This is a genomic window from Citrobacter sp. R-1.5.2 (assembly GCF_035064245.1).
Taxonomy (GTDB): Bacteria; Pseudomonadota; Gammaproteobacteria; order Enterobacterales; family Enterobacteriaceae; genus Citrobacter.
Map to the genome: position 1 here is coordinate 1 of NZ_JASEYC010000001.1, position 230,686 is coordinate 230,686.

Sequence of the window (230,686 nt, forward strand, 5' to 3'; positions counted from 1 at the left end):
GTGAAGTTGTACGCCATCCCGCACTTCCAGGTGGAAGGCATGGACGTCAACCTGTCACTGGTTTCCCAGATGCCGAAGGCCAAATCCTGAGGCGAGGGAGAGCAGGGATGAAAATTCATCGTCCGTTATGGAATGAAGGGGCTCTTCTGTCCCCTCAGCAGTTCCAGCAGCAGTCTGAGTGGGAGGCACTCTCCCGCGCCGGTGTTGCCGCACGCGGCAGTGCCTTCCCCTGGGGCGTCGGTCATGTTGAACTGGATGAGGCCATGCTGGCATCAGGACGTGTACAGGCGCAGTCACTGCGCCTGTGGCTCCCGGATGACACGCTGATAGATACCCGTCACAGCGATCTGCCCCCTGCGCCTCGCGAGGTTGAGGTGTCTGCCTCCGCCGGCAATGCCCCGGTCACTGTTTATGTTGCGCTGCCGGTCATGCAGGCGGGGATCGTCAATGTCCAGACCGATACGCAGCCGGCAGAACGTCCGTTGCGCTATGCAGAGGCCTGGGAGACCATCACTGACCGCTTCGCCCAGGATGAAGAGTCGATGGCCGTGGCCCGCTTTAACCTGGCGTTCCGCTTTGACCATGAAGACAACAGTGCCTGGGATACCTGTGCGGTCGCCCGACTTCTGCGGGACGGGCAGGGGGGCTGGCGTCTGGATCCGGACTTTATCCCGCCGATGGCCCTGTTTTCCGCAAACCGGGCTCTTTGTGAGCGTCTGGCACTGCTGAACCGTCAGCTGCGTTCCCGCCGCCAGCGCCTGATGGCCATGCGTCGTGAAAGTAACGACCGGATGGCGGATTTTGCGGTGGCAGATGTCTCGCTGTTCTGGCTGCTGAATGCCCTGAACTCCCATGCCCGTGTGCTCTCCGAGTTTGAGCGTTTCCCGGACCGTCATCCTGAGCAGGTCTGGGCGGAACTGGCGCGTCTGGCCGGCAGCATGCTGACCTTTTCACTGGAGCACGATCTGGATGCCATTCCGGGGTATGACCACCGGGCACCGGAAAACACCTTCCCGCCGCTGTTTGATCTCATCAGTGAGCTACTGGAAGCCAGCCTGCCGTCACGTGTGGTAGCGGTCAAAATGGATCGTCTGGATCCTGAAACCTGGAAAGCGGTACTGCATGATATCCGTCTGCGTGATGAAGCGGATTTCTACCTTTCCGTGCGTGCCAACCAGCCGGCGTGGCAGATTGCCGAACGGTTTGCAGAGATGTGTATTGCCGGTGCGCCAGCCAATGTCGGTGAAGTGTCCGGTGTGGCCGTCGAGGGAATTGGTCTGATTGCCCTGAGTCGTGTCCCGGCAGCCCTGCCGGTGCGTCTGGAAAACCAGTACTTCGTGCTGGATATGGAAAGTCCGGCGGCCCGCGAAATGCTCGATCAGGGTGTGTGCGTCTTCTACGTGCCGTCTCTGCTCGGCGAGCTGGAGCTTGAACTCTTTGCGGTGCTGCGCTCATGAATAAGGTTATCGACATTGATGCCCTGATGGCACAGACCTGGCTTACCGTGGCGCAGCTGCGCCATGGTGGGAAGGTGACGGACGGCCCTGCACTGTATACGGCCTGTAAAGCGCAGGTGGAAAGCGTACGCGAGGCGCTGGAACGCGCAGGGCTGGGGGCTGAAAGTATTGATCACATCACCTATGCCCAGTGTGCCCTGCTGGACGAAACCGTCATGAACCGTAAGCCGGAGGGTCAGCAAGCGGCAAATGCGCAAGCGGTTGTGTCCGGCGACAGTGCACCCGATGCGCTGAATATGACTCTGGATGCCGGGCAACGCGCCTGGCGTTCTGCGCCACTGCAGGCGGTTTACTTCGGCTCCCTGAGAGCAGGCGGTGCCTTGTACGATCGTATTGCAGAGGTGCTGCGTCAGCCTGCGCCGGAGCCTGCGGTGCTGACCTGCTACCAGCGGGTGCTGGCGCTGGGATTCCAGGGGCAATACAGTCTCTCTGGTGTCGGGCAGTCTCAGCGTGATGGGGTGATCGCTGCCCTGAATGAGCGTGTGCCGTCGCTTGAGGCGGGTACCTCACTGGTGGTGCAGAAGACCGGACGACGTCGTTACAACCTGCTGCGGTCCGTCTGGTTCTGGATTGTACTGGCGGTGATCCTGACCGGTGCCGTGTGGCTGGGTGGTCATCTGTGGTTGCTGGATCTGCTGCACCAGCAACTGCCGGAGCAGCCCTGATGCATGGACGAACACTTGCCCGGGCTGCGTTTCCGGTGCTGGTCTGCCTGGCCGCCGTAATGTGGCTGGCATGGGGATTTCTCACATGGCCCGTCTCAGGCAAATCGGTCCTGACACTACTCGCACTGCTGCTTTCCGCTATCTTTATCCGTCGGAGTTACCGTCAAAAACGACCTGCACAGCAGACCGATGACGCCGGTCACTTCCCACCGGAAAGCCATACCGGACCGGTGGTACTGGTCTGCGGTGATGTGGATGATGCCATGTTCGCGGGAGGCCCGTGCCGGGGCACGGCGCAGGGTTGGTATCTGCAGATAGCGGAACTGACCGGACTCACGCCTTTTGCAGAGCGTCTGCTGGCCCGTACGCCGACGATGGCAGGCCAGCTCACAGTGATGTACCGCTGTCTGCCGGACCAGCATGACGATGAGGCGTTGTTGCGCGCCTCCCTGAAAACGCTGCGTCTTCAGATGAAGCAGTTACGGGACCTGACCGGCTATAGCGCGCCGGTGGTGTTGAACACCGAATTCAGCGGTCCGGAAACGCCCTGGATAGTGGTACGGGGAAATACGGCCCTGGTGTGTCCTGAAGATGAACCTGCTGTCACCCTCAGCGAATGGCAGCAGTCCCCGCAGACGGCTCTAATTCAGCCATACCTGACCCAGGCGACATCGCTGCTTCATGCCGTGATGCTGGATGAACTGGGCAAAGCGGACAGGTTGTGTCCGGCCTTACGACCATTTGCTGTCACCCTGCGTCTCGGGTCGGTATCCACCTCGACAGCCGCGCTGTGGCCACAGTTATTGTTCCGCCAGACCCGCATTGCCCCTGCCGGCCATGTCACTGCCTGTGAACCGCGCTGGCATTTTGCCGATGCGGTACTTCCTCTGCTGGCTCCTTATACCACCCCGTTGCAGGGTGGCAAAACCGGGCGTTGGGTGGTGATGATTCTGCTGTTATGCGCCCTGGGTGCCATTGCCCTGTCTGTGCGGCATAACCAGTCGCTTATCCGCACGGTCAGCGCCGACCTTCAGCGCTGGCAGGCTATCCCGATGAACCACTATGCCCCGAAAGCGCAGGCCCTGCATGCCCTGCAGCAGGATGCACTGTTGCTGGAGCGCTGGCAACGTCAGGGAGAACCCCATCGCTACGGGCTCGGACTGTATCCGGGTAACCGCCTGTGGCTGGCGGTGCAGCAGGCCATTGATACGTATGTGCCTCCTCCGCCACCGCCAAAACCGAAGCCAACGCCGGTACCGAAAATTGTTCGTCTCGACAGTATGTCGCTGTTTGACTCCGGTAAAGCGGTACTGAAAACCGGCTCCACCAAAATGCTGGTCAATTCGCTGGTCGGTATTAAGGCGAAGCCGGGCTGGCTGATTGTGGTCGCGGGTCACACTGATAACACCGGAAATGCACAGCTGAACCAGACGCTGTCGCTCGAGCGTGCCGCTGCGGTACGCGACTGGATGCGTGATACCGGTGACGTGCCGGAAAGCTGTTTTGCGGTGCAGGGCTATGGCGCAAGCCGTCCGATCGCAACCAACGACACCCCGGAAGGCCGCGCGCTCAACCGCCGTGTCGAAATCAGTCTGGTACCGCAGGCGAATGCCTGCCAGATACCGGGCCAACCCTCAGCGTCATCGCAGGATGATGGCGCATCACAACACAATGGAGAGTAATTCCATGGCAATTCCTGTTTATCTTTGGCTGAAAGACGACGGCGGCGCGGACATTAAAGGGTCCGTGGACGTTCAGGATCGTGATGGCAGCATCGAAGTGGTTGCTCAGGAGCATAACCTGTACATCCCGACCGACAACAACACTGGCAAGCTGACCGGGACCCGTATCCACACCCCGTTCCTGTTCACCAAGGAGATCGACTCGTCCAGCCCGTACCTGTACAAGGCGGTGACCACCGGTCAGACCCTCAAGTCCGCGGAATTCAAGTGGTACAAAATCAACGACGCGGGCCAGGAAGTGGAGTATTTCAACACCAAACTGGAAAACGTGAAGGTCGTTAAAGTGAATCCGATGATGCACGACATCAAAAACCCAGCTTTCGAGAAGCACAACCACCTCGAGCAAATCGAGCTGCGTTACGAAAAAATCACCTGGACCTACAAAGACGGCAACATCATTCATTCCGATTCCTGGAACGAACGCGCCACCGCGTAAGTCACGAGCGGGCAGAGCTTCTCTGTCCGCTTTTTGCTTTTGCTGAGCGTCTGCCTGTGCGGGCGTTGAGCAAAAACATCATATCCCGGAAACAGACCTTATGGGCCTCGGTAACGGCCAGGGGCGGTAGCGTGCCTGAACGGTCCTCAACAGTGAGCAAGCAAACATGGAAAACCCGGCAATCCTTCTTCGACGTCTCAATCCTTACTGCGCCCGCGCGATGGAAGGGGCGGCTTCTCTGTGTCAGACCCGCGCCCATGCGGAAATTCTGCCGGAGCACTGGCTGCTGAAACTGCTGGAGCAGGGCGAAGGTGACCTGACCGTGCTGGCCCGTCGCTACGAGTGGGACATGGACGCCATCTGGCAGGATTTGCTGGGCTGGCTGGACAAGCAGCCGCGCTCGGTGCGCCACCGTCCGCAGTTGTCTGATGCCATTCAGACCCTGATGCAGGAGGCCTGGCTGATTGCCTCGCTTAACGGGGAAGCGCAGATCCGAAGCCAGCACCTGTTGATGGCCCTGGTGGAAAAGCAGAACCTGGTGCGCTGTGATGGTCTGTGGCCACTGCTGACGCTCGGTCAGAGCCAGCTGGAGCGTCTGCGCCCGCTGCTCGATGCACAGTCCGACGAACGCCCGGAAATGCAGCAGGAAGCAGAGCTGGCCCAGAGCCACGGCGGTGAAGTGGAGTTTGTCGGTCGTCCGGTGGGTACAGAGCTGAAAGAAGGTGAGCTGAGTCCGGCTCTGCAGAACGCACTAGATAAATTCACCCTCGATGTCACCGCCAAAGCCAGTGAGGGCAAAATCGACCCGGTGTTTGGCCGTGATACCGAAATCCGCCAGATGGTGGACATTCTCTCACGTCGTCGTAAAAACAACCCGATCCTGGTCGGTGAGCCGGGTGTCGGTAAAACCGCGCTGGTTGAAGGTCTGGCGCTGCGTATTGCAGAGGGCAACGTGCCTGAATCGCTCAAGCCAGTCATTCTGCGTACCCTTGATCTCGGCCTGCTGCAGGCGGGTGCAGGTGTAAAAGGCGAGTTCGAACAGCGCCTGAAAAATGTCATTGATGCAGTACAACAGTCACCAGTGCCGATTTTGCTTTTTGTAGACGAAGCCCACACTATTATCGGGGCTGGCAATCAGGCGGGTGGCGCGGATGCGGCTAACCTGCTGAAGCCCGCTTTGGCTCGTGGTGAACTGCGTACCATCGCGGCAACGACCTGGTCCGAATATAAGCAGTACTTCGAACGCGATGCCGCACTGGAGCGTCGCTTCCAGATGGTGAAAGTGGACGAGCCGGACGACGACACCGCCTGCCTGATGCTCAGGGGCCTGAAATCCCGTTATGCCGAACACCACAACGTCCATATTACTGATGATGCGGTGCGTGCCGCTGTCACCCTGTCGCGCCGCTACCTGACGGGCCGCCAGCTGCCGGACAAGGCTGTTGACCTGCTCGATACGGCCGCTGCCCGCGTACGCATGAGCCTTGATACCGTGCCGGAATCAATGGTGAAACTAAAAGCGCAGCTGACCGCGCTGGCGCTGGAAGAGCAGGCGCTGCTGGAAGACATTGCGGCAGGTACCTGTCACCACGGTGAACGCCTGTCCACTATTGAGCAGCAGCGTACGGCGCTGGAAAATACCCTGCAAGAGCAGGAAACCCGCTTCACTGATGAAAAACTGCTGGCACAGCAACTGATGGCGAGCCGTCAGGACATCAGCCAGCAGGCGGAAAGTGTTGCGCTGCGTCAGCAGCTTGAGCGCGAGCAGAGCAGCGATGCGCTGGTGCAGGTGGACGTCGATACCCGCACCGTCGCTAACGTGATTGCCGACTGGACGGGCGTGCCGCTCTCTTCCCTGATGAAGGACGAACAGACCGAACTGCTGACGCTTGAAGCTGAAATCGGCAAACGCGTGGTGGGCCAGGATGTGGCACTGACCGCCATCGCGCAACGTCTGCGCGCGGCGAAAACTGGCCTTACCTCCGAGAACGGCCCGCAGGGCGTGTTCCTGCTGGTTGGCCCGAGTGGAGTCGGCAAAACCGAAACCGCGCTGGCGCTGGCGGATGTAATGTTCGGCGGCGAAAAATCGCTGATTACCATCAACCTGTCGGAATATCAGGAGCCGCACACCGTATCCCAGCTGAAAGGTTCACCTCCGGGCTACGTCGGCTACGGCCAGGGCGGCATTCTCACCGAAGCCGTGCGCAAGCGCCCGTACAGCGTGGTCCTGCTCGATGAAGTGGAGAAAGCGCACCGTGATGTGATGAACCTGTTTTATCAGGTCTTCGACCGCGGCTTTATGCGTGACGGCGAAGGGCGTGAAATCGACTTCCGCAACACCGTCATCCTGATGACCTCGAACCTCGGCAGCGACCATCTGATGCAGCTGCTGGACGAGCAGCCGGAGGCCACCGAAGCCGACCTGCAGGAGCTGCTGCGCCCGATACTGCGCGACCATTTCCAGCCCGCACTGCTCGCCCGTTTCCAGACCGTGATTTACCGTCCTCTGAGTGAGCCTGCCATGCGTACCATCGTGGAAATGAAGCTGTCACAGGTCAGCAAGCGCTTACATTGTCACTACGGCCTGACCACACATATTGACGAAAGTCTGTATGACGCACTGACCGCCGCCTGTCTGCTCCCGGACACCGGCGCGCGTAATGTCGACAGCCTGCTCAACCAGCAGATTCTGCCGGTGCTGAGCCAGCAACTGCTGACCCACATGGCCGCGAAACAGAAACCACATTCCCTGACGCTCGGCTGGAATGACGAAGAAGGGATTGGGCTGGAGTTTGATGCCACGGATACCACAGGAGAGGCGTGATGATGGAGAGCATTGCCAGTCTGGCACAGAAGAAAATCGATGAAGCCCTGGGACTGTCCCGCTATCGCGTGGACGTCCATGAGTGTCCGCATTTTCTCGACGTCCTGCGCTATCGTGCCAGTGAAGCCCTGAGCCAGCCATGGCGTTACGATGTCACCGTCACCTGTGCGGCGAATATTGCCGGCAGTGAGCTAATGCTCAAACCCGCCTCTTTTACCTTCCAGACGCCGCTTTATGACGGTATGCCTGCCGTACCTGTGCGTACGGTGTATGGCGTGGTGGATGATTTTCGCCGTATATCTGTCTCGGGGGATGAAATTACCTATGCCCTGAGACTGGTGCCGCGTATTGCGCTCATGCAGCATACCGAGCGCTGTGCGGTGTACCTCAATCAGTCAGTGCCGGAAGTGGTGGAACAGATACTTCGCAGTCACGGGCTGGAAGGAGCGGACTTCGAATTTCGTCTGTTACAGACCTACCCGGTTCGTGAGCTCATTACCCAGTGGCGTGAAACAGACCTGGAATTTGTTCAGCGTCTGCTGGCTGAGGTGGGCATCTTCTGGCGCTTTGAAATGGATGGCCGTATTGAACAGGATGTGGTGATTTTCCAGGACAGCCAGATGCAGTATCAGTTTGGCGTGAAGCTGCCCATAATTCCGCCGTCACGCACCAGTGATAACGGTCAGGAAAGCGTCTGGAACATCCAGCCAAAAGACCATGTGGTCACAGGCTCGGTTGCCACCCGCGATTATAACTACCGTGATGCACTGACCCCACAGGACAGTTCTGTCACCGTTCACCAGGAAGGCGGGGCGACCACTGGTGAGGTATATCACTACGCCGAGCCGTTCCTGAGTGAAGGGGATACGGAAACCCCGGAAGGCGGGGCCTGGTTTGCCCGCCTGCGTCATGAGCGCTACCTCAATAACCAGCAGACGGTCACGGGACGTGCCAGCAGCCCGGTTCTGGCACCGGGCGAGGTTCTGGAGCCACAGGGCAGTGGTCTGCCTGATTCGCTCAAGGACGGCATCGTCATCACCGGGGTTCACACCTCCGGGGCACGTGACAAAGGCTTTCAGCTGCGCTTTACGGGTATTCCGTACAGTGAAACGGTCTGCTTCCGCCCGGCGCTGCTGAACCGCCCGGTGATGGCCGGCTCCCTGCCTGCCCGGGTGGAAAGTGATGAGAAGCATGACACCTATGCGTACCTCGACAATCAGGGGCGTTACCGCGTCCGGCTCGACTTTGACCGTAACAGTACCGAACAGGGCTATGCCTACCTCTGGCTGCGCATGGCGAAACCGTATGCCGGGGATACTTACGGCTTCCACTCCCCACTGCTTGACAGTACCGAAGTTTCGGTGATGTTCGACGGTGGTGACCCTGACCGTCCGTACATTGCCCACGCCCAGCACGATTCCGAACACCCTGACCACGTCACCCGCGACAACCACACACGCAACATCTGGCGCACGGCCGGGGACAATAAATTCCGCCTGGAAGACAAGCGTCAGGAAGAGCATTTCAAGCTCGCGACGCCGTTTGGCAAGACGCAACTTAACGGCGGTCACGTCGTGGACAGTGAGCGTGAACCCCGCGGTACTGGGTTTGAACTGCGAACCGATGAGTACGGCGCGCTGCGTGCCGGACGGGGAATGTTCCTGACCGCCGATGCGCAGCCGTCGGCGCAGGGCAAAGTGCTGGATATGGCACCGGCCATTGAGCGCCTTAACCAGTCGGCGGCAGAAATGAACCGTCTGAATCTTCTCGCGCAGCAGGCTAAGGCACTCACCTGTGACCTGGAAAGCCAAAACAGCCTGCTGGAAAACCGCCTGAAAGACCTCCAGTCCGCTGCATTGTTGGGTAGCGCACCGCAGGGAGTGGCGTTCACCTCGGGTGAGCACCTGCAGATGACCAGCAAGCAGAACACTATCCTGAGTGCGGGTCAGCACCTGGATATGGGTGCGATGAAGAACATCACGCTGGCTGCCAGTGAATCTGTCGGTCTTTTTGCTCATCAGTCCGGGGCAAAGCTCATTGCCAATCAGGGGGATGTTGAGGTCCGCGCAGAGGCGAGCTCAATGGAGATGACATCAGAGCTGCTGTTTACCATCAGCAGTAACAAAGATGAGCTGCTCATTAGTGCGCCTAAACTGCGACTTAATGGCGGCGGCTCCAGTATCACGCTGGACAACGGCGGCATAGTGGAAGAAACCCTGGGGGATTACCTGGTGAAATCCCCGCATTACCGCTCGCCGATGGCCGGTGGCAGCATGGATACCACGCCGCCTAAGTTCAGCCAGACAAATGCCAGCGTGACACCTCCCAAAACACGTAATATCCCTTCACGTTAAGGATGACCGGAATGAAAATCTGTTTTCCTGCCCGAAAAGCCAATGGCGAGCACTACGCCACCGCGGATGACATGATGCAGCCGCTCTTTCAGGAGCCACACGGCTCCTGGCTGGCCGGAACAAACAACATGTGGCACGGCGGGATCCACATCACCAGTAAGAGTGCCCCGGGTTCCGTGCTAACAAGCGAGACGGCAGATACTGCGGTGCCGCTTCAGTTTATGGCGGGTGGCGAAGTGGTGGCCTGGCGTGTGAATCAGGATTACCTGACGTCCACGTACATGAATAAGCCGCTGCAATATTCCAGTACCTTTGTGCTAGTCAAATCCACCTGCACCCCGGATCCTGAAAAGAAGGCCAACATCCTCGACTTTTACACTCTGTACATCGGGCTTGCTCCGCTGTCGGCTTTCCCAAAACACAAGCTGTATAAGGTCACAGAGAAGGGCGACGGGCTGAGTCAGCGTGAATATACCGGCAAAGAAAAAGCCGGAGATAAGGCGCCGGTAGCGAAGAATAAACTGAAAACAGGTGACAGCGTCGTTGTTCTGCGTGAGAACGCCTTCGACCTGAAAGGACAAACGCAGACGTTTGGGCTTGCCCGGGCGCTGAACAGCAAATCCGAGATGACCGGTAAAGCGTTCTGGATGTCACTCGATCCGCAATATGTGTCACCTGTGGGTGAGCAGATGGCACACCTGCCAGCCTGGATGCAGCAAGCTGTCACGCAGGGAACGTTTGATGCCGTCGCCAAACCTGCAACCAAACTTGAGGTTGCAGCCGGTGATGCTGTAGGTTACCTGGCGGAAGACATTGCCCCAGACAGCATGGGGGGAGTGGAGAAAAGCACGTTCGTACATGTTGAAGTGCTCAGCACCGACGCCCGGATGAGCGATTTTCTGAGTAATAAGGCCCAGGTGAAAACTGGACCGAAATACGTTCATATTCATCCGGAGAGTTCGGTCTATGCCCGTTCCGGGGATACCTTCACCAAAACTGAAGGTAAGGTGAAGAAAGATATTCACAAAATCATGCCGCAGGACAAATGCCATCCGTTCACAGACGAAGACGGTAAGCGCTGGTTTGATATCGGGGATGGGGCCTGGCTCAATGAAGCCGATGTGGATGCAGATATCAACCAGTATGACTTGACGAAGCTGGGCTTCAGCACATTTGAGGAACCGTCCACATCCGATATGACGAAATCCCTGAGTGAAGGATGGATTAAAGACGGGTTCACCAAAATTGCGGAGTGGGTACGCCCTGAACGTGGTATTCAGGAAAAACAAGTCTCTGACTACTACAAAGCCCTGCTGCGGAAAATGGACAGCGACAACAGTGGCGATCTGTCCGGCGAAGAATTGCGTCATGCAGTTCATTTCCCCGAGATGGATGTCAGGGATATTGCGGCACGAATGGTGGTCAAACACGACAGTGAGTGGTTCGGTGGCAGTAGCCATCACCGCTGGAAAACATTTTTAAAGCAGCTGGATCCGCTGTGTATCAGCTATGTCAGACAGTGGTTTGACGACATGGAATGGATGAGCAAGGTGGACGGATTCCGCAGCGGTGTGCCTGTCTGGCATATGCATCCTGTGGTGTTTTTAAGTTCAATCAAAGCCCTTAGTCTTCCAAAAACTCCAATTAATGGTGAGTTGGTGCCGTTGGATTTTGTTAATTTTTATAATGGCGAGGCTATTGATGAATCAGATTACGAATTAGCGGCAAATAAATTGAGATGCGAAGTTGCTGCAATAAAAGCCGTAGCTAATACTGAGACAGGTAGTTCTGGTAGCTATTTTAAATTTGAGCAACATGATGATTATGTACCTGCGATTTTATTTGAAAGGCATCACTTCCATAAATATACAGGCGGAAAATATGACTCTCAAGCAGACATATCCAATAAAAATGCAGGAGGGTATGGTAAAAACTCAGCACAATATCCAAAGCTTTTGAGAGCGTATGTCCTTGATAAGCGCTCAGCGCTAATGGCAACCTCTTGGGGCAAGTTTCAAATTCTTGCGTCAAATTATAAGGCGGCAGGCTATTCGTCACCAGAAGAGTTTGTGAGATCGATTTCAAAGTCAGAAAAAAATCAGTTGGCAGCTTTCGTTAATTTTATTAATTCTGACTCTGTGCTTTTGAAGGCAATCAGAAATAATGATTGGCTGGCTTTTGCTTTGAGATATAATGGACCGAAGCAGAGAGGGTACGATTTAAGAATGAGGGATAATTATGAAAAAAATAAATAGTATCTTGTTAATAAGTGGATTGCTATCCTTGTCTTCGTTCGCATTTGGTGCTGAGACTTATTTTTCATGTTCAACATCGAAGGGCGAACTATCCTTGCAGTCTGATACCGTTCAGTTGGTATATGAGATGAAAAATGCCAGCGGGAATGTGTTTTTATTTTCATCGCCATCTCCATCTTACAGTGATTTTTCATATAATCATTACTCGAGGTTTCAAGCTGATTATATGAACGTGGTGTTTACTAAAAATAATTTCAAATATACTATCTTTAGTAATTATGAAGATGGAGATAGCACCAAGGGAATTACCGTCACTAATTTAAAAAACAATAAAGAATATACTTATAAATGTAAAGGGGATGGTGTGGATAAACTTTTTGATTTAACTGGTAAGCTTCAGTGTAATAAAGATAGCTCTCTTGGGTGTCAGTAACAAGGCTGCTTAATTGATTGAGTGTGAGGATGCGATTAATTATATAAATAGTGTGAGCTCAGTTTGAATGGACAGCGATAACAGTGGTGACCTTTCCGGCGAAGAACTGCGTCATGCGGTGAATTACGCGGAACTGGATGTCAGGGATATCGCGGCACGAATGGTGGTCAAACACGACAGTGAATGGTTTGGCGGCAGCAGCCATCACCGCTGGAAAATATTTCTAAAGCAGATGGATCCCCTCTGTGTTAGCTATGTCAAACAGTGGTTTGACGACATGGAATGGATGAGCAAGGTGGATGGATTCAGCAGTGGTGCTCCTGTCTGGCATATGCACCCTGTAATTTTTATTGACGCATTATCTGATTCGGCAGAATTAATTAATGTGGACGCGTTTATGTCTCTATACGAGAAGGAACATACCTCGTTTGCTCCAGGAACCGCTGCGTTATCATCTGCATCAAAGAGTAACTTACGTAAGGTCTTGAACAGTATGAATAGCTACTATGCTACTTCAGTGGAGTACAAGCCTAACTTATACAAGCTCGCATATATGCTGGCAACAATCAGGCATGAGACTTATCACTATACAACTGCTGAGTTTTTTAGTGAGAAGCCTGAAATAGGTGGTGTGAGCTATTTTAATAAATATGACCCAGTGTTAGCTGACACACCAAAAAGAAGAGAAAGAGCGTTCAGGAACGGCAATACAGCACAAGGTGACGGTTTTAAATACCGAGGCCGTGGTTGCGTGCATTTAACATGGAAAAATAATTATAAGAAAGCCCAGGATAAATTTGGTGTAAATTTTGTTGACTCCCCTGACTTGGCTGGCGATTTCAAATATGCAGTTCCTATTATGATTTGGGGGATGGAGGAAGGCATGTTTAGTGGTAAAAAATTAAATGGCTATATTAATGCTGGCGAGGTTAATTATATTGGGGCGCGGTACATCATTAATGGTCAGGATCAGGCGCCTCTGATTGCGTCATATGCCAAACGATTTGAAGCAATTCTGGAACAAACTTCATCAGCATCTAAAGGATTTTGATATGAAAAAAGCTAGTGCATTTATTGTTGGCTTCTTTATTTGCAGTTCAAGTGTAGCATTTGCAGTCAATGATGCGAGTTCTAATTTATCTTACGATAAAAACTCGCAGCAAATTAAATCAGATGATGGTCGATCGTTTCTTAAGTTTGAAGAACAGGATGAAGGGAATACATCGTATTATTTTGACTATTTTGGAGGAAAACCCTCTGTTGTGCATGATAGTGACTCTTTGGACTCTTACTCTGTGTTTTCAGTGATTGAACGGGATGGCATTAACTTCAAAATTAACTGCATTTATGCGGATTTTAAAAGTGGTAACAATGGAGTTGTGTCCAAAGAGGGTTTGTGTGGAATAGATAAGAAAATTGATAATAAATCATCTGTCTCAGGGAGCGAAGGAGATGACTTTGTCAATAAAATCATAGATAGCAATAATAAACTCAAGACGTCATATTTTATAAGTGATAAGGTTAAGTACTTACCAATAATCTTGTTTCAGAATAAAAATCAATATGTATATAAGTTATATAAAAGCAAAAGCGATTTGGAAAATGGGAAATATGAGATAATTTCCTGTGAAAATAGTAGCGGTGTTTGTGACCTATATGGGGGTGATACTTGGGTGGTAATTCATAATACTCCAAATCCGTCAATAGATTTTGATGTCTTTAAAAGTTTAAATGGTAAGTCTACTTTTGAAAAGGCCAATGCTACAAAAGTTAACTTGGTCGTAGGTGGGAATTCACCTTTTGAAGTTAAATCCTCAAAATCTTATTTTCAGACATCGACTGGGGAGAAGATGAAATCATATTTGGTTAAGGGGGATAAAATAACTCTCTTAAATCTCGGTGAGGATAGATGTTTGATTGAATATACTAATGATAAAAATAAAGTTATTGATGGCTACATTTCTTGTCAGGACTTGAATTTTTTTAACTAATCCGTCTTCAGATGCTAATGCTGTAATGCGCTGATTTATAGAGAATAGGTGTGACAATGCAAGGGATTATTCGTCTCGGTGACAAAACCACTCACGGTGGAGCAGTGCTGTCCTGCTCAACAACCATGTTCTTCGGCGATATCGGTGTGGCCCGTAAAGGCGACCGTGTTTCCTGCCCTGAGCATGGTGATACCACTATTGTTGAGGGTAACCCAAATTATCGCGATCGCGGTGTGCCTGTGGCTTTCCACGGGCACAAGTGTGGCTGTGGCTGCACGCTTATCAGCTCACTGCCCAATGCTCTGGTGGGGTAAACGTGCCGGTTGAACTTGAGCGCATTCCCGCGAAGGAGAAGCTGCCTCCTCGACCACGTTTCAAACGCTGGCTTTTTCTGGGTATTGTTATACTGCTGGCTGGGGTTGCGGCCACATTCCTGTTATGGAAGGGCGAGCGCTCAGGTGTAGCTTTCTGGGGGCTGGCAACAGGGTTGCCTGTCGTGTTGTGGGGCCTGCTGGTTGTCGGGCGCTATTTTGGTTATGCGTTACTGCGTGGGCGTTGTGATGTGAAGAATACCACGACTGCCGCACGCTACCGCGCAGACGTTGCGCGTGGACAGCGCTTTGCCTGGCTTATCGGTGAAGTCCTGATTAACGGGCTGGGGTCTGCCAGTCCAGTGACGCACGAGGCTGTGTTAGCTAAAAAGCCCCTGATGATGCCCTGTGAGCCCGTTAATGGCGGGAATCCGGTTCGTCACCGGGCGCTGGCCGCCACCGGAGAGATGGCTGACCGGGAGGCGCATTATTTTCAGGAGGTAATCGCCCACGTCCAGAATCTGGTGTCGTTGCTCCCGTCGACGCTGACCTGCTATCTGACGGTGGATACCGGTGAGCAGTTTTCGACTTTGCCATCGCTCCTGCAAAAAAGCGTGTCCCATCCGCTGGTGCGTATCCGCGACCTGACAGGGCTGGAACTCCTCGACTACTGGCTGGACTGCCATTATGACCGTGCTGCTGCGTTACTGGTGGTTAGCGCTCAGCTTTACGAACACCCGCCAGAGGACAGTGGCGAAGCCATTTCCGTGTTACTGCTGACCAACTGCCGTCTGAAGGATATCCCGGACGTGTCAGTCAGAGTTCACCGGCCGCAGATGTGTCGCGATGGCAATCTGAATCTGGCATTTGAACGCGTCATGATGTGGTCAGGGCTTGATAAAATCAGTCTGAAGCGGGCATGGACCAGCGGCGGCCAGATGGCCTCCGGCGATATCTTCAGCAAGGCCCGTGAGACGTATGCTCCTGGCCTTAAGGCTGACAAAATCATTCATATTGACACGGTAGTCGGGTTTGCAGGCGTTGCCGCTCCCTGGCAGGCGTTACAGTTGGCGACCCGTCAGTGTTTAAGCGACAGCGAAGCCCAGCTTATTGTCACCGAACTTTCAGAAGACAACCGACAACTCTGTATTGTCACCCCGGAATAACTCTCAAGGGATTGCTCTCCTCTATCTATGAAAATCGCATCCACTTTTCTGCTTGCGCTGCTCCTGGGCGCATTATCTGTCTGCCTCATTGGCGGCGCACTCTGGTTCTGGCCTGAATGGGTCAAGGACACCTTCAATCTGGGCCCGATCAGCGCGACCGGCATTGTGATCATTTGTCTTTTGCTGATGCTGGCTGCAGTGATCATCGGTTGGGTACTTGAAATTGTATTCACTAAGAACGGTGAGAAGCAGGGAAAGCTGGATGTGGTCGCCTCCGGACAGCAGGCGGCTGCATCCCAGCCAGAGGCAAAACATACCGACGCAGACACCTCCCGGTTTGTAGCCGGGGCGCTGGTCGATCATCTGCGGCTGCGCTACCGCCGTCGCTGGAAATCTAAAGTGCGTCTGCTGCTGGTACAGGGTACCGACAGTGATATCGAAAAGGTGGTGCCGGGTCTTAAGCGCGACCATTGGCAGGAGAGTGACGGGATTGTGCTTATTCGCGGCGGCCTGGCGGAAAGCGTGCCGGATGATGAGTTCCTGTCCGTCCTGAAAGAGGTGCGTCCGCAGCGTCCACTGGACGGCGTAGTGCAGGTTATGAATGCAGCTACACTGCCCGATACGGCGAAACAGGACACGCTGGTGCGTGTACGCCAGAAAACCGATGTCCTGCTGGGCTGGCAGTTGCCGGTCTGGCTGTGGCTTATCCGGGAAGGCACCTGGTCCCATGACGGAGAGGGGGTTCCCCCAACCGGCGCGTTGTTTGGTCCAGGAGCGACAACGGAAGAGACCCGTGAGACACTCACCACCCTGTCCTCGGAATTGCAGACGCCCGGCGTGGCAGCATTGCTGGAGAATTCACAGCACCACTGGCTTCTGAGCCTGTCAAAAGCCCTGCGCGGCTCTTTACGACGCTCTCTGGTACCGCTTCTGACCACGCTGATGTCCGGGCCGGCCCCTTACCGTCTGCGTGGGGTGATGTTCAGTCCGGCATTGTCGGGAACCGAAGCGGTGCCGCATGCGCGTCTGTCACCGGCTGTCTGGCAGGAACTTGAAAATGACAGCCTGCAGGAGCAGGCCCGTAAAATTGGCTTCCACTGGCAAAAGGTGCTGCGTCTGGTGCTCCTGGGCGTGGTTCTGCTCTGGGGGGCGGGCACACTGCTGTCGCTGTCCGTTAACCGCACCCAAATCTGGCTCGCCCAGGATACGGCGCGGGTGGCGGCCGACACAAAACAGCCGCTGCCGGAACGTCTGCGTAATCAGCTGGCGCTGCAGCAAACCATTGCCCGCCTGCAGAACCGCGAAGTACACGGTGCGCCGTGGTACACCCGCTTTGGCCTGAACCAGGACCGCGACACGCTGAAGATGCTCTGGCCACTGTATGCCCGTAACAACCAGCAACTGATGCGCGACGCACTGGCCGACGAACTTCACCGCCAGTTAAATGCCTTTGTGCAGCTGCCACCGGCCAGTGATGCCCGCACGTCAGCTACGCAAAAAACCTACGGCCTGCTTAAAGGTTACCTGATGCTGGCCCGTCCCGATAAAGCGGACGCGAGCTGGCTTGCCGGCAATATGCTGAAAGTCTGGCCGCACCGCAGCGGTGTGCCGGACAGCGTGTGGCAGACCCAGGCACCGAAGTTGCTCGGTTTTTATGCGCAGAATTTACCGGAACATCCGGAGTGGAAAATCTCTCCTGACCGCGAACTGGTGGGCACGGTGCGCCAGATTCTGCTTAAACAGATTGGTCAGCGTAATGCTGAATCCGGTTTGTATCAGGAGATGCTCGGCCGTATTGCCCGCAACTGGCCGGACTTAACCCTGGCGGATATGACCGGCGATACGGACGCCTCATCGCTGTTCTCCTCGGAAGAAGTGGTGCCGGGGATGTTTACCCGCCAGGCGTGGGAAGAGCAGGTTGAGGATGCGATTGACGAGGTGGTGAAGACCCGCCGCGACGAAATCGACTGGGTGCTGACTGACAAAACCCATCAGCCTGGCAGTGATGTGTCACCGGAAGCGCTTAAACAGCGTCTGACGGAACGCTATTTCACCGATTTTGGTAACGCCTGGCTCAACATGGCCAACAGCATCCAGTGGCATGAAGCCGCCTCGCTCTCCGAAGCGATTGCCCAACTGAACCTGCTGGCGGATGTGCGCCAGTCACCTCTGGTGGCGCTGATGAATACTCTTGCCTGGCAGGGTCAGACGGGTGCCAAAGGAGAAGCCCTGGCTGACACTCTGGTGGACTCGGCGAAAAAACTGGTGGGGCGTAAGAAAAACGCAAAACAGTTTATTGAACAGGCGCAGGGGCCAAAAGGTCCGCTGGACGGCGTATTTGGCCCGCTCACAGGTCTGATGGCCGGCAAGGACGGTACCGGTTCGAACGGTAACCTCAGCTTCCAGTCCTGGCTTGCCCGTGTAACCCAGGTGCGTCTCAAGCTGCAGCAGGTGACGAGTGCGCCCGATCCGCAGGCGATGGCGCAGATGCTGGCCCAGACCGTCTTTCAGGGCAAAGCCATTGACCTGACCGATACCCGTGATTATGGCTCTCTGGTGGCGGCAAGCCTCGGCCAGGAGTGGAACGGCTTCGGGCAGGCGCTGTTTGTACAGCCGCTCGACCTGGCCTGGCGTCAGGTGCTGGCTCCTGCCGCAGGTAGCCTGAACGCCCGCTGGCAGAGCACTATTGTTTCGCAGTGGAACACCGCCTTTGCCGGACGCTATCCGTTTAAGGCCACCGGCAGCGATGCCTCCCTGCCACTGCTGGCCCAGTTCCTGCGCAGCGACTCCGGGCGCATCGCGACATTTATCAAAACTAACCTCGGCGGCATGCTGCATCAGGAAGGCAGTCACTGGGTGGTGGATCCGGCTGCCAGTCAGGGAATGAGCATCAGCCCGGCGTTTCTGGCTGCCATCAATAAACTGGCTGATATCTCGGATATCGTCTTTGCCCAGGGTGATGCCGGGGTGCATTTTGAACTGATGGCCCGCCCGTCACGCGATGTGGCCCGCACCCAGCTGACGCTGGATGGCCAGAAACTGGATTACTTCAACCAGATGGAAAGCTGGCAGAGCTTTACCTGGCCGGGTAATACGTATTACCCCGGTGTGGACCTGAGCTGGCGTTCAGTGAACACCGAAATGCGCCTGTATGAAAGCCACCAGGGGAACTGGGGTTTCATCCGTCTGCTGGATAAGGCGTTGCTCACTCCGCTCGACAGCAGCCGCACCCAACTGGTGTGGATCACCCCGGACGGCAACCCGCTGAAATTCATTATGCGCAGCGAACTCGGTGACGGACCACTGGCGTTACTCAAATTGCAGGGCTTCAGCCTGCCGCAGACTATTTTTCCCGTGGGCGCGACTGACGGCTCACTCACCCTTGCCGGAGACGAATAAATGGCGACTGCAGAAACACTCCTGACGCTGTGTCTTCCGGATGCGGGCCAGCGTACCGCACTGCTTGCTAAGAGCCGGGAAAGCCTCTCTCTGTGGTCGACGTGGCTGACGCCGCTCCCGACCGGTAATGGGGCGGGGGATGACCCGACCTATGAAGATGATTTCCAGCTGATGCGCGAGGAAATCAACAAGCTTTCCGGCACCAATACCGACGTGCTGTGCCGCCTGGCGGAAAGCATTCTGACCCGACATGCCCGCGATATCCGGGTGGTGACCTGGTACACCTTGGCCCGTCTGCAGCGTGACGGTGATGCAGGGCTGACGGACGGCGTTCTGCTGCTGACGGCCATGCTGGAGCAGGCCGGACAGCAAAGTCATCCACAGCGCAGCACCGCCCGTTTAGCGGCACTTGAGTGGCTGAACAGTGAGCGCATTCTGGATGCGTTAGCACGCTGGCCGGATGTGACGCGTGAAGAGACCGCCAGAACGGCGGCGGCCCTGTGCCTGCTGGAGAACGCGGTTGAGCAATTGCCTGAGGCGGATCGCCCCACATTTTCCGGTCTGCTACGCACGCTGGAAACCCGCCTGGCAGGTCACGGCGGGCTGGATACACCGGTGGCAACATCCGGCCAGGGTCATGCAGATGAAAGTACCCACAGCATACCGACGTCAGGCGCAGCTGTACCGGAAACCGCGGTCGTCAAATCGGAAGTGGAGCTGGTCCGTCAGCTGCGCGTTCTGTCCGGCTGGGTGGTGGATCAGCCCCAGGGCTGGCTGGCGGCTCACCGAATGATGAAGGCCGCCCGCTGGGATCTGGTGACGCAGCTGCCGGCACTCGATGCAAGCGGTCGCACGCGCCTGCTGCCGCCAAAGGCGGACTATCGCGCCCAGCTTAAACGCCTGTACCTGCAGCAGAGCTGGACTGAACTGGTGGAGCAGGTGGACGTGATGTTCACCGAAGGCGGTAACCGCTTCTGGCTCGATTTGCAGTGGTATCTGTGGCAGGGGCTGAGCCGCGCAGGGAACCCCTGGGAGCAATGGGCCGACTATATTCTGAGCGACCTGAAGCTGATGCTCAAACGTCTTCCCGGCCTGGAGACGCTTGCCTGGAATGACGGTACGCCACTGGCCGATGAGGTGACGCTGAACTGGATAGCCGAAAAGGTCAACGATGAGATGCCCGGCTTCAGTGACGAGCCGGCAGTGGCCACCGCGGCTCAGGCAGATGACATTCTGGCACTGGAAGCGGAGGCGATGGAGAAGGGCGACAGTGAGGGGCCGGAGGCGGCACTTAGCTGGCTGCAGAATCGCCCGGACATGGCCTCACCCCGCAGCCGCTGGCTGCTGCGTCTGCTGATGGCAAAGGTGGCAGAGCAGTACGGACGTAATGAACTCGCTCTCCATTTGCTGGGTGAACTGACCGACAGCGCCCCGCAGCTGACACTCAGCGAGTGGGAGCCGGGACTGCTGTTCGATGTGCAGGCCCGCCGCCTGCGCCTGCTGCGCATGAAAGCCGGTCGCAGCGAAAGTGACAAAGCCCGTTTTGCCCCGGAAATGGACAGCCTGCTGGCCGGGCTGATTGCGCTCGATCCGGCACGCGCGATGGTGCTGTGCGGATAAGCTCCTCCTGATATTGCGGGTCATCACCTCTGATGACGCCTTCAGTTTTCTTTTTGCTATTTTCTACACTCAGGATCTCCGTACATGGATGATTTAACCCTTCGCTATTACGAAGCCGAGATGCGCTACCTGCGCGAAGCCGGTAAAGAGTTTTCCCGCGCCCACCCCGACCGCGCGGCCATGCTCAATCTGGATAAAACCGGGGCCCGTGACCCGTATGTGGAGCGCCTGTTTGAGGGCTTTGCCTTCCTGATGGGCCGTCTGCGTGAAAAGCTCGATGATGGCCTGCCGGAACTGACTGAAGGGCTGGTGAGCCTACTGTGGCCCCATTACATGCGCACCATTCCGTCGCTGTCTGTAGTGGCGTTCACGCCGGACTGGCGCCAGCTTCGCAAAATGGAAGTGCTTGAAAACGGCTTTTCCGTCCTGTCGCGTCCGGTCGGTCCCGATAACACTGTCTGTCAGTACCGTACCACCCGCGAAGTGCCCCTGCAGCCGCTGCACCTGGCTGAGGTCCGCCTACAGACAGAACCGGATGGTCGGGCCGCCATTCGTCTGCGTTTCGAATGCCCGGACAAGGTGGACTGGTCGAAAGCCGGGATTGATAAGGTGGCCATTTACCTCGATGCAGACAGCCCGGTGGCCTCGGCTCTGCATCTGGCGCTGACGCGCCGGGTGCAGGCGATGTATGTCCGCCACAGTGAGACCCGTACAGAGCGGGTACGCTTTGACGGCTGGTGTAAACCCATGGGCTTTGATGACACCGACCGGCTGTGGCCAAAAGGTGACTCAGCGTTCAGTGGCTACCAGCTGCTGCTGGAGTATTTCAGCTTCCGCGAGAAGTTTATGTTTGTGGAGCTTAAGGGTCTGGAGCTTGCCGGCCTGAGTCAGAAAACCACCTGGTTTGAGACCGATATCGTGCTCGACGGCGGCTGGCCATCAGACATGCCGTTTGAGACCGATAATTTCCGCCTGCATTGCGCGCCGGTCATTAACCTTTTCTCACTGGAAGCAGACCCGCTGACGCCCGACCCGCTGCAGAACGAATACCTGCTGCGCCCGATGCGCGTGCAGGACGGGCATACCGAAATCTACAGCGTGGATGCCATTCATGGCGCGGTGAAAAACGGCAAACACCCGTACGTGCCGTTCACCAGTTTCCGCCATCGCGGGGGCATGATGCGCCACGATGCGCCGGAGCGTTACTTCCATACCCGCGTGAAACGGGGCCCCTCGGGGCTGTATGATACCTGGCTTATCCTTGGCGGTAAGTCATTCGAGCTGGAGCAGCTGTCGCAGGTTCCGGAGTCGCTCTCCATCCGTATCACCGGTACCAACGGTCAGTTGCCACGTCGCTCTCTGGAAAGCACGTTGCTTGACCGGGTGGTGAAGGCGGGCAAGGTGCCGGTCAGGGTCCTGAACCTGAAAGTGCCGACGTTGCCGCTTTACCCACCGGCGAACGACCGCTTCCACTGGCGGGTAATGAGCCACCTGGGCTCCAGTTTCTTAAGCATGATGGATAACCCGGAAGTGCTGCGCGGCACCCTTGCACTTTACGACTGGACCGATGACGAGATGAACCGCCGTCGCCTGGAGGCGATTGTAGCGGTGAAGCACACCCTTATTCGTCGCTTTGAGAAGGGCTTTATGCTGCGCGGGGTGGACATTGAAATCACCCTTAATGCCGATAACTTTGCCGGTGAGGGCGATGTCACCCTGTTCGGTGAAATGCTGCACCGCTTCTTTGCCCTCTATGCCGATGTTCACCTCTTCAATCAGCTCACACTGGTACTGCAACCGACAGGAAAACGACTGCGATGGAAAGAGAATCACAGCCAGCACATTCCGGGCTGACAGAGGAACTGCGTGACGACATCTGGCGGGTCAATTTCTACCGCTTCTGTCAGCTGCTGGAGCAGGAAAACCCGGACGCGCCGAAACTGGGCAGTACCGAGAAACTGTCCGCCGACCCGGTGCGCTTTCGTCCGTGGCCGGGAATGGGCTTCCCGGTCAGTGAACTGAAGGCGGTTGAAACCGATGAGGACCACCCGGACCTGTCGCCGACGGTGCGGACCACTTTCCTCGGAATGTACGGGGTGGACTCCCCGCTACCGACGGCGTACCTCGATGATATCGCCCAGCGCCGGGAGGGGTATGAAGCCACCACAGCGTTTCTCGATATCTTCAGCCACCGTATCCACACCCAGTACTACCGTATCTGGCGCAAGTACGCTTACCCGGCGACCTTCGAAGCCGGCGGCGTGGATGACACCTCCCAGTGCCTGCTGGGCCTGGTCGGTCTTGGCATCCCGGGTACGGCGGAGCAGATTGCCACGCCGGTCTCCCGCTTCTTGGCGCTACTGGGGACCATGCGGTTGCCAACCCGAAACGCAGAAGGCATCCGCCAGCTGGTGGGCCTGCTGGCCCCGGAGACCCGGGCCACGGTTATCAGCCCGGACCCCGTGAAAGTCCCCGTAGCGAATCGCAGTGGACTCGGCAAAGCTAACCGCGTTTCCCTGTCACAGCGCGCGACACTCGGCAGGACCGGGAAAGAAGCCTGCAGCCGTATCCTCCTGATGCTGGCGACTGACAATCCGCAGGAGGCGCAGGGCTGGTTGCCCGGCGGTCAGCTGCACACTGACCTGATGGTGCTGCTGCGGGTGTACATGGGTTATCGCTCCGATGTACGCCTTCGCCTCACGGTACCGGTAAGCTGTCTGCCTGAACCACGCTTGGGTAAGACAAGCCGGGTTCAGTTGGGTCGCACCGGCGTACTGGGTCTCAGGCGCGACCGTCCCGCAACCCGTACGCACCTCACCGTGAGCCTGGGCATCTATGAAGGCCTGACCTGTGAGACCCTGCGACCGGCCGAGCCTGGCGGCTATCGCTTCGACTGATATTCCGGAACGCAATACCCAATACCAGACACATTCAACACGCCCCTGTTTCTGAACGCTGAAAAGGACTCCACGAATGACTTTCGCTTCCCTGTCGCGCAGCGCCGCACTGATGCTGCTCTGTTCCCTGTTGACCGCATGTGGCCTGACCCAGGCCGTGTCGGACGGCACTGTCAGCGCAACCAGAGCCATTTTCTACAAAAAAATAAAGGTGCTGCACCTGGACTTTGAGCCGCGTGCGGCCATCAACGCAGATGAAAGCCAGGCGCCGCTGGCCACCATGGTGCAGGTCTACCAGCTGAAGGACCGCCAGAAGGTGGATGCGGCTGACTATCAGAAACTGCTGCGCGATGCGGACTCCACTCTGAAAGAAGACATCGTCGCCAGCAAGTCTCTGCTGGTGATGCCCAAAGGCAGCGTGACGCTCAATATGCCGATGAACGAAGAGGCGAAATTTGTGGCGGTGGTGGGGCTGTTTAATCGGCCGGATATCAGGAACAACACCTGGAAACTGGTGCTGAGCCGCGACGACCTTGACCCGGATAAGCCACGCACCATCCAGCTCAACAGCACCGGGCTGACCCTGGTTCCGGTGAAGGAGTAGACCCATGGACACCACCCTCGATAACTGGCTGGCGCTGTTTGACGGACAGACCCGCTACCGCCTTGAGATAAACGACAGCATCCTGAAGCCGGATGTGCTGAACTTCCACGGGCGGGAAGCGCTGAATGCGCCGTTCAAATGGCGCATTGAGTTCACCACGGCCAAGAAAGGCATCAGCCGTCAGGATGCGATGCTGAAGTATGCCACCCTCAGCATGCTCAGTGGCAGAGTCGTGCAGGGTATCATTACCGGCTTTGAGGTCCTCAACGAAACCGTGGACCAGACGCATTTTGCCGTGACACTGTCCTCGCGCCTGGCACTGCTTGCCCATACCCGCCGCTGCGCGGTCTGGCAGAATGTTTCGGTACCGGAACTGGTGGAGCAGGTCCTGCACAGCCACGGGCTGGAAGGGGCTGATTTTGAATTCCGGCTGGAACGGACTTACCCGACCCGCGAACTGATAACCCAGTGGCGTGAGACCGACCTGCAGTTTATTCAGCGTATCCTCGCCGAAGACGGCATCTGGTTCCGCACCGGGGTCAACACGACCACCGGGCTGGATACGGTGACCTTCGCCGACAGCCAGTTGCAGTATCAGTTTGATGTACGCCTGCCGTATCGTGAGCCTTCAGCGCTGCATGACGGCGCGGTGGAAGCGGTATGGGATGCCAGAGTGTGGCACCACACGGTGACCGGCAGCGTGGCCACACGGGACTACAACTACCGCACCGCCAGTACGCCGATGGATGCACTGGTCAGCGTCAGAAACGAGGTGGCCACCACTGGCGAGTACTATCGCTATGCGGCCCCGTACCGCGATGCGGGTGATGACAGCACCTCTGAGCCGGAAACCGAAAGCGGCGCCTTTTACGCCCGGATTCAGCATGAACACGCCCTTAATAATGCCATCCGCCTGCATCTGTTCAGCAATGCCAGCCACCTGACGCCGGGGATGGTGCTGGAGACCGGCGACAGTGATGTGCCGGAGCTGAAAGAGGGGATGGTCATTACGCTCACCACCTTCCGTGCGGCACGTGATACCCGTCTGCACGTTTCCGTATGGGGTATGCCCTACAGTGAACAATTCTGCTTCAGACCTGAGCCTGCGCCGCGTCCGCTGATTGCCGGCACGTTGACCGCCCGCGTCGAGAGCGATGAGAAGAATGCGCCGTATGCGCACCTCGATGAAACGGGGCGCTACCGGGTGAAGCTGGACTTCAGCCGTGAAGATGCAGAGCCGGGCTATAACTACCTGTGGATACGTCAGGCCAAACCGTACGCCGGGGAAACGTACGGCTGGCACACGCCGCTGATAAATGGCACCGAAGTGGGGGTTGCCTTTGACGGCGGCGACCCGGATCGCCCGTACATTGCCCATGCGTTCCATGATTCTGAACATCCGGACGTGGTCACCCGCGATAACCGCAGCCAGAACATCCTGCGCACCGCAGGTGAGAACGAACTGCGGATGGAAGACCTGCGCCAAAGCGAGCATATTGCGCTCAGTACCCCGTTCGGGACTACGGCGCTGAATCAGGGACATATCGTTGATGCAGAGAACGAGCCACGGGGTACCGGCTTTGAGCTGCGCACCGATGAGTTCGGGGTTATACGTGTGGCAAAAGGGCTGCTGGTCACCGCCGATGGCAAAGTGCACGGCGAAGGCGATGTGCTGGATATGGATGTGGCACTCCGGGAGATTGAGGCTGTCCGCGCACAAATCGAGGGACTGGCCACAGCAACCCGACAGGCGAAAGCCCTGGAAGCTGATATCGCCAGCCAGCAGGCAATGTTCGCCACACGGCTGAAAACTCTCAATGAGATGCTTCACTTCTCAGCACCCGAGGGGATGGCTTTTACCAGCGCAGAGCATCTGCAGCTGGCGGCCACTGACAATAACCTCGGGGGACCTTGCTGGTGGTCCGGATGACGATTTCCAGGTACCAGGCAGTACAGTGAAGTGGGTATATGTCGCGCAACAGGAACAGCAGCCGAACGTGGAAGTGCTGGCAGCAGTGCCCACTCCGGTAAAAAAATGGAAATCCTTCGCCGCCGGGATGTGTACCATGCTGGTGATAAGCATCGTCACAGTGTGGGGCTGGCAGTATGTTCACCGGCCAGACCCGCTACAGACCCAGCTTGCTGCTTCACTGGCTCCGTTACCTGCACCTCTCACGCCGGAGCAGTTGGTTATGTTGCGCCAGCAATCCCCGTTACCACAAACGGTAATTACACAAACGCAGCAGCAGCTTGCCCGGCTGGATAAATTACCTCCTGACTGGAATATTGACTACAGTCGACAACTTACAGAACAGGTTCAGGCGCTGTGGCCGGAGCAGGCAAAGACTTTGGTACAACAGTGGCAACAACAACTTAATGCTGCCGCATTACCGACAGAACAACTCAATGGCTGGTCTCAGGGGATGACAACGTTACAAAAACTGAGTGACCGCCTGAACGGGCTTGATGAGCAGAAGGGCAAATACATGACGGTCAGTGAACTGAAATCAGTGGTCTTTTCTACCATACAGTCATTTAATCAGTCCATACCGGTTGAGGAGCAACTGCGGGTATTGTCACAAGCTCCTGCGGGAGTCCCCTTACCTGCTGCTGCCAGGGCTCAACTGGAAATGCATCTGAAGCAACTGACAGCCCACTATGCTGAAATCAAACAGAATGCGTCAAAATAGAAACGGTGATAAAAATTGTGGGTGATTCAGTTCGTTACCGTAATAACCGTGCCAGATGGACCGCCGGGGATTTAACCTTTCTGGAGAATAACTATTCTTCTATGCATGTTGCTGAGATTGCTGACCGGTTGGGACGTACCCCAGGTGCGGTGGGATTGATGGCTGATAAACTCGGATGTCGCAAAAAGAAAAGCGCGCCGTGGAGTGAAGCTGAAATGGATATTATCCGTGACCACTATGCCCGAGGGGTCGAAGCCAGGTCACTTTCACAGCTGCTTTCTGGCAGAAGCATCAATGCAATCTTTTCGATGGCGGAGACGCTGGGGGTAAAAAGTGGACGTTTCTGGCGTGAGGCGGAACTCGATATACTTAAAGCGGACTATCCCCAGATGGGAATGTCGGTAACTGCTCATCTGCCAGAAAGAAATGCAATGTCAGTTAAAATAATGGCGAGAAGGCTGGGGCTGAAGAAGTCCCGCTGTAGTGAAGCTGGTTTCCGTCCCTGGAGCGATGAAGAATGGACTCTTCTGGAAAAGAATATGCCTCTGAGTGTGGCTGAGCAGCAGGTAATACTGTTTCCGGACAGAACTAAAAAAGCAGTGGAAAAAGCGCGAGGTCGTTTGATCCAGAACATAAGAAAAAATAAGGGGGGAGCGTGACACCAAGACTATTCTTTGCTCTTGCAATCTTCTTAGGATCATATTTGCCATTAAGTATGATTCTGCTAATGCAGGATCTGGACAATAAAAAACTTAAGGGGAATATCTGTTTTAATTTTTTGACTTCAGGAGCATGTCATCTTCCGCTTCAAAAACCCTTCCTTTCAGTGACTTTGTTTCTGGTTTGCTTAGCATGCTTTGTTTTCTCATGGTTTGCTTTGAAACTTGCTAAACCGTATGGGCAAAAAATTAAAATAGTAGAATCAAAATATACGTAAGCTTATACCCTGCGCCGTATATAGCCATTAAGCCAGTACTGGCGAAAAGAACCTCGTAAAAATTATCCTAATGACTTCAAGCTTCGTATGGTCGAACTTGCTTCCCATCCTGGAGACTGCGTTGCTCAGATTGCCCGTAAAAACGGCGTCAACGACAACGTCATCTTCAAATGGCTACGGCTCTGGCAGGATGAAGGCCGTATATCACGCCGACTTCCGGCAACAGTCGAATCTTCACCATCACCGATGATGTTGCCTGTCGAGGTGATACCTGATCTATCGCCCGCAGCCAGGACATCCCATCCACGCGATTACTGGCAATACTGCAGCCTCTGCTGCATCCGACGCACGACGCTGAAGGCATATCGTCGGGTATTACAGCTCGTTAAGGCCGCATGACTATAACGGTGGATTACCACCAAACGAATCGGAAAACCGATACTGGAAAAACTCTAAAGCCGTGGCCAGTTTTAGTTGACCACTTCACAATGTTGGCGGCAGTTAAACTGTCCAGCTTCATCGAACCAATGCATGGGATCACATGCTTCTCAAGCGTGCTGAACCATTGTTTACCATGCTTGTCATTTTTCCAACCCGGGAGTAATTCAGCATGAACTTTGCGTGCGGCCTCTTCAAAGGTGGGAATGACCACTTTTTCCTGTTTATGCAGTTCGAGCGGATCGATTCCTGCGGCTAGTTGTTCACGCATCGAGTTAGCCAGTTTTCCGGCCTCAGCGATACCTATCTCGGGGTAAATCCCCAGACCCGCATTGCGGCGCTTTTGAGTCTGTGGGCTTAAAAAGCGAAGCACCCATTTGCCGCGGCCACGTTTTGAAGACGGATGAAGTGCCAGTCCTGTAACGCTACCGTGAGGGATAGGTTTATCGTCTGGTTTGATGTTTCTTACTTTGGTGTCGGTGATGACGGCCATGTGTTTGCCTCGGATTTCAGTATGCCATTCGGTATGCCATTTGATTTGGCAATCAGTGGATATGATTGAACAGCTTTAAATGAGGGATGTAAATATGTTGCTGATATTAAAGGGATAATTAGACTGTGTTGGATTGAATTAGTTCTGAGATAAGCGGTCTACGCTTCCGCCAAATAAAAACCCCAAGCTATTTAATAGCTTGGGGTTTTTCGTTTTATACAGTTTCTGTTGTGCCATTTCTCTTTAGCCTTGCGTGTTCCAGGCTCACTTGTATTGGAAGAAGAATGAATTTTTCGCTACGTGCTGAAGCATCTTCGGGTAGGCTCCGCGATGATTATGTCCATCCTTTCAACGAACCCTGATTAACTGAAGTTACTATGCGGGATCATGCGATCTTCAGCATTTTTAGGTGTAAGCGTCCCGTAAAAACAGATCATTCGCTTTTAGCGTGTTTTCAGCAAACGGTACAGGTTATCTTTAGGGCCTGGGTACGTTCTTTGTTCATATCTGGCCTTCAGCACTGATAGCCTATCTGCTGCATTGATAAAGCAGGGGCTCGAAGCTTCGCTTTACAGCACATATTCCATGTGAAGAACAAAACCATACCTGATATACAAGAAAACCCAGAATCTCCGGGGGATCAAACTTCGGTCAGGCCATAAGAAACTGAAAAGCACAGTTCGTTATCTGGGCATTGAAGTCGATGATGCGTTAGAGATCTCTGAATCGATTGAAGTTTAAAGTTGTCAGGGCTGCATCACAACTTGTAACAGAAGTGTAGTTTCTCAGGATAAGTACTGTTTTTCTGTAAAATATTTCTATGTTTTTCATGGTTAATTTTAATCTTGTCAACCATGCTTTTTGTAATTGCAAAATTAGGCATTTCCGGTCCCCTCAGCATAGTCAACTCACGCATACCCAGGATATATAAATGCGCAATGCACTTATTCCCATCGCCGTAGCCATGGCAATGTTTATAGTGGGTGTTTTTATTCTTAATACACAGGTCTGGTATACCGCTCGTGTAGATAGCCTTGCTGGTGCAAGATATACAGTAAAAAAAATGAACGTGATTCTTAATGAAGCTCGACTGGCCACCCGGACGGCAATCAGCACTGTCGAAAAAGGCTGTGGCCCGGAAGAGCAATATCGGCTTGGTACCGAAGCAGCATTGCAGCCGCATCTCAGAACTATCATTATTCTCAGGCAAGGAGCGGTCTGGTGTTCATCTCTACCGGGAAATCGCATACTACTGGTTAACATCGATGCGATACCGACTTCACCATTGTTACTTGTGCCTTCCAGCGGCACAGTAAATGGCCTTCCTGTTCTTTTAGTGCAAACGGAATTTGCTGACAATCGTATCGTCGTTACCGTAAGCGATAGCCATGTCAGGGAGACGCTGGACACCCCGCTAAAAGACGTGAGGTACACACTAAGGGTAGGGAATAACGCTATAGGTATGTTCGGGGATGTCACTAAGGTGAACGAAGCGCAGCATCGTTCTGTACACGTTACATACTCAGAATATCCCTTCAGCATCGAATATGATTCCGCTGCGTTTTTCAGCCTGCAGAACTTGCAGAGAATGATCAGCCGGGCTGGGGGGGTATTGCTGTTTTTACTGCTGATATCCTGTCTCGCCGCTTACACCCTGAATCAATATCTGAGTAAAAATACTCTCCCTGAAGAAGCACTCCGCCGGGCAATTGTGAAGGGTGATATCGTTCCTTTTTATCAGCCCATCGTAAATGGCAAAGAAGGCACACTGCGTGGTGTTGAAGTGTTGGCCAGATGGAAGCATCCGATAGCAGGGTATATTTCTCCCGCTTCATTTATTCCAGTAGCGGAAAAATCAGGGTTGATCGTGCCGTTAACGCAAAGCCTGATGACCCAGGTTACGTCTAATATGAACACCATTGCCAGTAAATTACCGGAAGGCTTCCATATAGGGATTAACTACTGCGCTTCTCATATCGCAATGCCCACATTCGTGGACGAGTGTTTGAAATATAAGCACAGTTTCAGCCGGCGAGATTTAAACCTGGTCATTGAGGTAACGGAACGCGAGCCTCTGGATATCGATGAAACACTCGTTCAGACCCTGAATGAATTACATAAAAATGGTTTTGCCATCGCGCTTGATGATTTTGGCACTGGATATTCAGGACTCTCCTACTTACAGGATCTTCATATCGACTACATCAAAATTGATCAAAGTTTTGTTGGCAGGGTAAATGAACATGAGGACTCGACCCTTATACTGGACTCCGTACTTGACCTGGCGCGTAAGCTCTCAATAAGCATCGTTGCTGAAGGTGTGGAAACACAGGAACAGCTTGACTATCTCATTAGAAACAATATCACATTTTTGCAGGGGTACTATTTCTTTAAGCCAGTTCCTTTCGCTGAATTAATAATGATTTTGTTATCCAAACCTAAAGTCAGGGTGAACGTTGAATGAGCAGTTAGATGTTCAAGCTAACAAGAAAAAATATCATTAACGTGACCGGGCCCAAAATCAATGCAGTACTAAATCAGAGATCGTCGTTTTTCTGAATATCTGTCGGGCGGGTATTGAGCTCAACAATCCGTAGCCGAGAAATCAACTCTGATGAGTTGGGTTCTTTATAAAAAATACGCCCTGCAAATCTGTAGGTGCGGCTCAACGCCGCACCCTTAATATATTCACGGATGGCTAATAAATCGGGACAGGCGTTGACGCAAAAGGCGGTTTTCCTGTCGTAGCTGCGCATTTTCCTCGAGCAACGTTAGTGCGACAGCAATCCCAGGCCAGTCAAGCGCCAGTTCATGGCGCAGACGCAGTGCGCGTTGCACCACGGTCAGCGCATGGTCATCAAAGGTCTCATCTTCACGGGGTTCGATTACCCCTAAACCGACAATTTCATTCAGTTCCTCTGCAGAAACACCGGTATGCAGACAAAACTCGGTAATGGTAAAGGTAACGGTCACGTTAGCCATTATGCTTTCCCCCACTCTTTACGCGGATCAAAGGACTTCTGCGCATCCGCCAGCTGTTGCCACAAGGCGGCGCTGTTGTCGTCAGGTTTCGGCGGCATCACGATTTTGATGACCGCGTACAGGTCGCCAGTATGTTTTTTACCGACCAGACCTTTGCCTTTGATACGTAATCGCTGTCCAGCCTGACTTCCTGCGGGGATGGTCAGCAAAATACTCTCTTTGAGTGTTGGTACAGTCACTTTTGCGCCCAATGCGGCTTCCCATGGGGCGAGCGGAACGACAACCTCCAGATCCTGATTAACAATATCAAACAGCGGATGCGGTGCGATATGAATCACCAGCCACAAATCACCGTTCGGGCCACCGTTTTCACCAGGGGTTCCCTGACCTTTCAGGCGAATGCGCTGCCCATTGCCGACACCGGCCGGGATCTTAACGTTGAGGGTTTTGGGGATTTCCCGCTCGATCATGCCAAACGCATTGTACACCGGCAGATTGTAACTGATGGTGCGGCTATGCTCAGCAAGGGTTTCTTCGAGGAAAACGGCGACCTCGATTTCAATATCATGTCCGCGACTGGCGTGGCGCTGCCGTGACTGATGTGCGTGCTGGCCAAAAATTGAAGAGAAGATATCGTCGAAATCTTCAGCGCTGTAGCTTTGACCTTCTCCTTGCTGGAACTGACGATTAAACTGCGGGTCGTTGCGATGCTGCCACAGCTGGTCGTATTCGGCGCGTCGCTGTTCATCGCTCAGTACTTCCCAGGCTTCGGCAACTTCTTTAAAACGGGCTTCAGCGTCGGTTTCTTTGCTGACATCGGGATGGTATTTTCGCGCGAGACGACGGTAGGCGGTCTTGATTGTCTTGAGATCGTCTGTCGGCTTCACGCCCATAATGGCGTAATAATCCTTTAATTCCATAGCGTTCTCTCGTGTAAATCAACACATGAAGAAGGCAATCCCTCTCAAAAGGTATCACCGTTAAGTTTAGGGTAATCCTGATAGGCACGAATGCCAACCATGAAAAAGGGGGGCGCAGGTCATAAAAGGGTCACCGGCTAATGTGGTGAGCCTGCTTGTTTATTTACCTATCACACTCACATTCTCCTTTTCACCAGACTGTTCGTTGTTGAGCGAAGCATCGCATTTAATCCGGCAATAGAGTGGCTGAAATTAACAAGGGAGAGATACTGAATGATCGCCGTTATTTTTGAAGCAGATGTGTATCCTCAGACAGGAGAGCGATATCTTCAACTGGCCTCAGAGCTGAAGCCGTTGTTGGTAGAGATCCCTAGGTTCATTTCTATCGAACGATTTCAGAGCATTAATACGCCCGGGAAAATGCTGTCACTTTCATGGTGGGAGGATGAAGATGCAGTGCTCAGGTGGAAATGCAACGTCAGGCATCAGGCCGCACAGCAGGAGGGTAAGCAGTTGATTTTTTCATACTACAGAATACGTGTTGCCACTGTTTTGAAGGATTACGCTTCTGAATAAGCTTCTGCCAGCGTATATGACAGTTAACTGTCAATAATGTCCGCCTGTAAGAACAAGAGCCAGAACAGGCTCTGGCTCTTGTTGATGGTGCGTCAGTAATATTAACGGCTTATCAAGGCTTGGAAAAAAGAAAACGAACGGTATCAGCGTAGTTCTGGACAAAAGCGTTAACGTTATCTGATTTTAATCCTTTCGGGTTAATCATATATTTACCCTTGATAAAGATAGCCGGTACACCTTTCAGGTCTACCGCTTTAGCCAACTCCTGTTGTTTCGCCGTTAATGATTTTACGGCAAAGCTATTCCACGCAGCATCATAGTCGTTTGCACTGACACCAGCGCGGATAAATACATTGCGGATATCATCTGCTGTTTTAACAGTTTGTTTTTTCTGCACGGTATCAAACAGTAAAGGTTTTACTTTATCTTCCACGTTTAACAGCATAGCGACAGACCAGGCGTGTGTCATCTCCGGCCCCAACGGGCCTAAGAAATCGACGTGATACTCAGTGAGTTTGACATCAGTAGGTAATGCTTTTTTCACATTATCAGTGACTTCCAGAACTTCATCATACTGGTAGCATGAAGGGCAATAAAATGAAAAAAACTTAAGCGCAGCGGGCGCTGACGCAACTGGCTTTTCAAGTGAAATATATTCTTTGCCATCGGTAAATGTTGCTGCCTGAACGCTCACAGTAAAAAACAGGCCTAGAAGAGGAAGTAAGATTTTTTTCATTTTCATATACTCTAAATAACATTTAACAAACAATTGTTTTGATGATGAACATAACGTTCATGGCGGCAAGTGATAATACAATATTCATCAGAAAATGTGCTGACTCTTACTTTCATTTACGTAGGAATATCCGCTGGCGGACTTCTCTTTCATTTTTATCATCAGTGATGAAATATCTGTTGGACGCTTTTGGAATGACAGATAATAAACCCTGTGATATTTCCGGCTTTGTTTTATTAGTGCCATTATTTTGTAATAGTGAAATTGATTAATAACATTAATCATCATTTCTGGGCAGATCGCTGTGGGAGGAATGAGATTTGACCGGCCTCTGCCGACATAACTTTACAGGGTAAAGGTTGCCAAAACCTCGCCAGTGGCTAAGATAACTCGCGTCAATCAGTGAGGGTATAATGGCGAAACGTCAACGGATGGGATGGTGGTTCCTCTGCCTGGCATGTGTTGTGGTGATGGTATGCACCGCGCAACGCATGGCGGGTCTGCACGCCTTGCAGATGAACACCGCGACCACTGCTGTTGTCGCGAGCGCCCAGGCCGATACCGATGAAGCTTCGCCCGTTACGCCGTGTGAACTGAGCGCAAAATCGTTGCTGGCTGCACCGCCAGTATTGTTCGAAGGCGCGATCCTGGTGCTATGTTTGCTCATGTCGCTGTTGGCACCTGTGCGGGCATTTCGCCTACCTTTTTTCCCTCCGCGCGTTATCTCGCCGCCCACACTTAGGGTTCATCTCCGATTTTGTGTCTTCCGTGAATGACAGCGCAGCCGTTGCTGACTGTTAGATAATTATTCACGGAGAAAAAATATGAAGACTGTTTTCAGGCAGGCGCTGCTCTGCCTGTTATTGCTATGGCTGCCCGTATCCTGGGCGGCTGATATCGGCTGGCTGCGTTCACCCGATAACAATCACGCCAGTGTACGGTTACGTGCCGATACAGCCGCAGGCGGTGAAACCCGACTGCTGCTCGATGTTAAACTGGAGGATGGCTGGAAAACCTACTGGCGATCGCCGGGTGAGGGCGGTGTAGCACCGTCCATCGTCTGGAAAGATAAAATGCCTGCTGTTGATTGGTACTGGCCGACACCCGCGCGTTTTGAGGTCGCCAATATCACCACCCAGGGATATCACGATAATGTCACCTTCCCGATGGTCGTACGTGGCACAACGCCAACCACCCTTAACGGTGTGCTGACCCTATCAACCTGCAGCAATGTCTGCCTGTTAACGGATTTTCCCTTTTCCGTGACGCCGAGCGTTCAGGACCCGTCTTTTGCTCATGACTATGCGCAAGCGATGGGGCAGATACCGCTGGCCAGCGGCCTGACCGATGCGCTTAGTGCCGGGGCGCGAGCCGGAGAACTGGTGGTTGAGGCGCGTCGTACGGGGGGCTGGTCTGCACCAGGCCTGTACCTGGATACCGTTGATGATGCGGATTTTGGTATGCCGCAAATCCGCGTAGAGGGCGAAACACTATTGGCAACGGTTCCGGTTCATGACAGCTGGGGGGAAGGGGCGCCGAATCTTCGGGGTAAGCAACTGACACTGGTTCTGGCTGATAACGGCGTTGCACAGGAAAGTCGTCTTGCCATTGGCGATGCACCAGTGGTGCAGCATGCAGCGATCCCGCTGTGGCAGGTGGTGCTGATGGCGCTGTCAGGCGGGTTGATTCTTAACTTAATGCCCTGCGTGCTTCCGGTGCTGGGCATGAAGCTGGGCTCGATTTTACTGGTTGAGGAGAAAAGCCGTCTTCAGGTTCGCCGCCAATTTCTGGCCTCGGTGGCTGGCATCCTGGTCTCTTTTATGGCCCTTGCGCTGCTGATGACGGTGCTGCGCCTGACCAATCAGGCGCTTGGTTGGGGGATCCAGTTCCAGAGTCCGTGGTTTATCGGTTTTATGATGCTGGTGATGCTGACGTTCAGCGCCAGCCTGTTTGGGCTGTTTGAATTCCGCCTTCCTTCAGCAATGACCACCATACTGGCAACTCGCGGCGGTAACGGCTTGTCAGGGCATTTCTGGCAAGGCGCGTTTGCGACGTTGCTTGCCACACCGTGCAGTGCGCCGTTCCTGGGGACGGCAGTGGCGGTGGCGTTGACCGCCTCGCTTCCGACGCTATGGGGGCTGTTCCTTGCGCTCGGGCTGGGGATGAGTTTGCCATGGTTGCTGGTGGCGCTGCGTCCAGGTCTGGCGCTGCGTCTGCCGCGTCCGGGGCGTTGGATGAATATCTTGCGGCGTCTTCTCGGCGTGATGATGCTTGGCTCGGCGATCTGGCTGGCAACATTGCTGCTCCCGCATCTGGGGTTCGCAAGCCAAAGTACAGCCAAAGAGAGTGTGAACTGGCAACCGCTGAGCGAGCAGGCCATCGAAGAGGCACTGGCCCAGCACAAGCGCGTATTTGTAGATGTAACGGCAGACTGGTGTATTACCTGTAAAGTTAATAAATACAATGTACTACAAAAAGAAGATGTCCAGTCGGCACTGCAACAACCCGATGTGGTAGCCCTGCGGGGTGACTGGACACTGCCCTCTGAAGCGATTACCGAATTCCTGAAAAAACGCGGCCAGGTCGCTGTGCCGTTCAACCAAATTTATGGCCCCGGTTTGCCGCAAGGCCAGGCGTTGCCGACGTTGTTAACCCGCGATGCGGTGCTAAATACACTGGCCGGTGCCAAAGGAGTAACCCCATGAAAATGATGATTATCCTGCTGTTAACCCTGTTTTCTGCCGTCAGCGTGGCGAAAGAACCTGCGCCATTTACGCCTGAGCAGGAGAAGCAAATTGAAGCGCTGATTCAGGAAGCGCTGTTTAACGATCCCAATAGCCCGCGTATTGGTGCCAGGCAGGCTAAACTGACGCTGATAAATTTCACCGATTACAACTGCCCATATTGCAAGCAGTTGGATCCGATGCTGGAAAAAATTGTACAGAAATATCCTGATGTGGCGGTGGTGATTAAACCGCTGCCGTTTAAAGGGGAAAGTTCAGTTCTGTCGGCGCGAACCGCGCTGACGACCTGGCGTGAGCACCCGCAGCAGTTTCTGGCGTTACATGAGAAACTGATGCAGAAGAAGGGCTACCACACGGCAGTGAGTATTAAACAGGCACAGGAGAAATCCGCTGCCAGCCCTGTGACGCTGGATGCACAATGTGAAGAGACGCTGAGCACCAACCTGCAACTGGCACGTCTGGTTGGTGTGCGAGGCACGCCTGCAACCATTATTGGCGATGAGCTGATCCCGGGTGCGGTGCCGTGGGAAACACTGGAAGAGGTGGTCAAAGAAAAACTGGCGGCCGCAAATGGTCAGTAAACTGCGCCGCTGGCTGCGCGAAGGACTGATCTTACTGGTGTTATTCGCCGGGGCGATGTTGTTGATGGATGCCTGGCGAGCGCCCCAGCTTCCCGCAGCGTTTGACAGCACACCTTTGCAGACGCTGGATGGTGAAAACGTTACGCTGGCTGCGCTCAGCAAAGAGGAGCCAGTGCTGATCTATTTCTGGGCGAGTTGGTGCGGCGTGTGTCGGTTCACGACACCGGACGTCGCCAGACTGCACTCAGAAGGCGAGAACGTGATAACCATTGCGCTGCGCTCCGGTAATGAGGCGGAGGTAACGCGCTGGCTGGCGCGTAAAGGCGTAGGCTTTCCTGTCATCAACGATGCCGACGGGGCCATCTCCCGCAGTTGGGACATCAGCGTCACGCCAACGCTGGTCGTGATGTCGCAGGGGCGCGTGGTGTCGACAACCAGCGGCTGGACCAGTTACTGGGGAATGAAGTTACGCCTCTGGTGGGCAAAAACTGTCTGATTCTGATGCCGGGGAAACCCGGCATTTTTTCTGCCGCAGCACACCAGGAGGGCATATTTCGTTTCCCGACGAAGCAAACCTGGCGATTGACGTCCAGAATAGGTCATCCTCTTTTTTCCTGGAACGTACATGATGGCAACTTCTTTCGCGCTCGACTCCTCCCTGGTGATAATGATTGCCGCAACCTTTGTGCTGGCGGGGATGGTGAAAGGCGTAACGGGCATGGGCTTACCCACGGTGGCGATGGGGATCCTCGGATCGCTTATTTCTCCGGTCGCGGCGGCGGCGATGCTGCTGTTACCCTCTCTGATTAGCAATCTGTTTCAGTTTGGCGGTGGTGGTAATACCGGCCGATTGCTGCAACGATTGTGGCCTATGCTGCTGGCGGTGGTGATTGCCACTTTGCTTGCCAGTGTCTGGATCACCGGGGGCGACACAACCCGGACCCAGTTTGCGCTTGGCATGGCACTGGTGGCCTATGCCATCTGGACGCTGATGGGGAAAAAAATTACCGTGGATCCGCAGCGTGAAAAACCCTTTTCCCTTGTCATTGGATTGGTGACCGGTTTATTGACGGGGGGAACGGGGGTATTTGTTATGCCCGCCGTGCCATGGATCCAGTCATTGGGCTTTGAAAAGGATGAATTGGTGCAGGCGCTTGGCATTTCGTTCACGTTTTCGACGCTGGCGTTAGCTCTGGGCTTGTGGTGGCACAATGCGTTACCTGTTCAGTCCCTGAGTTTATCGGCTTTTGCCATTCTTCCTGCGCTATTGGGACAGTGGGTAGGGACTCGTGTGCGACGAGTGATTTCACCTGTGGTGTTTAAACGCTGTTTTCTGTTTTGCCTGGTGGGGTTGGGAGTGGAGATGATGCTGCGCGCCGCGTAAGTCTCGCTGTGACTTTACGCCTGTTTCATGCCATCGTTAATTCAGAGGGTTAACGCCAAAGGAGGTGCTATGGCATCGGTAATACTGCACGAAGAAGAGGGTGAACTGGAGTTGCAAATGGCGCTTACTGCGGCAGTGATGGCGGATAAATCGCGTTCGCGTATGTTGTGTGCGTTGATGGATGGGCGCGCCTGGACTGCAACTGAACTTAGCGCGGTGGCGGACGTGTCAGCCTCGACGGCCAGCGCACATCTGGCGCGTCTGTGCGAACAACGATTTGTTGTGGCGTTAGCCCAGGGACGACACCGTTATTTTCGCCTGGCAAGTGCGGAGATAGCCGGCCTCCTGGAACGCCTGATGGGTGTGGCATGGTCTGCATCAACGTCGCGAAAAATCACCACCCCAATACACCTGCGGCATGCGCGAACCTGCTATGACCACCTTGCCGGCGAAGTGGCCGTGAGGCTTTTTGATACTCTGGTTGCCCGGCAATGGTTAACAGCGGATGGCGAAACGCTGACCGCTCTGGGGCAGGAAAAACTGGCAGAAATGGGGATTGTCCTTTGTGCCGGTGTGACCCGACGAAAGATAAGCTGCGGCTGTCTGGACTGGAGTGAGCGACGTTATCATCCGGGCGGCGTGCTCGGTGCCACGTTGCTGAGCTGGTTTAGCGAACAGAAGTGGATTAAAACGCAGACAGGTAGCCGGCACGTCACCTTTACCCCACTAGGAGTGCGCAAACTTCAGACGGAATTTGGCATCCAAACGACACGGTAGATGCCTCATTTTTGCGAAAGCGTTCCCGGAAAAATGTCATATATCTGTCACACTCTGTGGTGATTGATAACAACAAGAGGTCGTAGGGATGAACAAATCGTTAATCGCCACCGCCGTGGCGGGGGCTGTATTGCTGTCAACGGCTGCACAGGCACAGACGGCACCGGAAGGTTATCAGCTTCAGCAAGTATTGATGATGAGCCGGCATAACTTACGTGCACCTTTAGCCAATAATGGCAGCGTTCTCGAGCAGTCTACCCCCAAACAGTGGCCGGAGTGGGATGTCCCAGGCGGACAACTCACCACGAAGGGCGGCGTGCTGGAAATTTATATGGGCCATTACATGCGTGAATGGTTGGCAGAGCAGGGCATGGTGAAATCCGGGGAATGTCCGGCACCGGGCACGGTTTACACCTATGCTAACAGCCTGCAGCGGACAGTAGCGACGGCGCAGTTTTTTGTCACGGGGGCTTTCCCGGGGTGTGACGTTCCGGTCCATCATCAGGAAAAAATGGGTACCATGGACCCCACTTTTAACCCGGTGATTACTGATGATTCTGCAACATTCAGTCAGCAGGCTGTTCAGGCGATGGAGAAAGAGCGCAGCCAGATGCAGCTCGACGAAAGTTACCAACTGCTTGAGCAAATCACAAACTACAAAGACTCGCCGTCTTGCAAAGAAAAACAGCAGTGTTCCCTGACTGATGCGAAAGACACATTCAGTGCGAAGTACCAGCAAGAGCCTGGTGTTTCCGGGCCACTGAAGGTGGGGAATTCGCTGGTTGATGCCTTCACCTTGCAATATTACGAGGGCTTCCCGATGGACAAGGTCGCCTGGGGGGAGATCAAATCTGATCAACAGTGGAAGGTACTGTCGAAGCTGAAAAATGGTTATCAGGACAGCCTGTTCACCTCTGCGGAAGTGGCGAAAAATGTCGCCAAACCGTTGGTCAAATATATCGACAATGCGTTGGTGACTGAACGGGCGAAAGCGCCGAAAATTACGGTGCTGGTGGGACATGACTCGAACATCGCGTCATTGCTCACGGCACTGGATTTTAAACCATATCAGCTCCATGACCAGAACGAACGTACGCCTATTGGCGGCAAAATTGTCTTCCAGCGCTGGCATAACAGCAACACAAATCGCGATCTGATGAAAATTGAGTATGTGTATCAGAGCGCGCAGCAGCTGAGAAATGCGGAGGTTCTGACGCTCAAATCCCCGGCCCAACGTGTGACGCTGGAACTGAAGGGGTGTCCGATTGATGCTAATGGCTTTTGCCCTGTTGAGAAATTCGATAGCGTACTGAATGAGGCGGCGAAGTAAGCAAAGAAAACTCCCCCGTGCAAACGGGGGAGTCCGAATGCTAAACGTTTTTGCGTTCGATAGTCTGTTCACCCCAAAAGAGTGAATCTTTGTCAGTTTTCTCAAAGGCTTTGATCAGTACCTCATCGCTACCTTCTTCCCAAATTTTTTCCGCCATTTTCTCGTCATAGTGGGCGACTTCAAAAATGGCTTCGGCTATTTCTGGCGATGTGTTGCGCAGACTTGCCCATTCGCCGACGCGATGGGCTTTCGCTTCTTGAGTTGGCATTCGAATCCTCCTGTTGAAGATTAGCCGTTGAGTTTTACTGCCAGACCTGCGACATATTCACCCTGATAGCGGGCGATAGATAACTCTTCCTGACTTGGCTGTCGGGAGCCGTCACCCCCGGCAATGGTAGTTGCGCCGTACGGCGTACCGCCACGAACTTGTGAGACATCAAACAGTTCTTGCGCCGCATAACCGATGGGAACAATCACCATCCCGTGGTGGGCAAGCGTTGTCCAGGTTGATGTAATGGTTTGTTCCTGACCGCCGCCAGTGCCTGTTGAGCTGAATACGCTGGCGAGTTTGCCGTAAAGGCCGCCAGATGCCCACAGTCCGCCGGTCTGATCCAGGAAGGTACGCATCTGACCCGACATGTTGCCAAAGCGCGTGGGAGTACCAAAAATGATGGCGTCGTAATCAGCCAGTTCCTGCGGGGTTGCGACTGGTGCGTTTTGTGTTTTACCGCCTGCTTTCAGGAAGATTTCAGGCTGCATTGTCTCTGGCACACGCTTAATAATGACTTCCGCGCCATCTACCTTATTTGCGCCTTCTGCGACTGCATGGGCCATGGTTTCAATGTGTCCGTACATGGAATAATAAAGCACCAGAACTTTTGCCATTTTACACTACTCCTCGAGTTAACCGTGTCCGTAGCGATTCGCTACCTCCCTTTAAAGATATGACGTACGGCCAGGAGTGCAAATTTCACAATCACTTCTTTGATTTATAACAATTTTTATAACAACTGCTTTTGTTGCAAAATGATACATTTTTAACCTGACGGAATTTGGTAGCCATAAGAAAGACTTATTGATTTCATTCCGCGATTATTAACATCTTGCGGTCATTCCTGTTGCAGAATATTACAGTTCGCCGGTTATCCGGTTACTCTTCACTATGCTTAATCCCACGCAGTAAAAATCAGGGCACGGCCCATGCGCTGCGTGAGGTATCACTCCTCAGTACCTATGCAATATGATGGCTAATCAATGACGGAGGTCAGTAATGGCAAACCATCGGGGCGGTTCCGGCAACTTTGCGGAAGACCGTGAAAGAGCATCAGAAGCAGGTCGAAAAGGTGGCCAGCACAGCGGGGGCAACTTCAAGAATGACCCGCAACGCGCTTCAGAAGCAGGCAAAAAAGGGGGCAAGAATAGTCACGGCAATAACAAATCGTAATTGTCGGGCTGTCTGTTAGAGATATCGTGACGGCTGAGTGTTCAGAGACAGACGTTACGTCGCCACCGCCGCCGGGTTGTTCCGGCGGTTTTTTTTGTCTGCAAGGTTGAACTGTAACAAAACGCAACGCAGACTAATGACATTCAGCTAATCGGGTGTCTCATGTCATTACTTTCTCGTTATTCCTTCTCTGTTAAACCCCAGGAGGCGATCCTCATTGTGATCACCATGTTCTGGGGCGGAACGTTTTTGGCTGTGCAATATGCTGTCACGCTGAGCGGTCCCTTTTTCTTTGTCGGCGTGCGCTTTGCGACAGCGGCACTGGCGGTGGCGTTGCTGTCATTGCGTACATTGCGTGGGCTGACATGGCTGGAAGTCAAAGCCGGAGTGGCGATTGGCGTAGCAATTGCGCTGGGCTATAGCCTGCAAACCTGGGGATTACAGTCTATTCCCAGCAGCAAGTCGGCATTTATTACTGCGATGTATGTACCACTGGTACCGCTGTTGCAGTGGTTGTGTCTGGGACGAATGCCAGGAGTGATGCCGTGCGTCGGTATTGTGTTGGCCTTTATCGGACTGATATTTCTTGCCGGACCGGATGGCAATTTACTGGCGCTTGGTGAAGGGGAGTGGATCACGCTGGTGGGTGCGGTAGCGATAGCGGCTGAAATAATCCTGATCAGCGCATGGGCTGGAAAAGTGGATGTACGTCGGGTCACGGTGGTGCAACTGGCAACCGCTTCTGTAGTGGCATTTATTGCGATGGGGCCCGCAGGTGAGTCGGTTCCTCCCATGTCGACGGGCTTGCTGGCCGTGGCATTAGGATTGGGTATTTTTAGCGCGATTATCCAGGTTACCATGAACTGGGCGCAGCGCAGCGTGTCGCCGACACGCGCAACGGTAATCTATACCGGTGAGCCTGTATGGGCGGGGATTTTTGGTCGGCTCGCAGGGGAACGCCTGCCGCTGCTTGCTCTGTTGGGGGCGGCATTCATTATCATTGGCGTACTGGTCAGCGAACTGAAGTTCAAAAAGAAGAAAGCCGTCCAGCAGGAGGCTCCGCCCGAGTCGCTTTAATTTAACCTTTCAGTGTGCGATTTGTTATGCTGGCGCCCTCAGAACAAGGAGAGGGTGCATGGCTCAAGGCGCAGAGAAAAAAACAGGTAAACGCTCGCAGGCCGTGAGCGCGAAACGCCAGGCTATCTTAACCGCGGCATTAAATGTCTTTTCCCAGTATGGCATTCATGGCACGCGTCTGGAGCAGATTGCGGAACTGGCGGGGGTGTCTAAAACGAATCTGCTTTATTACTACCCTTCTAAAGAGGTGCTCTATATTGCCGTATTACGCCAGATCCTTGATATCTGGCTGGCGCCGCTGAAGGCCTTTCGCGAGGACTTTGCACCGCTGGTGGCGATTAAAGAGTACATCCGACTCAAACTGGAAGTGTCCCGCGATTATCCTCAGGCATCGCGACTGTTTTGTATGGAAATGCTGGCAGGCGCACCTTTGTTGATGACGGAATTAACGGGCGATCTTAAAACGTTGATTGACGAGAAATCCGCATTGATTGCCGGATGGGTCAGCAGTGGAAAACTGGCGCCGGTTGACCCGCATCATCTGATTTTTATGATTTGGGCTTCAACGCAACATTACGCTGACTTTGCCCCACAGGTCGAGGCAGTGACGGGCGCAACGCTGCGTGATGAAGCCTTTTTTAACCAAACGGTGGAGAGCGTACAGCGAATGATTATTGAAGGGATCCGTGTGCGCTAGTTGGCGGGGGGTAACGGGCAACTTAAGTCGCCCTCTTCACATTGCAAGAGGGAGGCGAGAAATGCTTCTCGCTCGTTGGTTTTGTCCGTTAAACACTGGCTGGTGATCATCGACTGTATGCTGCCGCCTTCCGTGCCTGAACTGATCAATGCACAGTCTGCATCACGCAGGGTAATCCATGCGACCTGTGCTTTTTTCAGTAAATCACGTTGGGTGGGGGCGGCGCGCTTCAGTGCATTCTGATAAGTCTCATTTAGCTTTGTGTCGGCCGTCTTATACTGCTCAGCGGCGCAGGTATTCATTTCAATCTGGTTGTTTGCGTTTGCGCAGTCATCCGCCAGTGCGTGACTGCTTAGCAGCAGTGCTGCACAGGTCAGTACAATTCGTTTCATGCTTCCCTCTGGCTTAATAAAAAAAGGCCCCGTAACCGGAGCCTTAATTAACCATAACCTTAGCCGATTGTCATCAGGCTGGCGTTCCCACCCGCCGCGGCGGTATTCACGCTCAACGAACGTTCAATATACAGCCTCTCCAGCAGGATATTGCTCTCGCCGCGGGCAAATCCTTGTACCGAAACAATCGCACCTTCCCGTGCTGCTACCGATTCGCACAGTGCGCGTAGCTGGTCAGAATCACCGTGGAAGATAACGGCATCGAACGGCTGCGCGGTGAGGGTGTCTGCTTTGGCAAACTGAATGCGCCCGCAGAGGGCGGCAGGCAGACGTTTTGCCAGTTCGCGATGGAAAGCATCATCTTGCCACAGGATAAGACTGCCAACCGAGGCCACGGCAGCAACCTGCACCAGCGCATCCTGCTCGTTATCGGCCATACACAGCACGCGTTCACGCGGCAACAGCGTCCAGGTATTGCGCTCGCCGGTTGGCCCTGGCAGCAAACGCTGGGTTCCTGCTTGTGCCAGTTCGGCAAACTGCTGGCAGAGCGCATGCAGCGACGGACGATCGCTTGCCCATGCGGTAAGCGCTTCCAGCGGTTGAATCAGCGCTGATTTAAGCTGTACATCGACAGGGTAGTCTGCATCCTGGCGGGCCAGCGTGACGGCCAGTGCATTTTCCGGACGGTTTGCCAGCAAGCGGTACAGATACAGTGGGCCACCGGCTTTGGGGCCGGTTCCTGACAATCCTTCGCCACCAAATGGCTGCACGCCGACCACAGCACCGACCATATTACGGTTAACGTACAAGTTACCAACGTGCGCGGACCCGGTGACCTGCGCGATGGTTTCATCAATACGAGTATGTACGCCAAGCGTCAGGCCGTAACCGGACGCATTGATTTGCTCAATCAAATTGCCGAGGTTATTACGGGTGTAACGCACGACGTGCAGCACCGGGCCGAATACCTCTTTTTGTAGCTCATCAAAGCTTTCCAGCTCAATCAACGTCGGTGCAATAAAGGTCCCGGTTTGCCATTCACGCGCATCATCGCTGTTCTCACGTACGGCCTGGAATACCGGACGTCCTTTGGCACGCATGGCCTGAATATGATGTTCAATATTGGCTTTGGCTTCTTCATCAATAACTGGCCCAATATCGGTAGTCAGACGGCCTGGGTTACCCATACGACATTCGGCCATCGCGCCGCGCAGCATTTTCAGCGTGTGGTCGGCAATATCATCCTGTAGGCACAGGACGCGCAGTGCCGAGCAACGCTGTCCGGCGCTGTCAAACGCAGAGGCCAGCACGTCCACCACAACCTGTTCCGTTAACGCAGATGAGTCGACGATCATGGCGTTCATCCCGCCCGTTTCAGCGATGAGCGGAATTGGACGACCCTGAGCATCCAGACGAGTAGCAATATTTCGCTGCAACAGCGTGGCGACTTCCGTTGAACCGGTGAACATGACTCCGCGTACACGTTCATCGGAGGTGAGTTGCGCCCCGACGGTTTCCCCTTGGCCTGGCAACAGTTGCACCACGCCTGGCGGTACACCGGCTTCCAGCAAAATAGCGATGCCCTGAGCGGCAATCAGTGGGGTTTGCTCTGCAGGTTTTGCCAGCACGCTGTTTCCTGCTGCCAGCGCAGCCGCAATTTGTCCGCTGAAAATGGCCAGTGGGAAGTTCCATGGGCTGATACAGACCACTGGACCGAGCGGACGATGCGTTTCGTTGTCGAAATCATCACGAACCTGACCGGCATAGTAGTGCAGGAAGTCAACGGCTTCGCGTACTTCCGCAATGGCATTGCTGAAGGTTTTCCCCGCTTCACGCACCAGAATGCCAATCAGTTGCTGCATCTGGCCCTCCATCAAAATAGCGGCGCGATGCAGAATGGCGGCACGTTCTTGTGGCGGTGTAGCAAACCAGATAGGGGCATTATTGACGGCGTTCTGTAGCGCCTGCTCCACTTCAGCGTGAGTCGCTTCTCGCACGTAGCCCACAATGTCTTTCGGCTCAGCCGGGTTGACGACCGGCGTCATTTCACCGTCTGCAACCGGATGTTCGAGCATCGGTTTGGCGTGCCATTTTTGCAGCGCGCTGTTGAGCAGGGCAGAGGACAGCGAAGCCAGGCGGTGTTCATTTGCTAAATCCAGCCCTGCGGAGTTTTCGCGGCCTTTTCCATATAGGGAACGTGGGAGTGCAATCTTTGGATGCGGCAGCCCAGCCTGACCTTCCTGCTGTGCCAGTTTCTCGACCGCTTCAACGGGATCGGCGACCAGTTCATCCAGCGGCAGGGTGGTATCCGCAATACGGTTGACGAACGAGGTGTTGGCGCCATTTTCCAGCAGACGACGAACCAGGTAAGCCAGCAGCGTTTCATGTGTGCCAACGGGGGCATAAATACGGCATGGGCGGTTGAGTTTACCGTCTGCGACTTTGCCGGTGACCTGTTCGTACAACGGTTCACCCATGCCGTGCAGGCACTGGAATTCGTACTGGCCCGGATAGTAGTTTTGACCTGCTAACTGATAAATTGCCGCCAGCGTATGCGCGTTGTGGGTAGCGAACTGCGGGTAGATCAGGTTTGGTACGGCGAGCAATTTCTTCGCGCAAGCCAGATAGGAAACGTCGGTGTACACCTTACGGGTGTAAACCGGATAGCCTTCCAGACCGTCCATCTGGGCACGTTTGATTTCGCTATCCCAGTACGCACCTTTAACCAGACGGATCATCAGGCGACGGCGGCTACGGGTTGCCAGGTCGATCAGGTAGTCGATGACGTAAGGGCAGCGCTTCTGGTAGGCCTGAATAACAAAACCAATCCCGTTCCAGCCTGCCAGTTCGGGCTCAAAGCACAGTTTTTCCAGCAGATCGAGGGAGATCTCCAGTCGGTCGGCTTCTTCGGCATCGATGTTAATGCCGATGTCGTACTGGCGCGCCAGCAGGGTCAGCGACTTCAGGCGTGGATAAAGCTCATCCATCACGCGGTCATACTGCGCACGGCTGTAGCGTGGGTGCAGTGCAGACAGTTTGATGGAGATCCCCGGGCCTTCATAAATACCGCGTCCATTCGACGCTTTACCAATGGCATGGATCGCCTGCTGGTAGGAGACCATATAGGCCTGGGCATCGGCGGCGGTCAGCGCAGCTTCACCCAGCATGTCATAGGAGTAACGGAAGCCTTTCTCTTCCAGTTTACGTGCGTTAGCCAGTGCTTCTGCAATGGTTTCTCCGGTGACGAATTGCTCACCCATCAAGCGCATCGCCATGTCGACGCCTTTACGCACCAGCGGTTCACCGCTCTTGCCGATGATGCGGTTCAGCGAGCGTGAGAGGCTGGCTTCGTTATGGGTGGAGACCAGACGACCGGTAAACAACAATCCCCACGTTGCAGCGTTAACGAACAGAGACGGGCTGCGTCCGATGTGTGATTGCCAGTTACCGTTGCTGATTTTGTCGCGGATCAGCGCATCGCGGGTGGCTTTGTCGGGAATACGCAGCAGTGCTTCAGCCAGACACATCAGCGCGACGCCTTCCTGTGAGGAAAGGGAGAATTCCTGCAACAGTCCCTGGACCATGCCGGCACGCCCGCTGGCCGTCTTTTGGTTGCGCAGTTTATCTGCCAACTGATAGGCCAGTTTATGGGCCTGCTCTGCGATAGGTTGCGGCAGACGAGCCTGCTCCATCAACATGGGTACCGCATCGGTTTCAGCACGGCGATATGCCGCGGTAATGGCCGCACGGGAAACAGACTGCGGCAGGATCTGCTCTGCAAATTCAAGGAAAGGCTGGTGCGCTTCATTTTGTTGCGCAGTGGATTCCTCGCTCTCATTTGCTGCACCCGCCAGCAGGGCAGGCAGCTCCGGAAGCGCATCGTCATTTTCCAGTCTTTCGAGATAATTAAAGATGGCCTGCTTGATAAGCCAGTGCGGTGTGCGATCGATTCGTGATGCTGCTGTTTTAATCCGCTCGCGCGTGGCGTCGTCCAGTTTAACCCCCATCGTGGTGGTTCCCATGCCATTTACTCCTGTTGTACTGAAATACGGGGCTGATAGTTACCGAGAAATATCCACTATGTTGCAACTTTGTGCAACCGTGTTAAATGTGACTTGGTTTGCAAGCTTGAAAATGAATGAAATGTTAATAAAGATGATGTTTATAACAAGGAGTGTAAAAAACGCAGAATCTTTTTCTCTGCGGTAGTTAACACTTTTTAAAGGTGCAACCAGAAAAAATGTGAGAGAGTGCAACCTACAGAAAAATGCTATCTACTCTGGATCAAAATTGATGTAAATGGTGTGTTAAATCGATTGTGAATGGCTATGGCTTCCGGCAGGATACGGTCGCCCTGGTCAATATAGATATCTTTGCCACGTTCCGGCAGGGTAATAAAACGGCAAGCCACGGCATTGCCGATACATAATTTTGGAGAGTTTTGATGGCTATTAGCACACCGATGTTAGTCACATTCTGTGTCTATATTTTTGGCATGATATTGATAGGGTTTATTGCATGGCGTTCGACCAAAAACTTTGATGATTATATTCTGGGTGGACGCAGTCTGGGTCCGTTCGTAACGGCGTTATCCGCAGGGGCATCCGACATGAGCGGCTGGCTGCTGATGGGGCTGCCAGGTGCGATTTTCCTGTCGGGGATTTCAGAAAGTTGGATCGCTATCGGTCTGGTATTAGGGGCGTGGGTCAACTGGAAACTGGTGGCCGGGCGTTTACGTGTACACACCGAATATAATAACAACGCGCTGACGTTGCCGGATTACTTTACCGGCCGTTTTGAAGATAAAAGTCGTATCCTTCGAATTATCTCTGCACTGGTTATTCTGCTGTTTTTCACCATCTATTGTGCTTCAGGTATTGTGGCAGGGGCGCGTTTATTCGAAAGCACCTTTGGTATGAGCTACGAAACCGCACTGTGGGCGGGAGCGGCCGCGACGATCATTTATACCTTTATTGGTGGCTTCCTGGCGGTGAGTTGGACCGATACCGTACAGGCCAGCCTGATGATCTTCGCACTGATCCTGACACCGGTGATGGTGATTATTGGTGTCGGCGGATTTGAAGACTCGCTGGAAGTGATTAAGCAAAAGAGCATTGAAAACGTCGATATGTTCAAAGGGCTTAACTTTGTTGCCATCATTTCACTGATGGGATGGGGGCTGGGTTATTTCGGTCAACCGCATATCCTGGCGCGCTTTATGGCTGCCGATTCCCACCATAGTATTGTCCATGCACGTCGCATCAGTATGACCTGGATGATTCTGTGTCTGGCTGGCGCTGTTGCCGTTGGTTTCTTCGGTATTGCTTACTTCAATAACAACCCGTCGGTAGCGGGTGCCGTGAACCAGAACGCCGAGCGCGTGTTTATTGAACTGGCGCAGATCCTGTTCAATCCATGGATTGCCGGTATTCTGTTATCTGCGATCCTCGCAGCGGTGATGTCGACGCTGAGTTGCCAACTGCTGGTATGCTCCAGTGCGATTACCGAAGATTTGTACAAAGCGTTCCTGCGTAAAAATGCCAGCCAGAAAGAGCTGGTATGGATTGGGCGTATCATGGTGCTGGTCGTGGCGCTGGTGTCCATCGCGCTGGCGGCAAACCCAGAGAACCGCGTGCTCGGCCTGGTGAGCTACGCCTGGGCTGGCTTTGGTGCTGCCTTTGGTCCGGTTGTTCTGTTCTCCGTAATGTGGTCGCGTATGACCCGTAACGGCGCGCTGGCTGGGATGGTCATTGGTGCTGTGACGGTTATCGTCTGGAAGCAGTTTGCCTGGTTGGGTCTGTATGAAATCATCCCGGGCTTCGTGTTTGGCAGCATCGGGATTGTAGTCTTCAGTCTGTGGGGTAAAGCGCCATCAGCAGCAATGCAGAAACGTTTTGCCGAGGCTGATGCTCATTATCATTCAGCACCGCCGTCGCGTTTGCAGGAAGAATAATCGCTGTATTGTTTTTAAAGCCCGCCGCGAGCGGGCTTTTTTATGTCTCCCTCACTTCGATCCAGCGTGCAATAACTGTTACCCACCTAACTGTTTACATTAAGTCATCATTCTCAAAACATTCTGCTTGAGTTTTTCTTTGCTGTAATGATAATCACTATCACTGTAATTTACTTTTCTTTGCATCACTTGACTGAGAATAACGTTAAAGGGTACTTCGCATGTTTGTTCCATTTCTAATTATGTTGCGCGAAGGGTTAGAGGCCGCGCTGATTGTCAGCCTGATTGCCAGCTACCTGAAACGGACTCAGCGTGGTCGCTGGATTGGCGTGATGTGGATTGGTGTGTTGCTGGCGGCGGCGCTGTGCCTTTCGCTGGGAATTTTCATCAATGAAACCACGGGCGAATTCCCGCAAAAAGAGCAGGAGCTATTTGAAGGTATCGTGGCACTTATTGCTGTGGTGATCCTGACCTGGATGGTCTTCTGGATGCGTAAAGTATCGCGCAACGTCAAAGTTCAACTGGAACAGGCTGTCGATAACGCGTTACAGAAAGGCAATCATCATGGCTGGGCGCTGGTGATGATGGTCTTTTTTGCCGTCGCTCGTGAAGGGCTGGAGTCTGTCTTCTTTCTGCTGGCGGCATTTCAGCAGGATGTGGGTATTTGGCCACCGCTAGGTGCGATGCTGGGACTGGCTACCGCGGTGGTGCTGGGTTACCTGATTTATCTCGGTGGGATTCGCCTCAATCTCGGGGCTTTCTTTAAGTGGACCAGTCTGTTCATTTTGTTGGTTGCCGCAGGTCTTGCTGCGGGAGCCATTCGTGCATTCCACGAAGCTGGGTTATGGAATCATTTCCAGGACGTAGCGTTTGATATGAGCAGCGTTTTGTCAACGCATTCGCTGTTTGGCACATTGATGGAAGGCATCTTCGGCTATCAGGAAGCGCCAAGTGTTAGTGAAGTTGCTGTCTGGTTTATCTATCTGATTCCGGCATTGATTATGTTTGCTCTACCACCTCGTTCAGGCACTACGGCATCACGTACCGCACCCTGATAAAACGTGATGCAAGAATATCATTTAGTTACAACATACTTTTTATAGGGATGGGTCATGACGATTAATTTCCGCCGTAGTGCGCTGCAGTTGGGTATTGCCGCGCTGTTTGCTTCTGCTTTTACCGCTCACGCTGCTGATATCCCGCAGGTAAAAGTCACGGTAAATGACAAACAGTGTGAACCGATGACAATCACGGTGAATGCCGGGAAGACTCAATTCATCATTCAAAACCACAGTCAAAAAGCGCTGGAGTGGGAGATCCTCAAAGGCGTGATGGTGGTTGAAGAGCGTGAAAACATTGCACCCGGTTTTAGCCAGAAAATGACGGCTAACCTGCAGCCGGGTGAATATGATATGACCTGCGGTCTGCTGACCAACCCGAAAGGCAAGCTGATCGTGAAGGGGACGGCAACGGCAGATGCCGCGCACAGCGATGCTCTGCTGAGCCTGAGTGGTGCAATTACTGAATACAAAGCCTATGTAACGGCAGAAACAGCGCAACTGGTGTCAGGCACGAAAGCCTTTACGGATGCCATTAAAGCGGGCGATCTGGAGAAAGCCAAATCCCTGTATGCGCCAACGCGTCAGCATTATGAACGTATTGAGCCGATTGCCGAATTGTTCTCTGACCTCGATGGTAGCATTGATGCGCGTGAAGATGATTATGAGCAAAAAGCCGCCGATCCTAAATTCACCGGCTTCCACCGCCTGGAGAAAGCGCTGTTTGGCGACAATACCACTAAAGGTATGGACAAGTACGCCGACCAATTAAACAGCGATGTTCTTGACCTGCAAACGCGTATTAGCGAACTTGCTTTCCCGCCGTCTAAAGTGGTTGGCGGGGCAGCAGGGCTGATTGAAGAAGTCGCAGCCAGCAAAATCAGTGGAGAAGAAGATCGTTACAGCCACACCGATTTGTGGGACTTCCAGGCTAACGTTGATGGCGCGCAGAAAATCGTCGACCTCCTACGTCCTCAGTTACAAAAATCCAATGCTGATCTGTTGGCGAAGGTGGATGCGAACTTCAAAAAAGTCGATTCCATTCTGAGCAAGTACCGTACCAAAGACGGCTTTGAAACCTATGACAAACTGACCGATGCCGATCGTAATGCGCTGAAAGGGCCAATCACGACGCTGGCGGAAGACTTGTCGCAATTACGCGGTGTTTTGGGTCTGGATTAAGCACTATGCAGCACGATAATGAAAACGGCGTGAGCGAACCGTCACGCCGACGTTTACTGAAAGGGATGGGGGCGCTGGGTGGGGCACTGGCGCTGGTTGGCGGATGCCCGGTCGCTCACGCGCAAAAAACGCAAAGTGCGCCGGGAACACTGTCACCTGATGCACGCAGTGAGAAACAACCGTTTTATGGCCAGCACCAGGCCGGTATCCTGACGCCGCAGCAAGCCTCAATGATGCTGGTGGCGTTTGATGTGCTCGCCAGCGATAAAGCTGACCTTGAGCGTCTGTTTCGTTTACTGACCCGCCGGTTTGCATTTTTGACAACCGGAGGGCCGGCACCAGAAACGCCGAATCCACGTTTACCGCCAATGGATTCCGGTATTCTTGGGGCATACATAGCGCCGGATAATCTGACGATGACGCTGTCGGTTGGATCTTCACTGTTTGATGATCGCTATGGTCTGAAAGCACAGATGCCGAAAAAACTGCAAAAAATGACGCGTTTTCCGAATGACTCACTGGATGCGGCGTTATGCCATGGCGACTTGCTGTTGCAGATTTGCGCCAATACGCAGGACACCGTTATCCATGCGCTGCGCGATATCATTAAGCACACGCCGGATCTGCTCAGCGTACGCTGGAAACGTGAAGGGTTTATCTCTGATCATGCCGCACGCAGTAAAGGTAAAGAGACTCCCGTCAATTTGCTGGGATTTAAGGATGGAACCGCGAATCCCGACGCTGCCGATACAACGTTGATGCAAAACGTGGTGTGGGTCACTGCGGAGCAGGGGGAACCGGCATGGGCACAAGATGGTAGCTATCAGGCCGTCAGGCTCATCCAGTTTCGCGTGGAATTCTGGGACCGTACGCCGCTTAAAGAGCAGCAAACGATTTTCGGCCGCGATAAACATACCGGCGCACCGCTGGGTATGCAGTACGAGCATGATGTTCCGGATTATGCCAACGATCCCGAAGGCGAGGTGATTGCACTCGACAGCCATATTCGTCTGGCGAACCCGCGCACGAAAGAAACAGAGACCAGCCTGATGATGCGTCGTGGGTACAGCTATTCGCTTGGCGTGACCAATTCCGGGCAATTGGATATGGGATTGTTGTTCGTTTGCTATCAGCACGACCTGGAAAAAGGGTTTTTGACGGTTCAGAAACGCTTGAACGGTGAAGCGCTTGAGGAGTATGTCAAACCTATTGGTGGGGGCTACTTCTTTGCTTTATCTGGTGTCAAAACCGCTGACCACTATCTGGGGCAAGCCCTGCTCGAAGCATGATGATTGTGCCCCGCAGTGCTGCGGGGCATTTCCTGACACGCTGATGAATGAAAAAATTATTTTTCATGATCGGCGGCGGCTGAAATAATTCTGTCATCTCTCTGCAAGAGACTGTTGCTGGCGATAAGATGAAATTAAGTTAACAACAAGTAAAAATATTGTTGCATTAACGAAAGGATATGATGTAATTATAAGTAATAGCGGTAGTTCCCGGCGGTGATAGTCATTCACTATGGAGATCGCGAATGGAAAAGTCCTGTACTGGACACGTTTTTCAAAGTTATTGCAGTCCCTTACGCGGACGTTTCTCTTCCGGTAGCCATCTCGTCACCGTTAAATCTCTCTCCCTTTCACTTCTTATCCTTGTAACTGACACCCTGTACGGTGCGCGTAGCCGTGTATGGCGTCTTATCCGAAGGCAGGCAATGGCTTACAAGGAAGCCAACCCTCAGATGTTCGTGCGCATAATCGTGCCGCCAACGGCGCGTGTGATGTATACCTACAACTCAAGGTGCTATCCATGGGAAGACAAAAAGCAGTGATCAAAGCTCGTCGCGAAGCAAAACGTGTGCTGAGGCGGGATTCGCGTAGCCATAAACAGCGCGAAGATGAATCGGTCACCTCGCTTGTGCAGATGGGCGGCGTAGAGGCGATTGGTATGGCGCGTGATAGCCGCGACGCCACACCGATCACGGCGCGAAATGAAGCTCAGGCGCACTACCTGAATGCTATCGAGAGTAAGCAGCTGATATTCGCCACGGGCGAAGCCGGGTGTGGTAAAACCTGGATCAGCGCGGCGAAAGCAGCAGAAGCCCTGATCCACAAAGATGTGGACAGGATCATTGTAACCCGTCCAGTTCTGCAAGCTGATGAAGACCTTGGCTTCTTACCTGGGGATGTCTCTGAGAAGTTCGCTCCCTATTTTCGTCCGGTTTATGACGTGCTGGTAAAACGTCTGGGAGCCTCCTTTATGCAATATTGCCTGCGACCTGAGATTGGTAAGGTAGAAATCGCGCCGTTCGCGTATATGCGGGGACGTACATTTGAAAATGCCGTTGTTATTCTGGACGAGGCTCAGAATGTGACCGCTGCGCAAATGAAGATGTTTTTGACTCGCCTCGGAGAGAATGTGACGGTGATTGTGAATGGGGACATTACCCAGTGCGATCTCCCCGCTCATGTTCGTTCAGGGCTAAGCGATGCGCTGGCCCGTTTCGAAGAAGATGACATGGTTGGGATCGTTCGATTCAACAAAGATGATTGCGTTCGCTCGGCACTGTGTCAGCGGACGCTCAATGCTTACAACTGATCTGTTTTGCGTCTTCAAGGCCCGGGAAACCGGGCTTTGTTTTTTGTCCCCCTGTAAGCACAACTGACTGATGGCGTGGCCGACATTGCAGGTGAGGTCAGGTGTTCACGTTGTATCCCGCATGGATAAATAGCAATAAAAAAGCCGCAGGTCGCGGCTTTTTAAACAAGACAGAGATTACTGTGGGAACCACTGGTCACTGATTTTCTGGTACGTGCCGTCAGCTTTGATGGCGGCCAGCGCATTGTTCAATTTTTCCAGCAGTGCTTTATTATCCGGGCGAACAGCAATACCAAGACCCGTACCAAAGTATTGCGGATCGGTGACTTTTGCCGTCGCAGTACCTAACTGTGGATTGGTTTTCAGCCACTCATTGACGACGGCAGTGTCGCCAAATACGCCATCAATACGGCCATTTTTCAGGTCGATGATTGCATTCTGATAGCTGTCGTAGGCCACGGTTTTTACTTCAGGATGTTTGTCCTGCAGGTATTTCTGGTGCGTGGTACCGTTTTCCATCCCGATACGTTTGCCTTTCAGATCATCAAAGCTCTTGTAGGTGTCTTTCTTCGCAATCACCAGCGCTGAGTTGGCATAGTACGGCTGGGTGAAGGAAACCTGCTTGCTACGTTCAGGCGTGATGTCCATACCGGAAATCACCGCATCATATTTTTTGAATTTCAGCGCGGGAATAAGGCTGTCGAAAGCATGATTAGTAAAAGTACATTCAGCCTGCATTTGTTTGCACAATGCTGTTGCCAGATCGATATCAAAACCGACAATTTTATTGCTGGCGTCCAGTGATTCGAATGGTGGGTAGGTTGCTGATACACCGAAACTAATCTTATCAGCAGCTGCGGCGCCAGCGGCGAAAGTAGCAAGTAATGCGGCCAGTACTAACTTTTTCATGGTGGAACTCCCGTCTGTCAATCTTATGATTATTTACCGTGTCTGCGGCGTGGATTCACAATGCCACTTAATGAATTTGTATGCAATAAAAATGATTAAATATTTTTATTGGCATAAAAAAAGACGGACAATTTAGAATGTTGTCCGTCTTTATGTTTTTGCATTATGCACATTCTTCGGATGACTGCGCTGGCACCTTATCCGGCCGACATCGGCGCAAAAACCGCAGCGGCATCGACTTAATTCCGGTGTTCAAACGCCAGGGCTTTACGTTCGATCAAGCGCATCATCAACGTCAGCAAGCCATTGACGATCAGGTAAATCACGCCAGCTGCACCAAAGACCATGACGTCATAGGTACGGCCGTACAGCAGTTGGCTGTAGCCCATGACTTCCATCAGTGTGATGGTGTACGCCAGTGATGTACTTTTAAAGACCAGTACCACTTCGTTGGAATACGAGGAGAGGGCGCGTTTAAAGGCATACGGCAGCAGAATGGCCAGCGTATCCTTTTTGCTCATCCCCAGCGCACCACAGGACTGCCACTGGCCTTCCGGGATTGCTCGAATCGCACCATAAAACAGTTGCGTGGTATAGGCCGCACTGTTTAAGGACAGTGCGATTAACGCGCACAGCCATGGTTCGGACAGCAAATGCCAGAGCACTGGATATTCCTGCAGCGCAGGGAACTGCCCTGGACCGTAGTAGATCAGGAATATTTGCACCAGCAGCGGTGTACCGGTAAACAACGTGATATAGGCGCGAACCAGCCACACCAGTACCGGCGTTTTCAGTGTCAGAATAACAGTGAAAACCAGCGCCAGAACCAGTGCCACCACAATCGAGGCGACCGTCAGCGTCAGGCTGGTGTGCAGCCCTTTCAGTAGTTCAGGTAAATACTCAAGCATTAGCCTGGTCTCCGCTCAAAACGTGTCGCGCGCAGGTCAATGCGTTTGAGAATGTACTGACTCACCAGCGTAATCACCAGGTAAATAGCCGCCGCGACGATGTACCAGGTAAAGGGTTCCTGAGTACGGGTCGCAATGCTCTTGGTTTGTAGCATCAGATCGTTCACGCTGATGAGGCTAACCAGTGCGGTATCTTTCAGCAACACCAGCCACTGGTTACCCAGACCCGGCAGGGCATGGCGCCACATTTGCGGCATCACCAGGCGAAAGAAAATCGCGGTTTTAGATAAACCCAGCGCCTGGCCTGATTCCCATTGTCCAAGCGGAACCGCTTTCAACGCACCGCGCAGCGTTTGTGAGGCATAGGCTGCATAAAGCAATGACAGTGCAATCACACCGCACAGGAACGGGCTGACGTCGAAGTTTTCAATCTGCATCTGAACGGGAATTTGCACGAACCCGAGATTGATCGTAAACCCATCGGCCAGCGTCAGCAGCAGTTGAGAGGAACCGAAATAGATAAACAGAACGACCAGAATTTCTGGTAACCCGCGCAGGATAGTGACCAGCCCTGAACCTGCCCATGCCACTGGACGCCATTTTACAGACTCCCAGACGGCAAAGAACATGGCGAGTGCAAGGCCAATAATCAGCGCACAAACGGCAAGGCCGACGGTCATCCCGGCGGCGCTTGCTAAAGGAAAAAATTCATTCATCAAATATTACTTCTGGAACCATTTGTTATAGATGGTCTCGTAAGTCCCATCTTTCTTCACTTTTTCCAGCGCAGCGTTAAATTTCTGCTGCAGCTCGGTATTACCCTGGCGCACAGCAATGCCCAGACCGGTACCGAAGTAATCTTTATCCGTCACTTTATCGCCAACGGCAGCCAGTTTCGGATTGTCTTTCAGCCATTCCGTTACCACTGCGGTATCACCAAAGACGCCATCAATACGACCGTTTTGCAGATCCAGTTTGGCATTCTGGTAGCTGTCATACGGTACGGTGGTCACTTCCGGATGCTTATCCATAATGAATTTCTGGTGCGTCGTCCCGTTTTGTACGCCAACTTTTTTGCCTTTCAGCTGATCAATGCTGGTGTATTTACCCTGCTGGCCAACAAACAGCGCCGAGTTATCGTAGTAAGGGGTGGTAAACAGGACCTGCTTTTCACGTTCTGGTGTGATGTCCATACCGGCCATTACCGCGTCAAAGCGGCGGAACTTCAGGCTAGGGATCAGGCTGTCGAAGGCCTGATTGGTAAACGTACAGGTAGCATCGATCTCTTTACACAGCGCGTTCGCCAGATCAACGTCAAAGCCCACGATCTTGTTATTAGCATCGATGGATTCAAACGGAGGATAGGACGCTTCGGTAGCGAAACGAATGGTTTGGGCTGCGGTAGCGGAAAGACTAAAACCTGCGATTAGCGCGGCAATCAGAACTTTTTTCATTGTATTGTCCCGAATCTTAGTGAGAAAGATAGTTTTTAAACGCTTCGGTTTGCGGGTTGGCAAAGCAGCTCGCATCCCCAAACTCGACGATATGACCGTTTTCCATATACACCACACGACTGGCTGTTTTACGTGCAACTTCCACTTCGTGGGTGACGATCACCTGAGTAATTTTGGTTTCCGCCAGCTCACGAATGATGCTGACGATTTGGGCCGTGATTTCCGGGTCAAGCGCTGCGGTAGGTTCGTCAAACAGCAGCACCTGCGGTTCCATCATCAACGCACGGGCAATCGCCACACGCTGCTGTTGGCCACCGGACAAATGCAGTGGATAGCGATCGCTGTAAGGCTTCAGGCGCAGACGCTCAAGCAGTTTTTCAGCACGCGCCAGTGCTTGTTCTTTCGTCAGACCAAGTACGCGGCAGGGCGCTTCAATCAGGTTTTGCTGTACCGTCAGGTGCGGCCAAAGATTGTATTGCTGGAAGACCATGCCCACGTTTTGACGCAGCTCACGAATAGCTTTATCTGAAGGGGTTTTCGTGAAGTCGAAACGGTTACCTGCAATAGAAAGCGTGCCCGAGCGTGGCATCTCAAGCAGATTGAGTACACGCAGTAGCGAGCTTTTCCCGGCTCCACTTGGGCCAAGTAACACCAGTGTTTCACCCTGAGGGCAATCCAGCGTGATATCGAACAGCGCCTGATGTGCGCCGTAGAAGCAGTTAATGCCGTTTAATTGAATACTCATTGATTCTCGTATGCTGGCAGTCTGATAGCTATACACTTCATCCTTCAAGCTGCCTCTTTGTTGGCTGCGTTCATTCACTCCAGTCACGTACTATTCGTACGCTCCTGGAGATTCATTCACTTGCCGCCTCGACGCATCATGAATGATTTTGTGTATATTGAAGCCGCAGATACTACCTTTGGTAGAATAGTTATGCAATATTTATGCGTTAAAAGTTAAATGCAAACCGCATTCTTATCTAAACATAGCACAAAATAGCGGGGCCACCAGTGGGCAAGAATAATTGTCGGCATTCTATGCAGAATGCCAGACAATTTATGGGGGTTATGATTTGATGAGATGAATGGGGAGATTAGCGGTTTTCGACAGACTGGCGCAGTGTCCCGGCTGGCGCGTGTACGCTGCCGCCCAGATAACGCACATCGTCAACTACCCAGCACTGGCCTTCGCGGATCATCAGCACTTCATCACGCCAGCTTTGGTCGCCCTGTTTAAGCTCTACGCGCAGCGGAATATTGCGTGCATCACTATTCGGAATAGTCGATGCGCTGGCGACGCTGGCGCTGTCCGGTAACGTGGCGCGACTGGAGAACGGATCGCTGTTAAACAGTTCGCGATGCGCGTTATCACGGCTGGCATCATTCAGCAGTTTCGCCAGGTTGTCGCTTAAGTACGGGCGCAGGGCGGTGATGTCATTGTTACGATGCTGAATGCGGTAATCATAGAATTGCTGGGCCACGCTGTCTGGCCCGCCTTCTACGCATGAACCGCTACGCGTGCCGTTATCTTTATAGACCGGCGTCACGGTAGTACAGGCGCTGAGAAGAAGTGCACAGGGAACCAGCAGAGAGAGTTTCGAGTAGCGCATAATGATTTCCTTATTAGCTTTCTACGATTAGTGTTCTACGTTGATAGAATATATCCTTTCAATGATAGTGGATCGGTTCGATAATGCTTTTGAGATCGTGCTCTTAGCGCAACAAGGAGATTAACCATGCAGTTTTCGACTACCCCTACGCTTGAAGGGCAGACCATCGTGGAATACTGCGGTGTGGTAACCGGCGAAGCTATTTTAGGCGCAAATATCTTCCGCGATTTCTTTGCGGGTATCCGTGATATCGTCGGTGGGCGCTCCGGCGCGTATGAAAAAGAATTACGCAAAGCGCGTGAAATTGCCTTCCAGGAACTCGGCGAACAAGCCAAAGCATTGGGCGCTGATGCGGTTGTCGGTATCGATATTGATTACGAGACCGTCGGGAAAGATAGCAGTATGCTGATGGTCAGCGTCAGCGGTACCGCGGTAAAAACTCGCCGATGAAGCGTCTGCTGTGGTTGCTGGCGTTCACGCTGCTGTTGGCCGGGTGTGCCGGCGAGAAAGGGATTATCGATAAAGACGGGTATCAGTTAGATACCCGCCGTCAGGCTCAGGCTGCCTATCCCCGCATTAAGGTGTTGGTTATTCATTACACCGCAGATGATTTTGATTCATCACTGGCTACGCTGACGGATAAAAACGTCAGTTCGCATTATTTGATCCCGGCGGTGCCGCCGTTGTATCACGGTAAGCCGCGTATCTGGCAACTGGTCCCGGAAAAAGATTTGGCCTGGCATGCGGGGATTAGCTTCTGGCGTGGCGCCACGCGCATCAACGACACATCGATTGGTATTGAGCTGGAAAATCGCGGCTGGCAAAAGTCGGCGGGAACGAAATATTTCACCCCGTTTGAAGCAACACAGATTCAGGCGTTGATCCCGCTGGCAAAGGATATTATTGCCCGTTACGACATCAAGCCACAAAACGTCGTGGCTCATGCGGATATCGCGCCACAGCGTAAAGATGATCCCGGCCCCCTGTTCCCGTGGCGTGAGCTGGCGGCACAAGGTATTGGCGCGTGGCCGGATGCGCAGCGCGTCACGTTTTATCTCGCCGGGCGTGCGCCTCATACGCCGGTAGACACCGCCTCGTTGCTTGATGTGTTGTCGCGCTATGGCTATGACGTTAAACCTGAAATGACGCCACGTGAACAACAACGGGTGATTATGGCGTTCCAGATGCACTTCCGTCCTGCGTTGTGGAACGGCGTGGCGGATGCTGAAACCCTGGCGATTGCCGAGGCGTTACTGGAGAAATACGGGCAGGGCTAACGCAGATCACCGATGCCTGATGGCGCTTCGCTTATCAGGCCAACGGATAGTTCGGGCAGGAATGTAGGCCGGATAAGGCGCTTGCACTGCTATCCGGCAATGGCAACCCGCTTAACGTGGCAGTTTGCCGTGGTCGCGTAACCAGGCCGCGGTACGTTCAATCCCTTCGTCCAGTGTGACTACGGGCTGATAGCCTAACTCTTCCTGAGCGCGCGTTGTATCCAGCGTAAAATCAAAATTAAGCTTCGACACACCGTAATGCGTGAGCTTGGGTTCTTTAGCCGATTTATTACCAAGACGTTCCATGGTGCGGGCGATCATGTCCAGCATCGGATAAGGAACCGAACGAATACGGCAATCAATATTCAGCTCATCAATGAGCTTCTGCACGATGCTGCGCAGGGTGCGATGCTCGCCGTTGGTAATGTTATAGGCACGACCTGACGGCAGTTTATCGCAGGTTGTCTGGCTTGCCAGCCACATCGCATGCACCGCGTTCTCGTAGTAGGTCATATCTACCAGCGCACTTCCGCCGTGCGGCAACAGAATGCTGCCGTAGTGATGCATCATATGCGCCAGACGCGGGATAAACACTTTATCATGAGGGCCGAACAGACTTTGCGGACGCAAGACCGTAAAACGGGTCTGCGGGTTGGCCTGAGCTAACAGTGCAATAACCTCTTCACCAGCGGCTTTGCTGCGGGCGAATTCGTTGGCAAAGCGATGTGGGCGGAAGTCCTCTTTGATATCACGATGGTGGTGATAGTCAAAATACAGTGAGGGAGAGGAGATATGAATAAAGTTACGCACGCCCCAGGCAACGGCCCACTCGCCCAGACGACGGGTAGCACGAACGTTGGCCAGATCGAAGGCTTCCTGCGTGCCCCACGGTGAGGTGAAACTGGAGCAGTGCCATAGTGTGTCGATACCTGCGAGCATCACTTTTGCCTGCGAAGAGACCAGCTCGGTCAGATCCGCATGGACAAATTCTGCCCCCATTTTTTCCAGCAGCTTACCCATCGCTTCGTTGCGACCGGTGGCTCTGACGCTGATGCCTTTTCTGCACAAAAACTCAACCGCGTTTCGGCCCAAGCCGCTGGTGGCTCCGGTAACCAGTACCTTCATATCAATCCACTGTGTTTAAAAAACGTCGTGCGCATTCTTCCGTGAAATACGCTCGTATGCAATGGGAAACATGAAAGAATACAGTCTCTTTTTATCATTAGTCTGTGATTTGTTCTGCAAGTTTGGCAATACGCTTCGCCATCCCTCTGAAAATGAACAAGTGCGCTGGGATCATCAACAACCAATAGAAGAGACCGGGCATCCCGTGCGGGTGCCACCATGCCCGGACATCAATACGTCGGTGATCGCCTTTTTCTTCCAGCGTAAAGCTCAGGCGACCGAGACCAGGGGCCTTCATGCCAAACAGCAGAGTGAGCTGTTTTTCCGGTTCAACGATGATGACTTTCCAGCTATCAACGGTATCACCAACCTGCAATAATGGGTGTTGGGGCCGACCTTTTGCCAGCTTGTGACCTACCAACAGGTCCAACGCTGCACGAGTCTTCCACAAAATGTTGCCAAAGAAATAACCTTCTTTGCCCCCGAGGCGGTTCACGACCTGCCACAACGCTTTCCGGCTGGCGGAGGTCTCCACACTAAAGCCGGCTTGTTTGGCAAAATACCCATATTCAGGACGCCAGCGTGCAAAAGCCTGAGCGTCATAACCCCAGTCGCTGGAGTTAACCAGCTTTTCTTCTTCTTTCAGCGTACTGCGAACCGCGTCGTCGAAGGCAATCAGCGGTTGTGGGATCAGCGTCCGTAGTTCTGTGTCATCAGCCAACAGATCGTGCTTAAGCCCCTGGATTAGCGCTTTCGCCGTCGTCGGCGGAACCGAAGTAATGACATTTAAAAACCAGACGGAGATCCAGCGGGTCGGGAAGGGGATAGGGACCAACAGCCGATGCTTACCGCTGACGGTCATAAAGTGCTCAAACTGCTCCTGGTAGCTTAATACCTGCGGGCCTGCTGCTTCGAGTACGCGGTGTGTGCTTGCCGGATGGTCCAACAACGCCACCAGGTAATACATCAGGTTTTCCAGCGCGATAGGCGTGGTGCGAGAACGTACCCAGCGTGGCGGGGTTAACACGGGTAGGTTATAGACCATGTCGCGCATGACTTCAAACGCAGCGGAACCGGCACCAACGATAATGCCTGCACGTAGCTCAGTCACCGGTACACCGGATTCGCGTAGCGTATCTGCGGTAATCTGGCGCGCACGCAGGTGATCGGACTGCTCATGTCTGGGAGCCTGCAATGAGCTCAGGAAGATCAGTTGTTTGACCGGGGTCGTACGTAGCGCATCGCGCACGTTTTCTGCGACCAGGCGCTCATGGGCAATAAAGTCGCCCCCTTCGCCCATGCCATGAACCAGATAGTAAACGGTATCAATACCCGCCAGCAGCGGCGGCAAAGTATCCGGTACATTTAAATCGATCTTATGACAGTTAACGTTGGCCAGTTGCTGCTTTTCCAGCCGTTCAATGCGACGTGCCGCAGCCAGCACCTGATGCCCTTGCTGGCTGAGCGCCTGAACCAGATGCTGACCAATGTAGCCACTGGCGCCAAGAACTAAAATCCGTTGCGGCACGCCTGACTCCTTAGCGGGTTAAAAAAGCGCGCCAGTGGGCGACGACTTCAGCAAGCTGTGCACGTGACACGTCCAGATGCATCACCAGACGTACAATCGGGGAGGCGTTAATCAGCACATCATGTGCCTTCATATATTCGCCCAGTGCTGCAGCATGTTCTTCACCAACGCGGATAAACAGCATGTTGGTGTCGTGACGCATGACGTCCGCTCCCGCTTCACGCAGCTGTTCTGCCATCCAGGCCGCGTTGTCGTGGTCGTCTTGTAAACGCGCGACGTTATTTTTCAGCGCATACAGTCCGGCTGCCGCCAGAATCCCGGCCTGGCGCATCCCGCCGCCGGTCATTTTGCGCCAGCGAATCGCGCGTTTGATGTAGTCATGGCTGCCAACCAACAGTGAACCCACCGGCGTTCCCAGACCTTTGGAGAGACAAATTGTGAACGAGTCGCAGTATTGGGTAACGTCTTTTAACGCACAGCCGTAGGCGACGATGGCGTTAAAAATACGTGCGCCATCAACGTGCAGGGCAAGGTTTCGCTCACGGGTAAATTCCCAGGCATCCTTCAGGTACTCACGTGGCAACACTTTACCGTTGTGGGTGTTTTCCAGACTGAGCAGGCGTGTGCGAGCAAAATGGATATCATCCGCTTTGATTTTTGCCGCCACTTTATCCAGTGGCAGAGAACCATCTGGCGCAGCATCAATAGGTTGGGGTTGGATACTCCCGAGCACTGCAGCGCCGCCAGCTTCATACAAGTAGTTATGAGCCCCCTGACCGGCGATATATTCCTCGCCGCGCTGGCAATGGCTGAGTAACGCAACCAGATTAGCCTGAGTGCCGGTAGGCAGGAAAATAGCCGCTTCTTTACCAGAAAGTTCAGCGGCGTATTGCTGAAGGGCGTTAACGGTAGGGTCATCTCCGTAAACGTCGTCCCCGACCGGGGCTGCCATCATCTCTTCCAGCATGGCGCGACTGGGTCGGGTGACGGTATCACTGCGTAAATCAATCATGGTATCTCCTTATTACACTTCATCCTTCAAGCTGCCTCGGCGTTGGCCGCACCCTTAAACCCCAGTCACATAGTATACCTATGCTCCTGGGGATTTTCGGGCGAGCCGCCTTGATGCATCATGAATGATATTGTGTGTGATTTAATAAGGATGTTTTACCTGAGCCAGTTCGTTTTCGCCAGTTCGATCACTTCATCACCGCGTCCACTGATGATCGCGCGCAGCATATACAGGCTAAATCCCTTCGCTTGTTCGAGTTTTATTTGTGGTGGAATGGCGAGCTCTTCTTTCGCCACAACGACATCGACCAGCACTGGACCATCGATTGACATGGCGCGTTGCAGGGCCTCATCGACCTCAGAGGATTTCTCTACGCGGATGCCGGTAATACCGCAGGCTTCGGCAATACGTGCGAAGTTGGTATCGTGTAGTTCCGTCCCGTCTGTCAGATAACCGCCTGCCTTCATCTCCATCGCCACAAAACCCAGTACGCTGTTGTTGAACACGATTATCTTCACCGGGAGCTTCATTTGTACAACCGAGAGAAAATCGCCCATTAACATGCTGAAGCCACCATCGCCGCACATCGCGACGACCTGACGACCTGGTTCAGTCGCCTGCGCACCCAGCGCTTGTGGCATGGCGTTTGCCATTGAACCGTGGTTAAACGATCCTAGCAGGCGGCGTTTACCGTTCATTTTCAGATAGCGTGCGGCCCACACTGTTGGTGTGCCTACATCACAGGTAAAGATTGCGTCGTCGGCGGCGAAATGGCTGATTTGTTGTGCCAGATATTGTGGATGAATGGCTTTATCGCTGGGCTTGGCTAAATCATCCAGCCCTTTGCGTGCATCGCGATAGTGCTCCAGCGCTTTGTCCAAAAACTGCCGATCGGTTTTTTCTTCTAGCTGTGGAATCAGGGCGAGAAGCGTGGATTTAATATCGCCCACCAGCGCCATATCCACTTTGCTGTGTGCGCCAATGCTCGCCGGGTTGATATCAATCTGGATAATTTTGGCATCGGTAGGGTAGAACGGACGATAAGGGAACTGAGTGCCGAGTAAGATCAGCGTGTCGGCATTCATCATGGTATGGAACCCGGAAGAAAAGCCGATTAATCCGGTCATGCCGACGTCGTAAGGGTTGTCGTATTCAACGTACTCTTTACCACGCAGGGCGTGAACAATCGGGGCTTTGATTTTAGCGGCAAATTCGACCAACTCTTTATGTGCCCCGGCACAACCGCTGCCGCACATCAGGGCAATATTGCGGGAATAACGCAGCAGTTGCGCCAGCTTTTTAATTTCTTCTTCTGCTGGCGTAACTATCGGCAGCGGTGCGTGATACCAGTGCGTACTGGCGCTTTCCGGCGCGGGTTTCAGCGCGACGTCGCCAGGTAAGACGACGACCGAGACACCGCGGTTTAATACGGCTTTTCGCATCGCAATCGCCAGTACCTGGGGGATCTGCTCAGGACTGGAAACCAACTCGCAATAATGGCTACATTCGCGGAACAACTCCTGCGGGTGGGTCTCCTGAAAATAACCACTGCCTATCTCACTGGAAGGAATATGTGCAGCAATTGCCAGCACCGGGACATGGTTGCGGTGGCAATCAAACAGGCCGTTAATCAGGTGCAGGTTTCCCGGTCCGCATGAACCGGCACAGACAGCCAGCTCACCGGTCAGTTGGGCTTCTGCGCCTGCGGCAAAAGCGGCAACCTCTTCATGGCGGGTTGGCATCCAGTCAATCGTTCCCATACGATTCAGACTATCACTGAGGCCATTCAGTGAGTCGCCCGTCACACCCCAAATACGTTTAACGCCAGCTTGTTCAAGGGTTTTAGCAATAAAAGCGGCAACCGTTTGTTTCATGGTTTTCCATCTCCTTTAATGTGATACCGGTTACAAGTTTAGATGAAGATAATAGTTATGCTTCTCATTACCCCCTTATTTTCGGCAGCTTACATTTCACGAAGATAAAGCGTAGCTTGGCAGAAGACATGGTAAAACAAGGAATGAATTCAAATGGTTACAAAACTATTAAATGCAGTTAACCGGACGCTGACGCACGAAGATTTTGGCAAGTTTTTGTTACGCCTCGCTGTTGGGGGGCTGATGCTTTTCCATGGGCTGCATAAACTGTTTGCAGGTATTGATGGCATCAGTGGCATGCTGATAGCCAAAGGGTTTCCCGGCTTTATTGCTTACGGTGTCTTGCTGGGAGAGGTTGTTGCGCCTTGCCTGATTATTCTTGGGATCCTGACACGCCCGGCGGCATTAGGGCTGGCGTTTACAATGATTGTGGCGTGGCTGATGGTCGGGATGGGAGAAACCTGGTCTCTGGACAAAACCGGTGCCTGGGCGATTGAGAGTCTGGTGTACTTTTTTGTTGGCGCGATGGCGGTGGCGTTTCTGGGCGCAGGAAAATATGCCCTGGGCGGCAATTCAGCCTGGCGGTGATAAATGACCGGACGACGGTATTAGTACTTTGTCCGGCCTACAACGGTTATTGTAGGCCGGATAAGTATGCCATCCGGCAATGACTATTTACGCAAGTACCAGATCGCCCTGCGGATGACAGGAACAAGCCAGAACGTAACCTTCCGCAATTTCTGCATCGGTCAGCGTCATGGTGCTGCTGACCGTGTAGTTACCATCAACCACTTTGGTTTTGCAGCAACCGCACACGCCTGCTCGACAGGCGGCAACGACCGGAACCTTATTGCTTTCCAGCGCTTCCAGTAGCGTCGTGCCAACCGGCGCATAGAACTCTTGTGCGGGTTGCAGTTTGGTGAACTTCAGGCCGCTGGTTGCCGCTTCGGCTACCGGAGTGAAGAACTGCTCTTTAAAGAAGCGTGTTACGCCAAGTGCTTTCACTTCTTTTTCGACCAGATCCATATACGGGGCCGGGCCACAGGTCATCACGGTACGTGAGGTCAGATCCGGGACACTCTTCAGCAGTTCGGTGGTCAGTCGGCCGGAAACAAAACCTTGAGTGGCATTGTTTTCAGCGACTAATGTCACCGGATACTCACGCCATTCATCGGCAAAGATGACATCTTCTGGCGAGCGAACGTTGAAAATCACCTGCACGTCGGCTTGTGGACGGTACTTCGCCAACCAGCGACGCATCGACATGATTGGCGTTACGCCACAGCCGGCAGCCAGCATCAGGAACTTGTCTTCCGCTTTATCTTCACAGGTAAATTCACCCATGGCATCGGACAGCCAGATGTAGTCGCCGCGCTTCACGTCGCGGGTTAGCCACTGAGAACCTGCACCGTCGTCAATGCGGCGGATGGTCAGCGTGATGTACTCGCTAACACCCGGCGTTGAAGAGATAGTGTAAGCACGCAGCGTATCCGCTGAGTTACGTACGCTGACCAGTGCATACTGCCCGGCACGATAGGGATAATAGTCGTGGCATAGCAACGAAATTGTCCACACATCCGGCGTTTCCTGATGGATGTGATGAACCTGCATCCGCCACGGGCACTGATGGGTTGGCATTGTCATTCTTTACTCCTTACGCGCTCAGCAGCTGCTTCATGTCTTCTTCAACGGTGGTCACGGAACGCAGACCAAATTTCTCGTTGAGTACAGCCAGCAGATCGGGTGTGAAGAAGCCAGGTGCAGTTGGGCCAGTCACAATGTTTTTCACACCCAGTGACAGCAGGGTCAGCAGGATGACAATCGCTTTCTGTTCGAACCAGGAGAGCACCAGAGACAGTGGCAGATCGTTCACGCCACAACCCAGTTTCTCAGCCAGAGTGACGGCCAGGATAATGGCAGAGTAGGCATCGTTACACTGACCGGCATCGACCAGACGCGGCAGACCTTCGATATCGCCGAATTCCAGTTTGTTGAAACGGTATTTACCACAGGCCAGAGTCAGGATTAGGCAGTCGTCTGGTACGCTGGTGGCGAAATCGGTGAAGTAGTTACGTTCACCGCGTGCGCCGTCACAACCGCCAACCAGGAAGATGTGACGTAGTTTTTCGCGGCTCACCAGGTCAATCAGGGTATCAGCTGCACCCAGCAGCGTCTGACGACCGAAACCGACGGTGATCAGATGAGGAATCTCGCTGTACGGGAAGCCCGCCATCTGCTGCGCCTGTGCGATAACCGGACCGAAGTTGTCGCCTTCGAGGTGGCTCACGCCCGGCCAGCCGACGATGCTACGGGTCCAGATACGGTCGTCGTAGGCGCCAACGGTTGGGTCGATGATGCAGTTAGAGGTCATCACGATGGGGCCAGGGAAGCGGGCGAATTCAACCTGCTGGTTCTGCCAGCCGCTGCCGTAGTTACCGATCAGGTGTTTGAACTTACGCAGTTCCGGGTAGCCATGTGCTGGCAGCATTTCACCGTGGGTATAAACGTTAACGCCGGTGCCTTCAGTCTGCTCAAGCAGATTGTACAAATCTTTCAGGTCGTGACCGGAGATCAGAATGCACTTCCCTTCGGTTGCTTTCACGTTGACCTGGGTTGGGGTTGGGTGACCGTATTTTGTGGTTTCACCGGCATCCAGAATGCTCATCACTTTAAAGTTCATCTGGCCGATTTCCATTGAACACTCCAGCAGAGCGTTCATATCGGAAGGCCAGGTACCCAGCCACGCCATGATTTTGTGGTATTGCGCGTAGATATCGTTGTCGTACTGACCGAGAACGTGTGCGTGCTCCATGTAAGCTGCCGCACCTTTCAGACCGTACAGACACAGCAGACGCAGACCGAGGATATTCTCGCCGATGGTCGCTTTGTCTTTATTCGGGGTGAATTCAGCGGCCTGACGTTGCAGGTCGCCCAGATCGTCGCTGACCAGTTGCAGGTCGGCCATCGGGTTTTCAACAGTTGCGTTAGCATCAATGTTCAGGCATTGCGCTTTCAGTGCATCGCGCATGGCGATAGCTTCACGAGCATAGCCAACAATACGCGGGGAGTCGAAGTTAACGTTGGTCAGCGTGGAGAAGAATGCACGCGGCGCGAAGTTATCAACTTCATGGTCGATGATGCCGTATTCACGCGCTTTAACAGCCCATGCAGACAGACCTTGTAGGGAAGCAATCAGCAGATCCTGCAGATCGGAGGTTTCAGCAGTTTTACCGCACATACCCTGCGCGTAAGAGCAGCCGTTTCCTGCCGGAGTACGGATGGTTTGTTCACATTGCACACAAAACATGGTCACACCTTTTAAAGTTATATTTGATATACATGTTTAAGGTTATGCCTGCGCGCGAAGGGATTAAAGGGATTTCTGCTACAACTTGCAGGGAGATTGATTTAGCGCAATTTTGGCGGTAGCTGACTACCGCCAGAGAGGTATTTGTCTGTGTATCAGGCGGAGAAAAAGGCCATTAACAGGGGTACTAACAGGCTAAGAATAAAGCCGTGCACAATGGCTGCGGGCACCATCTCCAGACCGCCACTGCGTTGCAAGACGGGCAGCGTGAAATCCATAGATGTCGCCCCGCAAAGACCCAATGCGGTTGAACGGCTGCGGACCACCAGTCCAGGGATCAGCATAATGGCAATCAACTCACGTGCCAGGTCGTTAAAGAAGGCGGCGCTACCAATTACTGGACCGAATGATTCGGTCAACAAAATGCCTGACAGGGAATACCAGCCAAAACCCGATGCCATCGCCAGTGCTGTTTTCAACGGCAGGCCGAGGATCAGCGCATTAATGACGCCGCCCAGCAGAGAACTGGCCACCACGACGACGGCAACAATCATGCCCCGACGGTTCAGTACGATCTGCTTTAATGTCATACCACTGTTTCGCAGTTGGATCCCAACCAGGAATAATAAAAAGATCAGCGTATATTCGCTGGCTTCGGTTGCGTGCTGCAGTATCGACAATCCGGTAAGACCCAACAGAAAACCCAGCACCACGACGCCGCAAAGCTGTAGCGACTCAAGCGCCATCGCGATTCGGGAGGGGAGCTTCTCTTGCTGGTGGCTGTGTCGCCAGGGGAGTGAGCGCTCCAGCCACAGCAGCGCTGCGATATTACACAGCAGAATGACCGTCACACTGACGGCAGAATAATAAAGAATGGATAACAGATTACTGGCGAGATTATCCAGAAACGCCAGACTGATCCCCATAAAAAAGAGAATAAGGTAGACGATCCAACTCAACAGCCGATTGATAAGTTTTAATGCGGCTCTGTGTCGAAGCGGAATGAGGTAACCCACAATAAGGGGTACCAGAATGATTAACAGCCCTGAGAACATGAAACCCTGATCCTTGCTGAGAAGTAAGACGAAATGCGCCTGCACACACTACTGAAAGCAAAGAGGGGAGTAAAGTTGCAAATAAAAGGAAATATAGCGAGGAAAAAAAGGCCTGACAGTTCATCAGGCCTTGTTGTTAGCGATTAATCGCGTTTTTCCAGCAGGGTGCGGTAAATAAGACCACCGACGATCCCGCCGATAATCGGCATAACCCAGAACAACCAAAGCTGTTGCAATGCCCAACCACCCTGGAAGATAGCAACCGCAGTACTACGAGCCGGGTTTACGGACGTATTGGTGACCGGGATACTGATCAGGTGAATCAACGTTAATGCAAGACCGATGGCAATTGGCGCAAAACCTGCCGGAGCATGTTTATCGGTCGCACCGTGGATCACTAATAAGAAACCTGCGGTCAGAACGATTTCAATTACGATGGCAGAAAGCATGGAATATCCGCCAGGTGAATGCTCGCCGTAACCGTTTGAGGCGAAGCCACTGGCTGCTGCATCAAAACCGGCTTTGCCGCTGGCAATAAGATAAAGTACCGCTGCTGCTACAATACCGCCCACAACCTGAGCAATAACATAACCAATAACGTCTTTCGCCGGGAAGCGACCACCAGCCCATAAACCGAATGTCACTGCAGGGTTAAAATGGCCACCTGAAATATGACCCACAGCGAATGCCATGGTTAATACTGTTAGACCAAACGCCAGGGCGACACCGGCAAACCCAATACCTAACTCTGGGAAAGCCGCGGCCAGAACGGCACTACCACACCCGCCAAAAACAAGCCAAAACGTGCCGAAGAACTCGGCTGCTAATTTCCTGAACATAACCACCTCAATTAAAAGTTCCGGGTTAGTTTTTCTATCCCGGTATTTCATCGCTAAAAGGGACGATGATTAAAGCGCGCTTATTTTAGAAAAAAATCTCATCCCTTCGCCACTTAAATTAATAAAAAAATTTGATTTAAGGCAATGTGATGCGAATCCTTTTTGGAGTTCAGGTGAATAAAGCATAGTTCAGTTATCAGAAATCTGATGATTGCGTCTGAAATTATATTCAAAAGTAATTTTTAAAGAGAATATTCTTAACTCTTTCGATTTATCTGCGGATGAGATCGGGTGTTCTGAGCGCTCGCTTACCGTTATACTCCTGATAACTTGAAGGAAAAAGTGAGCATTTCCGGAGGCTATATGATTCTCGAACGCGTTGAGATTGTTGGGTTTCGTGGTATTAATCGGCTGTCGTTGATGCTGGAGCAAAACAACGTGCTGATTGGGGAGAACGCGTGGGGTAAGTCCAGCCTGCTGGATGCGTTAACCTTGCTGTTGTCGCCAGAGTCGGATTTGTACCACTTTGACCGCGAAGATTTCTGGTTCCCGCCGGGTGACATCCAGGGCCGGGAACATCATCTGCATATTGTCCTGACGTTTCGTGAATCTCAACCGGGTCGCCATCGTGTGCGCCGATATCGCCCGTTAGAAGCGTGCTGGTCGCCGTGCTCCGATAACTATCACCGTATTTTCTATCGTCTGGAAGGCGAGTGTGCTGATGACGGCAGCGTCCTGACATTACGCAGTTTTCTTGATGGCGAAGGCCACCCGTTACCCATCGACAATATTAACGAACAGGCGCGTCATCTGGTGCGTTTGATGCCAGTACTGCGTTTACGTGATGCGCGTTTTATGCGGCGGATCCGTAATGGAACGGTGCCGGATTCCGCGGATGTTGAGGTGACTGCGCGTCAACTGGATTTTATGGCGCGTGAGTTGGCCACCCGACCGCAGAATCTGACGGATGGGCAGATTCGCCAGGGGCTGTCAGCGATGGTTCAACTGCTGGAGCACTACTTTTCGGAACAAGGTTCAGGTCAGTCGCGCTATCGTCTGATGCGCCGACGCTCCAACAACGAGCAACGCAGCTGGCGTTATCTGGATATTATCAACCGTATGATTGATAAACCTGGGGGGCGCACGCACCGTGTGATTCTGCTGGGGCTGTTTTCCACGCTATTACAGGCCAAAGGGTCACTAAGACTGGATAAAGACGCTCGTCCGTTGCTACTGGTAGAAGATCCTGAAACGCGGTTACACCCCATTATGTTGTCCGTTGCCTGGCAATTGTTGAACCTGCTTCCCCTCCAGCGCGTGACGACGACCAACTCTGGTGAATTGTTGTCGCTCACGCCCGTAGAACATGTTGTCCGACTGGTACGAGAATCTTCCCGCGTCGCCGCCTGGCGACTGGGACCGGGAGGACTCAATGCGGAAGACGGGCGGCGCATTGCCTTCCATATCCGTTTTAATCGGGCGTCTTCACTGTTTGCCCGTTGCTGGCTGTTGGTGGAGGGAGAAACAGAAACATGGGTCATCAACGAGCTGGCTCGTCAGTGTGGGCATCACTTTGATGCCGAAGGGATTAAAGTCATTGAATTTGCCCAGTCTGGGCTTAAACCCCTGGTGAAGTTTGCCCGCCGGATGGGAATTGAGTGGCATGTGCTGGTCGATGGCGATGAGGCGGGGAAAAAGTATGCGGCCACGGTACGCAGTCTATTGAACGATGACAAAGAGGAAGAGCGCGAGCATTTGACCATGTTACCTGCGTTGGACATGGAACACTTTATGTACCGCCAGGGGTTCTCGGATGTTTTTCATCGGGTGGCGCAAATACCGGAAAATGTGCCGATGAATATGCGGAAAATTATAGCGAAGGCGATCCATCGCTCGTCAAAACCGGATTTGGCGATTGAAGTGGCAATGGAAGCGGGGCGACGCGGTGTTGAAGCGGTGCCAACGTTGCTGCGGAAAATGTTTTCCCGCGTGCTGTGGTTAGCACGCGGGCGAGCGGATTAGCGGCGGAACATGACTGATAACTGCGAGTGGATACTGTCGAGTAACTGATAGCGGCGGCGATATTCCGCGCGCTTCTTACTGGCAATATCTGCTTCGCTTTTACGCGCTAGCGTACGCGGAATATGATAGTAGCCATTGCTGTCACATTCGCCGCCAACTGACTCCCAAAATGAATTGTAGTCAGAATGAATAACCTTGTTTTTATCATGGTAGCGCTGGCTGCGAAAAATATGCTGGTCATTGCTGACGGCCAGTACTTGTTCAATATTCAATTGTTCTGCAAAACGACAAATAGCTTCCATTACAATACGTTTAGGGAACAAACCATGGCATGATTTTGTCGCTTTTTGAATTTCTTCGTGCGGCATTAATCGGTTACCCCCCTGCAAGCCGCCAATAAAAAGCGCGCTGCGCCCTTCATAGTTGCACAGGGTGAAGGTCATTTCTGCTAATGTCTCGCCCTCACTATTACGGACAAGAATGGTACTTTCACCTTCTTTATCCAGGGCGATAAATGAGGACATTATAATGGTGTATATTGCGTTATCTTTGCCTTCAATTTGTGCCAGTTGCAACCCATCTGCACTTAAATAACCATTAAACTCTTTCGATGAAAAAGCGTTTCGGAAAGTATTGTAATGAAAACGCACGGCATCGAGTTTTGTTTTACGGTCAAGGTTTACTGCGAGATACGCGCGATGCAGGCGAACCGGTATACGGGGTTGGATCGCGAGAATTTTCTCGAGATCCGGCCATTGCGCCAGCTCAGCCATCCATTCACGTGTTAATCGTGGCATCAGCAATGAGCGCCATACAAACTTACGGCGAAAGCTTCGTTGATGCCAAAATTTACCTGGCCGCCATTGTCCGGTTGTCAGACGACAAAAAAGACTAAAACTTGTGGCGGGTCTGGAAGAATGAAAAGTGCTTTCTGTTAGCTGGCTCATAATAACAATCCAATAGATACTCTGATACTAATTTCAGCACAGCGGACCTTAACGGTTCATCAATAACTCTGTTATTCTTTGCACTTTTCAACGCCTGTTAATTTATCGTTGATGTTTATCACTCCACTCTGGTGGGCGTATTGGGGGACACTGGGACATTTTATGAAGCTCAAGGGAAAAATTAAAAAACGTTATTTTCTCCTCGCCATCATCATTATTGTGGCGATGATTTCACTTTGGCGAACGCTTAATGCGCCACTACCTCAGTATCAAACGCTAATTGTACGTCCAGGCGATCTCCAGCAAAGTGTGCTGGCCACCGGGAAACTGGATGCGTTACGCAAAGTTGATGTTGGTGCACAGGTGAGTGGGCAGTTAAAAACGCTGTCAGTAGCCATTGGCGATAAAGTGAAAAAAGATCAGTTGCTCGGCGTTATCGATCCTGAGCAGGCACAAAACCAAATCAAAGAAGTTGAAGCGACACTCATGGAGCTGCGGGCTCAGCGTTTGCAGGCTGAAGCTGAGTGGAAACTGGCGCACGTAACGCTTTCTCGTCAGCAACAACTGGCGAAAACGCAGGCGGTTTCGCAGCAGGATCTCGACACAGCAGCGACCGAAATGGCGGTCAAGCAGGCACAGATTGGCACTATTGATGCGCAAATTAAGCGTAATCAGGCTTCCCTTGATACGGCAAAAACGAACCTCGACTACACGCGAATCGTCGCGCCAATGGCGGGTGAAGTGACGCAAATCACCACCCTCCAGGGACAAACCGTGATTGCCGCCCAACAGGCACCCAACATTTTGACGTTGGCAGATATGAGCACCATGCTGGTAAAAGCGCAGGTCTCCGAGGCCGATGTTATTCACTTGCAGCCGGGCCAAAAAGCCTGGTTCACTGTGCTGGGCGATCCGCAGACACGGTACGAAGGTGTGCTCAAAGATGTCCTTCCGACGCCTGAGAAGGTGAATGACGCCATTTTCTACTATGCGCGCTTCGAAGTGCCTAACCCGAAAGGGATCCTGCGCCTTGATATGACCGCACAAGTGCACATCCAGCTCACCGACGTTAAAAATGTGCTGACGATCCCGTTGTCGGCGTTGGGCGATCCTATTGGCAACAACCGCTATAACGTCAGGCTGCTGCGCAATGGTGAAACTCGCGAACGCGAAGTGGTCATCGGCGCCCGTAATGATACCGACGTAGAAATTGTGAAAGGGTTGGAAGAGGGTGATGAAGTGATCACCGGTGAGGGTAAAGCGGGAGTGGCACAATGACGGCGTTGCTTGAGTTGAGCAATATCCGCCGCAGTTACCCGTCAGGCGAGGGACAGGTCGAGGTATTAAAGGACGTTTCCTTGCGCATTCAGGCCGGCGAAATGGTGGCGATTGTCGGGGCGTCTGGCTCAGGTAAATCGACGCTGATGAACATTCTGGGATGTCTGGACAAGCCGACCAGTGGAACCTATCGGGTTGCGGGGCGGGATGTTTCCACCCTGGATAGCGATGCGTTAGCGCAACTGCGACGTGAGCATTTCGGCTTTATCTTCCAGCGTTATCATTTGCTGTCACATCTAACGGCGGCGCAAAATGTTGAAGTCCCGGCGGTGTATGCCGGGACTGAACGTAAGCAGCGTCTGGCTCGTGCTCAGGAATTACTTCAGCGCCTGGGATTGGGTGATCGGGTTGATTATCAGCCTTCCCAGCTTTCCGGAGGCCAGCAGCAACGTGTCAGTATTGCACGTGCGTTGATGAACGGTGGTCAGGTTATTCTGGCCGATGAACCCACTGGCGCGTTGGACAGCCGCTCCGGCGAAGAGGTGATGGCTATTCTGCATCAGCTACGCGATCGCGGGCATACGGTCATTATCGTCACGCACGACAGCCAGGTTGCCGCCCAGGCAGAACGCGTCCTTGAAATTCGTGATGGCGAGATTGTGCGTAATCCACCATCACAAAAGCCCGCTACCGGACGTGATATTGCTGAACCAACGGTGACGACGGCTTCTGGCTGGAGCCAGTTTGTCAGCGGTTTTCGTGAAGCATTGACCATGGCCTGGCTGGCCATGGCCGCCAACAAGATGCGTACACTGCTCACAATGCTGGGTATTATCATCGGCATCGCGTCGGTGGTATCGATTGTGGTGGTGGGCGATGCGGCAAAACAACTGGTGCTGGCAGACATCCGAGCGATTGGTACGAATACTATCGATATCTATCCAGGCAAGGATTTCGGTGATGACGATCCACAATATCAGCAGGCGCTGAAGTATGACGATTTAGTGGCGATTCAGAAGCAACCCTGGGTCAGTTCCGTTACGCCTGCGGTATCAAAGAACCTACGCCTGCGCTATGGCAATATTGATGTCGCCGCCAGCGCGAATGGCGTTAGCGGTGATTACTTCAACGTCTATGGCATGACGTTCAGTGAAGGCGCCACCTTTAATGCAGAGCAACTGGCGGGGCGGGCACAGGTGGTGGTGCTCGACAGCAATACCCGACGTCAGTTGTTCCCCAGCAAAGCGAAAGTGGTGGGTGAAGTTATTCTGGTGGGAAATATGCCAGCCACCGTCATTGGCGTTGCGGAAGAAAAACAATCGATGTTTGGCAGCAGTAAGATCCTGCGCGTCTGGCTGCCCTACAGCACTATGTCAGGACGGATCATGGGGCAATCGTGGTTAAACTCTATTACCGTGCGGGTAAAAGAGGGGTTTGATAGCGCCCAGGCCGAGCAGCAACTTACCCGTCTGTTATCGCTGCGTCATGGCAAAAAAGATTTCTTCACCTGGAACATGGATGGCATCTTGAAAACCGCCGAAAAAACCACACGTACATTACAGCTCTTTCTGACGCTGGTAGCGGTGATTTCGCTGGTGGTAGGCGGGATCGGCGTGATGAACATTATGCTGGTTTCGGTGACAGAGCGTACGCGTGAAATCGGCATTAGGATGGCAGTGGGGGCGCGGGCCAGTGATGTGCTACAGCAGTTCTTAATTGAGGCTGTGCTGGTGTGCCTGGTGGGAGGCGCGCTCGGTATCAGTTTGTCGATGTTAATTGCCTTTACGCTACAACTGTTCCTGCCCGGGTGGGAAATTGGTTTCTCTCCTGTCGCGCTGTTAACGGCTTTCTTGTGTTCAACCGCCACCGGAATTTTGTTTGGCTGGCTTCCGGCCCGTAATGCAGCGCGTCTGGATCCCGTGGATGCTTTGGCGCGAGAATAACGCGTTGTATTACATAAGAAATAAAAATGCCAGCCTCAGGGGCTGGCATTTTGTCTGCGGGATGTACACAATGAGACAGAAGAGCTATGCGACAGCTTCTGCTTCAATGACGGGCACGATAAGACTGGCATGATTGCCTTTTGGCCCCTGGTGGACATCAAACTGGACAGACTGTCCGGCTTTTAGCGTTCTGTAACCATCCATCTGAATGGTGGAGTAATGGGCGAAGATATCTTCACCACCGCCTTCGGGGCAGATGAAACCAAACCCTTTGGCATTATTGAACCACTTAACAGTACCCGTTTCCATACTTCGACATCCTTCGTAAATCTTATATAAGTAAGATGGAATGAACCGGTGGCGGAGTGGGGGCTGTTCAAAACCTCGCCAACTCTCGAAACTACAATTTAGAGAAATCAGGCGAGGCGTCAAGCGCCAGGCAGGTGGAATAGGGTAAAAATGCATCAAAATTTGAAGCAGTTAACGCTATTGTCGGATATGTGACAGATGTCGCGGATGACACTGATAGATGATAGTTATCTAATACTTGAGGTAGATTGATTGTGCGCATAGGCTCTTGTCAGCGGCAAGTTATTCTGCCGGTAACCGTAACTGAAGATGACGACTGACAATGAGTAAGACGAACGACTGGCTGAATTTCGAACAGCTGGCGGAAGACAAATTGCGCGACGCGCTAAAACCGCCATCTATGTATAAAGTGATATTAGTCAATGATGATTACACTCCGATGGAGTTTGTTATTGACGTGTTACAAAAATTCTTTTCTTATGATGTAGAACGTGCAACGCAACTGATGCTTGCCGTTCACTATCAAGGTAAAGCCATCTGCGGCGTATTTACCGCCGAGGTTGCTGAAACCAAAGTGGCGATGGTGAACAAATATGCGAGGGAAAACGAGCATCCGTTGCTGTGTACGCTGGAAAAAGCCTGAATGCAGGCATAAATATTGGGGGAGGTGCCTATGCTCAATCAAGAACTGGAACTCAGTTTAAACATGGCTTTCGCCAGAGCGCGCGAGCACCGACATGAGTTTATGACCGTCGAGCACTTGTTACTGGCGTTGCTCAGTAACCCATCGGCCCGCGAAGCGCTGGAAGCGTGTTCTGTGGATCTGGTGGCGCTCCGTCAGGAACTCGAAGCCTTCATTGAACAAACCACACCCGTATTGCCTGCCAGCGAAGAAGAGCGCGACACGCAGCCGACGCTGAGTTTTCAGCGTGTTTTGCAACGTGCTGTCTTTCATGTTCAGTCCTCCGGGCGCAATGAAGTGACTGGCGCTAATGTGCTGGTTGCTATCTTCAGCGAGCAGGAATCACAGGCGGCCTATCTGCTGCGTAAGCATGAAGTCAGTCGCCTGGACGTGGTGAATTTCATTTCTCATGGCACGCGTAAAGACGAACCGAGTCAGTCTTCTGACTCCGGGAATCAGCCAAATAACGAAGAGCAAGCTGGCGGGGAGGACCGTATGGAGAACTTCACGACTAACCTTAACCAGCTGGCTCGCGTGGGCGGGATTGATCCGCTTATTGGCCGCGAAAAAGAGCTGGAGCGCGCCATTCAGGTACTGTGTCGTCGCCGTAAAAATAACCCACTGCTGGTGGGGGAATCCGGCGTGGGGAAAACGGCGATTGCCGAAGGTCTCGCCTGGCGTATTGTCCAGGGGGATGTGCCGGAAGTGATGGCTGATTGTACGCTGTACTCTCTGGATATCGGTTCATTGCTGGCGGGTACCAAATACCGCGGTGATTTTGAGAAACGCTTTAAGGCGCTGCTGAAGCAACTGGAGCAGGATACTAACAGCATCCTGTTTATCGATGAGATCCACACTATTATCGGTGCGGGTGCGGCATCGGGCGGCCAGGTGGATGCCGCTAACCTGATCAAGCCGCTGCTCTCCAGCGGGAAAATTCGTGTGATAGGTTCAACCACCTATCAGGAGTTCAGCAATATCTTTGAGAAAGACCGTGCGTTAGCGCGTCGCTTCCAGAAGATCGATATCACTGAGCCGTCAGTGGAAGAGACCGTGCAGATCATCAACGGTCTGAAACCGAAGTACGAAGCGCACCATGACGTTCGCTACACCGCCAAAGCGGTACGTGCAGCGGTCGAACTGGCGGTGAAATACATTAACGATCGTCATCTGCCGGATAAAGCGATTGACGTGATTGATGAAGCGGGCGCACGTGCGCGCCTGATGCCGGTCAGCAAGCGGAAGAAAACCGTCAACGTGGCAGATATCGAGTCCGTCGTGGCCCGCATTGCACGGATCCCAGAGAAGAGCGTTTCGCAGAGCGATCGTGATACGCTGAAAAATCTGGGCAACCGCCTGAAAATGCTGGTATTTGGGCAGGATAAAGCCATTGAAGCACTGACCGAAGCGATCAAAATGAGCCGTGCCGGTCTGGGTCATGAGCATAAACCTGTCGGTTCGTTCCTGTTCGCCGGACCGACTGGCGTTGGTAAGACCGAAGTCACGGTGCAGTTGTCTAAAGCGCTGGGCATCGAACTGCTGCGTTTTGATATGTCCGAATATATGGAACGTCATACTGTCAGCCGCTTGATTGGTGCGCCTCCAGGGTATGTCGGTTTCGACCAGGGCGGTTTACTGACCGATGCGGTGATTAAACATCCGCATGCTGTACTGCTGCTGGATGAAATTGAAAAAGCGCACCCGGATGTCTTTAACCTGCTGCTGCAGGTTATGGATAACGGTACGCTGACTGACAATAACGGGCGCAAAGCAGATTTCCGCAACGTAGTGCTGGTGATGACGACCAACGCCGGGGTACGTGAAACTGAGCGTAAATCGATTGGGCTTATTCATCAGGACAACAGTACTGATGCGATGGGTGAAATCAAAAAAGTGTTTACGCCGGAATTCCGTAACCGCCTCGACAACATTATCTGGTTCGATCATCTCTCTACTGAGGTGATTCATCAGGTGGTGGATAAATTTATTGTCGAGCTGCAGGTTCAGCTGGATCAGAAAGGTGTCTCTCTGGAAGTGAGTCAGGAAGCACGTAACTGGCTGGCGGAAAAAGGTTACGACCGCGCAATGGGCGCACGCCCGATGACGCGAGTGGTTCAGGACAACCTGAAAAAACCATTGGCCAACGAATTGTTGTTTGGTTCGCTGGTGGATGGCGGTCAGGTTACCGTCGCGCTGGATAAAGAAAAAAATGAGCTGACCTATGGTTTCCAGAGTGCGCAAAAGCACAAGCCAGAAGCTGCACATTAATTTCTAATCACATGATAAACCGGGCGTAATGCCCGGTTTTTTTTTGCCTGAAAGTCGTGATTTGAATGGGGGAGCTCAAAGAGTTTAAACGGCAGGCAAAAAATAAGCCTGCGTAAGGGAGATTACGCAGGCTAAGGAGGTGGTTCCTGGTACAGCTAGCATTTATGGGTTATGTTTTTCAGCGGGTGGGATAATACCCTTAATGAACGAAACGGTATGTGATCGATTTCTAAGAATCTTCCGAACGCTGAAAAATAACCGTAATTAACTACTTAGCATGTGGATTGCGCGTGGACTCACCGGCAAAATTACGCATCAGTAATGCATAATTCAGATCGATATCCTGCGGTACGGGCATCCATACGGTATAACCATCACCAGGCGCAACTGGCATAGCTTCGCCTTTGGCGTTTTCCATCTGCTCAAGGGTGAAATTGACGTTACCCTGTGGCGTCATCAGCTCCAGACTGTCACCGACGGTGAATTTGTTTTTCACCAGCACAGCAGCCAGATCGCCTTTGCGTTCGCCAGTGAATTCACCGACAAACTGCTGACGTTCGGAAACAGAAAAACCGTATTCGTAGTTCTGATAGTCGTCATGCGTATGGCGGCGCAGGAATCCTTCCGTATAACCACGGTGCGCCAGGCCTTCCAGTGTTTCCAGCAGTTGCGGATCGAACGGTTTACCGGCTGCAGCATCGTCAATGGCTTTACGATAAACCTGTGCGGTACGGGCGCAGTAATAGTAAGACTTGGTGCGGCCTTCGATTTTCAGCGAATGCACGCCCATCTGGGTCAGGCGCTCAACGTGGGCAATTGCGCGTAAATCTTTTGAGTTCATGATGTAAGTGCCGTGTTCGTCTTCGAACGCGGTCATGTATTCACCCGGACGCTGGGCTTCTTCAATCATAAACACTTTGTCCGTAGGTGCGCCGATCCCAAGCGTTGGTTCCACGTTTTGTACCGGGATGGGTTCGTATTTGTGCACGATATTACCCACCACATCTTCTTTGCCTTCCTGCACGTTGTATTCCCAGCGGCAGGCATTGGTACAGGTACCCTGGTTAGGGTCGCGCTTGTTGATGTAGCCGGAGAGCAGGCAGCGGCCGGAGTAGGCCATGCACAGCGCACCGTGAACGAAGATTTCAATCTCCATATCCGGAACCTGGGTGCGGATCTCTTCAATTTCTTCCAGCGACAGTTCGCGGGACAGGATAACGCGGGTCAGGCCCATTTGTTTCCAGAACTTCACCGTTGCCCAGTTTACCGCGTTAGCCTGTACGGACAGATGAATATCCATATTAGGGAAGTGTTCACGTACCAGCATGATCAGGCCTGGATCGGACATAATCAGTGCATCCGGCCCCATTTCCACAACGGGTTTCAGGTCACGAATGAAGGTTTTGAGCTTGGCGTTATGCGGGGCAATGTTAACCACCACATAGAATTTTTTACCCAGTTCATGGGCCTCATTAATGCCGAGCTGCAGGTTTTCGTGATTGAATTCGTTGTTGCGCACACGCAGAGAGTAACGCGGTTGACCCGCATACACAGCATCTGCGCCATAGGCGAAAGCGTAACGCATATTTTTCAGCGTTCCCGCCGGGGAAAGGAGTTCCGGTTTAAACATAATTTTCTCGTTCTGATGACAGGTCAGACTCGCTTCACTGAATGAAGCGGTTGGGGGAGTGCCCCCATATTAAGGGCGGGCATTGTATCGCTGCGTGACGGGCAGGTAAAGTTATTGTGCCGGGTGGGCGTTTTGCCTTACCCGGCCTTGATTGACGTCTGGCAGATTAAGCAATCCGACAGGCATCGGCTTCCCAGCGATATCCTACGCCATAGACCGCGCGGATAAACGACTGCTCTGCATCCAGCGATTCCAGTTTGCGGCGCAGGTTCTTGATATGGCTGTCGATGGTGCGGTCGGTAACGACGCGGTAGTCATCGTAGAGATGGTTGAGCAATTGCTCGCGGGAGAACACTTTTCCCGGTTCATGCGATAGCGTTTTGAGTAAGCGAAATTCAGCGGGCGTCAGGTCGAGCATTTTTCCACGCCACGATGCCTGAAAACGGCCTTCATCGACGATCAGAGGACTTTCTGCATCCATCTGTTGCAACTCGCGCTGTGGTTTACAACGGCGCAGGATCGTTTTCACTCGTGCGACGACTTCCCGCGGGCTGTACGGTTTACAAATGTAGTCATCTGCACCGATCTCCAGCCCCAGCAGGCGGTCAATCTCTTCGATTTTGGCGGTCACCATCATAATCGGGACATCAGAGAAACGACGAATTTCCCGGCACAGAGTCAGACCGTCGGTACCTGGCAACATCAGATCTAACAAGATAAGATCGGGCGGCGTCTGGCGTACGTAAGGCAACACCTGATCGCCGTGATTGATGAGCGTAGGGGCATAGCTTGCCGCACGCAGGTAGTCGATGAGCAGTTGCCCCAGCTTGGGCTCGTCTTCCACGATCAGAATACGCGGCGTGTTTTCATCAATAGGTAACTCAGTCATACATCTCTCTGTAAGTCGCGTTCCAGCGGTAACTCTACTGTAATGCTAACCCCGCCAAAAGGCGAATGGGCGGCGCGGATCAGACCATTATGCGCCTGGACAATGTTGACGCAAATCGCCAGCCCCAGCCCGGACCCTCCGCTGGCCCGGTTACGGGACCCTTCGGTGCGATAAAAGCGTTCGAATAGTTTCTGTAGCTGTTCGTCGCTAACGCCGGGGGCGGAATCGGCGAAGGTTAATAACACCATTCGCTCGCGCTGTTCGGCGCTGATATGCAGACCGCCACCGCTGTCGGTGTAGCGTAGGCTGTTTTCTAGTAGGTTGTTAAACAGTTGCATCAGGCGATCCCTGTCGCCAAAGACCGTCATGCTGTCCGGGAGTGAAAGTTGGATCGTCAGTCCACGACTGGCGAAGCGTTCGCGAAACGCGCCGCTCGCCACTTCCAGCAGAGGGATCAGGTCCAGCGAGGTTTTCTGGTAGGCCAACGCACCTTCATCAGACATAGAAAGCTGGTGGAGATCGTCTACCAGTTTGGTGAGCGTACCCACTTCGGCCTGCAATGAGGCTACCGAATCCGGGGTGAACTGACGTACACCATCCTGAATAGCTTCGAGTTCGCCGCGTAAAACTGCCAGCGGCGTGCGCAGTTCGTGAGAGATATCAGCCATAAAGTCCCGGCGCATCTGCTGGTTTTTTTCCAGCGTACTGGCGAGCTGGTTGAAATCCTGCGCCAGTTTGCCCAGTTCATCGGTACTGGTGGGGACCACGCGGGTGGTAAAATCGCCGGCAGCCAGTTTGTGTGTGCCTTCCACCAACCGCTTAACCGGGGCCAGCAGGCTGCGCGCTAGCGTAAACGTCGCCAGCGCGGCAAGGATCGTGGAGAGCGCCACGATAAGCCAACTGGATCGTCTTTGCTGCATGTCGAAATTGATATCCGTATTCCGCGTTAAACGTTCTACGGGCGAGGCGATCACGGCCCCCACTTCGCTGCCGTTAACGCGTATGGGATGGCGCATGCCGTCGCGAGGAACTGGGCCGCGTGGGCCGACCAGCACGTGGGCACTTTGATCGACCACCCAAAATTGCGTACGCCAGCCGTGCGGCGGCATGCCGGGTCCCGGTTTATCATCGTCATTGTCGTGTTCAAAAGAGCGCAGGATCTGGAAAACAAAACGATCGTTATTGCGTAAGAATCGCCAGTTGCCGTGCTGCTCGTACTGCTCGCTTAACGCATCGCTGAGCATTTGCAGGCGTTGTTCGTTACCGTGTTTGATGTAGTCAATAAAACCGCGTTCGAAGCTAATGCGCACGGCCCAGTGCATACTGATCAGCAGCACAATGCAGGTGGCGAAAATAGCCAGAAAGAGTTTGCCGGTGATACCGGGCCGCCAGAACTTCATCAGGTGCTCCTTTTGCGCCGTGAAATCACCGCGTTGGTCTGCGTGTCGTTCGGCACGCGGGCAAAAATGAGGGCGGGCAGTGCGATAAGGAACGCAATGCACAACCAGGTATACATAAAGACGGTATGCGTAGACGCGCTGTCGATGGCGATATGCTGCTGCCCGAACATGCCTAACAACAGACCGGCGATGGTTACCCCGATACTCATCGACAGTTGCATGATCATTGACAGCAGGCTGTTGCCGCTGCTCGCGAGGTCATCCGGCAGGTCTTTTAGCGTCAGCGTGTTCATTGATGAGAAGCGGGTAGAATTGACCATCCCCTGTAAGAACAGTATGAACGGCAGAGCGTAATACCAACCGAGTAACGCGGTGCTCATCAGCAACAGGCTGACCATCGACAGGCCAAGCGTGGTGGTGACCAGTACGCGACGGTAGCCAAACCGGTTGACGACCTGGACCACGATGCGTTTCATTCCCATACTGCCCAGCACCATCGGGATCATCATCAATCCGGCATGAAATGGTGAAAAGCCCAATCCAATCTGCAGGAAAACCGGGGTCATGAACGGTAACATTCCGCTACCAATCCGCCCGGCAAAGCTGCCGAACAGGCCTAACGAGAAGGTGTGTGTACGAAACAGATGCAGGCTAAACAGTGCACGAGGGTTGTTGTGGGCATGTTTCAGATACAGCAGGATCGCCAGTACGCCACAGATAACCAGCGCTGCCAGCGTGATGTGGGAAATGCCGGTTCCCTTACTACCATCGAGCGCTAACGTGAGTACCGCCATGCCGACAGCCAGCATTATGAATCCAGAAAGATCGAAACGACGAGTTTGCATGGTGTAGTTGGGCATCAGCATTAGCGTCGCTATTGCCCCGACAATGCCAACCGGAATGTTAATCAGAAATATCCAGTGCCAGGAGGCATATTCCACCAGAATACCACCTAATGCCGGGCCCAGAAGAGGGCCAATCTGACCGGGCAAGGTGACGAATGTCATTGCCGCCATGTATTGCTCGCGTGGGACGATTTTCATCACCGTCAACCTGCCGACGGGCACCATCATCGCGCCGCCTACACCTTGTAACACGCGAGCCATCACCAGTTCATCCAGCGTTCCGGACCAGGCGCAAAAAAGCGATCCCAGCGTAAACAGAATGATCGCGGTGAAGAATATATTGCGCACACCGATTTTATCGGCCAGCCAACCGCTGGCGGGGAGCATTACGGCGACGGTAAGTACATACGACACAATGACCATGTGCATATGCAGTGGGCTTTCCCCGAGGCTTTTGGCCATCGAGGGAAGCGCGGTGTTGACGATGGTGGTATCCAGCGACTGCATGAAAAAGCCAAATGCCACAATCCAAAGTTGCCAGCGGGTGCTGTCGGGAAGTTCTGTCATAACTCTGCTACCGGTTTGCTGTTTTTACGCGAAAAACGCAGACGCAGACGGTCGAAAAAGAGATAGACCACCGGAGTGGTGTACAGCGTAAGTAGCTGACTGACAACCAGCCCGCCAACAATGGTTATCCCCAATGGTTGACGCAGCTCAGAGCCGTCACCTGCGGATAATACCAGCGGCAGCGCACCAAACAGGGCCGCCAGCGTGGTCATCATTATTGGGCGAAAACGCAGCAGGCAGGCCTGGAAAATCGCTTCTTCCGGCTGCAACTTGCCATTTCTCTGCGCTTCCAGCGCAAAATCGACCATCATGATGGCGTTTTTCTTCACAATGCCAATTAATAGCATGATCCCTATCAGGGCGATTAGGCTGAACAGGGCATTGAACAGCTCCAGCGCCAGTAAGGCCCCAACGCCGGCAGAAGGCAGCGTGGAGAGAATAGTCAGCGGGTGAACATAGCTTTCATACAGCATACCCAGCACGATATAGACGGTGGCGATGGCGGCGATAATCAGGATCACCTGTGAATTCATGGTGTCCTGAAATACCTGCGCGGTACCCGCAAAGCTACCACGCACCGTCGACGGTACCCCAAGCTGGGTCATCGTTCGGTTGATGGCCTCCGTCGCTTCAGAAAGTGAAGAACCGGTCGGCAGGTTAAACGATACGGTTGAGGCGGCAGACAACCCCTGGTGATTCACCGATAACGGCGCATTTGCCGGTTGCCATTTGGCAAAGTACGACAACGGTATTGCTTTGCCATCGCTGTTAATGACGAACATTTTGTCCAGGGCGCTGATATCCTGGGTGTAGCGTGGGTCGACTTCCATCACCACTTTGTATTGGTTCATCGGCTGATAGATGGTTGAAATTTGTCGCTGACCAAAGGCGTTATTCAGCAGGCTGTTGGCAGCTTCAACGTCGATTCCCAGACGTGACATGGTGTCACGATCGTAGGTCAGATTCATTTCCGCGCCGTTGTCCTGCTGATCGGAGTTAACGTCCGCCAGCTGGGGCAGGGCGGCCAGCGCCTTACGAATTTTTGGTTCCCATTCGCGTAGTGCGGCGAGGTCATCTGACAACAGAGTGTATTGGTAGCTGGCATTAGCCTGACGACCGCCGACGCGAATATCCTGCACCGCCATCAGAAACAGGTTTGCGCCGGGTTCTTTGGCAAGCTTCACACGCAGGCGGTCGATCACCTGTTGCGCTGTTTCGTGACGTTCTCCACGTGGCTTCAGGGTGATAAACATCATCCCACTGTTGACGCGTGAACCGCCGGTAAACCCGGTGACGTTATTCACCGCAGGATCGTCGCGGATGATCTTCATAAAGTCCTGCAGTTTGCCCCGCATCGCCTGAAACGAAATACTCTGATCGGCCTGGATCCCGCCCATGAGCACGCCAGTATCCTGCTCCGGGAAGAAGGTTTTGGGGATTGAAATATAGAGCCAGACGTTCAGGGCAATGGTTGCGAGTAGCACCACGCCCACCATGCGTGTGTGGCGTAGCACCCACTTCAGCGAGGTGGCGTAGCTTTGTTGTAATGCCACCAGTACACGGCCAAATCCCCGCTTACGCGATTGTTCGCGTGGCGTGCTGGATTTGAGCATCCAGCCACACATCATCGGCGTCAACGTCAGCGATACCAGCAATGAAATACCGATAGCCACCGACAGGGTGACGGCAAACTCGCGTAACAGACGGCCTGGCAGCCCGCCCATTAACAGCAGTGGCAGAAACACCGCCACCAGCGACAGGCTCATGGAGAGAACCGTGAAACCCACCTCGCGCGTGCCCTGTAGCGCCGCCTGTAACGGTTTCATTCCTGCTTCGAGGTGGCGTGCAATGTTCTCCAGTACCACAATGGCATCATCGACGACAAAACCCGTCGCGATGGTTAGGGCCATTAACGACAGGTTGTTGAGGCTAAATCCACACAGATACATCGCGGCAAACGTACCAATCAGCGAGACCGGAACCGCAACGGCTGGGATCAGGGTGGCACGCCCGGAGCGCAGGAAGACAAACACCACCAGGATAACCAACGCGACGGAGATAATCAGTGTTTGTTCTACTTCAGCCAGCGAAGCGCGGATAGTGGGTGAACGATCCTGGGCGATTTGTAGATCGATAGCGGCAGGAACCAGGGTTTGTAACTCCGGTAGTTTGGCGCGAATGCTGTCGACCGTATGAATAATATTGGCTTCCGGCAGTTTGCGGATCATCAACAGAATGGCCGGTTTGGCATTGGTCATCCCCGCATTGCGTACGTCCTGCACTGAATCACTGACAGATGCAACATCCCCCAGTCGCACAGCTGCACCGTTGTTATAGTGGATGATAACTGGCTTATATTCCGCCGCGGTTTTTAGCTCATCGTTGGTTTGTACCTGCCAGCGATGGGTTTTATCTTCGATAGCACCCTGTGGTTTACGCACGTTGGCGTTATCGATAGCGCTACGCACCGCGTCCAGCGATACACCCTGGTTAAACAGCGCCTGCGGATTAAGCCCCACACGCACGGCGGGAAGAGAGCTTCCTCCGACATCCACATCACCGACGCCGTTGATTTGTGCGATGGTCTGCGCCAGTTGCGTCGATGCGAAATCGTATAATTCACCTTGCGAGTACGTGTCCGATGTTAGCGTCAGGATCATGATCGGGGCATCTGAAGGGTTGGCCTTCCGATACGTCGGGCGGCTGGGCATCCCGCTGGGCAGCAGGCTTTGCGCTGCGTTAATGGCGGCCTGTACGTCCCGTGCTGCACCGTTGATGTCGCGGTCAAATTTAAATTCGAGAATAATGCGCGTGCTACCAAGCGAACTGCTTGATGTCATCTCATTTACGCCCGCGATCCGCCCAAGCGAGCGTTCCAGTGGGGTTGCTACGGATGACGCCATTGTTTCGGGTGATGCTCCCGGTAGTGATGCACTGACCATGATTACCGGGAAATCAACCTGCGGCAGGGGGGCCACTGGCAACAGGCGAAAGCCAAGAATCCCGCACAGGGTAATCGCCACCGAAATAAGAATGGTCGCGACCGGGCGATGGATGAAAAGCGCAAAAAATTTCATTTACGCGTCCTCTTCCTGGCGTGGGAAGCGGTTCCTGACGTACAGCGATAAACGGTCAAAAAGCAGATAGATGACGGGCGTGGTAAACAACGTCAGGACCTGGCTTACCAGCAGACCGCCAACCATGCCAATACCTAATGGACGGCGTAACTCTGCACCTACACCGGTGCTTAGCATCAGTGGCAACGCACCCAGTAGCGCTGCCAGCGTGGTCATCAGGATAGGGCGAAAACGCAGCAGACAGGCCTGGAAAATGGCATCGCGGGGTGACATTCCCTGCTCACGTTCCGCGGCAAGGGCAAAGTCGATCATCATGATGGCGTTTTTCTTCACGATCCCGATGAGCAAAATAATGCCGATGATCGCGATCACGTCCAGTTCGCTGCCGGCAATCATGAGCGCCAGCAACGCCCCGACACCCGCAGTGGGAAGTGTAGAGAGAATCGTAATCGGGTGAATAAAGCTTTCGTACAATACGCCGAGCACGATATACATCGCGACCACTGCCGCCACAATCAGCCAGATGGTGTTGCCCAGAGCAGCCTGGAAGGCAAGCGTACTGCCCTGGAACTGAGTGGTGATATTTGCGGGCAGGTTAAGTGTTTTTTCGGCATCCTGAATCGCCTGTACCGCATCGCCCAACGACTGGTTATCTGGCACATTGAACGAGATAGTCGTCACCGGGAATTGATCGAGATGGTTAATCGATAGCGGGGCAAAACGCTGCTCAATGCTGGCGATAGCGCTGAGCGGTACGATCCCGCCATCGCTACTGGTCAGACGAATGGTATCCAGCGCTGCAAGTCCAGGTGTGCTGTCAGTGTTATGCTCTAACACCACGCGATACTGGTTTGCCTGCGTGTAGATAGTCGAAATCAAACGCTGTCCGAAGGCGTTATACAGGGCGTTATCGACATCCGCCATACTGATCCCTAAACGGCTGGCGCTGTCACGATTGACGTTCACATACGCGACCAACCCTTGATCCTGCCAGTCGCTGCTAACATCAGACAATTGTGGTAACTGCTGAAGTTTTTCAAGCAGCTGTGGGACCCACGTGCTGAGGGCGTCAAGAGAGTTAGCTTGTAACGTAAACTGGTATTGCGTTCGGCTGACCTGGGTATCAATCGTCAGATCCTGCGTGGGTTGTAGATAAAGGTCAACGCCAGGGACTCTGTCTACCTCATCCTGCAATCGGGCGATCACCTTCTGAACGCGATCGTCGCGCTCATCCAACGGTTTAAGATTAATTTGCAGACGAGCACTGTTCAGCGCGGGGTTAGTGCCGTCAACACCCACGAAGGCCGTCAGGCTTTCTACCGCAGGATCGTTAAGGATCACATCGGAAACCTGGCGTTGACGCTGGGCCATGCTGGAAAATGAACTGGATTGCGGAGCCTGCAGCGTACCCTGAATAATGCCGTTATCCTGAATCGGGAAGAAACCTTTTGGGATAAACACCCACAGCATGACACTCAGGGCCAACGTACCGAGGGCTACGCTAAGCGTCAACCACGGGTGGTTAAGTACTTTTGCCAGCCAGTGGCCGTATCCGGCAATCACCCGATCGAACATTTTCTCTGAGGCGCGGGAGAAGCGGTTTTGCTTACGCAATGACGCCTGACTGAGCATGCGCGCGCACATCATCGGTGTAAGGGTGAGCGATACGACGGCGGAAATCAGAATCGCCACTGCCAGCGTAACGGCGAATTCACGGAACAAGCGCCCGACGATATCGCCCATGAATAGCAGTGGAATCAATACCGCAATCAATGAAAACGTCAGGGAGATGATGGTGAAACCAATCTCGCCCGCACCTTTCAGGGCAGCGGTCAGTGGTTTTTCCCCTTTTTCGATATAGCGCGAAATATTCTCGATAACCACAATGGCATCATCCACCACAAAACCTGTGGCGATGGTCAGCGCCATCAACGTCAGGTTGTTGATGGAGAAATCAAGAAACACCATTACCGCGAAGGTCCCGATCAGCGATAGCGGAACGGCAACCGCAGGAATGATGGTGGCAGGAATATTGCGCAGAAACAGGTAGATAATCATGACGACCAATGCAATTGCCAGCATCAGTTCGAACTGAGTGTCGGCAACGGAAGCGCGAATATTGGTCGTACGATCCGAAAGTACAGTTACCTTCACCGATTTCGGCAGACTTTCCGTCAGTTGCGGCAGCATTTGCCGAATACTGTCCGCCGTGGAGATAATATTTGCGCCTGGTTGACGCTGTACGTTCATCACGATGGCTTGTTGTTTGTTGGCCCATGCCCCAAGCCAGCTGTTTTCTGCACCTTGTTCGACGGTGGCGACATCACCCAGTCGTACCGGTGCACCATTTTTATAGGCAACGATTAACTGGCGATACTCATCGGCAGACTGCATCTGGTCATTAGCGGAAAGTGTAACGGCGCGCGTTGGCCCATCAAGACTCCCTTTGGCGGAATTGACGTTGGCGCCGGTAATCGCCGTACGGATGGTTTCGCTGGTCAGGCCGAGCGCTGCAATCGCCTGTGCATTAAGTTTCACGCGGACCGCAGGACGCTGGCCGCCAGAAAGTGTCACCAGGCCAACACCAGATACCTGGGAGATTTTCTGCGCGACGCGGGTTTCCACCATATCTTCCACTTGCGTCATCGGCATGGCGCTCGAGGTGACGGCCAGCGTCATGATCGGCGGATCCGCTGGATTAACTTTGCTGTAGACCGGTGGGTTAGGCAGGTCACTCGGTAATAAGTTGGTGGCGGCATTGATGGCGGCCTGAACTTCCTGCTCAGCAACATCCAGTGGCAGGGTCAGTTGAAACTGCAACGTGACGACCGATGCACCACCGGAACTTTGGGAGGACATTTGTTTCAGGCCGGACATCTGTCCGAACTGGCGTTCAAGCGGAGCGGTAACCGCAGACGTCATGACATCCGGGCTGGCTCCGGGATAGAGCGTTATGACCTGAATGGTGGGGTAATCCACTTCCGGTAATGCCGCAATGGGCAGAAAACGGTAGCCGATGATACCGGCAAGCAGAATCGCGACCATCAGCAACGTGGTGGCGACGGGGCGCAGAATAAACAGGCGGGACGGGCCGCCTGTATTGCCGGGAGGTAACACCTGCATCAGGAGCTCGCTCCTTTTTTGCCATAGCCGCGCGGTGCGGCTTTGTCGTCGCTAGCGGTGGCGGCGTGAGCCTCCACGACCTCGACTTTAGCCCCTTCCGTCAGACGATCAATCCCGTCGGTGACGACGCGATCGCCCGCGGACAGCCCGGCGGAGATAACGACATTCTGACTGTCCTGAATTCCCGGTTTAACCAAATGTTTGCTGACTTTGTTGTCGTTGTTCAGTACCCAGACAAAGTGGCCTTCGTTACCCATTTGTAGTGCGGCAGTCGGGATCACGACGGCATTTTGTTCGGTATCGACGAGCATGCGAGCGTTAACAAACTGATTCGGGAACAAGGCATCGTCCTGGTTGTTAAAGCGGGCCTTTGCTTTGATGGTGCCGGTGGTGGCGTCAATCTGGTTGTCGAGGCTCAGCAGCACACCTTCGCTCAGTTTTTTCGAGTTGGTACGGTCCCAGGCCTCAACTTTCAGTGGCGCCCCCGATTTCTGTGCCTGTACTACGGTCGCGATATCGTTCTCTGGCAGAGTGAAAACCAGATCAATAGGATGGGTTTGTGTAATGACGACAATCCCGGTGGTATCGCTGCTGGATATCTGGTTACCCACATCCACAAGCTTCAGGCCCACCCGACCATCAACAGGAGCCGTTATCCGGCTCCAGTCGAGTTGTAATTGCGCGCTGGCGACGCTGGCTTCATCGGCTTTTATCGTCCCTTGTGTTTCGTTGACCAGCGCCTGTTGTGCATCCAGTTCCTGACGAGAGACCAGATTCGTTTTGACCAATTGCTGATAGCGGGCGAGGTCGCGACGAGCATTGGCTAGCGTGGCTTTATCTTTCGCTAGCTGTCCCTGCGCCTGAGCCAACGCAACGTTAAACTGGCTCGGGTCGATCTCGGCCAGCAGATCGCCGGCTTTCACCTGTTGCCCTTCCTGAAAGTGTATGGCGATGAGTTGGCCGTCCACGCGACTGCGTACCGTCGCGGTGTTCGCGGCAGTAATGGTACCCAGCCCGGTCAGATAGCGTGGAACCGCTTGTTCGACTGCCGTAGCCGCCTGAACCGGAGCCAACGGACCGGAACGCATTCCTCGTCGTCCCGTTGCCGGAGCGGGTTGTGTCTGACGGGTCGCGCCGGGGGCTGTTCCCTGAGGTTCGCTGCGACTTTGCCAGAACCAGAAGGCGGTGATGGCGGCCACGACGATCACGATTACTATCACCCAGCGGGATTTGTTACGGCCTTTCATTGTTATGAGTTTCTCATCCTGAAACGTTTCGCGGAATGATACTAGTTTAGCCAGTGAACAAGGGAGAAAAATGGAGGAATTATGAAACACTGTCGGGATTCGTCTGAATGACGGCGCGGCTTTGCGAGGCATTACGCAACAATCAGCAGCGAAAATCGCCAATGCGAAATAGTGTGTCAGAGTGTGGTCAAGGCAATAAGGAGGTAAGCCAGAGATTTCAGCGGGACGCTGGAACGGGAAAGCCCCTCCCGAGGAAGGGGCCAAAAAAAGGAAAGGGTTATGATGAAGCAGGTCATCATACTGGTGATACTCTTAGTCATTAGCTTACCGGCTTACTAAGACACCAGGGGGAGGGTAAAACCTCCCTAACCCTCACTCCTGAAAGTAATCCACAGTAACGATGATGTCAATACGTACGCTTTTCAGCCTGCGAGCGACTTAGCGGAAAACCACTTCCGCCCAGCGAGCCAGCCCTGCGGTGACAGAGCCAAAGTCATCGCCACCGGCGATAGGGATCCCCGGAAGCTGTTCAGCAAGGGCTTTTTTGATCAGCGGTGAACGGGCGCTACCGCCGGTCAGATAAATGACATCCGGTTTTTCCTGCGCGTTATCCAGCGCTAACTGAACCTGCTCAAGAATACGTGCCAGCGGTTGATTTAACGCCGCTTCCAGTCCTTGCTGGCTGATAGCGGTGGCCAGCGCATCGCTGATAAATGGCAGTGCCGCGGTAACGTTTGTCTGGTCAGAAAGCGCAATTTTGCTCTCTTCTGCGCTGCGTACCAGGCGATAACTCAGGCGTTCACGCCAGACTTTAAGCAGCAGCGCCACTTTGTCTGCTTCACGTGCATCGCGGATCAGATCGTTGAGTAAACGTCCGTTGGCGGTGCTGTAGAAATCACTTTGTGCCGGAACATCGTTGATCGCGACCGCGTTCCACCAGGGTAAAATCGGCAATGCGATGCCTTTTTCCGTTTCGCCGCCCATACCCAGCAGTGGCATCAGATGTTTAAAGGCTAACGCAATATCCAGATCGTTACCGCCCACGCGGCAACCGCTGTGTCCCAGCAGGCTGTTTTCGCGATCGGCGCGCTGATGCCATTGCGGTCCCATTAGCAGTAGCGAACAGTCAGTGGTACCACCGCCGATATCCACCACCAATACGCGTTTTTCTTCCTGCAAGGTTGCTTCAAAATCCAGACCCGCGGCTACCGGTTCGTACTGAAAAACAACATCCTGAAAACCAGCACGCTTTGCCGCACGCGCAAGGATACCCTGCGCCTGGGCGTTGGCATCATCACCGCCTAACCCCTGGAAGTTGATCGGGCGACCGATAACGGCCTGGGTGATCGCTTCCGGTAGCTGGTTTTGCGCCTGATTGCGAATATGCAGCATCATCGCGCAGACCAAATCCTCAAATAGAGCAACCTGCTGCGGCTTCAGGCCGCTGGCACCCAGGAATGATTTTGGCGATTTAACAAAGTAAACCTCTTCCGGGTCGTCAATGTATTGCGCCAGTGATGCCAGACCAAACTGCACGCTATTGGCGCTAACATCGATGTCTTCATCGCGGTTATAACGCATCGCACGACTCAGTAGCGCCTGTGTTTCGGCATCCGTCGTGGGGACATCATGATGGCGATACAACCATTCGCTCACCGCTTCACGCGTAGGCGCACAAAGCATTGAGGGCAGTAACGTGCTGTTATTTTCCATTTTGAGCAGGTGTGGCTGCCCGTCACGCATTACGGCTACTGAACAGTTTGCCGTACCGTAGTCAAAACCAATAAACACCGTAAAAATCCCCATGCCCGTGAAGAAGGGGCGTGACTTTAGCGAAATGTTGCCGCCCCGACAACTGGAATATGAAAGCAAGGCGTATCGATTGAATACCGTTTATGCTGTAGGTTTAACTAAAAAGGGAACCTGAATGTTAACACTGAGCTGGCAGCCGCCTTATGACTGGTCCTGGATGCTAGGGTTTCTTGCCGCCCGTGCGGTGGAGGGGGTCGAAACCGTCGGGGAGTTGTATTATGCCAGGAGCCTGGCAATCGGTGAGTATCGCGGGCTGGTGAGGGTAGTGCCTGACCTGAAGACACACCAGCTTCAGGTCAGGTTAAGTCCAGGTTTACAGCCCGTTGCGCCAGAATGCCTGGCTAAAATTGAGCGGTTGTTCGATCTTGGCTGCTGTCCACAGCATATTGTTAACGCTCTGGGCAGCCTGGGCGCAGCGCGTCCTGGCTTGCGGCTACCCGGCTCTGTCGATGCTTTTGAACAAGGTGTGAGGGCGATATTAGGCCAGTTAGTGAGCGTTGCCATGGCGGCAAAACTGACCGCGAAAGTTGTACACGCCTACGGTGACAGGCTTGATGACGCGCCTGAGTATGTGTGTTTTCCCACACCACAAGCGCTGGCTGCTGCTGATCCTTTGCACCTGAAAGCCTTAGGGATGCCGCTCAAACGCGCCGAAGCGCTCATTCATCTGGCACGAGCAACGCTTACCGGAAGGCTTGCATCGGTTGCACCAGCCGATATTGAGCAAGGCGTAAAGTACCTACAAACGTTTCCCGGTATAGGGCGCTGGACTGCCAATTATTTCGCGCTACGCGGTTGGCAGGCGAAAGATGTTTTTCTCCCTGACGACTATTTGATTAAACAACGCTTTCCGGGCATGACGCCAGCCCAGATCCGGCGTTATGCCGAGCGCTGGAAGCCGTGGCGCTCCTATGCGTTATTGCATATCTGGTATACGGAAGGGTGGCAGCCGTCAGTTGATAGCGAAGTTGCTGGTATTGAGTAGCAGATCCAACGGCTGAGCATCAGCAATGATGTCGCCGTAGATCATATCGATACCGATACCAGAAAGTGCGTCCATAATAAGCGGCATTTGCACGGGGCCGGCGATCGTTTTGATATCCAGGCGCTGTGCATGGCCCTGGATAATAGAAACCCACATTTCATCCATCAGGTTGCCGTGAACACTGGCGCTGATATCACTATCGAGTAACAGGTAATCGACGGTGTGAAACTTCAGGTTTTCAAAGATCTCTAAGTCGCGCCCAACCTGGCTTAAAATAATCCGACAACCCGCGTGACGAAGCCGCTGAATGGCCGATAGGCTCTGAGCTGGATGCGATTTCATCACTCCGGCTGGAATGGTCAGGTGTAATAATCGTGGTGGTAGCGGGCTACGTTGCAACTGTTCTAGCAGTTCATCCACAAGTTCGGTATTCAACAGTCCGGCGGCAGAAAGGGGAAGGGCAATACTGAGTCCCTTACTGGCAATCGCCGTCGCTGCATGCTGGAAAAATTCGTTAAAAACCCGGCGGTCAAGCGCATGATTAAGCGCAGGGTCAACAAGTCCGGTACGGAAGATATGCTCTTCGATAACATCACCGTCCTCTGTTCCCAGACGCAGTGAGAGTAGCCAGAAGCTGAATGTTTCAGGAATGCGTGGAGAGGCCACACCCCGGGCGATCATGAGCATCGGGTTGTGCGCAATAATGTGCTTCTGTTCATCAAACGATAGCAGTTCCCGTGAGGTGTGCGTCTGACTTTGCTGAGGCTCATACACGCAGACCCGGCCACGTCCGCTGTTTTTGGCGGCATAGCAGGCGATATCCGCCTGGGACATAACCTCAGTCGCGACATGATTTTTCTCATCGATCAGCGTAATACCCGCACTGGCACCTATGCGGTGCAGACGGCCGTCCCACATGAACTGATACTCGTTGATGGCGCTGATAATACGGCCAGAGATAAAGCGTGCGCTTTCGATGTTGCAATCTGGCAGCAACAGGCCGAATTCATCGCCACCGAGACGCGCCAGTACATCGCTGGTACGTAGCATGCTGAGCATCAGAGAAGCCAGTTCGCGCAGCAGGGCATCGCCTGCAGCATGGCCCGCGCTATCGTTCACGGCTTTAAACCGATCCAGATCGATAAAGACCAGAACATGACGTTGATGCGTATCGTGTACGGCTTGCAGCAATTGTTTCAGATGGTTTTCAAAGCTGACCCGGTTAGCAAGATGGGTGAGATCATCGTGCGACGCGCTGTAGCTCAGTTGGCGTAACATCTTACGCGACTCGGTGACATCCTGAATGACCAGCACGGAGCCAATGCTGCCGCCGTCAAGGGTACTGAGTGGCGTAATGCTGTACTGAATGTCGTAACTGCTGCCGTTACGGCAATGCAGAACCACCTCCTGCTCTATGGCAGTACGCGACATATCGGCACTGTAGATGTTTTCCATCAACGGGCCGTTATCGCCAAAGGTAATACGCAGCACTGTCAGTAACGGAATACCTATCGCGTCGTCCTGCTGCCAGCCGCTCATCTTCTCGGCAACCGGGTTCATAAAGGTCACGTTCATGTCGACATCAATACAAATCACCGCTTCGCCGATCGAGTCCAGCGTGATGTGCAGGCGCTCTTTTTCCTGGTACAACGCTTCGTTGAGTTGCTTCACTTCGGTCATATCCAAATTGATGCCGAGTAAGCGTTCAACTTCTCCGTCTTTATTCAGTACCCGGTTAGCCAACGAGCGGATGTGTCGCACGCCGTCACGTACTGCAATACGAAATTCGAGCTTAAAGGGAATTCGTGCGGCCAGAGAGTCGCGAATCACATTTTCAGCATGCTCGCGATCTTCTGGTACGACGCACTCGTACCAGACTTGCCAACTGGGTTTGATATGCGGCGGGACTTCATAGAGATCGAACATGCGCTTATCCCAACTGATCACATCGGGTTGCAGTTCCCACTCCCAGATACCGATACCGCCCGCTTCGTTGGCGAGGGTGATGCGCTCCATCAGCCGCTTATTCATCCACTCGGTGTGTTTCAGGTCGTTTATGTCTTCGACCTGAGCAATAAAGTAGAGCGGGGTGTTGTCGCTGTGGCGTACCAGCGAAACGGCCAGCAATGCCCAGACGACTTCGCCTGCGCGCGTGTAATAGCGCTTTTCCATGGAGTAGCTATTGATTTCACCACGGGCCAACATGCCGAGTTGTTCGAGGTCGTTATTCAGATCTTCTGGCCAGGTGAGTTGCTGGAAGGTCAGCGCTCTCAGTTCATCCTGACTGTAGCCAAGAAACTGACACAGCGCCTTGTTTGCCTGTAACCACTGCCCTTCGGTACCGACCAGCGCCATGCCAATCGCGGAATATTCCATTGCATTACGAAAACGCGATTCGCTTTCAGAAATGTGTTTTCGCTCGGCCCGAAATGCGTACATCACCATAGTCATCATGTTGGCTGGCAACAGAATCATCAAAAACGGCAGCCACGGAATACTGGTCATCACATTCGTTTTTGGGGCGTAGAGCAGCGATGGGTTGGCAGCCAGCATCAGAGAGACCATCATGACGGTACTGAGGAAAATTAAAAATGCTTCCATACGCGGCAAACGGACGGCGCTCCACATCAGCAACACAATGACGCAGGTAAACGGCCACGGCACGTACATCATGGAGAGCCAACTGAACGTTAAAGTGATGAGCAGCGTGATGAGGGTCTCAAGCAGTAAGCGGGGATCGCGGTGGCGCAGCAGATAATGAGGCTTGAATAACAGACCCAATGGCACCAACGCCAGCGCGCCGATGGATTCGGAAAGCACCCAAATGAGAAACGTATTTAACGAGGTTCCCTCTGGGAGCAGTAGCCACATCAGTACACCACCTAACAGCGGTGGAATGACGGCGCTACCCAACGCCAATCGCGCCCAGTCATTCAGATTCTGTAAGGGATTGTACCAGGGTAGCAGCTTGCGCAACAACATCGCGCCGGCGACCGCTTCAATAATGTTGATGGTCGTATAAGTGTAGTTAAGCGAACCTCCAGGAAAAAACAGCAAAGACGCGCCGATACTGCCGAATGAGCAAGCCAGCGCTATCCCAGGCCACATTTTCCCCGCATGGCGGTAAAACGCCACCATCATGATCGAGGTTGGAAACCAAAGCGGTGCCAGTTGAGTACCGAAACGCGACAGTTCCAGCGAGAATAGCGTAAAGATAAATGCTACCAGACCTAAACTGGCCAGGCGCAGCAGAGGATGGGGTAGGGTAACTAAAACATGTTGGAATTGTTTACTCATTACCACTTTACCCAAATAGCCGATGTCGGCCAGCAGAGTTACCAGCCGCATCACGTTTAATCTTCGTTTATGCTAGTACAAATAATTTACAATTTATACGCCAGTTGCTCATAAATTAACACGCTCAAGCCATTAATTCCTAAGGCGGGTGAATAAAACTTGAGCCTGCTTTAAAATTAACCGTTTTAATTTGCGACAGGGCAAGCATTGGTGCAGCCTGGGCTGGCATCGCGCTGCTGAAATCCCTATAATTGCCGCGTTTGGCGTTTCGACGCCGCCCTTCCTTACATCCAGGTTAATCAGGTCGCTAAATTTATGACTGATCAGTCCCATCAGTGCGTCATTATCGGCATTGCCGGCGCATCGGCTTCCGGCAAGAGTCTTATTGCCAGCACCCTTTATCGCGAATTGCGTGAACAAGTCGGTGACGAACATATTGGCGTTATTCCCGAAGACAGCTATTACAAAGATCAAAGCCATCTGTCGATGGAAGAACGCGTAAAAACGAACTACGACCATCCGAACGCGATGGATCACAGTTTGCTGTTTCAGCATCTGCAAACACTTAAACGTGGTTCCGCCATTGAATTGCCCGTTTATAGCTATGTTGAACACACGCGCACACAAGAAACTATTCATATTGAACCCAAGAAAGTCATTATTCTGGAAGGCATTTTGTTGCTGACGGATGCGCGTTTGCGTGATGAAATGAACTTCTCTATTTTTGTTGATACGCCGTTGGATATTTGCCTGATGCGCCGTATCAAGCGTGATGTGAATGAACGTGGTCGTTCAATGGATTCGGTGATGGCGCAATACCAAAAAACCGTACGTCCGATGTTCCTGCAATTTATTGAGCCTTCAAAACAATACGCCGATATCATCGTGCCTCGCGGGGGTAAAAATCGCATTGCTATCGATATTCTGAAGGCGAAAATCAGTCAGTTCTTTGAATAAGTTCAGCGAATTGTGTACCGTTCAGTGATAACCTGGTTCACCCTTAACGCGCCTGGCATTAAGGGGTTGAAGCACGAAAGGAGAAAGTGCCATGCGTTTATGTGACCGAGATATTGAAGCCTGGTTGGATGAAGGTCGTCTGTCGATCAATCCACGTCCTCCTGTCGAGCGTATCAACGGCGCAACGGTAGATGTGCGTCTTGGAAACAAATTTCGTACGTTCCGCGGTCATACGGCGGCGTATATTGATTTGAGCGGGCCGAAGGATGAGGTCAGCGCTGCGCTTGACCGCGTAATGAGTGATGAAATTGTCCTCAAAGACGGTGAAGCGTTTTTCCTGCACCCGGGTGAATTAGCGCTGGCGGTAACGTTCGAATCCGTAACGCTGCCTTCCGACCTTGTTGGCTGGTTAGACGGCCGTTCTTCGCTGGCACGTCTGGGCCTGATGGTACACGTTACGGCACACCGTATTGATCCGGGTTGGTCGGGCTGCATCGTGCTGGAATTTTACAACTCAGGAAAATTACCGTTGGCGCTGCGCCCCGGTATGCCGATTGGTGCACTGAGCTTCGAACCGCTTTCCGGCCCGGCAGCGCGACCTTACAACCGTCGCCAGGATGCGAAGTATCGCGATCAGCAGGGCGCGGTAGCCAGCCGGATCGATAAAGACTGAGTGTTTTTCAGTCCATTGGGGATAGCATGAGACGATTTCTGACGACGTTGATGATTCTTCTGGTCGTGCTGGTGGCCGGTTTCTCTGCGTTAGTATTGTTGGTGAATCCGAACGATTTCCGCGCATACATGGTGAAGCAAGTTGCTGCGCGTAGCGGATATCAACTGCAGTTGGATGGTCCTCTGCGCTGGCACGTATGGCCCCAGTTGAGCATTCTCTCCGGGCGCATGGTGCTAACGGCCGAAGGTGCCAGCGAACCTCTGGTTCGTGCCGACAATATGCGTCTGGACGTCGCCTTGTGGCCGTTGTTGAGCCACCAACTCAGCGTAAAGCAAGTCATGCTCAAAGGCGCGGTGATTCAACTTATACCTGAAACCGAGGCTGTGCGCGGAGTCGATGCCCCTGTTGCGCCAAAAGATAATACACTGCCGGATCTGGCAGAAGATCGTGGATGGTCGTTCGATATCGCTCGCCTGCGCGTGGCTGACAGCGTTCTGGTATTCCAGCATGAAGACGATGAACAGATAACGGTTCGTGATATTCACCTGAATATGGAACAGGATGCCCAGCATCGCGGAACGTTCGATTTCACCGGTCGCGTTAACCGCGACCAGCGCGACCTGACGTTGTCCATCAGCGGTGCTGTCGATGCGTCTGACTATCCGCATGATTTAGTCGCTAACATTGAGCAGCTAAGCTGGCAGTTACAGGGCGCTGACTTGCCGCCGCAGGGGATCCGCGGCCAGGGTCAGCTTCAGGCTCGGTGGCAGGAAGAGAAAAAACAACTCAACTTTACGCAGATTCACTTAACGGCGAATGACAGTTCACTCGCCGGGCAAGCTCAGGTAACGCTGGCGGAGAAACCTGCATGGGACGTCGATCTGAAATTCGGCCAGCTCAACCTGGATAACCTGATCGTACAGCATGACGCTCTGGCGGCGACAGATACCGGGGCACAGCAGAGTCAGAGCCAGTCTACACTGGCGCGGCCGGTAATTGCCTCGCAGGTTGATGCCGTCTCTTATCAGGGGCTGCAAGGATTTTCCGCCAATATTGCACTACAGGCGGATAAAGTTCTCTGGCGGAAAATGGCATTTGATAATGTTTCTGCAAAAATCGTCAACCAGGCTGGCTTGCTGAATATCAATGAGTTACAGGGAAAAAGTGACGGTGGGTTGATCTCGCTTCCTGGCTCGCTGGATGCCAGAAAAGGCTCTCCACGGGCAGTCTTTCACCCACGGCTGGAAGGCGTAGAAATCGGCACTATCCTGAAAGCCTTTGACTATCCGATTGCCCTTACTGGCAAGCTGTCACTGACTGGCGATTTTTCGGGCTCTGACATTGATGCGCAGGCATTTCGTCACAGCTGGCAAGGACAGGCCAATGTTGAGATGAGCGGCACGCGTATGGAAGGCATGAACTTCCAGCAACTGGTGCAACAGGCGGTTGAACGTAGCGGCGGCAGTGCAAGTTCACAACAGGATTTGGATAATGCGACGCGGCTGGATCGCTTTGTGACCGATCTGACGCTGGATAACGGCAAGGTTACGCTGGATAACATGGAAGGGCAGTCCGCCATGCTGGCGCTTTCGGGTAAGGGCACGTTAGATCTGGTTGAGCAAAATTGTGATACTCAGTTTAACGTACGTGTGCTGGGCGGATGGAATGGGGAAAGCAAATTGATCGATTTCCTCAAAGCGACTCCGGTTCCGCTCAGGGTCTATGGCAAGTGGCAGTCGTTAAACTATAACCTGCAGGTGGACCAACTCTTGCGTAAGCATATGCAGGATGAAGCAAAACGTCGATTGAACGACTGGGCCGATCGCAACAAAGACTCTCGCAACGGCAAAGATGTTAAAAAGCTGCTGGATAAACTCTGATCTCTATTGCCGGATGTCGCTTTAGCGCCATCCGGCATATCGCTTATACCTCGTAATCCATCTCTTCTTCACTGCGCAGTGGTATCAACTGGACTTTCTGCACCCGATGGTTTTCTACTTGCAAGGTTTTCAGCAAATAGTCTCCAACCTGTACTTCCTCTCCGGTTTTCGGGATGCGCTGCAGATACTCCATTAACAACCCGGCGATGGTGTGATACTCACGTTTCTCATCTAATGGGATCGGGACATACTGCACCAGGTCTTCCAGCGGCATATGACCGTTTGCCGTCCACGACCCATCGGCATTTTTCTGAATATCATGACGAGCGTCGATCTCTTCGACTTCATTTGGCAAGTTACCCGCGATGGTTTCCATCACGTCGCTCAGCGTCACGATGCCTTCCACCGAACCAAACTCATCGGCCACAAAAGCGAAGTGCGTACGGGCATTACGGAACTGCTCCAGCGCCGGAAGGAGCGGCAGGGTTTCCGGGAATACCAACGGCTGGCGAAGTAAGACGCGCAAATCGAGTGGTTCGCCACGCAGCGACTGTTGCAGAAGGTCAATCACATGCACCACACCGAGCAGTTCTTCCTGTTCATCTTCTCCGGTTACGACCAGACGCGTATGCTGGTTTTTCTCCAGTAGTGTGCGAATTTCTGTTTCCGGCGCATTGAGATCAATATGCTCGATATCATGGCGTGACGTCATGATGCTACTGACGGTTCGCTGATTGAGGTTCAGTACGCGCTCAACCATCCGCCGTTCCTGTGGTGCAAAAATCTGGCCTTCATGATGATCCGCCAACATGGCGGCAGTTTCGGCATCCAGCTCGGCATCTTCTTTTTGACCACTTATCAGGCGCATCACCGCCTCGGCGGTACGCTGGCGTAACGTGTGGTTAGCCGACAGAAAACGACGACGGTTAAAAATAGCCAGCTGGTTCAGGGCTTCTATCATGACCGAGAAGCCGATAGCCGCGTACAGATAGCCTTTCGGTATGCGAAAACCAAAGCCTTCCGCGACCAGGCTGAAACCAATCATCAGCAGGAAGCTCAGGCACAGGATAACGATAGTTGGGTGGCTGTTAACAAAACGGGTCAACGATTTGCTGGCCAGCATCATCAGGCTGATGGCAATAATCACCGCCGCCATCATGACGGCCAGATGATCAACCATGCCAACCGCGGTGATCACCGAGTCCAGTGAGAAAATGGCATCCAGTACCACTATTTGCGCGACCACGCCCCAAAATTTCGCACCCCGACGCTGGGTGGGATTGTCGCTGTCTTTCCCTTCCAGCCTTTCGTTAAGCTCCATTGTCGCTTTGAACAGCAGGAAGAAGCCGCCAAATAGCATAATCAGGTCGCGGGCACTGAAGCTGAAGCCCCGAATGCTGAACAGAGGTGTGGTCAGCGTCACCAGCCATGATATTGACGCCAACAGTAGCAGGCGCATAACCATCGCCAGTAGTAGCCCGGTAATACGCGCCTTATCCCGCTGGGCTGGAGGGAGTTTCTCCGCGAGGATGGCAATAAAAACAAGATTATCAATGCCAAGAACGAGTTCTATCACGATTAGCGTGACGAGTCCGGCCCAGATTGACGGATCGGCAATCCATTCCATAGTAAATGCTATACCTATAGTTATATGACAATTGTCACAATTCGATCATGGGTAAAATCGACGAAAAATGCAATGGCGAGAAGGGATTTCTCTTCCGTTTATATCAGGATAGGAGGGAGAGAATAGCCTGAAGGTATCTGCACGAAATGGTTTTATTCATCCAGTTATATTTAGGAAATATCGCAGATTGGATATTTATATATTAACATTGTCAACATCAATAAAATCCTAAAAATAGACATATCTCACGCTTAATATTAATCTTAAAAGGCTACGTTTCAGGACTTGTTATCTTGCCTGCTATTCGGTTAGCTGCAACAATTCTTCCCGTAATAATCAAAAGAGAAATATGTTGCCAGTATCGCACCATGCTATTTCTGATGGGCAGGTGCTATGAATATGATGAAAATTGCGAGGACGGTAAAAATATAAATTAATCAGTGCATTGGTAGCTAATGAAGCCAGGGGCGGTAGCGTGCCTGGTCGCCTGATGATAAACCTAAATTATTCTGTCAAGAGACTGCAGATGAATTCATTTTTTTTAGGACTGATGCCAGTTAAATTCTTATTCAATTAACGGCAAGGTAAATGCAAACAGGCGTAATCGCTATTTAAAACGCACGTGATAATGACTCTGCCAAAGTGATAAATAATCAATGATGAAATCCAAACTTAAATTGATACCAGTATTGGTGTCGGTAATATTGATCAACGGTTGTACCGTGCTTCCGGGCAGCAATATGTCTACCATGGGCAAAGATGTGATTAAGCAACAGGATGCCGATTTTGATATCAACCGGATGGTGAATGTTTATCCGCTTACCCCACGACTGGTTGAACAATTACGTCCGCGACCGAATGTTGCTCAACCTAATATGTCGCTGGATCAGGAGATCTCCGGGTATCAGTACCGGGTCGGACCCGGTGATGTCCTGAATGTCACCGTATGGGATCATCCCGAACTCACCACGCCAGCGGGACAGTATCGTAGCTCAAGCGATACGGGAAACTGGGTACAGCCTGACGGCACGATGTTTTATCCCTACATTGGCAAAGTTAGCGTGGTGGGAAAAACGTTGGCAGAAATTCGTAGTGATATTACCGGGCGCTTAGCGAAGTACATCGCAGACCCGCAGGTGGACGTTAATATCGCCGCATTCCGCTCGCAAAAGGCATATGTCTCCGGGCAGGTGAATAAATCCGGTCAACAGGCCATCACCAACGTACCTCTTACCATCCTTGATGCTATCAATGCCGCAGGCGGCCTTACAGAAGCGGCCGACTGGCGCAACGTTGTGCTGACCCACAAAGGGCAGGAGCAACGAATCTCTCTGCAAGCGCTAATGCAAAATGGCGATCTGAGCCAGAACCGTCTGCTCTATCCTGGCGATATTCTGTTTGTTCCGCGAAATGACGACCTGAAAGTGTTCGTGATGGGTGAAGTGAAAAAACAGAGCACCCTCAAGATGGATTTCAGCGGTATGACGCTCACTGAAGCGCTGGGCAATGCGGAGGGCATCGACCTGACCACATCCAATGCCAGCGGCATCTTCGTTATTCGTCCAATAAAAGGCGAGGGTGGGCATAACGGCAAGATCGCCAATATCTACCAGCTTGATATGTCCGATGCGGCATCGTTGGTGATGGCGACCTCTTTCCGACTTCAGCCTTACGATGTGGTGTATGTCACGACCGCGCCGGTTGCTCGCTGGAACCGTTTGATCAATCAGTTGCTGCCGACCATTAGCGGTGTTCGTTACATGACGGATACGGCCAGCGACCTTCACAACTGGTAATCATCATGTTTAACAAAATATTAGTTGTCTGCGTGGGGAACATTTGCCGCTCTCCGACGGCAGAGCGCTTGTTAAGGCAATTTGATCCGGCGTTGACGGTGTCTTCCGCTGGCCTCGGCGCGCTGGTAGGCAAGGGCGCTGATCCGTGTGCCATTAGTGTGGCTCAGGCGCATAACTTGTCGCTGGAAAATCATTGTGCGCGGCAGATCTCGGGACGGATGTGCCGGGAATATGACCTGATCCTGACCATGGAAAAACGTCATATCACGGCGTTGTGTGAAATGGTGCCGGAGATGCGTGGCAAAGTGATGCTGTTCGGCCATTGGGACAGCGAACGCGAAATACCCGACCCGTATCGTAAAAGCCGTGATGCATTTGATGCGGTGTATGCGCTACTTGAGCGGTCTGCCCACCAATGGGCTCAGGCACTGAATGCGGAGCAGGGAAAATAATGACAGAAAAAGAAAAACAGTCTGCAACGTCGGTAACAGGCAACGATGAAATCGATATCGGACGTCTGGTTGGGACAGTAGTCGAAGCACGCTGGTGGGTACTGGGCATAACTGCCGCATTTGCGCTGTGTGCGTCGGTCTACACTTTGTTTGCCACGCCGATCTACAGTGCCGATGCGCTGGTACAAATTGAGCAAAACACCGGCAGCTCGTTAGTCCAGGATATTGGCTCGGCGTTATCCAACAAGCCACCTGCCTCTGAAGCGGAAATTCAACTTATTCAGTCACGACGGGTATTGGGCAAAACGGTAGACGATCTCAATCTGGACATTTCCGTCACCAAAGATTCATTTCCTCTTTTTGGTGCCGGCTGGGACCGTCTGATGGGCCGCCAGAATGAAACGGTCAATGTGGCGACCTTCACCTTGCCAACGTCAATGAATGAACAGACCTTCACGTTGAGCGTACTGAACGACAAAAGTTATCAACTGGTGAGTGACGGCGGCTTTAGCGCGCGTGGTCAGGTTGGGCAGTTACTGAACCATGACGGTGTAACGATGCGGGTTGAGGCGATTCATGCCAGTCCGGATAGCGAATTTACCGTCAGTAAGTTCTCCACGCTTGGCACGATCAACAACCTGCAAAATAATCTGATGGTGACGGAAACAGGTAAAGATACCGGGGTGCTGAGTCTGACCTTCACGGGAGAAAATCGTGAGCAAATCCGCCAGATCCTCGACAGTATTACCCGCAACTATCTGCAACAAAACGTGGAGCGTAAATCTGAAGAGGCCGCCAAAAGTCTGGCATTTCTGGCAAAACAATTGCCAGAGGTGCGCAATCGTCTGGACGTTGCCGAAAACAAGCTGAATGCATTTCGTCAGGATAAAGACTCCGTTGATTTGCCGCTGGAGGCCAAAGCGGTGCTGGACTCGATGGTCAATATTGATGCCCAGTTAAATGAACTGACTTTTAAAGAAGCAGAAATCTCCAAACTGTTCACCAAAGCGCACCCGGCGTACCGCACGTTGCTGGAAAAGCGCCAGGCGCTGGAAGATGAAAAAAACAAGCTGAACGGGCGCGTAACAGCGATGCCGAAAACGCAGCAGGAAATTGTCCGCCTGACGCGTGACGTGGAGTCCGGCCAGCAGGTCTATATGCAACTGCTGAATAAACAGCAGGAGCTGAAGATCACGGAAGCCAGTACGGTTGGCGATGTGCGTATTGTCGATCCCGCCATTGCCCAGCCCGGTGTCCTGAAACCGAAAACGGCGCTGATTATTCTCGGCAGTATTCTTCTTGGTTTGATGCTTTCAGTGGTTGGCGTGCTGCTGCGATCGCTGTTCAATCGCGGTATTGAAAGCCCGCAGGTGCTTGAAGAGCACGGCATCAGCGTGTATGCCAGCATTCCTTTGTCCGAATGGCAAAAAGCCCGTGATAACGTGCAGACCATTAAAGGCGTTAAGCGCTATAAGCAGAGCCAGTTGCTGGCGGTAGGTAATCCGACTGACCTGGCAATAGAAGCGGTGCGCAGCCTGCGTACCAGCCTGCACTTCGCCATGATGCAATCACGTAATAATGTGCTGATGCTTACCGGGGTCAGCCCGTCGATTGGCAAAACGTTTGTCTGTGCCAACCTGGCTGCGGTTATCAGTCAGACCGACAAGCGCGTGCTGCTGATCGACTGTGATATGCGTAAAGGCTATACCCATGAGCTGCTCGGGACCAATAACGTCAACGGTCTGTCTGAGATTCTTAGCGGCAAGGGTGACATTCCCGCCTGCGCAAAACCGACTTCAATTGCACATTTTGACCTGGTCCCTCGCGGGCAGGTTCCCCCTAATCCTTCAGAACTGCTGATGAGCGAACGCTTTGGCGAGCTGATGACCTGGGCTAGCGCGAACTATGACCTGGTGCTGATCGATACGCCGCCAATACTGGCCGTGACCGATGCGGCCATCGTTGGTCGCCACGTCGGAACCACGCTGATGGTGGCGCGTTACGCGGTCAACACGCTGAAAGAGGTGGAAACCAGTCTGAGTCGCTTCGAGCAAAACGGTATTCAGGTGAAAGGGGTGATCCTCAACTCCATTTTCCGGCGCGCCAGCGGGTATCAGGATTACGGTTACTACGAATACGAATACACGTCGGATTCGAAATAGATAACTAACAGCGACGCATATCGAATGTAGGCCTGATAAGCGTAGCGCCATCTGGCAACTTTATCTGGGACAAAAAAATGACGACAGACAACCCACTAATTTCTATTTATATGCCAACCTGGAACCGCCAGCAGTTGGCTATTCGGGCGATTAAATCGGTGCTGCGCCAGGACTATAGCCACTGGGAAATGATCATTGTCGATGATTGCTCTTGCGAGTATGAGCAGCTGCAACAGTTTGTTGAGGCGTTAAACGATCCACGCGTGAGCTATACGCATAACGAGATTAACTCCGGCGCGTGCGCGGTACGCAATCAGGCGATCATGCAGGCCAGTGGGCAGTACATTACGGGAATTGATGATGACGATGAGTGGACGCCGAATCGCCTGAGCACATTCCTTCAGTCTCGTCATCAACTGGTGACGCACGCTTTTCTCTACGCTGATGATTATGTCTGTGAAGGTGAGGTTTATTCACAGCCAGCCAGTCTGCCGCTGTATCCGAAGTCGATGTACTCACGACGCCGATTCTACAAACGAAATATCATTGGCAATCAGGTCTTTAGCTGGGCGTGGCGTTTCAAAGCATGCCTGTTTGATACCACGTTAAAAGCCGCTCAGGATTACGACATTTTTCTGCGCATGGTGGTGGCCTACGGTAAACCCTGGAAGGTAAAAGAGGCGACGCAGATCCTGCATGTGAATCACGGCGAGATGCGCATTACTTCCTCTCCACATAAGTTCTCCGGTTATTTCCAGTTCTATCGCAAGCACAAAGGTAAATTTGACCGGGCGAGTAAAAAATATCAGCTGTTTACCCTTTATCAGATTCGTAACAAGCGGATGAACTGGCGCACATTGCTGACGCTGCTTTCCATACGCAACGGTAAGCGCCTGGCTGACGGTCTGCGAGGACGCTAAGTATGCTGAGTCAACATGTGAGAGCGAAGGTAATGCAATGAATATTCTGCAATTTAATGTTCGGCTTGCCGAAGGCGGGGCAGCCGGGGTCGCGCTGGATTTACACCTGCGCGCGCAGGAAAAAGGGTGGTCGTCGCGGTTTGTATACGGTTATGGCAAAGGAGGCAAGAAAAGCGCCAGTCACGGGAATTATCCACACGTGATTAAACATGCGCCGCGTTTAACGTCGGCGGCGAATATTGCGCTGTTTCGCCTCGCAAACCGCGATCTGTTTGGCAACCTCGACAGTATGTACCGCACAATCACCCGCACTGCGGGCCCGCTGGTTCTGCATTTCCATGTGCTGCACAGTTACTGGCTGAATCTCGAAGAGGTGGTGGCGTTTTGCCAAAAGGTGAAGGCACATAAGCCCGATATCACCTTTGTCTGGACGCTGCACGATCACTGGAGTGTTACCGGACGCTGCGCCTTTACCGATGGTTGCGAAGGCTGGAAAACGGGCTGCCAGAAATGCCCAACGTTAAGCAACTATCCCCCGGTTAGCGTTGATAAAGCACACCAGCAACTGCCTGGCAAACGTCAAATGTTTCGCATGATGTTGGCGCTTGGCTGCCAGTTTATCTCGCCCAGTCAACATGTGGCGGAAGCATTTAACAGTCTGTACGGTGCCGGGCGTTGTCACATCATCAATAACGGTATTGATGTGGCGACAGAAGCGATTCTTGCTGACTTGCCAGTTCAGTATGAACCGCCGGGCAGACCGAAAATTGCCGTGGTAGCCCACGATTTGCGCTATGACGGTAAAACCAGCCAGCAACTGGTTCAGGCGCTTATCGCGCTCGGGGACAAAATAGAGCTGCATACATTCGGTAAGTTTTCCCCGTTTGCCGGAGCAAACGTCATCAACCATGGGTTTGAAAGTGACAAACGAACCTTGATGGGGGCGCTAAATCAGATGGATGGGCTGGTGTTCAGTTCACGGGTTGATAACTACCCGTTAATTTTATGCGAAGCGCTTTCTATCGGTGTACCGGTTATCGCCACGCACAGCGAGGCGGCACAGGAAGTGCTGGCAAAATCAGGCGGTAAAACGTTCAGTGAAGCGGATGTTCTGCGTCTGGTACAACTTAAAAAATCAGAAATTGCACAGGCGGTATTTGGCACCACGCTGGCAACCTTTAGCCAGCAGAGTCGGACAGCATACAGCGGACAACAGATGCTGGAGGAATATGTCTCGTACTATCAGGGTCTGTAGCTATCTGGTGTTGCCGCTGCTTTATCTGCTGGTTAACGTCAAGCTTGCGCAACTGGGTGAAAGTTTCCCTGTCACCGTTGTCACTTTTTTACCGCTGTTGCTACTGCTGTTCGTCGACCGTATCAATATTAAAAAGTTGTTGATTGCGTTGGGTGTAGGCGGGGCCCTGACGGTGTTTAACTACCTGTTTGGCCAATCGCTGGATGCCAGCAAGTATGTAACATCTGCCATGTTGTTTATCTATACCGTGATCATTATTGGCATGGTGTGGAGTATTCGCTTCAAAACCATTTCACCACATAACTATCCTAAAATTTTACGTTTATTCTGGCTGGCGGTGGGGTTAGTGGTCGGTCTGGCTGCCGTTGAAATGGTACAGATCATTCTCAGTGGTGGCAGCAGTATAATGGAAGCTATTTCGAAATATCTTATTTACAGCAATAGCTATGTTCTGAACTTTATTAAATTTGGTGGAAAACGTACCACTGCACTCTATTTTGAACCCGCATTTTTCGCTCTGGCGTTAATCTCAATTTGGCTCAGCATCAAACAGTTTGGTATCAAAACGCCCAGGACCGATGCTATGATTCTGACAGGGGTGGTATTGTCAGGATCGTTTTCTGGGGTAATGACATTTATATTGTTTTACCTGCTGGAGTGGACGTTTCAGTATCTGAATAAGGATGCGATAAAAAAGAAGTTACCCTTGGCGATTATCTCACTGAGTGTGTTTATGGTGGGCGTGATATTTGCCTTCCCCTACATTGCGACGCGTCTTGGTGATTTAGGTACGGAAGGTTCTTCTTCGTATTATCGTATAGTCGGGCCGTTGGTCATGGTTGGGTATTCATTACTGAATATCGATGGTGTAGTGCGATTTGGCTCACTTTATGAATATGTTGCATCATTCGGAATCTTTAACGGTGCAGATGTAGGTAAAACGATAGACAATGGTTTGTATCTGTTAATTATCTATTTTTCGTGGTTCGCCGTAATATTATCCCTGTGGTACATGGGGAAAGTAACGAAGATGATGATGAATGCATTTGGTGATAATCAGAATTATCGGGTGCAACTTTATCTTTTTACACCGTTGTCGTTGTTTTTCACCGGTTCAGTATTTAGTCCGGAATACGCTTTTTTAATCGTATGTCCGTTTATTTTGCGCAAGGCGCTGAATATCGCGAGGTAATTTACATGCTGCTGAGTATTATCACCGTCGCTTTTCGCAATCTGGACGGGATCGTCAAAACCCACGCGTCACTGGCACATCTTGCGCAGACGAGCGATATCAGTTTTGAGTGGATTGTTATCGATGGGGGGTCTACAGACGGTACGCCAGCGTTCCTGGAGAATCTCAATGGAGAGCACCAGTTACGTTTTGTCAGCGAGCCTGATAACGGTCTCTACGACGCAATGAATAAAGGGATAGCTATGGCGCGCGGGCGTTTTGCACTCTTTCTCAACTCTGGAGATATTCTGCACGCTGATTCTGCGCATTTTATCCGCCAGTTAAAAACGCAGAGTGATAAAACGATGGTGATTGGCGATGCATTGCTGGACTTTGGTAATGGTAAAAAAATGACGCGCCGGGCTAAACCCGGTTGGTACATCTATCACAGTTTGCCAGCCAGTCATCAGGCAATATTTTTCCCGCTGACAGGCCTGCAAACCTGGCATTATGATTTGCAATATAAAATATCATCGGATTATGCGCTGGCAGCAAAATTATACAAATCGGGGTTCGCTTTTAAAAAACTGACTGGTTTAGTGTCGGAGTTTTCCATGGGCGGCGTATCGACTACGAATAATCTGGAATTGTGTCGGGATGCTAAAAGAGTCCAGCGACAAATATTGCGCGTGCCGGGCTTTTGGGCCGGATTTTCTGAATATATACGCCTGCGCACAACCGGTAAGGCAAAACACTTATATGGTAAAACGTAAGGATACACTATGCAGAATTTAGAAGGCTTCACGGTGCCGAAAGGTTTTCGCGGCGGCGGTGTTATTAAAGTGCAATTATGGTGGGCGGTACAAGCAACATTATTTCACTGGTCACCACAAGTTATGTACCGCTGGCGGGCTTTTTTATTAAGAATATTTGGCGCGAAAATAGGAAAAAACGTAGTTATTCGGCCTTCAGTAAAAATTACTTATCCGTGGAAATTGACACTGGGTGATTACGCCTGGGTGGGTGATGACGCGGTTTTATATACGCTGGGTAATATTACGATTGGGGCTCATACGGTTATTTCGCAGAGAAGTTATTTATGCACAGGGAGTCATGATTATGCCAGCCAACACTTTGATATTTACGCCACGCCAATTGTGATTGGCGAGAAATGCTGGCTGGCGACAGATGTTTTTGTCGCGCCTGGCGTGACGATTGGCGACGGCACCGTCGTGGGTGCACGCAGCAGCGTTTTTAAATCGTTGCCGGCCAATGCCATATGTCGGGGTAACCCCGCAGTAGTTACGCGTAAACGCGTCGAGAACGTTACTCCCTGAAGGGAAATTTTAAGAGGTAATAACATGTCAAAAGTCGCTCTCATTACTGGCGTAACCGGGCAGGATGGTTCTTACCTGGCAGAGTTTCTGCTGGAAAAAGGTTATGAAGTTCATGGCATTAAGCGCCGGGCCTCGTCATTTAATACCGAACGGGTAGACCATATTTACCAGGACCCGCATGCGGGTAATCCCAAATTCCATCTGCATTATGGCGATTTGACGGACTCCTCTAATCTGACCCGCATTTTGCAAGAGGTTCAGCCGGATGAAGTCTATAACCTGGGCGCAATGAGCCACGTGGCGGTGTCGTTTGATTCGCCAGAATATACTGCGGATGTTGATGGGATCGGCACGCTGCGTTTGCTGGAAGCGATTCGCTTCCTGGGGCTGGAAAAGAAAACCCGTTTCTATCAGGCCTCCACCTCTGAACTGTACGGTCTGGTTCAGGAGATCCCACAGAAAGAAACGACGCCGTTCTACCCGCGATCGCCCTATGCCGTCGCCAAACTGTATGCCTACTGGATCACCGTCAATTACCGTGAATCTTATGGCATGTATGCCTGTAACGGCATTCTGTTTAACCATGAATCTCCGCGCCGTGGCGAGACCTTCGTCACTCGCAAAATTACCCGCGCAATTGCCAACATCGCCCAGGGACTGGAGTCCTGTCTGTACCTCGGCAACATGGATTCGCTGCGTGACTGGGGACATGCCAAAGACTACGTCAGGATGCAGTGGATGATGTTGCAGCAGGAACAGCCGGAAGATTTCGTGATCGCCACTGGCGTGCAGTATTCCGTCCGTCAGTTTGTGGAAATGGCCGCAGCCCAACTCGGTATTAAGCTGCGTTTTGAAGGTGAGGGCGTGAATGAAAAAGGCATTGTGGTTTCGGTGACTGGGCATGATGCACCAGGGGTGAAACCGGGGGATGTGATGATCGCCGTCGACCCGCGCTATTTCCGTCCTGCGGAAGTGGAAACGCTGTTGGGCGATCCGACAAAGGCACACGAAAAACTGGGCTGGAAACCGGAAATCACGCTGCGACAGATGGTTTCTGAAATGGTTGCCCACGATCTGGAAGCCGCGAAGAAACATTCACTGCTGAAGTCCCATGGTTACGATGTTGTTATTGCACTGGAGAGCTAATGATGATGAAGAAGAAACGTGTTTATATCGCGGGACATCGGGGAATGGTGGGCTCTGCTATTTACCGACAACTCGCACAACGTGAAGATGTAGAGTTAATCATTCGTAACCGTGAGCAGCTCAATTTATTAGACACAACGGCGGTTAATGATTTCTTTACCAGTGAACATATTGACCAGGTTTATCTTGCCGCGGCAAAAGTGGGTGGGATTATGGCTAATAATAATTATCCATCTGATTTCATTTATGAAAACATGATGATGGAAAGTAATATTCTTCATGCGGCTCATAATTCAAATGTTAAGAAGTTATTATTTTTAGGCTCATCATGTATTTATCCTAAGTTTGCGCAGCAACCCATCAAAGAGAGCGAGTTGTTGCAGGGATCACTGGAGCCGACAAATGAGCCCTATGCCATCGCTAAAATTGCAGGGATAAAACTGTGTGAGTCCTATAACCGGCAGCATCGTCGGGATTACCGTTCAGTGATGCCGACGAACCTGTATGGACCTAACGACAATTTCCATAAAGATAATTCCCATGTGATTCCTGCACTATTGCGTCGTTTTCATGAAGCCACCCAACGTGATGACAAGTACGTTGAAGTTTGGGGCAGTGGAAAACCCATGCGTGAATTTTTGCATGTCGATGATATGGCGGCAGCAAGCATCCATGTTATGGAGTTAGACAATGAGGTTTGGCAGGAGAATACAGAGCCAATGCTTTCCCATGTCAACGTAGGTACGGGTGAAGATTGCACTATTCGTGAACTTTCCGATGCCATTGCAAAAGTTGTTGGTTTTCGCGGTGAAATTATTTTTGATGCTTCTAAACCTGATGGGACACCACGGAAACTGCTTGATGTGAGCCGCCTGAGAAGACTCGGATGGCATCATGAAATAGGGCTTGAACAGGGGCTGGTTAATACTTATCGCTGGTTCCTTGATAATCAGCAGCGGTATCGGGGTGAGTAATGTTTCTCAATAAAGAAGACTTCGCTAATGCGGTGCGCACGACGCCGCTGATCTCTCTGGATTTTATCATTGAGAATGAGTTTGGGGAGTTTTTAGTTGGGAAAAGAACTAACAGGCCTGCTCAAGGATATTGGTTTGTGCCAGGCGGCAGAGTATTAAAAGATGAAACGCTGGAACAAGCATTTATGCGTTTGACGGAAGAGGAATTAGGTCAGCGGTTTCCCATTACACACGGTGAGTTTTTTGGTGTCTGGCAGCACTTTTATGATGATAATTTTTCTGGTTCTTCGTTTACAACGCATTATGTGGTGCTGGGTTTTCGACTGAAAATTAATACCAGTACATCAATGCTGCCGTCAAAACAGCATGATACCTGGCGTTGGGCTAAATCGGATGAACTGATTGTCGATGGAAATGTGCATAAAAATACGCAGGCATATTTCAACTCCGCGACGAAAGATCGGGTGCCCGGGATATGAGAATTCTGGTTTATGGCATCAATTACTCGCCCGAGTTGACCGGAATTGGTAAATACACGGGAGAGATGGTGGAATGGATGGCAGGCCAGGGGCATGAAGTTCGGGTTATCACGGCCCCTCCTTATTATCCGCAGTGGCAAGTAGGCGAGCCTTATTCTTCCTGGCGTTATCGTCGGGAAGTGGGTGTCACTACTGTCTGGCGCTGTCCATTATATGTACCGGCTCAACCTTCAACGCTAAAGCGGCTGCTACATTTGGGCAGTTTTGCCCTGAGCAGTCTTTTTCCCCTGTTGGCTCAGTGTCGGTGGAAGCCTGAGTACATTATCGGCGTGGTACCCACGCTATTCTGTACGCCAGGGATGCGTTTGCTGGCAAAACTGTCTGGCTCTCGCACCGTGCTGCATATTCAGGACTATGAAGTTGATGCGATGTTGGGGCTGGGACTGGCGGCAACCGGAAACTCCACAATGATTGTGCGAGTAGCCAAAGCATTTGAGCGCAGCAGTTTGTTGAGTATGGATAATGTTTCCACGATCTCCCGTTCTATGATGCAAAAAGCGCAGGAGAAAGGTGTTGCTGCAGAAAAACTTATCTTTTTCCCGAACTGGTCTGAAGTGGAAAGATTCAGCAAGGTGGATAGTGCTGATATAGAGCAAATACGTCAGCAGTTTGATTTGCCAACCGATAAAAAAATGATTTTGTATTCTGGCAATATTGGTGAGAAACAAGGCGTTGAAAATATCGTTGAGGCTGCAAGTCAGACTCAGGATAAACCATGGATATACGTTATTGTGGGTCAGGGGGGGGGGAAATCCAGGATGGAACAAATGGTCAAGGAACGAGCCCTAACGAATGTTAAGTTCTACCCACTGCAACCTTATGAAATGCTGCCAGCGTTATTAAGGCTAGCAGATTGCCATTTAGTCATCCAAAGACGCGGCGCTGCAGATGCGGTCCTTCCTTCGAAGTTAACGAACATATTGGCGGTCGGAGGAAATGCCGTGATTACAGCAGAGCGCCACACCGAACTGGGGCAGCTTTGTCAGAAACATCCCGGTATTGCGATCTGTATTGAGCCTGAATCAGTTGAAATGCTTGTGGCGGGTATTACTGAAGCAATCACTATGCCTGAATACAATATGATTGCACGTTCATATGCAGAGTCTGCACTTGAAAAAGATAATGTCTTAAATCAATTTATTAATCATTTGAAGGGTTGACTTATGAGTCATAATAACATTCATCCGGTAATTATCGCAGGTGGGTCCGGTAGTCGTTTGTGGCCATTATCCAGAACATTATATCCAAAGCAGTTCTTGTGTCTGGATGGGCAAAACACTATGTTGCAATCGACAATTTGCCGCCTTGATGGCCTGGATTGTTCACCACCGCTTGTAATATGTAATGAAAAGCATCGATTTATTGTTGCTGAGCAATTACAAGAAATTGATAAGCTAACGGGTAATATTATTCTTGAGCCACAAGCCCGGAATACTGCACCCGCAATCGCGCTGGCAGCAATCGCGGCATGCAACAATAATTCCGATCATAACCCGTTGTTGCTGGTCCTGGCGGCTGATCATATTATCGAAGAAAATAAGTTCTTCCACGATGCAGTGACCTCAGCCATTCCGTTAGCCGAAAATGGCAAGCTGGTAACATTTGGTATCGTCCCGGATGCACCGGAAACAGGGTACGGTTATATTCGACGCGGTGAAGTCAGTAGTACCCAGATAAAAGTTGATTCTGTTGCTTTCAATGTTGATGCTTTTGTGGAAAAACCTGACCTTGAAACAGCCGAAAAATATATCTCTGCTGGTGAATATTATTGGAATAGCGGTATGTTTTTATTCCAGGCCCGACGCTATCTTGAAGAGCTCGAAAAATATCGTCCAGATATTTTACAGGCCTGCTTGTTGGCGATGGATAACGCTGAACTGGACAATGATTTTATCCGTGTCAGTCGGGAGGATTTCCAGGATTGTCCAGAAGAATCGATCGACTATGCCGTGATGGAGAAAACCACGGACGCTGTAGTCCTGCCTATGAACGTCGGATGGAGCGATGTAGGGTCATGGTCATCACTTTGGGAAATCAGCGATCGTAACGACGAGGGTAATGTTTATCATGGTGATGTTATTGACCATAATACAGAGAACAGTTATGTCTACGCCGAATCGGGACTGGTGGCAACCGTCGGCGTAAAAGATCTGATTGTTGTCCAAACTAAAGATGCAGTATTAATCGCAAATAAAACAGATGTGCAAGATGTAAAAAAAATTGTTGCACAAATTCAGGCGGATGGTCGCTCGGAGCATCATATTCATCGGGAGGTTTTTAGACCCTGGGGGAAATATGATTCTATCGATAAAGGTGATCGTTATCAGGTTAAAAGAATAACCGTGAAACCCGGTCAGGGCTTTGCATTACGTATGCACCATCATCGCGCTGAACACTGGATTATTGTTGCGGGAACGGCAAAGGTCACGATCTGTGATGAGGTCCAGTTATTAAGTGAAAATCAATCAGTATATATTCCTCAGGGTACTGTTCATTGTCTTGAAAACCCAGGGAAGGTTCCCTTGGAGATGATTGAAGTTCGTTCTGGAGTCTACCTTGAAGAAGATGATATTGTAAGATTTGGCACACATCATGAGCATATATAGAAATCTATTATTCATCTCTGTTAACTGACTCTCTGCGAACTTTTATGAAATAAAAATAACAGAGTCTGGCCTTTGTTACTTATTTATTGAGGCAATCAGGTCCGGGCTAACTGTTGCCTGAAAAAGGAGATAACGTGAGCCAAATAGTCTGTGTTACCACTTTTGATATTTGTTACGGGTCAATTGCTGATGTACGCCTGAACGTGCGAACGCGCACTCTCCTGGCATTGCTAAATCAGTAATGCTGGTATTTCCCTTGCCCGATACGGGCAAGTGGCGACTAACAGGAACCACGATGACACATCTAAAAAAGCGCGAACGAGCCAAAACCAATGCGTCGTTAATATCGATGGTGCAACGCTTTTCAGATATCACCATCATGTTTGGTGGATTATGGATAGTCTGCGAACTGAGCGGTTTGCCTTTCCTGTATATGCACCTGCTGGTGGCGTTAATCACGCTGGTCGTTTTTCAGATGCTGGGCGGGATAACGGATTTCTACCGCTCCTGGCGCGGGGTAAAAATTTCAACTGAGTTGGTGCTGCTGCTGCAAAACTGGACGCTGAGTCTGATTTTTTGCGCGGGTCTGATTGCCTTTAATAACGATTTTGATAACCGGTTTGCTCTTTGGCTGGCATGGTATCTGCTGTCAAGTATTGGTCTGGTGCTGTGCCGTGCGTTTATTCGCTACGGGGCGGGATGGTTGCGAAATCGTGGTTATAACACGCGCCGGGTAGCGGTAGCAGGGGACCTTCCCGCCGGACAGGTACTGCTGGAAAGCTTTCGCCATGAGCCATGGTTGGGATTTGAGGTCGCGGGTGTCTATCACGACCCTATACCGGGGAAAAATGCCCGTGATTGGGCGGGAAATCTACAGCAACTGGTGGATGATGCCAAAGCTTCACGCATTCATAACGTCTATATCGCTATGTCGATGAGCGATGGGGCGCGCGTAAAAAAACTGGTACGCGAACTGGCTGATACCACCTGTTCAGTGCTCCTGATCCCTGATGTCTTTACCTTCAATATTCTGCACTCGCGGATTGAAGAGATGAACGGTGTTCCTGTGGTACCGCTGTATGACACACCGCTTTCAGGCATTAATCGTCTGCTGAAGCGCGCGGAGGATATCGTCCTGGCATCGTTAATCCTGCTGCTAATTTCTCCTGTGCTATGCGCCATTGCGCTGATGGTGAAGCTGACCTCAAAGGGGCCGGTAATTTTTCGTCAGACCCGCTATGGGATGGACGGGAAACCGATCAAAGTCTGGAAGTTTCGTTCCATGAAGGTAATGGAAAACGATGCAGTAGTTACCCAGGCCACGCAGAACGATCCGCGTGTGACCCGCGTGGGTAACTTCCTGCGGCGGACGTCTCTGGATGAATTACCACAGTTTATCAATGTGCTGACAGGAGGGATGTCTATTGTCGGGCCGCGTCCACATGCGGTGGCGCATAACGAACAGTACCGTCAGCTGATAGAAGGGTACATGTTACGCCATAAGGTGAAGCCAGGTATTACCGGTTGGGCGCAAATCAACGGCTGGCGTGGTGAAACCGATACGCTGGAAAAAATGGAAAAACGGGTAGAGTTTGACCTCGAATACATTCGTGAATGGAGTGTGTGGTTCGATATCAAAATCGTTTTTCTGACGGTGTTTAAAGGCTTCGTCAATAAAGCGGCATATTAATATGAGCTTACGAGAAAAAACCCTCAACGGTGCCAAGTGGTCAGCCATTGCTACGGTAATCATTATCGGTCTGGGGCTCATCCAGATGACGGTTCTGGCGCGGATTATTGATAATCATCAGTTCGGGTTATTAACCGTGTCGCTGGTGATTATCGCGCTGGCCGATACGCTGTCTGATTTTGGGATCGCCAACTCGATTATTCAGCGCAAAGAGATAGGTTATCTTGAACTAACCACCTTGTACTGGTTAAACGTTGGACTGGGGATCGCCGTTTGTATTGCTATGTTTTCGCTCAGCGAGACTATAGCCGATGTGCTTAATAACCCTGAGCTGGTGCCACTGGTTAAAACCTTAGCGCTGGCGTTTGTGGTGATCCCGCATGGGCAGCAGTTCCGTGCGCTGATGCAAAAAGAACTGGCCTTCAACAAAATTGGCATGATTGAAACCAGTTCAGTACTGGCCGGTTTTACTTTTACCGTGGTTAGTGCGCATTTTTGGCCGATCGCCATGACGGCCATTGTTGGCTATCTGGTGAACAGTACGCTACGCACGCTGCTGTTTGGCTATTTTGGCCGCAAAATTTATCGACCTGGACTGTGTTTTTCGCTTTCATCCGTGTCGTCAAATCTGCGCTTTGGGGCGTGGCTGACGGCGGACAGCATCATCAATTACGTGAACACGAACCTTTCGACGCTGGTGCTGGCCAGAACCCTGGGGGCAGGCGTAGCGGGAGGCTTCAATCTTGCCTGGAACGTGGCAGTTGTACCGCCCATCAAACTGAATCCGATAATTACCCGAGTACTGTTTCCTGCGTTTGCCAAAATTCAGGACGATACCGAAAAACTACGGGTCAATTTTTACAAGTTGCTATCTGTTGTTGGCATTATCAATTTCCCGGCCCTACTGGGACTGATGGTGGTATCGAATAACGTTGTACCGCTGGTGTTTGGTGAAAAGTGGAACAGTATTGTTCCGGTGCTGCAACTGCTGTGTATTGTGGGTCTGCTGCGCTCAGTCGGTAATCCGATTGGCTCCCTGCTGATGGCCAAAGCACGGGTCGATATCAGCTTCAAATTCAATATATTCAAAACCTTTTTGTTTATCCCCGCCATCCTGGTTGGCGGGAATGTGGCGGGTGTGATTGGCGTCACGCTGGGTTTTTTACTGGTACAGGTCATAAACACCATCCTGAGCTATTTCGTGATGATCAAACCGGTACTGGGACCGAGCTATCGGCAGTACATGCTCAGCCTGTGGCTACCGTTTTATCTCTCCTTACCCACGTTGGTGGTGAGTTACGTGCTGGGAATGACACTGCAAAATAAATTGCCGTTAGGTGCGTTGCTGAGCCTACAGATAGCCGCTGGCGCTCTGGCGTTTGTCGTGATGATTGTGCTGTCGCGTGATCCGCTGGTGGTGGAAATCAAACGCCAGTTCTGTCGAGGTGAAAAAATGAAAGCCCTGTTCCGCGCAGGATGAATTGCGTTTGTTGTCGTCCGGAGACGCGAAAACCGTCATCCGCACTGATTTTAAGAGGTCATGATGAAATTACTGATTCTGGGCAACCACACCTGCGGAAATCGTGGGGACAGCGCCATTTTGCGCGGTTTGCTGGATGCCATTCATACGCTCCAGCCTGAGACGGAAGTGGATGTGATGAGCCGCTATCCGGTGAGTTCCTCCTGGTTACTAAACCGACCGGTGATGGGCGATCCGCTGTATTCACAGATGAAGCAGCATAACAACGCTGCAGGCGTCATGGGGCGCGTAAAGAAAGTGCTGCGTCGTCGCTATCAGCATCAGGTGCTGCTCTCGCGCGTTACCGATTCCGGAAATCTGCGCAACATCGCTATTGCTCAGGGGTTTACTGACTTTGTCCGTCTGTTGTCGCGTTATGACGCCATTATCCAGGTCGGCGGATCGTTTTTTGTCGATCTTTATGGTGTGCCGCAGTTTGAGCATGCACTGTGTTCATTTATGGCCAAAAAACCGCTGTACATGATTGGTCACAGCGTAGGGCCATTTCAGGATGAACAGTTCAATCAGCTGGCGAATTACGTTTTTGGGCATTGCAATGCGCTAATTTTACGAGAGTCGGTCAGTCTGGAACTGATGAAACGCAGTGAAATAACGACAGAGAAAGTCGAGTCGGGTGTGGATACCGCCTGGCTGGTAGACAACCATCACGATGACTTTGAACCGGGTTATGCCGTACAGCACTGGTTACAAACGGCAGCAAAGCAGAAGACTGTCGCCATTACACTACGTGAACTGGCACCGTTTGATAAGCGTCTTGGGACCACACAACAGGCCTATGAGCGAGCCTTTGCCGGCGTGGTTAATCGGATCCTTGACGAAGGTTACCAGGTGATGGCGCTCTCAACCTGTACCGGTATTGATAGTTACAACAAAGATGATCGCATGGTTGCACTGAACCTGCGCCAGTACGTTAACGATCCGACCCGTTATCACGTGGTCATGGATGAACTAAACGATCTTGAAATGGGAAAAATATTGGGCGCATGTGACCTGACGGTGGGCACACGCCTGCACTCTGCCATCATCTCGATGAACTTTATGACGCCGGCGATAGCCATTAATTATGAGCACAAATCGGCGGGAATTATGCAGCAACTGGGATTAGCGGAAATGGCGGTTGATATCCACCATCTGTTGGATGGCAGCCTTGAGGGCAGGGTTGCCGATACCCTGGGACGGTTGGCTGAACTTAATGTCAGGGTGGAGGAGGCCGTTAAGCGTGAACGTGAACACGGTATGCACATGGTGCAATCGGTATTAACGCGTATTGAGGAGGGGAAATGAAAGTCAGCTTTTTCCTGCTTAAATTTCCGCTGTCCTCTGAAACCTTTGTGCTGAATCAGATTACCGCGTTTATCGATATGGGGCATGATGTTGAAATTATCGCGTTATATCATGGCGATCTTGATAATACTCATGCTTCCTATGTGGACTACCGCCTGGGCGAAAAAACACGATGGTTATTGAAAGAACCGGCTGGCAGGTTGGCAAAGCTGAAATATCGCACCTTGACGATTTTACAGGGCATTACCCGGACTGCGACCTGGAAGGCGTTCAATGTTCCACGCTATGGCGATGAGGCGCGTAATCTGATTTTAGCCGCGATCTGTGCGGCAACCCCGTGCGCATTCCAGGCCGATGTCTTTATTGCGCACTTTGGGCCCGCTGGCGTAACGGCGGCCAAACTGCGTGAACTCGGCGTGATCCGCGGCAAAATAGCCACTGTCTTCCATGGTATTGATGTTTCGCATCGGGACATCCTTGCCCGCTATACCCCCGAATATCAGAAGCTGTTTCAGCGCGGTGATTTGATGTTGCCCATCAGCAATCTCTGGGCCGAACGTTTGCGAAATATGGGATGTCCACCACATAAAATAGCGGTATCGCGTATGGGGATTGATATGACGCGTTTTACACCTCGTGAGGTGAAAGCGCCGGGCACGCCGCTAGAAATTCTCTCCGTTGCACGGTTAACCGAGAAAAAAGGGCTGCATGTCGCTATTGAAGCGTGCCGCCGGTTGAAGGCGCGAGGTATCTCATTTCGTTATCGCATTCTGGGAATTGGCCCTTGGGAGCGTCGGTTACGTACGCTTGTCGAGCAATATCAACTGGATGATGTGATTGAAATGTCAGGATTTAAACCCAGCCATCAGGTTAAAGAGATGCTTGAGCAGGCGGATGTTTTCCTGTTGCCCTCCGTCACGGGAATTGATGGTGACATGGAGGGGATCCCGGTGGCGTTGATGGAAGCCATGGCGGTTGGAATACCGGTCGTTTCTACCGTGCACAGTGGGATCCCTGAGCTGGTGGACTCTGGAAAGTCCGGCTGGCTGGCACCAGAAAATGATGCTCAGGCCCTGGCGGAACGATTAGCGACGATCAGTATGCTCGACAGTGAGCAAGTGAAGCCGGTGGTGGCGTGCGCCCGCGAAAAAATAGCCGCTGAATTTAACCAGTTGGCGATCAATAAACAGCTAGCCAGTCTGCTGCAAACGATGTAAATCGAGGTTGTATGCCAGAGAAAAAACTCTCCCGACGTACTTTTCTGACGGCAGGTTCTGCGCTTGTCGTACTGCATTCTCCCGTTGCCCGGGCGCTTGAATCACCGGGTAGCGTCAACATTCAGGATTACAATCCACAGGATTGGGTGGCTTCCTTCCGCCAGGCGTTTTCAGAGGCGCAAACTGTTATCGTGCCTGCTGGTCTGGAGTGCAAAAATATCAATACCGCAATCGTGATCCCGCCAGGTAAAACGTTGCATCTGCAAGGTGGGGTCAGTAGCAGTAGTCGTGGGCGATTTATTCTGCAGGATGGCTGTCGTGTGACAGGGGGGCAGGGGGGGCGCTTGCGAAATATTACCCTTGATGTTCGGGGCTCCGACTGTGTGATAAAAGGCATAGCCATGAGCGGTTTCGCCCCCGTGGCGCAAATTTATATCGGTGGGAAAACGCCGCGAGCGATGCGTAATCTTACCATTGATGACATTACCGTCACTCATGCGAATTATGGGATCTTGCGTCAGGGGTTTCATAACCAGATGGATGGCGTACGGATAACCAACAGTCGTTTTAGTGATTTACAGGGTGATGCCATCGAGTGGAATGTCGCGATAAACGACAGTGACATCGTGATTTCAGACCATGTTATAGAACGCATCAATTGTACGAACGGAAATGTTAACTGGGGTATCGGTATTGGGCTGGCAGGTAGTACGTACGACAACACCTACCCAGACGAACTGGCGGTGAAAAGATTTGTGGTAGCAAATATAACGGGCTCGGATTGTCGGCAGTTGGTCCATGTCGAGAACGGCAAACATTTTATCATTCGTAATATCACCGCGCGAAATATCATCCCGGATTTCAGCAAGAAAGCGGGCATCGATAATGCTACAGTCGCTATTTATGGATGTGATAATTTCGTGATCGATAATATCAATATGAAAAATAGCGCAGGGATGCTGATTGGTTACGGTGTGATCAAAGGACGATATTTGTCCATACCACAAAACTTTAAGCTAAATAATATTCAACTGGATAACACACATCTCGATTATAAATTACGTGGTATTCAGATTTCCTCAGGTAATGCAACTTCATTTGTGGCCATTACCAACGTTGAGATGAAGCGCGCGACGCTGGAGCTGCATAACAAACCTCAGCATATTTTCTTGCGAAATATCAAGGTGATGCAACAATCCACTACAGGGCCAGCATTAAAGATGCACTTTGATCTGCGCAAAGATGTCCGCGGTAAGTTTATGGCCAAACAGGGTACCTTGCTCTCGCTGGCCAACGTTCATGCAGTTAATGAAGCAGGACAAAGCTCGGTTGATATTGACAGCGTAACCCACCAGGTTGTGAATGTCGCGGCAGTGAATTTTCGACTACCGGGTCGGTAATTTTACGAGCATTCCAGGCTAAAAACCTACCCGGCTAAGATTATGATTACTGCATTCTGCCGATAAGCGGCGTAACATGCGACCTAACTGAGCAATGTAATTCATACTGGCTAAAACAAGCTAAAAAGCTATAATTCAGCAACTATTGAATAGGTGAATGACTTAATGATTAATTTGAAAGCAGTTATTCCGGTAGCAGGCCTCGGGATGCACATGTTGCCTGCCACAAAGGCCATCCCAAAAGAGATGCTACCGATCGTTGATAAGCCGATGATTCAATACATTGTCGACGAGATTGTAGCTGCAGGTATCAAAGAAATCGTTCTGGTAACACATGCGTCTAAGAACGCGGTTGAGAACCACTTCGACACCTCTTATGAACTTGAATCGCTGCTTGAACAGCGTGTTAAGCGCCAGTTACTGGCCGAAGTGCAGTCCATCTGCCCTCCAGGTGTGACTATCATGAACGTCCGTCAGGCACAATTGCTTGGTCTGGGCCACTCAATTCTTTGTGCACGCCCGGTAATCGGGGACAACCCTTTCGTGGTGGTGTTACCTGACGTCATTCTTGACACGGCGAGTGCGGATCCACTGCGCTACAACCTGGCCGCAATGGTGGCCCGCTTTAATGAGACCGGGCGTAGTCAGGTGTTGGCAAAACGTATGGCTGGCGACCTTTCCGAGTATTCCGTTATTCAGACCAAAGAGCCTTTAGACAACGAAGGTAAGGTCAGCCGCATCGTTGAATTCATTGAAAAGCCCGATCAGCCGCAAACCCTTGATTCGGACCTGATGGCCGCAGGGCGCTATGTGCTTTCTGCTGATATTTGGGCGGAAATTGAGCGTACACAGCCAGGTGCGTGGGGGCGTATTCAGCTTACGGATGCTATCGCTGAGCTGGCGAAAAAACAGTCTGTTGATGCCATGTTGATGACCGGCGATAGCTACGATTGTGGTAAGAAAATGGGCTATATGCAGGCATTTGTGAAGTACGGACTGCGCAACCTGAAAGAGGGGCCGAAGTTCAGGGATCAAATTTTAAAACTGCTGAGCTAATGCCACTGCTACTCTCATTGCCTACGATTTGAACCGGGTATCGCAGCAGCATATGTAAAGAGTAATGATTTGTCTGATACCCGCAGCATGCTGCTACAACTGTTTTTTTATAAATTTCAAATACTAAAAAAGGTAGATCGGTAAGAAATTACCGGTCCGCCGTAGGACATTTTTCTTGTCTACACAGTGAATAAATAAGAGAATATTCGGTTGAGATATCCCTAATTCGTTGAGGGTTATCAGCAATTTGTTTGCCCAACATAAAATGAGCAGTGCCCTGGTAGCTGTAGAGCCAGTGCGGTAGCGTGCCCATTTGTCATTGAGCGACGATGAAACTCTTTCGTTGGTTTAGTATAACGCATTGATATTTAAGGACCTAAGATGTTACTTCCTGTGATAATGGCCGGTGGTACCGGTAGTCGTTTATGGCCGATGTCGCGCGAGCTCTACCCAAAACAGTTTCTTCGTTTGTATGGACAGCGTTCAATGCTGCAAGAAACAGTGCTCCGTCTGGATGATGTCGATGCACGGGAACCGGTAGTCATTTGCAATCAGGAACATAGATTTCTTGTTGCTGAGCAACTAAGACAAATTAACAAGCTCTCGCATAATATCATTCTTGAACCCGTTGGCCGTAATACTGCGCCAGCAATAGCGCTGGCAGCATTAAGTGCAATAGAGAATGGTGATGACCCAATTCTTCTGGTATTAGCCGCAGATCATATAATTAACAATAAGCCGGCATTCCACCAGGCTGTAAAGTCAGCATTTAAATTTGCCATGCAGGGGCGCCTTGTCACATTTGGGATTGTACCAACTGGTGCAGAAACGGGTTATGGCTATATTCACCGTGGTAAGGAAGAAGTCCTTGGTGAGAATATCGCTTACCAGGTCAACCGTTTCGTGGAAAAACCGAACAAAGAAACTGCGGAAAGTTATTTAGCGTCGGGCGAATATTACTGGAACAGCGGAATGTTTATGTTCCGTGCCAATAAATATCTTGAAGAACTGGAAAAATTCAGACCCGATATTCTTGAGTCCTGCAAGGCGGCAATCCGCGGTTGCAAAGATAGCGATGAATTTATCAAGATCGATCGCGATCTGTTTATCGCTTGTCCGGATGAGTCCGTTGACTACGCGGTCATGGAGAAAACGACAGACGCTGTCGTCGTTGGGCTTGATGCAGACTGGAGTGACGTGGGTTCCTGGTCGGCGCTATGGGAAGTGAGTCCTAAAGATAAAAAAGGTAATGTTCTGACGGGCGATACCTTCATGCACAACGCAAATAACTGCTATATCAACACTGATGAAAAATTGGTCGCAGCTATCGGTGTCGATAATCTGGTGATCATTAATACAAAAGATGCTGTACTGGTCGTTGATAAAGATCAGGTGCAGGATGTTAAGAAAGTTGTTGAGTATCTTAAAGCTAATCATCGCAGTGAATATAAGCGTCACCGGGAAATATACCGTCCGTGGGGGCGATGCGATGTGGTGGTACAGACCGAGCGTTTTAATGTAAATCGGATCACCGTTAAACCGGGTGCAGCGTTTTCGATGCAGATGCATCACCACCGGACCGAACACTGGGTTGTGCTTTCTGGTACGGGTGAAGTGACGATTAAAGATCAAAAATTCCTGCTGACTGAAAACCAATCAACCTTTATTCCCATCGGAGCACAACATCGACTGGAAAACCCAGGCAAAATTCCATTGGAACTGCTTGAGATCCAATCCGGCTCCTATTTAGGGGATGATGACATTATTCGTATTAAAGACCAGTATGGTCGTTGCTAATTTTGAAGGTATAAAGATCTATGTCTAAGCTGACTTGTTTTAAAGCCTATGATATTCGTGGAAAATTAGGCGAAGAATTAAATGAAGATATTGCGTATCGCATTGGTCGCGCATACGGTGAATTCCTCAAGCCTAAAACAATCGTGGTGGGCGGTGACGTTCGCTTAACCAGCGAGAGCCTGAAGCTGGCATTAGCGAATGGCCTAATGGATGCGGGTACTGATATCCTCGATATTGGTTTAAGCGGGACGGAAGAGATCTATTTTGCAACTTTCCACCTTGGTGTAGATGGCGGCATCGAAGTTACCGCCAGCCATAATCCGATGGATTATAACGGGATGAAACTGGTTCGCGAAAATGCGAAACCTATCAGTGGTGACACAGGATTACGCGATGTTCAGCGTTTAGCCGAAGAAAATAATTTCGCGCCTATTGATGCCCAACTACGCGGAAGCTACAAGAAGATTTCTATCCTTGACGCTTATGTCGATCACTTAATGGGCTACATTGATTTCGCGAACTTCACTCGTCCAATGAAGCTTGTGGTTAACTCTGGCAATGGTGCTGCAGGCCATGTCATTGACGCAATTGAAGAACGTTTCGTTGCTGCTAATGTTCCTGTTACATTTATTAAAGTTCATCACCAGCCGGATGGCACTTTCCCTAACGGGATCCCTAATCCTCTGTTACCAGAATGCCGCAAAGACACTGCTGACGCTGTTAAAGAACATGGCGCAGATTTGGGGATCGCATTTGACGGCGATTTTGACCGTTGCTTCCTGTTTGATGGGGAAGGGCAGTTTATCGAAGGCTATTACATTGTAGGTCTGTTAGCCGAAGCATTCTTACAAAAAGAACCGGGCGCGAAGATCATCCATGACCCGCGATTGACCTGGAATACTATCGATATTGTAACTAAAGCTGGCGGCATTCCTGTGATGTCTAAAACGGGCCACGCCTTCATCAAAGAGCGCATGCGTAAAGAAGATGCAATCTACGGTGGTGAGATGAGCGCACATCACTACTTCCGCGATTTTGCATATTGCGATAGTGGGATGATTCCGTGGCTTCTGGTAGCTGAACTAGTTTCTATGAATGGGAGTAATTTACATTCGTTACTCAAGAATCGAATTAGTAAATTTCCTTGCAGTGGTGAAATTAATTATAAAGTTAGTAATGTTAATGAAATTCTTGAAGAAATAGAAGCGATTTACGGAAATTCTGCAGCAGTTACTAAGACAGATGGGTTGTCTTTTGAATCTTCAGATTGGCGTTTTAATATTCGCATTTCAAACACAGAAGCATTATTACGGTTAAATATAGAGGCGAAATGCTGTCAGATAATGGTCAAGGAAAAAATTGAAGAAATCGAATCAATAATCACGAGGTTTCATCAATAATGTTTACTCTTTTCAATGGATTATGGCGTTATCGTGGGTTTATTTACGGTAGTATCAAACGCGAATTTCAGTCTAAATATAGAAATTCATTATTAGGTTTTTTATGGAATATCCTCAACCCGCTGGCAATGATTGTTATTTATACTGTGATTTTCTCTCAAGTAATGAGAGCAAAATTGCCAGGTGTTGATCATTCCTTTGCTTATAGTATTTACCTGTGTGCTGGTGTCTTAACTTGGGGTTTATTTTCCGAGATAGTATCACGATCTCAGGTTATGTTTGTTGATAATGGTAATTTGTTGAAAAAAATAAATTTCCCTAGAGTTTGTATCCCTACAATTATAGTTGGAAGTGCGCTCCTCAATTTTACGATTGTATTTGGTATATTCTCTATTTTTCTTTTCATAAGCGGTTTCTTTCCTGGTATTGTTATATTTTCACTTATACCCGTCGTGGGAGTGTTAATTTTATTTGCAATTGGTCTTGGTATGACTATTGGAGTACTTAACGTATTCTTTAGTGATGTAGGGCAATTTTTCGGGATATTTTTACAATTCTGGTTTTGGCTGACACCAATAGTGTATTCTGTGACCATTTTACCTGAGAGTTTTAGAGAATATATATCACTTAATCCTATGTCTGGAATCGTCATGGCATGCCAAACGGTATTGGTTAAAGGTACATTACCAGATTGGAGTAGCATATTACCCGCGACAGTAATAGGGATAATGTTGTGTGTATTAGGTATGCGTTTATTTCAACGCAGAGCTGCAGAAATGGTGGATGAATTGTAATGGGTTCTATAAGTGTAAGTAATATCGGTAAAGCATTTAAACAATATCCCAATCGCTGGGCTCGGCTTATTGAATGGATTAGTCCTGTAAATATAATTAAACACAAACTAAAATGGGTGCTACAGGATATTAATTTTACCGTCAATTCCGGTGAAGCTGTAGGAATTATAGGAATCAATGGGGCAGGTAAAAGCACACTCCTGAAAATGATTACTGGCACTAGCCAGCCAACTAAAGGCAGTATTCATATTTCGGGCCGTGTAGCAGCGTTGCTTGAATTAGGAATGGGGTTCCATCCAGATTTTACTGGTCGCCAGAATGTCTATATGGCTGGCCAACTTATGGGTTTAAGCGCTGATGCTATCGCTAGTTTAATGCCGAAAATTGAAGAGTTTGCGGAGATTGGTGATTATCTCGACAGCCCTGTGAGGGTGTATTCTAGTGGTATGCAAATGCGCTTGGCATTTAGCGTTGCTACCGCTGTACGACCAGATGTGCTAATCGTCGACGAAGCTTTGTCTGTCGGTGATGATTACTTTCAACATAAAAGTTTTGAAAGAATTCGTCAGTTTCGAAAGCAGGGAACAACATTGTTAATCGTGTCTCACGACAAACAAGCAATACAAAGTATTTGCGACAGGGCTATTTTACTTAATGCTGGGCGTATTGAAATGGAAGGAGAGCCCGAAGCTGTAATGGATTACTATAATGCTTTGCTTGCAGCAAAACAAAATCAGAAGGTTCAACAAAAAACCACTGCAGAAGGTAAAATCCAGACGGTTTCTGGCACGGGTGAAGCAGAAGTATCAAAAATTCATTTGTTAGATCAAAACCATAATATAGTTGAGTTTGTCAACGTTGGGCAGCCTATTATTTTACGTATTGAAGTTAAAGTAAAAACAGATATTCCTCGTTTAGTGTTAGGTTATGGTATCAAGGATCGCTTAGGGCAAGTTTTATATGGAACTAATACGGATTTTAAGAATAAAGCTATTGATAATGTGAAGTCCGGTTCTACTTTAGTATATGACTTTAGCTTTAAAGCTAATATTGGGCCGGGAAGCTATTCAATACAAACAGCTCTCGTTAGCACGGATAGCCATCTAGTAAATAATTATGAATGGCGTGATTTATCGTTACTGTTTAATGTGATAAATATTGATAAAACCAAATTTATTGGCTCAACATGGCTTGACCCAGACATAGAGGTTTATGAAAAATGAGTATCATTTCATATGCACAGAATTTAGAAGATGTAATGCTTTGGAAAGCGCTAAAAGATGTGAAAAATGGATTCTACATTGATGTTGGCGCTAATGACCCACTTATTGATTCTGTTACTAATATGTTTTACCAAAATGGCTGGCATGGAGTAAATATTGAGCCGATTAATACTCATTTTAAAAAGTTAATATTGGAGCGCTCCGAAGATATTAATCTAAATTGCGCAATAAGTGATAGCAAAGGAAGATTAGATATTTGGGAGTGTGAAGTACGTGGTTGGGCTACTCTTGATCGTAACGTCGCAGATACTCATGAAAAAAACGGTTATAAAGGGGAGTGGCACAGTATTGAAGTTAAAACGTTAGCTGAGGTATGTGCTGCATATAATCCTGAGAATATACATTTCTTAAAAGTAGATGTTGAAGGTTTAGAAATGTCTGTTCTTAAAGGAAATGATTGGGGCAAATATAGACCATGGATTGTTGTAGTAGAAGCTACAATTCCAGGTACTCAAATTGAAAATTATTTTGATGTTGAAGATTTTCTAATTGGAAAAGATTATATTTTTGCATACGCGGATGGACTGAATCGTTTCTATGTTTCTAACGAGCATAAAGAACTTTTAACATCAATGAAATACCCGCCAAATGTTTTCGATAACTACCAAACATATACTGAATTTTCTGCATTACAGAATTTAAGAATGATTGAGGAAGAACTCCTTCATATGCAAAAAAATAATATAAAAATTGCTGACGAAAATTATTTGCTCTCACACAATGTTGTTAACTTACGTGAGGATAAAAAAGAGCTTACAGAACGAGTGAAAAGTCTTGAATATGAAATATTTTTAACTAAAAAACATATAGATGATATATTAGATAGTACTTCATGGCGTATAACAGCACCACTAAGATTAATTGGTAAATTTAAAAAAATAAGTAGTATAAGAGGGATTGTTCTAAAGTTTCCTCAATTAATCAAGAAACTGATGAAAAAATCAATTGCCTTGGTTAATAGTCATCCTCGATTAAGATATCAAATAATAAAATTAATAAAACAAATAGGGTTGTACTCTTTTGCACGGAAGCTGTATTTGAGTGTTATTTTGAGTAATGCACCTAAAACATCTTTTAACGCTGAACAAGTGTCTAAGAATGAAAAAAATACACTCTCATTGTCTTCAGGTGATGGTTTGCTGAGCATTGATGAGTTGCATAATAGAATTAAAAATGAACTTGAAGTCGCAAAACAAAAGCGGGGTAATGAGTAGTGAATTACTGTAATCAATACTCAGAATTAGAAAATTTTAGAGGGCTACGTATTGCTGTACTCACCACAGAGTCAGCAAAAGGCGAAGTCGGTGGGGCTGAGCGTTTTTTCCATGGATTATTAGATGGATTGATTGAAATCGGCTGTGATGCTGAGCTTATACCCGTTTTTGCCGATGAGTCTTCTTTTGAGCAAATAAAAAATAATTATAAAAAATGTAGTGAATTAGATCTAAGCGTTTTTGATGCTGTAATCTCTACCAAAACACCAACTTTTGCTGTGAATCATCCAAACCATGTATTGTACCTAGTTCATACGGTCCGAGTATTTGATGACATGTTTTACGAGACATTCCCTCATTCAGATATTATGCGTTTGACTGAGCGGGCGATGCTTCATCAATGGGACTATGAGGCCATTACTAAAATTAAAGCAAGATTCTGTATTGGGCACGAAGTATCAAAACGTCTATATCGTTGGCGTGGAATTCATTCTGATGTTATCCACCCTCCACTAGGTGTGAATGGATTTGAGCAAGGTAAAACGGGTGATTACCTTTTCTTACCAGGAAGACTACACCCTTGGAAACGTGTCGATCTGGCCATAAATGCAATTAAAAAGTCAAGTTTACCTTTGAAATTAATTATTGCTGGTACTGGCGAAGCGGAAGATACCCTAAAAACCTTGGCTGCTGGGGACCCTCGCATTGAATTTGTAGGGCGATTGAGTGATGAAGAACTGCTTGATTATTATGCTAACGCTCTTGCGGTTGCGTTTGTCCCAAAGAAAGAAGATTACGGTTATGTCACGCTAGAGGCGTTTGCAAGTGGTAAGCCCGTCATCACTTGTACTGATTCTGGTGAGCCAACATATTTTGTAAAGCACAAAGAAACAGGTATTATTTGCGAGCCAACACCTGCTGCATTACAAGATGGCTTTGAGTGGATTTATAACAACAGAGAGCATGCGGAGATAATGGGCCGTAACGGTCATGAAAAAATTCAAGGGATGACTTGGGCTAATGTAGCCAGACAATTGGTATCAGCCGCAATGGCTCATGATATTAATCTATCACAATTACCCTTGAATGTTGCTATTGTGGATATGCAACCTATTGATCCTCCAATTGGTGGAGGGCGACTGCGTTTGTTAGGCTTGTACCATAATTTAGGCAATAATATCAGGTCTACCTATGTAGGATCCTATGATTGGCCTGGGGAGAAATATCGGCGACATAGTCTGAGTCCCAATTTAGAAGAGATTGATATTCCACTAAGTCGAGAACATCACATTGCTGCCCAAGATTGGGCTGCTCAGGCAAATGGCAAAGTAGTAATTGATGTTGTATTTAGCCAGCAAGGACATTTATCACCAGATTATATAGAAGGTGTTGTAGATAATATAAAGAAAGCTGAAATTGTTGTTTTTTCCCACCCTTGGGTGTATCCACTTATAGATCCAAACTTATTACAGGGAAAAGTCGTTGTCTATGATTCGCAGAATGTAGAGGGATATTTACGAGCCCAGCTTTTTGATGAAAACAACACGGCTGAATTAGCTGTTATTCGTCAAGTTATTGAGGACGAATATTTGCTGGGGCAACGTGCAGACTTGATTTTGGCCTGTTCACATGAGGATTTATTGCGTTTCCATCGTATCTATGAGTTCTCTCCGGAAAAAATGAGAGTTGTTCCTAATGGCGTTATGGCATTCTCTCATCAAGTTCCAGGATATATTCAACGCCAATCTGCTAAAGAGGCTCTGAACATTTCGGTTGATAGTCGGCTAGCTATCTTTATCGGCAGCGCTTACGGGCCCAATATCGAAGCGGCGAAATTTATTTCAGAAATGTTGGCACCAGCTGTTCCTGAAGTCATGTTTATCATCGCGGGCGGTGTTAGTGAAGTAGTGGGCAAGGTTAAAGCTAGAAATGTTTATCTCACAGGGTCACTTAGTGAACAAGATAAAGAAACATGGCTCACCGCTGCTGATTTCTCAGTAAATCCAATGTTTTCAGGTTCTGGAACAAACATAAAAATGTTCGACTTTATGTCGAAAGCAATACCAACAGTTACGACTAAGATAGGAGCCCGCGGTATAGATACGGCAGGGCTGAAGGCCATGCTGGTAGTTGATCCTACAGTTGAGGCTTTTAGTTCTGCTATATACAAATTACTTGATAATGAATATTCTAAAACTATTGGTGAAGCAGCTCGAAAATGTGTAGAGGATAGATATTCTTGGGAACGAATTTCTAACGTTGTAGGAAAAATGTTTTCTTCTCGTGCTGAGTTGTCTAATCAACCACAACCCTTCTTTTCTGTTGTTATTCCAAGTTATGAACGCCCGGAACAACTGTTAGATCTTATGCATTGCTTGCAGGGGCAAGTAGAACGTGATTTTGAAGTGATTATTATAGATCAAAGTGCCACTCCTTGGTCGGAGTCGGAGCGAGATTTTGGCTTTCCAATATGTTACTACCATTCCCCAGTAAAAGGTGCGGTATCAGCGAGAAATACTGGAGCAATGCTAGCGCAAGGTAAAGTAATAGCCTTTACTGATGATGACTGCTGTCCAGATAAAAATTGGTTGGTTAATGCACGTAAATATTTCACTGTTGACAATATTGTTGGTGTGGAAGGTATAATTACATCGGACCATTATGGTGAGGAAAACTGGCGGCCAGTAACAAATGTCGGTTTTGAGGGTATTGGCTTTATGACTGCAAATTTAATGGTCAGAGCGTCTGTTTTTCATTATTTAGGTGGATTCGACCTACAATTTGATCATCCGCATTTCCGCGAAGATACTGATTTTGGTTGGCGTATGCAGGAACTTGGAACTGTACCTTATGCCAAAGATGTAGAAGTTTTTCATCCGGCGCAATCGCGTGCTAAAGAACGTGAATCCCTAGAAAATCGATCTAATTTTTTCCAGAAAGATGTTTTACTGTACCGTAAACATCCTGAAAAATATCGTGAACTCTTTTTATTAGAAAAGCATTACTCGATTACTCGTGGGTTTAAAGAAAATTTAATCTTAGGTTTTCAAAAGGAAAATGAGGCAGTTCCGAAATGGATGGCCGAACTTTTGAATTCTTAATTATTAACATCTGAACTAAAATAGGAAATATTCTGTGCAAAAAATCGCAATTATTACAGGTATCACCGGCCAGGATGGTGCTTACTTAGCAGAGCTCTTGTTGGAAAAAAATTATAAAGTTTACGGTACATATCGTCGCACGAGTTCTGTCAACTTCTGGCGTATTGAAGAATTAGGCATTAAAGATAATGCAAACCTTCACTTAGTTGAATACGATCTCACCGATTTATCGGCAAGTATCCGTTTGCTGCAAACAACTGGTGCTACAGAAGTTTATAACCTCGCGGCACAGAGTTTTGTCGGCGTATCATTCGATCAGCCGGTGACCACTGCTGAAATTACAGGTATTGGACCGGTTAACTTGCTCGAAGCTATTCGTATTGTAAACCCTGCGATTCGTTATTATCAGGCATCAACGTCTGAAATGTTCGGTCTCGTTCAGGCAGTGCCGCAGAAAGAAGATACTCCATTCTATCCGCGCAGCCCGTATGGTGTTGCAAAACTGTATGCTCACTGGATGACCGTGAACTACCGTGAAAGCTACAATATTTTTGCATCAAGCGGGATTCTGTTTAACCACGAATCACCATTACGTGGCCAGGAATTTGTAACGCGTAAAATCACTGATTCTGTAGCTAAAATCAAACTTGGCAAACTTGATATCCTTGAACTTGGTAATATGGACGCCAAGCGTGATTGGGGCTATGCAAAAGAATATGTCGAAGGTATGTGGCGTATTCTGCAGGCAGAAAAACCCGATACCTTTGTGCTCGCAACTAATCGTACAGAGACCGTGCGTGACTTTGTCAGCATGGCTTTCAAAGCAGCAGGATTTACACTGCGCTTTGAGGGTAAAGACGAGCAAGAAGTGGGTATTGATGTTGCGACTGGGAAAATATTGGTTCGCGTAAATCCTAAATTCTTCCGTCCTGCTGAAGTGGATTTGCTGATAGGTAACCCCGCTCGTGCAAAAGAAATCCTGGGTTGGGAACCAAAAACCTCGTTAGAGCAGTTGTGCCAAATGATGGTTGAAGCTGATTTACGTCGTAACCAGCAAGGGTTTTCTTTCTGATGTCCAGCGCCGGCAAACATGCTCTGGTAACAGGGATTAATGGTTTTACCGGCCGCTATGTGGCAGCGGAATTATCCGCTGCCGGATATCGGGTATTTGGTATTGGTGCAATGCCTTATGATGGATCTGATTATTATCAGGTTGATCTAATGGACACTGCGAAGCTTCGTGATATTGTTGAACTAATACAACCAAACGTTGTTATTCACTTGGCCGCTATCGCGTATGTTGGGCATGGTGATGCCGATGCTTTCTATAATGTTAATTTACTCGGTACGCGTAATTTGTTACAGACTTTGAGTACCTTTAACAGGCCTCTGGATGGTGTCCTTCTCGCCAGTAGTGCGAACATTTATGGAAATGGTACAGCAGGGCAACTGAATGAATCTGCGGCAGCAAATCCAGCGAACGATTATGCCGTTAGCAAGTTGGCCATGGAGTATATGTCTCGATTGTGGATGGATAAACTCCCCGTATTCATTACGAGGCCATTTAACTATACAGGTGTTGGTCAGGCGGAAAACTTCCTTTTGCCAAAGATAGTTAAACACTTTAAATCAAAATCACCGACGATCGAGTTAGGTAACATTGATGTTTGGCGTGATTTTACGGATGTTCGTGCACTAAGCCATGCTTATGTCAAATTATTACAGGCCAAACCAGTTGGCGAAGTTATTAACATCTGCTCTGGCCGCACATATTCACTGAGAAAAGTTATTGAACTTTGTGAAAAAATAACCGGACACCATCTGACCATCCAAATTAATCCAGAATTTGTCCGAGCAAATGAAGTTAAAACGCTCAGTGGGGATCCGTCAAAACTGCAATCATTTATTCCAGATTGGGATGTTCCACCACTCGAAGATACTCTACGCTGGATGTTGGAAAGCGAGTAATGAAAGTTATATTTGGAACTGATGCAATAAAATACCCATTAACGGGTATTGGACGTTATGCGTTTGAGTTAGCTAAATGTTTATCTGATGCCCCAGAAATATCCGAATTGCTATTTTTAAATGGTCATCGACTCACTCAGCAAATGCCTGTAGTTAAAGAGAATAGATCTTCAACAGTTGGGCTTAAGAGCCTTGTAAAAAAGAATCGGCTGGCTTCGGAAGTATATAGACTCACAGCACCATGGTTAAAAACAAACGTTCTAAAAAATCATAAAGATGCGATTTATCACGGGCCCAATTTTTATCTACCTCCAAGGGTGGATCGTTGCGTTGTAACCTTCCATGATCTCTCGGTTTTTACTTTGCCGCAATGCCATCCCCCTGAGAGAGTTCGGTATATGCGGAAAGAACTGTTGCACACTGTAAAGCGTGCATCAGTATTTATCGCTGACTCTGATTTTACCAGATTAGAGCTCATTAATTATTTTAATATTTCTGAAAGTAGGGTATTTACTGCAAAGTTAGCATGTAGTAGTGAATTTAGACCCCGTCCTGAAGAAGATATAACTCATGTTCTCGGAAAATACGCACTTACCTTCAAAAAATATTCCTTATTTACTGGTTCAATTGAACCTAGAAAAAATATTGCGACGTTACTGGATGCCTACGAACGTCTTCCGCTACCACTGAGGAAGCAAATTCCACTCGTTATTAGTGGATTCAAAGGGTGGAACAGTGACGCTTTGCATCGCCGCTTTGAGAAAGGTGAGCGAGAAGGGTGGTTGCGCTATCTGGGTTTTACACCTGCGAGTGATTTACCTGCACTCTATGCTGGCGCGGTTAGTTTTTTGTTCCCATCTCTCTATGAGGGATTCGGCCTTCCTGTATTAGAAGCGATGGCATCAGGTATTCCAGTTGTCTGCTCTGACAGTTCATCACTTCCAGAAGTTGTTGGTACATGTGCTCTGATGAGTAATGCTTTGGATGTTGATAAACTCACTACACATATATTAACTAGTATCCAGGACAATGTATGGAGGGAGAATGCTATCCAATTAGGCTTAGAGCATGTTAAAAATTTTTCATGGTTACGCTGTGCAAACGAAACGATAAATGCATACAAGCATATTGAGTTGAACTAATGTTGAAAGTTCTACATATATATAAAACCTACTATCCTGATACATTCGGTGGGATAGAACAGGTTATTTATCAGCTTAGTGAAGCTGGTTATAAGAATGGGATTGAATCTACTGTCTTTTCCTTAAGTAAGAAAAAGAGTGTGGACCACATGCAATTGGGTAATCATACCGTTTATTATGCCAGAACGAATTTTGAAATTGCATCGACTCCTTTTTCTATTTATGCAATCACCAAATTTAAAGAGTTAGTTAAGTCTGCTGATATTATTCATTATCATTTTCCCTATCCATATATGGATCTCTTACATTTTATCTGTGGAGTTAAAAAACCTACCGTAGTTAGCTATCATTCTGATATAGTAAAACAGAAAACAGCATTAAAAATATACCAACCTCTCATGCATCGTTTTTTGAATTCAGTTGATCGTATAATTGCATCTTCACCAAACTATGCTAAGACGAGTTCAATCTTGCAAAGATACATAGATAAAGTTGCTGTGATTCCTTACGGTTTAGAACGATCATCGTATCCTGTGCCAAGTGAAGAGAAGTTACTGTACTGGAAGTCTTTATTTAAAGATAAATTTTTCCTTTTTGTTGGTGCATTCAGGTATTATAAAGGACTGCATATATTATTGGACGCAGCAAAGAATAATGACTTTAATGTTGTCATTGTTGGTTCGGGTGATGCAGAAAATGAATTAAAATCTCTGGCTCAGAAGCTTGTATTAAAGAACGTGCATTTTGTTGGTGCAGTTTCAGATGAAGACAAATCGGCACTTCTCACTCTATGTTATTGTGTGGTTTTCCCTTCTCATTTACGTTCGGAAGCCTTTGGAATATCTCTTGCGGAAGGTGCCATGTATGGAAAGCCACTTATTTCTGCAGAGATAGGAACTGGCACTAGCTTTATTAATATCCATAATGAAACTGGGGTTGTAGTTGAACGGAATAATCCTCAAGCATTACAAGATGCAATGTTTAAACTAATTTCCGAACCTGAACTGGCAAAACACTATGGTAGTAATGCTTATCAGAGATATTTGGATTTTTTTACTGCTGAGCATATGATAGAAAAATACTCAGCAGTGTATCATGAGCTATTATCTGAGGCTACATTGTGAGTCGTAGAAAATATAGCATTATAAATAGCAGGACCCCAGAATTTGTTAAATACTGTATTGTGGGTGGTGGAAATACATTATTAACAGCAGTGGTAATAATGACATTAACATTTTTAGGATTGAGTTTATTTTTATCGAATGCCATAGGATATGTATTAGGAATAATATTTAGCTTTGTCATGAATTCAATTTTTACTTTTAAAAAGAAAGTTTGCGCTCGAAATCTACTAAGGTTTATGCTGGTTTGTTTCATATGTTACATTGTCAATGTTTTTGTGATGAAAATAGCTTTATCCTTGGGAGTTAAAAATTATTATGCCGTGCAGTCTTTAGGTATGATTTTTTATACAATCTTAAGCTTCTTTATAAATAAAAAATGGAGTATGAAATAATGGCAGGTGTGTTATCTATAGTTGTACCTTGTTTCAATGAAGAGGCTGTTTTAAATCAATGTTTAAATGAGTTGGATGAAATATTAAAGTCTTTGATTGCTGATAACGTAATCTCGTCAGAAAGTCATATTTTATTTGTTGATGATGGTAGCTCAGACAAAACATGGGAATTAATTGATCTCTTTTCAAAATCTTCTGCAAGAGTCAGAGGTATAAAATTATCAAGAAACAAGGGCCATCAAACAGCTCTTTGGGCTGGGTTAAATGAATGTAAACTGTCTGATCTGGTAATTAGTATCGATGCAGATCTACAAGATGACACTTCAGTTATCAAATCGATGGTATATGAATATAATTCCGGTATTGATATAGTTTATGGTGTTAGAAAAGATCGTGGTACAGATACCTTCTTTAAAAGGACTACTGCTAATTTATTCTACAAATTAATGTCATCTCTAGGCGTCCATCAGGTAGAGAATCACGCTGATTTTAGACTTTTAAGCCAAAGAGCATTATTATCGTTGCTTAGCCATCAAGAAAAAAATATCTATATTCGTGGTCTAATTCCATTGTTAGGATACTCATCTACGGAAGTATATTATTCAAGGAAAGAGCGGGTTGCAGGGGAGTCTAAATACCCACTTGGTAAAATGTTAGCACTGGCTCTTGAAGGTATCACATCGCTTTCTGTGGTTCCATTGAGAGTATTGACTATATTAGGTTTTCTGATTTCTGTTTTGAGCTTTTTTCTTATTTTATATTCATTTTCTCAATATGCAATTGGGCACACTGTGCATGGTTGGACATCTGTAATCCTCGCTGTGTTATTTATTGGAGGGGTGCAGATGCTTTGTATTGGTGTATTAGGTGAATATGTTGGTAAGATATATATTGAAGTGAAAAATAGGCCAAGATTTTTTCTTGATAAAAAAACGAAAAATTAAAGCTCGATTAGAAATAGACATTTTTAGGATGTATAGATGAAGGCATACAGTAAAATCTTTTGTTTTTTATTTGTGATATTGATCTCATTTGTTTTGGGGGTTATTCATATCAAATGGGTTTATTCAATAACATTTCATGCTGATGCTGCAGCTATGCAAGTATTGGCTCAGGCAATATATGAATCACATTCGATATTACCACATGATTACTACTATGGTAACCAACTTATTTTCCTTCGGTCTGAAATAGCAATCGCGTTAGCAATGGCTATGGGGTTTAAAGGATATACCGCATTTATTATTGGTTCTGCCCTTTGGATTTCTATCTGGTCTACTATTTTATTTTCATCTCTTTACTGTGTTTTCAAAAAAAATATATTAGCCGCTTTTTACACATTTTGTCTTTTTTTTCCTGTAAGCGCCGGCTATGATTATGATTATATTCTTGGTCAACAATCGCATCTTGCAAACGTAGTGCTCTCATTATCTATATTAATCTTCTTCATATTAAGTGTCAAAGAGGAGGATTTAAGGCGTATCCTTCCTGCTGCACTTTTTATCTTTTTAATGGTTATTGAAGAACCGCTTAGAGCCGCATTTGTATTTATAACTTTAATTGTGACTTGTTTTATTTTTTGGGATTTCAAGAAATACAGAGCTCAACTTGTTATTCTATTTGTTTCTTTTTCCCTGGCGCTTATACTTAACAAGTACCTATTGAATTATTATAGCCTTGGACGAGATATATCAGCAGGAATAAAACTTGTTGATTATAGTACCTTTCTAAGTAATCTATCAAGAATTCTTAATGATTATTTGTTGAATTTTTCGTCATTGAGTTTTTTAGAAGGCAGTTCTTTTTTTAAATTTAGCATTATTGGTTATGGTTTTAATTTCATATACGAAACGATTTTTAGTATTTATATTTTGGTGACATTGGTCAGCATAATTAAAAACGTTATTATGCAAAGGCCTGATAGTAACTCTCCCTTTTGGGATGTTCTGAAAGTGACTGCTTTCATTGGGTTACTTTTTACTACCCTTGCAATATGTCTCCTTAACCCTGATTCATCCCGACATGCCTTATGGGCTTTGTTTATCATAAAATTATGTTTTTTAATGGATTTGGTAAGATTTTTCACAAATAGATTTCTAATCGGTAAGAGTATTAGTTTTCTGATTGTATTTGCAATTGTATGCCTTTCCTCAACATGGTTTTGTGTTGCTACTTTATCACCATCAGTCATAAATAGCAGTGTGTATAAAAAATATAACTCTGATTTAAGTTATTCTTTAAAAAATTTATCTAAAAAGTACAACATCAAAAATGTATATGGAAACAATTATTGGAGTATTATGCCGTTCAATGTAATTATTCCAGAATTTAGCTATGGTGTGTTACAAATAAATGATACGGGGCATTTTTCACCAATGAAATGGCTCTCTCGACCTTCTTACTTTGATGTATCTCCAGATGAGAATGTTTTCTATCTTGTCAAACCTGATGAAGATAAAGATGGTCGGTTTGTCGATAATATTAAAAGGAGCAATGGTATTCTTCTGGATCATGTTGGTGGTACTGATATTTGGTTGGCAAAACCAATATGGCCTACTTTTAATGGTGAATATGGACGTTATACTTGGAATGGATGCCAATTACCTACTCAAATTGGTACCCGTGCTAGTAACTGCACCATTAATAAGGATGCGAAGGATTCAGAGGGTTACCTTTCGTTTGGTCCATACCAGAAATTACCACATGGCAATTATAAGTTTGAAATAAGGATCTTTAGTAACTCTCCAGGGAATGAGATAATTGGAAATTACGATGCTATTCTCGGTAATAGGGTAGTGTTAGTATCAGGACAGATAGAAGGCACAAATGGTGAATTTTCGACATTGTCAGGTAACTTCACTATTAAAGAAGGTACTGAGGAAAATACCCCAGTGGAGATAAGAGTTTTTATATTCAAAAATCATAATGCGTCAATACAGGCAGTTAAAATTGAGAAAGTTAAAAATACATAGTATATATTTGCTAGTCGAGATGGTTTAGTGTTTACTCGCTTTAATTGTAGTAAAATTTCCGATTAGCAAACTTTGAGCGTATGATAGTCAATCAAAATGTTAATGCTCTTAACACCCAGGAGTACATAATGTCTAAGCAACAAATCGGCGTCGTTGGTATGGCTGTGATGGGGCGCAACCTGGCGCTCAACATCGAAAGCCGTGGTTACACCGTGTCCGTTTTCAACCGCTCACGTGAAAAGACGGAAGAGGTTATCGCCGAGAATCCGGGGAAAAAACTGGTTCCTTACTATACGGTAAAAGAGTTTGTTGAATCCCTTGAAACACCTCGTCGTATCCTGTTAATGGTGAAAGCGGGTGCTGGCACTGATGCTGCTATCGACTCCCTGAAACCTTATCTGGATAAAGGTGACATCATCATTGATGGCGGTAATACGTTCTTCCAGGACACTATCCGTCGTAACCGTGAGCTCTCCGCTGAAGGTTTTAACTTTATCGGAACTGGCGTATCTGGTGGTGAAGAAGGTGCGCTGAAAGGCCCATCCATCATGCCGGGTGGCCAGAAAGAAGCTTATGAACTGGTCGCGCCAATCCTGACCAAAATCGCAGCGGTTGCGGAAGATGGTGAGCCGTGTGTGACGTATATTGGTGCCGACGGTGCAGGCCACTACGTGAAGATGGTGCACAACGGCATTGAATACGGTGACATGCAGCTGATTGCCGAAGCCTATTCATTGTTGAAAGGTGGTCTGAACCTGAGCAACGAAGAACTGGCCAGCACCTTTACCGAGTGGAATAACGGTGAGCTGAGCAGCTATCTGATCGACATCACCAAAGATATCTTCACCAAAAAAGATGAAGATGGTAAATATTTGGTGGATTTCATTCTGGATGAAGCGGCAAACAAAGGTACCGGTAAATGGACCAGCCAAAGCTCTCTGGATCTTGGTGAACCGCTGTCTCTGATCACTGAATCTGTGTTTGCGCGTTACATCTCTTCGCTGAAAGATCAGCGTGTCGCTGCCTCTAAAGTCCTGTCTGGGCCTAAAGCTCAGCTTGCGGGTGATAAGGCAGAATTTATTGAGAAAGTACGTCGTGCACTGTACCTCGGTAAGATCGTTTCTTATGCTCAGGGCTTCTCACAACTGCGTGCCGCGTCCGACGAGCATAACTGGGATCTGAATTACGGCGAGATTGCAAAAATCTTCCGTGCGGGCTGTATTATTCGCGCGCAGTTCCTGCAGAAAATCACCGATGCCTACGCTAAAAATCCGGGTATCGCGAACCTGCTGCTCGACCCGTACTTCAAGAACATTGCCGATGAATACCAACAGGCACTGCGTGATGTCGTAGCGTATGCCGTGCAGAATGGTATCCCGGTTCCGACATTCTCTGCTGCTGTTGCTTATTACGACAGCTATCGTGCAGAAGTATTGCCCGCTAACCTGATTCAGGCACAGCGTGATTACTTCGGTGCGCATACTTACAAACGTACTGATAAAGAAGGTGTTTTCCATACCGAATGGATGGAATAAGTCTTCTGATAGTCACTGGCCCGGTTCTCTAACCGGGCTTTTTTTATCTTAAATCTGATTGATTTACGTTGATTGCTTAATCTTTACTTAATATTTCTGGCGTACCCTGATCAAGAAAATCTGAATTGTTTTAACCTTCGTTGACACAATATTCGACAAAACGTTAAAACATTATTCTCTTATCAGGATGTACGACATCATGATTAAATATTAAGTTAATACTGAGAGCATGAAATGAAAATTACCATTTCTGGTACCGGATATGTTGGCCTGTCAAATGGTCTTCTTATCGCCCAACATCATCAGGTCATTGCTCTGGACATTGTCCCTTCACGTGTCGAGATGCTAAATAATCGGATATCTCCAATAGTCGATAAAGAAATTGAACAGTATCTACAATCAAGTGAGATAAATTTCAACGCCACGCTGGACAAGTACGACGCCTACCAGAATGCAGATTTTGTTATTATCGCAACGCCGACAGATTACGACCCGAAAACAAACTATTTTGATACCTCCAGCGTTGAATCAGTTATCAGCGATGTGATTGCAATAAATCCTGATGCGCTCATGGTGATTAAATCAACGGTGCCAGTCGGTTTTACTCAGACTATGCGACAGAAGTTTAACTCGGATAATATTATCTTTTCTCCTGAGTTCCTGCGCGAAGGAAAGGCACTGTATGATAACTTATACCCATCACGAATTGTCATCGGCGAACGGTCTGCTCGTGCTGAACGTTTTGCTGCCTTGTTACAGGAAGGGGCAATAAAGCAGGATATCTCGGTGCTGTTCACCGATTCTACTGAAGCTGAAGCCATTAAGCTTTTTGCAAATACCTATCTGGCAATGCGGGTTGCCTATTTTAATGAGCTTGATAGCTATGCCGAAAGCCTGGGGCTTAATGCACGACAGATCATCGAAGGTGTTTGTCTGGATCCGCGCATTGGGAACCATTACAACAACCCTTCATTCGGTTATGGTGGATACTGTCTGCCAAAAGACACGAAGCAATTACTCGCCAACTATCAATCTGTACCTAATAATATTATTTCAGCCATCGTTGATGCTAACCGTACACGAAAAGATTTTATTGCTGATGCTATTCTTTCGCGTAAACCCAAAGTTGTCGGTATCTATCGCCTGATTATGAAAAGCGGCTCGGATAATTTTAGAGCCTCGTCTATTCAGGGCATCATGAAACGCATTAAAGCGAAAGGTATCCCGGTCATAATTTATGAGCCGGTAATGGCCGAAGAGAGTTTTTTCCATTCACGGGTTGAACGTGATTTGGCTAAATTCAAAAGTGAGGCCGATGTTATTATCTCAAATCGGATGGCTGAAGAACTGTTGGATGTCGCTGATAAAGTGTATACCCGCGATTTATTCGGTAACGATTAAAGGTCCTGCAAAATAAAGATACCGGCATGATGCCGGTATCAGTCTATTATTGATGGCGTTTGCGTAAATTCTCAATCACCGTCGTTAGATCGAGATCTTGGTCCTGCAGCAGAACCAGCAGGTGATACATCAGGTCCGATGCCTCATTGGTCAACTCGAAACGATCATGCACGGTCGCGGCCAGTGCTGTCTCAACACCTTCCTCTCCAACTTTCTGGGCAATTCGCTTCGTACCGCTGGCGTACAATTTTGCGGTATAGGAGCTGGCGGGATCTGCCGTTTTGCGCTCAGCCAGGAGTTGCTCCAGTTGATACAGGAACAACCATTGGTGGCTGGAATCACCAAAACAGCTGCTGGTGCCTTTGTGACAGGTTGGCCCAATCGGGTTAACCAGCGCCAGCAGGGTGTCGTTGTCGCAATCAGCGGAAATGCTGACGACATTAAGAAAATTGCCAGAGGTTTCACCTTTGGTCCACAGGCGCTGTTTAGTACGCGAGAAAAAGGTTACTTTCCCGCTTTCGATCGTTTTATCCAGCGCTTCCGGGTTCATATACCCGAGCATCAACACTTCACCGGAAACCGCATGTTGTACGACGACCGGCATCATTCCATCGGTTTTTTCCCAGTCCAGCTCGCGGCATTGTTGCTTCGTTAACATATCCTGATCTCCACGCCCTGTGTTGCCAGGTACGCTTTTAATTCGCCAATATTGATAATTTGCTTATGGAAAACGGAGGCGGCAAGCGCACCATCGACATCTGCATCCCTGAAGGCATCAAGGAAGTGCTCCATCGTTCCTGCACCGCCAGAAGCGATCAGTGGAACATGGCAAACTTCGCGCACTTTTTTCAATTGCTCAAGATCGTAGCCGTTACGCACACCGTCCTGGTTCATCATATTAAGAACGATTTCACCCGCGCCAAGTTTTTGCACCTCTTTTACCCAGTCGATCGTTTCCCACTGTGTAACGCGCGTACGGTTTTCATCTCCGGTGTACTGATTGACGTGATACTTCCCGGTTTGTGCATCATGCCAGGTGTCGATACCTACCACGATGCACTGCACACCAAAGCGATCCGCCAGGCGGGTGATCAACGTTGGGTCAGCCAGAGCAGGGGAGTTGATAGAAATTTTATCTGCGCCGAAAGACAGTATCTTTGCGGCATCCTCGGGTGATTTAATTCCACCGGCGACACAGAACGGAATGTCGATCACTTCTGCCACGCGTGATACCCAGCTTTTGTCCACCACGCGACCATCGCTCGATGCGGTGATATCGTAAAAAACCAGCTCATCTGCGCCTTCATCGGCATAGCGTTTTGCCAGAGGAACGATATCGCCAATAATCTCGTGATTGCGGAACTGAACCCCTTTGACAACCTGCCCGTCACGAACATCAAGGCAAGGGATTATGCGTTTTGCCAGCATTGGATGGCCTCCTCAACGGTGAATTTACCTTCCAGCAAAGCACGACCCACAATGACGCCACCAACGCCGGTTCCGCGCAGGGCGGCGACATCTTCAATCCCACCAATCCCGCCGGATGACTGAAATGCCACCTGGGGGTATTTCGCACACACTTCTTCGTACAGTGCAACGTTTGAGCCAGCCAGCGTGCCGTCGCGGGAGATATCGGTGCACAGCACGTGCTTCAGACCGACGGGTAAATAGGCCTCAACCAGCTCTTCCAGTGAAACGCCGGAGTCTTCCTGCCAGCCGCTGACCGCAACCTGTTTATTCCCGTGCTCGTCAATCCGCACATCCAGCGCCAGCACCAGCGCGTCAGCGCCGAAACGCGTGAACCAGGTTTTAACACGTTCGGGCGATTTTACCGCCGTCGAGCCGACAACCACACGTGCAACGCCCGCATCCAGCAGCGTGGCGACGTCTTCTTCAGTACGTACGCCGCCCCCTACCTGCACCGGTACGTTTACGCCAGCCACCAGTGTTTTAATCAGCGGTATTTGCCGTTTCTGCGGATCTTTTGCACCGGTCAGGTCCACCAGGTGCAGCACCTTTGCGCCTTGTGCGGCATAGCTTTGTAAACGGGGCAGGGGATCGTTACCGTAATCACGCTGCGTTGCGTAATCGCCCTGATGAAGACGCACAACCGTGCCGTCGATTAAATCTAATGCCGGAATTATCATTACATCTCCAGAAAGTTTTTCAGCAACTTCGCGCCAGTGGCACCTGAACGCTCCGGGTGGAACTGCACGCCAAAGAAATTATCCTTTTGTACCGCTGCGGTGAAGGGCTCACCGTAGTTGCATTGCGCAATAGTCCATGGGTTCACCGGCATGGCGTAGCTGTGTACAAAATAGAAATACGCCCCATCCTCAATGCCCTGGAAAAGGCGGTTTCCGGCCTGTGGATAGACACGGTTCCAGCCCATATGCGGCAACGGCAGACCAAAATCGGTCATTTTGGGTACGTCTTGATCAATAATCCCCAGCAGGGAGACACCGTTGCTTTCTTCACTGCGCCGACCAAGCAGCTGCATACCTAAGCAAATCCCCAGTACAGGTTGTGTGCAGGCTTTAATCAGTTCAATCAGCTCACGCTCGTGTAGCTGATTCATTGCCGCCTGTGCGGTACCCACACCAGGCAGAAACAGTTTATCGGCACGCAGCACAACATCCGCATCGCGGCTAACCACCGGGTCATAGCCGTGGCGTGCGACGGCAGATTTCACCGAGTTCAGATTGGCACAGCCGGTGTCGAGGATCACCACGTTCATCACAGCACCCCTTTTGAAGAAGGAAGCGTGTCGCCTTCTACGCGAATAGCCTGGCGCAGCGTGCGGCCAAAGGCTTTGAACAGACTTTCCACGCGGTGGTGGTCATTTTTACCTTTGGTTTTAAGGTGTAACGTGACCCCCATGGTGTAAGAGAGCGAACGGAAGAAGTGTTCGATCATCTCCGTACTCAGATCGCCGACGCGCTGATAGGTAAACTCAGCCCGGTACTCCAGGTGTGGACGCCCGGAGATATCCAGGGCGCAGCGTGCGAGGCACTCGTCCATCGGCAGCACAAAACCAAAACGGTTGATGCCTCGTTTATCGCCCAACGCCAGTTTTAAGGCTTCGCCCAGAGCCAGCCCGGTATCCTCAACGGTGTGGTGATCGTCAATATACAGATCGCCTTTGACGGCTATCTCCATGCGAAAACCACCGTGGGTCGAGATTTGATCCAGCATGTGGTCAAAGAAGCCGACGCCGGTATTAATTTTGCTGCGGCCTTCGCGGTCCAGCCAGACTTTAACGTCAATCTGCGTTTCTTTTGTATTACGCTCAACGTGGGCGTAACGATCCCGTTTGGTTAGCTGCTCACCGATCATTGCCCAGTTGAGCGTGTCGCGGTGATAGCGTAACCCGGTGATACCCATGTTTTCCGCCAACTGAATGTCGGTTGCGCGATCGCCGATTACGTAGCTGTTCGCGGTATCCAGCGCCTGTTCAATCAAGTATTGTTCGACCAACTTCACTTTGGGTTTACGACAATCACACGCGTCTGCCGGCAGGTGCGGACAGATCAGTACTTCATCAAAAATGACGCCCTGCGAGGTGAAAATTTGCATCATCAGGTTGTGCGGACCGTCAAAATCCGCCTGCGGGAAGCTTTGTGTTCCCAGTCCATCCTGGTTGGTGATCATCACCAGCTTAAAACCTGCTTTTTGCAGTTTTAGCAAGACCGGGACAACCTCCGGCTCAAAGGCAAGCTTGTCAAAGCGATCAACCTGAAAGTCACTGGGCGGCTCGGAAATCAGGGTTCCATCACGGTCAATAAAAAGATACTTCTGGCTCATACTTGCTCCGCACGTAAGGCGTCAATGACGCGCTGGCTCTCTTCACGGGTTCCGACAGTAATACGCAGGCAGCCGCTCAATGAAGGTTGTTTGTTCTGGTCTCGTAAGATAATGCCCTGATCCCACAAAGATTTAAATACGCTACTTGATGCTGTGAAGCGCGCCAGAACATAGTTGGTTTCAGAGTCGAAAACCTGTTCTACACAGCGGAGGGTTTTCAGGCTATCAACCAGGTACTGACGCTCTTGTAGAATCTGCGCCACGCGCTCGCGCATCGCGGAAATGCCTTGCGGCGTTAGTGCCTGAGCAGCGATATCTGCCACCGGTGTAGAGAGCGGGTAAGGCGCGATCACTTTCAACAACAGGTTGATAACGTCTTCATTAGCTAGCGTAAATCCGCAGCGCAAACCGGCAAGGGCAAACGCCTTAGACAGGGTGCGCAGTACCACCAGGTTTGGGTATTCCGATAGCCAGCCTGCCAGTGTGGCCTGCGGGCAAAACTCGATATACGCTTCATCGGCGACCACGATGGCTTTGCCCTGCGTCATGTCGAGCAGTGAACGCAGATCCTGCGGGTTAATTAACTGACCCGTCGGGTTATTGGGACTGCATACGTAAACCACTTTCACGCCATCAAGCTTGTCAGCGATACCCTGTAAATCCAGTTGCCAGTCAGCAAGAGTCGGTACGGTACGACATTCAACGCCAATGGTTTCAGCACTGACGCTATACATGCCATAGGTCGGCGGGCAGTAGAGAATCGCATCTTTACCCGGCTCGCAAAAAGCACGGACCAGCAACTCGATACCTTCATCAGCACCACGGCTGACCAATACCTGCTCTGGCTTAACGCCCGCATACTGCGCGTAGTTCTCGATCACTGCCTTCGGCTGACACTCCGGATAACGGTTCAGTGTTTGCTGAGTCAGCTGGAACTCAACGGCGGTGGGGAACTCATTGGCATTGAGCCAGACGTCGCCATTTCCGCCCAGACGGCGGGCAGATTGATACGGTGTTAGCTCACGGACATTTTTACGGGCTAAATCAGTAACGCTGAGAATGTTGTCAGTGCTCATGCTTGCTCCTTCAGGGCGTTAACGCGCAGGGTAACGGCATTTTTGTGGGCAGTCAGTCGTTCAGCGGCGGCCAGCGTTTCGATGGTTGCGGCCAGGGCAGAGAAACCTTGCGGCGATAATTCCTGTACGGTCATCCGCTTCTGGAAATCGGCCAGTCCAAGACTTGAGCAGGTTGCGGTATAGCCGTAGGTAGGTAGCACGTGGTTAGTCCCAGAGGCATAGTCACCGGCAGATTCCGGTGACCAGTCACCGAGAAAGACAGAGCCCGCACTGGTGATGTCATCGACCAGTTCGCGAGCATTGCGGGTCTGAATGATCAAGTGCTCCGGGCCGTACGCATTAGAAATCGCTACGCATTGCGCAAGGGAGCGGGTGACAATCAGACGGCTGGCACTTAACGCCTGCCGTGCGGTTTCAGCGCGTGGCAGCGCGGCAAGTTGGCGTTCTACTGCTTCAGCAACCTGGCTGGCCATACCGGCATCCGGCGTCAACAGGATCACTTGAGAATCGGGGCCGTGTTCGGCCTGAGAGAGTAAGTCAGAGGCAACGAAATCCGGCGTGGCGCCGCTGTCGGCAATCACCAGCACTTCAGACGGGCCTGCTGGCATATCGATGGCAGCACCGTCCAGACGCTGACTAACCTGACGCTTGGCTTCGGTCACAAACGCATTACCGGGGCCGAAAATTTTGTCCACTTTCGGCACGGATTCGCTGCCAAATGCCAGCGCGGCTATCGCTTGTGCGCCCCCAACGTTAAACACGTCCTGTACGCCGCAGAGCTGTGCGGCATACAGAATTTCATCGGCGATAGGTGGCGGAGAGCACAGCACCACTTTTTTACAGCCTGCAATGCGGGCCGGGGTGGCGAGCATTAACACCGTTGAGAAGAGCGGCGCGGAGCCCCCGGGAATGTACAGTCCAACAGAATTTACCGGGCGGGTAACCTGTTGGCAGCGTACACCAGGCTGCGTTTCAATATCGACGACCGGTAGTTGTTGCGCGTTATGAAACGTCTCGATGTTTTTCACGGCGACAGCCATGGCCTGTTTAAGGTCATTGCCAAGACGTGCGCCGGCGGCGGCGATCTCTTCGGCACTGACTTTCAGCGCATTCACGTTAGTTTTATCAAACTTTGCGCTGTATTCACGTAGTGCTGCGTCACCGCGCGACTTTACGTTATACAGAATTTCGCTCACGGTACGGGTGATGCTCTCTGACGCCGAGATTGCCGGGCGCATCAGTAATTCACTTTGCTGCTCTTCAGTACAGCTATTCCAGTCGATGATGGTATTAAAGCTCATAATCGTCTTCCTTTTTTTGCCGGATGGCACGTTGTTTATCCGGCCTACGGGTCTTGTAGGCCCGGTAAGCGAAGCGCCACCGGGCAGCATAAGTGGAATTACTCCATCATCTTCTCAATAGGCAGCACCAGGATGGAACTGGCACCAAGCGCTTTCAGTTTTTCCATCGTTTCCCAGAACAGGGTTTCGCTGCTAACCATGTGCATTGCCACGCGCTGCTGATCGCCGGCCAGTGGCAAAATCGTTGGGCGTTCAGCGCCTGGCAGCAAGGCGATAACGTCGTCCAGACGTTCACTTGGCGCGTGCATCATGATGTATTTAGATTCGCGAGCCTGAATAACCCCCTGAATACGGGTCAGCAGCTTATCAATTAGTTGTTGTTTAGCTGCCGGCATTTCTCCGTCACGCTGAATCAGGCAGGCTTTGGAACGGTAAATGACTTCCACTTCACGCAGGCCGTTGGCTTCAAGCGTTGCACCGGTGGAGACCAGATCGCAGATTGCATCTGCAAGTCCCGCACGGGGAGCAACTTCGACAGACCCATTTAACAAACAAGATTTGAACGAAACCCCTTTCTGGTCGAGATAGCGTTTGAGCAGGTGCGGATAAGAGGTGGCGATACGTTTGCCGTTCAGTGCAGACGGACCGTCCCAGGCTTCGTCAACCGGGGTCGCCAGCGAAAGACGACAGCCGCCGAAGTCCAGACGACGTAACGTAAAGTAACGAGGATCTTCACCCTGTGCCCGGCGATTGAGCAGTTCTTCTTCCAGCACGTTTTCACCGATGATGCCGAGATCAACGACGCCATCCATGACCAGACCCGGGATATCGTCATCGCGTACGCGGAGAATATCGATAGGCATATTCTCTGCCATCGCAATCAGGCGCTGGGTGTGAAGATTAATTTTAATGCCACAGCGGGCCAGCAATTCGCGTGAGTCATCGCTTAAACGGCCTGATTTCTGCATAGCTATGCGTAAGCGGGTGTTGTCTAACATTCTTTATTCCTCGTTATCCTGTCTGAATCGGTTTGGGTCACGCACAAAAAAAAAGCCCCCGGAAGAAATCTTCCGGGGGCTTTCTCATACGCTCATGCACCGCTGGAAGATTTAAATGTCTCCCAGCACACATCGCCTGAAAGACTAGTCAGGATGATGGTGATGATGGTGATTAAATTGAGCGCGTGTCATAAATTTTCTCGATGAATGCTTATTCATTTGATGTCTTTTAACCTAAACCACTTTAGCCACGGAAAGCAAGGGCTTTTTTTGATCATTAATTCATTTCATATTGATACTATGAATTGTCAGCCACCGTGGGCTGGCGTAGCCTTGGGTTATAGGCCAAAAGTCAGGAGAAAAGGCATGAAAAAGGTCGCAATTGTCGGATTAGGTTGGTTAGGCATGCCGTTAGCCATGTCTCTGGCGGCCAGGGGTTGGCAGGTAACCGGCAGCAAAACCACATTGGATGGGGTGGAAGCGGCCCGAATGAGCGGTATTGAAAGCTACTCGCTGCGCCTGGAGCCTGAACTGGTCTGTGAACCTGACGATCTCGATGCGCTAATGGATGCGGATGCGCTGGTCATCACCCTGCCTGCACGCCGTAGTGGCCCGGGTGAGACGTTTTATTTACAGGCAATGCAGGAACTGGTCGACAGTGCGCTGGCGTATCGCATTCCACGGATTATTTTTACCAGCTCTACCTCGGTTTATGGTGATGTGCAGGGGACAGTGAAAGAGGGCACACCACGCAATCCGGTCACGGCAAGTGGTCGAGTCCTGAAAGAACTCGAAGACTGGCTGCACAATCTGCCGGGAACGTCGGTGGATATTCTGCGCCTGGCAGGCCTGGTGGGACCGGGCAGACATCCCGGTCGCTTTTTTGCGGGTAAAACTGCACCTGATGGGCAGCATGGCGTCAATCTGGTGCATCTGGATGACGTGGTTTCTGCTATCACGTTGCTGCTACAAGCGCCTAAAGGGGGACACATCTATAATATATGTGCGCCTATGCATCCGGCGCGCAATGTGTTCTACCCTCAGATGGCTCGTCTGTTGGGGATGGAACCACCGGATTTCCGGGACGGAGCGGATAACGGTAAAGGTAAAGTCATTGATGGCAACCGAATTTGTAATGAGCTTGGGTTTGAGTACCAGTATCCCGATCCGCTGGTGATGCCGATGGAGTGACAGATCAGCAGAGTGTCGCTGTATACCGCCAGGGGGCGAGTATGAAACCACTGCTGGATGTTCTGATTATTCTTGATGCGTTAGAGAAAGAGGGGAGTTTCGCTGCGGCGTCAGCAAAATTGTTTAAGACGCCGTCAGCGCTGAGTTATACCGTCCACAAACTGGAAAGCGATCTTAATATTCAGTTGTTGGATCGCAGTGGGCACCGGGCCAAATTTACTCGTACCGGACAAATGCTGCTGGAAAAGGGACGCGAGGTACTACATACCGTGCGCGAACTCGAAAAGCAGGCCATCAAACTGCATGAAGGCTGGGAGAATGAACTGGTTATCGGCGTAGACGATACCTTTCCCTTTTCGCTTCTTGCCCCGCTCATCGAATCTTTCTATCAACACCACAGCGTAACGCGTCTTAAATTTATCAATGGCGTACTGGGCGGCTCCTGGGATGCCCTGATTCAGGGCCGGGCTGATATCATTGTGGGTGCCATGCGTGATCCACCAACAGCGAGTGACTTTGGTTTTGCGCGCCTGGGTGTGCTTGAACAGGCTTTTGTTGTTGCTCCCCATCATCCATTGGCGCAGGAGCCGGAACCGTTGAGTCGCCGGACGATCAAACGTTTTCGCGCCATTGTGGTCGGCGATAATGCGCATCCCGCGAACGTATCGGCTTCTCAGCTTCTCGACGATCAGGAAGCCATCACCGTTTTTGACTTCAAAACCAAACTGGAACTGCAGATAAGTGGTCTGGGATGTGGTTATATTCCGCGCTATCTGGCACAACGATTTCTGGATAGCGGGGCACTGATTGAGAAGAAAGTTGTCGCGCAAATTCTGTTTGAACCCGTGTGGATTGGCTGGAACGAGCAGACCGCGGGATTAGCCAGTGCATGGTGGCGGGATGAAATTTTAGCAAATAGTGCTATCGCGGGTGTCTATGTAAAAACGGTTGTCGATAAATCAATCGGTTAGGAAAAAATATTTTTTGACAAGGCTCTCATTCTCTTGTCATTTCGCCCTAATTTAGTGCACAATGCGCCGCTTGCAAAAAATGAGATTAACCGACGTTTTAATACGCGTCGGTTATTTTTTTGCATCAAACCAATCATTCATAAAAGAGGCCGGGCTTCGTACCGGATAGATACTTACTTAAAAATCGACAGTTGTTGTCGCTGAGGATTAACAAAAAATGGGGCAATTTTTTGCTTACGCGACGGTTTCCGCCGTAATGGAGGATAACCATGTCGCATAACGCTACTCCAAACACCTCTCGCGTGGAATTACGTAAAACGCTTACGCTGGTTCCGGTTGTCATGATGGGCCTTGCCTATATGCAGCCGATGACGCTGTTCGATACATTCGGTATCGTATCAGGAATGACCGATGGTCACGTCCCGACAGCTTACGCCTTTGCACTGATCGCCATCCTTTTTACCGCACTGAGCTACGGTAAACTGGTGCGTCGCTATCCGTCTGCAGGCTCTGCCTACACTTACGCCCAGAAATCCATTAGCCCGACCGTTGGCTTTATGGTGGGTTGGTCATCACTGCTGGACTACCTGTTCGCACCGATGATCAACATTCTGTTGGCGAAAATCTATTTTGAAGCCCTGGTGCCGTCGATACCGTCATGGATGTTCGTGGTAGCACTGGTGGCCTTTATGACTGCTTTTAACCTGCGCAGCCTCAAATCTGTCGCGAACTTCAACACCGTGATCGTGCTGTTGCAGGTCGTGTTGATTGCGGTGATCCTCGGCATGGTCGTTTATGGCGTGTTCGAAGGGGAAGGTGCGGGTACGCTGGTGAGCAGCCGTCCGTTCTGGTCAGGTGACGCGCACGTGATTCCAATGATCACGGGTGCTACTATCCTGTGCTTCTCGTTCACCGGTTTCGACGGTATCAGCAACCTCTCTGAAGAGACCAAGGATGCTGAGCGTGTGATCCCGCGTGCAATTTTCCTGACCGCACTGATTGGTGGCCTGATCTTTATTGTTTCTACCTATCTGTTGCAGCTGTACTTCCCGGATATCTCTCGCTTCAAGGATCCGGATGCTTCACAGCCTGAAATCATGCTGTACGTAGCCGGTAAGTTCTTCCAGGTCGGCGCGCTGATTTTCTCCACCATTACCGTATTGGCATCCGGGATGGCGGCGCATGCAGGCGTAGCGCGTCTGATGTACGTGATGGGGCGTGACGGTGTATTCCCGAAAAGTTTCTTCGGTTATGTACACCCTAAATGGCGTACTCCATCCATGAACATCATCCTGGTTGGCGCGATTGCCCTGCTGGCAATCAACTTCGACCTGGTAATGGCGACGGCGCTGATTAACTTTGGTGCGCTGGTGGCGTTTACCTTCGTTAACCTGTCGGTAATCTCCCAGTTCTGGATCCGTGAGAAGCGTAACAAGACGCTGAAAGACCACTTCCAGTATCTGTTCCTGCCGATGTGCGGTGCGCTGACCGTGGGTGCACTGTGGGTGAACCTGGAAGAGAGCTCTATGGTTCTGGGGCTGATCTGGGCTGGTATTGGCCTGATCTACCTGGCTTGTGTGACCAAGAGTTTCCGCAACCCGGTACCGCAGTACGATGAAGATATCGCGTAATCACCTAATCTGATATCGAAAAAACCGGAGACATGTTCTCCGGTTTTTTTATTCCTGTGCTTTATTTCCAGCCAGTATTAATAACTGTTAGTTCTAAATTAGAGAATTTGGTTATTGGTTCTGAACCAGTTAGTCATGAATAATTTCCTGACTAATATACTTCTGGCTAATTAATTTATGTTTTCAATGATCTTAAGCGGGCTCATCTGTGGCGCGCTGCTTGGCTTTGTCATGCAACGTGGGCGATTCTGTCTGACGGGCGGCTTTCGCGATATGTATATTGCGAAAAACAATCGTATGTTCTATGCGCTACTGATAGCCATTTCTGTGCAAAGCGTGGGTGTCTTTGCGCTGATCCAGGCGGGTGTACTCAGCTATGATGCCGGCACCTTCCCATGGCTGGGAACCGTTGTTGGTGGCTATGTCTTTGGTATCGGAATTGTTTATGCGGGCGGGTGTGCTACTGGAACCTGGTATCGTGCAGGAGAAGGGCTTATCGGTAGCTGGATTGCGCTGTTTACCTATATGGTGATGAGTGCGGTGATGCGCTCTACGCATGCGAGTGGGCTGAATCAGGCGCTGAAAACCTACAGTACTGAGCATAACTCCATTGCCGATACGTTGAACCTGTCCGTATGGCCACTGATCGCTATTCTGCTGGCGGTTACATTGTGGGTGGTGGCGAAAGAGCTGAGAAAACCAAAATTGAAAGTCGCTACGCTACCGCCTCGTCGTACCGGCCTTGCGCATATTTTGTTTGAGAAGCGCTGGCATCCATTTGTTACTGCGGTTCTGATCGGGCTGATTGCGCTGTTGGCATGGCCGCTGAGCGAAGCAACCGGACGAATGTTTGGCCTGGGTATCACGTCACCAACCGCCAATATTTTGCAATTCCTTGTCGCAGGCGACAGTAAGTTTATTAACTGGGGAGTGTTCCTGGTGCTGGGCATTTTTCTCGGCTCATTTATTGCAGCGAAATCCAGTCGCGAATTTCGCGTTCGTGCGGCCGACGCACCCACCACGCTGCGTAGCGGTTTTGGCGGTCTGTTAATGGGCTTTGGTGCCAGCATCGCGGGGGGCTGTTCGATTGGCAACGGTCTGGTTATGACGGCGATGATGACCTGGCAGGGATGGGTTGGCCTGGTCTTTATGATTCTCGGCGTCTGGACTGCGTCATGGATTGTGTATATCAGACCGCAGCGTAAGGCAAAACTAACCGCTGCTGCGGCAAATTAAGCGTAAGGATTTGATGATGGCAATTAAAAAACTGGATGTGGTCACGCAGGTTTGTCCGTTTCCACTGATTGAAGCAAAAGCGGCACTGGCAGAAATGGCAAGTGGTGATGAACTGGTGATCGAGTTTGACTGTACCCAGGCAACTGAGGCAATCCCGCAATGGGCCGCCGAAGAGGGGCACGTGATTACTGATTATCAACAGGTGGGTGACGCCGCCTGGAGCATTACGGTGCAGAAAGCGTAAACACGATCCCTCCGCCGTCTGGCGGAGGGCATTTCATCTTCAGACTATCTCTTGTGCATACTGCCAGAGCGATTTCAGTAGCATCAGCTTCTCTTTGTTGTCAGCGTATTGCTGACTCAACATCTGCAATTCATTCGCGTAATTTTGCAAAAACTCCGGTGTGAATACCTGACGACGATGATCCAGCCAGCGTTGCTGCTCCCCCTCATCCAGTGTTCCGGGGAAATTGCGTGCGCGATAATTAAACAGCAGTTTTTCAATGCGCTTATCGACGAAAGTGATGTCCAGCGCGGGTAAATTGCGAGGTTCGGTTTCCAGAACGATCTTCATTGCGGCACGGTCAGCATCGCTGAAAAAACCGTTGTATAACTGCGCATCTACGTTGTCCGATGGCGCAAAGGGTTCTGCTTCGGCAAAAATAGCCACCACTTTATCGCGTACCTGTGGGTTTTCACGCAGGACTTTAAGATTATCCAGACAATGCTGGCGGTTAATACCGAGACGTTCGGCATCTTCCGGACGTAATGTATTAGCCTGTGCCAGAACCGGGCATTTGTTGATATGCACCAGTTTAATCGGCACCGCGGCGTTATCTCCCAGATCGGCTTTGGCGGTGTAAAGACGCTCGCGCAGGGTGTCGCTATCCAGTTCAAGCAAGGGAGAAATATCACCGGCTAAGTCGACCATAATAACTGCATTACGATTATCCGGGTGCCAGGCGAGCGGGGCAACCCAACTGGTGTTACCTCGCCATGCACCGAACATCCCAGATACATGCACTAAGGGCTTCATTTGCGGGACATCAATCAACGCAGCCAGCTTGTGTTTATTGCGGTGACTGTAGAGATAGTCAAACAGACGAGGTTGACGTGACTTTACGAGTTGCGCCATGGCAATCGTGGCATACACGTCTGCCATCGCATCGTGGGCATTAGCATGCTCAATTCCGTTGGCGCGGGTCAGATGCTCAAGGCGAAAACTGGGTAGCCCGTCGTCGTTTTCTGGCCAGTTGATCCCTTCCGGTCGTAGCGCATAGCAGGCGCGCATCACATCCAGCAAATCCCAGCGAGAATTGTCGTTCTGCCAGCTCCAGGCGTAGGGATCATAAAAATTGCGATACAGGATATTACGTGTCACTTCATCATCGAAGCGCACATTGTTATAGCCGAGGATACACGTTTTCGGCACGGTAAACAGCGCATGGATGCGGGCAGCAAATGCGGCTTCGTTCTCACCCTTATCACGTGCTTCTTGCGGCGTAATACCGGTTATCAGCACCGCTTCAGGTTGTGGCAGATAGTCGTCGGCGGGCTTGCAGTAAAAGACTTCGGGATCGCCAATGATATTGAAATCGCTATCTGTGCGGATGGCCGCAAACTGCGCGGGTCTGTCCAGTGCCGGATGGGTACCAAAGGTCTCGTAATCGTGGAAGAGAAAACCAGGTTGCTGCTTGCCGTCATTCATTGTTCAGTTATGTCCGGGATCAATTTAGCGCTCATCTAAGAATACCAAAAAATAGCGCGGTAATCAGCAATGGGATTATCAATGCTCGGCGATGGCCGCAATAAAATTGAGATAAACGTGATTAAAATAAAACGAATTAATAGGTTTGGGATTTTAAGGATATTTCATGAAATAAAGTTACGTTATCGTGAGAGTTTATAAATAAGCTAACTGATAACTATTATTATTATTTTTGCGTTTGTTAGTGTGTTCTGGAAACTTTAAAACTCTTTTATAAACAATGGGTTTTATTCTTGCTGGTTAACGTGGTTTTATTGTAATGAAATGTGAGTGAGGTTAAAAATTAATAATTTAAAGGCCATATAATTATTGGATATATCTAATAACAGGAGGTTATATGAGCATTAGTCGGCGTAATTTTTTGCGAGGCGTGGGTATTGGCTGCTCGGCCTGTGCAATAGGAAGTTTCCCACCTGGCGCACTGGCGCGAAATTCGCCAGCGAGTATTAAAGGGAAAACATCCCTGACGCCAAGTCTGTGTGAAATGTGTTCCTTTCGCTGTCCAATTCAGGCTCAGGTGATTAATAATAAAACAGTTTTTATCCAGGGAAACCCTAATGCCCCTCAGCAAGGCACGCGCGTTTGTGCTCGCGGGGGCAGCGGCGTTAGCCTGGTAAACGACCCGCACCGGATTGTGAAACCGATGAAACGCACCGGGCCGCGTGGCAGTGGCGAATGGCAGGTCATTAGCTGGCAACAGGCGTATCAAGAAATTGCCGAAAAGATGACGGCAATAAAAAATCAATACGGGCCGCAGGGCGTTGTCTTCTCCTCTAAATCCGGTTCGCTTTCCAGCCATTTATTTCATTTGGCGACGGCTTTTGGCTCACCAAATACCTTCACGCACGCTTCAACTTGTCCAGCAGGTAAAGCCATAGCCGCCAAAGTAATGATGGGCGGGGATTTAGCAATGGATATCGCCAATACCCGCTATATGGTCTCTTTTGGACATAACCTCTATGAAGGAATTGAGGTTGCCGATACTCATGAACTGATGACCGCACAAGAGAAGGGCGCGAAGATGGTCAGCTTCGACCCCCGACTGTCGGTATTTTCCAGTAAGGCGGATGAATGGCATGCGATTAAACCGGGGGGAGACTTACCGGTGCTGATGGCGATGTGCCACGTCATGATTACTGAAAAATTGTATGACGCGGGATTCGTTGAACGCTATACAACAGGTTTTGACCAACTGGCAGAGGCGGTACAAGAGGCCACGCCGGAATGGGCACAAAAGTTGGCCGACGTGCCTGCAGATGTTATTACCCGGGTGACTCGTGAAATGGCGGCCTGCGCACCCCATGCTATTGTCAGTCCTGGTCACCGTGCGACTTTTTCGCAGGAAGAGATCGACATGCGGCGCATGATTTTCACCCTCAACGTGCTGCTGGGAAATATTGAGCGCGAAGGCGGCATGTACCAGAAAAAAGCCGCTGCAACCTACAATAAGCTGGCGGGAGAGAAGGTGGCTCCGGTGCTGGCGAAACCGGATGCCAAACTCCCTAAGCCAACGGCGCAGCGTATTGACCTGGTCGCGCCACAATTCAAATACATCGCTGCGGGTGGTGGGGTGGTGCAGAGCATTATCGATGCTGTGTTAAACCAGACGCCTTATCCGGTGAAAGGATGGATTATGTCCCGGCATAACCCTTTTCAAACTGTGACCTGTCGGCCGGATCTGGTCAAAACCGTTGAGCAGTTGGATCTGGTGGTAAGCTGCGATGTCTATTTAAGCGAAAGCGCGGCCTATGCCGATTACTTGCTACCTGAATGCACCTACCTCGAACGCGATGAAGAAGTCTCTGATATGTCGGGGCTGAATCCGGCCTATGCGCTGCGCCAGCAGGTTGTCGAGCCTATTGGTGATGCGCGCCCAAGCTGGCAAATCTGGAAAGAGCTGGGCGAGCAACTGGGTCTTGGGCAGTACTATCCGTGGCAAGATATGCAAGTACGCCAGCTGTATCAGCTCAATGGTGACCATGCGTTATCTGCTGAACTGCGCCAGAAAGGGTATCGGGAGTGGGGCGTTCCACTGTTGCTGCGCGAACCTGAATCGGTACGCCAGTTTACTGCGCAGTATCCGGGAGCAGTGGCCGTTGACAATGACGGTACGTATGGCGAACAACTGCGCTTCAAATCCCCATCCGGAAAAATCGAACTTTATTCTGAAGAACTGGAAACACTCCTGCCGGGCTATGGTATTCCTCGTGCACGCAATTTTGCGCTCAAGGCCGACAATGAACTCTATTTCATTCAAGGCAAAGTCGCGGTTCACACCAATGGCGCGACGCAATATGTTCCATTACTCAGCGAGCTGATGTGGGATAACGCGGTGTGGATCCACCCGAAAACGGCTGGAGAAAAAGGGATTAAAAGCGGCGATGACATCTGGCTTGAAAATGCGACGGGTAAGGAGAAAGGCAAAGCGCTGGTCACTGCTGGTATTCGACCCGATACGCTGTTCGTCTATATGGGATTCGGCGCCAAGGCCGGCGCAAAAACCGCAGCGACAACGCATGGGATCCACTGTGGCAACTTGCTTCCACATGTGACCAGTCCGGTATCCGGCACGGTGGTCCACACCGCTGGCGTTACGCTTCGTCGGGCATGAGAAAGGAGAACATCATGAATCAGTCAACAAATCCGTATGTCATGCTGCATGACGAGAAACGCTGTATTGGTTGTCAGGCGTGCACGGTTGCCTGCAAAGTCCTGAATGACGTGCCAGAAGGTTTTAGCCGGCTGCAGGTGCAGATCCGCTCACCGGAAAATGAACCTGAGGTGCTGTCTCACTTCCAGTTTGTCCGCGTCTCCTGCCAGCACTGCGAAGATGCGCCTTGTGTCAGCGTCTGTCCGACTGGCGCTTCGCTTCGGGACGAAAACGGCATTGTGCAGGTGGACAAGTCCCGCTGTATTGGCTGTGATTATTGCGTTGCCGCCTGTCCGTTCCATGTGCGCTATCTGAACCCACAAACAGGAATTGCAGATAAATGTAACTTTTGCGCAGACACCCGTCTGGACGCTGGACAATCGCCTGCCTGTGTTTCCGTATGCCCTACGGATGCGCTGAAGTTTGGTCGCCGTGATGACCCTGAAATTCAGCACTGGATTCATCAAAAAGAGGTTTACCGTCAGCAGGATACGCGTAGCGGTGCGGTGAGTATTTTCCGGCGTAAAGAGATTCATCAGGAGGGAAAAGTATGAATTCTATCTGGGGAGCAGAGCTTAACTATGCGCCAGACTACTGGCCGCTGTGGCTCATTTATTCAGGCGTAGTCATTCTGTTGATGATTGCCGGTCTGGTGGTACATGCACTGCTGCGTCGAATGCTGGCACCTAAAACGGCTGCTGGAGAAGAGCACCGTGACTATCTCTACTCATTGGCTGTCCGCCGTTGGCACTGGGGAAATGCGCTGCTTTTTATCCTGCTTCTGCTCAGCGGTTTGTTCGGCCATTTTTCTATCGGACCGGTAGCGCTGATGGTGCAGGTGCACACCTGGTGTGGATTCGCATTACTGGCTTTCTGGATTGGCTTCGTCATGATCAATGCCACCAGCGGCAACGGTTGCCACTATCGTGTGCAATTCAGCGGGCTGATAAAGCGTTGTCTGCTGCAAACGCGTTTTTATCTGTATGGGATAATGAAAGGTGAGGCACATCCGTTTGCGGCAACAGCGGAGAATAAATTTAACCCCCTGCAACAGTTAGCCTATCTGGCCATCATGTATGCGTTGGTTCCGCTGTTAATCATTACCGGGTTGCTCTGTCTTTACCCGCAGATTATCGGCGCCGGGCCGGTGGTACTGGTGCTGCATATGGTGTTGGCGATTGTTGGCATTCTGTTCATTTGTGCACATATTTACCTGTGTACATTGGGTGATACGCCGGGGCAAATCTTTCGCAGCATGATTGACGGCTATCACCGTCATCGCAGCCATCATGCAGAAACAGCATCACATAAAGGCTAATTCTGCGCGTATTTTGCAGGGGAAGCCCGTCTGATATTCTTTCTTTAACAGCAAGAAAATGTGCCTTATGTCACATTTTCTTGCAATTTATCCATGTTTGTTCGGCAGAACTTCCGTAAAAAGAACGGCTATTTCTCCTGCTTATGAGGACATGCTGTTGAAACGCCGTTTGTTTATTGCCGCTTCGCTATTCGCGATTAGTTTTTCGTCCGCTTATGCGACTGATGCCGCCAGTTTTGCACCCCGGCCTCCTGCCATCAATGCTGGCGCGTGGGTGCTTATGGACTACACCACGGGCCAAATCCTGACCGCCGGTAATGAACACCAGCAACGCAACCCCGCCAGCCTGACCAAGTTAATGACCGGCTATGTTGTCGATCGTGCGATTGATAGCCATCGCATTAGCCCAACGGATATCGTCACTGTCGGGCGTGACGCATGGGCGAAAGATAATCCGGTGTTTGTCGGCTCATCATTAATGTTCCTGAAAGAAGGCGATCGCGTTTCGGTACGTGATTTAAGTCGCGGCTTGATTGTTGATTCCGGCAATGACGCATGCGTCGCGCTGGCTGATTACATCGCGGGTGGACAGCCACAGTTTGTTGCGATGATGAACAGTTACGTTGAGAAGCTGAAGCTTAAAGATACACATTTCGAAACGGTGCATGGGCTGGACGCGCCAGGCCAGCATAGCTCGGCCTACGATCTGGCCGTGTTGTCCCGGGCGATTATTCACGGGGAACCTGAGTTCTACCACATGTACAGTGAGAAGAGTCTTACCTGGAACGGTATCACGCAGCAAAACCGTAACGGACTGCTGTGGGATAAAACGATGAACATCGATGGCCTGAAGACCGGGCACACATCCGGGGCAGGATTTAACCTGATTGCCTCCGCAGTTGATGGACAGCGTCGCCTGATTGCCGTGGTGATGGGAGCCGAGAGCGCGAAAGGACGCGAGGATCAGGCACGCAAACTGCTGCAGTGGGGGCAACAAAATTTTGATACGGTGCAGGTGTTGCGTAGCGGTAAGCAAGTCGGCGTCGAACGAATCTGGTATGGCGATAAAGAAAACATTAGCCTCGGCACCGAGCAGGATTTCTGGATGGCACTGCCTAAGGTTGAAGTCCAGAATATCAAAGCAAAATATGTTCTTGATAAGAAAGAACTGGTAGCGCCTATTGCCGCGCATCAACGCGTGGGGGAAATTGAACTCTATGACAGGGATAAGCTGGTGGCGCATTGGCCACTGGTCACCCTTGAATCGATCAGTAAAGGCGGCGTATTTTCGCGTCTGAGCGATTACTTCCACCATAAGGTGTAATTTTTCACCCATGCTACTGACTGGCAAGAGTGCGAAACTGCTCACATAATAATCACTATTTCCTTGTGGCCGTAATACACAAAAATTACACTGTATATAAATACAGTGTAATGACGGAGGTTATATGGAGTACGAGATAAAGCAGGTCGATAAACGCAGGATTGCCGGTTTTCACATGGTTGGACCGTGGGAGCAAACGGTAAAGCAGGGTTTTGAGCAGTTAGTCATGTGGGTGGATGACAAGCAGATAGTGCCGCTGGAATGGATCGCCGTTTATTACGACAACCCGGATGTTGTGCCTGCTGACAAACTGCGCTGCGATACTGTGGTTTCCGTCGCAGAGAATTTCGAGATCCCAGAGAACAGCGAAGGAGTGATACTGACTGAACTGGCCGGTGGTGAGTATGCTATTGCTGTTGCTCGTGTTGAAAATCATGACTTTGCGACGCCATGGTATCAATTTTTTAATCTTCTGCTGCAGGACGCAACATACCAGATAGCAGCCAAACCCTGTTTTGAGATTTATATGAATAATGGCATGGAAGACGGTTACTGGGACATCGAAATGTATGTGCCAGTACAGCCGAAGTAGCTGTTTTTTGCGTAAATCAGGGTGAAAGTCCTGCTGATAACGGTGATGTTTTCACTAAAAAAGCAGGTACAATTCTGTTCTTTGCTATTCCCTGACGGAGTGGATGAGTGCGTGCCGATAAGTCGCTGAGTCCTTTTGAAATTCGTTTGTATCGTCATTATCGCGTGGTGCACGGTATTCGCATTGCGCTGGCGTTTCTTCTTACTTTTCTGTTGGTTCGCCTGCTGGATATTCCTGAAGGTACATGGCCTCTGATCACGCTGGTGGTGATTATGGGGCCCATTTCATTCTGGGGTAACGTCGTCCCAAGAGCGCTTGAACGCATTGGCGGGACGATTCTGGGCTCAGTACTTGGGCTGGTTGCTCTGCGTCTCGAACTCCTGTCACTTCCGCTTATGCTGATATGGTGCGCAGTGGCGATGTTTCTCTGCGGCTGGCTGGCATTAGGTAAAAAACCCTATCAGGCATTGCTGATTGGCATAACGCTTGCCGTCGTCGTCGGGGCTCCCGCGGGTGACATGAATACAGCGTTGTGGCGCGGTGGCGACGTGATTCTGGGATCGTTACTGGCGATGCTGTTTACCGGCATCTGGCCGCAGCGGGCATTTATTCACTGGCGTATTCAACTTGCGCATTGTGTCACGGGTTATAACCGGGTATATCAGGCTGCGTTGTCACCTAACTTGCTCGAACAGCCCCGACTGGAGAAGCATTTACAACAACTACTGAGTGACGTTGTCAAAATGCGCGGACTAATTGTTCCCGCCAGTAAAGAGACCCACATCCAAAAATCAATCTTTGAAGCTATTCAGACGGTTAACCGCAACCTGGTGTGCATGCTTGAGCTGCAGATCAACGCGCTGTGGGCAACACGTACCAGTCACTTTGTGATGCTGAACGCGCATACCCTACGTGAAACTCAGCTCAGAACGCAACAGGCGTTACTCACGATCACTCATGCGCTATATGAAGGTAATCCACAGCCGATACTTGCCAATACGGAAAAACTCAACGACACCGTGGAGGAGTTACGCCAACTCATCGCTGAGCATAAAGGCGATAATGTTGCTGAAACACCTATTCACGGCTATGTCTGGTTGAATATGGAGATGGCGCGACAACTGGAATTGCTCTCACATTTAATTTGTCGCGCGCTGCGCAAATAAAGAGCAGATGAGGGGATTGGTTCTACTGCTGCTTCGATTCAGCAAAGATTAAGGGTATGATATTGAAAAAGGCTAAAACCATTGGTAACTACAATGGCTTTACCCTCGATAATTCAGGTTTCAGCCATGCATTATCAATGCAGATGCAACTTGAAGTATGGCGGGCATGAAAGTAATGTTGACCCACTTTAGCCGTTGTTTTAACGAATCCGAATCTCACATTATCAGGGGTGTAAAAATGGAAACTACCAAGCCTTCTTTCCAGGACGTGCTGGAATTTGTTCGTCTGTTCCGTCGTAAAAACAAACTGCAACGTGAAATCCAGGACGTTGAGAAAAAGATCCGTGACAACCAGAAACGCGTCCTGCTGCTGGACAACCTGAGCGACTACATCAAGCCGGGCATGAGCGTTGATGCTATCCAGGGTATCATCGCCAGCATGAAAAGCGACTATGAAGATCGTGTAGATGATTACATCATCAAAAATGCAGAGATCTCTAAAGAGCGTCGTGATATCTCTAAAAAGCTGAAAGCCATGGGTGAAGTGAAAAACGGCGAAGCGAAAGCAGAGTAACGTTTTATGACAGTAGGGGCGCTGCTAAGCGGTGCCCCTACTGTAGTTTTACCCCGCCAGTTACCATCCGCAGTAAATGCTGCTCAGGCCAGTGAGTTGTCAGTTTTTTCTGTGCCAGCATCCATTTGATGTAATCAACATCATGACGTTTTCTGTCCAGCATCAGGCCCACCACGCTGCCGCTGTGCGCAACATTCACCCCGTATAAATCACATTCTTCTACCAGCGCCAATAGCGAATCGAAATCTGGTTTTGGCAACAACATTTGGCTGGCGATTGCGCTAAGCGTGGCCGCCTCTCCCATTCGATAGGGATTTTGACTAATACAGGCTTCCTGTACTTTTTCCCATGCGCGTTTAAGCGCGGGAGCACCTGCCTGTAACCCGGGCTGGCGCGGAATGCGGTGATAATCTGCGGTACGTAGTGTTTCCGGGCTTTCCAGAACCAACAGGTCAAGCTGGGGCTGCGCTTCACAGGGAATTTGCGTAGAGGCGTCGTTATGATCGAAAAGGGTTAACTGACGGAAAACGGTGCTGTCGGTAGGTTCAAGAGAAACGCAAAGCTGCGCCAGTGTAGGTTCATCTAGCTGATGACCCAGAAAATGAGCGGTGGCAAGCGCGGTGGCGGCAATATCCGCGGTGCTACTGGCCATTCCTTTCGCAATGGGAATCGTTGACTGGATATCTATTCGAATATCCTGACTGATATGCGCCGGGTAGTGCCAGTGCTGCAATAACCGGTCAACCATCGCTCGCGACAGTGGCCGTTCATCCACCTGTGGTGAACCAGAGCTGACCTCGACGGTGCTATACCATTCAACCGGGCAGGAGACTAGTTTCTCACTGCCCAGAATCCAGCCCTGGATAAGTTCTCCGCACGATGCGGGACATTGCGCAACAGCCACGTCTTCACCTTTGTGATCAGCAATCCTCGGCGCATAGTGTCATGGCGATCGCGCTATTACCATGATTTGCCGCAATTTGCGGTGCGGCAGGATTAAGCAGGAATGCCCAATGTCACAGTTTCTGATATCGCTATACGCATAACATCCTGCGCGATCATCAACTCTTCATTGGTATTTATAACGGCCACTTTGACCAGCGCAGTTTCAGTTTGAATAAAGGTTGCGTTGCGCTGATTTTTTTCATCATCAACGGCCAGACCTAAGAAATTCAGATTGTGACAAATCGCAGCGCGTGCTCGGGCTGAGTTTTCACCAATTCCACCCGTAAATACCAAAGCATCCAGACCGCCCATCTGCATAATATAACTGCCTATGGTGGCACGAATTCGTTCTGCAAACAGCGTAAGCGCGAGTGCAGCCTGTGAGTTGCCTTCGTCTGCGGCGCGTTCAACATCACGGTAGTCTGATGAGATACCGGAAACGCCAAGTAATCCCGATTCATTGTTGAGGAGTTGGTTAAGTTGCTGCGGTGTTTTGCCTTCACGCAGGGCAATCCACGGCAAAATAGACGGGTCAATATCTCCGCTGCGCGTACCCATCATCACGCCTGATTGTGGTGTAAAGCCCATCGAGGTATTCACCGATTTGCCACCTTTGATGGCACAGATGCTGCTGCCATTACCAAGATGACAGCATACGACGCGCAGTGCGCTGAGCGGGACGCCCAGCTTTTCAGCCAACGCGGTACTGACGTATTTGTGGCTGGTACCATGAAAACCGTAACGCCGAATTCCCAGCTCTGAGTAATAGCGCCAGGGCAGAGGATAAACAAAAGACGGCTCAGTCAGCGTTTGATGAAAAGCAGTGTCAAAAACTGCGACGGCGGGTGCTTCGGGTAATAGCTGACGAAAAACTGCAATCCCCAGTGCATTAACCGGGTTATGCAGTGGTGCCAGTTCTGCAAGACGCTCGATTTCGGCCAGTGTTTCATCGTTGACGAGGGCGGAGTCTTTAAAAGACTCACCACCATGTGCGACGCGATGACCGACGCCATCGATCTCTTCCAGACTCTTGATGATGTTCAGGCTAAGCAGTTTTTCCAGTAACAGCGTTACTGCTTCACGGTGATCGGCAACGGGTAACGTCTCCTGCCATTTCTGTACGGGTGTTTTAAGCGTGACCTGCGCGTCAGACATCCCGATACGTTCAATCAGTCCCTGGCAGATCATTTCACCCTGCGGCATCGCCAGTAACTGAAACTTAAGTGAAGAGCTACCCGCGTTTATGGCCATTATTTTGTGAGACATGACGGTTCCTTTGCATTCAGAAAAATGAACATCTCATCGACCCCGGTATTCTCCAGCGCGCTGGTGATAAACACGTTCTGCGCTCCTGCCTGAACCAACCAGCTTTCTACGAGTGAAATCCTCTGAGGGTTAGCTAAATCGGCTTTGGTAACGAGGCCGATAACAGGTCTGTTCATTGGGCCAGTAAAGCCGGGAGAAAAAGGTGACCATGGGGCGTCGGCATTCAGTACCAGAGCGATAATGTCGGCTTCGCAGGCGCTGGCCAGTAACGCACTGTACAGGCAGCGGTTCTCAAGATATTCACCCGGCGTGTCTATTGTCGTTGGCGACCAGACAATCGCCTGAGTTTTCTGGTAATGAAGTGCTTCTCCACGCAGACATTGTGTGAGTGAGGTTTTACCGCACTGGCTGGGGCCAATTAGCATGATGCGTTTCATGTGGTTACGTCCGGGTAATAGGGCACGCAGTAAAACGCATCATTTCGCCAAGCGTTCTGGTTACCTGTTTCAACGCGTACTCAACAGCTGAAACATCACCCGTCAGTACGACTGCACCGGTAAAACGATCGAGAAATCCGATCTCTACCGCACCAGATTTCGTGGCGATATCACAGGCGATAATTGAGGCTTCACTGGGCGTAATGGTTAAAATACCAATGGCCGAGACTGAGTCCTGCAACCCCAACTTTTTGAATAAATCCTTACCAGGATTAGCAATAAGGTGCGCCAGTGTGACCTGCTTGCCGGGTACGTATTCCTGGATCATGCGATCCGTCGGCGGTTGTCTGTCCATTATCCCTCCACTATTTGTCGCCACATGCTTTCATGCGGGCGTGGTATGACGGAGCGATAAACCAGCAGACCTTTTTCCCCGGCGCTTTCGCTGGCGACTGTCACGGCGTTATTGACATCGGAAACATCGCCCGCGACAACCATGTAGCATTTACCACCAATACCGAATGCCATATGCACCCGTACCAGCGTGACATTGGACGCTTTAACTGCACGATCGGCGGCACAGATACAAGCCGCTACGCTCCAGGTTTCAACAATCCCGACGGCCTGATGCTTATCCACACTGTTAAGACCGCTAATTGCCGGGAGAACGCTGGCATGAATGTTTGGGAGCACCAGACTGTCGACGAGCATATCGCCTGCAAGAGATGTCCCTGTTGCAATGGCCTGCTGTACAGCACCTACGTCACCCCCGAGCATCAGTAAAAACTTTCCAGGGCAGATGGTTTTGCTGACCAGCAAATTCACATTTGCGCTTTTAAGCATCGCATCACCGGCTTCCATCCCTTTGGCGATGCTGGTGAGTTCTAAAATCCCTATAGCCTGAGACATGATTAACCTCTTATTACCGTGATGGATTGCCCGGTTATCTCGCTGACAAGACCGTCAATACTGGCGTGGACAGGTGCGCCTAACGTGCCTTCGGGTACATCAGCAACACATCGGCCGCGAACAACACGCTCACCTTTTTGCACGCAGGGGATAGCGCTGGCGCCAATATGCTGGCGTAACAGCAGTGTTGTTTCGTCTGTGGCGTAATCGGCTTCAGACAGGGGCGCGTCGTGGTACCAGTCGCTGAGGCCAAGTTTGGTGATGAGTCGTTTAACCGGAATCAAACGGTACTTCGCCATTTCGTCTTCAGGATTTAGTGGTCCCTCATAACGATGATTAAGCGCCCGTAGTTCACGTTTGAGCATACGGTTGATGCGCATCGGCGAAATGCCTACCGGACAAGCCACACTTTCACAGACATTGCATTCTGAACAGGTCAGGGCAGTGAGCAGCAGCTGCGGGGTGGCTGCCTGTTGGTAGTTCACTGCGCGAACCAGCAGATGCGGTGATAGTTCATGACCGATTAAGTGTCTTGGGCATAAATCAGTGCACAGACGACATTGCTCGCAAACGGTTTTTGCAACCGCAAGCACGGTGCGTTCGTCCTGCATTCGTCGTTGAATCAGCGCATGGGATTTGGGCAATACCAGTAGCCCCCCGGTGGTCTTGCTCACGGGAGTATCGAGCGAAGTAATCAGGCCACCCATCATCGGACCGCCGTTGATAAAACCAGGATCGTCAACGGTGGCGCCACCCGCCAGTGCCAGGACTTCGCGTAAAGACATACCGATGGGAACACTCAGCGTTAACGGTCTGGCGACCGCACCGTTGACGGTTAGCGTGCGACGGGTAACGGGGTACTGCTGTTCAACCGCTCTGGCGATATTGAGCACGGTCTGGACGTTATTGACCACCACGCCTACGCTAACGGGCAGCGCGGCTGGAGGAACCCGTCGTCCCGTTGCCATCCAGATGGTCAGCACCTCGTCACCGGCCGGATACACATCGGGTAAAATATGTAACCTGATGTTGGTCGGTAAAAGTGGTGTTAACGCATTGATGGCCTTCTGATATTTTTCTTTGAGGGCAATAATGCCTGCATTGGCCCCTGTTGCTGTCATAGCATACTGAACGCCACGTACCAGCCTTGCCGCTTGCACCGCCATTAATTGTTGATCGACTTTCAGCATTGGCTCGCATTCTGCGGCGTTCACCAGAAACGTATCAACCTGCGCCTGGAGTTTAACGTGAGCAGGAAATCCTGCACCACCGGCCCCAACCACGCCTGCTGCACGCACGCGATCGCGTATCGTTTGTGCGTCATAAAGAACATGTTCTGCCGTCATGGCTGTACTCATAATAATTCCTCAAGCAGTTCCTGAATGGCACTGGCATCGGCTACACGGGGGTTGGTTTGCAACGTGACATCAGCCAGTGCGGCCTGAACCATCGACGGTATACGTTGCGACCAGGTATGCTTCTCGTCTTTCAGTGCATCAACAAATGACGGTAACGCGCACTGTTTTTTGAGTTGTTCAATATGATGAATGAGCGCATTGAGTGCCGCCGTATCATTCGTACTATCCGGGCATAAATGGCAGGCTTTAGCGAAACGGGCATAGCGCTTTGCTGCCCGCGGGTCGCGTGCATTAAACTGAATGACACGAGTGAGTAACAGTGCGTTGGCCAGCCCATGGGGTAAGTGAAACTGACCACCGAGCTGATGGGCAATAGCGTGATTGATGCCCAGCCCCGCCTGGCTAAATGCCATCCCTGCCAACGTAGAGGCATTGTGCATTTTCCCCCGAGTAGCCAGGCAATCACCTTTGCTAACCGCAACAGGCAGGTACTGGAAGACAATTTGCGCGGATTTTTCCGCCAGCGCATCCGTGAAATCACTGGCTTTTGTCGATACATAGGCTTCCAGTGCATGTGTCAGGACGTCCAGTCCGGTATTCGCAGTAATAGCGGGTGGTACGCTGACAACCAACATAGGATCAAGAATGGCCATGTCAGGGTAGAGCGCGTTATTAAAGAGTGGATATTTAATACCTTTCTCTGGATCGCTGATCACGCAGGCACTGGTCACTTCCGAGCCTGTACCGCTGGTGGTGGGAATTGCCACACAGGTTTCGATTTCAATACCAAACTGACGGCTGAACCAGACGATAGCTTTGGCGGCGTCAAGTGCGGAGCCACCGCCAAAACCAATCACGACATCCGGTTGCAGGGACTGCATTTGTGCAATCCCCTGGACTACCGTACTGATGGTGGGATCGGGTGTTATATCACTGAAAATGCTGATGCGGTTATCCGCGGGCAGCGTATTTCGCAGCTTTTCAATCAGGGGGGAACGTGCGAGAAAACCGTCGCAAATAATCCAGATATGCTTATTGGAGAAGCGCTTAAGCACATCCAGACTTCCCTGGCCGCTGTACAATTGTGTTTGCAGTGAAAAGCTATTCATAACGGCCTCATTAGCGAATAGAAAAACCGTTGGTGAGCACGCAACGACGAGAGCGTGCGAAAGTTCGCGCTGACGTTGTGCCTTCACCGGTGGGAGTAGCAATAGTAAAGGTGGTAAAGCCTTCACCACCGACACCAATACCGGCGTAAGAGGGGCCATTTTTCACAAAGATAGAGGTCTGAAGGGTTCGGGCAGCAAGATTCAGACGTGACACGTTTTGTGAATGCATGATGGCAGTGTGATGCAGTCCCTCTTCAACTTTCAGTGCCAACGCCAGTGCACTGTCAAAATCCTTTACGCTCACGATGGGCAGCATTGGCATCAACTGTTCGCTGGTGACCCATGGATCGTCAGCATTGACGATGCCAATCAACAGGCGAGGTGTTTTTGCCGGAACCGGTATGCCCGCAGCTTCAAGCAGGGCTGCTGGACTCTTTCCAACCAGTTTTTTATTGGCTATGCCTTCAGGCAGACAGGCGGCGCGCAGTTTGTTGATGTCTTCGTTGTGCAGAAGTAACGCGCCAAAAGACTGCATTTGTTGGACCAGTCGTTCAGCAACAGCATCGACAACAATCAGGCTTTTCTCAGCAATACAGGGCAGGTTGTAATCAAACGATGCACCGTTGATGATATCTTCAGCTGCTTTAACCAGGTCAGCAGTTTCATCCACAATACAGGGCGGGTTTCCTGCGCCAGCACCAATAACTTTCTTCCCGCTTTTCATACCCATAGCAACAATGCCAGGGCCGCCGGTAATCGCCAGAACTGCGATTTTAGGGTGAGCCATCATCTGCTGGGTAGCTTCAAAAGTAGGTTCTGTGACCGTGATGACAAGATTCCTAATCCCGCAGCAGCGGAAGGCAATATCTTCAATCATGGCAATCAGTTTCAGTGATACCACTTTTGCGCCAGGGTGCGGGCTGAAGTAAACGCTGTTTCCCGCGGCCAGCATGCTAATGCTGTTATTGATGATGGTTTCCGTGGGGTTCGTACTTGGCGCAACGGAGCCAATCACCCCAAATGGAGAGTACTCAAACAACACCATGCCACCGTCACCGGTAAGTGCAGTAGTGGTAAGGTCTTCGATGCCAGGGGTGTTATCCAGCGCAGCTTTATTTTTAAGAAACTTATCCTCTTTGTTACCCATTCCCGTTTCTGTTGCGCTTTCAGCGGCCAAAGAAGCCAGATGAGGCGTCAGTTCTTCCCGCAGGGCGTTTATGATGGCGCTGCGGGTTTTTAGCGGACATTGCTGGTAACGCAAAAAAGCCTGATGAGCGGCATCGATCGCTTCACCGACGCACGGAAAAATTCCGTTACCCTTAACGTCTATTTTTGCCGGGGTGAGTTGCTCAGTCAAAATGTTGCGGATAAGGGTTTCAAGTTCTGAAGTATTCATTGATGTGTTCTCACGTTAATCGCCGCAATGGCCGTTTCTGCAATGTCCATATCCTGCTCAACGCTTCCTCCGCTGATGCCAAGACCCCCAAGGAGTAAACCTTCGCGCCATAATGCGTAGCCGCCTCCAAAGGTGACGATTTTTCCCTGCATATGGCTTTCCAGACCGTAAAGTGCGGCGCCCGGCTGAACCACGGGCGTCAGTTCGTGCGTGGCAGTTTTCATTGCGACGGCGGTCCAGGCTTTTTTCGGTGCCAGCTCACTACTGACGAGCAAGGCATCTGGCATGCGCCAGGTCACTGTAGGCGTACCATTGGTATCCACTATGCTGACAACGACAGGGACCTGGAGCTCTTCAGCGCGCGTTACTGCCGCGCGTGTCAGTTGATGGAGTTCGTGAAAAGACAAAGGCATAGTCGACTCCCTGGTGACTGCTGTGCGAGTGGCCGCAAGATAGCGCTCCGCCACTTTCTGGATAATGTCGTTTTGATGGGCGTCATGATCTTCTGCGCGTGCAAGCGCATATAAACAGTCAGACAGGCGGTTGATATAACGCATCAGTACGTGTCTGACGGAGATTTCGGTGGAGAGCTCGACCAGTCGCCTCTCTGCGCGGCGAGCCAGCGTGCGGGCAAAGTGCAGACGACTGGCGGCTTCGCAGCGGCCAGGTAAAATAAAGCTGCGCAGGGGCGGCATTCTTCCCATTGCGGTATCAATGGCGGCTTCCAGCGCCACAATTTCTTCCGAACTGATGTAGCGCTGATCGGGTGTGGGCTGTTCGCTCTCGCTGGCCAGTTCGGCACTGAACCAAAACAACTGCAATTGAATATCTTCAAGTAAGAGACGATGTTGCTGACTTTTTACCGCGCAGGCACACAGGCTCAATGCAGCATTGAGTTCATCCAACGTACCGTAGGCCTCAACGCGCGGATGTGATTTACTCACGCGTTGTCCGGTAAAAAGCGCTGTTGTGCCAGCGTCGCCAGTGCGGGTATAAATCGCCATAGTTCCTCCTAACGAGAAAGCGTGTCGACGATGCCGACGATCGCCAAATCGATGGCCTCATTGGGGCCGGAAAAAACATGCCTGGCGCTGGAGCCGCTACTGAGTAACACCAATTCGCCAGTCCCTGCACCGACTGAGTCAACCGCGACTTCATCTCCGGTAGCGGGGGAGGCGGGGAGCTCTCCGTCAGTGCTTACCCGGCGTACCAGCAACAGTTTTTTCCCCACCAGCGATGGTGATTTTTGCGTAGAAACCACAACACCTGTAACCCTTGCCAGATACATGGTTCACTCCTGCTTAATTAATTGAATATTTCGCGCACTAACGGCTTCCCGGGCCAGTGCCGTCACGACACAGCGACGACGCAACACCAGGATGCCACCGTTAAGTTGGGCAACATCGGCATAACTTAAGAGCGTTTCAGGATGCAGCATGACGATGTGCCCCAGTTCATTACTGAACTCCAGCGGCAGTCGCGTGAGCTTTTTCACGGGGAGTGCCGGTAGCAGCCGATGCTGTAGAGTGATTTTTACGCGAAGCCCGCATGCCAGCGCCTCGTGGATTGTTACTGCCGCGACACTGGACGGAATGCAATCTGCAATTTTCTCCAGTAAAGGCAGGTCTGCCTGCAGGAGGTGTAGTGACGAGTACTGACAACATAATGTCCGGGAATCGATTTCCCGTAACTGTGCGACGCTCAGCGTGATGGTACTTTCCGCGCGTTTTTTGAGCCGGGAAACAACTTCCTCAATGATGCGTTGCAGCAGTTCGTTGTTCATCGTGGGGTCACCAATGTGGCAAATGCCTGCGGATTATCAGCGCCTGCTGCATTGGCTTCGTCTGTATCGATATGCATCTCAAGGCGCATATCCGGTGAAACGCGTACGGCGACATTATCGAAAATCAGTCGGCGTTCATCGCCATTGATAGCCACGGAGACTTTATCTCCATGAGATACGCGCAGTATCAGCGCATCCAGCGGCGACATATGGATATGTCGCTGGGCAACAATAACCCCGGAGGGTAACTCCAGTTCAGCAAAGGGACTGATAAGACGAATGCCAGGCGTTCCCTGAATATTACCGGACATGCGCAGCGGCGCAGCGATGCCTAATGTGCGAGCGTCGGTACGAGATATCTCCACCTGACTAGTACTACGCAGTGGACCAAGCAGACGCACATTCTTTAACTGACCTTTCGGTCCGACCAGTGTGACGGTCTGATCTGCGGCATATTGTCCGGGCTGCAACAGGCCCTTTTTCTCGCTAATCGGCTGATTAGGGAACAGCCGAGTGTAGTTCTCGGCGCAAAGGTGGATGTGGCGGTTCGAAATCCCGAGAGGAATAGGGCGTTCACGCATTTCATCCAGTACTTTACTGACCGTTGTTTCCAGTTGCTGTTTATCCATTACGCTTCACCTCGTTTGCCTGAATGCAGGCAGAGAGCGCGTGGCTCGCCTTTCTGGCGAGGGCAGGCAGGGTCAAGACACAGATTGCAGCTAATCAACTCTGCCTGTTGCACTGCTCCAGGTAATGCAATTTCTGTAGCCATCTCTTCTTGCTCTTGCGATACATCAGGTATCGCTGCTGGCGTTGGCTGCACGGGGACACTGTGGGAAAGAATGCCTTCTCCGGGTCTGGAAATGACCCTGTGCGCGACCAGTCCATTTCGCAGCTCTGCTAAATTAGCACCGGTGGATATAGCCGCCTGAACGGAGGCCACATCCCCGATGATTTTGATCACCGTCCAGCCTGAGCCGTTGGTTTTTTCGAGGCCCACCAGCGTGATGGAAGCGGCTTTCGCCATGACGTCCGCGCAACTGATGGCTAATGCCAGACCACTAACTTCAAGTAATCCCAGTGATTGCTTCACGCTGTGCTCCTTGTTTACGGCGATTTATGCGGATTTAGGTAAAATGGCTTCAACGTCGCTGTGTGGACGTGGGATAACGTGACAGGATTTCACCTCTCCAACAGCGCTCGCTGCTGCGCTTCCTGCATCTACTGCCGCTTTTACGGCACCGACATCCCCGCGGACCATCACGGTGATAAGTCCTGAGCCGATTTTTTCGTAGCCAACCAACTGCACATTTGCGGATTTCACCATGGCATCAGCGGCTTCAATAGCGCCGACGAGCCCTTTTGTTTCAACCAGTCCCAGTGCGTTATTCATACTGCTTTTCTCCTGTGGATTATGAGTGGCAGTCCCGGAAGGGGATGCCTTTTACCAGTCGCGCAGCGTTATTACCGATGCTCCGGCGAGCGTGGCTATTTTGTTGATATATCAGCGTAAAAAGTGGCGCTGAGGTGGGTAGATTCTTATAGTGCACAACCAGCTTTTCCCGGCTACATCCAATGCCGACCAGCAACGGTGACTGACAGGCGGCCAGCCATGCGTTATGGATAATGTCAGTCGAGTGAGTCTGTTGAATAACGAAGGGGATACCTTCTTCTTCAATGCCCAGCAGAACGTCATTCCAGATGTTTGCGCAGTCACCCATGGCGACTATCACGATAGCGGGTGCCGTGAGGTTACTTTCCATGAGCGAATGCCTTGTACCAGGAGAGAATTAACCCCGTCGCAACTGCGTTGCGCGGACCTTCCGTGCCCCGAATATTGCCGCGACCCGCGACCAGGCGATAATGAGCCAGTGCATCAGTAACCAGTTGCGGAACTTCGAAGTCCAGCGAGGAACCTCCAACCAGAACGACAAAAGGAATGTCCCGAATATTCCCGGTTGGGCTAACCTGTCGCAACGCTCTCAGCGCGTTGGTAACAAAAACACGCTCTTTAGCGCTGCGACGAATAGCACGCACTTTTTCCAACGCCAGATCGCCGGGCAGTGGCACCAGTTCATCAGGTTTTACAACGCATACGCGAGCGAAAACGGCAGGAGGGAGAGGCGTAGGGAAGAACTGAACGCTGCCATCTTCGTGACGCAGGTGGAACAAGCTCTCTACTTTCGCCAGCGGGTACTTCTTGATCTCTTCCGCCAAATAGCGGTCATCCAGACCCAGTTCACGGGCAATAATCATCGTGACCATATCGCCTGCGCCCGCCAGGTGTGTGGCAATAATGTCGCCCTTAGGATTAATGATAGAGGCGTCAGTAGACCCGGCCCCAAGATCCAGAATAGCCAGTGGACGTGTGGTACCCGGTGTGGTTAAGGCGCCCAGAATAGCGGCTTCGGCTTCAGCACCACCAACCTGCACATCAATGTTGAGTTTTTGCGTGATTTCCTGGGCAATCATCGCCATTTGCAGACGATCTGATTTCACCATAGAAGCAATACCAACGGCCTGTTCCAGTGAAAACTCGCCGGCAAGTCCCCCGGTCACGCTGACTGGAACTGAAGTATCAACGGCCAACAGATCCTGAATAAAGATTTCATGGCTGGGTTTGTTGGTTAATTCAGCCATTGTCTGGCGAACGTGCTCCAGCATGCCGCCAATATTGGTTCCCGCCTCTCCGGTGACGTTATCCAGCTTCGGGCATTCACCAACCGCTTTCATAATCGCGTCTGCACCTGCCGCGACATCGACGCGTACGGTTCGTCCCTGCGATTGCAGTTCCAGGTTCCCGGCAGGGATTGCACGAGCCTTTACATCACCTGATGGTGTTTTCACCACTACCGCAGAGCGGTTGCCAATCAGCGCGCGGGCCATCGGGACAATGTTTTTGGTCTCTTCTGCGCTAAGGCCAAAGACCGTCGCGATTCCGTACGGGTTAGAAAGGGTTTCGATAACCTTGCCTGGAACAGCGACCTCAATAGCGGCCAGCATACCCAGCGGGATACGATCGATATGGCGGACCTCATCAACGATGGGCAGAGGCGTATTCAGCCGGTTGCTAACCAGCACACCGTCGTCCTGTTGCAAAATAACGCCAGTCAACTGGTATCCGGCGCGTGCGGAAGCGTTAATCATCGTGGCGACATCGGCAAAATCGAAAGCCGATGAAACGACCAGGATATAAGGCGTATCCGCCGGACGGCTCAGGAGGTCTTCCGGCGTAATGGTTACACCAACGCCTAACCCGACACCGCCAGGCGTTTTGGGGTTGTGACCGATCATGGTGGATTCTGTGATGATGGTTTCGGTGATGGTTTCCATCGCCACGTCACCGATAACCGGTGTGGCTTCGTTAATACGGATGAGCGAAATATCGCTGACATTAATGCCGGCATTTTTTGCCGCCTGTGCAAGTGCCTCCTGAATACCAAACACATTACGCAATGTGCCTTTAATTCCGGTGGTTTCCGCCAGTGCGCTGCCGGAAATGCTTAGCGCGCCAGTCTCATCCAGGGTTGCCAGTGCGACTTCCGTTGATGAGTTGCCTATATCAATGCCAGCTATATATCGCATCGTTTCACCCTGATGTTAGTCGTCGCCTTTAAGTTTCTTGCGCTCTACATACAGCGCTGCTGCTTCACGAACGAACGCGGCACAGATCTTCGCCTGATAGCGACTCTCCAGATCGTCGGCGATGGCCATCAACTCGTCTTTCGTTGAGCGATAAGGCCGTAACGCGTTGTAGATCTCAAGAATGCGGTCGTCAGGTACAGCAGTCAGTTCGGCTGCACGTTCGAAGTTCATCGCCAGTCTGTCACGGCCGGCGTCTTTGGCGATGTCCGCCTGAATACGCAGCGTTTCAGGTGTGATACGCATATCCTGCGCGGTCACTTTATTGCTCAGAACATTTTCGAGCGTGAAGTCATCCAACGTTTTGTTGGTTGCGGTTTTGACCCACTCAGGATGCTTATTCGCCAGCGGGTAATCCGTAACTTTTGCGGTATGTGTTGGAACTGCCGCCGTAACGGGAGAGGTTGTTTCTCCTTGCAGGCTGTTCATCCGGCTCAACACATCCCGAACCATCGATTCAATTGCGTCGGTATTCATGGAGTTATCCTTTATCAAAGCGCCACGCGCAGTTCCTGCGGGTTTTTGCCCGTCACGACGTATTTGGTCTCTTTAATGTGCAAAATGGCTGATTTCGCCTGATACTTCGGACGCGCCATTTGGTCATTTAGCGTCGGGACCGGTTGCGGAGACTCACGCTTGGCGTAACGTGCGGCGTTCTTACCAATCTGACGGTAGGTTTCCAGCGTCAGCAGCGGCGCCTGTGGGAACAACTCCAGGTTAGAAAGCGGCGGTAACCCTTGCTGGTGGATAACCGTGGTGCCTTTGGACTGGATGCCAATTGAGATCCCGGAACCACTCAGGCGGTTACCTTCCACAGCCACAAACGCAACATCGGAAGATTTAAAGCAACGGATTACGCGTGCTTTAATTCCCTCTTCTTCAATACCGGCTATCACTTCGCGCAAAATATTCTTGTGCGGAATACCGACGATATTGACGGTTTGTGAGAGTCCAAACGCCGGACCTACGGCAATAATGACTTCGTCCTGCTGCTGACCTTGTTTGGCTTCGCCAATTTCGGTCAGAAAGCCGTCGCCCTGTACCGTTGCAGCCTGTGGTGCACTGGTCGCGGCCGATGCGCGAAAAGAGACGGGTTTATCGCTGGTCTGCATTTCAGCCAGCACATCCTCAATTATCTGACGCAGCAGTTTTTCATTGATTTCCATTGTTCACCCCTTAGCCAAGCTCGTTGGGATCAAGTGCGCCAGGGATGTTTTTAATTTCTTCCCAGCGTTCGCCTTGCAGGCGATAACCTGTTGCCGGACCGGCATAATCGTTGACGTCATTCACTGCGGAAAGCACTTGTCCGTCGCCGACGATAATGGCGGAGGTATGCAGATAGTCTCCGGTTAACTTGGCTTTTTGGATGTTGAGCATGTCTTGAGCAACATCGGTAAACCCACCCTGAGCAAGGGCTTTCACCACTTCCAGGCCGTTACGGTTTTTATTGATGATCTCTTGCGCAAATTTGATGTCTTCAACGATGTTACGCTCTGGCATATCTTTTGAACCGTGGGCGTAGGTTGCGGCCTCGACTTCTTCGTCGGTGATTGGCGGTAATCCCATCCCGGCGAATACGGCCTGCAGTGCGCGAGCCGCTTTATTGCGAATGGCGATAACGTCTTCTTCACGCACCGGACGTAAACCACCGTCGACTTTCAGATCGCGCTGGATGACGTTGTAATCGTCAAAATCTTCGGCATCCTCGTTGGAACCGGCGAACATGTTGTCGTAGTTCGGAACAGCGGAATAACCAGATGAAATGAAATCTGTACCCGGCAAGAATTGCATCAGCAGACGAGCAGTACGACGCATATCGGAGTGGGTGAAGGTCTGGTCGTTACTGGAGGCGCATTCCAGATCCAGTGACGAGCAGATCAGGTTTTCCGCCAGTACCGCGCGAATGCCTGATGGCACGGCAGACGGTACGCCGATGCAGCTTACGGAACCGTTTTGCAAACCCTGAACGCCAGCCGCTTTGGTGATGTAAATGCAGCGTGCTTCCAGATAAAGCATCGATTTGCCTTCGGCGTAGCCCATCTGAACTTCTGAACCGGAGCCAGAAGTGAAGCGCATTTTCAGGCCACGTGAGGCGTAAGAAGAGGCTAAGAAGCCTTTCGACCATGGCGTATCGTCACCATCGGTGAAGACTGGTTCGGTGCCGTAAACGGAAATGGTTTCGGCGTAGCAGGTGTGGCCCAACATACCGAGCTTCAGCTCGGTGGCTTCTTCCAGGGAGCACTGCGTCAGTACGCCCGGACGACCAACCTGAGAGCCAACCAATAGCGCGATGGCGTTGAACGGCGCATAGCGTGCTACCGCAACCGTGGTTTCTTGTTCGTCAAACCCACGCCATGCGCCTTCGGCGGCATCGGCAGCAATCTGTACCGGGTTGTCTTTAACGTTAGTCACGTGCGCTTGTTGAGAAGGGGTTCGGCGGGCACGCATTTTCTGCATTGCCATCATCATCTCAACGACGTTCATGTGCGAAACCACTTCCACAATTTTCGCTGGCGTCATTGCAGTGGTCAGAGGAACAATGTCCATACGCTTGACGTTAGGGTCGCAAAGCATATTGGCGAGTTTAACCGAGTCCATCGCCATCACCTCTTCAGCGCGGGCCAGGTTAATGCCGTAGCGCGCGATGAAGTGGTCAATCAGATCAAATTCACTGACGGATTTGCCGTCCAGTTCAGTGACGATACCGTTGACGATTTTAATCGACGGCTTAGGGTCGTTCGGGCTTTCCATCGCAATGAAGCCTTCTTCGATCCACTCCTTAACGAAGCCGTCCTGATTCACAGGGCGTTTCGCCAGTGCTTCAAATCTTTTCGATCTCATGAATCAGCCTCACTGATATCAGATATAGGACGGACGGTCGTTTTTGGGTTCTGAGCCCAGGGTCGCCAGCACGGTTTTACCGATCTCACGGGCTGAGATAACGGCCTGACGTACAGCCCCAGAGTCACCGGAAATGACCAGAATGGCTTCGTTGCTGAAACTGGTGCCATGAGCGGGAGAACTGTAGGCCACCACTTCAACATTGGCGGATTTCAGCGCCGTATCGGCCATCAGTACACCAACGGAGGCAGGGGCACCGACGATAACGCCACAGGCACGACCAATTGGTGCTCCGAAGGCTTTTTCCAGCGCGTAGCTGGCGCGCGCCGTGTATTGCATTTCGATGTGTCCGGCTTCGTTGGCATATACATCGCCAAAGGTGCGATCCAGTTCTTTCAGCGCAACTTCAATCCCGCGTTTCACGTCAGAAACGTCGTTACCGCCTAAGATAATCAGCGAGCCGTGACCTGCGCCGCCTTTGGTATCACGAGGAAGTTCAATGCTGACGACTTCAGTATTTGTGGCTTTTACCGCTTCATCGGCGGCCATGATGTGTGGGCCTGCGCCTGTGCGCGCGCCGAGGATACCGATGGAGCGATAGCGCTTTTCAAGCTTCATCGCATCCAGTAAGGCACTGTCTACGTTGGCGATTACCAGACCGACGGTGTCGCCAATCGCAGTACCGACAAACTCCGTTAAACTGCAGCTCTTCTCTGCCATAGCCGTTTCTCGTGTTGGGTGAGTATTTTCAGGGATAGCCTGTTGTTCTGGCGTTGCCACACGAGCAATCACCTGCGCCATGATCTGTTCAACCAGCTCATTGCTGCTCATTAGCTAATTCCCTTCGGTAAGATTTTTTCGACATCGGTGTGAGGGCGTGGGATCACATGTACGGCTTTCACTTCTCCCACGTTGCGTGCGGCGGCGGCACCGGCATCTGTTGCTGCTTTAACCGCGCCGACATCACCGCGAACAATGACTGTTACCAGCCCTGAACCAATTTTTTCGTAGCCGACCAGCATCACATTGGCTGATTTCACCATTGCGTCTGCGGCCTCTATGGCTGCAGTTAAGCCTTTGGTTTCTACCATTCCTAACGCTTCTTGTTGCATAAAGACCTCGCCTGGGTTGTCCCGATTTTCATGACTATAAAAAGAAGCGAGGAAAAAGAATGGCTGACTTGAAAGTGTGAGTGAAAAAATAGTGAGGATATGGTGATATAAAATTGCTGAGAATTGTTGTAATTCATTGTTTTTAAATGATTTATTGAATGTTGTCAATATGACAAATTAGTTATGTTAATTCCATATTTACACTTTTTGAGGTGACAAGATAAATATCATTTGCTATGCGATGAAAATGAAATTGTGATGATTGTTTGAAAATTAAAATCTGCCATAAGCAATATTTTATTATTTTATAAATATGCATTTAATAAGAATTCGGCCCATTCGGCGGCGTGTTTTTATAAAGATGATGACAAGAATTTGCTATCACAACACGATTTTGACGCACATACAGCCTTCAGGTTGCCAACAATTTGCCGACACCGCTTTTTATAGTAAGTCTCGAAGTATTCTACGAGCCAGCAAGGAGACCGCTGGTAAAGACACGAACTCTGCTTAGAAGGTGTCACAATGAACGATTCACTAAAAGCGCAATGCATTGCCGAGTTTTTGGGTACCGGGCTATTTTTGTTTTTTGGCATTGGATGCCTGAGCGCCTTGAAAGTAGCCGGTGCCAGTTTAGGGTTGTGGGAAATCTGCATTATATGGGGGCTGGGGATCTCACTGGCAGTTTATCTGACTGCAGGGATCTCGGGTGCACATCTCAATCCCGCTATCACCATCGCACTGTGGCTGTTTGCCTGTTTTCCTAGCCGTAAAGTGTTGCCGTACTCCATTGCTCAGGTGGCTGGTGCCTTTGGTGGCGCTCTGCTCGCCTATTTGTTGTATGGCAGTTTGTTTATCGAGTACGAAACCGCCCACCACATGGTGCGGGGCAGCCTCGAAAGTTTGCAGCTTGCCAGCATATTTAGTACTTATCCTGCCGCTGCACTCAGCGTCTGGCAGGCTGCACTGGTGGAAGTTGTGATTACCTCCATTCTGATGGGAATGATCATGGCGCTCACCGATGATGGCAATGGGATTCCCCGGGGGCCGTTAGCACCACTACTGATCGGTATTCTGGTTGCTGTTCTAGGGGCTTCTACCGGGCCGCTTACCGGATTTGCCATGAATCCGGCTCGTGATTTTGGGCCTAAATTGTTCGCATGGATGGCGGGCTGGGGGGATGTCGCGATGACTGGGGGGCGTGATATTCCTTACTTTATTGTCCCGATCGTGGCACCTATCATTGGTGCTTGTGCGGGGGCAGCAATTTATCGTTACTTTATTGGCAAAAACTTACCGTGTAATAGCTGTAAGCTGGAGGAAAATGAGCGTTAGCTTCACGGAAAATGTTTATTTTTGAAATGTAATAACTGTTTTCGTGATCAGGTTTCCTGAACCGCTTAAAAAGTCTCCCAAGAATGGGAGACTTTTGTTATGTTCGAATACGCCTTTTATCATTGCTTTGGATAGCGAGATGAAAAGCGGATGTAAATAATATGTTTTATTTATAACAATAAATTAACTGAGAGGTTTTATCATGATTTCTGCGAGTGCCCTGAACTCAGAACTCATTAATAAAATCGCACAGGATTTTGCGCAGGCCACCAGTCTGGCTGTTGTGGTTGTCAATATTCACGGTGATGAAATTTCTGAGCTTTTTAATTTCACCCCTTTTTGCCAGTTGATGCGCCAGCATCCTCAACATAGTACGCGATGTCGTATGAGCGATCGCTGTGGGGGACTGGAAGCTTCAAAATCCGATCAACCTTGCATTTATCGCTGCCATGCCGGGCTTACTGACTTCTCCATTCCGCTGGTCATTGCGGGACATCTGGTAGGGTTTGTCTTATGTGGTCAGGTGCGCTTAAGTAATGACGTGGGGCTGGTGGATATTCTGAACGTGGACGACCGTTGGCAAACCGATCCTGAACTGGTGAGTGAATTTCGTAATGTACCGGAAATGGACTATTCGCGGGTTATTGCCTCTGCTGATTTGCTAAAGCTCATTGTAGAAAATTGTCTTAAAAAACAACTGAATTTCGTCGTGATTAAAGACAATCCGCAACAGTCAGAGCCGGTGCGGGCTAATCGTAGTCCGAACCCTCATGACAGTAAAATGAAGAAAGCCTTGCGTTATATTGATGCGCATTTATCGGACGAGCTTCGTCTGGAAGATGTTGCCTCTCATGTTTATCTCAGCCCTTACTATTTCAGCAAATTGTTCAAAAAATATCAGGGGATAGGATTTAACGCATGGGTAAATCAACAGCGAATGGCGAGTGCCAAAGAGTTACTTTGTCATAGCGACTGGAGCATTGCCAGTATCGCGCGAAATTTAGGCTTCTCACAAACCAGTTATTTTTGCAAAGTTTTCCGTCAAACGTACCAGGTTACGCCGCAGGCTTTCCGTCAGCAAATAAATGTCATCTCATCTGAAGAGACAGCTTAAATAGCAATAATTTGCTATTGCCGATTTTTGATATTGTATGCTATGTCAGTCATTATAAAATGAAAAATAACTACAGCAGTCAATAAATTGTCATAGCGCAACAAAATAATGGTATTTGAAGGATAAACTGCACCAGTTTTTATTTTTGTGATGAGATACAGTGTCTGTGTGAAAGACTTTCTTTATTCTTTAATGACGCTTTCATTCAAAAAATGAACATATGAATAAACGGGTTGAGGCCATAACATTGGTTGAATGTACCCGGCAAGATATTAAATTGAATTATTGTCATGAGGTCGTGAATTTGCCTCAAGACACAGAGCCAAATTAAATCGGCTCTTGAACTGACAGGTTTGCCACATTTGTGGTAGGGAAGGGGGTGAGAATCCCCCGCAGCCCCCGCTGCTGTGATGCTGACGACCCCGTATAGACCACTGATCGCAAGATTGGGAAGGACGGGCGAGGACGACGCTAAGCCAGAAGACCTGCCTGTCGGTGACTACCAACAACTTCGGTGGGAAGTGGGTTGCGCAGATGCATACAGTCAAGAGACTGGGTATCTATACACCCCTACCACCCTGAACAGGATCAGGGTATGGCGGCCAGTTTTCACGCATTTGTTCTTGCAGGTACCGGTAGCGGCTGTGGCAAAACCACGGTAACGCTGGGCTTGTTGAGCCTGATGAAAAAGCGCGGTTTACGCGTCCAGCCATGCAAAGTCGGTCCTGATTACCTTGATACTGGCTGGCACACCGCGGTATGCGGTACGGCTTCCCGCAATCTTGATAGCTTCATGCTACCCACCCCTACACTGAATGCCTTATTTTGCGAGCAGATGCGGCACGCGGATATTGCCGTTATCGAAGGCGTTATGGGGTTATATGACGGCTATGGCACAGACCCTGATTACTGCAGTACTGCGGCGATGGCGAAACAGTTGGGTTGCCCGGTCATTTTGCTGGTTGATGGTAAGGCTGTTTCTACTTCGATAGCCGCCACGGTGATGGGATTCCAGCATTTTGATCCCAGTCTGAACATTGCAGGCGTGATTGTTAATCGGGTCAACAGCGAAACACATTACCAGCTACTCAAAGTTGCGATTGAGCGTTATTGCTCCGTGCCTGTATTGGGCTATGTTCCTCGCATGGAGGGCGTCGCGCTCCCTGAGCGTCATCTGGGTCTGGTTACCGCTCGTGAGTCAGTTATCAACCAGCAGCCGTGGCAGGATTTTGCCGCGACGCTGGAACAGACGCTGGATATCGACGCGCTGCTGGCCTTAAGTGCGTCAGACAACCTTCCTGTTGGTGAATGGCCCGCCCTGCCTGCTGCAGACGCAGGCGCAGGGTTAACGCTGGCCATTGCTGATGACGAGGCGTTCAACTTTTATTATCCGGATAACATTACGTTACTGGCGCGTACGGGCCTCAACACTGTTCGTTTTAGCCCGCTGCACGATACCTGTTTACCGGACTGCCAGATGATCTGGTTAGGCGGTGGGTATCCGGAACTGCATGCTGCGGCCCTGGCCCGTAATGTCACCATGCTGGAGCAATTGCGAGCGGCACATCAGCGTGGCGTCGCTATTTATGCAGAGTGCGGAGGGTTGATGTATCTCAGTAGCTCGCTGGAGGACAGCAACGGCGATCGCTGGCAAATGGTAGATATCATTCCGGGGCACAGCAAAATGGGCAAACGGCTGACCCGGTTTGGTTACTGCGAGGCGCAAGCCACACAGCAAACATTGCTGGCAACGGCCGGTGAAGTCCTGCGCGGGCATGAATTCCACTATTCCGATTTTACCCCTGAAACTCCGGCGGTAATGAGTTGCCGCAAGGTGCGTGATGGCAAAACGCTGCAGGCCTGGTCAGGCGGATGGCAGGTCGGAAATACCTTCGCCAGCTACCTGCACGTTCATTTTGCCCAGCGCCCCGAAATGCTCAATCACTGGCTGGCCGCTGCGAGGAACGCGCTATGACGATACTTGCATGGTGCGTTGCCTGGCTGCTGGATTTTATCATTGGCGATCCGCAGAACTGGCCTCACCCGGTGCGCTGGATTGGCAACCTTATCTCCGCAGTCCAGCGAGTCATTCGGCGTTATTGCCATCGTGATAGCACGCTGAGAATCGGCGGTGCCGTGATGTGGATCGTGGTGGTCGGTGTGACATGGGGCGTTTCCTGGGGAGTGCTGACGCTGGCGAATTCCATTTATCCGTGGCTGGGATGGGGCGTAGAGGTGTGGATGATCTTTACCGTGCTGGCGGGGCGTTGTCTGGCGAATGCTGCGCTGGATGTTGAGCGTCCATTGCGTGCCAATAATCTCGCCGAAAGTCGGGAAAAACTCTCCTGGATTGTGGGACGTGATACCTCACAGCTGCAACCAAAACAGATCAACCGCGCCGTGGTGGAAACCGTGGCGGAAAACACCGTTGACGGCATCATCGCGCCGCTGTTCTTTCTCTTACTGGGCGGTGCGCCGCTGGCGATGGCCTACAAAGCGGTGAATACCCTCGATTCAATGGTGGGGTACAAACATGAAAAGTACCGTGCTATCGGCATGGTCAGCGCCCGTCTGGACGATGTTGCTAATTTTATTCCGGCAAGACTGAGCTGGTTGTTGCTGGGTGTGGCGGCGTTTTTATGCCGCCAGGACGGCGCACGCGCTTTGCAGATTGGCTGGCGTGATCGCTACAACCATAGCAGCCCAAACTGCGCGTGGTCGGAAGCTGCTGTGGCCGGCGCATTAGGTATTCGCCTCGGGGGACCCAATGACTACTTCGGCGAGCGCGTTGAGAAACCGTGGATTGGCGATCAACAACGAGACATTTCTGTAGACGACATTTCCCAAACGATTCGATTGATGTGGGTAGCATCGACCCTGGCACTGGCGCTTTTTATTGCGCTGCGCTGGCTGTGGGTCGGTGTCGCCTGAGGACAACAAAATGCACTATATCCAGCAACCTCAAGCGATTGAGGCCAAAAGTTTCGACATCATTGGTGAGATTATCAGTGAAACCCGCCCGGATTATCAGTTTGCCAGTCCGTTGCATGAAGCCATCATCAAGCGGGTGATCCACACAACCGCGGATTTCGACTGGCTGGACATTCTGTGGTTTTCCAGCGGTGTACTGGAACAATTTTGCGCAGCATTGAGTCGCCCGAGCGTGATTTATACCGATACCACGATGGCGCTTTCCGGGATCAACAAAACCCTGCTGGCAAAATTCGGTGGCGAATGCCGCTGTTACATCAGCGACCCACGCGTGGTGCGGGCAGCAAAAGAACAGGGGATCACGCGTTCAATGGCTGCAGTCGACATTGCCGTGAAGGAAGAGGGCGAAAAACTGTTTGTCTTTGGCAACGCGCCAACCGCGTTGTTCCGCCTGCTGGAACATGATGCACCTGTCAGCGGTGTGGTTGGCGTACCGGTAGGATTTGTTGGCGCGGCGGAGTCGAAGGACGCACTGACACAAAGTCATCTGCCCGCTATTGCCGCATTAGGTCGCAAAGGTGGCAGTAACGTCGCTGCCGCCATCGTCAACGCCATGCTTTATCACATGCAGGGGGCGCGATGAGCGACCAGTCCTTCGATACGCCAGTGTGGCACAACGGTAAAGCGCTGCGTAAAGGGTACACCACGGGATCGTGTGCGACGGCGGCGGCAAAAGTCGCTGCGTTGATGGTGCTGCGCCAGCATCTGATCCATCAGGTTTCCATTGTGACGCCTTCCGGGGTGACGTTATGCCTGAACGTGGAGTCACCGCATATCGAAGGGCAACAGGCGATTGCCGCCATCCGCAAAGATGGTGGTGATGATGTGGACGCCACGCATGGGATGCTGATCTTTGCCCGCGTGACGTTAGACGATAGCAAAGAAATTGTCTTACAGGGCGGTGAAGGTGTCGGTACGGTGACCCGTAAAGGGATTGGTTTGCCGGTGGGCAGTTCGGCGATTAACCGGACACCTCGTCAGACCATTGAGTCCGCAGTACGTGAAGCGATTGGACCAAATCGTGGGGCAAACATCGAGATTTTTGCGCCTGAAGGTGAAGAACGGGCGCAAAAAACCTACAACTCGCGCCTGGGGATTCTGGGCGGTATTTCGATCATTGGTACCACGGGCATTGTTACGCCGATGTCGGAAGAGAGCTGGAAACGTTCGCTATCGCTGGAACTGGAGATCAAACGCGCGGCAGGACTGGATCGCGTCGTACTGGTACCGGGTAACCACGGTGAACGTTTTGTGCGTGAACAAATGGGGATCGACACACAGGTTGTAGTCACTATGAGCAACTTTGTCGGTTACATGATTGAAGAAGCGGTGCGCCTGGGATTCCGCCAGATCGTGCTGGTTGGCCACCCTGGCAAACTTATCAAAATCGCGGCAGGGATCTTCCATACCCACAGTCATATCGCTGATGCCCGCATGGAAACGCTGGTGGCTCACCTCGCATTACTTGGCGCGCCGTTGGAACTGCTGACGCTGGTCAGCGACTGTGACACGACCGAAGCTGCGATGGAACATATCGAAGCATACGGTTTTCAACACATTTACAACCATTTGGCGAAGCGTATTTGTATGCGCGTCCTGCAAACCCTGCGTTTTACGAAAAATCCCCCGACCTGCGACGCCATCATGTTCTCTTTTGATAATCAGGTCCTCGGCAGCAATCGTCCGGTCGCGGAGATCGCAGAGGAGATGGAATGTTAACTGTTGTTGGGATGGGACCCGCTGGGTTGCATTTGATGACGCCGGTGGCGCGCGACGCGGTTGCAAAGGCCGATGTGCTGGTCGGTGGTAAGCGGCATCTGCAGCAGTTCCCGGATTTTGCCGGTGAACGGTTTGCTCTTGGCGCCAATATTCCGGATCTATTGAACTGGATAGGCGAACATCAGGCGCGAAACGTGGTGGTACTGGCCTCAGGCGACCCGCTGTTCTACGGCATTGGCACGCGGATGGTGGCGCATTTTGGTATTGAAAATGTGCGCATTATTCCCGGTATTAGCGCCGTTCAGTATCTGTGTGCACAAGCTGGTATTGATATGAACGACATGTGGCTCACCAGTAGTCACGGTCGCAGTGTCTGTTTTGATGAACTGGCGCGACACAACAAGGTTGCGATGGTGACTGATGCGCTGTGTGGCCCGCGTGAAATTGCACAGCAGTTGGTGGCCAGAGGCAAAGGACATCGCTGGATGGTGATTGGCGAAAACCTGGCGATGGACAATGAGCGTATCCACTGCCTGCCTGTGAGCAAAATTACAGCCGACTATGACATGAATGCAGTGGTGATCCTCGATGAAAGATGAGCTTTTTCTACGTGGAGAGAAAGTGCCGATGACCAAAGAAGCGGTACGTGCACTCGCCCTCTCAAAACTTGAATTACACCGCGCCAGCCATCTGATTGATATCGGCGCGGGAACCGGCAGCGTGTCGATTGAGGCGGCGTTGCAATATCCGGGGCTGCGTATCACGGCGATCGAGCGTAATCCGGATGCACTCAGGCTGCTGGACGAAAACCGTCAGCATTTTGCCTGTGCAAACATCGATATTTTTCCCGGTATCGCGCCGATGACGATTGCGGAAAAAGCCGATGCCATTTTCATGGGGGGTAGCGGCGGCCATCTGACCGATCTGATCGACTGGTCAATGCGTCAGTTACATCCCGCAGGGCGATTGGTGATGACATTTATCCTTCAGGAAAACCTGAACACCGCTCTGGCTCATCTGGACCACCTTGGCATTCAGGGTGTGGATTGCCTGCAACTGCAGGTTTCCTCACTTGCCACGCTGGGTAGTGGTCACTATTTCAAACCGAATAACCCCGTATTTGTTATCGCCTGTCAGAAGGAAGGAACCCATGTCTGAGATTTTTGATCCCCGTAGTGTGTGGTTTGTTGGCGCAGGTCCTGGCGATCGCGAGCTGATTACCCTCAAAGGTTACCGGTTGCTCCAGCAGGCACAGGTGGTTATCTATGCCGGATCGCTGATTAACACTGAATTACTGGAATATTGCCCGGCCGGAGCGGAATGCCATGACAGCGCCGAACTGCATCTGGAGCAGATCCTTGATCTGATGGAAGCGGGTGTGAAAGCCGGTAAAACCGTCGTGCGTCTGCAAACCGGTGATGTTTCCTTGTATGGCTCTGTGCGCGAGCAAGGCGAAGAGCTGACCAAACGCGGGATCGACTGGCAGGTGGTGCCTGGCGTTAGCGCGTTCCTGGGCGCGGCTGCGGAGTTGGGCGTCGAGTATACCGTACCGGAAGTGTCGCAGAGTCTCATCATTACCCGTCTGGAAGGTCGTACGCCGGTACCGGAACGTGAACAACTGGAGTCGTTTGCCAGTCACCAGACATCGATGGCGATTTATCTTTCCGTCCAACGCATCCACCGGGTTGCTGAACGTCTGATTGAAGGCGGTTACCCAGCGGCCACGCCAGTGGCGGTGATCTACAAGGCAACCTGGCCGGAAAGTCAGACCGTGCGCGGTACCCTGGCAGATATTGGCGACAAAGTTCGCGACGCAGGGATCCGTAAAACGGCGCTCATTCTGGTCGGTAACTTCCTGGGCTCGGAGTATCACTACTCCAAACTCTATGCGGCGGATTTTAGCCATGAATACCGTAAAGCCTGAATCACTCGCGCTATTTTGCCTGACCCCCGGCGGCGTTGTGCTTGCTAAACGTTTGGCGGCGATGTTGCCGGTAACCTGTTTCACCAGTGAAAAACTGCTGGAGGAGGGATTTATTCCTTTCGACAACGGTTTTGCTAACACCGCGCGTGATGCGTTTGCGAATTACTCCGCGCTGATTTTTATCGGTGCAACCGGCATTGCCGTGCGTGTGCTGGCCCCGCTGGTCAACGACAAATTTTGCGATCCGGCGGTGGTGGTCATTGATGAACGTGCCCAGCATGTCATTAGCCTGCTCTCCGGTCATGCGGGGGGCGCTAACGCACTGGCGCGTTATCTGGCGGGAATGCTGGGGGCCGATCCTGTCATTACCACCGCGACGGATGTTAACGATATGGCGGCGCTGGACACATTGGCGTTCCAGTTAAATGCCCGTATGAATGATTTCCGCTCGGCGGTCAAAATCGTTAACCAGATGCTGGTCAGCAACAAACGGGTTGGTCTGTGGTGGGACGACGAACTGGCACAGGACGTCAGCCATTGCGACCGCCGTGGATTTATCACGGTGACCGATCTCAATCAGCTGCCTGAACTGGATGCGCTGATTTGTATTACCTTGCGCAACAATCTGCCTGAGCTGCCCGTTGTGCACTGGAAGCTGGTACCGCAGCGAGTGGTTGCCGGAATTGGCTGTCGTCGGGATACGCCGTTCCCACTGTTAGCTGCGCTGCTGGCACGCCAACTCGAAGCCCAGCGCCTCGACCCGCTGGCGTTAAAAGCAATTGGCAGCATCACGCTGAAAAAAGACGAACAGGGGCTTATCCAGTTGGCCTCCTGTTGCCGCGTGCCTTTCGAAACCTTTACCGCTGACGCGCTGCGTGAGCATGAACACCGTTTTCCGGCCTCATCGTTTGTTCGCAAAACGGTGGGGACAGGAAGCGTTTCCGGTCCTGCAGCCTGGCTGCTGAGCCACGGACAACTGTTAGGCGAGACCCTGCGCGAACAGGGCGTCACGATCACTTTGGGAGTTTCACACTGATGTTAAGCGTAATTGGAATTGGCCCTGGCTCGCAGGCAATGATGACCATGGAAGCCGTTGAAGCTCTCCAGGCGGCGGAAATCATTGTTGGCTATAAAACCTACACCCATCTGGTAAAGGCGTTCACCGGCGATAAGCAGGTGATCAAAACCGGGATGTGCAAAGAGATTGAACGTTGCCAGGCCGCAATCGAACTGGCGCAGGCTGGCCACAACGTGGCGCTGATTAGCAGCGGCGACGCCGGGATTTACGGTATGGCCGGGTTGGTGCTTGAGCTGGTCAGCAAGCAAAAACTGGATGTTGAGGTTCGGCTGATCCCTGGGATGACGGCAAGTATTGCCGCCGCCTCATTGCTTGGCGCACCGCTGATGCACGATTTTTGCCATATCAGCCTGAGTGACCTGCTAACGCCGTGGCCGGTAATTGAAAAACGCATTATTGCCGCAGGTGAAGCTGACTTCGTTATCTGTTTCTACAACCCGCGCAGTCGCGGTCGTGAAGGGCATCTGGCGCGTGCATTTGAACTGCTTTCCGCCAGCAAGAGCGCACAAACACCCGTAGGTATCGTGAAGTCGGCCGGTCGTAAAAAACAGGAAAAATGGCTGACTACGCTCGGTGGTATGGATTTTGAACCGGTGGATATGACCAGTCTGGTGATTGTCGGCAACAAAACCACCTATGTACAGGATGGGCTGATGATTACACCACGGGGTTATGTGCTGTGAATTACGGTGATGTGCTGGTTATGGGCGGCACCAGCGATGCGCGCATGCTGTGCCAGCAACTGGATGCGGCAAATGTCGCTTACACCCTGTCGGTGGCGACGCCGACAGGTAAGCAACTGGCAGGTGACATCAAAGGTCAGGTTCGCTGCGGGCGTCTGGAACGCGAACAAATGATTGCCTGGTTGCAGGAAAACCGGACGCGCTGGGTGATTGATGCGTCACATCCTTATGCCGAGGTGGTGAGCCGCAACATCATGAACGCCTGTGAAGCGGCCGGCGTGTTGTTGAGCCGCTATCAGCGGCCTGAACAGTTGAGTGATTTTACTCACCCGCATCTGCACACCGTACAGAGCATCCAGCAAGCATGTGAAACAGCACGTCGTTTTGGCGAACGCGTGTTGCTGACGACCGGCAGTAAAGATTTGGCTATCTGGCGTGCAGGCTTGCCTGAAAAAACGCTGCTGGCACGCGTACTGCCTGTGCCAGAGGTGATTCAACAGTGCGCGGATCTGGGGTTTGGCGTCGGTGAGATCTTCGCGCTGTGTGGCCCGTTTAGCGCCGAGTTCAATGCCGCGTTTTATCGCCAGTGTCGGGCGGATGTGATGATCACCAAAGCGTCAGGCGCGGAAGGGGGTTATCAGGAAAAAGTTCAGCCCTGTCTGGATGCAGGTATTCCCTGCATCGTGATTACACGCCCGGCACCGTTGGTGACGGGAGAAGAATTACTGGAAAGTCAGGCCGCATTTGGGGCGCGTTTAACGCGCTGGCTGGCCGCTGCTTAAGGAGTAAGAGATGAAAAAGGCGCTTCTGGTGGTCAGCTTTGGCACCAGCTATCACGACACCTGTGAGAAGAATATTGTGGCCTGCGAGCGCGATCTTGCGGCCAGTTGTCCCGACCGTGATCTGTTCAGGGCATTTACCTCCGGGATGATCATCCGCAAGCTCAAACAGCGGGACGGCATTGAGATCGACACGCCACTGCAGGCGCTGCAAAAGCTGGCGGAGCAGGGATATCAGGATGTGGCTATTCAGTCGCTGCACATCATTAATGGTGACGAATACGAGAAAATTGTTCGTGAAGTCCAAAGTATGCGCCCGCTGTTTTCACGTCTGACGCTGGGGGTGCCATTGTTGAGCAGTCACGATGATTACGCACAACTGATGCTGGCGCTGCAACAGCAGATGCCGCAGTTAGGTGAGCGTGAAAAAGTCGTGTTTATGGGCCACGGTGCCAGTCATCACGCCTTTGCTGCTTATGCCTGTCTCGATCACATGATGACAGCGCAGCGCTTCCCGGCTCGCGTAGGTGCAGTAGAAAGCTACCCGGAAGTTGAGGTGCTGATCGAAAGCTTAGGCCAGGAAGGTGTGACGGCGGTTCATCTTATGCCGTTAATGCTGGTTGCAGGCGACCACGCTATCAATGATATGGCCTCTGATGAAGAGGATTCGTGGAAAACGTTGTTTAACGCAGCAGGCATTCCGGCTACGCCATGGCTCAGCGGTCTGGGTGAGAATCCGGCGGTTCGTGCCATGTTCGTCGCCCATTTACAGCAAGCGCTGAGCGTAGCGCTGGAGGAAGCAGCATGAGTGGCAAATTGTATGCACTGAGCACCGGGCCCGGTGCTGCCGATCTGGTCACCGTGCGTGCAGCACGCACCCTTGGGACGCTGGATATTCTCTATGCGCCGGCCGGGCGTAAAGGTGGCGATAGTCTGGCGTTGTCGATCGTACGTGAGTATATCGGTCAGCAAACTGAAGTTCGCTGCTGTCATTTCCCGATGAGTGCCGATAGTGCTGAAAAAGAGGCTGTCTGGGATGAGGTCGCTGCTGCGTTGGTACAGGAAGTGGAAGCGGGTAAACAGGTTGGTTTTATTACCCTCGGCGATGCCATGTTATTCAGTACCTGGATCTTTTTACTCCAGCGTATTGGTCATCCAGACTGGTTAGAAATTGTCCCCGGCGTCACCTCGTTTGCCGCGATTGCAGCACGTTCAAAAACGCCGCTTGCCATGGAGCAACAGTCCCTGGCGGTGGTCTCCTGTACCGCGCCGGAAAGTGAAATCCAGCACGCATTAACACAGCATGACAGCCTGGTGTTGATGAAGGTGTACGGTCGTTTTGCTCGCATCAAAGCGCTGTTGCAACAAGAAGGTTTGCTGGACTGCGCATTGATGATGTCTGAAGCCACGCTGCCAGGTGAGCAGTGCTGGCACCATCTGAATGAAGTGAGCGACGATCAGCCGCTACCTTATTTCTCAACCATTCTGGTTAATAAACAGTGGGAGTATGCACAATGAAGCTTGAACAACAGCTCAAACAGCTGTCTTTCAGCGGGTTAGCTGCGGCACTATTACTGATGATTGTTCCTGAGCAGGCATTTGCGATGCACATTATGGAAGGCTTTTTGCCACCGATGTGGGCGCTGGCCTGGTGGCTGCTGTTTCTGCCTTGTCTGTGGTACGGGTTAGTGCGTCTGCGCCAGATCGTGCAGGAAGATAACCACCAGAAAGTCCTGTTAGCCCTGTGCGGAGCCTTCATTTTTGTCCTGTCAGCGCTGAAAATTCCTTCCGTTACCGGGAGCTGCTCACATCCTACCGGGGTGGGGCTGGCGGTTATCCTGTTCGGACCGGGTGTGGTGGCAATTCTTGGGGCAATCGTCTTGCTGTTCCAGGCGCTGTTACTGGCCCACGGCGGTTTGACAACGCTTGGCGCGAACGGGATGTCGATGGCGGTAATCGGCCCGGTTGTTGGATATATGGTGTGGAAGTTGGCCTGTCGCGCGGGGTTGCGTCGTGATGTTTGCGTCTTCCTGTGCGCCATGCTGGCAGACCTCGTGACCTATTTCGTCACCTCTGTGCAGTTGGGTGTCGCCTTCCCGGATCCCTCTGCGGGGGCGATGGGATCAATTATCAAATTCATGGGTATTTTCTGTCTGACGCAGGTTCCAATTGCGATCGCAGAGGGGCTGCTAACCGTGATGATTTATGACCAGTTAACCAAACGCCAGTTGATTACCGCACAAGGACATTAACGATGAAAAAGACGCTGATTTTATTAGGGATGGTCGTTGCGCTGGTGGTCCTGCCGTTTTTCATCAACCATGGTGGAGAATACGGTGGTTCGGACGGTGAAGCGGAAAGCCAGATTCAGGCTATCGCGCCACATTATGAGCCGTGGTTCCAGCCATTGTATGAACCTGCAAGTGGCGAAATTGAAAGCCTGCTGTTTACGCTACAGGGTTCGCTGGGGGCTGCCGTGATTTTCTATATCCTGGGTTATACCAAGGGCAGGCAGCGCCGTGATGACCGGGCTTGACAGACTCAGCTACCAGAGCCGCTGGTTTCATGTTTCACCGCAGCGAAAATTCTTGCTCTGGCTGGTGATGATGGTTCTGGCCTTTACTCTGCCCCCATTGGGGCAGGGTATCGAGATGTTGCTGATAGCGGCGCTCAGTTGCTGGCTGCTGCGGGTTTCTTTCTGGCGCTGGTGTCGTTGGATGGCGTTACCGTTTGGCTTTTTGCTGGTGGGCGTCGTGACGATTTTGTTTAGCGTCAGCCGCGACCCGCATACCTTACTGGCCAGCGTACCCGTGGGCAGTTTCTGGCTGGGGATCACTTCATCGGGCATTCACACGGCCAATGAAACGTTCTGGCGAAGCCTTGCTGCGCTGGCTGCTACGTTCTGGCTGGTGCTGAATTTACCGTTTCCGCAGTTAATTATTCTGCTCAAACGTGCACATGTCCCACGGCTGATGACAGAGCTGATTCTGCTGACCTGGCGATTTATTTTTATCCTGTTAGACGAGGCACTCGCCATTCATCGCGCACAAACGCTGCGTTTTGGTTATCGTAGCTTGCCGTTGGGCTATCGCTCTTTGGCGATGCTGGTGGGATTATTGTTTACCCGCGTGTTGATCCGTTATCAGCAAATGACCACCACACTGGATATCAAACTGTATCAGGGTGATTTTCACCTGTAAGGAAAAGTATGCTTGCCACCTCAGCGCTTTGGTTTCGCTACCAGGATGACCCGATTCTTAAAGGGCTAACGCTGGACTTTTCTCAACATGCCGTCACCGGACTGGTGGGGGCCAATGGCTGCGGGAAGTCCACGTTGTTTATGAACCTGAGCGGTTTACTGCGCCCACAACAGGGGGCGGTGATGTGGCAAGGAAAACCACTGGATTACAGCAAGCGCGGCCTGCTGGCGTTACGTCAGCAGGTGGCAACGGTATTTCAGGACCCCGATCAGCAAATCTTTTATACCGATATCGACAGTGACATCGCGTTTAGCCTGCGTAATCTGGGCGTGGACGAGGCTGAAATTGCCCGTCGGGTGGACGATGCCTTGACGCTGGTCGATGCTCAACATTTTCGCCATCAGCCCATTCAGTGTCTCAGCCACGGACAAAAAAAACGCGTGGCGATAGCGGGGGCGCTGGTGCTGCAAGCGCAGTATCTGTTACTGGATGAACCCACCGCCGGTCTCGACCCATCAGGGCGCACGCAGATGATCGAGATTATCAAACGCATTGTGGCGCAGGGAAATCATGTGGTTATTTCCAGCCATGATATCGATCTCATCTATGAAGTCAGCGATGCGGTGTACGTTTTACGTCGCGGAGAAGTGCTGACGCACGGTACGCCGGGTGACGTGTTCGCCCGTACCGATCTTATTGAACAAGCCGGGTTAACTCCGCCATGGCTGGTGAAATTGCACACCGAGCTGGGTTTCCCGTTGTGTAAAACAGAGGCTGAATTTTTTAGCTGTATGCGAAAGAACGCGCTGAAGGAGGCGTCATGACGCAGGCAATAATGTTGCAGGGAACGGCATCTGATGTTGGCAAAAGCGTACTCGTCGCCGGGCTGTGTCGTATTTTTTATCAGGATGGACTGCGTACCGCGCCGTTCAAATCGCAGAACATGGCGTTGAACTCTGGCATTACGCCGGAGGGAAAGGAGATGGGGCGTGCGCAAATATTTCAGGCGGAGGCGGCAGGGATAACGCCGGATGTGCGTATGAACCCTGTGCTGCTTAAACCGACCAGCGATCGTAAAGCACAGGTCGTGTTGATGGGCAAAGTGGCAACCGATATGGATGCGGTCAGTTACCACGAGTACAAACCGCGGCTGCGTGAACAGATTATTTCAGTTTATAACAGTCTGGCGCAGGAGTTTGACGTTGTCGTGCTGGAAGGGGCGGGCAGCCCGGCAGAAATCAACCTGCGCGATCGCGATATCGTCAATATGGGGATGGCGGAGATGGCGCGCTGCCCGGTCGTTCTGGTGGCGGATATCGATCGCGGAGGGGTATTTGCCTCCATTTACGGCACACTGGCGCTGCTGCACGACCATGAGCGCGCCAGAGTCAAAGGGGTCATCATCAACAAGTTTCGCGGTGATGTGGCGTTGTTGCACTCCGGCATTGAACAAATTGAGGCGCTGACCGGCGTTCCGGTGTTGGGCGTGATGCCATGGCTGGATGTGGACCTCGAAGACGAGGATGGCGTCGCACTGCAAAAAGGGAAGTACGTACGCACGGATAAGCGAGATATTGAGATAGCCGTAGTCCAACTGCCACATATCTCAAACTTTACCGACTTCAACGCGCTTGCCGCTCAACCGGATGTTCGTGTGCGCTATGTGCGCCACCCGGAGGAGCTGGCGGGAGCCGATCTGGTGATTCTGCCGGGCAGTAAAAATACGCTGGGCGATCTGGTCTGGTTACGTGAGAGCGGTATAGCCCACGGCGTGTTGCAATTACACCGTCAGCGTGTACCGGTAATCGGAATTTGCGGTGGCTATCAGATGCTTGGGGACACCATCATTGATGATGTGGAGTCAGGACTCGGCACGCTGCCGGGGCTCGGGCTGCTGAATATCGTGACCCATTTTGCCCAGCATAAAACGACGACCCAGGTGGCAGGGGTGATGTCTTCCACGCTGCCGGACTGGCTAGCGGGTGTTGCGGAGCTATCCGTACGCGGCTATGAAATTCATATGGGTGAAACACAATTAACAGAAGACTGCCAGCCCGTCATGACACTGCATAAAAGCGGTGGCGCTATGGCTGACGGTGCGGTGAGCTCAGACGGACTGGTATTGGGTACCTATCTGCACGGTCTGTTTGACAGTGATGAATTCACCCGTGCGCTGGTCAACGGTCTGCGTGAACGCAAAGGGCTAACCGCGCTGGATTCCACCTTCCAATACGCGCAATATAAATCGCAGCAGTTTGATCTGCTGGCGGATGCGATGCGACAACACATCGATATTGAGAAAATTTATACCATCATGCAACAGCACCGGGAGCCCGTATGATGATTCTGGTGACGGGCGGTGCCCGCAGCGGAAAAAGTCGACATGCGGAAGCGTTAATTGCCGATTCCCCGCAGGTGCTGTATATCGCCACATCGCAGATTTTTGATGAGGAGATGGCAGCACGTATTCAGCACCATCGCGATGGGCGTCCCGCGCACTGGCGTACTGCTGAGCGTTGGCAACATCTTGATGAGCTGATCACGGCGGCGAACGATCCGCAGGAAGCCATTCTGCTGGAGTGCATCACCACGATGGTGACCAACCAGTTGTTTGCGCTGGGCGGTGACAGCGATCCTGACGGCTGGGATTACGCAGCGATGGAACGCGCCATTGAGGCGGAGATCCGTACGCTGATTGAGGCCTGTCAGCGCTGTCCGGCTACAGTTGTTTTGGTGACAAATGAAGTGGGAATGGGGATCGTTCCGGAGAACCGTCTGGCACGGCATTTTCGCGATATTGCCGGACGTGTTAACCAACGCCTGGCGGCGGCAGCGGATGAGGTCTGGCTGGTGGTATCAGGAATTGGAGTCAAAATTAAATGAGTAAGTTGTTCTGGGCAATGCTCTCTTTTATCAGTCGGTTGCCCGTTCCAACGCGCTGGTCGCAAGGGCTGGATTTTGAGCATTATTCACGCGGTATCGTTATGTTCCCCCTTATAGGTGTTGTGCTGGGTGGGCTGACGGGACTGGTCTTTATGGTGCTGCAATCCTGGTGTGGTATTCCTCTGGCCGCCCTGTTTGCCGTGCTGGCGCTGGCGCTGCTAACCGGTGGCTTTCACCTTGATGGACTGGCGGATACCTGTGACGGCATTTTTTCTGCACGTCGACGCGAACGGATGCTGGAAATCATGCGCGACAGTCGACTCGGGACCCATGGCGGACTGGCACTGATCTTTGTGCTACTGGCCAAAGTGCTGGTGGTGAGCGAACTGGCGCTGCGCGGAACGCCGATGCTGGCAGCACTGGCTGCAGCCTGCGTCGCTGGGCGGGGTAGTGCTGTTTTGCTGATGTATCGACACCGTTATGCCCGCGAAGAAGGGCTGGGAAATGTCTTTATTGGCAAAGTTACCGGACGACAAACCTGTGTCACGTTGGGGTTCACGGCGATCCTGGCGGCCGTCCTGCTTCCGGGCATGCGCGGTGTGGCAGCACTGGTTGTTACGTTGGTGGCGATCTTCATTCTTGGGCAGTTATTAAAACGCACGTTAGGTGGGCAAACCGGCGATACGCTGGGTGCGGCCATTGAACTTGGCGAGTTGGTTTTCCTGCTGGCTCTGCTTTGAGTCAGTCAACATACTGGAACCCTTATGCAGACTTTATCCTCTTTACTTCACGCGATCCCTTCACCCGATAGCGCTGCAATGTTGCGCGCGCAGCAACATATTGATGGCCTGCTTAAGCCGCCGGGAAGCCTTGGGCGACTCGAATCTCTCGCTGTGCAACTGGCCGGTATGCCAGGCCTGAAAGGCGTGCCGCATGTCGGGGGGAAAGCGATGCTGGTGATGTGCGCCGACCACGGCGTGTGGGATGAAGGTGTTGCTGTTTCGCCTAAGATCGTTACAGCGATTCAGGCGGCCAATATGACGAGCGGAACGACCGGTGTCTGCGTGCTGGCCGCTCAGGCTGGTGCAAAGGTGCATGTGATTGATGTGGGAATTGACGCCGAACTCATTCCTGGCGTAGTGAACATGCGCGTATCACGCGGTTGCGGCAATATTGCACAAGGGCCGGCAATGCGTCGCTCACAAGCCGAAGAGCTGCTGCTGGAAGTGATTCGGTATACCCGAGAACTGGCGGATGATGGCGTAACATTGTTTGGCGTCGGTGAGCTTGGCATGGCAAATACCACTCCTGCGGCTGCGATTGTCAGTGTGTTAACCGGTAGCGATGCAGAGGATGTGGTGGGTATTGGTGCTAACCTTCCGCTATCGAGGGTAGGAAATAAGGTTGATGTTGTTCGCCGGGCTATTGCCGTCAACCAGCCGGACAGCCGTGATGGTATTGATGTGCTGGCAAAAGTGGGTGGTTTTGATCTTGTCGGAATGGCGGGGGTGATGTTAGGTGCGGCGTCTTGCGGTCTGCCGGTCATCCTGGATGGTTTCCTGTCTTATTCGGCGGCACTGGCTGCTTGTCAGATAGCGCCGGAGATTAAACCTTATCTGATCCCGTCGCATTTCTCCGCCGAAAAGGGCGCTCGTACTGCACTGGCGCACCTGGAACTGGAGCCGTATCTCAACATGGGAATGCGTTTAGGCGAAGGCAGTGGTGCCGCGCTGGCGATGCCCATTGTTGAAGCTGCCTGCGCGATGTACAGCAATATGGGGCAGTTAGCTGCCAGTAATATTGTATTACCGGATGGCAAAGAAGCGTAGTCGCTCACGACCCCGCTTTATGGCGGGGCTTTTTATGTGCATTCTCGTCGTAACCCCCTAAAACAGATAAAAAAGCTATACTTAACGGATATCTGTTGCGACGAAGGAAAGGAAAAAGATGCGTCGTGTAAAACTGCTGTGTGCTTTTGTTATGCTGCTCGCGAGTCAGGGATCGCAGGCGGTGAGCTACCCATTGCCTCCTGAGGGCAGCCGTCTGGTGGGAAGTCCTCTGACGATAACGATTCCCGCTGGTAACACTCAGCCCCTGGAGGCTTTTGCCGCACAGTATGGACAGGGATTGAGCAACATGCTCGAAGCCAATCCTGGTGTGGATGTATTTCTGCCGAAGTCGGGTTCCACACTGGTGGTGCCACAACAATTAATATTGCCTGATACCGTACGTGAAGGCATCGTCATCAACGTCGCAGAAATGCGGCTGTACTATTACCCTGAGGGTGCTAATACGGTAGAGGTGTTACCTATTGGTATTGGGCAGGCCGGAAGAGAAACTCCGCGCAACTGGGTCACGGCGGTCGAACGTAAACAGGAAGCACCAAGCTGGACGCCCACGGCAAATACCCGGCGGGAGTATGCTGCTCGTGGGGAAAGCTTACCGGCGTTTGTGCCTGCCGGGCCAGACAATCCGATGGGATTGTACGCTATCTATATCGGCAGGTTGTACGCCATTCATGGTACTAATGCCAACTTCGGTATTGGGCTACGCGTGAGCCAGGGCTGTATCCGTCTGCGTAATGACGACATCAAATATCTGTTTGATACTGTGCCGGTTGGCACGCGTGTTCAGATTATTGACCGACCGATAAAATTCAGCACCGAGCCAGACGGTAGCCATTGGGTTGAAGTTCATGAACCGCTGTCCCGCAATCGCTCCGAATATGAATCTGACAGAAAGGTTCCGCTGCCCGTCACCCCCGTTTTGCGTACTTTTATCAGCGGGAATGACGTGGATGTAAATCGTGGGAATCAGGCACTGGAACGCCGTTCCGGGATGCCGGTGAATATCAGTCTGATGCAGACACATTAGCGATGTCACCACGCGGCTCTTTCTTAGCCCTGGCTATGGTGGGCCGCCTTTTTAAGCTGATACTGACCCATTTTCACAAAACCTATATGGTCCGCCATCAACTGAGCTTCATGCTCGCTGTGGGTAACCAGCAGCGCGGTCTGGCCGGCAGCCCGTAAAATATCCCGAACCTCATTACCAAGGCGTTCGCGTGTGCGCTTATCCAGGCTGGAGAAGGGCTCATCCAGCAGTAAAATTTCCGGGTGTGGCGCCAGCGCGCGGGCTAACGCGATGCGCTGCTGCTGCCCACCAGAAAGCTCATGAGGGTAATGGTTAGCATGACTGTGCAATTCCACCATTTTCAACAGCTCCGTCACTCTGGCCTGTTGCACTTCACGTGGCATACGCCGTAAACCGAAGGCCACGTTTTGTTGCGCTGTCAGATGGGGAAATAAGGCGTATTCCTGAAAGACCATGCCGACATGACGTTTTTCCGGCGGCAAATGAACGCCGGGGCCAGCGATACGCCGCTCTGAGACATAGATTTCTCCACACTGCAGTCGTTCAAAACCGGCAACTGCACGCAACACCGTTGTTTTCCCACAGCCTGAAGCGCCAAGCAGACAAGCAATTTCCCCTTTGTGTACCGACATTGAGAATCCGGTCAGGACCGGTTGCTGACTGTTGCCGTAGGCAACGTGCACGTCCTGGAGTCGTAATGCGATTTCTGACATTGTTGCTCTCTTAACCACGGCGAGTCATCTGGTGACGCACCAACAATATAACGGGCAGTGTACCTGCTAAAACAATCAGCAGCGCGGCAATCGCGCCTTCTTCATAGGTTCCGCGGGCGGCTTCTGCATACAGCAGAGTGGCCAGCGTTTCGAAATTTACCGGGCGCAACAGCAGCGTTGTTGGCAGTTCTTTCATCGCATCGGCAAAAACCAGCAATGCACTGCTCACTAATGCCGGACGCAGTAACGGAAAATGAACGCGGGCAAATGTTCCGGCACCGTTTTCGCCGAGCAAGCGTGAAGCCTGTTCGAGCGACGGCGGAATGCGGCCCAGACCGGAGTCCAGTGCACCGATGGCAATTGCCTGGAAGCGCATCGCGCAGCAAATGACCAACAAAATACCGGCAGACATCAGCGGTAACCCGCGAATATCCAGTAAGTCGGCCAGCCAACGATCGACAGCCATCGCTGGGGGCAAAAAACCAATCGCCAGAATCGTTCCGGGCACCGCATAACCGAGGGAGGCCAGACGCATCACGCCACGACGAAAGCCTGGCATCGCGTTGTCTGCCGCGCTATGGCGTGCGCTCCAGGCGACCAGCAAGCTGACGCAAATCACCACCAGCGTGGTGCCTGCTGCCAGCAAGAGCGTATTTTGTAATGCTGAAAGCAACGAGGCGGACAGTGGGCTCGTGTCCCCTAAGCGTTTGGCACTTTCCCACATCAAAAAGAGAACCGGGGCCACAAAGCCCAATATAACGGGTAGCGAAATGACAGCGCCAAGTAGCCAGCCACGCCAGCCGTGCACGCGAGTAGGTTGGATTTCCCGCAGGCTGCGGCTGCTGAATCCTTGCTTTCTGCGTCCGTAAAATTCCAGCGTCAGAATGAAGAAGATAAACATCAGCATCATGCAGGCGATTTGTGCAGCGGCGGATAAATCAGAGCGAGAGATCCACGTAGTGTAGACGGTGACGGTTAGCGTTTGTACGCCGAGGAACTCCGATGCACCAATATCGTTGAGCGTTTCCAGAAGTGCCAGGCTGATGCCGACAGCCAGTGCCGGGCGCGCCATTGGCAGGGCGACACGGAAGAACGTCCCGGTAGCGCTACATCCCAGCGTGCGGGCAGCCTCCAGTAAATGGGCCGGCTGACTGATAAAGGTGGCGCGGGTCGTCAGATAGACGTAAGGGTAGAGCACTAAACCGAGCAAAATAATCGCGCCGGCAAGCGAGCGCAAATCCGGTAGCCGGAACTGTCGTGGACTGTCAAAGCCCAGCAGGAAGCGGATAAAGGTTTGCAGAGGGCCGATCGGATGCAGCAGATCGAGCCAGGCAAAGGCGACGATGTAGGTTGGCATCGCCAGCGGCAGCAGCAACGCCCAACTGAGGGTCTTACGTCCAGGAAAGTCCCATGCTGTGACGGCCCAGGCGCTGCCTACGCCAATCACGCCAACCAACACGGCAACACCGGCTAACAGCAGCACGGTATTTTTTAATGCTGCAGGTAGCACAAACGTAATGAGATTGTCCCAGTGCGATAAATCCGACTGGGTAGCTTGCCAGATAAGCGCAATGATGGGAGTCAGAACGCCAAGCGCAATGCAAAGCGCCCCAAGGTGCAACGGCGTTAATAATGACTGCGGCCCGGAAACCAGGCCGCGTAACGTCGGAAACTGCAGAAGTTTATTGATCGAATCCAACTTTATCTACCAGCAGACTTGCCTGTTTACGGTATTTCACGATTTCGGTTAACGGAATTTTATCGACGTCGATTTCACCAATTGTCGCGTTGATCACTGGGTCGAGAGTGACGCCTTTCAGTACCGGGTATTCGAAGTTCGCTTTCGCGTACTGCTGCTGGGCTGGTGCGGAAACCAGATATTCCATCAGCTTAACGGCATCGGCTTTATTGGGGGCATAGCGTGCTACTGCAGCGCCGCTGATATTGACGTGCGTGCCACCATTTTCAAAGGTTGGCTTAACGACTTTAATTGCATCGCCCCACTGACGTGCATCGCTGCCTTCTTTGGCATTTTTCATATGGCCGACGTAATAGGAGTTCGCCAGGCCAATATCGCAAATACCCCCGAGGATATCGCGGGCAACGTCACGGTCGCCGCCAGTCGCTTTACGTGCCAGATTCGCTTTCACGCCACGCAGCCATTCTTCCGTTTTTGCTTCACCATGATGCGCGATCATGGCGGCAATCAATGCAGTGTTATACGGGTGTTGTCCGGAACGGATACAGACTTTACCTTTGTACTCAGGGTTGGCGAGTTGCTCGTAATGCCAGTTATCGATTGGCATTGACTTCTCGGCGTACAACACACGCGCACGCATTGACAGCGCAAACCACTGGTTATCTGCACCGCGGAGATTGGCCGGAATCGCCGCTTTCAGTGCTTCTGACTCCACGGGTTGTGTCACACCCGCCTCGACTAAATCGATAAGGTTCCCGGCGTCAACAGTCATCAGCAGATCGGCAGGGGAGTTTTTGCCTTCCGCTTTAACACGCTCAAGCATGCCATCCTTGATATAGACCGTACTGACTTTTATACCGCTGGTTTTCGTCCAGCTATCAAGCAGGGGCTGAATCAGGCCCGGTTCACGGGTGGTATACAGCGTTAACGCATCCTGGGCGAAAGCCGGCAGGCTGACAGAGAGGACCAGAGCAGAAGCAAGCGTGATACGGCGCAGTCCAGTGCGAGGCAGAGCATTCATCGTTTATATCCCAGCGTAATTGGAACGTACAGTGACCCGAGCAGGGGCTCATTTTTTTGCCTGCGTACAATAAATGATAATCACTAGCAATTACAATCATTGCAAAGTGTAAATAATTTACATTTACATAACTTTAATCAACGGTGTGAAGTGCCTGTCCCTGTTATGGATAAGATATTTAGCATCCATGAATACACTGGGTTGCCGTCTGCCTGGCGTTACCAGATGCAATCGCTTAAGCCCGTGTAATAAACGAGACAAAGTGATTAAGTACCCGGCTGACTTCGCGGCTTTTTAGCCATATCATCATGGTGTTCACTTTACCTATCTGTGGCGTAATCGTATGACTTCGGATAGGGAAGTTATTTTCATACTGTCTGACAACACTTTCCGGCAACAGCGCAATCCCCATCCCGGCACTCACACAGCCAAGGATCGCCTGAAAAGAGCCAAATTCCAGAGGATCGGCGTAATCGACCCCCTGTAGGTGCAGCCATTCTCCCAGGCGGGAGCGATAGTTACACCCTTTAACAAAGACCAGCGGCCTTGTCACCTGGAGGTCAGCGCCAGTAATGACATTCTGGTGCTCTGCCGCCGTTACCAGTACCAGCGTTTCCTGACATAACACGTGTGATTGCAGGGGCGAATTTTCCATATGCAGCCCCTGATGATCGGCAACGAATGCGATTTCCAGTTCATTATTCAGAATGTGTTGCACCAACGCCTCAGTAGGGGAGGTTTTCAGGTTTAACTCAATGGAAGGGATTTCGCGGTGGAAATTCGCCAGGATCGAAGGGAGACGTACTGCTGCGGTCGTTTCCATTGCACCAATACGCAATGGCCCTGCCACTTTTGTTCCCAGCATCGACAATTCCGCTTCCTCTAGCAACGCCAGAATTTTGTTGGCGTAGCGCAGAAGCAGCTCGCCCTCAGGGGTAATGTAGAGTCGATTTTTCTCGCGTACAAACAGAGAGACATCAAGGCTGGCTTCCAGCTGTTTAAGGCGGGTTGTGACATTCGAAGAAACGCAGTGCAGACTGCGTGCAGCAGCGGATATGGAGCCCGTTTCCGCCACCGTTTTAAACAAATTCAGAGAGGTACTGTTCATAGAAGCATCACTCAAAGTGAATGTTTTCGTCATTTTTATTAACTTTTTATTATCATTTCCTTGTGTAAGATAACAATCAAACTTAATTCGTCTTTTGAGGCCAAAATATGGATCTCGATCACAGTGCTATTGGCCTCCGTCAGTTGCGTACTGCTGTATTTGGTATGATCGTCTTGACCTTAGGCATGGGCATTGGGCGCTTTTTATATACGCCTATGCTCCCGGTTATGCTTCATGAAGGACTGCTCACTTTTTCACAATTATCGATAATTGCCAGCGCCAACTACGCAGGTTACCTTGTTGGCAGCCTCCTTTTTTCTTTTGGTATTTTTAGCGCGGTCAATAAATTAAGAGTGTCGTTACTGGCCTCAGCACTACTTACCGTCATGCTGATTTTTTTGATGGCAAAAGTGACCCAGCCAGAAATTGTTTTGTTAATCAGGTTCCTCGCCGGTGTGGCAAGCGCGGGAATGATGATATTTGGTTCAATGCTGGTCCTGCAGCATACCCATAACCCTTTTGTTATCGCCTCTTTGTTTTCGGGCGTAGGAATGGGCATATTTATCGGCAATGAATATGTCATTGCTGGCGTATCCTACGCCTTAAATTCACATGTGTTGTGGATTGGCGCAGCCATCGTTTCAGCGATACTTTTCGTCATACTGACGATGCTTTTGCCGAAAGATAAGCATATGATCTCCCCAGTAAAAGCTGCCGCAGGCGCGGAGTCGGATATCCAGTGGTGGAATTTAGCCTTACTGTATGGCCTGGCGGGGTTCGGTTATATCATTGTCGCCACGTATTTGCCGTTAATGGCCCGGGGTGTTGGCAACACTTTTTTAGCCGACCATATCTGGTCTATTGTCGGTCTTGCCGTTATTCCTGGCTGCTATGGCTGGCTATGGGCTGCTCGCAAATGGAATATATTATCCTGCCTGAGCGTTAACTTAAGTGTGCAAGCGATCTGCGTAGTCATGGCCATATTTATTAACTCGCCACTGCTGTTAACCATTAGCTGTATTGGATTTGGTGGCACATTTATGGGTACAAGCTCTTTGGTCATGCCGATGGCTAGAAAAATAAGCGCGCCTAAAAAGATTAATCTCCTCGGTCTTGTTACGCTGACATATGGGGTGGGGCAGATCCTTGGCCCATTAGTCGTCAGTGTCTTTCAGAATAATAAAAATGGAATGACTTACTCCATATTGCTGGGGGCCGCCTCGTTATTTATCGCCGCAGCGATGAGTTATTTACAATACAACAAAGTTAAATATTCTGGTTATTTTGGAAAATAATGACAATAGTTATATTTTAGCTAGTGACCTTAATAGTTCTTCCGGCAGAACTCGTTTTCAAAAGCATTATGACTCTGTTCTGCTGTTTAACGTGTGTGCTGTTCTATCTGTGCGCATTTCCCATAATTATCTGGTTTACAGGAGTTTCTATGCCCTACGTAAATATTAAGATCACCAAAGAAGGTGCTACCGATAAACAAAAGAAACAGCTGATGGAAGGTGTAACTCAGTTACTGGTGGATGTGCTTAACAAAAATCCCAATACAACTATTGTGGTTATTGACGAAGTCGAAACCGATAACTGGGGGATTGGTGGCGTACCGGTGACTGAATTGCGTAAAAAAGCCAGTAAAGGGTGAATCTGATGGCGGGGAACGTGGGTTCCACGCCCGATATCAGTTTGTGATTGAGCAATCGGCCTGGAGAGGGCGTCGATGAGAGTATTGGCAGGTATTATCCTCTGTTTTCTTGTCGGGCAGGGATTCACGTTCTGTAATGTTCCACTGGGTATGATGTTTGGTGCCCTCTTTACCGTAATTATACTTAAGCGGGTTGGGATCTCCGTAGCCTCAATGCCGGGGAGTATAACGGTTATCCAGCTTTCTCTCGGTATCTCAATCGGGATGATGTTTAGGGATTTTTCATATGGTGAACATCATCAGCTCAGTCTTTTTTTTGCTCTGTTATTACTCTGCTTATCTTTACAATTTACCTTGAGCTACTTCTGGTGTGTGCGGCGGTTGGGTTGGAGTAAAGAGGAGGCGCTTTTGGGTGCGGTGCCCGGAGCGATGGCGGCGGTACTGGCGCTGGCCTCCCATATTAAGACTCCGCCACAAAAGATTGTTATCTCGCATTCTCTGCGTCTCATTACCCTGACGTTTCTGGCCGGCTATTTCACCCGTGGCGCATCCACAGATGTTCTGGCATCGACTCCAGCCGTTTTTTTCTCCGGCCACAATCTGCTGTGGTTAGCGGGAATGGTAGTAGCAGGATATATAACGGGGAAATTCCTGGCGCGCTTACATTTTCCGGCGCCCTATATGATCACCTCGCTGATCTGCGCGGCGGCGTTGCACACGTTATCCTCGCAACCGCTCACTTTTCCCGATCTTTTTAACCAGCTTAGCATGGTGTTAATGGGGATCGTGCTGGGGCACCATTTTACGACGTTTTCGATGGCTGAATTTGGTCGTCATCTCTGGTCATCGGTTCAGCTTGTCTTGATAGGGGTAGGGGTGACGGTATTCATGGCATTTATCACCGCGCGTTTGCTGGACTATCCTTTCCCGGTGTTAATGCTCTCCTGGGTGCCTGGCAGCGTGGAATCGATGTCATTTGCAGCGCTGGCGTTAAAAGCAGACGCGAGTTTTGTTATGGCTAACCATATTATTCGTATGCTGCTGATTCATACCGTACCTGCAATGGTTCTATTTCGAAAAAGACAGATGAGAGTAGATTAACAATCTGCAGACGAAAGCCAGCCTGGCCTGATGCTTTAATATGCGCAATGAGCAGTGGCAGAAAAGCAAAAAGCCCGCTTAAGTTTCCTTAAGCGGGCTTCTTAAATATGGCTCCTCTGACTGGGATCGCCTTTGCCAGTAGGTGGCTAATAAACAAGCTAAACCTTAATCCAAGGTCTGTCAAGACCACCAGAATGACCACCAATCAAAACTGGTTAAATAAAACTGATTTGAGCTGTCTCGTGCATTTGGTGATCGCTACTATTGTCACATTTATAAGGGCAGTCTGTTCTGTGCCAGAAGCCGACATGTTCTTAAATTTAACTGCGTGTACGCCCTCCAGATAACCAAATAGTATGTTTATCTGATGTTAAACAATAAATTTAATAATTTTTATGCTAAATTTGCTAATAATTATAATTTGCTGAGTTTTTATACCTCCGAGGTTTTACATGGCGTCAATAGTCATCAATCCAATAAGCTATTCAAGATTCAATGCACTAGCTACTTATGCTAGAAACCCACGAGTTAAATCTCATTCAAATGAGTTAGAATGGTTTGAAACCTTCGATGGGAAAGTATTAGGTATGTTGTTGTTAGATACAATTGATGACGATTATGTTGGGATTGTATTTGCTCGAGATTTAAATAAAAAATATCGTTTTATTGATATGACTAAATTTGACGACAACAGAGCTAAAACAAAGAGAAGTTTATTAAATAAAATACGTGAACTACATCCATCGGCTGATGAACAAGGGGTACAAGGTGATGAAAGTGCTGAAACAATGGACTTTTTCATTGATATTGATAAAAAAAACATCAACCCCGACTTCATGTTAGTAAAGAACTCACCGGAATATTCAGCAGCCAAAAATATTATAGAACCATTGATGAGATGGTACGCTGATATAGATGGCAATTTTGTAGAGCAATTTCAAACAACCGGATTTAATCAAAGGATCTGGGAAGTACTTCTTTACTGTATATTTACTGAAAATGACTGTGTGTTTGATACCTCATTCAATGCTCCAGATTTTAATTTGTCCTATGTTAATGGATTCAACAACATACCATTCTCAATCGAGGCCACTACTGTTAATAGACCGGTGGATCGTACAGGTCAACCAATCCCAATGCCAGAAGTAAACAGAGAAAATATAGATGAATATAATAATCTTTTGGTTAATTATTTTCCAACTCGATATTCAGGACCTTTGCTTGCAAAACTAAAAAAGAAATATTGGGAGCAAGAACATGTTTCAGGAAAGCCATTTGCAATCGCTATAGCTGATTGTCAATTCAAAGGCGCTGGCAATGTTAGTCATGACGCATTGCCATTATATCTTTATGGATTTCAACAAAAAGTAACATCCAAAGGTGTTGAAGAGCGTAAAAATATTAGTTGCCATATCTGGGGTACAAAAGAAGTTCCATCAGGTTTTTTTGAGCTTGAAGGTGCTGAAAATATTAGTGCAATATTTTTTTCTCCATCGAATGATATTGACAAGTTTAACCGGATGGGGCTGAAAGATGGATTTAATAGCGATAAATACAAAATTAAGCGCACGGTAAAGTCACCAAATATTCATACTTGGAAAATTGAAAGTATTACAAAAATAGTCCCTGCCAGAAAATATAGGGAAACTTGGGATGAAGGTTTAATCGTTTATCACAACCCTAATGCATTACATCCTTTCCCAATATATATATTGCCAAACGCAACCCATTATCATGTAACTAATGGCAAGCTGATTGCAGAGTTTAACAGGCTCCCTATAATGGAGGATACGTCAGAAATTATAATTTAAAAATGCTGTTACTTAACTTGAACGTCCGCTTCCGCTCAAAGCAAGCGGACCTGACAGGTAACTGTACTATCCGCTGTGTGACAGCAACAGGCGTTGCTAACGGCGTAGTGTGTTATTCAACGGGGAGCAGGTCACCGGGCATGGGCAAAACTGACAGAAACTCTCGATTCACTGGCAGCTGCGGGCCTGTTACCCGTGCCGGGGAGCCATATTCTGGAGCTGGGATGCGGTAATGGAATGATGGCATCCCGGTGGTTTCTCTGTAAGTTTCACAGTGAAAACCAAAGTTTAGAATCCCTCAATCTAAAGTAGTTAATGTTTGTAAATGACATCATCAATTAGTCCGACAGGTAACCCGTTTTCCTTACTTGCACTATAGTGAGCAACAGTTATAGCTTTTAATCTGTCAGAAAGCTTATCAGGGACATCATTGTCTACAACAATTATCTGACATGGGCTTCTTTTTTTCTGCGCATAATTGGTTATTTCTATGAGTGCATTATAGATGTTTTCATATTTTTCTGGATCAGAAATTCCTTCATCAATATCATCTTTTACATTAGTCTCGGATGCATATTTCGGCTTCAAGTTTTTTCCGAGATACTTACCTATAGTATCAAGCATCAAAAAACGGGGATGATTTATGTCTGAGTCAATAGAACTCTTTAATATTGATGACATATATCCTATAGAAATTATAGTTCTTAAACCTCCAGATGTGATATTAAAGTAGTCTCTATCTCTTACAATGGGCGAGAAATGTTTTTTACTTATGCTTATCCCAGTTCTGTTCTTTATTTTCACGCCGGTTAAGAATGTCATCAAATCATCCCCTAAAGAAGATAATATACCATCTATGCTAGGAGCATTAACTCTTAAATCGTTAAGTTTTTCTATAAGAGTTTCTATATTATCTGCAAGGCTTTTTTGCTTAGTTAAAAGTTCCTCTTGACGGTTTCTAACTTTCAAGCTTGATACTAAAGTCTCTCTTTTTTTACTTACAGATGTTATTTCTTTTAATAAAGAATCACGTTGAGTGAGAAATGGAGTAACAAACTGTTTTGATTCTGTATCTATCATTCCACTGACTTTGTTCAGATCAGCTTCAAGTTGAATTTTGTCATCCAGCAAAATCCTATGTTCATGAGTCAGGTTAATAATTAGATCGCTAATGGATTTTTCTCTTTTTTCTAATGATAATAATTCTTCATCGAGAGACTCAGGTTTGGATTTGATAAATCCACCTTCACCGTTCTCAATGGTAATTATATTGTCACAAATAGGGCAATTACATTTAATGTCTTGAGTAAGGCCAATTTTTTCATTAGCCAAATGAATTGCTTTTATTTTCTTTATGTCATTAATATAATCGTTTTTAAGTCTAATGTATTGATCTTTTTTTAAATTTATTTCTTCAATGCTTCTTACGATCATTTTTATTTTTAGGCTGAATTCTGAATGGTACGTTTTAAGCTGATTGTAATTGTTAGAGTTTGCCATCATACTATTATTTAATGATTGAAGCTCAATGTCTAACGATTCATAGATTAAATCACATTCTTCTATTGCATCATCAATTGATGGGATACTTTCATAACCTGTCTCTCGCAAAAACTCCGAAACATGTTCATACTTTTTACGCAAGTTGTTTAGTTCAGATCTTTTATCTGATATTTGTTGTTCAATATCGGATATGTCAGTGTCTAGTACGTTATATATATATTTGAAAACTTCTTTAGTATACGTATATTTAGCCCAGTCAGTCATTCCCAAGAGAGACTTGCTTCCCATATCATCTTGATTGACGTAGGAATATTTAATGATATTTCTGAAACTTAACCGCTTAAATTGACTGGTTGCCTGAGTGGGTGACACTTTCAATTTTAATTTGGGGAAATTTAAGGCATCCATCAAGAAATCAGAAAAGAATCCATCAGGGGCATTGTTATTAGAGAAGTTAGGAGCATATTTTCTAGAAATGAATACCTCCCTCCGCTCGAAAGGACACTGATACACCTCAATGAAATTTTGTGGTTTGTAAATATCTCTAACTATGGTATAAGCATCATCATTTATAATGACCTCTAACGCCGCATAATTAACAGATGATATAATCTCATCAGCCAACTCTATTTTGCTGGCGCCAAGTAAATAGTTAATAAACTCTAAAATACTAGATTTTCCTGTGTCTGAATCACCATGTATAATATTAAGTCCATCTTCAAACTTAATAATGTAATTCTTACGTACACCAACAAGGATTAATCGTTCAATTCTTAAATAGGATTTCATTTTGACACCTTGAATACTTCATTCAGAATGGAATTTAATTTGTTTGAGGTTAGTGACTTTATTTTATCCAGTGATTTGGTATAAGTTTTCACTGAGTTAAAGTATTCGCCGCCAAACTGATCATAAGCGCCTTCACCCTGAGTTGTTAAACTAAAATAAGATGCGCCATCAGACTTTGTTACACGAAGCCATCCCAGTATCGACAATTTTTTCAAAAGTGTTTTTATTTTTTGATTGCTGAAAAGAATGTCAACGTTTAATGATAGACTTTTAATTGTATAAGTTTCTGTCATATCAATGGATATGTTTTTTTTACCTGCCAAAATCATTACAGCCTCAAGTTTTGATGGGTTTTTAATTAAATATAAAAATATCTGAATTTTATTTCTATCCAACAATAGAACATCATTTCTATTCTTGCTTAGTGTGTGAATTAAAATAATCAGAAGAGCAATATTTAAATTAAAATCTTCATCAAGAGGAATATAAGGTAATGAACTCATTTTTGACCCCTTAAACTATTTAAAGAGTCAAGAGATGTGTCTGGGGACCAAATTATATCTCTATCTAACTTATTAGCAAGCTGATGCAGCATTCCTTTTTTATGTACACTATCAAGTGTATCAAGAAGAGACGATAATTTGGCCATATCTTCATCTTCTATCTTTTTGTGTATCGCAGCTAAGAGTTGGTTTGCTGTATTATGATTTGCTATAGAGTTATGATACTGTGTTTGATATATCTCCCTTATTTTTCTATACAAAATACTTAAGGTTTCTCTATCTCGATCGTTAGTGAAAATATTTCTGGCCAATTCTGCATTATAATAATACTCCTTAGCATGTTTTGATATGTCACTATGTACATCAGCTACTATCATTTTCAATACAAAAAATTCTTTGTCATATTGCTTATCATCTTTAAATTCTGGTGAAGATGAAATTAGTTCCGTTTTGTTATGTATTTCAAGAGCTAGTTTCTTAACGATAAGATAAACATTAGAATCCCTATCCTTTGGTTTGCAAATTGTCAAATGATCCTCCTGAACAGCTATAGACTCTTTAGCAGAAACTTGAACAGGAATTGCACTGGCTTTAACTACAATACTATCGTAGCTTCCATACAAAAACTTTAACTCAGGGAGTTTGGGCAATTTTACCCATCTGCGATTTAGCGAATCTGTTTCTTTACTAAATACACTTAAATCACCAAGCTGGACATTTGATGAAACCATACTAGCCCATGAAGCAGTTTCTGACCCAGAATGAGGTACAGCAAGTGAAATAAATCCAGTTATATTGTGAGAAAGATCTCTTTCATGCATTTTAATAATGCATGATTTTGCTATTAAGCCTCCCATGCTGTGGGCAACAAATATTATATTACTATAATCGGATAAATTTATTTGACATTCACCAACAAGTAACTCTGATAATTCATCGACAGGAAGATTGACTTCTTTTTTTGTTAGTGATGTGAACAATCTGGCGAGTAGATTTCTACTTTTACCGTAGGTATTCGTGAAATTAGTGAAATACTCAAAACAAGCTATATCAAAGGCATCACAAAAATCTTCATCCTCACATATAAGCTGTGGGAAGGATGTGATCTTATCAACTGCCCACGTATCACTTCCACCTTTTAAGCCGTGTATAAACAAGATTAAGTGTTTAGCATTATTTTTTTTCTTCCAGATTAACATACTCATTACTGTCTCTTTATTTTTATCAGTAGGATTTCCGTGTGAATAGTTACATTCTCTAACCAATTGTTTCACTAATCAATCAGAATTTTCACTCTCAAAGAGTGGGTGAAAAGGTCTTTAAAATCAATATATTATGATGGTTTTAATTGCATGCCTATTACCACGGTGCAGTTATTCATTTAATAGTTCAAACCCCAAACCCCAAACCCCAAACCCCAAACCCCAAACCCCAAACCCCAAACCCTTTTCACCGCTGCATAGCAAGAGGCGCTACGCCCGGCTATGCATGGGGCAGTTTTTTCTCCCGTGCGCTTTTCGTTCTTCTTATCTGCTTCCGGTTAATCGTTTCCCAACACAACCCGTCCCGCAAGGGTAAATGGCACGCATGCTGCGCCCTTGCGGGCCAGAACGCTGCCGGGAAAGCGAACCGTCAGGCGATACGAAGACGAAAATCACACACTGACGGAGAAAAAACCATGACGATTTCCCTGCATACCACCCAGACTAGCGCCCCTAACACCGCAGCGGCGACCAGCGTATCCCCGCTGGAGCAGTCAGACTCCTCAAAAACGAAATTTTCTCAAACCAGAACTGATATTTATCAGACCGTCACCGACAATATCATTGCAGCGCTTGAAGCCGGTGTAAAACCGTGGTCTTGCCCGTGGCAACGAGTGCCGGGTATGTCTGGGTTGCCTTCCAACTTCGCAACCGGTATCGCGTATAGCGGAATGAATATCATGCTGTTGTGGTGCAGCGCGTCAAAACAGGGCTTTGGTGATTCACGCTGGATGACCTACAAACAAACACAGGCAGTCGGTGGGCAGGTTCGTAAAGGCGAGCACGGTACGACAGCTATTTTCTATACGACTTTAGAGAAAGAAAACGAAGACGGTGACATCGACCAGATCCCGATGCTGAAAACCTTCAATGTGTTCAATGTTGAACAAATTGATGGCCTTCCGCTGACAACTGAAACAGTCAGCCCGGCAGCAATCTTTGACCCGTTGCCGGAGGCTGAAAATCTGTTCCGGAAGAGCGGCGCGAACATCATCGAAAAAGGACAAAATGCCTTTTTCAGACCGTCTACCGATGAAGTCTGGTTGCCGGAGCGTAGTCTTTTCGCTGATGCCGCCAATTTCTACGCTATCGGCCTGCATGAGCTGGTACACTGGAGCGGCGCAAAAAGCCGTATGAACCGTGAAATAAAAGGGAAGTTTGGCAGTGAAGGTTATGCGTTTGAAGAATTGATCGCCGAGCTGGGAGGTGCGTTCCTGATGGCGGATCTGGGGATTGTTGGAGAGGTTCAGCATGAAAGCTATATCGCTTCCTGGCTGAAAGCACTGAAGAACGATAAACGCTATATCTTCAAAGCCGCCAGCGCGGCATCGAAAGCGCATCGTTATCTGATGGATAAACTCTGAGGCCAGAGCTGGATAACCGCAAGGGAATGCGGTTATAAGGTTTTAACGGCAGCGTTGCGAGGCACAGATTGAGGCTGGACGCAGCATAGCGAGTACGAACAGTACGCCCCGCGCTTTGGAAAACAATATTGTCAATGCTAATCATACTATACTGACATGTGTTAAATCGGGTGCACTTACTTCATTGGGTCAAATCAGCTTTGATGTCGGGAAATGGCAATCGCAGCTGACACTAATTTTAAAGCATGTTAACCCACCGGGGTATGTCATTTTGGATAAGGCTTGAAATATAATCCATTACGTATTAATTGAGATAACATGCAACAGATTCTAAGTATAGTTGAATCTGCAATCGTTGGAAATCATTCAATTACCTGGCGAGGATATTTTGTTGATTAAGATATTCACAGGACCACAGTTTGCAAATACCTTCTGCTTGAGGCCTGAACAATTTTCCTGGTTTCTCGGTGCTGGGGCTTCGGCGTCAGCAGGTATTCCAACCGGTTACTCGATGATTTTAGACTTCAAAAAACGTTTGTTCTGTCAGTTGACCAAAATCAGCTTACGTGAAGTAGATGCCAATGATCCTTTGTGGCAACAGAGAATTGATATGTTCTTCAGTAAGCGTTCGGAATTACCTGCGCCAAACGATCCCACTGAATATGCAAAAGCCTTCGAGGCTGTGTACCCGACAGCAGAAGGTCGCCGTATCTATATAGAAAAGGCGGTTACGATGGGTACGCCATCGTATGCTCACCGAGCGCTCGCCTCGCTACTGACTACTCGTCGTATTCCATGTGTCTTTACAACCAATTTTGACCAATTGGTCGAAATAGCAACCACATTGACTGATCAGTTAGTTCCAACTACTGAGCGTGCGAACCTAACAACTGCTGCAATCGATAATGCAGAACGTGCAGAACGTTGTTTACGCGAATCAAATTGGCCATTTCTGGCTAAAATGCATGGTGATTTCCAGTCGGTTGAGTTGAAGAATACAACAGATGAACTAAGAGAGCAGGATGTTCGAATGCGTCGTGTTTTTGGCAATGTCTGCGCTCGTTTTGGATTAGTGATTGTGGGCTATAGTGGCCGAGACGAATCGATTATGGCAGTGCTAAATGAGGTATTAGAACAACCAAATGCCTTTCCTGGAGGTATCTACTGGGTTACCCCTTCTGCCCATTCCGTTCTACCTGCTGTTAGCGAATTACTTGATAAAGCTATTCAGAAAGGAGTAACGGCAGCGATTGTCGAATCGCCTACGTTCGATGAGTTAGCCGGATATATCATCGATGAAATAAGTTTGCCGCCATCTTTATTTCAGCATGTTCAGATGGTTCGTGCGGCTCAGGTTTTAGCAGAGATACCACTTCCTGTGCAGGAACAACGCAACTTCCCTGTGTTGCAATGCTCTGCATTACCAATCCTCTCTATGCCGCAGCAAGCCCGTCGTATTGAAATCAATACTGCAATAACGACGGTTCGTGCTCGAGAACTGATTCGCGACGCGAAAATAAAGGCTATTGTAGCTAGTATTGGTAGCGAAATTGTCGCCTTTGGTCACGATGCAGAATTACTTAGCGCATTCTCATCAGTTGGAGGACGGCTTGCAGGTACCGTCGATCTTCAACCCGAAAATGACAGTTGGGCTTTGGGCCTGCTGTACGATGCTTTGGTTTGGGCTATTAGCAGAGGTAGGCCGCTGTTACCACGTTTGCGGCGAAAAGGTCATGCAATTATAGTGACAAATGGCTCTTCCAGAGACAAACCAGAACATGTTGCATCGCGTAAAAAGGAGTTATCTTCTCTTCGACAAGCATATTCAGCACCATTGACAGGGAAAGTGGATGGATACGGCTATCCGTTCAACGAAGGAGTGCAGATTCGATTGGATTTTATGGCAGAGCGTTGGTGGTGTGTATTCGAACCTTTTACTTGCGTTGAATTACCTCGCCAAGAGCGTGGTGGAGAATCAAGCCCTGGTGAAAACGTTTCATCATTTGTCCATGTGGCAAATCCCTCAATTGATTGGCAAAGGGAACGGTGGGCTGGTCGACGCAATAAGGAATGGTCACGCATTATTGCTGGATGGGCAAAAATTTTGCCTGGAAATAGCGGTGGTCTTATTAAAGCTATTGGTTTTAAAGATGATTCTGGATCAAGTTTGGACGCAGAATTTCAGCTGTCTCCCATTACAGCATGGAGTAGGCCCAGCCATGAGCATGATTACTTCCAACGGAGCGGGCGATGAATATGAGCTATAATACGTCGAAACTGCCACCTTTTTCTTTGTTGGAAGAGCCTCTGCTTACTTTTAATTCAGAAGATACGCTACTAGACGTGAACCCCTTAAGGGGAATTGTTCAGAACGGAGCGTACAGCAGTTCGATTTTTCCAACTTATACTCCAGAACTTCGAATAGCGACGATAGGGCCTGTAAGTAGATGGAAAAACTTACGTACTTTGGTCGATACTCTGCGCTCAAAGCACGCTCCAACTGATCGAAAACAGTATGTACCAGAATTTCGCGGCTTTGAGAACACATTTAATGTTCCGCTGGTCGCTGCCAAAATCAGTGAAGCACACATCAGATTGCCGGATGATCTTGGAGCTTTAGGAGCGGAAGGTCCACCACATATCCGTTTGTTAAATGCGTTACGAACAGGAATGCAACGCTTGGCATTAGTACGCGATCACTTCGATGTTGTGTTAGTGCATCTTCCCGATGATTGGCAGACCGCATTTCGCTCTCCCGGTTTTGATGTACACGATACACTTAAGGCAATTGGTGCAGGTTATAGTATTCCGACTCAGGTTATCAATGATCGGGTATTCTCGTTTGGTTATAAAGCATCGTTAGCATGGCGTTTGTCAATTGCACTCTATGTAAAGGCTGGAGGAATTCCATGGAAGCTAGCACCATTGAAAGGTGTACCAGAGAATACGGCATACATTGGATTGGCTTATGCACTAAGAGGGGACCCAAAAGATGCCCACTATGTGACCTGTTGTTCGCAGGTTTTTGATGCCGATGGTGGTGGTATGCAGTTTGTTGCTTTTGAAGCACGGGACCCTGTCAAGGATATTGAAGATGCGCGTCGAAACCCCTTTCTTAGTCGAAGTGACATGAGGGCAGTACTGGCCCGCAGCTTGGCTCTTTACCAAAGCCGTAATGGTGGTTTGCTCCCTCGACGCTTAGTTATTCATAAGACAACATCGTTTAAATCAGATGAATTGGAAGGAGCCTTAGACGCGCTTTCTGCTATTCGTGAAGTTGAGTGCGTGGAAGTATCGAGTAATGCTGGATGGCGAGGGGTTTGGCTCCAGGAAAGCCGTAATCCTACACCTCAGAAAAGAAGTGAACCTGATGGTTACCCTGTGCCGCGTGGCACTATGCTACAACGTTCAGGGAAATCAGCCTTCGTTTGGGTTGCGGGCAATGCACCTCGTGCCGCATCGCATGGAGACTATTACCAGGGTGGTAAAAGTATTCCTCGACCACTCAATATTGTACGGCACACGGGGGTGGGGCCGATTGAGTTAACCGCATTCGAGGCACTTGCATTGACAAAGATGGATTGGAATAATGATGCTTTATATGACCCTGTTCCTGTTACTATTCGGTATTCACAACGTTTAGCAAAAACTATAGCTAATGTCCCCTCATTGCCTGGAAGCGCATATGCCTATCGATTGTTTATGTAGGTTATAGACTGGTGGTGATTTACTTTCATCCATCTCTCTTATCGCTGCTGTGAGTGATTTTCAATTGCAGGTTCGTGCTAAAATGGGCAAGGACGTAAAAAGTAGCAAATCTATCATTAATAATTAACCTAATTATGTAGGTGGTGGCTTTAGTATAATGTTTATAAAGAGGGAGCTGGTTGTATTATAATTTCGAATGTTACATTCAGAGTGAACTATAAACCAGTGGCTTAATTTTCATCATTTAACTTATCAATGTGCTTTCCATAATTTACGTGTCCACGAATTCGATTTAAATCAGATTCGATAATCTTTCCATTGCGAAGAAGATGCTCATATGTTCTCAATTTGTTTCTATACCCCTTAGTCAATCTCGGTTTGACATCATGAACAAGAAAACCATGAACTTTAAGTCTATTTGGTAACTTGGAAATTTTTAACTTTTCAGTTGCGATGGTCCAATTTTCATTTTCCAGTAAGTTAATAATATTTTGCTTTAAATTTTCAACATCAATACTAAGGTCATCGCTAGAGAATGTTAGATCATCTGCATAACGTGTATAGATAATTTTCTTATCCGCAATAATATCATTAATCTTATCATCAGTATCTTTAAATACTATATTTGATAATACTGGACTACTTGGAGCACCTTGTGGCAATCTATTTTTGTAAGTGACAATAGCTGCTATTTTACCGGATTGTTCAAAAGTATACCCGGTATTTTCCAACCCATTGATAACCCTGTCAAAATCTATAGAGTGGAAGAAATCACGTAAGTCAATTGATAAAACCCACTTTGCATTACAGTGCCTGAAAGCCGCTTCATAAATTCCATTTTTACCAGGTATGAATGCATATGCCGAATCACTCACTGGAATATTATCATTAGTCGCCAAGTGATGTGCTAACCATGACTGAATGATTTTTAACCCAACCTTTGGGGATTCAATGATTCTTACTTTTTTACCTTTCCCCTTTGCGATTGGGAAAATACGATAATATTTATCTTTATTCTTTATAATTGAATTAATAAAATGTGGGCTAACACCAATAGCTACTGATAGTACGCCCCATGACACGACAGGTGGTAATCCCCTGTCAAACAATCTATTAATTTCAGGGGAATATACGTCACGAACGTCAGGAGACAATGCGCCAAGAAATTGTTGAGCATCATTATATGAGAATAGAAGCGGTAGTGGCGTTTTCATCCAGGTCAGTCCTTAAGCAAAGCTGATGGAGCTTTCGTTGATGACGCCTGTGAAGCAGCAGGCGTTTCGAAGGAGCGCCTGCTGCTTCACAGGCGCACATTCTGTACGCGACCTTCACAAATGGGTATGATACACACCCTCGTGAACGCCACTACCAACGTTAAAAATAACATTATAAGTGTTTCTTTGCAAGATACAGAATTCTATCGACATCGGAACTTTGTTTAGATCTTGTAACCGGAACTAATTCTAGACCCAGATATGTCATTCTGTAGGTGCCTTCACGATCTCTTATAATTAGATTTTTCTTTCTCAATGAATCTAGTTTTTTATTTAGCCAGTCTGACGACTCTATATGATATTCCTTATCTTCCAATGCCTTTTTCATTGTGGGTAAATCGCATGGATATAATATTTTCATTGTTCTCAACATGCTCATTAATGTAGGTTCTGGATTGTTCTTCTGCTCATACATTAATGCATTTAACTTTATATTTAGACTGCTAAAATAATCTCCCGCTAGTAATCCCCATTTTTCCTTTTCCTCATCAGACATATTCATAGAAAATATATATACGCTGGCATTTTTAACATCTTCAAATGAGACGTCTAAATCGATAATCTTCTTTCCTTTGAAATTAGCTTTTGCAAGAGCTTTTAAACCTGCTTCTATATCTAATTTACTCTGCGATGTTGAATAAGAAACGAGTACTTTAACCGATAATTCAGATTCAATTTTTTTTGTAATATTTGACACTTGTCGCTTCGTTATGAAGCCATTTTTTGCTGCTGGTGATAATCTATTAATAGGGATGTCTAATAAAATAGTTTCGCTAAAGTCATTCACTTCCCTTACGGAAATCATTGGGTATTTGCCCAAGATATATTCTAGCATCTCTTTGCTATACAATCCCCACCTCCTGTAAGATTCTTTTTATCTTTGCTTCTTCAGTTTTTATAGTAATTAACCATCCTTTAGCTTCAGCCACTGATGTGGCATTAATTGAAAATGCACCTTCATTAAACATTATTTTTATCTCAGGTTCATAATCAACTATACCCCTCACAATATAAGCTAACGACATTGTAGATGCCATGATCTCAAGGGATGTAAGAACCATACTTTTTTTTGACTGATATCCACCAGGTGTAAGAATGCCGATTTTTTCCCCTTTCTTTAACTCTGCATCAATTTTTTGTTTGACATTGTTTCTGAGTAAGTTAGGAACATCGAGGTGTGCAACATTGGACCATTTGGCCTCTATACTGCTGACAAAGGTTCTTATGCACAAAAAACACGCATAATAGTATCGGTTAAATGCTGAGCGGGCAAAAGCATCAGCAAGAACTATCGTTTGCGCACCTTTTCTATGACTAGCTTTAGCCTGCTTCGTCAGATGTTCTGCGACCTCATAGAGTGCTGTCATAAGATTACCAATAGAATTTTTAATACCTTATAAATCAATTTTGTCGCTATTTCCACCACTTGTGCGCTCTTGTTTCCCCGCCGCTTAGTCCACTTTATCTTTATGTAGTTGCTGTCGTTAACCATATTTACATAAGCAAAAGCCTACCAGTACTGGCTAGCCTCAGCAAGAATGCCCCTCAAACGATAAGGTTGCTTTCTTCATTGATTGTAATGACCGCTCCGATCAGACCCAGTTGTTTAGATGACTATAACTTATGCAGCTTAGGCATAGTGCTTCAAATCCAATTTTTGAAGTTCGGCAAGAGTATAGATGTGGAAAACATGGCGATGACGCTCTTTCAGCAGAATATGCTGATGATTGATGATGACATGCCTGATGCTGTCAAACAGTAGTTCAAGCGCACGCTTCTTCTGTAGATCGGGCACAACATAAAATACGTAAATCCACTGCTTGCGGGTACGGGCCAGCAGGTGGCTTGCCATGATCGACTGATAACGGGCCCGGGTTTTCAGGCGGCGCTCGGTTTCAATGGCAATAACGTTACCGTCAGGCAGAGTCAGTAACCCGTCCGGGCGATGTTTCACCTGATACTGGCTGAGAAAGCTGGCACGGTCGCCGTTAATCCATCCCGATGCGCCTTTCTTCTCCAGAATAAGCCTGGCGGCCTGATTATCAAGATGATGCTCCAGCGTCCAGCCGGTAATTCTGGACGGTTCAAACCTCGCGGGAAAGATTTTATCATTCGGGGTTAGCACCACGGCCAGCCCGTCGCTGGTGATCCCCCATAATGAAATCTTCAGTGTTCGTGATTCAAGCACATGCTTCTGTATTAACCCCATTCGCTCTGTTTTTGCCAGCAGCGAATAAAGCGACTTATGATCCCGGAAACTAAATAACTGCATCAGCGTTTTAAAATCACTGTAGGTTTCTTCTTTCAGGAAGTTCAGCAGTTGTTTTATTTTTTCGTTGTTACGCGTCTGGCGTTCGTGAAAGGACGAAATCAGCATAACCGCTCCTTAAAAATCCAGCGGGGACAGGTGTTCTTCATCATCATGTTTCGGCTTTACTGGTTTTACTTCGCTTTCACCGAAGAAAAGATCCGGGTGCGATGTCGTCACCTCCGGTGCGGAAGGTTTATCATCGTCGCTAAAATCAAGCATGATCTTCACCGGGACTGCCGTTGCGGCAATATCAGGGGAAACCGAAAAGATTTTTAGCTGACGCTTTCTGACCTTTATCGGCGAAATCAGTGAGGCAGAAGGTAGCGTTTTTGTCGTAAAGATAAAGCTGACAAAATCGGGCAGGTTCAGGATCATATTGCTGTCAATAAAGAAACGTTCGGCCTGGCGGATTGTGCGCTCACTGTCGATGGTTTCTGTCAGCATATTATCCGTCTTAGCCTTGCGGAGTTCGTCATCCACCAGAATCGTGCCTGACATTCTTGCCACCCATTCCGCCGTATCCGGATCCATAACCCGGTAAACCAGTTTGAATTTGGCATTTTCAACGACCGCACCGACAACGGCGTCACCTTTCAAATCTGCCGGGCAGTCTTTTAAATCGGCGATGGACTGGTGGTCCATAATAATGTGTACGCCTTTATCCCGCGCCGCGCCTAAACCTTCCAGCGCTGGCCTGGATAAATGGTATTTCAGTTCGGAAAGATAAACAGCAATGGGGCGGGGTACGTCTGTTACACGGTCGCGCCTTTCTGCTAACTGGTAAAGGCGAACCAGCAGCATGCGCTGGGCGGTAATAATTTTGCTGTTTCGCATGGAGCCGACTACATAACAGCAGCCGCCCTCATCAAATATGTGCTTAAGCGAAAAGCCTTCTGGTGAGTTAATGGCATTGAGTAATGCCAGTTCCTCAATCTTCCCAAAGAACGCTTTGATTTTTTCGGCAATACCCTGAACGTAATCACCGTTATAAATATCACGGAGAGTTGCCGATGGGTTATCACTGACAAATTGCGCGGCCATACGGGCGGCTTTTCGGTCATCAATACGATAGAAGTCCGATTCCTGCCCTTTTTCTGCCAGGCTGAAACCGGCAACGAACAATTCTTCCAGTTCATCTGGCGTAATATCTTCAATCAGGTTTAGCTGGTATTGCTGTTTTCGCAGGTCAATTAAGGCAAAGGGTTTTCCTGCATCCTCGCAGGCTTTCCGGTAAAGGTGTGGTGCCCATTCATCGTCTTTGGGGTCCACAACAAAAACGCCTTCACCGGCAATAATACTTTGATATAGCAATATCCCGGCAGCTACCCCTTTACCGGCTCCGGTGGTGCCAATAATATCCGCGTGCTGTTTCTGCCAGTCTTTTAACGGGAGATACATTGGTTCGTTCTCCCTGTCCATGCCAGTAAAAATGCCTTTATTCAGATCGATATAATCCAGCGGATCATAATGCAGTGTTTCGGGCAGCAGGGACTTTACGGTGCGGACATCGGTGCGCAATTCCCGTTCAAGGGTGGTTTTTTTAACAAGGCGTTTCTTTATTTTGTCCAGTTCCGGCGTGAATACCCGGCGAAGCATAATATGAAAAATAATCCCGGTTACAGTGAAAGCAATCCGTACTGACCACGCCAGTGCTGAA

At 50.4% G+C, this 230,686-nt stretch carries 201 protein-coding genes, 6 pseudogenes, 1 riboswitch and 1 other annotated feature (1 of these 209 cut by a window edge); of the genes and pseudogenes, 130 read left to right on the top strand and 77 right to left on the bottom strand.

The genetic code is table 11. The annotated features are described in order from the left end of the window. From QMN38_RS00005 to QMN38_RS26925, 22 genes and pseudogenes are all read left to right on the top strand, one after another. Window positions 1-90 (top strand): hypothetical protein (locus QMN38_RS00005; protein WP_323604567.1); only part of this gene is annotated, 90 nt, incomplete at its 5' end. A 17-nt stretch (window positions 91-107) separates the two neighbouring features. After that, entirely contained in the window at window positions 108-1,457 is a 1,350-nt protein-coding gene (gene tssK, locus QMN38_RS00010) for a type VI secretion system baseplate subunit TssK (RefSeq protein WP_323604126.1), read from the top strand. Next, window positions 1,454-2,182: a type VI secretion system protein TssL, short form gene (gene tssL / locus QMN38_RS00015; RefSeq protein WP_323604127.1), complete on the top strand. Its 729-nt coding sequence runs from the start codon at window positions 1,454-1,456 to the stop codon at window positions 2,180-2,182. Before tssK ends, tssL begins: the two co-directional genes overlap by 4 nt. Further along, the gene (locus tag QMN38_RS00020; RefSeq protein WP_323604128.1) at window positions 2,182-3,864 is read left to right on the top strand and encodes an OmpA family protein; all 1,683 of its coding nucleotides are present in this window, start codon (window positions 2,182-2,184) and stop codon (window positions 3,862-3,864) included. The genes tssL and QMN38_RS00020 overlap by 1 nt, the downstream gene beginning before the upstream one ends. A 4-nt stretch (window positions 3,865-3,868) precedes the next feature. Next, complete coding sequence (gene hcp, locus QMN38_RS00025) at window positions 3,869-4,360, top strand: type VI secretion system effector Hcp (protein WP_323604568.1); 492 nt, start codon at window positions 3,869-3,871, stop codon at window positions 4,358-4,360. 166 nt (window positions 4,361-4,526) lie between these two features. Further along, complete coding sequence (tssH, locus tag QMN38_RS00030; RefSeq protein WP_323604129.1) at window positions 4,527-7,184, top strand: type VI secretion system ATPase TssH; 2,658 nt, start codon at window positions 4,527-4,529, stop codon at window positions 7,182-7,184. Beyond that, window positions 7,184-9,538, top strand: coding sequence for a type VI secretion system Vgr family protein (locus QMN38_RS00035; RefSeq protein WP_323604130.1), 2,355 nt, complete (start codon window positions 7,184-7,186; stop codon window positions 9,536-9,538). The genes tssH and QMN38_RS00035 overlap by 1 nt, the downstream gene beginning before the upstream one ends. An 11-nt stretch (window positions 9,539-9,549) precedes the next feature. Then, complete coding sequence (locus tag QMN38_RS00040) at window positions 9,550-11,793, top strand: N-acetylmuramidase family protein (RefSeq protein ID WP_323604131.1); 2,244 nt, start codon at window positions 9,550-9,552, stop codon at window positions 11,791-11,793. Next, window positions 11,777-12,226: a hypothetical protein gene (locus QMN38_RS00045; protein WP_323604132.1), complete on the top strand. Its 450-nt coding sequence runs from the start codon at window positions 11,777-11,779 to the stop codon at window positions 12,224-12,226. The genes QMN38_RS00040 and QMN38_RS00045 overlap by 17 nt, the downstream gene beginning before the upstream one ends. A 67-nt stretch (window positions 12,227-12,293) precedes the next feature. Beyond that, complete coding sequence (locus QMN38_RS00050; protein ID WP_323604133.1) at window positions 12,294-13,277, top strand: hypothetical protein; 984 nt, start codon at window positions 12,294-12,296, stop codon at window positions 13,275-13,277. Window position 13,278: 1 nt separating this feature from the next. Next, the gene (locus QMN38_RS00055; RefSeq protein ID WP_323604134.1) at window positions 13,279-14,217 is read left to right on the top strand and encodes a hypothetical protein; all 939 of its coding nucleotides are present in this window, start codon (window positions 13,279-13,281) and stop codon (window positions 14,215-14,217) included. Between the two features lie 56 nt (window positions 14,218-14,273). Next, window positions 14,274-14,531, top strand: a complete 258-nt coding sequence (locus QMN38_RS00060) for a PAAR domain-containing protein (protein WP_071704081.1) — start codon at window positions 14,274-14,276, stop codon at window positions 14,529-14,531. Between the two features lie 2 nt (window positions 14,532-14,533). After that, entirely contained in the window at window positions 14,534-15,694 is a 1,161-nt protein-coding gene (locus QMN38_RS00065) for a hypothetical protein (protein ID WP_323604135.1), read from the top strand. Between the two features lie 27 nt (window positions 15,695-15,721). After that, window positions 15,722-19,093 (top strand): ImcF-related family protein, encoded by a 3,372-nt coding sequence (locus tag QMN38_RS00070; protein WP_323604136.1) that lies wholly within the window; start codon window positions 15,722-15,724, stop codon window positions 19,091-19,093. Further along, window positions 19,094-20,713 carry a type VI secretion system protein TssA gene (gene tssA, locus QMN38_RS00075; RefSeq protein ID WP_323604137.1) on the top strand — a complete coding sequence of 540 codons (1,620 nt, stop codon included), beginning with the start codon at window positions 19,094-19,096 and terminating at the stop codon, window positions 20,711-20,713. 84 nt (window positions 20,714-20,797) lie between these two features. Continuing rightward, a complete protein-coding gene (gene tssF, locus QMN38_RS00080) occupies window positions 20,798-22,567 on the top strand; it encodes a type VI secretion system baseplate subunit TssF (RefSeq protein ID WP_323604138.1) in 1,770 nt (589 codons plus the stop codon). Continuing rightward, complete coding sequence (tssG, locus tag QMN38_RS00085) at window positions 22,531-23,610, top strand: type VI secretion system baseplate subunit TssG (protein WP_323604139.1); 1,080 nt, start codon at window positions 22,531-22,533, stop codon at window positions 23,608-23,610. Before tssF ends, tssG begins: the two co-directional genes overlap by 37 nt. Before the next feature lie 76 nt (window positions 23,611-23,686). Then, a complete protein-coding gene (gene tssJ, locus QMN38_RS00090) occupies window positions 23,687-24,214 on the top strand; it encodes a type VI secretion system lipoprotein TssJ (RefSeq protein ID WP_323604140.1) in 528 nt (175 codons plus the stop codon). A 4-nt stretch (window positions 24,215-24,218) separates the two neighbouring features. Beyond that, a pseudogene (locus tag QMN38_RS00095) lies at window positions 24,219-26,123 on the top strand (type VI secretion system Vgr family protein); the annotation flags it as partial. 31 nt (window positions 26,124-26,154) lie between these two features. Beyond that, a pseudogene (locus QMN38_RS00100) lies at window positions 26,155-26,904 on the top strand (VasL domain-containing protein); the annotation flags it as partial. 17 nt (window positions 26,905-26,921) lie between these two features. Next, complete coding sequence (locus QMN38_RS00105; protein ID WP_323604141.1) at window positions 26,922-27,563, top strand: hypothetical protein; 642 nt, start codon at window positions 26,922-26,924, stop codon at window positions 27,561-27,563. A gap of 344 nt (window positions 27,564-27,907) precedes the next feature. Further along, a pseudogene (locus tag QMN38_RS26925) lies at window positions 27,908-28,240 on the top strand (transposase); the annotation flags it as partial. An 82-nt stretch (window positions 28,241-28,322) separates the two neighbouring features. On the opposite strand, the pseudogene QMN38_RS00115 reads toward QMN38_RS26925, so the two are convergent. Continuing rightward, window positions 28,323-28,772: pseudogene (locus QMN38_RS00115) on the bottom strand (tyrosine-type recombinase/integrase); the annotation flags it as partial. A 546-nt stretch (window positions 28,773-29,318) separates the two neighbouring features. Between QMN38_RS00115 and QMN38_RS00120 the strand changes: the two are divergent. Beyond that, window positions 29,319-29,513, top strand: a pseudogene (locus QMN38_RS00120) (integrase); the annotation flags it as partial. A gap of 190 nt (window positions 29,514-29,703) precedes the next feature. Next, entirely contained in the window at window positions 29,704-31,236 is a 1,533-nt protein-coding gene (locus tag QMN38_RS00125; RefSeq protein ID WP_271449341.1) for an EAL domain-containing protein, read from the top strand. Window positions 31,237-31,460: 224 nt separating this feature from the next. On the opposite strand, the gene cbpM is transcribed toward QMN38_RS00125, so the two are convergent. Both cbpM and cbpA read right to left on the bottom strand, forming a co-directional pair. Further along, window positions 31,461-31,754: a chaperone modulator CbpM gene (gene cbpM, locus QMN38_RS00130; protein WP_137382861.1), complete on the bottom strand. Its 294-nt coding sequence runs from the start codon at window positions 31,752-31,754 to the stop codon at window positions 31,461-31,463. Beyond that, a complete protein-coding gene (gene cbpA / locus QMN38_RS00135) occupies window positions 31,754-32,674 on the bottom strand; it encodes a curved DNA-binding protein (RefSeq protein ID WP_323604142.1) in 921 nt (306 codons plus the stop codon). The genes cbpM and cbpA overlap by 1 nt, the downstream gene beginning before the upstream one ends. Window positions 32,675-32,947: 273 nt before the next feature. On the opposite strand from cbpA, the gene QMN38_RS00140 reads away from it, so the two are divergent. Next, a complete protein-coding gene (locus QMN38_RS00140; protein ID WP_323604143.1) occupies window positions 32,948-33,250 on the top strand; it encodes an antibiotic biosynthesis monooxygenase family protein in 303 nt (100 codons plus the stop codon). A gap of 112 nt (window positions 33,251-33,362) precedes the next feature. On the opposite strand, the gene dsbA is transcribed toward QMN38_RS00140, so the two are convergent. Further along, entirely contained in the window at window positions 33,363-33,986 is a 624-nt protein-coding gene (gene dsbA / locus QMN38_RS00145) for a thiol:disulfide interchange protein DsbA (RefSeq protein WP_323604144.1), read from the bottom strand. A 413-nt stretch (window positions 33,987-34,399) separates the two neighbouring features. Between dsbA and QMN38_RS00150 the strand changes: the two genes are divergently transcribed. From QMN38_RS00150 to agp, 7 genes are all read left to right on the top strand, one after another. After that, window positions 34,400-34,762, top strand: a complete 363-nt coding sequence (locus QMN38_RS00150; protein ID WP_271441325.1) for a copper resistance protein — start codon at window positions 34,400-34,402, stop codon at window positions 34,760-34,762. 48 nt (window positions 34,763-34,810) lie between these two features. Further along, the gene (locus tag QMN38_RS00155; RefSeq protein ID WP_323604145.1) at window positions 34,811-36,691 is read left to right on the top strand and encodes a protein-disulfide reductase DsbD family protein; all 1,881 of its coding nucleotides are present in this window, start codon (window positions 34,811-34,813) and stop codon (window positions 36,689-36,691) included. Further along, the gene (locus QMN38_RS00160) at window positions 36,688-37,311 is read left to right on the top strand and encodes a DsbA family protein (RefSeq protein WP_323604146.1); all 624 of its coding nucleotides are present in this window, start codon (window positions 36,688-36,690) and stop codon (window positions 37,309-37,311) included. The genes QMN38_RS00155 and QMN38_RS00160 overlap by 4 nt, the downstream gene beginning before the upstream one ends. Next, the gene (locus tag QMN38_RS00165; protein WP_323604147.1) at window positions 37,301-37,807 is read left to right on the top strand and encodes a protein disulfide oxidoreductase; all 507 of its coding nucleotides are present in this window, start codon (window positions 37,301-37,303) and stop codon (window positions 37,805-37,807) included. The genes QMN38_RS00160 and QMN38_RS00165 overlap by 11 nt, the downstream gene beginning before the upstream one ends. A gap of 132 nt (window positions 37,808-37,939) precedes the next feature. Then, a complete protein-coding gene (locus QMN38_RS00170; RefSeq protein WP_271456742.1) occupies window positions 37,940-38,695 on the top strand; it encodes a sulfite exporter TauE/SafE family protein in 756 nt (251 codons plus the stop codon). A gap of 69 nt (window positions 38,696-38,764) precedes the next feature. Next, complete coding sequence (locus QMN38_RS00175) at window positions 38,765-39,472, top strand: ArsR/SmtB family transcription factor (protein WP_271441329.1); 708 nt, start codon at window positions 38,765-38,767, stop codon at window positions 39,470-39,472. 88 nt (window positions 39,473-39,560) lie between these two features. Further along, entirely contained in the window at window positions 39,561-40,802 is a 1,242-nt protein-coding gene (agp, locus tag QMN38_RS00180; protein WP_323604148.1) for a bifunctional glucose-1-phosphatase/inositol phosphatase, read from the top strand. Between the two features lie 40 nt (window positions 40,803-40,842). Here the strand turns inward: agp and QMN38_RS00185 are convergent, their stop codons facing one another. Together QMN38_RS00185 and wrbA are read right to left on the bottom strand one after the other, a co-directional pair. Continuing rightward, window positions 40,843-41,070 (bottom strand): YccJ family protein, encoded by a 228-nt coding sequence (locus QMN38_RS00185; RefSeq protein ID WP_271441331.1) that lies wholly within the window; start codon window positions 41,068-41,070, stop codon window positions 40,843-40,845. A gap of 20 nt (window positions 41,071-41,090) precedes the next feature. Then, on the bottom strand, window positions 41,091-41,687 hold the full coding sequence (gene wrbA / locus QMN38_RS00190; RefSeq protein WP_003832057.1) for an NAD(P)H:quinone oxidoreductase: 597 nt from the start codon (window positions 41,685-41,687) through the stop codon (window positions 41,091-41,093). A 385-nt stretch (window positions 41,688-42,072) separates the two neighbouring features. On the opposite strand from wrbA, the gene QMN38_RS00195 reads away from it, so the two are divergent. The 3 genes from QMN38_RS00195 to rutR all read left to right on the top strand — a co-directional run bounded on the left by QMN38_RS00195 (window position 42,073) and on the right by rutR (window position 44,020). Next, window positions 42,073-42,246 (top strand): con-10 family general stress protein, encoded by a 174-nt coding sequence (locus QMN38_RS00195; protein WP_003036022.1) that lies wholly within the window; start codon window positions 42,073-42,075, stop codon window positions 42,244-42,246. 162 nt (window positions 42,247-42,408) lie between these two features. Next, window positions 42,409-43,323 carry a DMT family transporter gene (locus tag QMN38_RS00200; protein ID WP_323604149.1) on the top strand — a complete coding sequence of 305 codons (915 nt, stop codon included), beginning with the start codon at window positions 42,409-42,411 and terminating at the stop codon, window positions 43,321-43,323. 58 nt (window positions 43,324-43,381) lie between these two features. After that, window positions 43,382-44,020, top strand: a complete 639-nt coding sequence (gene rutR, locus QMN38_RS00205; RefSeq protein WP_323604150.1) for an HTH-type transcriptional regulator RutR — start codon at window positions 43,382-43,384, stop codon at window positions 44,018-44,020. Here rutR and QMN38_RS00210 read toward each other — a convergent pair. Together QMN38_RS00210 and putA are read right to left on the bottom strand one after the other, a co-directional pair. Further along, window positions 44,017-44,412: a lysozyme inhibitor LprI family protein gene (locus QMN38_RS00210; protein ID WP_137382210.1), complete on the bottom strand. Its 396-nt coding sequence runs from the start codon at window positions 44,410-44,412 to the stop codon at window positions 44,017-44,019. The genes rutR and QMN38_RS00210 overlap by 4 nt on opposite strands. 59 nt (window positions 44,413-44,471) lie before the next feature. Continuing rightward, entirely contained in the window at window positions 44,472-48,434 is a 3,963-nt protein-coding gene (putA, locus tag QMN38_RS00215; RefSeq protein ID WP_323604151.1) for a trifunctional transcriptional regulator/proline dehydrogenase/L-glutamate gamma-semialdehyde dehydrogenase, read from the bottom strand. Between the two features lie 422 nt (window positions 48,435-48,856). Between putA and putP the strand changes: the two genes are divergently transcribed. The 5 genes from putP (at window position 48,857) to phoH (ending at window position 55,203) form a co-directional block, all read left to right on the top strand. Continuing rightward, entirely contained in the window at window positions 48,857-50,365 is a 1,509-nt protein-coding gene (gene putP, locus QMN38_RS00220) for a sodium/proline symporter PutP (RefSeq protein WP_323604152.1), read from the top strand. A gap of 221 nt (window positions 50,366-50,586) precedes the next feature. Next, entirely contained in the window at window positions 50,587-51,420 is an 834-nt protein-coding gene (gene efeU / locus QMN38_RS00225) for an iron uptake transporter permease EfeU (RefSeq protein WP_271441337.1), read from the top strand. Between the two features lie 57 nt (window positions 51,421-51,477). Beyond that, a complete protein-coding gene (gene efeO / locus QMN38_RS00230) occupies window positions 51,478-52,605 on the top strand; it encodes an iron uptake system protein EfeO (protein WP_271441338.1) in 1,128 nt (375 codons plus the stop codon). A 5-nt stretch (window positions 52,606-52,610) separates the two neighbouring features. Beyond that, window positions 52,611-53,894: an iron uptake transporter deferrochelatase/peroxidase subunit gene (gene efeB / locus QMN38_RS00235; protein ID WP_323604153.1), complete on the top strand. Its 1,284-nt coding sequence runs from the start codon at window positions 52,611-52,613 to the stop codon at window positions 53,892-53,894. Window positions 53,895-54,414: 520 nt separating this feature from the next. Further along, window positions 54,415-55,203 carry a phosphate starvation-inducible protein PhoH gene (gene phoH, locus QMN38_RS00240; protein ID WP_199954506.1) on the top strand — a complete coding sequence of 263 codons (789 nt, stop codon included), beginning with the start codon at window positions 54,415-54,417 and terminating at the stop codon, window positions 55,201-55,203. A 177-nt stretch (window positions 55,204-55,380) separates the two neighbouring features. On the opposite strand, the gene artJ is transcribed toward phoH, so the two are convergent. The 6 genes from artJ to QMN38_RS00270 form a co-directional block, all read right to left on the bottom strand. Then, window positions 55,381-56,112, bottom strand: coding sequence for an arginine ABC transporter substrate-binding protein ArtJ (artJ, locus tag QMN38_RS00245; protein ID WP_271441340.1), 732 nt, complete (start codon window positions 56,110-56,112; stop codon window positions 55,381-55,383). 239 nt (window positions 56,113-56,351) lie between these two features. Continuing rightward, window positions 56,352-57,020, bottom strand: coding sequence for an arginine ABC transporter permease ArtM (artM, locus tag QMN38_RS00250; protein ID WP_137382221.1), 669 nt, complete (start codon window positions 57,018-57,020; stop codon window positions 56,352-56,354). Next, window positions 57,020-57,736: an arginine ABC transporter permease ArtQ gene (gene artQ, locus QMN38_RS00255; RefSeq protein ID WP_271441341.1), complete on the bottom strand. Its 717-nt coding sequence runs from the start codon at window positions 57,734-57,736 to the stop codon at window positions 57,020-57,022. Before artQ ends, artM begins: the two co-directional genes overlap by 1 nt. A 6-nt stretch (window positions 57,737-57,742) precedes the next feature. Then, window positions 57,743-58,474: an arginine ABC transporter substrate-binding protein ArtI gene (gene artI, locus QMN38_RS00260; RefSeq protein WP_003027298.1), complete on the bottom strand. Its 732-nt coding sequence runs from the start codon at window positions 58,472-58,474 to the stop codon at window positions 57,743-57,745. A 16-nt stretch (window positions 58,475-58,490) separates the two neighbouring features. Continuing rightward, window positions 58,491-59,219 (bottom strand): arginine ABC transporter ATP-binding protein ArtP, encoded by a 729-nt coding sequence (gene artP, locus QMN38_RS00265; protein WP_137382222.1) that lies wholly within the window; start codon window positions 59,217-59,219, stop codon window positions 58,491-58,493. A 352-nt stretch (window positions 59,220-59,571) separates the two neighbouring features. Beyond that, window positions 59,572-60,087 carry a lipoprotein gene (locus QMN38_RS00270; RefSeq protein ID WP_200000890.1) on the bottom strand — a complete coding sequence of 172 codons (516 nt, stop codon included), beginning with the start codon at window positions 60,085-60,087 and terminating at the stop codon, window positions 59,572-59,574. Window positions 60,088-60,213: 126 nt separating this feature from the next. Here QMN38_RS00270 and QMN38_RS00275 point away from each other — a divergent pair, with 126 nt between their 5' ends. Together QMN38_RS00275 and QMN38_RS00280 are read left to right on the top strand one after the other, a co-directional pair. Next, window positions 60,214-60,537, top strand: a complete 324-nt coding sequence (locus tag QMN38_RS00275; protein ID WP_108474624.1) for a heavy metal-binding domain-containing protein — start codon at window positions 60,214-60,216, stop codon at window positions 60,535-60,537. Then, complete coding sequence (locus QMN38_RS00280) at window positions 60,534-61,364, top strand: N-acetylmuramoyl-L-alanine amidase (protein WP_323604161.1); 831 nt, start codon at window positions 60,534-60,536, stop codon at window positions 61,362-61,364. Before QMN38_RS00275 ends, QMN38_RS00280 begins: the two co-directional genes overlap by 4 nt. A gap of 111 nt (window positions 61,365-61,475) precedes the next feature. On the opposite strand, the gene QMN38_RS00285 is transcribed toward QMN38_RS00280, so the two are convergent. The 4 genes from QMN38_RS00285 to poxB all read right to left on the bottom strand — a co-directional run bounded on the left by QMN38_RS00285 (window position 61,476) and on the right by poxB (window position 66,903). Then, window positions 61,476-62,489, bottom strand: coding sequence for an NAD-dependent epimerase/dehydratase family protein (locus tag QMN38_RS00285; RefSeq protein ID WP_323604163.1), 1,014 nt, complete (start codon window positions 62,487-62,489; stop codon window positions 61,476-61,478). A gap of 97 nt (window positions 62,490-62,586) precedes the next feature. Then, entirely contained in the window at window positions 62,587-64,017 is a 1,431-nt protein-coding gene (locus tag QMN38_RS00290; protein WP_323604165.1) for an SDR family oxidoreductase, read from the bottom strand. Between the two features lie 10 nt (window positions 64,018-64,027). Then, on the bottom strand, window positions 64,028-65,029 hold the full coding sequence (ltaE, locus tag QMN38_RS00295) for a low-specificity L-threonine aldolase (RefSeq protein WP_271456716.1): 1,002 nt from the start codon (window positions 65,027-65,029) through the stop codon (window positions 64,028-64,030). A gap of 155 nt (window positions 65,030-65,184) precedes the next feature. Continuing rightward, window positions 65,185-66,903: a ubiquinone-dependent pyruvate dehydrogenase gene (gene poxB, locus QMN38_RS00300; protein ID WP_323604169.1), complete on the bottom strand. Its 1,719-nt coding sequence runs from the start codon at window positions 66,901-66,903 to the stop codon at window positions 65,185-65,187. 153 nt (window positions 66,904-67,056) lie between these two features. Here poxB and QMN38_RS00305 point away from each other — a divergent pair, with 153 nt between their 5' ends. Then, window positions 67,057-67,491: a DoxX family protein gene (locus QMN38_RS00305; RefSeq protein ID WP_040231860.1), complete on the top strand. Its 435-nt coding sequence runs from the start codon at window positions 67,057-67,059 to the stop codon at window positions 67,489-67,491. Window positions 67,492-67,578: 87 nt separating this feature from the next. Here the strand turns inward: QMN38_RS00305 and hcr are convergent, their stop codons facing one another. The 4 genes from hcr to aqpZ all read right to left on the bottom strand — a co-directional run bounded on the left by hcr (window position 67,579) and on the right by aqpZ (window position 72,104). Continuing rightward, complete coding sequence (gene hcr, locus QMN38_RS00310; protein ID WP_202038973.1) at window positions 67,579-68,547, bottom strand: NADH oxidoreductase; 969 nt, start codon at window positions 68,545-68,547, stop codon at window positions 67,579-67,581. Between the two features lie 10 nt (window positions 68,548-68,557). Beyond that, entirely contained in the window at window positions 68,558-70,210 is a 1,653-nt protein-coding gene (hcp, locus tag QMN38_RS00315) for a hydroxylamine reductase (protein WP_323604171.1), read from the bottom strand. A 155-nt stretch (window positions 70,211-70,365) separates the two neighbouring features. Further along, window positions 70,366-71,265 carry a LysO family transporter gene (locus tag QMN38_RS00320; RefSeq protein WP_137382231.1) on the bottom strand — a complete coding sequence of 300 codons (900 nt, stop codon included), beginning with the start codon at window positions 71,263-71,265 and terminating at the stop codon, window positions 70,366-70,368. 143 nt (window positions 71,266-71,408) lie between these two features. Next, the gene (gene aqpZ / locus QMN38_RS00325) at window positions 71,409-72,104 is read right to left on the bottom strand and encodes an aquaporin Z (protein WP_048212061.1); all 696 of its coding nucleotides are present in this window, start codon (window positions 72,102-72,104) and stop codon (window positions 71,409-71,411) included. Window positions 72,105-72,467: 363 nt separating this feature from the next. Here aqpZ and QMN38_RS00330 point away from each other — a divergent pair, with 363 nt between their 5' ends. Continuing rightward, window positions 72,468-74,126 carry an ATP-dependent endonuclease gene (locus tag QMN38_RS00330; protein WP_271441347.1) on the top strand — a complete coding sequence of 553 codons (1,659 nt, stop codon included), beginning with the start codon at window positions 72,468-72,470 and terminating at the stop codon, window positions 74,124-74,126. On the opposite strand, the gene QMN38_RS00335 is transcribed toward QMN38_RS00330, so the two are convergent. Beyond that, the gene (locus tag QMN38_RS00335; protein WP_323604172.1) at window positions 74,123-75,073 is read right to left on the bottom strand and encodes a VirK/YbjX family protein; all 951 of its coding nucleotides are present in this window, start codon (window positions 75,071-75,073) and stop codon (window positions 74,123-74,125) included. The two genes, QMN38_RS00330 and QMN38_RS00335, sit on opposite strands and share 4 nt — an antisense overlap. A gap of 162 nt (window positions 75,074-75,235) precedes the next feature. Here QMN38_RS00335 and macA point away from each other — a divergent pair, with 162 nt between their 5' ends. Next, the gene (macA, locus tag QMN38_RS00340; protein ID WP_323604173.1) at window positions 75,236-76,351 is read left to right on the top strand and encodes a macrolide transporter subunit MacA; all 1,116 of its coding nucleotides are present in this window, start codon (window positions 75,236-75,238) and stop codon (window positions 76,349-76,351) included. Next, on the top strand, window positions 76,348-78,294 hold the full coding sequence (gene macB, locus QMN38_RS00345) for a macrolide ABC transporter ATP-binding protein/permease MacB (RefSeq protein ID WP_323604174.1): 1,947 nt from the start codon (window positions 76,348-76,350) through the stop codon (window positions 78,292-78,294). The genes macA and macB overlap by 4 nt, the downstream gene beginning before the upstream one ends. An 84-nt stretch (window positions 78,295-78,378) precedes the next feature. Here macB and cspD read toward each other — a convergent pair whose 3' ends face one another. Then, entirely contained in the window at window positions 78,379-78,603 is a 225-nt protein-coding gene (gene cspD, locus QMN38_RS00350) for a cold shock-like protein CspD (RefSeq protein ID WP_005128369.1), read from the bottom strand. Between the two features lie 322 nt (window positions 78,604-78,925). Between cspD and clpS the strand changes: the two genes are divergently transcribed. Both clpS and clpA read left to right on the top strand, forming a co-directional pair. Beyond that, entirely contained in the window at window positions 78,926-79,246 is a 321-nt protein-coding gene (gene clpS, locus QMN38_RS00355) for an ATP-dependent Clp protease adapter ClpS (protein WP_323604175.1), read from the top strand. 30 nt (window positions 79,247-79,276) lie between these two features. Further along, entirely contained in the window at window positions 79,277-81,553 is a 2,277-nt protein-coding gene (gene clpA, locus QMN38_RS00360) for an ATP-dependent Clp protease ATP-binding subunit ClpA (protein ID WP_040231864.1), read from the top strand. A 268-nt stretch (window positions 81,554-81,821) separates the two neighbouring features. On the opposite strand, the gene trhP is transcribed toward clpA, so the two are convergent. The 7 genes from trhP to QMN38_RS00395 all read right to left on the bottom strand — a co-directional run bounded on the left by trhP (window position 81,822) and on the right by QMN38_RS00395 (window position 94,331). Further along, entirely contained in the window at window positions 81,822-83,183 is a 1,362-nt protein-coding gene (trhP, locus tag QMN38_RS00365; RefSeq protein WP_271456719.1) for a prephenate-dependent tRNA uridine(34) hydroxylase TrhP, read from the bottom strand. Window positions 83,184-83,349: 166 nt separating this feature from the next. After that, window positions 83,350-84,072: an envelope stress response regulator BaeR gene (baeR, locus tag QMN38_RS00370; protein ID WP_137382236.1), complete on the bottom strand. Its 723-nt coding sequence runs from the start codon at window positions 84,070-84,072 to the stop codon at window positions 83,350-83,352. Then, a complete protein-coding gene (baeS, locus tag QMN38_RS00375; RefSeq protein WP_323604176.1) occupies window positions 84,069-85,472 on the bottom strand; it encodes an envelope stress sensor histidine kinase BaeS in 1,404 nt (467 codons plus the stop codon). Before baeS ends, baeR begins: the two co-directional genes overlap by 4 nt. Further along, a complete protein-coding gene (mdtD, locus tag QMN38_RS00380; RefSeq protein ID WP_323604177.1) occupies window positions 85,472-86,884 on the bottom strand; it encodes an MFS transporter in 1,413 nt (470 codons plus the stop codon). Before mdtD ends, baeS begins: the two co-directional genes overlap by 1 nt. Then, window positions 86,881-89,961, bottom strand: a complete 3,081-nt coding sequence (gene mdtC, locus QMN38_RS00385) for a multidrug efflux RND transporter permease subunit MdtC (RefSeq protein ID WP_323604178.1) — start codon at window positions 89,959-89,961, stop codon at window positions 86,881-86,883. The genes mdtD and mdtC overlap by 4 nt, the downstream gene beginning before the upstream one ends. Beyond that, window positions 89,962-93,084, bottom strand: coding sequence for an MdtB/MuxB family multidrug efflux RND transporter permease subunit (locus QMN38_RS00390; protein ID WP_323604179.1), 3,123 nt, complete (start codon window positions 93,082-93,084; stop codon window positions 89,962-89,964). After that, on the bottom strand, window positions 93,084-94,331 hold the full coding sequence (locus QMN38_RS00395; protein WP_323604180.1) for an MdtA/MuxA family multidrug efflux RND transporter periplasmic adaptor subunit: 1,248 nt from the start codon (window positions 94,329-94,331) through the stop codon (window positions 93,084-93,086). The genes QMN38_RS00390 and QMN38_RS00395 overlap by 1 nt, the downstream gene beginning before the upstream one ends. Before the next feature lie 279 nt (window positions 94,332-94,610). Between QMN38_RS00395 and QMN38_RS00400 the strand changes: the two genes are divergently transcribed. Further along, complete coding sequence (locus QMN38_RS00400; RefSeq protein ID WP_109017525.1) at window positions 94,611-94,670, top strand: type I toxin-antitoxin system Ibs family toxin; 60 nt, start codon at window positions 94,611-94,613, stop codon at window positions 94,668-94,670. A gap of 99 nt (window positions 94,671-94,769) precedes the next feature. Here the strand turns inward: QMN38_RS00400 and yegD are convergent, their stop codons facing one another. After that, a complete protein-coding gene (yegD, locus tag QMN38_RS00405; RefSeq protein WP_271454624.1) occupies window positions 94,770-96,122 on the bottom strand; it encodes a molecular chaperone in 1,353 nt (450 codons plus the stop codon). Window positions 96,123-96,258: 136 nt separating this feature from the next. Here yegD and alkA point away from each other — a divergent pair, with 136 nt between their 5' ends. Further along, on the top strand, window positions 96,259-97,128 hold the full coding sequence (gene alkA / locus QMN38_RS00410) for a DNA-3-methyladenine glycosylase 2 (protein WP_271450343.1): 870 nt from the start codon (window positions 96,259-96,261) through the stop codon (window positions 97,126-97,128). Here alkA and QMN38_RS00415 read toward each other — a convergent pair. Then, window positions 97,096-100,425 carry a diguanylate cyclase gene (locus QMN38_RS00415; RefSeq protein WP_323604569.1) on the bottom strand — a complete coding sequence of 1,110 codons (3,330 nt, stop codon included), beginning with the start codon at window positions 100,423-100,425 and terminating at the stop codon, window positions 97,096-97,098. The genes alkA and QMN38_RS00415 overlap by 33 nt on opposite strands. Window positions 100,426-100,740: 315 nt before the next feature. Here QMN38_RS00415 and udk point away from each other — a divergent pair, with 315 nt between their 5' ends. From udk to asmA, 3 genes are all read left to right on the top strand, one after another. Continuing rightward, window positions 100,741-101,382 (top strand): uridine kinase, encoded by a 642-nt coding sequence (gene udk / locus QMN38_RS00420; RefSeq protein ID WP_005128328.1) that lies wholly within the window; start codon window positions 100,741-100,743, stop codon window positions 101,380-101,382. A 91-nt stretch (window positions 101,383-101,473) separates the two neighbouring features. After that, on the top strand, window positions 101,474-102,055 hold the full coding sequence (dcd, locus tag QMN38_RS00425) for a dCTP deaminase (protein ID WP_003036774.1): 582 nt from the start codon (window positions 101,474-101,476) through the stop codon (window positions 102,053-102,055). 26 nt (window positions 102,056-102,081) lie between these two features. Next, the gene (gene asmA / locus QMN38_RS00430) at window positions 102,082-103,935 is read left to right on the top strand and encodes an outer membrane assembly protein AsmA (protein WP_271456728.1); all 1,854 of its coding nucleotides are present in this window, start codon (window positions 102,082-102,084) and stop codon (window positions 103,933-103,935) included. A gap of 43 nt (window positions 103,936-103,978) precedes the next feature. On the opposite strand, the gene QMN38_RS00435 is transcribed toward asmA, so the two are convergent. Then, window positions 103,979-105,562 (bottom strand): TerC family protein, encoded by a 1,584-nt coding sequence (locus QMN38_RS00435; RefSeq protein WP_323604183.1) that lies wholly within the window; start codon window positions 105,560-105,562, stop codon window positions 103,979-103,981. Between the two features lie 656 nt (window positions 105,563-106,218). Between QMN38_RS00435 and QMN38_RS00440 the strand changes: the two genes are divergently transcribed. The 34 genes from QMN38_RS00440 (at window position 106,219) to ugd (ending at window position 148,230) form a co-directional block, all read left to right on the top strand. Further along, the gene (locus QMN38_RS00440) at window positions 106,219-107,358 is read left to right on the top strand and encodes a polysaccharide export protein (RefSeq protein ID WP_323604186.1); all 1,140 of its coding nucleotides are present in this window, start codon (window positions 106,219-106,221) and stop codon (window positions 107,356-107,358) included. A gap of 5 nt (window positions 107,359-107,363) precedes the next feature. After that, window positions 107,364-107,810 (top strand): low molecular weight protein-tyrosine-phosphatase Wzb, encoded by a 447-nt coding sequence (wzb, locus tag QMN38_RS00445; RefSeq protein WP_271450340.1) that lies wholly within the window; start codon window positions 107,364-107,366, stop codon window positions 107,808-107,810. Next, a complete protein-coding gene (wzc, locus tag QMN38_RS00450; protein ID WP_323604189.1) occupies window positions 107,810-109,972 on the top strand; it encodes a tyrosine-protein kinase Wzc in 2,163 nt (720 codons plus the stop codon). The genes wzb and wzc overlap by 1 nt, the downstream gene beginning before the upstream one ends. A gap of 77 nt (window positions 109,973-110,049) precedes the next feature. Then, a complete protein-coding gene (wcaA, locus tag QMN38_RS00455) occupies window positions 110,050-110,892 on the top strand; it encodes a colanic acid biosynthesis glycosyltransferase WcaA (RefSeq protein WP_137382249.1) in 843 nt (280 codons plus the stop codon). 37 nt (window positions 110,893-110,929) lie between these two features. Beyond that, window positions 110,930-112,147 carry a colanic acid biosynthesis glycosyltransferase WcaC gene (gene wcaC, locus QMN38_RS00460; protein WP_271450337.1) on the top strand — a complete coding sequence of 406 codons (1,218 nt, stop codon included), beginning with the start codon at window positions 110,930-110,932 and terminating at the stop codon, window positions 112,145-112,147. Further along, window positions 112,122-113,339 (top strand): colanic acid polymerase WcaD, encoded by a 1,218-nt coding sequence (gene wcaD / locus QMN38_RS00465; protein ID WP_323604193.1) that lies wholly within the window; start codon window positions 112,122-112,124, stop codon window positions 113,337-113,339. Before wcaC ends, wcaD begins: the two co-directional genes overlap by 26 nt. A 5-nt stretch (window positions 113,340-113,344) precedes the next feature. Next, window positions 113,345-114,091, top strand: a complete 747-nt coding sequence (wcaE, locus tag QMN38_RS00470; RefSeq protein ID WP_323604196.1) for a colanic acid biosynthesis glycosyltransferase WcaE — start codon at window positions 113,345-113,347, stop codon at window positions 114,089-114,091. A gap of 9 nt (window positions 114,092-114,100) precedes the next feature. After that, window positions 114,101-114,655 (top strand): colanic acid biosynthesis acetyltransferase WcaF, encoded by a 555-nt coding sequence (wcaF, locus tag QMN38_RS00475; RefSeq protein ID WP_323604197.1) that lies wholly within the window; start codon window positions 114,101-114,103, stop codon window positions 114,653-114,655. Between the two features lie 24 nt (window positions 114,656-114,679). Next, window positions 114,680-115,801: a GDP-mannose 4,6-dehydratase gene (gene gmd, locus QMN38_RS00480; protein ID WP_271442409.1), complete on the top strand. Its 1,122-nt coding sequence runs from the start codon at window positions 114,680-114,682 to the stop codon at window positions 115,799-115,801. Window positions 115,802-115,806: 5 nt separating this feature from the next. Continuing rightward, entirely contained in the window at window positions 115,807-116,775 is a 969-nt protein-coding gene (gene fcl / locus QMN38_RS00485; protein ID WP_323604570.1) for a GDP-L-fucose synthase, read from the top strand. After that, on the top strand, window positions 116,775-117,254 hold the full coding sequence (locus QMN38_RS00490) for a GDP-mannose mannosyl hydrolase (protein WP_271455092.1): 480 nt from the start codon (window positions 116,775-116,777) through the stop codon (window positions 117,252-117,254). The genes fcl and QMN38_RS00490 overlap by 1 nt, the downstream gene beginning before the upstream one ends. Continuing rightward, entirely contained in the window at window positions 117,251-118,474 is a 1,224-nt protein-coding gene (locus QMN38_RS00495; RefSeq protein ID WP_323604201.1) for a WcaI family glycosyltransferase, read from the top strand. Before QMN38_RS00490 ends, QMN38_RS00495 begins: the two co-directional genes overlap by 4 nt. Before the next feature lie 3 nt (window positions 118,475-118,477). Beyond that, window positions 118,478-119,920 (top strand): mannose-1-phosphate guanyltransferase, encoded by a 1,443-nt coding sequence (cpsB, locus tag QMN38_RS00500; RefSeq protein ID WP_323604203.1) that lies wholly within the window; start codon window positions 118,478-118,480, stop codon window positions 119,918-119,920. A 295-nt stretch (window positions 119,921-120,215) separates the two neighbouring features. Continuing rightward, complete coding sequence (wcaJ, locus tag QMN38_RS00505; RefSeq protein ID WP_323604205.1) at window positions 120,216-121,610, top strand: undecaprenyl-phosphate glucose phosphotransferase; 1,395 nt, start codon at window positions 120,216-120,218, stop codon at window positions 121,608-121,610. A 1-nt stretch (window position 121,611) separates the two neighbouring features. Beyond that, on the top strand, window positions 121,612-123,090 hold the full coding sequence (locus QMN38_RS00510) for an MOP flippase family protein (RefSeq protein WP_323604207.1): 1,479 nt from the start codon (window positions 121,612-121,614) through the stop codon (window positions 123,088-123,090). Window positions 123,091-123,153: 63 nt separating this feature from the next. Next, window positions 123,154-124,434, top strand: coding sequence for a colanic acid biosynthesis pyruvyl transferase WcaK (wcaK, locus tag QMN38_RS00515; RefSeq protein WP_323604571.1), 1,281 nt, complete (start codon window positions 123,154-123,156; stop codon window positions 124,432-124,434). Then, the gene (wcaL, locus tag QMN38_RS00520) at window positions 124,431-125,651 is read left to right on the top strand and encodes a colanic acid biosynthesis glycosyltransferase WcaL (protein ID WP_323604209.1); all 1,221 of its coding nucleotides are present in this window, start codon (window positions 124,431-124,433) and stop codon (window positions 125,649-125,651) included. Before wcaK ends, wcaL begins: the two co-directional genes overlap by 4 nt. Before the next feature lie 11 nt (window positions 125,652-125,662). After that, window positions 125,663-127,051 (top strand): colanic acid biosynthesis protein WcaM, encoded by a 1,389-nt coding sequence (gene wcaM / locus QMN38_RS00525; protein ID WP_323604210.1) that lies wholly within the window; start codon window positions 125,663-125,665, stop codon window positions 127,049-127,051. A 165-nt stretch (window positions 127,052-127,216) separates the two neighbouring features. Next, the gene (galF, locus tag QMN38_RS00530; RefSeq protein WP_323604212.1) at window positions 127,217-128,107 is read left to right on the top strand and encodes a GalU regulator GalF; all 891 of its coding nucleotides are present in this window, start codon (window positions 127,217-127,219) and stop codon (window positions 128,105-128,107) included. Window positions 128,108-128,488: 381 nt separating this feature from the next. Further along, entirely contained in the window at window positions 128,489-129,904 is a 1,416-nt protein-coding gene (locus QMN38_RS00535) for a mannose-1-phosphate guanylyltransferase/mannose-6-phosphate isomerase (RefSeq protein ID WP_323604215.1), read from the top strand. Window positions 129,905-129,924: 20 nt separating this feature from the next. Then, window positions 129,925-131,304, top strand: a complete 1,380-nt coding sequence (cpsG, locus tag QMN38_RS00540) for a phosphomannomutase CpsG (protein ID WP_323604217.1) — start codon at window positions 129,925-129,927, stop codon at window positions 131,302-131,304. Beyond that, complete coding sequence (locus QMN38_RS00545; protein ID WP_323604219.1) at window positions 131,304-132,098, top strand: ABC transporter permease; 795 nt, start codon at window positions 131,304-131,306, stop codon at window positions 132,096-132,098. The genes cpsG and QMN38_RS00545 overlap by 1 nt, the downstream gene beginning before the upstream one ends. After that, window positions 132,098-133,321: an ABC transporter ATP-binding protein gene (locus tag QMN38_RS00550; RefSeq protein WP_323604222.1), complete on the top strand. Its 1,224-nt coding sequence runs from the start codon at window positions 132,098-132,100 to the stop codon at window positions 133,319-133,321. Before QMN38_RS00545 ends, QMN38_RS00550 begins: the two co-directional genes overlap by 1 nt. Beyond that, window positions 133,318-134,595, top strand: coding sequence for an FkbM family methyltransferase (locus QMN38_RS00555; protein ID WP_323604224.1), 1,278 nt, complete (start codon window positions 133,318-133,320; stop codon window positions 134,593-134,595). The genes QMN38_RS00550 and QMN38_RS00555 overlap by 4 nt, the downstream gene beginning before the upstream one ends. Next, the gene (locus QMN38_RS00560; protein WP_323604226.1) at window positions 134,595-137,696 is read left to right on the top strand and encodes a glycosyltransferase; all 3,102 of its coding nucleotides are present in this window, start codon (window positions 134,595-134,597) and stop codon (window positions 137,694-137,696) included. The genes QMN38_RS00555 and QMN38_RS00560 overlap by 1 nt, the downstream gene beginning before the upstream one ends. Before the next feature lie 34 nt (window positions 137,697-137,730). Continuing rightward, window positions 137,731-138,768 carry a GDP-mannose 4,6-dehydratase gene (gmd, locus tag QMN38_RS00565; protein WP_323604227.1) on the top strand — a complete coding sequence of 346 codons (1,038 nt, stop codon included), beginning with the start codon at window positions 137,731-137,733 and terminating at the stop codon, window positions 138,766-138,768. Then, on the top strand, window positions 138,768-139,664 hold the full coding sequence (locus QMN38_RS00570; RefSeq protein ID WP_323604228.1) for a GDP-mannose 4,6-dehydratase: 897 nt from the start codon (window positions 138,768-138,770) through the stop codon (window positions 139,662-139,664). Before gmd (QMN38_RS00565) ends, QMN38_RS00570 begins: the two co-directional genes overlap by 1 nt. Then, window positions 139,664-140,806 carry a glycosyltransferase family 4 protein gene (locus QMN38_RS00575; RefSeq protein WP_323604229.1) on the top strand — a complete coding sequence of 381 codons (1,143 nt, stop codon included), beginning with the start codon at window positions 139,664-139,666 and terminating at the stop codon, window positions 140,804-140,806. Before QMN38_RS00570 ends, QMN38_RS00575 begins: the two co-directional genes overlap by 1 nt. Beyond that, window positions 140,806-141,930 carry a glycosyltransferase family 4 protein gene (locus QMN38_RS00580; RefSeq protein WP_323604230.1) on the top strand — a complete coding sequence of 375 codons (1,125 nt, stop codon included), beginning with the start codon at window positions 140,806-140,808 and terminating at the stop codon, window positions 141,928-141,930. Before QMN38_RS00575 ends, QMN38_RS00580 begins: the two co-directional genes overlap by 1 nt. A gap of 59 nt (window positions 141,931-141,989) precedes the next feature. Continuing rightward, on the top strand, window positions 141,990-142,322 hold the full coding sequence (locus tag QMN38_RS00585) for a GtrA family protein (protein WP_323604572.1): 333 nt from the start codon (window positions 141,990-141,992) through the stop codon (window positions 142,320-142,322). Then, window positions 142,322-143,266 (top strand): glycosyltransferase family 2 protein, encoded by a 945-nt coding sequence (locus QMN38_RS00590; RefSeq protein WP_323604231.1) that lies wholly within the window; start codon window positions 142,322-142,324, stop codon window positions 143,264-143,266. The genes QMN38_RS00585 and QMN38_RS00590 overlap by 1 nt, the downstream gene beginning before the upstream one ends. Window positions 143,267-143,302: 36 nt before the next feature. Beyond that, a complete protein-coding gene (locus QMN38_RS00595) occupies window positions 143,303-145,294 on the top strand; it encodes a 5-methylcytosine-specific restriction endonuclease subunit McrB (protein WP_323604232.1) in 1,992 nt (663 codons plus the stop codon). Window positions 145,295-145,422: 128 nt separating this feature from the next. Beyond that, complete coding sequence (gene gndA, locus QMN38_RS00600) at window positions 145,423-146,829, top strand: NADP-dependent phosphogluconate dehydrogenase (RefSeq protein ID WP_040231903.1); 1,407 nt, start codon at window positions 145,423-145,425, stop codon at window positions 146,827-146,829. 234 nt (window positions 146,830-147,063) lie between these two features. After that, window positions 147,064-148,230 (top strand): UDP-glucose 6-dehydrogenase, encoded by a 1,167-nt coding sequence (gene ugd / locus QMN38_RS00605; RefSeq protein WP_323604233.1) that lies wholly within the window; start codon window positions 147,064-147,066, stop codon window positions 148,228-148,230. 46 nt (window positions 148,231-148,276) lie between these two features. Here ugd and hisIE read toward each other — a convergent pair whose 3' ends face one another. The 9 genes from hisIE to hisL form a co-directional block, all read right to left on the bottom strand. Then, window positions 148,277-148,888, bottom strand: a complete 612-nt coding sequence (gene hisIE, locus QMN38_RS00610) for a bifunctional phosphoribosyl-AMP cyclohydrolase/phosphoribosyl-ATP diphosphatase HisIE (protein WP_271455549.1) — start codon at window positions 148,886-148,888, stop codon at window positions 148,277-148,279. Next, window positions 148,882-149,658: an imidazole glycerol phosphate synthase subunit HisF gene (gene hisF, locus QMN38_RS00615; RefSeq protein WP_271455550.1), complete on the bottom strand. Its 777-nt coding sequence runs from the start codon at window positions 149,656-149,658 to the stop codon at window positions 148,882-148,884. Before hisF ends, hisIE begins: the two co-directional genes overlap by 7 nt. Next, the gene (gene hisA, locus QMN38_RS00620) at window positions 149,640-150,377 is read right to left on the bottom strand and encodes a 1-(5-phosphoribosyl)-5-[(5-phosphoribosylamino)methylideneamino]imidazole-4-carboxamide isomerase (protein ID WP_323604234.1); all 738 of its coding nucleotides are present in this window, start codon (window positions 150,375-150,377) and stop codon (window positions 149,640-149,642) included. The genes hisF and hisA overlap by 19 nt, the downstream gene beginning before the upstream one ends. After that, on the bottom strand, window positions 150,377-150,967 hold the full coding sequence (gene hisH / locus QMN38_RS00625; RefSeq protein ID WP_323604235.1) for an imidazole glycerol phosphate synthase subunit HisH: 591 nt from the start codon (window positions 150,965-150,967) through the stop codon (window positions 150,377-150,379). Before hisH ends, hisA begins: the two co-directional genes overlap by 1 nt. Then, the gene (gene hisB / locus QMN38_RS00630) at window positions 150,967-152,034 is read right to left on the bottom strand and encodes a bifunctional histidinol-phosphatase/imidazoleglycerol-phosphate dehydratase HisB (RefSeq protein WP_101741454.1); all 1,068 of its coding nucleotides are present in this window, start codon (window positions 152,032-152,034) and stop codon (window positions 150,967-150,969) included. Before hisB ends, hisH begins: the two co-directional genes overlap by 1 nt. Next, window positions 152,031-153,110 carry a histidinol-phosphate transaminase gene (hisC, locus tag QMN38_RS00635; protein ID WP_323604236.1) on the bottom strand — a complete coding sequence of 360 codons (1,080 nt, stop codon included), beginning with the start codon at window positions 153,108-153,110 and terminating at the stop codon, window positions 152,031-152,033. Before hisC ends, hisB begins: the two co-directional genes overlap by 4 nt. Further along, complete coding sequence (gene hisD / locus QMN38_RS00640) at window positions 153,107-154,411, bottom strand: histidinol dehydrogenase (RefSeq protein WP_323604237.1); 1,305 nt, start codon at window positions 154,409-154,411, stop codon at window positions 153,107-153,109. The genes hisC and hisD overlap by 4 nt, the downstream gene beginning before the upstream one ends. 98 nt (window positions 154,412-154,509) lie before the next feature. After that, the gene (gene hisG / locus QMN38_RS00645; RefSeq protein WP_202038942.1) at window positions 154,510-155,409 is read right to left on the bottom strand and encodes an ATP phosphoribosyltransferase; all 900 of its coding nucleotides are present in this window, start codon (window positions 155,407-155,409) and stop codon (window positions 154,510-154,512) included. 46 nt (window positions 155,410-155,455) lie between these two features. After that, window positions 155,456-155,578: a sequence feature (His leader region), on the bottom strand. After that, on the bottom strand, window positions 155,554-155,601 hold the full coding sequence (gene hisL / locus QMN38_RS00650) for a his operon leader peptide (protein WP_101741515.1): 48 nt from the start codon (window positions 155,599-155,601) through the stop codon (window positions 155,554-155,556). It overlaps the preceding feature by 25 nt. A 174-nt stretch (window positions 155,602-155,775) precedes the next feature. Here hisL and QMN38_RS00655 point away from each other — a divergent pair, with 174 nt between their 5' ends. From QMN38_RS00655 to tsuB, 6 genes and pseudogenes are all read left to right on the top strand, one after another. Next, window positions 155,776-156,600, top strand: coding sequence for an SDR family oxidoreductase (locus QMN38_RS00655; RefSeq protein ID WP_271448984.1), 825 nt, complete (start codon window positions 155,776-155,778; stop codon window positions 156,598-156,600). 41 nt (window positions 156,601-156,641) lie between these two features. After that, a pseudogene (locus tag QMN38_RS00660) lies at window positions 156,642-157,626 on the top strand (LysR substrate-binding domain-containing protein). A gap of 162 nt (window positions 157,627-157,788) precedes the next feature. Then, window positions 157,789-157,851, top strand: coding sequence for a membrane protein YoeI (gene yoeI, locus QMN38_RS26930; RefSeq protein WP_101741514.1), 63 nt, complete (start codon window positions 157,789-157,791; stop codon window positions 157,849-157,851). Then, window positions 157,841-159,202 carry a putrescine/proton symporter PlaP gene (gene plaP / locus QMN38_RS00665; RefSeq protein WP_048218046.1) on the top strand — a complete coding sequence of 454 codons (1,362 nt, stop codon included), beginning with the start codon at window positions 157,841-157,843 and terminating at the stop codon, window positions 159,200-159,202. Before yoeI ends, plaP begins: the two co-directional genes overlap by 11 nt. Before the next feature lie 177 nt (window positions 159,203-159,379). Beyond that, window positions 159,380-160,438 (top strand): thiosulfate utilization transporter TsuA/YeeE, encoded by a 1,059-nt coding sequence (tsuA, locus tag QMN38_RS00670; protein WP_323604238.1) that lies wholly within the window; start codon window positions 159,380-159,382, stop codon window positions 160,436-160,438. Between the two features lie 16 nt (window positions 160,439-160,454). Then, window positions 160,455-160,682 (top strand): thiosulfate utilization sulfurtransferase TsuB/YeeD, encoded by a 228-nt coding sequence (gene tsuB, locus QMN38_RS00675; RefSeq protein WP_137383002.1) that lies wholly within the window; start codon window positions 160,455-160,457, stop codon window positions 160,680-160,682. 39 nt (window positions 160,683-160,721) lie between these two features. Here tsuB and sbcB read toward each other — a convergent pair whose 3' ends face one another. Continuing rightward, window positions 160,722-162,146, bottom strand: a complete 1,425-nt coding sequence (gene sbcB, locus QMN38_RS00680) for an exodeoxyribonuclease I (protein ID WP_323604239.1) — start codon at window positions 162,144-162,146, stop codon at window positions 160,722-160,724. Window positions 162,147-162,543: 397 nt separating this feature from the next. Between sbcB and phsA the strand changes: the two genes are divergently transcribed. The 7 genes from phsA (at window position 162,544) to QMN38_RS00715 (ending at window position 169,830) form a co-directional block, all read left to right on the top strand. After that, window positions 162,544-164,817: a thiosulfate reductase PhsA gene (gene phsA, locus QMN38_RS00685; protein WP_323604240.1), complete on the top strand. Its 2,274-nt coding sequence runs from the start codon at window positions 162,544-162,546 to the stop codon at window positions 164,815-164,817. Between the two features lie 14 nt (window positions 164,818-164,831). After that, window positions 164,832-165,410 carry a thiosulfate reductase electron transport protein PhsB gene (gene phsB / locus QMN38_RS00690; protein WP_323604241.1) on the top strand — a complete coding sequence of 193 codons (579 nt, stop codon included), beginning with the start codon at window positions 164,832-164,834 and terminating at the stop codon, window positions 165,408-165,410. Beyond that, the gene (phsC, locus tag QMN38_RS00695) at window positions 165,407-166,174 is read left to right on the top strand and encodes a thiosulfate reductase cytochrome B subunit (protein ID WP_323604242.1); all 768 of its coding nucleotides are present in this window, start codon (window positions 165,407-165,409) and stop codon (window positions 166,172-166,174) included. The genes phsB and phsC overlap by 4 nt, the downstream gene beginning before the upstream one ends. Window positions 166,175-166,325: 151 nt before the next feature. Beyond that, the gene (dacD, locus tag QMN38_RS00700) at window positions 166,326-167,498 is read left to right on the top strand and encodes a serine-type D-Ala-D-Ala carboxypeptidase DacD (RefSeq protein WP_323604243.1); all 1,173 of its coding nucleotides are present in this window, start codon (window positions 166,326-166,328) and stop codon (window positions 167,496-167,498) included. 124 nt (window positions 167,499-167,622) lie between these two features. Next, window positions 167,623-168,090 (top strand): DNA gyrase inhibitor SbmC, encoded by a 468-nt coding sequence (sbmC, locus tag QMN38_RS00705; protein WP_005128054.1) that lies wholly within the window; start codon window positions 167,623-167,625, stop codon window positions 168,088-168,090. 107 nt (window positions 168,091-168,197) lie between these two features. Continuing rightward, a complete protein-coding gene (locus tag QMN38_RS00710; RefSeq protein ID WP_137382382.1) occupies window positions 168,198-169,256 on the top strand; it encodes an FUSC family protein in 1,059 nt (352 codons plus the stop codon). Window positions 169,257-169,494: 238 nt separating this feature from the next. Beyond that, the gene (locus tag QMN38_RS00715; protein ID WP_005128046.1) at window positions 169,495-169,830 is read left to right on the top strand and encodes a DUF496 family protein; all 336 of its coding nucleotides are present in this window, start codon (window positions 169,495-169,497) and stop codon (window positions 169,828-169,830) included. 37 nt (window positions 169,831-169,867) lie between these two features. On the opposite strand, the gene QMN38_RS00720 is transcribed toward QMN38_RS00715, so the two are convergent. From QMN38_RS00720 to pduA, 21 genes are all read right to left on the bottom strand, one after another. After that, the gene (locus QMN38_RS00720) at window positions 169,868-170,734 is read right to left on the bottom strand and encodes an L-threonine kinase (RefSeq protein WP_271448978.1); all 867 of its coding nucleotides are present in this window, start codon (window positions 170,732-170,734) and stop codon (window positions 169,868-169,870) included. Window positions 170,735-170,826: 92 nt separating this feature from the next. After that, window positions 170,827-172,041: an acetate/propionate family kinase gene (locus tag QMN38_RS00725; protein ID WP_271442436.1), complete on the bottom strand. Its 1,215-nt coding sequence runs from the start codon at window positions 172,039-172,041 to the stop codon at window positions 170,827-170,829. Next, complete coding sequence (pduV, locus tag QMN38_RS00730; protein ID WP_005128040.1) at window positions 172,026-172,478, bottom strand: propanediol utilization protein PduV; 453 nt, start codon at window positions 172,476-172,478, stop codon at window positions 172,026-172,028. Before pduV ends, QMN38_RS00725 begins: the two co-directional genes overlap by 16 nt. 4 nt (window positions 172,479-172,482) lie before the next feature. Continuing rightward, window positions 172,483-172,833: a propanediol utilization microcompartment protein PduU gene (gene pduU, locus QMN38_RS00735; RefSeq protein ID WP_048212006.1), complete on the bottom strand. Its 351-nt coding sequence runs from the start codon at window positions 172,831-172,833 to the stop codon at window positions 172,483-172,485. Then, window positions 172,833-173,387, bottom strand: a complete 555-nt coding sequence (pduT, locus tag QMN38_RS00740; RefSeq protein ID WP_040231922.1) for a propanediol utilization microcompartment protein PduT — start codon at window positions 173,385-173,387, stop codon at window positions 172,833-172,835. The genes pduU and pduT overlap by 1 nt, the downstream gene beginning before the upstream one ends. A 2-nt stretch (window positions 173,388-173,389) precedes the next feature. Further along, window positions 173,390-174,745 carry a cobalamin reductase PduS gene (gene pduS / locus QMN38_RS00745; protein ID WP_323604244.1) on the bottom strand — a complete coding sequence of 452 codons (1,356 nt, stop codon included), beginning with the start codon at window positions 174,743-174,745 and terminating at the stop codon, window positions 173,390-173,392. Continuing rightward, window positions 174,742-175,854, bottom strand: coding sequence for a 1-propanol dehydrogenase PduQ (locus QMN38_RS00750; protein WP_271455304.1), 1,113 nt, complete (start codon window positions 175,852-175,854; stop codon window positions 174,742-174,744). The genes pduS and QMN38_RS00750 overlap by 4 nt, the downstream gene beginning before the upstream one ends. A 10-nt stretch (window positions 175,855-175,864) precedes the next feature. Beyond that, window positions 175,865-177,250 (bottom strand): CoA-acylating propionaldehyde dehydrogenase PduP, encoded by a 1,386-nt coding sequence (gene pduP, locus QMN38_RS00755; RefSeq protein WP_323604245.1) that lies wholly within the window; start codon window positions 177,248-177,250, stop codon window positions 175,865-175,867. After that, window positions 177,247-178,254 carry a two-domain cob(I)yrinic acid a,c-diamide adenosyltransferase PduO gene (gene pduO / locus QMN38_RS00760; RefSeq protein WP_323604246.1) on the bottom strand — a complete coding sequence of 336 codons (1,008 nt, stop codon included), beginning with the start codon at window positions 178,252-178,254 and terminating at the stop codon, window positions 177,247-177,249. The genes pduP and pduO overlap by 4 nt, the downstream gene beginning before the upstream one ends. Window positions 178,255-178,262: 8 nt before the next feature. Further along, window positions 178,263-178,538 carry a EutN/CcmL family microcompartment protein gene (locus QMN38_RS00765; RefSeq protein ID WP_271442441.1) on the bottom strand — a complete coding sequence of 92 codons (276 nt, stop codon included), beginning with the start codon at window positions 178,536-178,538 and terminating at the stop codon, window positions 178,263-178,265. Between the two features lie 3 nt (window positions 178,539-178,541). Then, window positions 178,542-179,033, bottom strand: a complete 492-nt coding sequence (gene pduM, locus QMN38_RS00770) for a microcompartment protein PduM (protein WP_323604247.1) — start codon at window positions 179,031-179,033, stop codon at window positions 178,542-178,544. Beyond that, complete coding sequence (locus QMN38_RS00775; protein WP_323604248.1) at window positions 179,030-179,662, bottom strand: phosphate propanoyltransferase; 633 nt, start codon at window positions 179,660-179,662, stop codon at window positions 179,030-179,032. The genes pduM and QMN38_RS00775 overlap by 4 nt, the downstream gene beginning before the upstream one ends. Beyond that, window positions 179,662-180,126, bottom strand: coding sequence for a BMC domain-containing protein (locus tag QMN38_RS00780; RefSeq protein ID WP_323604249.1), 465 nt, complete (start codon window positions 180,124-180,126; stop codon window positions 179,662-179,664). The genes QMN38_RS00775 and QMN38_RS00780 overlap by 1 nt, the downstream gene beginning before the upstream one ends. Before the next feature lie 24 nt (window positions 180,127-180,150). Beyond that, window positions 180,151-180,426, bottom strand: coding sequence for a propanediol utilization microcompartment protein PduJ (gene pduJ / locus QMN38_RS00785; RefSeq protein ID WP_001057752.1), 276 nt, complete (start codon window positions 180,424-180,426; stop codon window positions 180,151-180,153). A 19-nt stretch (window positions 180,427-180,445) separates the two neighbouring features. Continuing rightward, window positions 180,446-180,796: a glycerol dehydratase reactivase beta/small subunit family protein gene (locus tag QMN38_RS00790; RefSeq protein WP_202038927.1), complete on the bottom strand. Its 351-nt coding sequence runs from the start codon at window positions 180,794-180,796 to the stop codon at window positions 180,446-180,448. Then, window positions 180,786-182,618: a diol dehydratase reactivase subunit alpha gene (locus QMN38_RS00795; RefSeq protein ID WP_323604250.1), complete on the bottom strand. Its 1,833-nt coding sequence runs from the start codon at window positions 182,616-182,618 to the stop codon at window positions 180,786-180,788. Before QMN38_RS00795 ends, QMN38_RS00790 begins: the two co-directional genes overlap by 11 nt. Window positions 182,619-182,633: 15 nt before the next feature. Then, window positions 182,634-183,152: a propanediol dehydratase small subunit PduE gene (gene pduE / locus QMN38_RS00800; RefSeq protein ID WP_323604251.1), complete on the bottom strand. Its 519-nt coding sequence runs from the start codon at window positions 183,150-183,152 to the stop codon at window positions 182,634-182,636. 14 nt (window positions 183,153-183,166) lie between these two features. Further along, on the bottom strand, window positions 183,167-183,841 hold the full coding sequence (gene pduD, locus QMN38_RS00805; protein ID WP_271442448.1) for a propanediol dehydratase medium subunit PduD: 675 nt from the start codon (window positions 183,839-183,841) through the stop codon (window positions 183,167-183,169). Between the two features lie 10 nt (window positions 183,842-183,851). Continuing rightward, entirely contained in the window at window positions 183,852-185,516 is a 1,665-nt protein-coding gene (gene pduC, locus QMN38_RS00810; RefSeq protein ID WP_271442449.1) for a propanediol dehydratase large subunit PduC, read from the bottom strand. An 18-nt stretch (window positions 185,517-185,534) separates the two neighbouring features. After that, complete coding sequence (gene pduB / locus QMN38_RS00815) at window positions 185,535-186,347, bottom strand: propanediol utilization microcompartment protein PduB (RefSeq protein WP_137382366.1); 813 nt, start codon at window positions 186,345-186,347, stop codon at window positions 185,535-185,537. Then, a complete protein-coding gene (gene pduA / locus QMN38_RS00820) occupies window positions 186,347-186,628 on the bottom strand; it encodes a propanediol utilization microcompartment protein PduA (protein ID WP_003030255.1) in 282 nt (93 codons plus the stop codon). Before pduA ends, pduB begins: the two co-directional genes overlap by 1 nt. Before the next feature lie 525 nt (window positions 186,629-187,153). On the opposite strand from pduA, the gene pduF reads away from it, so the two are divergent. From pduF to ldtA, 23 genes are all read left to right on the top strand, one after another. Next, entirely contained in the window at window positions 187,154-187,963 is an 810-nt protein-coding gene (gene pduF, locus QMN38_RS00825; RefSeq protein WP_323604252.1) for a propanediol diffusion facilitator PduF, read from the top strand. 202 nt (window positions 187,964-188,165) lie between these two features. Beyond that, a complete protein-coding gene (gene pocR, locus QMN38_RS00830; protein ID WP_323604253.1) occupies window positions 188,166-189,077 on the top strand; it encodes a transcriptional regulator PocR in 912 nt (303 codons plus the stop codon). 332 nt (window positions 189,078-189,409) lie between these two features. Next, window positions 189,410-189,584: riboswitch (cobalamin riboswitch) on the top strand. A gap of 88 nt (window positions 189,585-189,672) precedes the next feature. Beyond that, complete coding sequence (locus tag QMN38_RS00835) at window positions 189,673-191,052, top strand: cobyrinic acid a,c-diamide synthase CobB (protein WP_323604254.1); 1,380 nt, start codon at window positions 189,673-189,675, stop codon at window positions 191,050-191,052. Beyond that, a complete protein-coding gene (gene cbiB / locus QMN38_RS00840; RefSeq protein ID WP_323604255.1) occupies window positions 191,049-192,008 on the top strand; it encodes an adenosylcobinamide-phosphate synthase CbiB in 960 nt (319 codons plus the stop codon). Before QMN38_RS00835 ends, cbiB begins: the two co-directional genes overlap by 4 nt. A gap of 10 nt (window positions 192,009-192,018) precedes the next feature. Further along, the gene (locus tag QMN38_RS00845; protein ID WP_271448965.1) at window positions 192,019-192,651 is read left to right on the top strand and encodes a cobalt-precorrin-8 methylmutase; all 633 of its coding nucleotides are present in this window, start codon (window positions 192,019-192,021) and stop codon (window positions 192,649-192,651) included. After that, window positions 192,648-193,787, top strand: a complete 1,140-nt coding sequence (gene cbiD, locus QMN38_RS00850) for a cobalt-precorrin-5B (C(1))-methyltransferase CbiD (protein ID WP_137382362.1) — start codon at window positions 192,648-192,650, stop codon at window positions 193,785-193,787. Before QMN38_RS00845 ends, cbiD begins: the two co-directional genes overlap by 4 nt. Further along, window positions 193,781-194,386 (top strand): cobalt-precorrin-7 (C(5))-methyltransferase, encoded by a 606-nt coding sequence (locus QMN38_RS00855; protein ID WP_323604256.1) that lies wholly within the window; start codon window positions 193,781-193,783, stop codon window positions 194,384-194,386. The genes cbiD and QMN38_RS00855 overlap by 7 nt, the downstream gene beginning before the upstream one ends. Further along, window positions 194,376-194,945 (top strand): decarboxylating cobalt-precorrin-6B (C(15))-methyltransferase, encoded by a 570-nt coding sequence (locus QMN38_RS00860; protein WP_137382360.1) that lies wholly within the window; start codon window positions 194,376-194,378, stop codon window positions 194,943-194,945. Before QMN38_RS00855 ends, QMN38_RS00860 begins: the two co-directional genes overlap by 11 nt. After that, window positions 194,938-195,711: a cobalt-precorrin-4 methyltransferase gene (locus QMN38_RS00865; protein WP_005123046.1), complete on the top strand. Its 774-nt coding sequence runs from the start codon at window positions 194,938-194,940 to the stop codon at window positions 195,709-195,711. Before QMN38_RS00860 ends, QMN38_RS00865 begins: the two co-directional genes overlap by 8 nt. Beyond that, window positions 195,692-196,747: a cobalt-precorrin 5A hydrolase gene (gene cbiG / locus QMN38_RS00870; protein ID WP_318049572.1), complete on the top strand. Its 1,056-nt coding sequence runs from the start codon at window positions 195,692-195,694 to the stop codon at window positions 196,745-196,747. Before QMN38_RS00865 ends, cbiG begins: the two co-directional genes overlap by 20 nt. Beyond that, window positions 196,747-197,472, top strand: a complete 726-nt coding sequence (locus QMN38_RS00875; protein WP_323604257.1) for a precorrin-3B C(17)-methyltransferase — start codon at window positions 196,747-196,749, stop codon at window positions 197,470-197,472. The genes cbiG and QMN38_RS00875 overlap by 1 nt, the downstream gene beginning before the upstream one ends. Then, a complete protein-coding gene (locus tag QMN38_RS00880; RefSeq protein ID WP_323604258.1) occupies window positions 197,469-198,254 on the top strand; it encodes a cobalt-precorrin-6A reductase in 786 nt (261 codons plus the stop codon). The genes QMN38_RS00875 and QMN38_RS00880 overlap by 4 nt, the downstream gene beginning before the upstream one ends. Window positions 198,255-198,264: 10 nt before the next feature. Continuing rightward, window positions 198,265-199,059, top strand: coding sequence for a sirohydrochlorin cobaltochelatase (cbiK, locus tag QMN38_RS00885; protein ID WP_323604259.1), 795 nt, complete (start codon window positions 198,265-198,267; stop codon window positions 199,057-199,059). Next, on the top strand, window positions 199,056-199,769 hold the full coding sequence (locus QMN38_RS00890) for a cobalt-factor II C(20)-methyltransferase (protein ID WP_323604260.1): 714 nt from the start codon (window positions 199,056-199,058) through the stop codon (window positions 199,767-199,769). The genes cbiK and QMN38_RS00890 overlap by 4 nt, the downstream gene beginning before the upstream one ends. Next, the gene (gene cbiM, locus QMN38_RS00895) at window positions 199,766-200,503 is read left to right on the top strand and encodes a cobalt ECF transporter S component CbiM (protein ID WP_202038915.1); all 738 of its coding nucleotides are present in this window, start codon (window positions 199,766-199,768) and stop codon (window positions 200,501-200,503) included. Before QMN38_RS00890 ends, cbiM begins: the two co-directional genes overlap by 4 nt. A 2-nt stretch (window positions 200,504-200,505) precedes the next feature. Further along, window positions 200,506-200,787 (top strand): energy-coupling factor ABC transporter substrate-binding protein, encoded by a 282-nt coding sequence (locus tag QMN38_RS00900; RefSeq protein WP_137382353.1) that lies wholly within the window; start codon window positions 200,506-200,508, stop codon window positions 200,785-200,787. After that, window positions 200,774-201,451 carry an energy-coupling factor ABC transporter transmembrane protein gene (locus tag QMN38_RS00905; protein ID WP_323604573.1) on the top strand — a complete coding sequence of 226 codons (678 nt, stop codon included), beginning with the start codon at window positions 200,774-200,776 and terminating at the stop codon, window positions 201,449-201,451. The genes QMN38_RS00900 and QMN38_RS00905 overlap by 14 nt, the downstream gene beginning before the upstream one ends. Window positions 201,452-201,459: 8 nt before the next feature. Next, entirely contained in the window at window positions 201,460-202,275 is an 816-nt protein-coding gene (locus tag QMN38_RS00910) for an energy-coupling factor ABC transporter ATP-binding protein (RefSeq protein ID WP_202038912.1), read from the top strand. After that, complete coding sequence (locus QMN38_RS00915) at window positions 202,272-203,792, top strand: cobyric acid synthase (protein WP_323604261.1); 1,521 nt, start codon at window positions 202,272-202,274, stop codon at window positions 203,790-203,792. Before QMN38_RS00910 ends, QMN38_RS00915 begins: the two co-directional genes overlap by 4 nt. Continuing rightward, window positions 203,789-204,334 (top strand): bifunctional adenosylcobinamide kinase/adenosylcobinamide-phosphate guanylyltransferase, encoded by a 546-nt coding sequence (cobU, locus tag QMN38_RS00920; RefSeq protein WP_271455290.1) that lies wholly within the window; start codon window positions 203,789-203,791, stop codon window positions 204,332-204,334. Before QMN38_RS00915 ends, cobU begins: the two co-directional genes overlap by 4 nt. Beyond that, window positions 204,331-205,074: an adenosylcobinamide-GDP ribazoletransferase gene (gene cobS, locus QMN38_RS00925; protein WP_323604262.1), complete on the top strand. Its 744-nt coding sequence runs from the start codon at window positions 204,331-204,333 to the stop codon at window positions 205,072-205,074. Before cobU ends, cobS begins: the two co-directional genes overlap by 4 nt. A 24-nt stretch (window positions 205,075-205,098) precedes the next feature. Continuing rightward, the gene (gene cobT / locus QMN38_RS00930) at window positions 205,099-206,163 is read left to right on the top strand and encodes a nicotinate-nucleotide--dimethylbenzimidazole phosphoribosyltransferase (RefSeq protein WP_323604263.1); all 1,065 of its coding nucleotides are present in this window, start codon (window positions 205,099-205,101) and stop codon (window positions 206,161-206,163) included. A gap of 118 nt (window positions 206,164-206,281) precedes the next feature. Beyond that, window positions 206,282-207,208: a L,D-transpeptidase gene (ldtA, locus tag QMN38_RS00935; RefSeq protein WP_323604264.1), complete on the top strand. Its 927-nt coding sequence runs from the start codon at window positions 206,282-206,284 to the stop codon at window positions 207,206-207,208. Between the two features lie 23 nt (window positions 207,209-207,231). Here ldtA and QMN38_RS00940 read toward each other — a convergent pair whose 3' ends face one another. From QMN38_RS00940 to QMN38_RS00955, 4 genes are all read right to left on the bottom strand, one after another. Next, on the bottom strand, window positions 207,232-207,921 hold the full coding sequence (locus QMN38_RS00940) for an ABC transporter ATP-binding protein (protein WP_323604265.1): 690 nt from the start codon (window positions 207,919-207,921) through the stop codon (window positions 207,232-207,234). Between the two features lie 10 nt (window positions 207,922-207,931). Continuing rightward, entirely contained in the window at window positions 207,932-209,620 is a 1,689-nt protein-coding gene (locus tag QMN38_RS00945; protein WP_323604266.1) for an ABC transporter permease, read from the bottom strand. Continuing rightward, complete coding sequence (locus tag QMN38_RS00950; protein ID WP_271455287.1) at window positions 209,604-210,641, bottom strand: extracellular solute-binding protein; 1,038 nt, start codon at window positions 210,639-210,641, stop codon at window positions 209,604-209,606. The genes QMN38_RS00945 and QMN38_RS00950 overlap by 17 nt, the downstream gene beginning before the upstream one ends. Window positions 210,642-210,876: 235 nt before the next feature. Beyond that, complete coding sequence (locus QMN38_RS00955) at window positions 210,877-211,749, bottom strand: LysR family transcriptional regulator (RefSeq protein ID WP_323604267.1); 873 nt, start codon at window positions 211,747-211,749, stop codon at window positions 210,877-210,879. A gap of 107 nt (window positions 211,750-211,856) precedes the next feature. Here QMN38_RS00955 and QMN38_RS00960 point away from each other — a divergent pair, with 107 nt between their 5' ends. The 4 genes from QMN38_RS00960 (at window position 211,857) to QMN38_RS00975 (ending at window position 216,315) form a co-directional block, all read left to right on the top strand. After that, window positions 211,857-213,044, top strand: a complete 1,188-nt coding sequence (locus QMN38_RS00960) for an MFS transporter (RefSeq protein WP_323604268.1) — start codon at window positions 211,857-211,859, stop codon at window positions 213,042-213,044. Between the two features lie 149 nt (window positions 213,045-213,193). Continuing rightward, window positions 213,194-213,403 carry a 4-oxalocrotonate tautomerase family protein gene (locus tag QMN38_RS00965; RefSeq protein ID WP_271441843.1) on the top strand — a complete coding sequence of 70 codons (210 nt, stop codon included), beginning with the start codon at window positions 213,194-213,196 and terminating at the stop codon, window positions 213,401-213,403. Window positions 213,404-213,478: 75 nt separating this feature from the next. After that, a complete protein-coding gene (locus QMN38_RS00970) occupies window positions 213,479-214,504 on the top strand; it encodes an AbrB family transcriptional regulator (RefSeq protein ID WP_323604269.1) in 1,026 nt (341 codons plus the stop codon). Between the two features lie 452 nt (window positions 214,505-214,956). Continuing rightward, window positions 214,957-216,315 carry a hypothetical protein gene (locus QMN38_RS00975; protein WP_323604270.1) on the top strand — a complete coding sequence of 453 codons (1,359 nt, stop codon included), beginning with the start codon at window positions 214,957-214,959 and terminating at the stop codon, window positions 216,313-216,315. A 312-nt stretch (window positions 216,316-216,627) separates the two neighbouring features. Here QMN38_RS00975 and QMN38_RS00980 read toward each other — a convergent pair whose 3' ends face one another. Genes QMN38_RS00980 through QMN38_RS00990 form a run of 3 tightly spaced genes read right to left on the bottom strand, consistent with a single transcriptional unit; the run spans window position 216,628 to window position 220,384 of the window. Next, entirely contained in the window at window positions 216,628-218,607 is a 1,980-nt protein-coding gene (locus QMN38_RS00980; RefSeq protein ID WP_323604271.1) for an exonuclease SbcC, read from the bottom strand. After that, a complete protein-coding gene (locus QMN38_RS00985) occupies window positions 218,604-219,110 on the bottom strand; it encodes an ABC-three component system middle component 4 (protein ID WP_128143456.1) in 507 nt (168 codons plus the stop codon). Before QMN38_RS00985 ends, QMN38_RS00980 begins: the two co-directional genes overlap by 4 nt. After that, window positions 219,107-220,384 carry an ABC-three component system protein gene (locus QMN38_RS00990; protein WP_323604272.1) on the bottom strand — a complete coding sequence of 426 codons (1,278 nt, stop codon included), beginning with the start codon at window positions 220,382-220,384 and terminating at the stop codon, window positions 219,107-219,109. Before QMN38_RS00990 ends, QMN38_RS00985 begins: the two co-directional genes overlap by 4 nt. A 404-nt stretch (window positions 220,385-220,788) precedes the next feature. On the opposite strand from QMN38_RS00990, the gene QMN38_RS00995 reads away from it, so the two are divergent. The 3 genes from QMN38_RS00995 (at window position 220,789) to QMN38_RS01005 (ending at window position 225,444) form a co-directional block, all read left to right on the top strand. After that, window positions 220,789-221,736, top strand: a complete 948-nt coding sequence (locus tag QMN38_RS00995) for an ArdC family protein (protein ID WP_323604273.1) — start codon at window positions 220,789-220,791, stop codon at window positions 221,734-221,736. A 355-nt stretch (window positions 221,737-222,091) separates the two neighbouring features. Continuing rightward, on the top strand, window positions 222,092-223,990 hold the full coding sequence (locus tag QMN38_RS01000) for an SIR2 family NAD-dependent protein deacylase (RefSeq protein ID WP_323604274.1): 1,899 nt from the start codon (window positions 222,092-222,094) through the stop codon (window positions 223,988-223,990). Beyond that, window positions 223,987-225,444, top strand: coding sequence for an argonaute/piwi family protein (locus QMN38_RS01005; protein WP_323604275.1), 1,458 nt, complete (start codon window positions 223,987-223,989; stop codon window positions 225,442-225,444). Before QMN38_RS01000 ends, QMN38_RS01005 begins: the two co-directional genes overlap by 4 nt. Window positions 225,445-225,674: 230 nt before the next feature. On the opposite strand, the gene QMN38_RS01010 is transcribed toward QMN38_RS01005, so the two are convergent. The 5 genes from QMN38_RS01010 to QMN38_RS01030 all read right to left on the bottom strand — a co-directional run. After that, window positions 225,675-226,658: a reverse transcriptase family protein gene (locus tag QMN38_RS01010; protein WP_323604276.1), complete on the bottom strand. Its 984-nt coding sequence runs from the start codon at window positions 226,656-226,658 to the stop codon at window positions 225,675-225,677. 172 nt (window positions 226,659-226,830) lie between these two features. Continuing rightward, on the bottom strand, window positions 226,831-227,568 hold the full coding sequence (locus QMN38_RS01015) for a hypothetical protein (RefSeq protein ID WP_323604277.1): 738 nt from the start codon (window positions 227,566-227,568) through the stop codon (window positions 226,831-226,833). Continuing rightward, window positions 227,561-228,085, bottom strand: coding sequence for a hypothetical protein (locus QMN38_RS01020; protein ID WP_323604278.1), 525 nt, complete (start codon window positions 228,083-228,085; stop codon window positions 227,561-227,563). Before QMN38_RS01020 ends, QMN38_RS01015 begins: the two co-directional genes overlap by 8 nt. 263 nt (window positions 228,086-228,348) lie before the next feature. Beyond that, window positions 228,349-229,095, bottom strand: coding sequence for a MobC family replication-relaxation protein (gene mobC, locus QMN38_RS01025; protein ID WP_128143450.1), 747 nt, complete (start codon window positions 229,093-229,095; stop codon window positions 228,349-228,351). A 9-nt stretch (window positions 229,096-229,104) separates the two neighbouring features. Beyond that, a protein-coding gene (locus QMN38_RS01030) for a type IV secretory system conjugative DNA transfer family protein (protein ID WP_323604279.1) crosses the window boundary here: on the bottom strand, window positions 229,105-230,686 show its 3' portion. Its footprint extends 278 nt past the window's final position; only the last 1,582 of its 1,860 coding nucleotides appear in the window; the start codon falls outside the window, past its right edge; its stop codon occupies window positions 229,105-229,107.

Bases quoted from the DNA above. Each gene is read 5' to 3' on its own strand.
- tssK (WP_323604126.1), top strand. From the start codon at position 108: ATGAAAATTCATCGTCCGTTATGGAATGAAGGGGCTCTTCTGTCCCCT.
- tssL (WP_323604127.1), top strand. From the start codon at position 1,454: ATGAATAAGGTTATCGACATTGATGCCCTGATGGCACAGACCTGGCTT.
- QMN38_RS00020 (WP_323604128.1), top strand. From the start codon at position 2,182: ATGCATGGACGAACACTTGCCCGGGCTGCGTTTCCGGTGCTGGTCTGC.
- hcp (WP_323604568.1), top strand. From the start codon at position 3,869: ATGGCAATTCCTGTTTATCTTTGGCTGAAAGACGACGGCGGCGCGGAC.
- tssH (WP_323604129.1), top strand. From the start codon at position 4,527: ATGGAAAACCCGGCAATCCTTCTTCGACGTCTCAATCCTTACTGCGCC.
- QMN38_RS00035 (WP_323604130.1), top strand. From the start codon at position 7,184: ATGATGGAGAGCATTGCCAGTCTGGCACAGAAGAAAATCGATGAAGCC.
- QMN38_RS00040 (WP_323604131.1), top strand. From the start codon at position 9,550: ATGAAAATCTGTTTTCCTGCCCGAAAAGCCAATGGCGAGCACTACGCC.
- QMN38_RS00045 (WP_323604132.1), top strand. From the start codon at position 11,777: ATGAAAAAAATAAATAGTATCTTGTTAATAAGTGGATTGCTATCCTTG.
- QMN38_RS00050 (WP_323604133.1), top strand. From the start codon at position 12,294: ATGGACAGCGATAACAGTGGTGACCTTTCCGGCGAAGAACTGCGTCAT.
- QMN38_RS00055 (WP_323604134.1), top strand. From the start codon at position 13,279: ATGAAAAAAGCTAGTGCATTTATTGTTGGCTTCTTTATTTGCAGTTCA.
- QMN38_RS00060 (WP_071704081.1), top strand. From the start codon at position 14,274: ATGCAAGGGATTATTCGTCTCGGTGACAAAACCACTCACGGTGGAGCA.
- QMN38_RS00070 (WP_323604136.1), top strand. From the start codon at position 15,722: ATGAAAATCGCATCCACTTTTCTGCTTGCGCTGCTCCTGGGCGCATTA.
- tssA (WP_323604137.1), top strand. From the start codon at position 19,094: ATGGCGACTGCAGAAACACTCCTGACGCTGTGTCTTCCGGATGCGGGC.
- tssF (WP_323604138.1), top strand. From the start codon at position 20,798: ATGGATGATTTAACCCTTCGCTATTACGAAGCCGAGATGCGCTACCTG.
- tssG (WP_323604139.1), top strand. From the start codon at position 22,531: ATGGAAAGAGAATCACAGCCAGCACATTCCGGGCTGACAGAGGAACTG.
- tssJ (WP_323604140.1), top strand. From the start codon at position 23,687: ATGACTTTCGCTTCCCTGTCGCGCAGCGCCGCACTGATGCTGCTCTGT.
- QMN38_RS00125 (WP_271449341.1), top strand. From the start codon at position 29,704: ATGCGCAATGCACTTATTCCCATCGCCGTAGCCATGGCAATGTTTATA.
- cbpM (WP_137382861.1), bottom strand. From the start codon at position 31,754: ATGGCTAACGTGACCGTTACCTTTACCATTACCGAGTTTTGTCTGCAT.
- cbpA (WP_323604142.1), bottom strand. From the start codon at position 32,674: ATGGAATTAAAGGATTATTACGCCATTATGGGCGTGAAGCCGACAGAC.
- QMN38_RS00140 (WP_323604143.1), top strand. From the start codon at position 32,948: ATGATCGCCGTTATTTTTGAAGCAGATGTGTATCCTCAGACAGGAGAG.
- dsbA (WP_323604144.1), bottom strand. From the start codon at position 33,986: ATGAAAAAAATCTTACTTCCTCTTCTAGGCCTGTTTTTTACTGTGAGC.
- QMN38_RS00150 (WP_271441325.1), top strand. From the start codon at position 34,400: ATGGCGAAACGTCAACGGATGGGATGGTGGTTCCTCTGCCTGGCATGT.
- QMN38_RS00155 (WP_323604145.1), top strand. From the start codon at position 34,811: ATGAAGACTGTTTTCAGGCAGGCGCTGCTCTGCCTGTTATTGCTATGG.
- QMN38_RS00160 (WP_323604146.1), top strand. From the start codon at position 36,688: ATGAAAATGATGATTATCCTGCTGTTAACCCTGTTTTCTGCCGTCAGC.
- QMN38_RS00165 (WP_323604147.1), top strand. From the start codon at position 37,301: ATGGTCAGTAAACTGCGCCGCTGGCTGCGCGAAGGACTGATCTTACTG.
- QMN38_RS00170 (WP_271456742.1), top strand. From the start codon at position 37,940: ATGGCAACTTCTTTCGCGCTCGACTCCTCCCTGGTGATAATGATTGCC.
- QMN38_RS00175 (WP_271441329.1), top strand. From the start codon at position 38,765: ATGGCATCGGTAATACTGCACGAAGAAGAGGGTGAACTGGAGTTGCAA.
- agp (WP_323604148.1), top strand. From the start codon at position 39,561: ATGAACAAATCGTTAATCGCCACCGCCGTGGCGGGGGCTGTATTGCTG.
- QMN38_RS00185 (WP_271441331.1), bottom strand. From the start codon at position 41,070: ATGCCAACTCAAGAAGCGAAAGCCCATCGCGTCGGCGAATGGGCAAGT.
- wrbA (WP_003832057.1), bottom strand. From the start codon at position 41,687: ATGGCAAAAGTTCTGGTGCTTTATTATTCCATGTACGGACACATTGAA.
- QMN38_RS00195 (WP_003036022.1), top strand. From the start codon at position 42,073: ATGGCAAACCATCGGGGCGGTTCCGGCAACTTTGCGGAAGACCGTGAA.
- QMN38_RS00200 (WP_323604149.1), top strand. From the start codon at position 42,409: ATGTCATTACTTTCTCGTTATTCCTTCTCTGTTAAACCCCAGGAGGCG.
- rutR (WP_323604150.1), top strand. From the start codon at position 43,382: ATGGCTCAAGGCGCAGAGAAAAAAACAGGTAAACGCTCGCAGGCCGTG.
- QMN38_RS00210 (WP_137382210.1), bottom strand. From the start codon at position 44,412: ATGAAACGAATTGTACTGACCTGTGCAGCACTGCTGCTAAGCAGTCAC.
- putA (WP_323604151.1), bottom strand. From the start codon at position 48,434: ATGGGAACCACCACGATGGGGGTTAAACTGGACGACGCCACGCGCGAG.
- putP (WP_323604152.1), top strand. From the start codon at position 48,857: ATGGCTATTAGCACACCGATGTTAGTCACATTCTGTGTCTATATTTTT.
- efeU (WP_271441337.1), top strand. From the start codon at position 50,587: ATGTTTGTTCCATTTCTAATTATGTTGCGCGAAGGGTTAGAGGCCGCG.
- efeO (WP_271441338.1), top strand. From the start codon at position 51,478: ATGACGATTAATTTCCGCCGTAGTGCGCTGCAGTTGGGTATTGCCGCG.
- efeB (WP_323604153.1), top strand. From the start codon at position 52,611: ATGCAGCACGATAATGAAAACGGCGTGAGCGAACCGTCACGCCGACGT.
- phoH (WP_199954506.1), top strand. From the start codon at position 54,415: ATGGGAAGACAAAAAGCAGTGATCAAAGCTCGTCGCGAAGCAAAACGT.
- artJ (WP_271441340.1), bottom strand. From the start codon at position 56,112: ATGAAAAAGTTAGTACTGGCCGCATTACTTGCTACTTTCGCCGCTGGC.
- artM (WP_137382221.1), bottom strand. From the start codon at position 57,020: ATGCTTGAGTATTTACCTGAACTACTGAAAGGGCTGCACACCAGCCTG.
- artQ (WP_271441341.1), bottom strand. From the start codon at position 57,736: ATGAATGAATTTTTTCCTTTAGCAAGCGCCGCCGGGATGACCGTCGGC.
- artI (WP_003027298.1), bottom strand. From the start codon at position 58,474: ATGAAAAAAGTTCTGATTGCCGCGCTAATCGCAGGTTTTAGTCTTTCC.
- artP (WP_137382222.1), bottom strand. From the start codon at position 59,219: ATGAGTATTCAATTAAACGGCATTAACTGCTTCTACGGCGCACATCAG.
- QMN38_RS00270 (WP_200000890.1), bottom strand. From the start codon at position 60,087: ATGCGCTACTCGAAACTCTCTCTGCTGGTTCCCTGTGCACTTCTTCTC.
- QMN38_RS00275 (WP_108474624.1), top strand. From the start codon at position 60,214: ATGCAGTTTTCGACTACCCCTACGCTTGAAGGGCAGACCATCGTGGAA.
- QMN38_RS00280 (WP_323604161.1), top strand. From the start codon at position 60,534: ATGAAGCGTCTGCTGTGGTTGCTGGCGTTCACGCTGCTGTTGGCCGGG.
- QMN38_RS00285 (WP_323604163.1), bottom strand. From the start codon at position 62,489: ATGAAGGTACTGGTTACCGGAGCCACCAGCGGCTTGGGCCGAAACGCG.
- ltaE (WP_271456716.1), bottom strand. From the start codon at position 65,029: ATGATTGATTTACGCAGTGATACCGTCACCCGACCCAGTCGCGCCATG.
- poxB (WP_323604169.1), bottom strand. From the start codon at position 66,903: ATGAAACAAACGGTTGCCGCTTTTATTGCTAAAACCCTTGAACAAGCT.
- QMN38_RS00305 (WP_040231860.1), top strand. From the start codon at position 67,057: ATGGTTACAAAACTATTAAATGCAGTTAACCGGACGCTGACGCACGAA.
- hcr (WP_202038973.1), bottom strand. From the start codon at position 68,547: ATGACAATGCCAACCCATCAGTGCCCGTGGCGGATGCAGGTTCATCAC.
- hcp (WP_323604171.1), bottom strand. From the start codon at position 70,210: ATGTTTTGTGTGCAATGTGAACAAACCATCCGTACTCCGGCAGGAAAC.
- QMN38_RS00320 (WP_137382231.1), bottom strand. From the start codon at position 71,265: ATGTTCTCAGGGCTGTTAATCATTCTGGTACCCCTTATTGTGGGTTAC.
- aqpZ (WP_048212061.1), bottom strand. From the start codon at position 72,104: ATGTTCAGGAAATTAGCAGCCGAGTTCTTCGGCACGTTTTGGCTTGTT.
- QMN38_RS00330 (WP_271441347.1), top strand. From the start codon at position 72,468: ATGATTCTCGAACGCGTTGAGATTGTTGGGTTTCGTGGTATTAATCGG.
- QMN38_RS00335 (WP_323604172.1), bottom strand. From the start codon at position 75,073: ATGAGCCAGCTAACAGAAAGCACTTTTCATTCTTCCAGACCCGCCACA.
- macA (WP_323604173.1), top strand. From the start codon at position 75,236: ATGAAGCTCAAGGGAAAAATTAAAAAACGTTATTTTCTCCTCGCCATC.
- macB (WP_323604174.1), top strand. From the start codon at position 76,348: ATGACGGCGTTGCTTGAGTTGAGCAATATCCGCCGCAGTTACCCGTCA.
- cspD (WP_005128369.1), bottom strand. From the start codon at position 78,603: ATGGAAACGGGTACTGTTAAGTGGTTCAATAATGCCAAAGGGTTTGGT.
- clpS (WP_323604175.1), top strand. From the start codon at position 78,926: ATGAGTAAGACGAACGACTGGCTGAATTTCGAACAGCTGGCGGAAGAC.
- clpA (WP_040231864.1), top strand. From the start codon at position 79,277: ATGCTCAATCAAGAACTGGAACTCAGTTTAAACATGGCTTTCGCCAGA.
- trhP (WP_271456719.1), bottom strand. From the start codon at position 83,183: ATGTTTAAACCGGAACTCCTTTCCCCGGCGGGAACGCTGAAAAATATG.
- baeR (WP_137382236.1), bottom strand. From the start codon at position 84,072: ATGACTGAGTTACCTATTGATGAAAACACGCCGCGTATTCTGATCGTG.
- baeS (WP_323604176.1), bottom strand. From the start codon at position 85,472: ATGAAGTTCTGGCGGCCCGGTATCACCGGCAAACTCTTTCTGGCTATT.
- mdtD (WP_323604177.1), bottom strand. From the start codon at position 86,884: ATGACAGAACTTCCCGACAGCACCCGCTGGCAACTTTGGATTGTGGCA.
- mdtC (WP_323604178.1), bottom strand. From the start codon at position 89,961: ATGAAATTTTTTGCGCTTTTCATCCATCGCCCGGTCGCGACCATTCTT.
- QMN38_RS00390 (WP_323604179.1), bottom strand. From the start codon at position 93,084: ATGCAGGTGTTACCTCCCGGCAATACAGGCGGCCCGTCCCGCCTGTTT.
- QMN38_RS00395 (WP_323604180.1), bottom strand. From the start codon at position 94,331: ATGAAAGGCCGTAACAAATCCCGCTGGGTGATAGTAATCGTGATCGTC.
- alkA (WP_271450343.1), top strand. From the start codon at position 96,259: ATGTTAACACTGAGCTGGCAGCCGCCTTATGACTGGTCCTGGATGCTA.
- QMN38_RS00415 (WP_323604569.1), bottom strand. From the start codon at position 100,425: ATGAGTAAACAATTCCAACATGTTTTAGTTACCCTACCCCATCCTCTG.
- udk (WP_005128328.1), top strand. From the start codon at position 100,741: ATGACTGATCAGTCCCATCAGTGCGTCATTATCGGCATTGCCGGCGCA.
- dcd (WP_003036774.1), top strand. From the start codon at position 101,474: ATGCGTTTATGTGACCGAGATATTGAAGCCTGGTTGGATGAAGGTCGT.
- asmA (WP_271456728.1), top strand. From the start codon at position 102,082: ATGAGACGATTTCTGACGACGTTGATGATTCTTCTGGTCGTGCTGGTG.
- QMN38_RS00435 (WP_323604183.1), bottom strand. From the start codon at position 105,562: ATGGAATGGATTGCCGATCCGTCAATCTGGGCCGGACTCGTCACGCTA.
- QMN38_RS00440 (WP_323604186.1), top strand. From the start codon at position 106,219: ATGATGAAATCCAAACTTAAATTGATACCAGTATTGGTGTCGGTAATA.
- wzb (WP_271450340.1), top strand. From the start codon at position 107,364: ATGTTTAACAAAATATTAGTTGTCTGCGTGGGGAACATTTGCCGCTCT.
- wzc (WP_323604189.1), top strand. From the start codon at position 107,810: ATGACAGAAAAAGAAAAACAGTCTGCAACGTCGGTAACAGGCAACGAT.
- wcaA (WP_137382249.1), top strand. From the start codon at position 110,050: ATGACGACAGACAACCCACTAATTTCTATTTATATGCCAACCTGGAAC.
- wcaC (WP_271450337.1), top strand. From the start codon at position 110,930: ATGAATATTCTGCAATTTAATGTTCGGCTTGCCGAAGGCGGGGCAGCC.
- wcaD (WP_323604193.1), top strand. From the start codon at position 112,122: ATGTCTCGTACTATCAGGGTCTGTAGCTATCTGGTGTTGCCGCTGCTT.
- wcaE (WP_323604196.1), top strand. From the start codon at position 113,345: ATGCTGCTGAGTATTATCACCGTCGCTTTTCGCAATCTGGACGGGATC.
- wcaF (WP_323604197.1), top strand. From the start codon at position 114,101: ATGCAGAATTTAGAAGGCTTCACGGTGCCGAAAGGTTTTCGCGGCGGC.
- gmd (WP_271442409.1), top strand. From the start codon at position 114,680: ATGTCAAAAGTCGCTCTCATTACTGGCGTAACCGGGCAGGATGGTTCT.
- fcl (WP_323604570.1), top strand. From the start codon at position 115,807: ATGAAGAAGAAACGTGTTTATATCGCGGGACATCGGGGAATGGTGGGC.
- QMN38_RS00490 (WP_271455092.1), top strand. From the start codon at position 116,775: ATGTTTCTCAATAAAGAAGACTTCGCTAATGCGGTGCGCACGACGCCG.
- QMN38_RS00495 (WP_323604201.1), top strand. From the start codon at position 117,251: ATGAGAATTCTGGTTTATGGCATCAATTACTCGCCCGAGTTGACCGGA.
- cpsB (WP_323604203.1), top strand. From the start codon at position 118,478: ATGAGTCATAATAACATTCATCCGGTAATTATCGCAGGTGGGTCCGGT.
- wcaJ (WP_323604205.1), top strand. From the start codon at position 120,216: ATGACACATCTAAAAAAGCGCGAACGAGCCAAAACCAATGCGTCGTTA.
- QMN38_RS00510 (WP_323604207.1), top strand. From the start codon at position 121,612: ATGAGCTTACGAGAAAAAACCCTCAACGGTGCCAAGTGGTCAGCCATT.
- wcaK (WP_323604571.1), top strand. From the start codon at position 123,154: ATGAAATTACTGATTCTGGGCAACCACACCTGCGGAAATCGTGGGGAC.
- wcaL (WP_323604209.1), top strand. From the start codon at position 124,431: ATGAAAGTCAGCTTTTTCCTGCTTAAATTTCCGCTGTCCTCTGAAACC.
- wcaM (WP_323604210.1), top strand. From the start codon at position 125,663: ATGCCAGAGAAAAAACTCTCCCGACGTACTTTTCTGACGGCAGGTTCT.
- galF (WP_323604212.1), top strand. From the start codon at position 127,217: ATGATTAATTTGAAAGCAGTTATTCCGGTAGCAGGCCTCGGGATGCAC.
- QMN38_RS00535 (WP_323604215.1), top strand. From the start codon at position 128,489: ATGTTACTTCCTGTGATAATGGCCGGTGGTACCGGTAGTCGTTTATGG.
- cpsG (WP_323604217.1), top strand. From the start codon at position 129,925: ATGTCTAAGCTGACTTGTTTTAAAGCCTATGATATTCGTGGAAAATTA.
- QMN38_RS00545 (WP_323604219.1), top strand. From the start codon at position 131,304: ATGTTTACTCTTTTCAATGGATTATGGCGTTATCGTGGGTTTATTTAC.
- QMN38_RS00550 (WP_323604222.1), top strand. From the start codon at position 132,098: ATGGGTTCTATAAGTGTAAGTAATATCGGTAAAGCATTTAAACAATAT.
- QMN38_RS00555 (WP_323604224.1), top strand. From the start codon at position 133,318: ATGAGTATCATTTCATATGCACAGAATTTAGAAGATGTAATGCTTTGG.
- QMN38_RS00570 (WP_323604228.1), top strand. From the start codon at position 138,768: ATGTCCAGCGCCGGCAAACATGCTCTGGTAACAGGGATTAATGGTTTT.
- QMN38_RS00575 (WP_323604229.1), top strand. From the start codon at position 139,664: ATGAAAGTTATATTTGGAACTGATGCAATAAAATACCCATTAACGGGT.
- QMN38_RS00580 (WP_323604230.1), top strand. From the start codon at position 140,806: ATGTTGAAAGTTCTACATATATATAAAACCTACTATCCTGATACATTC.
- QMN38_RS00590 (WP_323604231.1), top strand. From the start codon at position 142,322: ATGGCAGGTGTGTTATCTATAGTTGTACCTTGTTTCAATGAAGAGGCT.
- QMN38_RS00595 (WP_323604232.1), top strand. From the start codon at position 143,303: ATGAAGGCATACAGTAAAATCTTTTGTTTTTTATTTGTGATATTGATC.
- gndA (WP_040231903.1), top strand. From the start codon at position 145,423: ATGTCTAAGCAACAAATCGGCGTCGTTGGTATGGCTGTGATGGGGCGC.
- ugd (WP_323604233.1), top strand. From the start codon at position 147,064: ATGAAAATTACCATTTCTGGTACCGGATATGTTGGCCTGTCAAATGGT.
- hisIE (WP_271455549.1), bottom strand. From the start codon at position 148,888: ATGTTAACGAAGCAACAATGCCGCGAGCTGGACTGGGAAAAAACCGAT.
- hisF (WP_271455550.1), bottom strand. From the start codon at position 149,658: ATGCTGGCAAAACGCATAATCCCTTGCCTTGATGTTCGTGACGGGCAG.
- hisA (WP_323604234.1), bottom strand. From the start codon at position 150,377: ATGATAATTCCGGCATTAGATTTAATCGACGGCACGGTTGTGCGTCTT.
- hisH (WP_323604235.1), bottom strand. From the start codon at position 150,967: ATGAACGTGGTGATCCTCGACACCGGCTGTGCCAATCTGAACTCGGTG.
- hisB (WP_101741454.1), bottom strand. From the start codon at position 152,034: ATGAGCCAGAAGTATCTTTTTATTGACCGTGATGGAACCCTGATTTCC.
- hisC (WP_323604236.1), bottom strand. From the start codon at position 153,110: ATGAGCACTGACAACATTCTCAGCGTTACTGATTTAGCCCGTAAAAAT.
- hisD (WP_323604237.1), bottom strand. From the start codon at position 154,411: ATGAGCTTTAATACCATCATCGACTGGAATAGCTGTACTGAAGAGCAG.
- hisG (WP_202038942.1), bottom strand. From the start codon at position 155,409: ATGTTAGACAACACCCGCTTACGCATAGCTATGCAGAAATCAGGCCGT.
- QMN38_RS00655 (WP_271448984.1), top strand. From the start codon at position 155,776: ATGAAAAAGGTCGCAATTGTCGGATTAGGTTGGTTAGGCATGCCGTTA.
- plaP (WP_048218046.1), top strand. From the start codon at position 157,841: ATGTCGCATAACGCTACTCCAAACACCTCTCGCGTGGAATTACGTAAA.
- tsuA (WP_323604238.1), top strand. From the start codon at position 159,380: ATGTTTTCAATGATCTTAAGCGGGCTCATCTGTGGCGCGCTGCTTGGC.
- tsuB (WP_137383002.1), top strand. From the start codon at position 160,455: ATGGCAATTAAAAAACTGGATGTGGTCACGCAGGTTTGTCCGTTTCCA.
- sbcB (WP_323604239.1), bottom strand. From the start codon at position 162,146: ATGAATGACGGCAAGCAGCAACCTGGTTTTCTCTTCCACGATTACGAG.
- phsA (WP_323604240.1), top strand. From the start codon at position 162,544: ATGAGCATTAGTCGGCGTAATTTTTTGCGAGGCGTGGGTATTGGCTGC.
- phsB (WP_323604241.1), top strand. From the start codon at position 164,832: ATGAATCAGTCAACAAATCCGTATGTCATGCTGCATGACGAGAAACGC.
- phsC (WP_323604242.1), top strand. From the start codon at position 165,407: ATGAATTCTATCTGGGGAGCAGAGCTTAACTATGCGCCAGACTACTGG.
- dacD (WP_323604243.1), top strand. From the start codon at position 166,326: ATGCTGTTGAAACGCCGTTTGTTTATTGCCGCTTCGCTATTCGCGATT.
- sbmC (WP_005128054.1), top strand. From the start codon at position 167,623: ATGGAGTACGAGATAAAGCAGGTCGATAAACGCAGGATTGCCGGTTTT.
- QMN38_RS00715 (WP_005128046.1), top strand. From the start codon at position 169,495: ATGGAAACTACCAAGCCTTCTTTCCAGGACGTGCTGGAATTTGTTCGT.
- QMN38_RS00725 (WP_271442436.1), bottom strand. From the start codon at position 172,041: ATGTCTCACAAAATAATGGCCATAAACGCGGGTAGCTCTTCACTTAAG.
- pduV (WP_005128040.1), bottom strand. From the start codon at position 172,478: ATGAAACGCATCATGCTAATTGGCCCCAGCCAGTGCGGTAAAACCTCA.
- pduU (WP_048212006.1), bottom strand. From the start codon at position 172,833: ATGGACAGACAACCGCCGACGGATCGCATGATCCAGGAATACGTACCC.
- pduT (WP_040231922.1), bottom strand. From the start codon at position 173,387: ATGTCTCAGGCTATAGGGATTTTAGAACTCACCAGCATCGCCAAAGGG.
- pduS (WP_323604244.1), bottom strand. From the start codon at position 174,745: ATGAGTACAGCCATGACGGCAGAACATGTTCTTTATGACGCACAAACG.
- QMN38_RS00750 (WP_271455304.1), bottom strand. From the start codon at position 175,854: ATGAATAGCTTTTCACTGCAAACACAATTGTACAGCGGCCAGGGAAGT.
- pduP (WP_323604245.1), bottom strand. From the start codon at position 177,250: ATGAATACTTCAGAACTTGAAACCCTTATCCGCAACATTTTGACTGAG.
- pduO (WP_323604246.1), bottom strand. From the start codon at position 178,254: ATGGCGATTTATACCCGCACTGGCGACGCTGGCACAACAGCGCTTTTT.
- QMN38_RS00765 (WP_271442441.1), bottom strand. From the start codon at position 178,538: ATGTATCTGGCAAGGGTTACAGGTGTTGTGGTTTCTACGCAAAAATCA.
- pduM (WP_323604247.1), bottom strand. From the start codon at position 179,033: ATGAACAACGAACTGCTGCAACGCATCATTGAGGAAGTTGTTTCCCGG.
- QMN38_RS00775 (WP_323604248.1), bottom strand. From the start codon at position 179,662: ATGGATAAACAGCAACTGGAAACAACGGTCAGTAAAGTACTGGATGAA.
- pduJ (WP_001057752.1), bottom strand. From the start codon at position 180,426: ATGAATAACGCACTGGGACTGGTTGAAACAAAAGGGCTCGTCGGCGCT.
- QMN38_RS00790 (WP_202038927.1), bottom strand. From the start codon at position 180,796: ATGGAAAGTAACCTCACGGCACCCGCTATCGTGATAGTCGCCATGGGT.
- QMN38_RS00795 (WP_323604250.1), bottom strand. From the start codon at position 182,618: ATGCGATATATAGCTGGCATTGATATAGGCAACTCATCAACGGAAGTC.
- pduE (WP_323604251.1), bottom strand. From the start codon at position 183,152: ATGAATACCGACGCAATTGAATCGATGGTTCGGGATGTGTTGAGCCGG.
- pduD (WP_271442448.1), bottom strand. From the start codon at position 183,841: ATGGAAATCAATGAAAAACTGCTGCGTCAGATAATTGAGGATGTGCTG.
- pduC (WP_271442449.1), bottom strand. From the start codon at position 185,516: ATGAGATCGAAAAGATTTGAAGCACTGGCGAAACGCCCTGTGAATCAG.
- pduB (WP_137382366.1), bottom strand. From the start codon at position 186,347: ATGAGCAGCAATGAGCTGGTTGAACAGATCATGGCGCAGGTGATTGCT.
- pduA (WP_003030255.1), bottom strand. From the start codon at position 186,628: ATGCAACAAGAAGCGTTAGGAATGGTAGAAACCAAAGGCTTAACTGCA.
- pduF (WP_323604252.1), top strand. From the start codon at position 187,154: ATGAACGATTCACTAAAAGCGCAATGCATTGCCGAGTTTTTGGGTACC.
- pocR (WP_323604253.1), top strand. From the start codon at position 188,166: ATGATTTCTGCGAGTGCCCTGAACTCAGAACTCATTAATAAAATCGCA.
- QMN38_RS00835 (WP_323604254.1), top strand. From the start codon at position 189,673: ATGGCGGCCAGTTTTCACGCATTTGTTCTTGCAGGTACCGGTAGCGGC.
- cbiB (WP_323604255.1), top strand. From the start codon at position 191,049: ATGACGATACTTGCATGGTGCGTTGCCTGGCTGCTGGATTTTATCATT.
- QMN38_RS00845 (WP_271448965.1), top strand. From the start codon at position 192,019: ATGCACTATATCCAGCAACCTCAAGCGATTGAGGCCAAAAGTTTCGAC.
- cbiD (WP_137382362.1), top strand. From the start codon at position 192,648: ATGAGCGACCAGTCCTTCGATACGCCAGTGTGGCACAACGGTAAAGCG.
- QMN38_RS00855 (WP_323604256.1), top strand. From the start codon at position 193,781: ATGTTAACTGTTGTTGGGATGGGACCCGCTGGGTTGCATTTGATGACG.
- QMN38_RS00860 (WP_137382360.1), top strand. From the start codon at position 194,376: ATGAAAGATGAGCTTTTTCTACGTGGAGAGAAAGTGCCGATGACCAAA.
- QMN38_RS00865 (WP_005123046.1), top strand. From the start codon at position 194,938: ATGTCTGAGATTTTTGATCCCCGTAGTGTGTGGTTTGTTGGCGCAGGT.
- cbiG (WP_318049572.1), top strand. From the start codon at position 195,692: ATGAATACCGTAAAGCCTGAATCACTCGCGCTATTTTGCCTGACCCCC.
- QMN38_RS00875 (WP_323604257.1), top strand. From the start codon at position 196,747: ATGTTAAGCGTAATTGGAATTGGCCCTGGCTCGCAGGCAATGATGACC.
- cbiK (WP_323604259.1), top strand. From the start codon at position 198,265: ATGAAAAAGGCGCTTCTGGTGGTCAGCTTTGGCACCAGCTATCACGAC.
- QMN38_RS00890 (WP_323604260.1), top strand. From the start codon at position 199,056: ATGAGTGGCAAATTGTATGCACTGAGCACCGGGCCCGGTGCTGCCGAT.
- cbiM (WP_202038915.1), top strand. From the start codon at position 199,766: ATGAAGCTTGAACAACAGCTCAAACAGCTGTCTTTCAGCGGGTTAGCT.
- QMN38_RS00900 (WP_137382353.1), top strand. From the start codon at position 200,506: ATGAAAAAGACGCTGATTTTATTAGGGATGGTCGTTGCGCTGGTGGTC.
- QMN38_RS00905 (WP_323604573.1), top strand. From the start codon at position 200,774: ATGACCGGGCTTGACAGACTCAGCTACCAGAGCCGCTGGTTTCATGTT.
- QMN38_RS00910 (WP_202038912.1), top strand. From the start codon at position 201,460: ATGCTTGCCACCTCAGCGCTTTGGTTTCGCTACCAGGATGACCCGATT.
- QMN38_RS00915 (WP_323604261.1), top strand. From the start codon at position 202,272: ATGACGCAGGCAATAATGTTGCAGGGAACGGCATCTGATGTTGGCAAA.
- cobU (WP_271455290.1), top strand. From the start codon at position 203,789: ATGATGATTCTGGTGACGGGCGGTGCCCGCAGCGGAAAAAGTCGACAT.
- cobS (WP_323604262.1), top strand. From the start codon at position 204,331: ATGAGTAAGTTGTTCTGGGCAATGCTCTCTTTTATCAGTCGGTTGCCC.
- cobT (WP_323604263.1), top strand. From the start codon at position 205,099: ATGCAGACTTTATCCTCTTTACTTCACGCGATCCCTTCACCCGATAGC.
- ldtA (WP_323604264.1), top strand. From the start codon at position 206,282: ATGCGTCGTGTAAAACTGCTGTGTGCTTTTGTTATGCTGCTCGCGAGT.
- QMN38_RS00940 (WP_323604265.1), bottom strand. From the start codon at position 207,921: ATGTCAGAAATCGCATTACGACTCCAGGACGTGCACGTTGCCTACGGC.
- QMN38_RS00950 (WP_271455287.1), bottom strand. From the start codon at position 210,641: ATGAATGCTCTGCCTCGCACTGGACTGCGCCGTATCACGCTTGCTTCT.
- QMN38_RS00955 (WP_323604267.1), bottom strand. From the start codon at position 211,749: ATGAACAGTACCTCTCTGAATTTGTTTAAAACGGTGGCGGAAACGGGC.
- QMN38_RS00960 (WP_323604268.1), top strand. From the start codon at position 211,857: ATGGATCTCGATCACAGTGCTATTGGCCTCCGTCAGTTGCGTACTGCT.
- QMN38_RS00965 (WP_271441843.1), top strand. From the start codon at position 213,194: ATGCCCTACGTAAATATTAAGATCACCAAAGAAGGTGCTACCGATAAA.
- QMN38_RS00970 (WP_323604269.1), top strand. From the start codon at position 213,479: ATGAGAGTATTGGCAGGTATTATCCTCTGTTTTCTTGTCGGGCAGGGA.
- QMN38_RS00975 (WP_323604270.1), top strand. From the start codon at position 214,957: ATGGCGTCAATAGTCATCAATCCAATAAGCTATTCAAGATTCAATGCA.
- QMN38_RS00980 (WP_323604271.1), bottom strand. From the start codon at position 218,607: ATGAAATCCTATTTAAGAATTGAACGATTAATCCTTGTTGGTGTACGT.
- QMN38_RS00985 (WP_128143456.1), bottom strand. From the start codon at position 219,110: ATGAGTTCATTACCTTATATTCCTCTTGATGAAGATTTTAATTTAAAT.
- QMN38_RS00995 (WP_323604273.1), top strand. From the start codon at position 220,789: ATGACGATTTCCCTGCATACCACCCAGACTAGCGCCCCTAACACCGCA.
- QMN38_RS01005 (WP_323604275.1), top strand. From the start codon at position 223,987: ATGAATATGAGCTATAATACGTCGAAACTGCCACCTTTTTCTTTGTTG.
- QMN38_RS01010 (WP_323604276.1), bottom strand. From the start codon at position 226,658: ATGAAAACGCCACTACCGCTTCTATTCTCATATAATGATGCTCAACAA.
- QMN38_RS01020 (WP_323604278.1), bottom strand. From the start codon at position 228,085: ATGACAGCACTCTATGAGGTCGCAGAACATCTGACGAAGCAGGCTAAA.
- mobC (WP_128143450.1), bottom strand. From the start codon at position 229,095: ATGCTGATTTCGTCCTTTCACGAACGCCAGACGCGTAACAACGAAAAA.